At 31.3% G+C, this 230,686-nt stretch carries 191 protein-coding genes and 1 other RNA gene (2 of these 192 running past the window's edge); 116 read left to right on the forward strand and 76 right to left on the reverse strand.

The genetic code is table 11. The annotated features are described in order from the left end of the window. From porX to RG22_RS00400, 3 genes are all read left to right on the forward strand, one after another. A protein-coding gene (gene porX / locus RG22_RS00390; RefSeq protein ID WP_034039851.1) for a T9SS response regulator signal transducer PorX crosses the window boundary here: on the forward strand, positions 1-252 show its end. 1,296 nt of this gene lie to the left of the window's left edge; 252 of the gene's 1,548 nt are visible here — the last part of the coding sequence; its start codon lies beyond the left edge, outside the window; the stop codon is at positions 250-252. 86 nt (positions 253-338) lie between these two features. Then, positions 339-752, forward strand: coding sequence for a tRNA (adenosine(37)-N6)-threonylcarbamoyltransferase complex ATPase subunit type 1 TsaE (tsaE, locus tag RG22_RS00395; RefSeq protein ID WP_338062064.1), 414 nt, complete (start codon positions 339-341; stop codon positions 750-752). Between the two features lie 279 nt (positions 753-1,031). Then, positions 1,032-1,571, forward strand: a complete 540-nt coding sequence (locus RG22_RS00400; RefSeq protein ID WP_034039855.1) for a hypothetical protein — start codon at positions 1,032-1,034, stop codon at positions 1,569-1,571. Here RG22_RS00400 and RG22_RS00405 read toward each other — a convergent pair. Further along, positions 1,568-3,997 (reverse strand): outer membrane beta-barrel protein, encoded by a 2,430-nt coding sequence (locus RG22_RS00405; RefSeq protein WP_052143568.1) that lies wholly within the window; start codon positions 3,995-3,997, stop codon positions 1,568-1,570. The genes RG22_RS00400 and RG22_RS00405 overlap by 4 nt on opposite strands. Positions 3,998-4,162: 165 nt before the next feature. Here RG22_RS00405 and RG22_RS00410 point away from each other — a divergent pair, with 165 nt between their 5' ends. The 4 genes from RG22_RS00410 to RG22_RS00425 all read left to right on the forward strand — a co-directional run bounded on the left by RG22_RS00410 (position 4,163) and on the right by RG22_RS00425 (position 7,494). Further along, complete coding sequence (locus RG22_RS00410) at positions 4,163-5,362, forward strand: alanine dehydrogenase (RefSeq protein ID WP_034039857.1); 1,200 nt, start codon at positions 4,163-4,165, stop codon at positions 5,360-5,362. Between the two features lie 34 nt (positions 5,363-5,396). After that, entirely contained in the window at positions 5,397-5,747 is a 351-nt protein-coding gene (locus RG22_RS00415; RefSeq protein ID WP_034039859.1) for a hypothetical protein, read from the forward strand. Beyond that, entirely contained in the window at positions 5,744-6,337 is a 594-nt protein-coding gene (locus RG22_RS00420; protein ID WP_034039861.1) for a sugar transferase, read from the forward strand. Before RG22_RS00415 ends, RG22_RS00420 begins: the two co-directional genes overlap by 4 nt. 98 nt (positions 6,338-6,435) lie before the next feature. Further along, complete coding sequence (locus RG22_RS00425; protein WP_052143569.1) at positions 6,436-7,494, forward strand: SDR family NAD(P)-dependent oxidoreductase; 1,059 nt, start codon at positions 6,436-6,438, stop codon at positions 7,492-7,494. Here RG22_RS00425 and RG22_RS00430 read toward each other — a convergent pair whose 3' ends face one another. Further along, positions 7,495-8,673, reverse strand: coding sequence for a proline dehydrogenase family protein (locus RG22_RS00430; protein WP_034039863.1), 1,179 nt, complete (start codon positions 8,671-8,673; stop codon positions 7,495-7,497). Between the two features lie 97 nt (positions 8,674-8,770). Between RG22_RS00430 and aroB the strand changes: the two genes are divergently transcribed. The 3 genes from aroB to RG22_RS00445 all read left to right on the forward strand — a co-directional run bounded on the left by aroB (position 8,771) and on the right by RG22_RS00445 (position 10,976). Then, entirely contained in the window at positions 8,771-9,838 is a 1,068-nt protein-coding gene (aroB, locus tag RG22_RS00435) for a 3-dehydroquinate synthase (RefSeq protein WP_034039865.1), read from the forward strand. A 64-nt stretch (positions 9,839-9,902) separates the two neighbouring features. Then, positions 9,903-10,202 (forward strand): hypothetical protein, encoded by a 300-nt coding sequence (locus RG22_RS00440; RefSeq protein ID WP_034039867.1) that lies wholly within the window; start codon positions 9,903-9,905, stop codon positions 10,200-10,202. Between the two features lie 27 nt (positions 10,203-10,229). Further along, on the forward strand, positions 10,230-10,976 hold the full coding sequence (locus tag RG22_RS00445) for a tyrosine-protein phosphatase (RefSeq protein WP_034039868.1): 747 nt from the start codon (positions 10,230-10,232) through the stop codon (positions 10,974-10,976). On the opposite strand, the gene RG22_RS00450 is transcribed toward RG22_RS00445, so the two are convergent. The 4 genes from RG22_RS00450 to RG22_RS00465 are packed head-to-tail and all read right to left on the reverse strand — an operon-like array spanning position 10,973 to position 17,286. Next, positions 10,973-13,351 (reverse strand): GumC family protein, encoded by a 2,379-nt coding sequence (locus RG22_RS00450; protein ID WP_034039870.1) that lies wholly within the window; start codon positions 13,349-13,351, stop codon positions 10,973-10,975. The genes RG22_RS00445 and RG22_RS00450 overlap by 4 nt on opposite strands. Positions 13,352-13,359: 8 nt before the next feature. Continuing rightward, the gene (locus RG22_RS00455) at positions 13,360-14,163 is read right to left on the reverse strand and encodes a polysaccharide biosynthesis/export family protein (protein WP_034039872.1); all 804 of its coding nucleotides are present in this window, start codon (positions 14,161-14,163) and stop codon (positions 13,360-13,362) included. A gap of 43 nt (positions 14,164-14,206) precedes the next feature. Further along, positions 14,207-16,159: a polysaccharide biosynthesis protein gene (locus tag RG22_RS00460; RefSeq protein WP_034039874.1), complete on the reverse strand. Its 1,953-nt coding sequence runs from the start codon at positions 16,157-16,159 to the stop codon at positions 14,207-14,209. Then, a complete protein-coding gene (locus tag RG22_RS00465) occupies positions 16,156-17,286 on the reverse strand; it encodes a DegT/DnrJ/EryC1/StrS family aminotransferase (protein WP_034039876.1) in 1,131 nt (376 codons plus the stop codon). Before RG22_RS00465 ends, RG22_RS00460 begins: the two co-directional genes overlap by 4 nt. 683 nt (positions 17,287-17,969) lie before the next feature. Between RG22_RS00465 and RG22_RS00470 the strand changes: the two genes are divergently transcribed. The 12 genes from RG22_RS00470 to RG22_RS00525 all read left to right on the forward strand — a co-directional run bounded on the left by RG22_RS00470 (position 17,970) and on the right by RG22_RS00525 (position 31,908). Then, complete coding sequence (locus RG22_RS00470) at positions 17,970-18,968, forward strand: SDR family oxidoreductase (RefSeq protein ID WP_034039878.1); 999 nt, start codon at positions 17,970-17,972, stop codon at positions 18,966-18,968. Positions 18,969-18,987: 19 nt separating this feature from the next. Continuing rightward, the gene (locus RG22_RS00475) at positions 18,988-20,268 is read left to right on the forward strand and encodes a nucleotide sugar dehydrogenase (RefSeq protein ID WP_034039880.1); all 1,281 of its coding nucleotides are present in this window, start codon (positions 18,988-18,990) and stop codon (positions 20,266-20,268) included. Between the two features lie 39 nt (positions 20,269-20,307). Next, a complete protein-coding gene (locus RG22_RS00480) occupies positions 20,308-21,840 on the forward strand; it encodes a lipopolysaccharide biosynthesis protein (RefSeq protein ID WP_052143570.1) in 1,533 nt (510 codons plus the stop codon). After that, positions 21,840-23,120, forward strand: coding sequence for a hypothetical protein (locus RG22_RS00485; RefSeq protein WP_034039882.1), 1,281 nt, complete (start codon positions 21,840-21,842; stop codon positions 23,118-23,120). Before RG22_RS00480 ends, RG22_RS00485 begins: the two co-directional genes overlap by 1 nt. 4 nt (positions 23,121-23,124) lie before the next feature. Continuing rightward, complete coding sequence (locus RG22_RS00490; RefSeq protein WP_034039884.1) at positions 23,125-24,099, forward strand: polysaccharide pyruvyl transferase family protein; 975 nt, start codon at positions 23,125-23,127, stop codon at positions 24,097-24,099. Between the two features lie 38 nt (positions 24,100-24,137). Next, positions 24,138-25,253: a glycosyltransferase family 4 protein gene (locus tag RG22_RS00495; protein ID WP_034039886.1), complete on the forward strand. Its 1,116-nt coding sequence runs from the start codon at positions 24,138-24,140 to the stop codon at positions 25,251-25,253. Then, entirely contained in the window at positions 25,250-26,365 is a 1,116-nt protein-coding gene (locus RG22_RS00500; protein ID WP_034039887.1) for a glycosyltransferase family 4 protein, read from the forward strand. Before RG22_RS00495 ends, RG22_RS00500 begins: the two co-directional genes overlap by 4 nt. Next, the gene (locus RG22_RS17160; RefSeq protein ID WP_052143571.1) at positions 26,362-27,972 is read left to right on the forward strand and encodes a glucosamine inositolphosphorylceramide transferase family protein; all 1,611 of its coding nucleotides are present in this window, start codon (positions 26,362-26,364) and stop codon (positions 27,970-27,972) included. The genes RG22_RS00500 and RG22_RS17160 overlap by 4 nt, the downstream gene beginning before the upstream one ends. 43 nt (positions 27,973-28,015) lie before the next feature. Then, positions 28,016-29,110, forward strand: a complete 1,095-nt coding sequence (locus tag RG22_RS00510; protein ID WP_034039888.1) for an EpsG family protein — start codon at positions 28,016-28,018, stop codon at positions 29,108-29,110. 6 nt (positions 29,111-29,116) lie between these two features. After that, the gene (locus RG22_RS00515) at positions 29,117-29,998 is read left to right on the forward strand and encodes a glycosyltransferase family 2 protein (RefSeq protein ID WP_034039889.1); all 882 of its coding nucleotides are present in this window, start codon (positions 29,117-29,119) and stop codon (positions 29,996-29,998) included. A gap of 93 nt (positions 29,999-30,091) precedes the next feature. Beyond that, entirely contained in the window at positions 30,092-31,186 is a 1,095-nt protein-coding gene (locus RG22_RS00520) for a glycosyltransferase (protein WP_034039890.1), read from the forward strand. Beyond that, positions 31,183-31,908, forward strand: coding sequence for a DUF2334 domain-containing protein (locus tag RG22_RS00525; RefSeq protein WP_034039891.1), 726 nt, complete (start codon positions 31,183-31,185; stop codon positions 31,906-31,908). The genes RG22_RS00520 and RG22_RS00525 overlap by 4 nt, the downstream gene beginning before the upstream one ends. A 67-nt stretch (positions 31,909-31,975) precedes the next feature. Here RG22_RS00525 and RG22_RS00530 read toward each other — a convergent pair whose 3' ends face one another. Beyond that, positions 31,976-33,946, reverse strand: coding sequence for a NosD domain-containing protein (locus RG22_RS00530; RefSeq protein ID WP_162183627.1), 1,971 nt, complete (start codon positions 33,944-33,946; stop codon positions 31,976-31,978). Between the two features lie 495 nt (positions 33,947-34,441). On the opposite strand from RG22_RS00530, the gene RG22_RS00535 reads away from it, so the two are divergent. The 13 genes from RG22_RS00535 to RG22_RS17795 all read left to right on the forward strand — a co-directional run bounded on the left by RG22_RS00535 (position 34,442) and on the right by RG22_RS17795 (position 52,468). Further along, complete coding sequence (locus tag RG22_RS00535) at positions 34,442-35,524, forward strand: prenyltransferase/squalene oxidase repeat-containing protein (protein ID WP_034039893.1); 1,083 nt, start codon at positions 34,442-34,444, stop codon at positions 35,522-35,524. 248 nt (positions 35,525-35,772) lie between these two features. Beyond that, on the forward strand, positions 35,773-37,998 hold the full coding sequence (locus RG22_RS00540; RefSeq protein WP_034039895.1) for a cytochrome P450: 2,226 nt from the start codon (positions 35,773-35,775) through the stop codon (positions 37,996-37,998). Between the two features lie 29 nt (positions 37,999-38,027). Beyond that, positions 38,028-39,857 carry an ABC transporter ATP-binding protein gene (locus RG22_RS00545; RefSeq protein ID WP_052143572.1) on the forward strand — a complete coding sequence of 610 codons (1,830 nt, stop codon included), beginning with the start codon at positions 38,028-38,030 and terminating at the stop codon, positions 39,855-39,857. Beyond that, positions 39,841-41,004 (forward strand): glycosyltransferase family 4 protein, encoded by a 1,164-nt coding sequence (locus RG22_RS00550; protein ID WP_052143573.1) that lies wholly within the window; start codon positions 39,841-39,843, stop codon positions 41,002-41,004. Before RG22_RS00545 ends, RG22_RS00550 begins: the two co-directional genes overlap by 17 nt. Positions 41,005-41,016: 12 nt before the next feature. Further along, positions 41,017-41,985, forward strand: coding sequence for a glycosyltransferase family 2 protein (locus RG22_RS00555; RefSeq protein ID WP_034045565.1), 969 nt, complete (start codon positions 41,017-41,019; stop codon positions 41,983-41,985). A 4-nt stretch (positions 41,986-41,989) separates the two neighbouring features. Further along, the gene (locus RG22_RS00560) at positions 41,990-42,973 is read left to right on the forward strand and encodes a UbiA family prenyltransferase (RefSeq protein WP_034039897.1); all 984 of its coding nucleotides are present in this window, start codon (positions 41,990-41,992) and stop codon (positions 42,971-42,973) included. Positions 42,974-43,166: 193 nt separating this feature from the next. Beyond that, positions 43,167-44,324 carry a glycosyltransferase family 4 protein gene (locus tag RG22_RS00565; protein ID WP_034039899.1) on the forward strand — a complete coding sequence of 386 codons (1,158 nt, stop codon included), beginning with the start codon at positions 43,167-43,169 and terminating at the stop codon, positions 44,322-44,324. Between the two features lie 258 nt (positions 44,325-44,582). After that, the gene (locus RG22_RS00570) at positions 44,583-45,680 is read left to right on the forward strand and encodes a hypothetical protein (protein WP_034039901.1); all 1,098 of its coding nucleotides are present in this window, start codon (positions 44,583-44,585) and stop codon (positions 45,678-45,680) included. Positions 45,681-45,694: 14 nt separating this feature from the next. Further along, positions 45,695-47,191, forward strand: coding sequence for an AMP-binding protein (locus RG22_RS00575; RefSeq protein ID WP_034039903.1), 1,497 nt, complete (start codon positions 45,695-45,697; stop codon positions 47,189-47,191). A gap of 2 nt (positions 47,192-47,193) precedes the next feature. Next, positions 47,194-47,436, forward strand: a complete 243-nt coding sequence (locus RG22_RS00580; protein ID WP_034039905.1) for an acyl carrier protein — start codon at positions 47,194-47,196, stop codon at positions 47,434-47,436. 15 nt (positions 47,437-47,451) lie between these two features. Further along, positions 47,452-48,072, forward strand: a complete 621-nt coding sequence (locus tag RG22_RS00585) for a sugar transferase (protein ID WP_034039907.1) — start codon at positions 47,452-47,454, stop codon at positions 48,070-48,072. Positions 48,073-48,107: 35 nt separating this feature from the next. Continuing rightward, positions 48,108-48,755, forward strand: coding sequence for an acetyltransferase (locus RG22_RS00590; RefSeq protein ID WP_034039909.1), 648 nt, complete (start codon positions 48,108-48,110; stop codon positions 48,753-48,755). Between the two features lie 2 nt (positions 48,756-48,757). Continuing rightward, on the forward strand, positions 48,758-52,468 hold the full coding sequence (locus RG22_RS17795) for a GNAT family N-acetyltransferase (protein WP_156113333.1): 3,711 nt from the start codon (positions 48,758-48,760) through the stop codon (positions 52,466-52,468). Here RG22_RS17795 and RG22_RS00605 read toward each other — a convergent pair. Then, positions 52,465-53,418, reverse strand: coding sequence for a hypothetical protein (locus RG22_RS00605; RefSeq protein ID WP_034039911.1), 954 nt, complete (start codon positions 53,416-53,418; stop codon positions 52,465-52,467). The two genes, RG22_RS17795 and RG22_RS00605, sit on opposite strands and share 4 nt — an antisense overlap. Before the next feature lie 6 nt (positions 53,419-53,424). Then, positions 53,425-54,759 (reverse strand): MBOAT family O-acyltransferase, encoded by a 1,335-nt coding sequence (locus RG22_RS00610; protein ID WP_338062067.1) that lies wholly within the window; start codon positions 54,757-54,759, stop codon positions 53,425-53,427. A 327-nt stretch (positions 54,760-55,086) separates the two neighbouring features. On the opposite strand from RG22_RS00610, the gene RG22_RS00615 reads away from it, so the two are divergent. Next, a complete protein-coding gene (locus RG22_RS00615; protein WP_034039915.1) occupies positions 55,087-56,205 on the forward strand; it encodes a carboxylate--amine ligase in 1,119 nt (372 codons plus the stop codon). Between the two features lie 51 nt (positions 56,206-56,256). Further along, positions 56,257-57,099, forward strand: a complete 843-nt coding sequence (locus RG22_RS17165) for a cupin-like domain-containing protein (protein ID WP_052143575.1) — start codon at positions 56,257-56,259, stop codon at positions 57,097-57,099. A gap of 48 nt (positions 57,100-57,147) precedes the next feature. Here RG22_RS17165 and RG22_RS00625 read toward each other — a convergent pair whose 3' ends face one another. After that, complete coding sequence (locus RG22_RS00625) at positions 57,148-58,710, reverse strand: bifunctional ADP-dependent NAD(P)H-hydrate dehydratase/NAD(P)H-hydrate epimerase (RefSeq protein ID WP_034039917.1); 1,563 nt, start codon at positions 58,708-58,710, stop codon at positions 57,148-57,150. 341 nt (positions 58,711-59,051) lie between these two features. On the opposite strand from RG22_RS00625, the gene thrA reads away from it, so the two are divergent. The 4 genes from thrA to RG22_RS00645 all read left to right on the forward strand — a co-directional run bounded on the left by thrA (position 59,052) and on the right by RG22_RS00645 (position 66,730). Next, on the forward strand, positions 59,052-61,496 hold the full coding sequence (gene thrA / locus RG22_RS00630) for a bifunctional aspartate kinase/homoserine dehydrogenase I (RefSeq protein ID WP_034039919.1): 2,445 nt from the start codon (positions 59,052-59,054) through the stop codon (positions 61,494-61,496). 87 nt (positions 61,497-61,583) lie between these two features. Next, positions 61,584-62,504: a homoserine kinase gene (locus RG22_RS00635; RefSeq protein ID WP_034039921.1), complete on the forward strand. Its 921-nt coding sequence runs from the start codon at positions 61,584-61,586 to the stop codon at positions 62,502-62,504. A 151-nt stretch (positions 62,505-62,655) separates the two neighbouring features. Then, on the forward strand, positions 62,656-63,948 hold the full coding sequence (gene thrC, locus RG22_RS00640; RefSeq protein ID WP_034039923.1) for a threonine synthase: 1,293 nt from the start codon (positions 62,656-62,658) through the stop codon (positions 63,946-63,948). A gap of 142 nt (positions 63,949-64,090) precedes the next feature. Further along, positions 64,091-66,730, forward strand: coding sequence for a hybrid sensor histidine kinase/response regulator (locus RG22_RS00645; RefSeq protein WP_034039925.1), 2,640 nt, complete (start codon positions 64,091-64,093; stop codon positions 66,728-66,730). Here the strand turns inward: RG22_RS00645 and RG22_RS00650 are convergent. Further along, positions 66,714-67,394 (reverse strand): LytR/AlgR family response regulator transcription factor, encoded by a 681-nt coding sequence (locus tag RG22_RS00650; RefSeq protein WP_156113334.1) that lies wholly within the window; start codon positions 67,392-67,394, stop codon positions 66,714-66,716. The genes RG22_RS00645 and RG22_RS00650 overlap by 17 nt on opposite strands. A gap of 115 nt (positions 67,395-67,509) precedes the next feature. On the opposite strand from RG22_RS00650, the gene RG22_RS00655 reads away from it, so the two are divergent. The 6 genes from RG22_RS00655 (at position 67,510) to RG22_RS00680 (ending at position 73,006) form a co-directional block, all read left to right on the forward strand. Continuing rightward, on the forward strand, positions 67,510-68,994 hold the full coding sequence (locus RG22_RS00655) for a vanadium-dependent haloperoxidase (RefSeq protein ID WP_081997636.1): 1,485 nt from the start codon (positions 67,510-67,512) through the stop codon (positions 68,992-68,994). A 79-nt stretch (positions 68,995-69,073) separates the two neighbouring features. After that, positions 69,074-69,502, forward strand: a complete 429-nt coding sequence (locus RG22_RS00660; protein WP_034039929.1) for a hypothetical protein — start codon at positions 69,074-69,076, stop codon at positions 69,500-69,502. 348 nt (positions 69,503-69,850) lie between these two features. Beyond that, the gene (gcvT, locus tag RG22_RS00665; protein ID WP_034039931.1) at positions 69,851-70,933 is read left to right on the forward strand and encodes a glycine cleavage system aminomethyltransferase GcvT; all 1,083 of its coding nucleotides are present in this window, start codon (positions 69,851-69,853) and stop codon (positions 70,931-70,933) included. Between the two features lie 21 nt (positions 70,934-70,954). After that, a complete protein-coding gene (locus RG22_RS00670) occupies positions 70,955-71,794 on the forward strand; it encodes a sugar nucleotide-binding protein (protein WP_034039932.1) in 840 nt (279 codons plus the stop codon). Between the two features lie 53 nt (positions 71,795-71,847). Next, positions 71,848-72,141, forward strand: coding sequence for a 4a-hydroxytetrahydrobiopterin dehydratase (locus RG22_RS00675; RefSeq protein ID WP_034039934.1), 294 nt, complete (start codon positions 71,848-71,850; stop codon positions 72,139-72,141). Positions 72,142-72,286: 145 nt separating this feature from the next. Beyond that, the gene (locus RG22_RS00680) at positions 72,287-73,006 is read left to right on the forward strand and encodes a YebC/PmpR family DNA-binding transcriptional regulator (RefSeq protein WP_034039936.1); all 720 of its coding nucleotides are present in this window, start codon (positions 72,287-72,289) and stop codon (positions 73,004-73,006) included. Positions 73,007-73,057: 51 nt separating this feature from the next. Here the strand turns inward: RG22_RS00680 and RG22_RS00685 are convergent, their stop codons facing one another. Continuing rightward, complete coding sequence (locus RG22_RS00685; protein ID WP_034039938.1) at positions 73,058-73,786, reverse strand: NYN domain-containing protein; 729 nt, start codon at positions 73,784-73,786, stop codon at positions 73,058-73,060. A gap of 194 nt (positions 73,787-73,980) precedes the next feature. Between RG22_RS00685 and RG22_RS00690 the strand changes: the two genes are divergently transcribed. Next, positions 73,981-76,584 carry a zinc-dependent metalloprotease gene (locus tag RG22_RS00690; RefSeq protein ID WP_034039940.1) on the forward strand — a complete coding sequence of 868 codons (2,604 nt, stop codon included), beginning with the start codon at positions 73,981-73,983 and terminating at the stop codon, positions 76,582-76,584. Between the two features lie 100 nt (positions 76,585-76,684). Then, positions 76,685-77,875 carry an aspartyl protease family protein gene (locus RG22_RS00695; protein WP_034039942.1) on the forward strand — a complete coding sequence of 397 codons (1,191 nt, stop codon included), beginning with the start codon at positions 76,685-76,687 and terminating at the stop codon, positions 77,873-77,875. Positions 77,876-78,036: 161 nt separating this feature from the next. On the opposite strand, the gene RG22_RS00700 is transcribed toward RG22_RS00695, so the two are convergent. From RG22_RS00700 to RG22_RS00725, 6 genes are all read right to left on the reverse strand, one after another. Beyond that, positions 78,037-78,585, reverse strand: coding sequence for a 1-acyl-sn-glycerol-3-phosphate acyltransferase (locus RG22_RS00700; RefSeq protein WP_034039944.1), 549 nt, complete (start codon positions 78,583-78,585; stop codon positions 78,037-78,039). A gap of 1 nt (position 78,586) precedes the next feature. After that, positions 78,587-79,669, reverse strand: coding sequence for an iron-containing alcohol dehydrogenase family protein (locus tag RG22_RS00705; protein WP_034039946.1), 1,083 nt, complete (start codon positions 79,667-79,669; stop codon positions 78,587-78,589). 87 nt (positions 79,670-79,756) lie between these two features. After that, positions 79,757-80,461 (reverse strand): HAD family hydrolase, encoded by a 705-nt coding sequence (locus tag RG22_RS00710; RefSeq protein ID WP_034039948.1) that lies wholly within the window; start codon positions 80,459-80,461, stop codon positions 79,757-79,759. Further along, positions 80,452-81,180, reverse strand: a complete 729-nt coding sequence (gene kdsB, locus RG22_RS00715) for a 3-deoxy-manno-octulosonate cytidylyltransferase (RefSeq protein WP_034039950.1) — start codon at positions 81,178-81,180, stop codon at positions 80,452-80,454. The genes RG22_RS00710 and kdsB overlap by 10 nt, the downstream gene beginning before the upstream one ends. 38 nt (positions 81,181-81,218) lie before the next feature. Continuing rightward, on the reverse strand, positions 81,219-81,794 hold the full coding sequence (locus tag RG22_RS00720) for a DUF4126 domain-containing protein (protein WP_034039952.1): 576 nt from the start codon (positions 81,792-81,794) through the stop codon (positions 81,219-81,221). 20 nt (positions 81,795-81,814) lie between these two features. Further along, complete coding sequence (locus tag RG22_RS00725; RefSeq protein WP_034039954.1) at positions 81,815-83,239, reverse strand: ATP-dependent DNA helicase; 1,425 nt, start codon at positions 83,237-83,239, stop codon at positions 81,815-81,817. Positions 83,240-83,365: 126 nt separating this feature from the next. Between RG22_RS00725 and RG22_RS00730 the strand changes: the two genes are divergently transcribed. The 6 genes from RG22_RS00730 (at position 83,366) to RG22_RS00755 (ending at position 87,489) form a co-directional block, all read left to right on the forward strand. Next, positions 83,366-84,103, forward strand: coding sequence for a hypothetical protein (locus RG22_RS00730; protein WP_244462159.1), 738 nt, complete (start codon positions 83,366-83,368; stop codon positions 84,101-84,103). After that, on the forward strand, positions 84,087-84,908 hold the full coding sequence (locus tag RG22_RS00735; RefSeq protein WP_034039956.1) for a DUF3822 family protein: 822 nt from the start codon (positions 84,087-84,089) through the stop codon (positions 84,906-84,908). The genes RG22_RS00730 and RG22_RS00735 overlap by 17 nt, the downstream gene beginning before the upstream one ends. Continuing rightward, on the forward strand, positions 84,908-85,447 hold the full coding sequence (rsmD, locus tag RG22_RS00740) for a 16S rRNA (guanine(966)-N(2))-methyltransferase RsmD (RefSeq protein WP_034039958.1): 540 nt from the start codon (positions 84,908-84,910) through the stop codon (positions 85,445-85,447). Before RG22_RS00735 ends, rsmD begins: the two co-directional genes overlap by 1 nt. Positions 85,448-85,613: 166 nt before the next feature. Beyond that, complete coding sequence (locus RG22_RS00745) at positions 85,614-86,126, forward strand: nuclear transport factor 2 family protein (RefSeq protein ID WP_052143577.1); 513 nt, start codon at positions 85,614-85,616, stop codon at positions 86,124-86,126. 23 nt (positions 86,127-86,149) lie between these two features. Further along, the gene (locus RG22_RS00750; RefSeq protein WP_034039960.1) at positions 86,150-86,674 is read left to right on the forward strand and encodes a nuclear transport factor 2 family protein; all 525 of its coding nucleotides are present in this window, start codon (positions 86,150-86,152) and stop codon (positions 86,672-86,674) included. 62 nt (positions 86,675-86,736) lie between these two features. Next, a complete protein-coding gene (locus RG22_RS00755; protein WP_034039962.1) occupies positions 86,737-87,489 on the forward strand; it encodes a hypothetical protein in 753 nt (250 codons plus the stop codon). A gap of 60 nt (positions 87,490-87,549) precedes the next feature. On the opposite strand, the gene rnpB is transcribed toward RG22_RS00755, so the two are convergent. Further along, positions 87,550-87,884: RNase P RNA component class A (gene rnpB / locus RG22_RS17445), an RNA gene on the reverse strand. A gap of 152 nt (positions 87,885-88,036) precedes the next feature. Between rnpB and dnaX the strand changes: the two genes are divergently transcribed. From dnaX to RG22_RS00770, 3 genes are read left to right on the forward strand one after another with little or no spacing between them, the layout of a single operon-like run. After that, positions 88,037-89,770, forward strand: a complete 1,734-nt coding sequence (gene dnaX, locus RG22_RS00760; protein WP_034039964.1) for a DNA polymerase III subunit gamma/tau — start codon at positions 88,037-88,039, stop codon at positions 89,768-89,770. 10 nt (positions 89,771-89,780) lie between these two features. Continuing rightward, on the forward strand, positions 89,781-90,350 hold the full coding sequence (locus tag RG22_RS00765; RefSeq protein WP_034039965.1) for a DUF4738 domain-containing protein: 570 nt from the start codon (positions 89,781-89,783) through the stop codon (positions 90,348-90,350). Positions 90,351-90,352: 2 nt separating this feature from the next. After that, positions 90,353-90,934: a MiaE family protein gene (locus tag RG22_RS00770; RefSeq protein ID WP_034039966.1), complete on the forward strand. Its 582-nt coding sequence runs from the start codon at positions 90,353-90,355 to the stop codon at positions 90,932-90,934. Here RG22_RS00770 and RG22_RS00775 read toward each other — a convergent pair. The 4 genes from RG22_RS00775 to RG22_RS00790 form a co-directional block, all read right to left on the reverse strand. Further along, positions 90,931-91,521, reverse strand: coding sequence for a porin family protein (locus RG22_RS00775; RefSeq protein WP_034039967.1), 591 nt, complete (start codon positions 91,519-91,521; stop codon positions 90,931-90,933). The two genes, RG22_RS00770 and RG22_RS00775, sit on opposite strands and share 4 nt — an antisense overlap. Positions 91,522-91,628: 107 nt before the next feature. Further along, positions 91,629-92,534: a Ppx/GppA phosphatase family protein gene (locus RG22_RS00780; protein WP_034039968.1), complete on the reverse strand. Its 906-nt coding sequence runs from the start codon at positions 92,532-92,534 to the stop codon at positions 91,629-91,631. Between the two features lies 1 nt (position 92,535). Then, positions 92,536-94,599, reverse strand: coding sequence for a polyphosphate kinase 1 (ppk1, locus tag RG22_RS00785; protein WP_034039969.1), 2,064 nt, complete (start codon positions 94,597-94,599; stop codon positions 92,536-92,538). An 81-nt stretch (positions 94,600-94,680) separates the two neighbouring features. After that, entirely contained in the window at positions 94,681-95,166 is a 486-nt protein-coding gene (locus RG22_RS00790) for a SixA phosphatase family protein (protein WP_034039970.1), read from the reverse strand. Between the two features lie 474 nt (positions 95,167-95,640). Between RG22_RS00790 and RG22_RS00795 the strand changes: the two genes are divergently transcribed. The 6 genes from RG22_RS00795 to RG22_RS00820 all read left to right on the forward strand — a co-directional run bounded on the left by RG22_RS00795 (position 95,641) and on the right by RG22_RS00820 (position 109,178). Further along, a complete protein-coding gene (locus RG22_RS00795; RefSeq protein ID WP_156113335.1) occupies positions 95,641-96,162 on the forward strand; it encodes a hypothetical protein in 522 nt (173 codons plus the stop codon). Between the two features lie 32 nt (positions 96,163-96,194). After that, complete coding sequence (locus tag RG22_RS17800; RefSeq protein WP_034039973.1) at positions 96,195-103,604, forward strand: HYR domain-containing protein; 7,410 nt, start codon at positions 96,195-96,197, stop codon at positions 103,602-103,604. A gap of 11 nt (positions 103,605-103,615) precedes the next feature. Continuing rightward, a complete protein-coding gene (locus RG22_RS00805) occupies positions 103,616-104,545 on the forward strand; it encodes a PorP/SprF family type IX secretion system membrane protein (protein ID WP_034039975.1) in 930 nt (309 codons plus the stop codon). An 18-nt stretch (positions 104,546-104,563) separates the two neighbouring features. Continuing rightward, positions 104,564-106,480: an OmpA family protein gene (locus tag RG22_RS00810; protein WP_034039977.1), complete on the forward strand. Its 1,917-nt coding sequence runs from the start codon at positions 104,564-104,566 to the stop codon at positions 106,478-106,480. Positions 106,481-106,566: 86 nt separating this feature from the next. Beyond that, positions 106,567-108,489: an OmpA family protein gene (locus tag RG22_RS00815; RefSeq protein WP_034039979.1), complete on the forward strand. Its 1,923-nt coding sequence runs from the start codon at positions 106,567-106,569 to the stop codon at positions 108,487-108,489. Positions 108,490-108,608: 119 nt separating this feature from the next. Further along, positions 108,609-109,178 carry a hypothetical protein gene (locus tag RG22_RS00820; RefSeq protein ID WP_034039980.1) on the forward strand — a complete coding sequence of 190 codons (570 nt, stop codon included), beginning with the start codon at positions 108,609-108,611 and terminating at the stop codon, positions 109,176-109,178. 127 nt (positions 109,179-109,305) lie between these two features. On the opposite strand, the gene RG22_RS00825 is transcribed toward RG22_RS00820, so the two are convergent. Together RG22_RS00825 and pdxH are read right to left on the reverse strand one after the other, a co-directional pair. Continuing rightward, a complete protein-coding gene (locus RG22_RS00825; protein WP_034039982.1) occupies positions 109,306-109,800 on the reverse strand; it encodes a CAP domain-containing protein in 495 nt (164 codons plus the stop codon). A 164-nt stretch (positions 109,801-109,964) separates the two neighbouring features. Then, entirely contained in the window at positions 109,965-110,612 is a 648-nt protein-coding gene (gene pdxH / locus RG22_RS00830) for a pyridoxamine 5'-phosphate oxidase (protein WP_034039984.1), read from the reverse strand. Positions 110,613-110,643: 31 nt separating this feature from the next. Between pdxH and RG22_RS00835 the strand changes: the two genes are divergently transcribed. Next, positions 110,644-110,994: a DUF3784 domain-containing protein gene (locus RG22_RS00835; protein ID WP_034039986.1), complete on the forward strand. Its 351-nt coding sequence runs from the start codon at positions 110,644-110,646 to the stop codon at positions 110,992-110,994. A 330-nt stretch (positions 110,995-111,324) separates the two neighbouring features. Beyond that, positions 111,325-111,738 (forward strand): hypothetical protein, encoded by a 414-nt coding sequence (locus tag RG22_RS00840; RefSeq protein WP_034039988.1) that lies wholly within the window; start codon positions 111,325-111,327, stop codon positions 111,736-111,738. Here RG22_RS00840 and RG22_RS00845 read toward each other — a convergent pair. The 7 genes from RG22_RS00845 to rpsA all read right to left on the reverse strand — a co-directional run bounded on the left by RG22_RS00845 (position 111,735) and on the right by rpsA (position 117,989). Continuing rightward, positions 111,735-112,640, reverse strand: coding sequence for a ribonuclease Z (locus RG22_RS00845; RefSeq protein WP_034039990.1), 906 nt, complete (start codon positions 112,638-112,640; stop codon positions 111,735-111,737). The genes RG22_RS00840 and RG22_RS00845 overlap by 4 nt on opposite strands. A 1-nt stretch (position 112,641) precedes the next feature. Next, positions 112,642-113,112: a DUF3291 domain-containing protein gene (locus tag RG22_RS00850; RefSeq protein WP_034039992.1), complete on the reverse strand. Its 471-nt coding sequence runs from the start codon at positions 113,110-113,112 to the stop codon at positions 112,642-112,644. 2 nt (positions 113,113-113,114) lie between these two features. Then, positions 113,115-113,447: a hypothetical protein gene (locus RG22_RS00855; RefSeq protein WP_034039994.1), complete on the reverse strand. Its 333-nt coding sequence runs from the start codon at positions 113,445-113,447 to the stop codon at positions 113,115-113,117. Between the two features lie 3 nt (positions 113,448-113,450). Further along, complete coding sequence (locus tag RG22_RS00860) at positions 113,451-114,380, reverse strand: aspartate carbamoyltransferase catalytic subunit (protein WP_034039996.1); 930 nt, start codon at positions 114,378-114,380, stop codon at positions 113,451-113,453. A gap of 9 nt (positions 114,381-114,389) precedes the next feature. Then, complete coding sequence (gene pyrR / locus RG22_RS00865) at positions 114,390-114,929, reverse strand: bifunctional pyr operon transcriptional regulator/uracil phosphoribosyltransferase PyrR (RefSeq protein WP_034039998.1); 540 nt, start codon at positions 114,927-114,929, stop codon at positions 114,390-114,392. 118 nt (positions 114,930-115,047) lie between these two features. Then, a complete protein-coding gene (locus RG22_RS00870) occupies positions 115,048-115,791 on the reverse strand; it encodes a T9SS type A sorting domain-containing protein (protein ID WP_034040000.1) in 744 nt (247 codons plus the stop codon). Positions 115,792-116,156: 365 nt separating this feature from the next. Then, complete coding sequence (gene rpsA, locus RG22_RS00875; RefSeq protein WP_034040002.1) at positions 116,157-117,989, reverse strand: 30S ribosomal protein S1; 1,833 nt, start codon at positions 117,987-117,989, stop codon at positions 116,157-116,159. A gap of 323 nt (positions 117,990-118,312) precedes the next feature. Between rpsA and RG22_RS00880 the strand changes: the two genes are divergently transcribed. After that, the gene (locus tag RG22_RS00880) at positions 118,313-118,693 is read left to right on the forward strand and encodes a LysM peptidoglycan-binding domain-containing protein (protein WP_034040004.1); all 381 of its coding nucleotides are present in this window, start codon (positions 118,313-118,315) and stop codon (positions 118,691-118,693) included. A 112-nt stretch (positions 118,694-118,805) separates the two neighbouring features. Here RG22_RS00880 and cmk read toward each other — a convergent pair whose 3' ends face one another. The 4 genes from cmk to RG22_RS00900 all read right to left on the reverse strand — a co-directional run bounded on the left by cmk (position 118,806) and on the right by RG22_RS00900 (position 124,041). Continuing rightward, a complete protein-coding gene (gene cmk, locus RG22_RS00885; RefSeq protein WP_034040006.1) occupies positions 118,806-119,501 on the reverse strand; it encodes a (d)CMP kinase in 696 nt (231 codons plus the stop codon). A gap of 130 nt (positions 119,502-119,631) precedes the next feature. Next, entirely contained in the window at positions 119,632-120,651 is a 1,020-nt protein-coding gene (gene porQ, locus RG22_RS00890; RefSeq protein ID WP_034040008.1) for a type IX secretion system protein PorQ, read from the reverse strand. A gap of 108 nt (positions 120,652-120,759) precedes the next feature. Continuing rightward, positions 120,760-123,210, reverse strand: coding sequence for an endopeptidase La (lon, locus tag RG22_RS00895; RefSeq protein WP_034040010.1), 2,451 nt, complete (start codon positions 123,208-123,210; stop codon positions 120,760-120,762). Positions 123,211-123,390: 180 nt separating this feature from the next. Beyond that, the gene (locus RG22_RS00900) at positions 123,391-124,041 is read right to left on the reverse strand and encodes a rhomboid family intramembrane serine protease (RefSeq protein ID WP_034040012.1); all 651 of its coding nucleotides are present in this window, start codon (positions 124,039-124,041) and stop codon (positions 123,391-123,393) included. 62 nt (positions 124,042-124,103) lie between these two features. Between RG22_RS00900 and RG22_RS00905 the strand changes: the two genes are divergently transcribed. Then, entirely contained in the window at positions 124,104-124,985 is an 882-nt protein-coding gene (locus RG22_RS00905; RefSeq protein WP_034040014.1) for a lysophospholipid acyltransferase family protein, read from the forward strand. Positions 124,986-125,085: 100 nt separating this feature from the next. Here RG22_RS00905 and glmM read toward each other — a convergent pair whose 3' ends face one another. Next, positions 125,086-126,474 carry a phosphoglucosamine mutase gene (gene glmM, locus RG22_RS00910; protein ID WP_034040015.1) on the reverse strand — a complete coding sequence of 463 codons (1,389 nt, stop codon included), beginning with the start codon at positions 126,472-126,474 and terminating at the stop codon, positions 125,086-125,088. 82 nt (positions 126,475-126,556) lie between these two features. Here glmM and RG22_RS00915 point away from each other — a divergent pair, with 82 nt between their 5' ends. The 3 genes from RG22_RS00915 (at position 126,557) to RG22_RS00925 (ending at position 129,676) form a co-directional block, all read left to right on the forward strand. Further along, complete coding sequence (locus tag RG22_RS00915) at positions 126,557-127,153, forward strand: acyl carrier protein phosphodiesterase (RefSeq protein WP_034040017.1); 597 nt, start codon at positions 126,557-126,559, stop codon at positions 127,151-127,153. After that, positions 127,150-128,853, forward strand: a complete 1,704-nt coding sequence (gene ggt, locus RG22_RS00920) for a gamma-glutamyltransferase (RefSeq protein ID WP_034040019.1) — start codon at positions 127,150-127,152, stop codon at positions 128,851-128,853. The genes RG22_RS00915 and ggt overlap by 4 nt, the downstream gene beginning before the upstream one ends. A gap of 88 nt (positions 128,854-128,941) precedes the next feature. Next, positions 128,942-129,676 (forward strand): hypothetical protein, encoded by a 735-nt coding sequence (locus RG22_RS00925; protein WP_034040021.1) that lies wholly within the window; start codon positions 128,942-128,944, stop codon positions 129,674-129,676. Here the strand turns inward: RG22_RS00925 and RG22_RS00930 are convergent. After that, positions 129,673-129,906, reverse strand: a complete 234-nt coding sequence (locus RG22_RS00930; protein WP_034040023.1) for a hypothetical protein — start codon at positions 129,904-129,906, stop codon at positions 129,673-129,675. The genes RG22_RS00925 and RG22_RS00930 overlap by 4 nt on opposite strands. 343 nt (positions 129,907-130,249) lie before the next feature. Here RG22_RS00930 and RG22_RS17525 point away from each other — a divergent pair, with 343 nt between their 5' ends. Continuing rightward, positions 130,250-131,128: an IS982 family transposase gene (locus tag RG22_RS17525; RefSeq protein ID WP_034040883.1), complete on the forward strand. Its 879-nt coding sequence runs from the start codon at positions 130,250-130,252 to the stop codon at positions 131,126-131,128. Here the strand turns inward: RG22_RS17525 and RG22_RS00935 are convergent. Continuing rightward, complete coding sequence (locus RG22_RS00935; RefSeq protein WP_034040025.1) at positions 131,054-131,944, reverse strand: hypothetical protein; 891 nt, start codon at positions 131,942-131,944, stop codon at positions 131,054-131,056. The two genes, RG22_RS17525 and RG22_RS00935, sit on opposite strands and share 75 nt — an antisense overlap. A gap of 203 nt (positions 131,945-132,147) precedes the next feature. Here RG22_RS00935 and RG22_RS00940 point away from each other — a divergent pair, with 203 nt between their 5' ends. The 7 genes from RG22_RS00940 (at position 132,148) to RG22_RS00970 (ending at position 146,628) form a co-directional block, all read left to right on the forward strand. After that, positions 132,148-135,411, forward strand: a complete 3,264-nt coding sequence (locus tag RG22_RS00940) for a VCBS repeat-containing protein (RefSeq protein WP_034040027.1) — start codon at positions 132,148-132,150, stop codon at positions 135,409-135,411. A gap of 10 nt (positions 135,412-135,421) precedes the next feature. After that, on the forward strand, positions 135,422-136,756 hold the full coding sequence (locus tag RG22_RS00945; RefSeq protein ID WP_034040029.1) for a vanadium-dependent haloperoxidase: 1,335 nt from the start codon (positions 135,422-135,424) through the stop codon (positions 136,754-136,756). A gap of 110 nt (positions 136,757-136,866) precedes the next feature. Beyond that, entirely contained in the window at positions 136,867-139,698 is a 2,832-nt protein-coding gene (gene uvrA / locus RG22_RS00950; RefSeq protein ID WP_034040030.1) for an excinuclease ABC subunit UvrA, read from the forward strand. 88 nt (positions 139,699-139,786) lie between these two features. After that, on the forward strand, positions 139,787-140,476 hold the full coding sequence (locus RG22_RS00955) for an LOG family protein (protein WP_034040033.1): 690 nt from the start codon (positions 139,787-139,789) through the stop codon (positions 140,474-140,476). Positions 140,477-140,582: 106 nt separating this feature from the next. Continuing rightward, positions 140,583-143,414 (forward strand): gluzincin family metallopeptidase, encoded by a 2,832-nt coding sequence (locus tag RG22_RS00960; RefSeq protein WP_034040035.1) that lies wholly within the window; start codon positions 140,583-140,585, stop codon positions 143,412-143,414. Positions 143,415-143,583: 169 nt separating this feature from the next. Further along, the gene (locus RG22_RS00965; RefSeq protein WP_034040037.1) at positions 143,584-145,995 is read left to right on the forward strand and encodes an alpha-ketoacid dehydrogenase subunit alpha/beta; all 2,412 of its coding nucleotides are present in this window, start codon (positions 143,584-143,586) and stop codon (positions 145,993-145,995) included. 162 nt (positions 145,996-146,157) lie between these two features. Next, the gene (locus tag RG22_RS00970) at positions 146,158-146,628 is read left to right on the forward strand and encodes a hypothetical protein (RefSeq protein WP_034040038.1); all 471 of its coding nucleotides are present in this window, start codon (positions 146,158-146,160) and stop codon (positions 146,626-146,628) included. Positions 146,629-146,878: 250 nt separating this feature from the next. Here RG22_RS00970 and glyA read toward each other — a convergent pair whose 3' ends face one another. After that, positions 146,879-148,150 carry a serine hydroxymethyltransferase gene (gene glyA / locus RG22_RS00975; protein WP_034040039.1) on the reverse strand — a complete coding sequence of 424 codons (1,272 nt, stop codon included), beginning with the start codon at positions 148,148-148,150 and terminating at the stop codon, positions 146,879-146,881. 200 nt (positions 148,151-148,350) lie between these two features. Between glyA and fahA the strand changes: the two genes are divergently transcribed. Further along, complete coding sequence (fahA, locus tag RG22_RS00980; protein WP_034040040.1) at positions 148,351-149,634, forward strand: fumarylacetoacetase; 1,284 nt, start codon at positions 148,351-148,353, stop codon at positions 149,632-149,634. 97 nt (positions 149,635-149,731) lie between these two features. Further along, positions 149,732-150,913, forward strand: coding sequence for a hypothetical protein (locus RG22_RS00985; RefSeq protein ID WP_034040042.1), 1,182 nt, complete (start codon positions 149,732-149,734; stop codon positions 150,911-150,913). Between the two features lie 34 nt (positions 150,914-150,947). Here RG22_RS00985 and ytxJ read toward each other — a convergent pair whose 3' ends face one another. Further along, on the reverse strand, positions 150,948-151,346 hold the full coding sequence (ytxJ, locus tag RG22_RS00990; RefSeq protein ID WP_034040043.1) for a bacillithiol system redox-active protein YtxJ: 399 nt from the start codon (positions 151,344-151,346) through the stop codon (positions 150,948-150,950). Between the two features lie 232 nt (positions 151,347-151,578). Between ytxJ and clpB the strand changes: the two genes are divergently transcribed. The 7 genes from clpB (at position 151,579) to RG22_RS01025 (ending at position 158,595) form a co-directional block, all read left to right on the forward strand. After that, complete coding sequence (gene clpB / locus RG22_RS00995; RefSeq protein ID WP_034040045.1) at positions 151,579-154,185, forward strand: ATP-dependent chaperone ClpB; 2,607 nt, start codon at positions 151,579-151,581, stop codon at positions 154,183-154,185. Between the two features lie 176 nt (positions 154,186-154,361). After that, complete coding sequence (locus RG22_RS01000) at positions 154,362-154,958, forward strand: TetR/AcrR family transcriptional regulator (protein WP_034040047.1); 597 nt, start codon at positions 154,362-154,364, stop codon at positions 154,956-154,958. 51 nt (positions 154,959-155,009) lie between these two features. Beyond that, complete coding sequence (locus tag RG22_RS01005) at positions 155,010-155,507, forward strand: acyl-CoA thioesterase (protein ID WP_034040049.1); 498 nt, start codon at positions 155,010-155,012, stop codon at positions 155,505-155,507. Positions 155,508-155,667: 160 nt separating this feature from the next. Beyond that, complete coding sequence (gene deoC / locus RG22_RS01010; RefSeq protein WP_034040051.1) at positions 155,668-156,405, forward strand: deoxyribose-phosphate aldolase; 738 nt, start codon at positions 155,668-155,670, stop codon at positions 156,403-156,405. Between the two features lie 202 nt (positions 156,406-156,607). Further along, positions 156,608-157,276 (forward strand): deoxyribose-phosphate aldolase, encoded by a 669-nt coding sequence (gene deoC / locus RG22_RS01015; RefSeq protein WP_034040053.1) that lies wholly within the window; start codon positions 156,608-156,610, stop codon positions 157,274-157,276. 40 nt (positions 157,277-157,316) lie between these two features. After that, the gene (deoD, locus tag RG22_RS01020) at positions 157,317-158,015 is read left to right on the forward strand and encodes a purine-nucleoside phosphorylase (protein ID WP_034040056.1); all 699 of its coding nucleotides are present in this window, start codon (positions 157,317-157,319) and stop codon (positions 158,013-158,015) included. A gap of 73 nt (positions 158,016-158,088) precedes the next feature. Further along, on the forward strand, positions 158,089-158,595 hold the full coding sequence (locus RG22_RS01025; RefSeq protein WP_034040060.1) for a SixA phosphatase family protein: 507 nt from the start codon (positions 158,089-158,091) through the stop codon (positions 158,593-158,595). On the opposite strand, the gene RG22_RS01030 is transcribed toward RG22_RS01025, so the two are convergent. The 7 genes from RG22_RS01030 to RG22_RS01060 all read right to left on the reverse strand — a co-directional run bounded on the left by RG22_RS01030 (position 158,588) and on the right by RG22_RS01060 (position 167,611). Then, entirely contained in the window at positions 158,588-159,325 is a 738-nt protein-coding gene (locus RG22_RS01030; RefSeq protein ID WP_034040062.1) for a DUF6503 family protein, read from the reverse strand. The two genes, RG22_RS01025 and RG22_RS01030, sit on opposite strands and share 8 nt — an antisense overlap. A gap of 64 nt (positions 159,326-159,389) precedes the next feature. After that, positions 159,390-160,238, reverse strand: coding sequence for a 5-oxoprolinase subunit C family protein (locus tag RG22_RS01035; RefSeq protein WP_034040064.1), 849 nt, complete (start codon positions 160,236-160,238; stop codon positions 159,390-159,392). Then, positions 160,231-160,962, reverse strand: coding sequence for a 5-oxoprolinase subunit PxpB (gene pxpB / locus RG22_RS01040; protein WP_034040066.1), 732 nt, complete (start codon positions 160,960-160,962; stop codon positions 160,231-160,233). The genes RG22_RS01035 and pxpB overlap by 8 nt, the downstream gene beginning before the upstream one ends. 5 nt (positions 160,963-160,967) lie before the next feature. Then, complete coding sequence (gene pxpA / locus RG22_RS01045; RefSeq protein ID WP_034040069.1) at positions 160,968-161,708, reverse strand: 5-oxoprolinase subunit PxpA; 741 nt, start codon at positions 161,706-161,708, stop codon at positions 160,968-160,970. Beyond that, a complete protein-coding gene (locus RG22_RS01050; RefSeq protein ID WP_034040071.1) occupies positions 161,708-162,937 on the reverse strand; it encodes an Nramp family divalent metal transporter in 1,230 nt (409 codons plus the stop codon). Before RG22_RS01050 ends, pxpA begins: the two co-directional genes overlap by 1 nt. Before the next feature lie 33 nt (positions 162,938-162,970). Beyond that, entirely contained in the window at positions 162,971-166,165 is a 3,195-nt protein-coding gene (locus tag RG22_RS01055) for a S41 family peptidase (RefSeq protein WP_204244168.1), read from the reverse strand. A 306-nt stretch (positions 166,166-166,471) separates the two neighbouring features. Continuing rightward, complete coding sequence (locus RG22_RS01060) at positions 166,472-167,611, reverse strand: DUF2891 domain-containing protein (RefSeq protein WP_034040073.1); 1,140 nt, start codon at positions 167,609-167,611, stop codon at positions 166,472-166,474. Between the two features lie 112 nt (positions 167,612-167,723). Between RG22_RS01060 and RG22_RS01065 the strand changes: the two genes are divergently transcribed. After that, the gene (locus tag RG22_RS01065) at positions 167,724-168,530 is read left to right on the forward strand and encodes a hypothetical protein (RefSeq protein WP_034040074.1); all 807 of its coding nucleotides are present in this window, start codon (positions 167,724-167,726) and stop codon (positions 168,528-168,530) included. Positions 168,531-168,646: 116 nt separating this feature from the next. Here the strand turns inward: RG22_RS01065 and RG22_RS01070 are convergent, their stop codons facing one another. Both RG22_RS01070 and RG22_RS01075 read right to left on the reverse strand, forming a co-directional pair. Continuing rightward, positions 168,647-171,940, reverse strand: a complete 3,294-nt coding sequence (locus RG22_RS01070) for a hypothetical protein (RefSeq protein ID WP_034040075.1) — start codon at positions 171,938-171,940, stop codon at positions 168,647-168,649. Between the two features lie 88 nt (positions 171,941-172,028). Next, positions 172,029-173,564: a YifB family Mg chelatase-like AAA ATPase gene (locus tag RG22_RS01075; protein ID WP_034040078.1), complete on the reverse strand. Its 1,536-nt coding sequence runs from the start codon at positions 173,562-173,564 to the stop codon at positions 172,029-172,031. A gap of 446 nt (positions 173,565-174,010) precedes the next feature. On the opposite strand from RG22_RS01075, the gene RG22_RS01080 reads away from it, so the two are divergent. Beyond that, positions 174,011-174,991 carry an IS110 family RNA-guided transposase gene (locus RG22_RS01080; RefSeq protein WP_052143581.1) on the forward strand — a complete coding sequence of 327 codons (981 nt, stop codon included), beginning with the start codon at positions 174,011-174,013 and terminating at the stop codon, positions 174,989-174,991. A gap of 127 nt (positions 174,992-175,118) precedes the next feature. On the opposite strand, the gene RG22_RS01085 is transcribed toward RG22_RS01080, so the two are convergent. Next, positions 175,119-176,381, reverse strand: coding sequence for an alginate export family protein (locus RG22_RS01085; protein ID WP_034040081.1), 1,263 nt, complete (start codon positions 176,379-176,381; stop codon positions 175,119-175,121). 257 nt (positions 176,382-176,638) lie between these two features. Between RG22_RS01085 and RG22_RS01090 the strand changes: the two genes are divergently transcribed. The 9 genes from RG22_RS01090 (at position 176,639) to moaA (ending at position 183,454) form a co-directional block, all read left to right on the forward strand. Further along, on the forward strand, positions 176,639-177,817 hold the full coding sequence (locus RG22_RS01090; protein ID WP_034040083.1) for a molybdopterin molybdotransferase MoeA: 1,179 nt from the start codon (positions 176,639-176,641) through the stop codon (positions 177,815-177,817). A 1-nt stretch (position 177,818) separates the two neighbouring features. Then, complete coding sequence (locus RG22_RS01095; protein WP_034040085.1) at positions 177,819-178,157, forward strand: winged helix-turn-helix domain-containing protein; 339 nt, start codon at positions 177,819-177,821, stop codon at positions 178,155-178,157. Between the two features lies 1 nt (position 178,158). Continuing rightward, the gene (locus RG22_RS01100; protein ID WP_034040088.1) at positions 178,159-178,899 is read left to right on the forward strand and encodes a sulfite exporter TauE/SafE family protein; all 741 of its coding nucleotides are present in this window, start codon (positions 178,159-178,161) and stop codon (positions 178,897-178,899) included. After that, positions 178,900-179,484, forward strand: coding sequence for a molybdenum cofactor guanylyltransferase (gene mobA, locus RG22_RS01105; RefSeq protein ID WP_052143582.1), 585 nt, complete (start codon positions 178,900-178,902; stop codon positions 179,482-179,484). Beyond that, positions 179,468-179,701 carry a MoaD/ThiS family protein gene (locus tag RG22_RS01110; RefSeq protein WP_034040090.1) on the forward strand — a complete coding sequence of 78 codons (234 nt, stop codon included), beginning with the start codon at positions 179,468-179,470 and terminating at the stop codon, positions 179,699-179,701. The genes mobA and RG22_RS01110 overlap by 17 nt, the downstream gene beginning before the upstream one ends. Positions 179,702-179,740: 39 nt before the next feature. Next, positions 179,741-180,826 (forward strand): HesA/MoeB/ThiF family protein, encoded by a 1,086-nt coding sequence (gene moeB / locus RG22_RS01115; RefSeq protein WP_034040093.1) that lies wholly within the window; start codon positions 179,741-179,743, stop codon positions 180,824-180,826. Next, positions 180,826-181,269 carry a molybdenum cofactor biosynthesis protein MoaE gene (locus RG22_RS01120; protein WP_034040096.1) on the forward strand — a complete coding sequence of 148 codons (444 nt, stop codon included), beginning with the start codon at positions 180,826-180,828 and terminating at the stop codon, positions 181,267-181,269. Before moeB ends, RG22_RS01120 begins: the two co-directional genes overlap by 1 nt. Positions 181,270-181,535: 266 nt before the next feature. Then, positions 181,536-182,447: a bifunctional molybdenum cofactor biosynthesis protein MoaC/MoaB gene (gene moaCB / locus RG22_RS01130; protein ID WP_034040099.1), complete on the forward strand. Its 912-nt coding sequence runs from the start codon at positions 181,536-181,538 to the stop codon at positions 182,445-182,447. After that, the gene (moaA, locus tag RG22_RS01135) at positions 182,447-183,454 is read left to right on the forward strand and encodes a GTP 3',8-cyclase MoaA (RefSeq protein WP_034040101.1); all 1,008 of its coding nucleotides are present in this window, start codon (positions 182,447-182,449) and stop codon (positions 183,452-183,454) included. The genes moaCB and moaA overlap by 1 nt, the downstream gene beginning before the upstream one ends. 2 nt (positions 183,455-183,456) lie before the next feature. Here the strand turns inward: moaA and RG22_RS01140 are convergent, their stop codons facing one another. The 11 genes from RG22_RS01140 to tilS all read right to left on the reverse strand — a co-directional run bounded on the left by RG22_RS01140 (position 183,457) and on the right by tilS (position 196,159). Further along, positions 183,457-184,044, reverse strand: coding sequence for a DUF4202 domain-containing protein (locus RG22_RS01140; RefSeq protein WP_034040103.1), 588 nt, complete (start codon positions 184,042-184,044; stop codon positions 183,457-183,459). 28 nt (positions 184,045-184,072) lie between these two features. After that, positions 184,073-186,367 carry an FdhF/YdeP family oxidoreductase gene (locus tag RG22_RS01145; protein WP_034040105.1) on the reverse strand — a complete coding sequence of 765 codons (2,295 nt, stop codon included), beginning with the start codon at positions 186,365-186,367 and terminating at the stop codon, positions 184,073-184,075. Continuing rightward, positions 186,364-186,984, reverse strand: coding sequence for a nucleotidyltransferase family protein (locus RG22_RS01150; RefSeq protein WP_034045580.1), 621 nt, complete (start codon positions 186,982-186,984; stop codon positions 186,364-186,366). The genes RG22_RS01145 and RG22_RS01150 overlap by 4 nt, the downstream gene beginning before the upstream one ends. Before the next feature lie 22 nt (positions 186,985-187,006). Further along, positions 187,007-187,690, reverse strand: a complete 684-nt coding sequence (locus RG22_RS01155) for a hypothetical protein (RefSeq protein ID WP_034040107.1) — start codon at positions 187,688-187,690, stop codon at positions 187,007-187,009. Positions 187,691-187,703: 13 nt separating this feature from the next. Continuing rightward, positions 187,704-188,723 (reverse strand): XdhC family protein, encoded by a 1,020-nt coding sequence (locus RG22_RS01160; protein WP_034040110.1) that lies wholly within the window; start codon positions 188,721-188,723, stop codon positions 187,704-187,706. 22 nt (positions 188,724-188,745) lie between these two features. Further along, positions 188,746-190,938: a molybdopterin cofactor-binding domain-containing protein gene (locus RG22_RS01165; protein WP_034040112.1), complete on the reverse strand. Its 2,193-nt coding sequence runs from the start codon at positions 190,936-190,938 to the stop codon at positions 188,746-188,748. A gap of 11 nt (positions 190,939-190,949) precedes the next feature. Next, on the reverse strand, positions 190,950-191,405 hold the full coding sequence (locus tag RG22_RS01170) for a (2Fe-2S)-binding protein (protein ID WP_034040115.1): 456 nt from the start codon (positions 191,403-191,405) through the stop codon (positions 190,950-190,952). A gap of 64 nt (positions 191,406-191,469) precedes the next feature. Beyond that, a complete protein-coding gene (locus RG22_RS01175) occupies positions 191,470-192,441 on the reverse strand; it encodes a YheT family hydrolase (protein ID WP_034040118.1) in 972 nt (323 codons plus the stop codon). Positions 192,442-192,477: 36 nt separating this feature from the next. Further along, positions 192,478-193,113 carry a TonB-dependent receptor plug domain-containing protein gene (locus RG22_RS01180; protein ID WP_034040120.1) on the reverse strand — a complete coding sequence of 212 codons (636 nt, stop codon included), beginning with the start codon at positions 193,111-193,113 and terminating at the stop codon, positions 192,478-192,480. Positions 193,114-193,149: 36 nt separating this feature from the next. Continuing rightward, complete coding sequence (gene ade, locus RG22_RS01185; protein ID WP_034040122.1) at positions 193,150-194,772, reverse strand: adenine deaminase; 1,623 nt, start codon at positions 194,770-194,772, stop codon at positions 193,150-193,152. 76 nt (positions 194,773-194,848) lie between these two features. Further along, complete coding sequence (gene tilS, locus RG22_RS01190) at positions 194,849-196,159, reverse strand: tRNA lysidine(34) synthetase TilS (RefSeq protein ID WP_034040124.1); 1,311 nt, start codon at positions 196,157-196,159, stop codon at positions 194,849-194,851. Between the two features lie 123 nt (positions 196,160-196,282). Here tilS and RG22_RS01195 point away from each other — a divergent pair, with 123 nt between their 5' ends. Continuing rightward, positions 196,283-196,975, forward strand: a complete 693-nt coding sequence (locus tag RG22_RS01195) for a hypothetical protein (RefSeq protein WP_034040126.1) — start codon at positions 196,283-196,285, stop codon at positions 196,973-196,975. Here the strand turns inward: RG22_RS01195 and RG22_RS01200 are convergent. After that, positions 196,972-198,297: an anthranilate synthase component I family protein gene (locus tag RG22_RS01200; RefSeq protein ID WP_034040129.1), complete on the reverse strand. Its 1,326-nt coding sequence runs from the start codon at positions 198,295-198,297 to the stop codon at positions 196,972-196,974. The two genes, RG22_RS01195 and RG22_RS01200, sit on opposite strands and share 4 nt — an antisense overlap. Positions 198,298-198,383: 86 nt before the next feature. Between RG22_RS01200 and RG22_RS01205 the strand changes: the two genes are divergently transcribed. Next, positions 198,384-199,274 carry an aldose 1-epimerase family protein gene (locus tag RG22_RS01205; RefSeq protein WP_034040130.1) on the forward strand — a complete coding sequence of 297 codons (891 nt, stop codon included), beginning with the start codon at positions 198,384-198,386 and terminating at the stop codon, positions 199,272-199,274. A 36-nt stretch (positions 199,275-199,310) separates the two neighbouring features. Beyond that, positions 199,311-200,663 (forward strand): DEAD/DEAH box helicase, encoded by a 1,353-nt coding sequence (locus RG22_RS01210; protein ID WP_034040131.1) that lies wholly within the window; start codon positions 199,311-199,313, stop codon positions 200,661-200,663. Between the two features lie 85 nt (positions 200,664-200,748). On the opposite strand, the gene RG22_RS01215 is transcribed toward RG22_RS01210, so the two are convergent. Continuing rightward, the gene (locus RG22_RS01215; protein ID WP_034040132.1) at positions 200,749-201,162 is read right to left on the reverse strand and encodes a MotA/TolQ/ExbB proton channel family protein; all 414 of its coding nucleotides are present in this window, start codon (positions 201,160-201,162) and stop codon (positions 200,749-200,751) included. A 191-nt stretch (positions 201,163-201,353) separates the two neighbouring features. On the opposite strand from RG22_RS01215, the gene RG22_RS01220 reads away from it, so the two are divergent. Continuing rightward, positions 201,354-202,406: a sensor histidine kinase gene (locus tag RG22_RS01220; RefSeq protein WP_034040133.1), complete on the forward strand. Its 1,053-nt coding sequence runs from the start codon at positions 201,354-201,356 to the stop codon at positions 202,404-202,406. Then, positions 202,407-203,123, forward strand: a complete 717-nt coding sequence (locus RG22_RS01225; protein WP_244462098.1) for a LytR/AlgR family response regulator transcription factor — start codon at positions 202,407-202,409, stop codon at positions 203,121-203,123. It begins immediately after the preceding gene. Between the two features lie 114 nt (positions 203,124-203,237). Here RG22_RS01225 and RG22_RS01230 read toward each other — a convergent pair whose 3' ends face one another. The 6 genes from RG22_RS01230 to RG22_RS01255 form a co-directional block, all read right to left on the reverse strand. After that, positions 203,238-204,065: a mechanosensitive ion channel family protein gene (locus tag RG22_RS01230; RefSeq protein ID WP_034040135.1), complete on the reverse strand. Its 828-nt coding sequence runs from the start codon at positions 204,063-204,065 to the stop codon at positions 203,238-203,240. A 2-nt stretch (positions 204,066-204,067) separates the two neighbouring features. Continuing rightward, positions 204,068-204,262: a hypothetical protein gene (locus tag RG22_RS01235; protein WP_034040138.1), complete on the reverse strand. Its 195-nt coding sequence runs from the start codon at positions 204,260-204,262 to the stop codon at positions 204,068-204,070. Continuing rightward, positions 204,262-204,837, reverse strand: a complete 576-nt coding sequence (locus RG22_RS01240) for an RNA polymerase sigma factor (protein ID WP_034040139.1) — start codon at positions 204,835-204,837, stop codon at positions 204,262-204,264. Before RG22_RS01240 ends, RG22_RS01235 begins: the two co-directional genes overlap by 1 nt. 150 nt (positions 204,838-204,987) lie before the next feature. Next, a complete protein-coding gene (fabV, locus tag RG22_RS01245; RefSeq protein ID WP_034040141.1) occupies positions 204,988-206,175 on the reverse strand; it encodes an enoyl-ACP reductase FabV in 1,188 nt (395 codons plus the stop codon). A 3-nt stretch (positions 206,176-206,178) separates the two neighbouring features. Next, the gene (gene lpdA, locus RG22_RS01250) at positions 206,179-207,579 is read right to left on the reverse strand and encodes a dihydrolipoyl dehydrogenase (RefSeq protein ID WP_034040143.1); all 1,401 of its coding nucleotides are present in this window, start codon (positions 207,577-207,579) and stop codon (positions 206,179-206,181) included. Positions 207,580-207,642: 63 nt separating this feature from the next. Further along, a complete protein-coding gene (locus RG22_RS01255; protein WP_034040145.1) occupies positions 207,643-209,235 on the reverse strand; it encodes a S41 family peptidase in 1,593 nt (530 codons plus the stop codon). Positions 209,236-209,342: 107 nt separating this feature from the next. Between RG22_RS01255 and smpB the strand changes: the two genes are divergently transcribed. The 4 genes from smpB (at position 209,343) to RG22_RS01275 (ending at position 212,881) form a co-directional block, all read left to right on the forward strand. Then, a complete protein-coding gene (gene smpB, locus RG22_RS01260) occupies positions 209,343-209,801 on the forward strand; it encodes an SsrA-binding protein SmpB (RefSeq protein WP_034040147.1) in 459 nt (152 codons plus the stop codon). Between the two features lie 76 nt (positions 209,802-209,877). Then, on the forward strand, positions 209,878-210,414 hold the full coding sequence (locus tag RG22_RS01265; protein ID WP_034040155.1) for a hypothetical protein: 537 nt from the start codon (positions 209,878-209,880) through the stop codon (positions 210,412-210,414). A gap of 5 nt (positions 210,415-210,419) precedes the next feature. Next, entirely contained in the window at positions 210,420-212,312 is a 1,893-nt protein-coding gene (locus RG22_RS01270; RefSeq protein WP_034040157.1) for a Xaa-Pro dipeptidyl-peptidase, read from the forward strand. 26 nt (positions 212,313-212,338) lie between these two features. Then, positions 212,339-212,881 carry a DinB family protein gene (locus RG22_RS01275; RefSeq protein WP_034040162.1) on the forward strand — a complete coding sequence of 181 codons (543 nt, stop codon included), beginning with the start codon at positions 212,339-212,341 and terminating at the stop codon, positions 212,879-212,881. Positions 212,882-212,898: 17 nt separating this feature from the next. Here RG22_RS01275 and RG22_RS01280 read toward each other — a convergent pair whose 3' ends face one another. After that, on the reverse strand, positions 212,899-213,540 hold the full coding sequence (locus tag RG22_RS01280) for a protein-L-isoaspartate(D-aspartate) O-methyltransferase (RefSeq protein WP_034040164.1): 642 nt from the start codon (positions 213,538-213,540) through the stop codon (positions 212,899-212,901). Positions 213,541-213,695: 155 nt separating this feature from the next. Here RG22_RS01280 and RG22_RS01285 point away from each other — a divergent pair, with 155 nt between their 5' ends. The 7 genes from RG22_RS01285 to miaA all read left to right on the forward strand — a co-directional run bounded on the left by RG22_RS01285 (position 213,696) and on the right by miaA (position 220,913). Continuing rightward, positions 213,696-214,658, forward strand: a complete 963-nt coding sequence (locus tag RG22_RS01285) for a Gfo/Idh/MocA family protein (protein WP_034040166.1) — start codon at positions 213,696-213,698, stop codon at positions 214,656-214,658. An 8-nt stretch (positions 214,659-214,666) separates the two neighbouring features. Beyond that, a complete protein-coding gene (locus RG22_RS01290) occupies positions 214,667-215,557 on the forward strand; it encodes a 3-hydroxyacyl-CoA dehydrogenase family protein (protein ID WP_034040168.1) in 891 nt (296 codons plus the stop codon). Between the two features lie 112 nt (positions 215,558-215,669). Further along, entirely contained in the window at positions 215,670-216,908 is a 1,239-nt protein-coding gene (locus RG22_RS01295) for a DUF1015 domain-containing protein (protein WP_034040170.1), read from the forward strand. 81 nt (positions 216,909-216,989) lie between these two features. Next, positions 216,990-217,670 carry a YggS family pyridoxal phosphate-dependent enzyme gene (locus RG22_RS01300; protein WP_034040172.1) on the forward strand — a complete coding sequence of 227 codons (681 nt, stop codon included), beginning with the start codon at positions 216,990-216,992 and terminating at the stop codon, positions 217,668-217,670. A gap of 67 nt (positions 217,671-217,737) precedes the next feature. Further along, on the forward strand, positions 217,738-219,108 hold the full coding sequence (locus tag RG22_RS01305) for an exonuclease domain-containing protein (RefSeq protein WP_034040175.1): 1,371 nt from the start codon (positions 217,738-217,740) through the stop codon (positions 219,106-219,108). Positions 219,109-219,139: 31 nt separating this feature from the next. Then, complete coding sequence (locus tag RG22_RS01310; protein ID WP_034040176.1) at positions 219,140-220,015, forward strand: ion transporter; 876 nt, start codon at positions 219,140-219,142, stop codon at positions 220,013-220,015. Next, entirely contained in the window at positions 219,966-220,913 is a 948-nt protein-coding gene (gene miaA / locus RG22_RS01315; protein WP_244462099.1) for a tRNA (adenosine(37)-N6)-dimethylallyltransferase MiaA, read from the forward strand. Before RG22_RS01310 ends, miaA begins: the two co-directional genes overlap by 50 nt. Positions 220,914-221,128: 215 nt before the next feature. Here the strand turns inward: miaA and RG22_RS01320 are convergent, their stop codons facing one another. The 5 genes from RG22_RS01320 to ychF form a co-directional block, all read right to left on the reverse strand. Beyond that, complete coding sequence (locus RG22_RS01320; RefSeq protein ID WP_034040180.1) at positions 221,129-223,804, reverse strand: DNA gyrase/topoisomerase IV subunit A; 2,676 nt, start codon at positions 223,802-223,804, stop codon at positions 221,129-221,131. A gap of 6 nt (positions 223,805-223,810) precedes the next feature. Next, positions 223,811-225,673 carry a DNA topoisomerase IV subunit B gene (locus RG22_RS01325; RefSeq protein ID WP_034040182.1) on the reverse strand — a complete coding sequence of 621 codons (1,863 nt, stop codon included), beginning with the start codon at positions 225,671-225,673 and terminating at the stop codon, positions 223,811-223,813. A gap of 119 nt (positions 225,674-225,792) precedes the next feature. Beyond that, a complete protein-coding gene (locus RG22_RS01330) occupies positions 225,793-226,695 on the reverse strand; it encodes a DMT family transporter (RefSeq protein WP_034040184.1) in 903 nt (300 codons plus the stop codon). Positions 226,696-226,777: 82 nt separating this feature from the next. Beyond that, the gene (locus tag RG22_RS01335) at positions 226,778-227,230 is read right to left on the reverse strand and encodes an SRPBCC family protein (RefSeq protein ID WP_034040186.1); all 453 of its coding nucleotides are present in this window, start codon (positions 227,228-227,230) and stop codon (positions 226,778-226,780) included. 83 nt (positions 227,231-227,313) lie between these two features. Further along, a complete protein-coding gene (gene ychF / locus RG22_RS01340; RefSeq protein WP_034040188.1) occupies positions 227,314-228,408 on the reverse strand; it encodes a redox-regulated ATPase YchF in 1,095 nt (364 codons plus the stop codon). Between the two features lie 111 nt (positions 228,409-228,519). On the opposite strand from ychF, the gene RG22_RS01345 reads away from it, so the two are divergent. Next, positions 228,520-230,686, forward strand: the 5' portion of a protein-coding gene (locus RG22_RS01345) for a TonB-dependent receptor (RefSeq protein WP_034040190.1). 524 nt of this gene lie beyond the right edge of the window; the window shows 2,167 of its 2,691 coding nt (coding positions 1-2,167); the start codon lies at positions 228,520-228,522; its stop codon lies beyond the right edge, outside the window.

Genomic DNA, 230,686 nt, shown 5'->3' on the forward strand with positions numbered 1-230,686 from the left:
AATCTTCGTTATAAAACTGGTAGAAGCTTGACTTACGATAGTAAAGATGTACTTGTAGCTAAAAACCCAAAAGAGGTGCATTTACCATCTATAACGATGAGTAGCTCATATATTTTTGCAAAAAGTGATTTGTTTTTTGCTTATCCGAATAACTACAACCATTACGTAAGTTATTTTAGAAACACGTATCAACATGGTGGTGTTTCGTTAGAAGAAATGATTATTCCTTTTGTGGTTTTAAATCCTAAATAAATCCACGTAACGCAAAAAACATCGATGAAATACGTTTTTTCTTAGGTTTTATCAAATATTATTATTAATATTGCTTAAATTTTATTTTGAAATTGAAAATTAATTATGAATTAAGTGAAGTTGAAGACGTTGCAAAACAATTAATTAAACATGCAACTAGTAAAACTTTATTATTCTATGGCAATATGGGGGTTGGCAAAACTACACTTATTAAAGCCATAGTAAAAGAATTAGGTAGTATGGATGAAGTAAGTAGTCCTACGTTTTCAATTGTGAATGAATATGAAACTGAAAATGTTCTGATTTATCATTTTGATTTATATAGAATTAATCATATTGAAGAAGTATATAATTTTGGAATTGAAGACTATTTGGATTCTGAGCATTGGAAATTAATTGAATGGCCAGAAAAAATTGAATCTATTTTATTCGAGCCTTTTGATGTAATTAATATAGAATTAAGCTCTGAAAATGATAGAATTTTAAAATTGAATAAATAAGTGTAACCCTAATATAAGCAATAAGTTTGCATAAAATATAACATAAAATGCTCCAAATTTTGAAGTTTTACGGAAAACCCGTAGCCTAAATTTTAAAAAACACTGTTTTTAACATAATTTTAACATTTAAGCAGTTTCTTCAAAATACTCTTTAGTTACATTTGGGTAATTAATTAATTTAAATCCCTTATAAAATGAAAACTAAAAAGTACTTAATTGCAATAGCAATTTTCGGAGGTATGTTGTTTTTGGCACAAGCTGCGACACAATATAACCTAAATGAACAACAAACAGCATTTATCGAAAGAGACGCAAAACTTCCTTCAAAAAGATAAGAAAAATCTTTTATTAGGAAGTGTAATAGCTACTATTATAGCTATTTCGCCTTATCTTTATTATTTACACGAAAGTGTTCCAGACACAAAAGTTTGGGACACTTTTTTATTTACTTATAATAGCGGTTATTTTGGTAGCGCTAACAATGCTATGTATTTTGTTTTTAGCAAATTAATACCTTTGCTTTTAATCTTTATATGGTTCTTTACGTGTAGACATTGGTGGTATCACACCTTATTAGTACCCATTACCATGTACCTATATCAACTATTCATTATATTTAATGATGATGTAAATTACGTTGATGAGTTTCAATTGTTTTATATGATTCCTATTATGGCCATCATTATCCCATCAGTTTATTTATTACGTGCAAAAATGTTTAACAAAATCAATGAAGCAAATAAAAGTTTGGAAGAGTTAGAAAACGAATTTAAAATATCTCCAAAAAACTTTTGGGATAGGATTAAACAGTATTTTTAATTACTTTTCAGCCTGTCTCTTTCTATTAAATCTATCTCTTTACTGTTATTTTGTAATTTAGAATTTCCAAATTTATAGTTAAAGCCAAAAGTTAATAACCTATTTTCTTGTGTAGTTTTTCTAAATATATCTTGATTTAAATATTTAGTTTTTTTTGTGTAGTTCAGGCCATTAAAAATATCCGTTACTCCCAAACTCAATGAAATTTTACTATCTAAAATCGTTTTTTTAATATTAAAATCTACTCCAAATCTTTCACTAACAATTGAGGCGCCTTGAGCATCTAAAGAAGTATAAATGAAGGACATGTCAGCTATTAAACTTTTATCTTTTAAAAAAGTGAAATAATTAATTAATTGAGTATATATAGCCCATCTATCATTACTTCTTAACTCACTATTACTTTCCAAAGCAAAGAATTGCTCATCTAAATAGTATATAGATGATAAAGCATATAAACTCCAGTTTGATGAAATATTTGTATACGTCATAAAGTCTAGCCCATATGATACACTCTTATCAATATTAGTATTAATATATTTTAATATGTTATTCATATTGTCTTGAAAGACCATTTCTAATGCTGGATTTTTCTCAAAACGGTAATATAATTCTAAAGAAAAATCTTTGTTAAAAGTATAACCTAAAGTAAGCACATCGTCTATCCGAGGCTTTAAATTTGGATTGCCAATAATGTAAGCATTGTCATTTAAAAAATATTTAAAAGGATTCAATTGACTATATCGAGGTCTATTTATTCTCCTTTTATAATTAAAATAAATTTCATTGTTATCGTTTATTCGATTAATCAAATAGATAGATGGAAAAATTTTTGCATAATGATCATTATTAATTTTATCAGTAGACAAAGAATTTCCTTTTATATCGGTATATTCTACTCGTAACCCAGTTTTTAAACTCCATTTGCTCCAATCTTTTGAAAAACTTGAATACAAAGCATAATTGGTTTCATCATATAAAAAGGCGTCAGAGTTCTCTAAATCTTCAGTTTTTACATCGTTTATAAAATTAAACTGATTTAATATGCTTTCGGAATTAATATTAGAGACCTTCAACCCTGCATCAAATTGTACAGAATTATTAATAGGTAATTCATAATCTACTTGTCCAGTATACAATTTAATAAACTGGCTAGAAAATGTTTGAAATCTATTATTTCTAATTAAAGATGCATCTGCAAACAAATAATCAGTATTTACATTTTGAAAGCTAGAAAAATCATAATTAGTATGATGTGTACTAATAGATAGTTTTTCTCCTTCCTTTTTAAACTTATGTATGTAATCTAAGGTAAATGCAAAATTAAAAGTTTCATCTCTTAATTTATTATCAGTTTTAAATATAGAATCTAAAATTTTATTAACTCCAAAAACATGGGTTTCAGATATTTCGTCTGTTTTTGTATTATTTCTTGGAGAAATCAACATATTTGTTGAAAACCCCAAACTATTATGTTTATCCAATTCATAGTTTATATTAGCATTGATATTTTGATTAGCATTATCACGAGCTCTCGAAGAAAAACTTTCCCATCTAGATAATACTTGGTTATTATCTATGAAATTGATAAATTCAACATTGCTTCTATAATCCTTTCTAGGATTTATACTATAATTTACATAGGTGTTTAATTTTTTTGTCTTAAAGAAATGACTAGTGCCAAAAGAATACTTTGGGAATTCTGAGCCTTGTTTATAATTACCAAAAACACTGCCGTTATAACCCGAAACAATATTTTTACTAGTCACGATATTAAGTATAGATCCTCCTTCAGCTTCGTATTTTGCTGGTGGGTTTGTAATAACCTCAATAGACTTTACATTAGAAGACGATGTGCCTTCTAAAAGCTGTTGAATTTCGTTAGAAGATAAATGAATTCTTCTATCATTTATATAAATTATTGGTGTTGAGTTTTTTACTGTAATATTGTTGTCATGAACTAATACTCCAGGAGTATGCTTTAAAACATCTAAAACATTACCATTTGATAAGGTAGAATTTTCAACATTAAAAACTAAACGATCAACAAGTCTTTTTACTGTTGGCCGTTTTGCTACTATAGTAACGCCATCTAGTGCTTCTAAATTTTCCTCTAAAACAATTGTGTCTAGCTTAGTGTGCTTATTTAATTCAATAGTAACATTGTAAGTAGTGTAACCTAAAAAACTTACTTTAAAAGTGTAATTTCCTGTTTGTAAATTTTCAATTATAAAATAACCTTTTTCGTCTGTAGATGTTCCGTTTGCAATTCCATTAAACCCTTCAGCATTTTTAGTTATTATCACGTTAGCATAAGCAATCGGATTATTATTAGCATCTTTTACATATCCAGTTACTCTAAATTCTTGCGAGAAGCACGATATAGAAAAAATAAATAATAGGTAATGAATAGGTTTTATAATCATAATTCAACTAAAACACAAACTTATAATATTTATCTTAGAAAAAAACAGTGTAAAACAGCATTTCATCTAAAACTTGCCGTTTGTATGTGTTAAAAATAATTTCGTTAACAATATAAAACAATCAGAAATTTATTCGTAATTTGATTTTTTTTAACACACCAAAACATGTCTAAATCTTTGTCACCTTTTACAAAGCAGCAACTTTTACCACAAGAAGAAATGCTTGAAATAAACAAACGTAAAGGAGAACTTTTTATTGGAATCCCAAAAGAAACAGCTTATCAAGAAAAAAGAGTTTGCTTAACGCCAGATGCTGTATCTGCTCTTGTTTATAACGGACATAAAGTTTTATTGGAATCTGGAGCAGGTGAAGGCGCAAATTTTAGTGATAAAGATTACAGTGAAGCTGGAGCAGAAATAACAAAAGATACTGCAAAAGTTTTTTCCTGCCCAATGATTTTAAAAGTAGAACCACCAAGTTTAGAACAAATAAAGCTATTAAACCCACAAGCCATATTAATATCTGCATTACAGCTTAAAACTCAAGAAAAAAAATATTTTGAAGCCTTGGCATCAAAACGTATTACAGCACTTGCTTTTGAATTTATTAGAGATGCAGATGGTACATATCCAGCAGTTAGGTCGTTAAGCGAAATTGCTGGTACAGCTTCAACTTTAATTGCAGCAGAATTATTGTCAAACAGTAAGGATGGAAATGGGTTAATGTTTGGTAATATTAGTGGAGTTCCTCCAGTTGAAGTAGTTATTCTTGGTGCAGGTACTGTTGGCGAATTTGCAGCTAGAAGTGCAATAGGCTTAGGTGCCAATGTAAAAATATTCGATAATTCTATTACTAAATTAAGAAGTATTCAAACCAATCTTGGTCGACCACTTTTTACATCGACATTACAACCAAAAAATTTAACAAAAGCTTTAAAACGTTGTGATGTTGCCATTGGTGCTGTTCGCGGAAAAAACAGATCACCAATTGTAGTGTCTGAAGCTATGGTACAACACATGAAAAAAGGCGCTGTTATTATAGATGTGAGTATAGATATGGGGGGGTGCTTTGAAACTAGTGAAGTTACTACACATAAAAAACCAACATTTATAAAACATAATGTAGTACATTATTGTGTACCTAACATACCTGCTAAATACTCACGAACTGCTTCAGTTTCAATAAGTAATATTTTTACTCCTTATTTGTTAAAAATAGCAGAAGAAGGCGGTATTGAAAATTCTCTTAGATTTGATAGAGGTTTAAAAAATGGGTTGTATTTTTACCACGGAATTTTAACCAGCAAACCTGTTGGTGAATGGTTCGATTTAAATTATAGCGATATTAACTTGCTAATTTTTTAAGTCAACATTCCTTGTTAAAAGTTATTTATAGTATATGAAATTAATACAGCGTATTGGGTATTATTTGGGAGGGTTCTCATTAGGATTAATTATTTTAGCTTTCTTTCTAAACGGCAAAAAAGTGTCTTGCGATTATGGTCCAGATGCTAGAGTCTTAAAAAACATCAATTCAAAAACTATAAAATATAGTAATGATATAGTAATCGATACTATAGCAATGCGATATGTTTTAAAAGAAGGTGATATTAATTTTTCTGAAAGTAATACGCGCCAAAAACCTTGCGGTGTTTATGTAATAGAAGGTGATTATAATAAAAAGGAAATTACGCTAACTGTAGAAAATTGCGACAGTATTGCTACCATTACAAACTTTAAAATAGAATGATAAAACGGATTTTCGATTTAGTTTTTTCATGTATTGGATTATTACTCCTCGCTCCTATTCTTATTTTAATTGCTGTTTTAATTAAGTTAGACTCAAAAGGACCTATTCTATTTATTCAAAATCGTGTTGGTAAAAATAATATTAATTTTAACATTTTTAAATTTAGAACAATGCATGTTAAGTCTGAAAATAAAGGCTTATTAACTTTAGGTAATAATGATTCTCGTATAACTAAAATTGGCTATTTTTTAAGACGTTATAAAATTGATGAATTTCCTCAGCTTATAAATATCTTAAAAGGCGATATGAGTTTTGTTGGTCCAAGACCAGAGCTACGCTATTATGTGAATTTTTATAGTGAAGATGATATGAAAATTTTTCGTGTTAGACCTGGTATTACAGGACTTGCTTCATTAAAATACAGAAACGAAGTGGAGCTTTTAAAAGCCGCCGAAAATCCTGAAGAGTTCTATACCTCTACTATTGTTCCCGACAAGTTAAAATTCAATAAAATGTATATTGAAAAACGAAATTTCTTTTTTGATTTAAAACTCATTTTTATGACGGTACTAAAGGTTATTACAAAGTAGGATAGTTTTAGTAGCTATTTGCTTCAAAAGGTAATTATTCATACTTTGCGAATGTAATTTATCTATTAAAACCTACATTTTACTGAAGTTGATAACTAATGAATACATCTGCCTCAAATCATATCCAGCAATTAATTAATGATTCGGGTTTACTTCATTTAAAAGGTAATTCGAAAAAAAGATACCCTAATTTAGATTTTTTAAATGAAATTATACTAATTACTGGTGCCGCAGGTTCAATTGGCAGTGAGCTTACAAAACAACTTTTACATTGCAATTATAAAAATCTGATTTTAGTTGATATTGCTGAATCTCCGCTATACGAACTTCAAAAGGAATTAGAATATAAAACTAATAACGTAGAATTTATTTTACTAAATATAACCGAAAAAGAATCTCTAGACTTTCTTTTTAAAACCTATAAACCCACTCTAATTTTTCATACGGCAGCTTACAAACATGTCCCATTAATGGAATCGAATCCTTATGAAGCTTTAAAACTTAATATAATTGGCACTAAGCTACTAGCGGATCTATCAATTTTGCATGATGTTAAAAAATTTATTTTTATATCTACAGATAAAGCGGTTAACCCAATTAATGCCATGGGAATGACAAAACGTATTGCAGAACTCTACTTATTGAATTTGAATAATGAAGAAAAAACTAAATTTATCATCACTCGTTTTGGAAATATATTTGGTTCTAACGGATCGGTTGTTCCTTTATTTATAAATCAAATTAATGCAGGTAAGCCATTAACTGTTACTAATAAAAATATATCTCGTTATTTTATTTGCAAGCATAAAGCGTGTAACTTAATATTAGAAATTACGAATTTTGAAAATTTTGAAAACTCAATTTTCACTTTTAATATGGGTAAACCCATAAAGATAATAGATCTAGCTAAAACTTTAATTACATTTTATAATGAAGATATAAATATTAAAATCACCGAAGTTCGCCCTGGTGAAAAATTACACGAGGATATAATTTCTAATGATGAGACACTAGTATCAACAAAGCATAAAGACATAATGCATATAAAAAGTAATAGCGATAAATCAACAAAAACTCTAAATTTTGATGAGTTATTGAACATTACGCCTTATTATTCTCCTCAAGAAATAAAAACAATACTTAGAAAGTATGTGTAATTATTTTTGTTTCCTGCGTTTTTTCTCTTTGGCTAATAAATTAAGCTCTCTACTTGTTTGTCCAGCAACCGATGTGTTTTCTTCTGCCCTTCTAATTAAGTATGGCATAACATCCCTTACAGGACCAAAAGGCATGTACTTAGCTACATTATAACCTTTGTATGCTAAATTGTAACTAATATGATCGCTCATTCCATAAAGCTGTCCAAACCAAACACGCGAATCGTTGTTTTCTAAGCCTCTTTCTTGCATTAACTGCATTAACAAATACGAACTTTCTTCATTATGTGTGCCAGCAAATAAAGCTATTTCATTTAAGTTGTCTAAAACATATTTTAAACCTTCATCAAAATTAATGTCGGTTGCTTTTTTATTCACACAAATAGGCGATACATATCCTTTTTCTTCAGCACGATCATTCTCTTTTTCCATATAAGCACCACGTACTAATTTATACCCCAAGTAAAAGCCTTCTGCCTTAGCTAATTGATGCTGCTGTTTTAAAAAATCTAGTCTATCATGTCTATACATTTGCAAAGTATTGAACACAATAGGTTTTTCTGTATTATACTTTCGCATCATTTTTGTTATCAATTTATCCGCAGCATCTTGCATCCAACTTTCTTCGGCGTCAATTAATATAGCAATATCATTTTCTTTAGATTTTTTACAAACGATATCAAACCTATTCACTACTCTATCCCATTCTTCTTGTTCCTTTTCGGTTAAAGGCTCTCCTTTTCCTAACTTTTCATATAAATAAAAACGTCCAAAACCTGTAGGCTTAAATACCGCAATAGGAAGTGCATCAATGGTTTTAGCAAAATCTATAATTTTAAGAATCACTCGCATTGCTCCGTCAAATTCAGCCTCATTTTCTTTCCCTTCTACTGAGTAATCTAAAACAGAGCTTACGCCTTTTTCATACATTTTATCAATAACAGGTAAGCAATCTTCTTCATTGACACCACCACAGAAATGATCAAAAACTGTAGAACGAATAAGCCCTTCAATAGGTAAATGCGCTTTTATTGCAAAGTTAGTTGCAGCTGTTCCTATTCTAACCAAAGGCTCAATAGAAATCATTTTAAATAAAAAATATGCGCGTTCTAATTCAGAGTCGCTTTTAAGTGCAAACGCTATTTCGGTATTTTCAAAAATAGAGCCAGTTTTTTCCATTATTTATAAAATTTTCCACAAATATAATTAAGACTTAGTTATCATTTTATATAAAAACTCCTTAATTTCACTGCTTAAATTAATAGTGATATTTTTTATGAAATCGATTACTGCAAATGATTCTATAATTCATTTTAATAGTGCTTGTTACACTTCATTAAATGAGCATCTTAAATCAAATAGTTTTTCTAAAATCTTTATTTTAGTTGATGAGAATACCCATCAATTTTGCTTACCAAATTTTTTAGCAAAACTAGAAACCAATGTTGTTATAGAAATTATTGAAATTGAATCTGGAGAAGAAAATAAAACGATAGAAACCTGCTCTGGTGTATGGAATACCCTTTCTGAATTAGATGCCGATAGAAAAAGTTTACTAATAAATGTTGGTGGCGGTGTAATTACAGATTTGGGTGGGTTTGTAGCTTCTACATTTAAAAGAGGAATTGCTTATATAAATGTACCTACCTCTTTATTATCTATGGTAGATGCTTCTGTTGGAGGTAAAACGGGTGTTGATTTAGGGCACTTAAAAAACCAAATTGGTGTAATTAGCACACCAAATTTAGTGCTTATTGATACTACATTTTTAGAGACATTACCGCAAAATCAAATGCGATCTGGTCTAGCAGAAATGCTAAAACATGGGTTAATTAGAGATGAAAATTATTGGAATAAATTTAAAGAATTACCTAAATTATCATTAGAAGATTTAGATGAATTAATTTATGAATCTGTTATTATCAAAAAAAATGTAGTTGAAGAAGATCCTTTTGAAGATGGACTTAGAAAGACATTAAATTTTGGACATACTCTTGGTCATGCCATAGAATCTTATTTTTTAAGCAATCCAAATAAAAAAGATTTATTGCATGGAGAAGCTATTATTATAGGAATGATTTTAGCTTGCTACATATCCTCAGAATTAACGGGTTTTCCAAAAAAAACTACTGAAGAAATTAAAGCCTTATTTTTAAGTTATTATGAAAAAGTAAGTATTGATAAAAGCGAGTATCAAAACATTATAGAGTTATTAAAATACGATAAGAAAAACAATCATGGTAACATAAATTTTGTGCTTCTTAAAAATATTGGTAGTCCAGAAATAGACTGTTTAGTTGATGATGTCATTATAATTAATGCTTTTAAATTTTATGCGACTTAAATATTATTTTTTGTAATTTTATAAATATTGCTATTAAATTTAATTATCAACCAAAATTTTTATTATGCAAAGAATTATAGTTGATTATAAAAAACTAACTCCTGAAGTTTTAAATCTGTTAACTGAGAAATTTCCTGATGGTTACGGAGATGATGATATTATCACTTTTGATAATCATAGAAATGAGACTATTGAAGCCATTGAAATTAAAACACCCGATGCTATTTATTTGGTTAAAGTAAGTAGCAAATTGCATTACACGATGACTAATTTTGATAGTGATAATATTGAACTTAACGATTTAGGTAATGTTGTGGTTGATAATACGATTGAACCCACTATTTTTGATGACGAAGAGGAATAAACTCTTTTTAACTAACCTACTTAAATAATGTTTCATTTTTTTTCTAAGAAAGTATTCCTTAAAGATTTATTAGAAAATTTTGTAGATATGCATTCTCATATTTTACCAGGAATAGATGATGGTGCAAAAAACACTTCAGAATCGATAGATTTAATTAAAGGCATGCAAGCATTAGGCGTTAAGCAATTTATGCCTACCCCCCATGTAATGCAAGATTTCTATCCAAATACTGATGAAACTATTGGTGATGCTTATCAAAACCTATTAGGTGCTTTAGATTCTAAAATACTTTCAGAAATCACAATTAATCCCGCTGCGGAGTATATGCTAGACGACAATTTCCAAAAGCAACTAGATAGGCAAGAATTATTTACACTTAAAGGTAATTATTTGTTAATTGAGATGTCTTATTTTCAACCACCAATTAACTTAGAGGAAATAATCTTTAAAATTAAAACGAAAGGATACTTGCCTATATTGGCGCATCCAGAACGTTATTCTTTTTATCATAATACAAAAGATTATTATAAAAAGTTAAAACAGTTAGGGTGTTTTTTTCAACTTAATCTACTATCATTAAGTGACCATTACGGAAAAAATGTAGAGAAAGCAGCAAATTATTTAATTGAAGAACAATTGGTCGATTTTGTGGCGACTGATGTACATAATGGTATACATATTAAAAAGCTTTCTAATTTAATTCTTAATAAGAATTTAATTAGAAAGCTTCCTGCTATTATTAAAAACACTTGTAATACGTTTTCGGTTATTTAAGCACGTTTTCTGAAAAAACCTTTCTTTTCTTTAGATCCGTAATACCCATATTTTGCACCATACCCAAAATTTGACTGTCTAACATCGTTAACGACAAGCATCATTCCGTTAAGTTTGTTTTCAGCATGTAATTCTTTGGCAAAATTTAAAATACGTGTTTCTGTGTAATCTGCACGTGTCATATAAATAGTATGTCCTGCATATTGACTAAACAATAATGTATCGGTTACTAACATTGATGGTGCAGTATCAACAATTACATAATCATATTGCTCAGATACTTTATCAAAAAGAGGCTTCATTCTATCACTCATTAATAATTCTGCTGGATTTGGTGGGACTTTTCCAGATAACAAAATATCAATTTTATTACCATTAATCTCAAAAGTATTTATAGCCTCACCAACAATTACAGATTTATCAACTAAGTATTCTGTTAATCCTATTTTTGCTAAATCTTGTTTCTTTTGATTATCAAGATCTAAAAGTAGTTTAGGATTTCTAATATCTGCACCAATTAATAATACTCTTTTATCTGTATTAGCTAGTGTTAATGCCATATTCATACTAAAAAAAGATTTTCCTTCACCGTTAATAGTTGAAGTAACAAAAATTACATTATCATAATTTTCTACTTTTCTTGTTCGTTTTATATAATCAAAGTTTGTTCGTATAATCCTAAATGACTCTGATAAAATAGAGCGGTCATTTCTTTGTACTAAAACATTATTACCTTTTACTTTTGGTATCTCACCTAAAACAGTAATGTTTTTAATTTCTTTTTCTAAATCTTCTTTGTTATGAATTTTGGTATCTAAAAGATTCTTAACATAGAAAAACATGAATGGTATTAGTAGCCCTAAAAATATTGCTCCAGCATAAGCGATTTGCTTGTTTGGAGAAATAGGCCCTCCTGCACTATTATAGGCCTCATCAATTATTTTAGCGCTAGGTGAAGTAGCTGTTAAAGAAATTGTAGCTTCTTCTCTTTTTTCTAATAGGTATAGATATAATGATTCTTTTATGCCTCGAGAGCGTTCAATTGACCTTAGTTTACGCTCTTGTCCTGGAACAGAAAATATTTTAGAATTGATTCGTCTGGATTGACTTTCTAAACTTCCTACTTGAATTCTTAAAGACTTACTAGAATTATTAATACTTTGCTGGAGGTCTTGTCTAACACTTGCTATTGTTTGATCTAATTGTAATACTATAGGGTTTTGCTCACCAGCACTTTTTAAAAGTGCTCTTCTTCTTTCAAGTAATTGATTATATCTAGCAGACAACCCACTAATTGCTGGGTCGCCAGACCCTAAATTTGATGGAATAGCACTATATTTTGCGCTCTCATCGCCAAGAGTTTCTTTAACATAACTTAATTGGCTTAATTGCATTTTAACAGCGTCTAGTTGTTGCTCATTAGCTACACTTGAGTTTAAAAACTGTCCAGCTTCAGACGCTACATCTGTAATTTTATTTCCAGTTTTAAACCGCACAATACTATCATCAACATTTACCAAGTCAGAAGCTATTAACTCAACACGTTCATTAATAAAATTTGCTGTATTTTTTGATCTTTCATTTTTATTTTGAATAGTAAAATCATTGTATTCATGTATCAATGTGTTTACTATGTCTTTGGCTTTTTCTATAACAGGATCTACTAAACTTACTTGAACTACCTTAGAAGATTTATTGGTTGGTGCAATAGAAATTCTGTCTTTAAGAGATTCTGCTAAATATTCTGCCTTTATAATATTTATTCTAATAAAACTACCTATGCTGTTTTCAATATTTTCATTTTTCGGAGTTACAATAATACCCCCAAAAGAAGTAGGAATTGTTTCACCAAAAGCATACTTTTTAGGTTCGTTATTTTCATTAATACGATAATTAAAATTTGTAGCGGAAAGAATTTCTACATGAAAATTAAAATTTGTGTTATTAATAATAGAGTCAGATTCAATAAAGTTGACAACTACAGGAGTGTTTTTGTATAATTCTGATTCGTATATTCTACCCTTTACATAATATCTAACGTTTAGGTTTAGTTCTTTTACAATATTTCTAAGAAAACTTCTAGACTTTATTACCTGTATTTCATCTTCAACCATGGCGTCTTCTTTTTCAGAAAAAATGGATAAATCTTTTAAAGCTCCTGCCGAGGAATTATCTTTATCGTCTAAAAGCATTATTTTGGCTACAGCTAAATACTTAGGGGTAGTATATCTTAAATTTACATAAGCTAATCCTAAACATATTATTAAGCTTAAAACAAACCATTTCCATTGCTTTAAATATACAGATAGTGTTTTCTTGAGATTAAAATTAAAATCTTCAGAGTTATTCGATAAATTATTTTGGTTTGAAGTCATTATTAATTCTAATTTCTAGTTACAAATATTAGCGCAGTTGTTAGAATAAAAGAAGTAATACTAATAATGGTTCCTATTCTGGTATCGCCTGACGCACTACTTATTGCAGAATTATTTGGTTCAACATAAACAATATCATTTTGAGTTAAATAATATACAGGAGAATTAAAAACCTCTTTTGTAGTTAAATCTATTCTAGAAATTGTTTTTGTTCCATTAAAATCTCTAATTATTGTAACGTTATCTCTTCTACCTTTTATGGTTAAGCCTCCAGCCATACCTAACGCTTCAAGAATTGATATTCTTTCTCCAGACACTGGATAAACACCTGGAGATCTAACTTCACCGTCAATAGTAATTCTAAAGTTTAAAACACGCACAATAACTACTGGGTCTTTTAGTAATCTTCCCTCAGAGAATTTTTTCTTAATTAATGCTTTAGCTTCTTCTACTGTTAGCCCTAATAGTTTTATTTTTCCCAAAACAGGAAAATCGATGTTTCCATCTACATCAATAAGATAATCTATAAAGCTAGCACCACCTCCACCGCCTCCTTGTCTTACAATGTTATAAGGTTTTGCAGGATCAATAATATTGCCATCGTCAGTAGTAGCTGTTAAAACGGATATATATATGCTTAATATGTCTCCAACCTTTAATTTTGCTGTAAAAGTATCTGTGTCTACTATAGTTTCAAAGTCTTTTGCATTCTGAAAATATACAATATCTTGCTTAGTAACACAGGAATTTAAAAACAAACTAGCTATAACACTTAAAATAACTATTTTGTGTCTTGTAAGGGGTTTAATCATTTTTTAAACGTTTGGGGAAAAGTAATAAAATTTACTTAATATATTAAAGGTTGATATAATTTTTATCAGACCTCTCTTCTGACAAACCTCTAACCTTTTTATAAATTTGTACTCTTTTATCGAATTTTTCGTAGTCAGAATTATTAGATTTATATTCAGGTATTAAATTCTTCATTTTCATTACAATGTTATTGTTTTGAAAACGGTTTGTTATGCATAGCTCTTCAATTTCTGATTTTATTTTACTATATTCTAATTCTCTAGTTTTACTTATCATTATCTTTTTATGGTAAGTAGATAGTGTGTTTTCACCATTAGCTAATAATTCTTCATAAAGTTTTTCACCTGGACGTAATCCTGAAATTTCAATATCTATATCTTCAGGGAATCTTAATCCAGATAATTTTATCATGTTCTTAGCTAAATCGTATATTTTAACAGATTCGCCCATGTCGAAAATAAATATCTCACCCCCTTTTCCCATTGTACCAGCTTCAAGAACTAATTGAGAAGCTTCTGGGATTGTCATAAAATAACGCGTTATATCTTTGTGTGTAAGCGTTAATGGACCGCCATTTTCTATTTGTTTTTTAAATAATGGAATTACTGAACCGTTTGAGCCTAAAACATTACCAAATCGTGTTGTAATAAATTTAGTTTTGCTTTCTTTTTGTAGACAACTAATATACATCTCTGCCATACGCTTAGTTGCTCCCATTACACTTGTTGGGTTTACAGCTTTGTCTGTAGATACAAATACAAATTTTTTCACATCGTATCGAGATGCCGTATCTGCTAGTATTTTAGTTCCGTTTACATTTATCTTTATGGCTTCGTATGGAGATTTCTCCATTAGTGGAACATGTTTATAGGCCGCAGCATGAAAAACCATTGTTGGTTTATTTTCTTGAAAAATACTATCAACTCTTAAACCGTCTCTAATATCTGCAACTATAGCAATGTAGTGTTCTTTTCCATTTTGTTTTAAATCTTGTTGCAAGTCGTACAATGCAGATTCAGCTTGATCTACAAGTATTAGTTTTTTTACATCAAAATTTGCTAATTGTTTTACTAGCTCACTACCTATCGATCCTGCAGCCCCAGTAACTAAAATAGTTTCACCATTAAACTCATTTAATAAATTTGGATTGTCAATTTCAATAGGAGCTCGTCCTAAAAGGTCTTCTATTTGCACTTGTTTTATTTGTTTAGCGCTTAACTCGCCATTAATCCATTTTTCAATTGGTGGCACTTTAGCTATTTTTACATTTAAATCAATTAAACTATCAATTAAGTTTAGCAATCGATTTGAATCTATAGTTTGGGACGCTACAACAATTTCATCTATCGCATTAGATTCTATATATCCTTTTGTAACTTTATTTTTTGAAAAAATTGGAACACCATTAATAGACTTCCCATTCTTTTTCACATCGTCATCTATAAAACCTACAACATTAAATCTTGAGCTTAAGTTACTAACCAATGCATTATATGTTATAATACCTGATTCTCCAGCACCATAGATAAGAACTCTTTTTGAGGATACAAGTTTACATTTTAAATAATTATAAGTCATTTTAAATAATAACCTACTAGCACTAAGTGTTACAAAACTAAGTAATGCATGAGTAACTATTATAGACAATGGAATTGTAAATTCAGGAATTATATTTGTTATTCTATTGAATAAAACAAACACAATAGATAATAAAGACATTAAAGAAACTGATTTAAATAAGTTTACAACATCTGTAAAACCTGTATGTCTTATAACACTTTTAAATGAGCCTATAACTAAAAAGCTAAAAGTAGCTATAACTAATAGAAAAGGGATTTGAAATAAAAATTGATTAATATCAAAGCCTAAAGTGAAATTAAACCTTATAAAATAAGTAGCAAAAAATGTTAGTAATACTATTGTTAAATCTATACCTAAAACCAACCATTTTGAGGCGTATTTTTGTGAATAATAAGAAAAGTAATTTTTTATCATGAGTTTGGGGTATTTTTAATTATGTTTAAAACTCTATCTAAATCGTTTTGAGTTAAATTAGATCCGCTTGGTAAACAAAGTCCATTTTTAAATAAATTTTCAGATGTCCCATCAGTGTAAGACAAGCAATCTTTAAAAATAGGTTGCATATGCATTGGCTTCCATAAAGGTCTAGACTCAATGTCATCTTGTTGCAATGCTAATCTTATCTCTTCACGCAATTCGTAAGAATTTGTTTTTATACAAGTAATCCATCTATTAGAAAAGAATCCTTCTGGTTCATCTAAAAAGCTTATGGTATTTATATTTGATAAATTATCTTTATAATAATTGTAATTATTTCTTCTAGCTTCTACTCTATCATCAATCACTTCCATTTGACCTCTACCAATGCCCGCTAAAACATTACTCATTCTGTAGTTAAACCCAACAGATGAGTGTTGATAGTGGGGTGCATTATCTCGTGCTTGAGTTGATAAAAAAACGGCTTTGTTTTTTAACTCTATGTTTTTTGTTATTAACGCGCCTCCGCCAGAGGTTGTTATAATTTTATTTCCATTAAAAGATAAAATACCAATATCAGACAATGCTCCACATGCTTGATTAAAATAGGTACTACCTAAAGCTTCAGCACTATCTTCAACTACAGGGATATTATATTTTTTAGCAATTTCATTTATTTCTTTTGCTTTATAAGGCATACCATATAAATGAACAGCTATTATGGCTTTTGGTTTTTTATATTTTTCTATTCTATCTTTAATTGCAATCTCTAGTAATTCAGGAGACATATTCCATGTATCAGGCTCACTATCTATAAATACAGGTGTAGCTCCTTGGTACAAAATAGGATTTGCAGAAGCTGAAAAAGTAAAACTCTGACATAAAACTTCGTCCCCTCCTGAAACATCTAGCAATTGCAATGCCAAATGTATAGCAGCTGTACCAGAACTAAGAACAGCAACTTCATTGTTATCTCCTAAATAGCTTTTTATATCATTTTCAAAACCATCAACATTTGGTCCTAACGGAGCTATCCAATTTGTATCAAAAGCTTGATTAACAAATTTTTGCTCTGAGCCACCCATATGAGGTGATGATAAATATATTTTTGTTTTGGTCAACATTCTTTTTTAAATTATTCTTTCAATTTTTTACATGAAAACTTACTAGTAGTTTATTAAACTACCTTATTACAAAGTTTAAAATATATTTTTGTGAATCCCTCACATGTAAAAAATAGAATCATTTTCATAATTTATAGCTCTATAATTGTTGCTTAATAAAAATTATATCTTTAAAAAATTATACCAATCTGTATTAGATTAATATTGAGAGGGTTTTTAGTTCTTTTAAATTTATACTTTTATTAAATCAATATGCTATTAATCAATTCAATTTTTTATTTATGGTGTAAATTTAGTAATTGTTTTAATTTAAAAACCATGACGAGAGGTTAATTCGCTAAAAGAGTAATAAAAATCGGTTAAATACATTAGCGATTTTCGTTGGTAGTAAAACTATGCAGATTGTCGATTTTAAGTTTTGCTTTTTAATAAAAAATTATTTAATTAATGACTTAAATAAGTTTCTATCGTTTTTAACTTTTCAATTAATCCTATTCTTAGGATAGATTGTTAGGATCCATTAATTTTTACATCAAAGCATTTGATTTAATCGATGTTTTTAGCAAAAAAATGAATTTCGTCGGTAAAAACGAGGTATTGACATAAATAGTTAACCATGTTACATTTATTTTTTTCATATTTGCGGTGCTATTAATAATTCAAAAATACACCCCAAATTTAGAATGACAACACAACAATTAAATACATTAGCAGGAAAGAAAGTACTTATAACTGGAGGAGCTGGATTTATTGGTTCTAACCTATGCGAAACTTTATTGCTTAATAATATAAACGTAGTTTGCTTAGATAATTTTTCTACTGGAAAAAGAAATAATATTGAGCCTTTTTTAAATGATAGCAATTTTGATTTAATTGAAGGCGATATAAGAAATTTAGAAGATTGTCATAAAGCCTGCAAAGGTACTGACTATGTATTGCATCAAGCTGCATTAGGCTCTGTACCAAGGTCAATTAACGACCCAATCACAACCAATGATGTAAACGTTTCTGGGTTTTTAAACATGCTTGTTGCTGCAAGAGATGCTGGAGCTAAACGATTTGTTTATGCTGCAAGTTCATCTACTTATGGAGACCATGAAGCATTACCAAAAGTTGAAGATATAATAGGAAAACCTTTATCTCCCTATGCTATTACTAAATATGTAAATGAATTATATGCAGACATTTTTCACACCACCTATAATTTAGATACTATAGGATTACGTTATTTTAATGTATTTGGAAAAAGACAAGACCCTAATGGTGCTTACGCAGCTGTAATACCCAAATTTGTTCAACAATTTATAAGTCATGAATCTCCTGTAATAAATGGAGATGGAAGCTACTCAAGAGATTTTACATATATAGATAATGTTGTACAAATGAACATTAATGCCATAACAACAAGCAACCAAGAAGCATTAAATAATGTATACAATGTAGCTTACGGAGAGCGAACTACGTTAATTGAGTTAGCTACCTTATTAAAAACATATTTATCAGAGTTTGATACCTCTATTAAAGATATTGAAATTAAACATAAAGATAATAGAATTGGAGATATCCCTCACTCTTTAGCTTCTATCGATAAAGCCAAAAAATTATTAGATTACAACCCAAAATACGATATCAGTAATGGTTTAAAAAAAGCTGTTAATTGGTATTGGGAAAATTTAAAATAATTATTATCAAAATATAAAAATGAAGGATATTAAAATTGCCGTTATTGGGTTAGGATATGTTGGTCTGCCTTTAGCACGACTTTTCGCTACAAAATATAATGTTGTAGGTTTCGATATTAATCAAAATCGAATAGACGAATTACAACAAGGAAAAGATTCTACCTTAGAAGTAGAAGAAGATGTACTGCAATCCGTACTAAAAAATAGACCAGATAATAATATTGGACTATTTTGTTCATCAAATATAGATGACATTAAGAACTACAATTATTATGTAATAACCGTTCCAACTCCAATTGACAAAAATAACAGACCAGATTTAACACCTCTTTATAAATCTAGCGAAACTGTAGCGAAAGTTTTGAAAAAGGGAGATATTGTTATATACGAATCTACTGTATACCCAGGAGTTACTGAAGATGAGTGTGTACCAGTTCTTGAAAAAATAAGTGGATTAAAATTCAATGTAGATTTCTATGCAGGCTATTCCCCAGAACGAATTAATCCAGGAGATAAACTACATACGGTAGATAAAATACTTAAAGTTACAGCAGGATCAACTCCAGAAATAGGAAAAAAAGTAGATGCGCTATATGCAAGTGTTATAACTGCAGGTACACATTTAGCTCCAACAATAAAGGTTGCCGAAGCTGCAAAAGTAATTGAGAACTCCCAACGCGATATAAATATTGCGTTTGTTAATGAATTGGCAAAAATATTCAATTTAATGGATATTGACACACATGCTGTTTTAGAAGCAGCAGGTACAAAATGGAATTTTTTACCATTTAAACCAGGTCTTGTTGGTGGGCATTGTATTGGTGTAGACCCATATTATTTGGCTCAAAAAGCGCAAGAAGTAGGCTATCATCCAGAAATAATACTGGCAGGTCGACGTGTAAATGATAGTATGGGACAATATGTCGCTTCTGAAGTCATAAAACTTATGGTAAAAAATGATATTAAGATTAAAAATGCAAAAATTTTAATTTTAGGAATTACTTTTAAAGAGAATTGTCCGGATGTAAGGAATACCAAAGCAGTTGATGTTATCAACCAACTTAAAAGCTACGGAACAAATGTTACCATATATGATCCTTGGGCGAAACCTGAAGAAGTAAAGCATGAATATGGTTTAGAAACTGTTCGAAAGCTACCTCGTCAAACCTTTGATGCTATCGTATTAACAGTAGCGCATAAAGAGTTTCTTAAAGAAGACTTAAAATCATTATTAAGACCAAATGGAATTTTATATGACGTTAAAGGTATTCTTAGTGAAAATGTAAGTGGAAGATTATAACTTTCTACACTTAAATAACTTTAACTAAAACCAACAATTTTGAGTCAATTAAAAAAAGGAGCTTTTTTAAATTATGCAACTATTATTATCACTAATATAGTTGGTTTACTAATGACGCCTTTTATATTAAACCATTTGGGTAAGGACGAATATGGCATTTACTTAACCATTGGAGCACTTGTAGGAACAATTTCCTTGTTAGATTTTGGGTTAAACAACACTATCGTACGTTTTGTAGCTAAATATAAAGCAGAAAAAGACATAGAAGGGCAAGAAAATTTTCTTGCAACCACCATGCTTATATATTTATTTATTTCCGCACTTGTAATCATAATCGGTGTTGTTTTTTATGGGTACATAGACACCTATTTTACTAAAATGAATACTGAAGAAATTGAAATTGCAAAAGTCATTTTTTCTATATTCATTTTTAATCTAGCTATCGGGTTACCAGGGGGATCTCTAACTGGAATATGCTATGGTTATGAAAAATTTGTATTCCCAAAAACATTAAATATTGTACGATATATTCTAAGGTCGCTCACTGTTGCTGCAGTTTTGCTTTTTGGAGGAAAAGCTATAGCTCTAGTGATTGTTGACACTGTGTTCAATATGCTTATTCTTGTAATTACTGGGTATTATGTGTTTAAAAAATTAAATGTTAGAATTAGACTTCACTCCTTTTCAATAAATTTTGTTAAGCATATTTTTAGTTATTCTACATGGATATTTGTATTTGCACTGGTTTCCATATTTCAATGGAAAGCAGGACATTGGGTTTTAGGCAGAATTAGTGCTCCAGAAATATTGAGTATATATGGTATTGGAATTGTTTTGGGGACTTATTATGGTGCTTTTTCAACAGCCATATCTAGTGTTTTCTTGCCAAGAGCTACAAAAATGTCAGTAGACAATGCGTCTGGTGAAGAATTAACCGATATGATGATTAAAATTGGTAGATTATCATTTATAGTACTCATGTTTATCCTAACAGCATTTATTCTTTTTGGAAAACAATTTGTATATCTATGGGTTGGGGCTGAATTAGGTGAAGATGGGAGTTTTCAATCTTGGCTTATTGCATTAATGATAATGGTAGCCTATACGCTTCCTCTAGTTCAAGGCTTTGGAAATTCAATATTAGAGGCGAAAAGTAAACTTAGATTCAAAGCTGTATTATACCTTTCATTCATGATACTTGGTACTATTTTAGGTGCTGCACTAGCTTATAAATATGAAGCTATTGGTATGATGGCAGGTTCTGTAATTGCGTGGATAATTGTTCAAAACGTAATGAATTTTTATTATCACAATACCATAGGCCTAAACATCATCAGGTTTTTTAAGGAGCTTTTCAATAAAACTGTTTTGGTTATTATCATTGCATTAGGTATTGGCTTTTTAATAAACCTAATACCTGGTGTTGGTTGGATAAATTTCTTAATGAAAGCTATTTTATATACCATCACATTTTGTGTGTTAGCATATAATATTGGATTGATAGATTTTGAAAAAGAATTGTTCAGAAAAACATTAAATCCTATCTTTAAATTATTAAAACTAACCAAATAATGCTTAAACTTAAAGATATAAATATTGCTGATGATGGCAAAAAGATACTTTTCGACTATAATACAACAAGTAGTTCGGTTAAAAAGTATTTTAATTCTGATGAGGCTTATTATGCCAAATATGGTGTAAGTGTTAGTGATGTTCCAAAAAGCATTTTAGTAATTCCATTTTTGTCTAATGTAATGCCGATTGCATGGTTTGCAGGTTTTGATGTTGAAGTTCCTGAAATAGACGAACATTTTTTTAATGCACTTAAACTTGTAAAAGAAGAATTTCAAAAACAATTTTCAGATTATTCATTAAAAGGAAATTTAATAGCTAAGCAATTGGTGAAAAACAACATTTCTGATAAAAATACAGCGATGTTATTCAGTGGTGGAGTTGATGCCTATGCTACTTATATCAGAGTTTATAAAAAAACTCCAGATTTGGTTACCATTTTAGGAGCCGATATTGAAATTGAAGACAAGTCACAATGGGACGCATTCACAGGTTTTGTGGAAAACGAAAAATTACTTCAAGGGAATCAAAAACAATACATAGAAACCAATGTTAGAACTTTTTACACCTACCAAGTTGAGTTGCTGCTTAAAGATATTGGTTGGTGGGGAAAAGTACAACACGGTTTATCATTAATTGGTGTACTTGCTCCGCTTTCATATATAAATGGATACAGCAATATTTATATAGCTTCTTCTTATACTGAACAAATTGATATTGCTTGGGGATCTACGCCTCAAATTGACGAAAAAATTTCATGGGCATCAATACAAGTCTTTCACGATGGTTATGAACTAAAACGACAGGATAAAGTAGATTTAATAACTAAATTTTCTGCAGGTAAAGATACAAATTTTAAACTTCGTGTTTGCTACTCAGAATTAAGAAGTGAGTTTAATTGCAGTAAATGTGAAAAATGTTATAGAACCATTTTAGGGATTATTCTAAATGGTGGTAACCCAAACGAATATGGTTTTAATGTTGATGAAAATGTATATCAAAAAATGTTCAAACTACTAAACTACGGAAGTGCAAGTAAAGGGATGCAGTATTTTTGGTGGGAACTTATGGAGAAAGCAAAACACAGTAAATCAATTTATATTTTTAACGATAAGCTTACAGAAAACAAACAACTTGAAAGAATTAAAAACGGTGAAATACACGAAATATTAGAACGTAAAATAAATAATCCTAAACGATTTACTGAAAAAGTCAAGTTTATTTTAAGAAATCGTTTTTCTAATATTTATAATTTATATAAAAAAATAAGATATTCATAAAATCATGAAATACGGACTACTAAAATACGACGAGAACAAGCGTTTTTTTAATGTTGGAGATAATATTCAAAGCCTTGCTGCTAAACAATTTTTACCTCAAACAGATCTTCTTTTGAACAGAGAAAAACTAGCTGATTATAAAGGAGAAAAAGCGAAGTTGATAATGAATGGTTGGTTTACCCACAATATTCATAATTGGGTACCATCAGAAGATATCGACCCTTTATTCGTGTCTTTTCATATGAATAATACAGCTGCACCTTTTATGCTGAGTGATAAAGGTATAGCCTATTTAAAAAAACACCAACCTATTGGATGTAGAGATCAATTTACAGCAGATACACTAAAATCAAAAGGTATAGACGCCTATTTCTCTGGTTGTTTAACTTTAACTTTAGATAGCTATAAAGTTGATGATTCAGAAAGAGGTAATGACATTTATATTGTAGATCCGCTTTATAACTATCCTAAAAAAGGAAAAGTGTTTTATAATTTTAAAGCATTCATAAGAAGTGTTCTAAATGGCAAACTATTTCTATTGGGTAAAAAAAATAAGCATATTAAAAAAATTATTGATAAAGGGTTACTTGAAAGTGCAATATTTATTAATCAAGAGCCACCTGCAAATAAATATACTCATGAAGAAAAATTTGAAATGGCAGAAGATTTATTAAAAAAGTATGCACGAGCAAAATTAGTAATTACATCTAGAATTCATTGTGCGCTCCCTTGTTTGGCATTAGGCACTCCTGTTATTTTTGTTAACGGTTTTGATAGTTTTGTTGATTCTTGTCGATTCGATGGTATTTTAGAGTTATTCAATCGTATTGACATAGACAGCAAAACAGGAGAATATACAGCCAATTTCGATTTAAAAGGTAAAATTGATAAAAATACAATGGTAAGAAACTTTGGTTTACATCATAAATTAGCAGAACCGTTAAAAGAAAAATGCAAAAAATTTTTACAGACCAAATGAGTTTTTAATACAAATAACGCCTAAAGCATAACCTACGAATGAGTAACATACTATATATTACAAATAATTTAAGTGGTTCAGGAGGATTGGAGAGAGTTCTTTCTATAAAGACAAATCACTTAATTAACAACTATGGTTACAACATTCATATTGCAATAATTTCTGGCGATTCTAAAAATCTTTTTTATGATTTTAATGATAAAATAAACTTTCATAAATTAATAATAAAGAAAAAAAAATACTTATTCTTTACCTTAGATTATTTCAATAAAGTAAATAATTTAATTAAAACCATTAATCCACAAGTTGTTTTAGTTTGCGATGATGGTATAAAAGCTTTTTTAGCACCTCTATTTATAAATAATAAAGTTCCATTAGTATATGAAAGACATGCATCTATTAACCTGTTAAAAAAATCAAGTTCTAACAGCATAATTGAAGCTTTCCGTTTTAATTTATTGAAATCATTTATGGTTTTTACAGCTAAATTTTATAATAAATTTGTTGTTTTAACTAAAACTAATTTAAAAGAATGGAATAACAAAAATTGTGTTGTAATTCCAAATCCTTTGTCTTTTTATCCAAACAATGTTTCTAATCTAAAATCGAAAACAATAATAACTGTTGCTAATCATGGTTTTCAAAAAGGTATAGACAGGTTGTTACTTGCATGGTCAAAAATACATAAAACTATTCCCGATTGGGATTTAAAAATATACGGGCTTAAAGATAAAGACAATACTTTTGAAAAAATGGCAAAAGAGCTGAATATAAGCGATTCTGTTAATTTTTTTAATCCAACAAAGAACATTATGGATAAATACCTAGATGCTTCAATTTATGCTCTTCCATCTAGATCTGAAGGCTTTGGAATGGTGCTAATTGAGGCTATGGCTTGTGGTTTGCCATGTGTTTCTTTCGATTGCCCTAGTGGTCCAAAAGACATTATTGATAATAATAAAAATGGATTTCTAGTAGATAATGACGATATCAATACATTTGCAAATAAATTAAGAACACTAGCTATTGACTACGAACTTAGAAAACAAATGGGTGAAAATGCCCGAAAAAAATCGGCTGCATATTTGCCAAAAAATATTGTACCCAATTGGCATACTCTAATTCTTTCACTCCTAACAAAGCGAACAGCATGAAAATTGTATTCTATACAGACCAGACTTATCTTCATGGAGGGATTGAAAAAGTAATTTCTTTAAAATCAAACCACTTATCTGAAATAGAAGGTGTTGAGGTTTTAATACTTACAAATGAGCAAAAGAAAAACAAACCTTGCTATTATTTTGACAACAAAATAAAGCATATTGATTTAGGTATTAATTATAACAGAAAAACAAGTAATTTAACTTTCGAAAATATTTTTAAGGTATATAAGAATTTCTTGAGAATAAGAACCTTTTTAAGGAAAAACAAACCCGACGTATTAGTCGTTTGTAATTATAATTTTGATTATTTCTTTTTGCCTTTTCTAAGAAAGAAAACACTTAAAATTAAAGAAATTCATGACTCTAGATTTTACCCACTACTGAGACGTAAAGCAAATAAATCAATAATAAAAAAAGTTATTTATAAAATTAGTGATTGGATTGAAAGTAAATATAACTACGTAGTAGTTTTAACCTTAGATGAAAAGAAATATTATAAAGGCAAAAATGTTAAGGTAATACCAAATTTTATTCCTAATAAAAAAACTTTTAGCGTTACTAATAAAAAGGAAAATGTAGCAATAAGTGCTGGAAGAATTTCTCCAGTAAAGGGTTTTGATCAATTGATAAATGCGTGGAAAAGTGTAGCTAACAAACATAATGACTGGCAGTTACATATCTACGGAGAAGGTGAAGAAAATTACGTAAAGTATTTAAGTAATTTAATTACAGATTTAGGTCTTTCAAATTTCATAAAACTAAAAGGAAGCACTAGTAAATTACAAGAAAAGATGAATGATGCTTCTTTTTATGTAATGTCTTCTATAACAGAATGCTTCCCAATGGTACTTCTTGAGTCAATGCAAGTTGGGCTACCAATTATATCATTTGATTGTCCTCATGGTCCAAAAAACATTATAACTGATAAAGTAGATGGAATTCTTGTTGAAAACAAAAATTTGGAGCTACTGTCAAAAGAAATAAATTTTTTAATAGAAAATCCTGAAATAAGAAAAGAATTTGCTAAAAATGCTCAAATCAATGTTAAGAGATTTGACGAGAATTTAGTGATGAATGACTGGATGAAATTGTTTGTCTCATGATGAAGAATAAAAAAATAAAAGCAAGTTTTATTGTTGATGACAATTCAATTGAGTTTTGGAAAATTGAATCTATTAAAAAACTATTAAAAAATGAAAAGTTAATAGTTGACAAAATTTATTTAGTTACCAACCTTAACAAAACAAACAAAGACAAAAGAAGTAAACTGTTTTTAGCATTATACAAGATTATTTTATATTTAGAAGTAAAGCTTTTTAAGCTAACCCCAAAAATTATTTCCAATTTTAGTTTATACGATTTTATTGAGTTTAAAGATAAAATTAAAAAAATAAATATCAATGATTTTAATGATTTAGCTAGAGAAAGCCATCAAGATTTCTACATTAACTTTACATCATTATCTAGCAATAATTTCAAAAAATATTTTCAAATTAAAAATGTTTGGTCTGTACTAGCAGGAACATCAGTGTTTAGTAATGATTTTCCTGGGTTAGAAGAAGTAATTGAGCAACATAATACTTTTAGAATATCTATAGTAAATAAACAAAGTAAAGATTCTAATAAGATTAACATATTGCAAGAGTCTTATTCTAGAGTCGATAAAACACATGCGCTAAGAACCATGTGTTTTGCGTATGCAAAAATCCCAAATATGCTTAATAAAAGCATAAACTGCCACTTAAATTCTTGTATTGAAAAAGATACTGAAGAGCAAGAAATTTACCTAAAGAAAAAAAACAAAAATATAATACTTTACACTTGTAAAATTTTGCTAAAGTATATTAGGAAAGTGACTAAAAAAATTAATAGTTTTTTCTTTATAGATCAATGGATACTATTATTCCAAATAACGAATAGTGAAAAAAACAACAATAATTTTAACTTTAGCACATATAAGGAAATTCTACCACCATTGGATCGAATATGGGCAGACCCCTTTGTTTATGAGAAAAACGGAATATTTCATATTTTTATAGAAGAAATGTTAATTAAAGAGGGAAAAGGCTATATATCACATTTTACAATAAATAAAGAAGGCGTTTATACAAAACCTCAAAAAATAATTGAAGAAAGTTATCATTTGTCTTATCCATACCTTTTTGAAGATAAAGGTTATTTATATATGATTCCTGAAACAAATAATAACAAAACAGTTTCTCTTTATAAGTGTACAGACTTTCCTTATAAGTGGGAGTTTGAGATGCACTTAATAGAAGATATTGATGCTAATGACACCTCTTTATTATTTAAAGATGGTATGTATTGGCTTTTTACAAACGTAAGAACAAATCGTTTTATGTCTTGTGATGATGAGTTACATATTTTTTATTCTAAATCTCTTCTAAGTAAGTCATGGCAATCGCACATACAAAACCCTGTAGTATCTGATGTTAGATACTCCAGACCTGCTGGTAAATTATTTTTACAGAATAATAATATGGTAAGACCCGCTCAAAATTGTTCAAAACATTATGGATATGGGCTAAATTTTCAATTGATTAATAAATTAAATCCAAATGAATATTCTGAAGTTGAATTTAAAAAAGTAAAACCCAATTGGTCAACTAAAATTAAATCTGTACATACTTTTAATCAATCTTTTAATTTATCAATAATTGATGCCCAAAAAAGAAGGTTTAAATATTGATTAAGAAATTAAAAAACAATAATGATAAGATAATATTAAATAAGTGATAGACTTTATACCATTACAACACTATTTTGAGCTTTACTTGAATGTATTATTAATATTCACACTTTTGTGTTTTTTGCATTCAGCAGCAGTACCTATTTATAGTAAAAAAAACCTGTCATTTACACATTTTTCTGGATACTTTTTGTTTATTTCAATTGTTTTATACTTAGGATTAAGACCTATAAGCGGCAAGTATTTTGGTGATACAAATACATATGCAGCGTATTTTGTAAACTATGCCTATGGTATGCCTGTAACAACTACAAAAGACATACTTTTTCACGTTTTTATGAAATTCTGTTCCCCTTTCATGAGTGTGCATGTATTTTTTACATTATGCGTGTTTCTATATGTTTTTCCCTTATATAAAATTTCAAAAGAATTATTTAAAGAATATTGGTTTTATGCTTTATTCATGTTTATAATATCTTTTTCATTTTATTCATACGGAGTAAATGGAATTAGAAATGGTTTAGCAACTTCTTTCTTTCTTTGGGGTGTATGCTACAATAAAAATAAGGTTCTCTTAAGTTTGTTTTTTATTCTTTCTATTTCATTTCATAGCAGTATGTATTTACCTGTAATAGCATATATAATTACATATTTTTATAATAACCCAAAATATTTTTTATATGGGTGGTTATTATGTATTCCTCTTTCTCTTGCTTTAAGTAGTGTATGGGTTTCTCTTTTTAGTAGCTTAGGATTTGCTGATGAAAGACTTGCAGGTTATCTAAGTTCTGAAATGGAAGAAGGCACTTTTTCAAACACAGGTTTTCGTTGGGACTTTCTATTTCTTAGCTCATTTGCAGTTATAGCTGGATGGTATTTTATTTTCAAAAAAAATTATAAAGACAAGTTATATTTTCAACTTTTTAATACATATTTACTTTGCAACGGGTTTTGGATATTGGTTATAAAAGCTAATTTTTCAAATAGATTTGCTTACTTATCATGGTTCATGATGGGTTTAATTATCATTTACCCGTTCCTTAAACAACGCTTTTTTAAAAATCAACATTTAATAATAGCTAAAGTAATGCTAATTTATTTTATGTTTTCTTATCTATTGTACTACTTTTATATATAAATTAATATGAAAACACTAACCGTTTTTACCCCAACATATAATAGAGCTTTTTGTTTAGCAAATTGCTATAATAGTCTAGTAAGACAAACTAATAAGGATTTTAAATGGCTTATTATAGACGATGGCTCTGAAGATGATACCGAAGCCCTTGTGAATTCTTGGATTTTAGAAGATAAAATTGAAATTAAGTACCACTACCAAGAAAACCAAGGCATGCATAGTGGTCATAATGCTGCTTATAAAATTATTGATACTGAGCTTAATGTTTGTATAGATTCAGACGATTTTATGCCTGATGATGCTGTTGAAAAAATTTTAAGCATTTGGAATAATCGCGACCGTAACAAAAACTTAGCTGGCATTATTGGTTTAGATGCCTTTAAAGATGGTACTATAGTTGAGAAAATACCTGGGAAATTTAAATATGCTACACTTAGTGAACTCGAGGTTGAAAACAAAATAGGAGGCGATAAAAAAGTGGTTTTAAGAACTGATGTTGTAAAAGAGTTTCCCCTCTACCCTATTACTAAAGAAGAGCGGTTAGTGCCTTTGGGCACACTCTATTTAATGATTGACCAAAAATATCAATATATATGCAGTAATGAAGTCTTTTGCATTATAGAATATCTAGAAGATGGTTCCTCGCGAAACATAATGAGACAATACAAAAAAAGCCCTAATGGTTTTCTGTATTCTAGAATATTAGAAATGAAATACTCTAAAAGTTTTTCATATACATTTTCAAGAGCAATGCACTATATATCTTCATGTATATTTTTAAAAAAATGGTTTTTCACTTCTGAAAATCCAAAAAAGGGTATAACATTATTAGCATTACCTGCTGGTATTCTGTTTCATTTATACATACTCTACAAAATTAGAAAATGAAACCTTTATGACTAAAGATTTAACCATACAGAATAATAATAATAATTATATGGATACTACATGTGGCCATAGAAAAGGAATAATTATAAGCACATGAAAATCCTTCATATTATAAATAGTTTAGATACAGGAGGTGCAGAAAAGCTTATTCTTGAAAGCCTTCCTTTATTTAACAAGAAAAATGTTCAAACAGATTTAGCGGTTTTAAATGGTAACGAATACCCGTTTTTAAAAGCCCTAAAAAAACTTAATTGCTGCAAAGTAATTTCATTGGGAAATAAAAGTGTTTATAATCCGCTTTTAATTTTTAAAATCATTCCGCTTTTAAAACATTACGACTTAGTGCATGTGCATATTTTTCCATCATTGTACTGGGTGGCTTTGGCTAAAATAATTAGTTTTTCAAAAATCAAATTGGTTTACACAGAACACAGCACATCAAACAAACGAAGAAAAAAGTACATCTTTAAAATAATCGATAAAATCATATACAGTTTCTATTCAAAAATTATTACCATTTCACCAGAGGTTAATGATAAAATAAAAGCGCATTTGGGGTTTAAAAACGAACGGTTTGTTTTGATTCAAAACGGTATTAATTTAAATACTATTAAAAACACAAAACCAATTGCTAGGGAAGAGGTTTCTCCAAATTTGGATGAGACTTTTTCAATAATAACCCAAGTATCATCATTCAGATATCCTAAAGACCAAAAAACAGTTATAAAATCTTTGATACAATTAGAAGATAATGTGGTTTTGGTTTTGATTGGTGACGGGCCACTACGAAGTGAGTGCAAAGATTTAGCCAAAGAAATAGGAGTTTCTCATAGGGTATTCTTTTTAGGCATTAGAATGGATGTTATAAGTATCCTTAAAGCATCAGATATTATTATTTTATCATCACACCATGAAGGTCTTTCACTTTCTTGTGTTGAAGGTATGGCTTCAGGAAAAGCATTTGTTGCTTCTGACGCTCCAGGTTTAGGTGACATTGTTAGAGGTGCTGGAATTTTGTTTCCGATTGATGATGATGATACCTTAGCAAAAGAAATAAATACATTACTAACAGATAAAGTACATTATAACAAGGTTGTTTCAAATTGCCTTGAACGAGCTGAAGATTACAGCATAGAAAATACCATTGAAGAAGAAATTAATTTATACAAATTGCTATTAAAAAAATGAAATATTTAATTCGATTAGATGATGCTTGCGAAACCATGAACTGGGAAAAATGGCTCAGAATGGAAGCATTGTTGGATAAATACAGTGTTAAACCTTTAATAGCTGTTATACCTAATAACGAAGATGATATGCAAAAAATAGACCCACCAAGAAGCACATTCTGGCAATGGGTTAAAGCTTTAGAGCAAAAAGATTGGGAAATCGGACTTCATGGCAACGATCATGTTTACAAAACTACCGAAGGAGGTATTAATCCAATTCATAAAAGATCTGAATTTGCAGGTTTAACTTTAGTTGAGCAAAAAGATAAAATAAAAAAAGGTTTTGAGAAATTTAAATCTGAAGGATTTAACCCAAGAATATTTGTGGCACCAAGCCATACTTTTGATTTGAACACTTTAAAAGCTTTAAAAGCTGAAAGCAGTATTAATATAATTAGCGATACACTTGCTTTTAAGCCTTATAAAAAACATGATTTTATTTTTATTCCACAGCAATTAGGATCTGCAAGATTTGTGTTTTTACCAGGTGTTTATACTTTTTGTTACCATCCTAACACCATGAATGATAATGCTTTTAATCAATTAGAAGTATTTCTTAAAAAGCACAATAGAAAGTTTTCAAATTTCAAGGATTTAGACTTAAATCATGTGAATTCTAAATCTATATTTGATAAACTTCTATCATTTACTTATTTCCAATTTAGAAAAGTTTTTAGGTAGAGAAATGGCTTATAATAAAAAAGGAAGCCAATTGGCTTCCTTTTTTATTATAATTAGGTTATGAAAATTAATTACAACTATTATTAGTTACATTAATATTTACTAAACCAGAAGTTTGATAAGTACATTGCCTATTACCTGTAACTGTTATATTATTACTTATAATATCTACGTTATTGCAACCATTTAATATTTCAATACCATGATTAGAACTTGCATTTACTGTATTTCCTGATAAAATCATAGATTCCGCATTAATTAAACTAATATACTCAGAAGTATTGTTAGTAAAATCCATATTTTTTGATCTGCTTAATGTTATTTTCGAATTCTTAAAATCATTATTATTAATAACAACTTTATTATTTTCTTCACCAGCATTGTTATTTACCATAACCATTTTTATACCTTCTCTACCTGTTCTAATAAATTCATTTTCATAAATATTTATGTTATCCATAGTAGTAACATTTCCAAAAATACCAACACTGTTACTTAAAGTACTTTCAAACGTATTATTATAGAAATTCATATTTTTTATATTTTTAGGCTGTATTCCTGTAACAAATTCTTTTATGTTATTGTCGTAAATTTCATTATCTCTGGTGTATACCGCTATACCAACAGTATAACCACTAATAGTGTTACCAGCAATAACGTTGTTTGAAGCACTTTTAGAATCTGGATGACCCGTAGTAATCCCTGCGCCTGTTGGATCATTAGGATTAGCCGTTATTACATTGTCTAAAATTTTAACACCAGATCCATCTGCTATTGCTATACCACCTTCAGTAGTATTGTTTTTTATTGTAACATCTTGTCCAATAGCCACTATAAAAGCTCCATATTTACTGCCATTTTCTGTATTATTGCTAATAGTAATATCATAAGCTTTTTCATACAAAAGATAGCCGGTTTCGAAAGAACCACCTCTAACAGCCTCAACATCTAAAGCAAACCCAGGCGCTACTCCTGGATCGTTTGGATGATCAACTCCAGCATTCAAGAACGTATTACCATCTATTAGCATATTAAAACCATCAGTAATGGATATATTATTTCTTCTATTATTATCTAGAATACAATTAGTTACTTCTATATTATTAGCAGGTATATATCCTGCCTCAAATGTAAAACCTAAACTATTGATATTAATACCATCTCCGGTGCCATCAACTGTAGTTACACCGTTAATCTTAACATTATTAGATCCATGAATCTGTATTACATGCCCTGAGTTACCTACTTTATTACTATCATCATGTTTAGCCCTATCTCCGTATAAATTACCACCTTCAATAGTAACATTTGATTCATCACGAATTGCTAGTAAAACATAATCATTATTACCATTTGGTTGTACTCTTAAATGTGTATTTTCAGTCATTTCTAAAGTAAAATCTGAAGGCACATTAATAGCTTCTTCTGAGGGGTAGAAATTTTGGTTGCTTGTTGTGCTTGTTACTTTACTAACCTCAAAATAGGCATCCATTTTATCAATCTTTAATGTTTTAATACCCAGCTCTTTAGCCATAAACATTGTTGATTCTAATATGTCATTATTTTTTTGTGCAATGGCAGAGGTTGTTTCTCCTTCAACAATTCCCCATCTGCTAGGATCAAAATTAAATACTGGATCTTTAAGCTGAGGTGTAGAACCACCTATAGTTAAAGTAGCATTTAAAAAATTACCATCAAAAGTAGAACCTCCTGAGAAATTAATAGTTCCGTTAATTATATCTCCACCTTCGTAAACAATAGTTACATTTTCAGGAAGGGTAATTGTTTGTCCTCCTAAATCTAAAACACAATTTATAACAACTGTTGAGTTAGCTTGTATATCATTTAATGTAAAATCGCAAGGTAAACTGGTATCTACTGCTGTTGGTTCATCAGGTGTATTGGTGTCATCAGTATCTGGAGTGTCTTCTTCTACTACTTCTACTACGGATTCTACAAATAATTCTTCTTTGTTACAAGACATCATAGATGTCATTAATAATAAGGTAAATAGAAAGGTTTTCATAATCGTTTTCATAATTGTTTTGTTTTGGGGCATTAAAATCTTCTTCAATAATAATTTTTTTTTCAATAAAATCGTTTAAGTGATTAATTTTTTCGATAAAATACATTAAACAAAATACATGTATTCGATAAAATGCAATTTTAAACGATTAAGTGGTTTTTAGAATTTATAATTAGTCCTTATATACGTGTGAAAAATAAATTTTGGATGTCCCTCTCAAAATTAAAATCGGACAAAAATATAATTTTATCGATAAAGAACATTATAATGTTAATAAGTAGCGCCTACTTGTTAACAACTAAACACTTAGTAAACAAATACATACAAGCCAAAAGATGAGTTAACTGTTTTAGTAAAAAAAAGATTATAAAATATTAATGAGAAATAAGTTTAGCTGTAGTTTATCTATTGAACTTTTATATTTACTTTTAATCTTAATTATAAATCAATATGGGCAACTGTAGGCTCATGTAAAAAAGTTTTGTTAAAAACGATAAGGATATCCTGATGTGTAGTGAAAAAGGAGAAATTGCTTGTAAAAGCATTTCAGAAAAGAAATTAAATAACAGCATTAATAGAGGAATAAACTATCTTGAAAATCACCAATTACCCAATGGCGAGTTTTTAATGTATATGTCTGATGATGATGCTATGCAAACCTGGAATCTACCTGAAAGCTGTGTGTTTCCCGCTGCACTTATTGGTAACTCTTTACTTTCTATTCCCAATCACCAAAAAGTTCAAGAAATATTATTTAAGTCGGCACATTTTTTATATTACCAAATGGATAGAGGTGGTACTTGGAATCATTATACAATTTTACATCGTTTTAGAAAACTATGCCCTCAAGATTTAGATGATACATCTTGTGTGTCTTATTTTTTAAAACAAATGAATTTTGATATTCCAGTAAAACGTAACCAACAATTAGCAGTAAATAACCGCAGAAGCGATGGATTATTTTATACTTGGATAGTTTTTAGGTGGCGGTTTAACAAAAATGTTTTATACTGGTACTTTGCTGCTAAAGAGCTTAAACATCTTTTTAAAAGTTTGATTTTTTGGCACAAATTTGAATGTTCAAGATACGATGTGGATGCCGTAGTTAATGCTAACATTTTACTTTACTTAGGAAAAAGGAAGGAGACACTACCTGTAATATCATATCTTATTGATATTATTAAAACAGAAAGCGAAGAGGATTGTGATACTTGGTATCGTAACATATTTACTGTTTATTATTTTATTTCGAGAAATATTTATGCTGGAATTATAGAATTAGACTCTATTAAAGACGATATAATACACAGGATTTTAAAGAGACAAAATCTAGATGGTAGCTTTGGCAAATCTGTGCTTGATACCGCTCTGGCTATATCTGCTTTGATAAATACTGGATACAAAGGAGAAAAAATAAAAAATGGCATTGAGTACATTATAAAAACCCAGCGTAGAAATGGACATTGGGATAGATGGGCGTTTTATTATGGAGGCCCAAAAAAGCTTTCGTGCTTTGGGTCTGAAGAACTAACAACGGGATTTTGCTTAGAGGCTTTAGCTCGTTTTAGGGATTTACAGAAAACAGAATGAACAATTTCTTTTTAAAATCATTGCAACCCAAACATCAATTAATCTAAATTTTATGTATTTAGCTTTAAACTCTTTGTCTAAATTACAGCACCATTAATCTAAATTTTTTATTGACTGGATTGAGATAAGTTATATTAGTGAATTCTTTAACAAATTTTAGACATAAATATAATAACAACATCTATATGTTAAAGAAATTGTATATTACAGTCCCTCAAAAAATTTACTAAACCTTAACCAAATTTGATTTGAAACAGCTAATAATCAAACTAATACCTTTTAAAGCACAAACGCTACCCATTATCTATAAGTGCTTAAGTATAGCTTCAAAAATACGTCCTCAAAAAAAAGAATTGCTTTTTGCCTTTGGAGGGCGATCTAATTATTGGAAAAATATGGGGATTGAGTTATTTGAAAAAGAATCTGTTTTTAGAGAGTCAATTCTAAAGTCTGATGCCATTATAACTGATTTAGATTGGCCCAGTATTCTTCCAAATTTCAGAAAGGAATGCCCTAAAAACTTCTTCGAATCAGAATCCAACGTATATCTTACAATTGCAGCTATTCAAATTGCGGTTTTAGATTATTTAAAAGAAAGTGGTATTATTCCTAATGCTATTATAGGGTTGAGTTTAGGTGAAATTACTGGTATCTATGCTGCAGGAGGTATATCACATACTGAAGTGTTCAATATTTTAAAGAGTGTTAACCTAACTACTTCAAGAGAGAAAAAAGAATACACTACTATTTATTTTAATATGAATATCGCTAGTGTACTAGAACTATCAAAGCGAAATGAAGAAATTCATCCCATATATGAACTTCATTACAATACAACATTGGCCTGTGTACATAAGGATAAGGTTGATTTACTTAAATCTAAGCTATCAAATATAGGTGTAACATTTAAAAACACCAATCAAAAAATGTTCCCTTATCATACCAAGTTGATGGGCTTTTATAAAGAAGAAATCCTCAAATGCTTTTATAACCTAAACCCTAAGCCCTTAAAACAAGATTACTTCTCAACTTCTTTAGGTAAAATTGTTCCAAAAGGCACAATATTGGGTAATAACTTTTGGTACAACTTCCAACGATATCCAGTTTTAGCAAACAGCACTTATAATTCAATTATTAATTCTGGCAAAAAGTATAATATCATTCAAATAGGGCCAGATTTATTTGATGGAACAAAAATGCAACAAACGTTAACCAACAATTCGGATAAACCCAAACTATACTCTACACTTAAAAAAGATGGGAATTCACATAAAATATTTAAACATACCTACTCTAAAATAAAGAAAGAAGGGCAAATAAACCATAGTGCAATAAACAATAAAGGTAGCGATTTTGATGAATTCCTAAAAAATTTCGATCTGTACAATCCATCTTATATAGAAACGCCAACATTATATTGGGAGTATTTAAAAAGAAAAGGGAACGTTCATTATATACCTACAAACAGTTCGTGGATAGTTTTGGATTATGATACTATAAAATACGTTTTAAATGATCCTAAAAAATTTTCGAACCAACCTATCAGCGGTTTTGATAAATATTTGGCAGGAGCAGATCCACCTAAACATACAGCCATCCGATCACTTTTACAGCCCTTATTTTCGCAAAAAGCGTTAAATCGTATTGAAGGCTATATTTTAAAGAGAACAAACGAGCTATTTGAAAATTTCCCATATTCTGAAGCCTTTAATTTTGTCACTTCGTTTTCTAAGCCATTATCTATGGATGTAATTACCTATTTTTTGGGGCTTAATATTGAACAGTCTAAAAAACTAGAAAGCATAGTGGGCGAAAGAATATATGAAGTTGATAAAATTGAACTAAAAGAATGCTTTACTGAATTTCTATTGAATAAAAATGATTTTGAACTTTCAAGCGCCATGCATTTTATTAAAACGCTTTATGATGATAACAAATTATCGCTTGATGCAGCGTCCAGTCTTGGCAGGTTGCTATGGAGTGCTGGAATGACAACAACAAATGGACTATTGAGCAATGTTTTTAAAAGACTTTTAAAAGCCCCTTATTTATCAGGTCAATTAAGAAAGTCCGATCAATTAATAAATAAATATATTGATGAATGCCTGAGAATAGAAGCACCAGAAATAATATTGAGAAGAAAGACAACACAACAAGTTACAATAGGGAATAAAACAATCCCTCAAGAATCATTATTAGCATTAGATTTAAGAGCAGGAAACCACGACGAAACTAAATTTCCAAACCCAAATGAAATAGACTTATCACGTCCATTAAACAGTCATTTATCCTTTGGAAGCGGCCCACATGTATGCATAGGAATGGCACTAGCAAGGATGGAAGCAAGAATTGCTTTAAAAAACTACCTAAACTCATCAAAAGAATTAAGTTTAGAACGCGATACACTAATAACCTTTTATCCTTCTTTTCATTTTAGAGCATTAGAAAAATTAACGATAAAATGTTCAAATTAAAGTTATAATTAATTACTAGGTCAATTAATATGCAAAATTTCATAATAAATCTAAAAAAATTAAGGGATAACCTCAAACTAAAAAGAACCATTGGTCTTATTTGGTCTATTACCAAGGGGCGGGCTATTTTCCCTATGCTACTTATGATTTTTGAAAGCGCAGTGTTTTTGGGCTCTTTATACATATTTAAGTTATTAATAGACATAATTGCTGCACCCGATAGAGGCGAAAAAACTAATTTAGCAATGCTGTACCTTGCTGCAGCAGGTTTAGCAACCATGATATTTTTAATCCTTCGTGCGTTATCGGGCTACTATACCCAAAAACAAGCGGCTTTAATAAGCGAATATGTAGATGATAAAATACACTCCATCGCTGTGGCTCTCGATCTTTCTTTTTATGAAAGTCCAGCTTACTTCAACACACTAAATAGAGCTAAAAATGCTGGTCCCGAAAGACCTGCAGCTATATTGACCGACCTTTTTAATATTTCCAAAAATTTACTCATGCTAATAGTTATGGGGGCAGTACTTATATCTATTAGCTGGGTTTTAATGCCTTTGTTAGCACTATTTATCCTGCCAACGCTTTTTGTACGATTAAAATTTGCCGATAAGTTATATGAATGGCAAAAGTTTAAAACACCATTAGAAAGAAAATCGCGCTACCTAAGCTCTCTAATAACAGGCGAAGTAGCCGCAAAAGAAATAAAAGCTTTTAATCTAGGTAATTTCTTTAGATCCATGTACATCGATATTAGATTAAACCTTTTAGAAGAAAAGTTTCGCATCAACAAAAAGAGCAACATTAATGAAACAATAACTAATGTGTTGGCAGCCGCAGGTATGTACAGTTGCATTGCATACATTTGTATTAGCGCCTTAAACGGAGAATCATCAATTGGTGATATAGCCGTATTCCTGGTAGTTTTTCCTCAGCTTTTCGGCATTATGCAAGCGCTGGCTGGCGGTATTTCGTCTTTGTATCAAAACAATATATTCCTTAGTTATCTTTTTGATCTTTTTGATTTGAAAAATGAAATGGAAGACCCAAAAAACCCGTTACCTGTTCCTTTAAATCACCCTAACCTTACCTTAAATAATGTAAATTTTAAGTATCCCCATGCCGAAAAAATAGCATTAAAAAACATCAACTTAAAAATATCCGCTGGTAAAGTTGTGGCATTGGTGGGGCTTAACGGATCTGGAAAAACCACTTTGATAAAGCTATTGTGTAGGCTTTACGATCCGACTTCGGGGACCATAAAACTAGGCGGAGAGGATATTAAAAACTTTAAAGCAGATGATTTTAGAAAGCAGATTAGTGTTGTTTTTCAAGATTTTGTTAAATATAACATGAGCGTTACTGAAAACATACACTTTGGTAACATACATGATGAAGCCGATCACAATTTTGTAAAAGATTCTGCAATAAAATCGGGAGCACATGATTTTATTAAAGAGTTTCCTGATGGTTACAATACTACCATGGGTCGTATCTTTGAAAATGGCAGGGAAGTTAGTATTGGGCAATGGCAAAAACTGGCAATTGCTCGTGCCTTGTATAGCAAATCCCAGTTTATAATTTTTGATGAAGCCACTAGTGCGCTCGATGCCAAATCTGAACAAGAGATTTTTGACGGCTTACGAGAACATATAGGCAATAGAGGAATATTGGTTATTAGCCACAGGGTTTCTGCCGTAAAACATGCCGATTATATTTATGTAATGTCTGAAGGTGAAATAACCCAGAAAGGAACACATGAAAAACTGATTTCTGAAACAGGGGATTATGCAAAATTATTTAAACGAAAACCTTTGGTCGTAACCCAAATTAGCAAAAATGGAACAGAGCAATAGCAACATAATAAACAACAACCATATTGCCATCCTATCAACCTGTGCTAATGATTGGGGTGGCAGTGAAGAGTTGTGGGCAATGAGTAGCCCCTATCTACTAAAAGAGGGCTTTTCTGTTACTGTGTTAAAAGAAAGCATAAACCATAACCACAAGAGAATTTTAAAACTAAAAAACAATAACATTACGTTTATGGCATTGGGTAATAATTATCCCAAGCTTATAAACCGCTGCATAAATGCCTATTACCAGTTTGTAAAACCCTATTTCAACATATATCTTTATACGTTTAAAAAATTCCTTAAAGCTAAAAAACCAGTGTTGGTAATTATTTCGCAAGCCATAAATTTTGATGGATTGCATTACGCACAACTATGTTTAAAGCATAACATTCCATATATAATTGTATCTCATAAAGCCGTTGAATTTTTCTGGCCTCCAAAAGATGAGCGTAGCTATATGGCTAATGCTTACAAGCATGCAAAAAAATGCTATTTTGTTTCAAAACACAACCAAAATTTAACCGAAGAACAATTTGGATTTCGTTTCACCAATGCTGAAATAGTCCATAATCCTATGAAAATTAAGCCTGAACCATTAATATATCCATCAACAAAGGAAGGTTTTAAAATCGTAATGATTGGTCGTTTATTTGTTATTGATAAAGGACACGACATTCTGATAAGAGTTTTATCAAAAGAAAAATGGAGAAAAAGAAAACTGTATTTATCGATTGTTGGCTCAGGTCCGGATTGCAAAGGTATTAAAGCCATGGCAAGTTTGCTTAAATGCAAAAATTTACAGTTTTTAGGACATCAAGATAAGATAAAAGAAATCTGGTTAAGTCATCATGCCTTAGTGATACCTTCAAGAAGTGAAGGTATGCCCCTAGTTGTTATTGAGGCTATGGCTGCTGGAAGAACTGTTATTGCAACACGAGCAGGAGGTACCATGGAACTTGTTGAAGATGGAGTGACTGGTTTTATAGGAGATGCAACAGAAAATGGTTTTGATGAAGCTCTAGAAAGAGCATGGAATACCCGCAGGCAATGGCATGCCATGGGGCTTAAAGCCTCTAAGCATATAAAAGAGCTAATATCAAAAAACCCTGAACTTGATTTTGCAAAAAAAGTAATAGCACTTATTTAATTGTATTTATTTATGAATAACCCCCCATTAGTATCCGTAATAATTCCTACATACAACCGTGTTAACATTGTAGGTAACGCTATAAAAAGTATTTTGGACCAAACCTATAAAAATATTGAGATTATTGTTGTCGATGATGGCTCTACTGATAATACCAAAGCATTAATAGATAGTTTTCCTATGGTTAAATACCTAGTAAAACAGAATGGAGGGCAAGCTTCGGCACGAAACATAGGACTCAAACATGCCAAAGGTAAATATATAGCCTCATTGGATTCTGACGATTTATGGGAAGCCACTTTTTTAACAAAAATGGTAGAAGCTCTCGAAGAGCATGGTTTAGACTTTGCTTTTGCTAATTGGAGACAACAGAATAATAATGGAAATTATAGTGACTTTCTTTCGGAATATATATACTTATCCTCGCATTTCCCAAAGAAAAAAAACTCATGGGTACATCTAAGTTATAAAGATCTAAGGAAAGTATATTTAACGGGCTGCCCATCACCGTCTTCCTCTTTACTTATTAACTCTTCATTAATTAAAAGTGGTTGGAATGAAAAAATGAATATTGCTGATGATTGGTATTTATTATTAGATATTGTTTTAACTAAAGAAGCAAAAGTAGCTTTTACTACAGAAAAACTTTGGAAAAAACATGTAGTTAGCGATAATGTATTTGATGGACGAGATAGATTAGAAGTTCTTAAACTTTTATACGTAAAGGATATGTCAGCAATGCTTAAAGAGTTTAAATATTTTTTAAATACAGATGAGATTAACACATTACAAAAAAAATACGTTTTAGATGTAATGCTTACAGCTAAAGAGGTTTGGACAAAAGAAAAAAGTGTAAAAAATGCACTGTTTTATATTTTTAAAGCTTTTATTGAACACCCTATATTTTCTCTTCAAATAATCTTAATGATTTCATTTGGTAAAATAAAAAGCAAGAATTTAAAAAAACTGATGTTATCCTAGAATAATGAAAAGCTTATCATTACTTAGAGCACATGATTGGTGGGCTCCGAAAATTATTCCTATGTTATGTATTGGTTATGCAACCATTTTACAGAATAAAGATAATTTGATGGATAATTTTTTATGGTTGCTTTTTTTAATTTTGGCCGTTTCGGTAGGCGCTATATACGTAAGTATAATAAATGACTTTACAGATTTAAAATACGATATCGCCAGTAAAAAAAGAAACGGGCTTCAACGTTTTGCCCCAATCAAGCGAAAATTATTTCTACTTGCCTCCATTTTGTTAGGAGTATTTTTTAGTATATTTTTTATAAATGATACACTTTCCCTAATATTTTATCTTGCGGCATACCTCGCTTTTAGTTTGTATTCTATACCCCCTTTTCGATTTAAAAATAGAGGTGCTTTAGGTGTCATTGCAGATGCTAGCGGCGCACACCTTTTTCCAAGCCTTTTTGTAGCTTCATCTATGATGAACAACATGAATGTACCCATTGACCCTTATTGGTTAACAATTATAGGTGTATGGAGTTTTTTTTATGGGTTACGAGGTATATTATGGCACCAGTTTTGGGATCGGGAAAACGACCTATCAATAAACCATAAAACATTTGCGACAGAAATGAGTGTATCTAACATGAAGCTTGCAGAGATAATCATTACCTCCATTGAAATTATTGCGCTTCTGTTAATTTTATTAACCTTGGGGATATTGCCTTTTATTGCTTTGTTATTTTATTTTTTAATTCTTTTTGGCTACTTAAAACTTAAAATTAAAACAATCTTAATTATTACTAATACCAATAGCTGGCAAATATTTATGTCGGATTACTATCAGATTTTACTACCAACATCATTAATAATTACTTGTAGTATTAAAGATCCTATATGCTTAACTTTATTCGTTTTTCATCTTTTATGCTTCCCTTATACTACCAAATCCTTTTTAAAAACCCTTTTAAGGATGATAAGGTTAAAAAAATAATATGGAAGAAGATATTTATTAAATAGATAATTTCAAAAAAATTCATTTAATGGGATGAAAAAAGTTAAAAATTCATACTTAATTGATGAGCTGTTAATCGCTTAACCTAGTAAAACAAAGATAAAACCATATGAAAACTAATTACTTTTATATATTTGCCAAGTGACTATTAAAAGACAAAACAACCGCTTTTATGAAAAGAAAAATTATTAGAATCACTACAGTACCACTGTCTTTAAGCGGTTTACTACATGGACAATTAGGTTACATGAAAAGTCATTATGATGTTTTAGGCGTATCCTCAAAAGGAAAGGACAATCAACTTGATAAAGTTTCTAAACACGAAAACATACCTACCGTTGCAATTGAAATGACAAGGAAAATAACACCCTTAAAAGACATTGTTGCGGTTTACAAATTATATAAGCTATTCAAAAAAGAAAAACCATTTATTGTGCATTCGCATACTCCTAAAGCAGGAACTTTATCCATGCTAGCTGCTCGATTAGCAGGTGTTCCACATAGGCTACATACAATCGCTGGTTTACCGCTTCTTGAAGCTACTGGGTTAAAAAGAACTCTATTAAACACTGTGGAGAAAGCAACTTATGCCTGTGCGACAAAAATTTATCCTAACTCATTCGGTTTAAATGACATTATATTGGAGCAAAATTTCACAAAACCAAACAAATTAAAAGTTATAGCTAATGGAAGCTCCAATGGTATAGACACGTCTCATTTCGATCCTAATACGATAAATGATGTAGCTAAGAAAGCTAAGCTTAAAGAAAGTTTAAATATTGCTGAAGATGATTTCGTATTTGTATATGTAGGTCGATTAGTTTCAGATAAAGGAGTAAACGAATTATTGGATGCCTTTAATAAACTAAGCAATGAGCAGGAAAATATAAAATTATTACTAGTTGGAGGCTATGAAAATGAATTAGATCCTCTTTTACAAAAATCAATGGAAATAATAAAAAACAATAAAAAAATTATTTCTACAGGTTGGATAAATGATGTTAGACCATTTTTTGCTATTTCTAATGCTTTAGTCTTTGCTAGTTATAGAGAAGGTTTTCCTAATGTAGTAATGCAAGCTGGTGCAATGAAACTACCTAGTATTGTTACAAATATTAATGGTTGCAATGAAATTGTTGAGCACAATAAACATGGTTTAATTATCCCTGTTAAAGATACCGAGGCTATATATAACAACATGAAATATATACTAACTAACCAAGAAGAAGCTAAAAAAATGGGAATTGCATCTAGAGCAAATATTGTTGCAAAATTCGAACGTATAAAAGTTTGGGAAGCAATTCTTGAAGAATACAAAAGTTTGGGATAATATTATCGTTTAAAACAATTTAACTTTAAAACGATTCAAATTCTTGCGCTAAATATTTTACATAAAAACCTCTACAAACACCTTTAATAAGACGATAATCGGTAATTCACAATTAATTATAACAAATCCATCCTACTCCAAAAAGTCATTTGACGATAAAACGGTAATAAACAACGTAAAATTAAAAATCTATACTAATAGTATTATATATTTGATTGCTAATTAATATATGAATCCCCATTTTAATTTATTAGACTAATGAGTGAAGAGTTAGAAATCGTTGGCTTAACCAAAAAAATGCTTCGTGATTTTGTTATAAACAATACACTTTGGAAAACTGACTTAGCACCTATGCCTAGGAGTAAAGCTACTTGGCTAATTTCTAATGAAAGAATTAGTGAAGATGACTACTGCGGCGTATTAGCTTATGAAGGTAAAAAGATGGTGTCTTTCATATACATGTTTCCCGATTTAATAAACAACAAAACTAAAGAAGGTAAAAAAGCCTATTGGATGATTGATTGGTGGGTTATTGATAAGTATAAAGATAGTATACTAGGAACCTACATATATAACCAAGCAGTTAAGTTTGCAGAAAAGCAAGTGCTAATTAAAGGCTATACCGAAAATGTACAAGAGTTTTATGATAAACAACCCTTTACTGTAATAGCATCAAGACTTAGGCATACCCTGTTTTTCAGTTTAGACTCATCTATGCTTATTGGCAAATTCAGGTTTTTAAAATCTGTAAAATTTATTATTGACGGTATAGACTCTATTGTAGGTAAAACAATTCGATTTATAAACAAAAAGAAGTTAGCAAACAGAACGAAACAGTTAAAGTATGATTTTATAAATCAATTAGATAGCGATACTTGGAGTTTTATTGAACCGCGTTGTAAAAATGATTTAATTTTAAAAACGTTTAACTATGTCAATTGGCAACTAGACAATAATCAATACTTACAATTACCTATCTCAAAAAAAACACCTTATAAAAATCTACAAACAGGTATAAGTGACAATATACACATACATAACTTAAAAATTATCTCAGACGATAAAATAATAGGTTTTTTATCTTATGTTATAAATTATAACGAATTCAATGTGAAATATTTTTTAGTTGAAAATGAAAAATATTATGATTTATGTGTTGATGTGTTAATGGAAAACCTTATCAAATCTAAAAGAAATTTTATGTTTACTGATGATACTAAATTATCTGATAACATTAAAAAAAGATATTTTTCATTATTCATTCATAAAGTATTAAAAAAGGGACTCGCGCATAACGACACTAAAATTGATAATGATAGTGTAACTATGTTAAACAGAGATGGTCATTTTTATTAAAGGAATTAGTAAATATGAAGTATATAAGTAATTTACAAAAATCTATTGAAGAGCATTCTGAAAATAATGCATTTTATATAGGTGATACCTATTATACCTATAAAGATTTTGCCTTAGAAGTAAGCAAAATAAGGAATTCTATTAATAAAAAAGTTGATGGTTCTTTTAGATTAATTGGATTAATTGCCAATGACGATATAGAAACTTATGCCGCAATTGTTGCTTTTTGGTTAGAAGGTAAAGCTTATGTGCCAATAAATCCTGAGCACCCTATTGATAGAAATACAGAAATACTAAAAGCTTTAGAAACAAACTATATATTTGATTCAACCGAAAAAGCTAATTTTGAAGGATTTACACTTTTAGCGTCTTCAACAGAAGAAGACATAGCCATAAACCTTGCACCAAAGTCAGTAACAAAAGACGACTTAGCATACATTTTATTTACATCTGGATCTACAGGTAGTCCTAAAGGAGTACCAATTACTTATAATAATTTAAACGAATTTATTGAAGCTATAAACTTTGATGGAGAGTTTAAACTTAATGCCTCCGACAAATGTTTACAAATGTTCGAGCTTACTTTCGATTTTTCGGTAGTGTCCTATATTTTTCCTTTGTTAGAAGGAAGCTGCATTTACACAGTACCACGAAATTCAATCAAGTATTTTTATATTTATAAACTAATTCAAAAGCATAAACTAACAGTATTATCTCTTGTGCCTTCAATAATTCATTATTTAAGACCTTATTTTAGTGAGATTCATGCTCCAGAAGTCCGCTACTGTAGCTTTGGCGGCGGTGCACTGTATAATGATATTACAGAAGATTGGAGTAAATGTATTCCAAATAGTAAAACATTTAACTACTACGGGCCAACAGAAAACACCATTTATAGTAGTTACTATAAATTGAATAAAGACAGTATACAAAACACTACTCATAACGGTGTTATTTCAATAGGCAAGCCATTAAATAATATTGAATATATTATAATAGATGAAAACAATCAAGAGGTTTTACCTGGAGATACAGGAGAACTAGCCTTAGCTAGCTGGCAATTAACTCCTGGGTATTGGAAAAATGAAAGGAGAAACAACGAGTCCTTTTTTACTAAAACGGTAAACAGTAAAACTTTTAGATTTTATAAAACTGGCGACTTATGTTTTAAAGATTCTCAAAATAATTACATGTATTTAGGCAGAATTGATTTCCAAGCAAAAATAAGAGGCTTTAGAATAGAATTATCTGAAGTAGAGTTTCATGCTAAAGCTAGTTATACTGAAAAAGTTAATATGGTAGCTATAGATATATTTAATGATTTAGGAAATGCCGAATTAGCTTTAGCAATTGAATCTGAATCATTCGATACTAAAGATATGATTAAATACATGAAAGCCAAAATGCCAGATTATATGATCCCAGATCATATAAAATTTATAAAAGAATTACCTTACAATACTAATGGTAAGATTGATAGAAAAAAACTAAGAACCCTTTTTGATAAATAATTATGGATAACAAAGAAATATTTGAAAGAATAACACCAATTTTCACAAAAGTTTTAGAACATAATAATTTTAAATTAACTGAAACTACTACAACTGATGATGTTGATGGATGGGGATCTTTAACACACATGATAATCATTGAAGAAATTGAAAAAGAATTTAATATCAAGTTTAAATTATTTGATTTAATGACAATGGATAATGTTGGAGATTTAGTAAAATCAATACAATCAAATATCTCTTAAAATAAATTTGCTACTATGTACAAACTATTTTTTAAGCCTTTAATTGACTATGCATCTGCTTTAATAGCTATTATAATTTTTTCGCCAATTTTTATAGTAGTTACAATACTTCTTTATTTTGCAAATAATGGTAAGCCCTTTTTTTTTCAAGTAAGACCTGGTAAAAATGAAAAGCTTTTTAGTATCATTAAGTTTAAAACCATGAATGATAAAGTTGATGAAAATGGTAAACTCCTACCCGATTCATATCGTTTAACAAAAATTGGTATGCTCGTTAGAAAAACGTCTATTGATGAATTACCACAGCTATTAAACATATTAAAAGGCGACATGTCATTAATAGGCCCAAGACCGCTGTTACCACAATACCTGCCCTTTTATAAAAAAAATGAAAAGAAAAGACATACCGTTAAGCCAGGTATAACAGGACTGGCACAAGTTAGTGGGCGAAATAACATAAATTGGGACACCAAACTAAAATTTGATGCAGATTATGTAGAGAATTTATCTTTTAAAATGGATTTTAATATCTTACTAAAAACTATTTATAAAGTAATTGCATCAAAAGATGTAGCTATAGACACTACAAATGTTGAAGCATTATTGAATGTAGAAAGACAAAACAGCATGAATTAAAATTATGCAAGCATATTACAAATTTTTAAGCTAAAATGAATAAAACCAAATCGAAAAAAAACCAAGTAAGAATATATGGTGCAGGTGGTCACTCACAAGTTATAAAGAGTGTTTTAGAAGAAAATGGTTATGTGGTAACTGATACTTTTGATGACAAACCAAAAAATGTTCATCACGCCTCTAAAAATGTAGTTATAGGTGCAAGAGAAAATCTAAATAAATTTCCTCACGAAGGAGCACCAGTTATTATCGCTGTTGGCATTAATGCGGAACGTGCAGAAATTGCTGAGTTTCTTAAATGTAACTATGAGAAAGCCATTCATAAATCTGCTACTATTTCTAATAAATCTACTATTGGTTATGGTACAGTAGTTTTTGCAGGTGCTATTATTCAACCCAATACATCAATAGGGAAACATGTCATTATAAATACTGGAGCTAGTGTTGATCATGATAATATTATTGGAGATTTTGCACATATATCTCCTAAAGCAGCCTTGTGCGGACATGTAGAAGTAGGTGAAGGTAGTCATGTAGGTGTTGGAGCTGTTGTAATTCCTAAGGTAAAGATTGGCAAATGGTGCACAATTGGAGCTGGTACTGTTGTATTAAAAGATGTTCCAGATTACTCTACTATAGTTGGTAATCCAGGTAAAATTATTAAAACTAGAAAATCAAATTAGAAGTGAGTGAACATAGCAGTATATCAGACGTAACTTTTATTGGTTCTGGAATTTCAACTTCTTTTAGTTTGCTGAATTTTTTAGATTATATTAATAAAGGTTTTATTATAAATAAAGTTGTTTCAATAAATATAATTGAAAAATATTCTGAATTTAATTTAGGGATTCCTTATGGTTCTAGATCTGGATTTTCTACACTTTTAATAACATCGCTAAGAAATTTTTTAGTTGAGCCTGAGTTGAGTGAATTTATAAAATGGCTTAATAAAAACAAGTCATGGTTACTAGAAGAGTTTGAAAACGAAGGTGGCGAATTATCAAAAAAATGGCTTTTAGCTAATAAAGACTATATAAAAAACAATCAATGGGAAGACCTTTTTATTCCTAGACGTTTTTTTGGCTGCTATATAAATTTAAAAGTTAATAACAGGATTAAAGAACTTACAGAAAAAGGATTAATCAATGTCACCCATATAACTGGCGAAGTTGTTGATATTAATCAAGATGACAGTTTATATGAAATTACAATCGATGATGGTTTAAAAATCAGCTCTAAAAAAGCGATTTTGTCTGTAGGCTCATTACCAGTTAAGCATTTATGGCAAAATAAAGATTTAGTTGAAGATGAAAACTTAATCTTTATAAACAACCCTTATAAACCAAATTTAGGTGTAACATTAGATAAAATCAATACGTTTATAGCTAACAGAGCAGAGAAACAAACTAATATACTTATTGTTGGAGCCAATGCAAGTGCTTTGGAATTAATATATAAGATAAATGATTTTTCGAACAATAAGTTTTCCAATACAAATTTCACATTTCTTTCATCACAAGGCCTAATTCCAGATGGTTTGATTGATGCGGAAAAACAAAAACAATACACACCATATCATCTTAATGAATTAAAAAAAGAAAAAAAATTAACTGCCCAATTAATTGCTGAAGCCACATTTAAAGATCTTGATCTTGCCGATGAAATAAATTTAGGCGCAGCATCAACAGTAGATATTGTCTCAAAACATTTTGGTGAATTACTTGAGAATTTAAATAAAAAAGAGCTAGAGATTTTTGCTTGTGATTATGGGAATGACATTGGAAAAAGACAGCGTTGTGCAGGGTTACATTATTTAAATGTGGTAACCCATTTAGAAAAACAAAATAGATTTGAACATTTAGCTGGTCGTTTTAATAGTATGCGACACAATACTAATAACAGCAACTATAATTTAGAATATTTAGACACTTCAACTAAAACGAAAACAATACATAATAAGCCTTTTCATATTGTAGTTAACTGTGTTGGAAGCAGAAACTTAACAGAAAATAATATTCCCCCATTATTTAAAAATTTAATCAAAAAAAAATATTGCATTCCCAATAAATCAAAAATAGGGTTTTATGTAAATGACAATTTAGAATCTATACAAAACTTACATGTTATCGGGCCAATGTTAGCTGGAAATGTAATAGAAAATAAAGCAGTATGGCACGTTGAACATTGTGGAAGGATTATATGGATTTCTAAAATATTAGCAAAAATACTATTTGATGATTTAAATAAAGATAAAAAAGAGGCGCTAAAAGATTACAAATTGGAAGTTACCAATTTAGATAATGATTCTGATATCGAAACCTATAATAATCTTTTAAAAACCAATTGGAATAATAATATCTATTACGCATACAACCATTTAAAGTACTTTGAAAACGAAACTGATTCACTTAAATATTTTCTGTTTAAAATTAATGATTCTAGTAAAATATTAATGCCACTAATTTTTAGAGAATTAACTTTAAATAATGAAAATACCAAATACTATGATGTAATAACACCCTACGGGTACAGTGGCCCTTTATACAATGACAACATTGGCGAAGAACATTTACATGCATTTTGGAAAGCAGTTGATGATTGGTATAAAAAAAATAATGTAGTTACAGAATTTATCCGATTTAGTTTAACTAAAAATCATAAAGGATACTCAGGGCATATAATTAAATCGCTTTTAAATGTTAAAGGTTTACTTTGTAATAATTTTGAGGACCAATGGACGTCTTTTTCATCTAAAGTAAGAAACAATTATCGTAAGGCTGTTTCATTTAACTTAACATGTAATATTTTTAAAGGCAATGAAATAAGCAAAGATATTGTAAAACTTTTCTTTGATATATATACAAAAACAATGGTTAGACGTAATGCTAAAGGCATTTACTTTTTCTCATTAAATTACTTTGAAAATTTAATTCTAAACAACTTAAATGAATTTTCTATTGCCTTTGCTTATATAGACGATATTCCTATCTCTGCTGAATTAATAATAAAAAACAATAACACTATATTTGCATTTCTTGGAGGCACAGACTCAAATTATTTTCACTGCAGACCTAATGACTACTTAAGAGTAGAGATTATTAAATGGGCTATAGAACAAAATCTTGAGTCCTATATTTTGGGTGGGGGCTTAAAAGATGGAGATGGCTTATATAAAAGTAAAAAATATCTTTTTCCAAAAAATGAAGATATTCCTTTTTGTACTGGAAGAAAAATTATAAACCAAGAGGTTTATAATAAGACAATTAATGGATTGGATGTAGAGTATACTAATATTTCAAATTTAATAGAAAATGCAGATTCTTTCTTTCCTATTTATAGACTAAAGGATGAAGATGAAAATCTCGATTCTGTTTCATTTAATGTAATAACATCTAAAATTGACTGGAAAAAAGCTTTAGATCAAGTTGAAAATTTTGATTTTTACCATACATACGATTATCATCATTTAGCAAAAGAAGATAATTACAAAGCGGTTCTATTAAGATATGCCGAAGGTGACTCACTAATTTGTTTTCCATTAATAATAAGAGAAATAGAAGGTACTGATTTTTATGATGCGACTTCAGTTTATGGATACTCAGGACCTTTACATAAGAATATTGATTCTAATTTCGATAATTCAAACTTTAGTAAAGTAATAAATTCTTTTTTTATTCAAGAAAAAATTATTTCTGTTTTTTCTAGATTAAATCCCTTTATAAGCCATCAGGATATAATATTGAATAAGATAGGAGAAACTGCTATACTTGGAAATGTAGTAAATATTGATTTAACAAAATCTATTGAAGAGCAAAGAACTATTTTTTCTAAAACCACAAAAAGATACTTAAATAAAGGACGCAAAGTTTTAGATTTAAAAATCAGTGATAAAAAAGAAGATTTAGAGGAATTTATAAATTTATATTACGAAAATATGGATAGAGTTAATGCTGCCAAAAAGTATTACTTCTCTAAAGATTATTTTCATAAGTTTCTTAATAGTGAAGGTTTTAAAACAGATATGCTTTATGCTATTGACAAAGAAACCAATTCGATTATTTCTGGAGCAATGATGATAAAAACAAATAGTATTATTCAATATCATTTATCAGGAACAAAAAACAGCTTTTTAAATTTATCTCCACTAAGGCTACTTATTGATGAAATGCGTATTCAAGGAAGTAAAGATAATTATAAGTGTTTTAATTTAGGTGGTGGATTAGGTAATAATGATGATGAGCTTTTTAGGTTTAAATCTTCCTTTTCAAAAGATTATAAACCATTTAAAATTTGGAGACATATTGTAGACCAAACTATTTACAATAAGTTAGTAGACGAAAAAGCTGCAGATCGTAACTCAGGTTTTTTTCCTTTATATAGAGATAAATCAATTTAATCGTTCCTGTAATAGTTTACTATAACACTTGCTATTAAGTCTCTACCATGATTATTCCAATGTTTATCGTATATTAAAGTGGTAGGCAGTTTAGATTCATTTAACGTGTCATAAAAATCTATGTACTCATAATTGTTCTCATTCAAATACTTTAAGAATATTTGAGGCGTAATAGTTGAGTCTAAAAGCAATACAAACCTTTTTTTATCATAACCATACTTTTTTACTAAAGATTTAAAATTCTCCATGTAGGCTAAATGAGTTTTTTCTATTTCCTCTTTAGTTTTTTCTTTAGCAAGTTTATTTGATTGTTTTCCTTTAAAAATAGATGATATCCTACCAATAAGATTTAAAATAGGGTCAAAAACACCACTGTTCTGCGCATAAACTATCAATTTAACTTTGCGAATACTTTTATACAAAGGGGTTTCTAAATGTATTCTATCTTGAATTATTTTGTATTCACCTCTAGTTAAGTCGTTTTTAAACTTTAACCCTAAAACCACGTGATCTATTTTATTAAACATATTTTTATAGGCGTGAATTAAGTGAAGTTGGTCTGCCAAATCATATCCAGCATATCCAAATTCGTAAACCTCAATATTCTTAATTTTATTCTCTATTTTTTTTCCTATAGAATTATAATAATCCTGATGAAAACCTTCAATAAAAGAATCTCCTACTAAAGCTATTTCAGTTTTATAATCTGACGGTGCAAATTCTCGATAAGAATTGTAACCTGAACTATTAATTTTATATTCAGAAAAATTTTGTCTCCTAATGCCCGTTACCGAAAGCCCTGTTTGATTTGGCACCCATTTTTCAACATTAAATTCATCAATATAACGCGAAGGATAATCTTTTGTTAAATAAAAGGTACGTATTATAACTTCTAATACTAGCAGTATTAAAATACTATATAATATGGTTTTAAAAAGTAATTTTTTCATTTATGCTCAAAATTGAAAATATATGAACGACCTATCGATATTATCATCGTAAAACAACAGCATTAATAAAATCACCAGCACATACACAATAAATCTAACTATTTTAGATTTGAATTTAAAAGGAGATCTTTCATCTTTTCTAATGATATATTCATAAAAAACAAATAATATTATAAGTATATAGTAATCAATCATTCTATACCCCATAGGGTGTTGATATACTTCGTAAGTAAAATTAAACACTACCCTTTTTATAAACGCAAAAGCATCAGTAATGGATTCTGATCTAAAAAATATCCTTGAAAACGTTACTATTCCGAAAGTTAAAATAACTTGCCCTATTTCTTTTAATGATGGAAAAAAGGTGTATTCACCTACTACACTGTTTTTATAAATGGTGTTTCTACCCATTAAAAAAACAGGAATAAATGCCAATGCATGAAATGCACCCCAAAAAATAAAGGTCCAATTGGCACCATGCCAAAACCCACTAACAAGAAAAATAATAATAATGTTTCTAACAGATTTTAGCTTACTAACGCGCGACCCGCCTAATGGTATATAAACATAATGTCTAAACCAGGTAGAAAGTGATACATGCCACCGTTGCCAGTATTCTGCAACATTTCTTGAAAAGTTAGGAAATTTAAAGTTTGACATTAATTCTATTCCAAATAATTTTGCTGTACCAATAGCAATATCTGAATATCCGCTAAAGTCTCCGTAAACCTGGAAACTAAATAATGTAACACCCAAAACAAGTGTTGATGCTGGGTAATTAGCATAATTAGCAAAAATGTCGTCTACAATTGGCCCGAGAGAATCTGCGATTACAACCTTCTTGAAAAGCCCCCACAAAATTAATTTTAACCCACTAACAGATTGATCATAACTAAATGTTCTTTTATTAATTATTTGTGATAATAAATTTGAAGCTCTCTCTATTGGTCCTGCTACTAATTGCGGAAAAAAGCTAACAAATGCGGCAAAGGATAAAAAATCTCTAGTAGGTTTAAGTTTTTTATAATATATGTCAAACGAATAAGACATTGTTTGGAAGGTATAAAACGATATACCAACAGGTAAAATAACGCGCAATGTCCATGTACTTTCTATGTTATATCCAAACATTGAGAGCATATCTACCCAGGAATCAACAAAAAAATTGAAATATTTAAAGACCCCTAAAAGACCAACATTAAAAAAAACACTTATCCACAGCCACAATTTTCTTTTGGCTTTCCTCTCATTTGCGTCTATTTTTAATCCAACAAAATAATCTACAATAGTACTAAGTAGTATAAGCGAAAGAAATCTCCAATCCCACCACCCGTAAAACAAATAACTCGCTATAAGTAGTAGTAAATTCTGTGCCTTTAGACTTTTTTTTAAAACTAACCAGTATAGCAAATAAACTACTGATAAAAATATAAAAAACTCTAAGGAATTAAATAACATGCATATAAATTAAAATATACAAACAGTCGAAATACAAATAAATACCTTACAAAACTATTTTCTTGCTTGGTTACTTAAAATATGCACGCTTACTTCACTACCTTACTGTATATAATCTATCAACATTGTTTTTGAAAGCTAAATTTAGTTATTTAAAGACTTTTTTTGACGAATTGAATTTTATTATAGATATTTCAAAAAAATTAAAGAATGATCGATAAAAATATATCAATTTTAATACCAGATGGAGAAGCTCCTGTTTTAATGATTGTTTTAAATTGCTTATCTGAGGTTAAAGGAATTAAGATTCATGTTATGTCTGATGATAACGAGATTCCTATGAAGCACTCAAAAAAAGTACACAAGTTTTCTTATTACCCAAAATCAGACAATGAGGCAGATTTTATAAATAACATAAATAAAGAAGTAGAAAAGCATAATATCGATTTAATAATGCCCATTTTTGAAGATGCTATAAGGATAATCTTAAAAAATAAAGATTTAATTTCTTCTATTGATAAACTTGCTTTATTGCCGTCTTATAACGATTTTAACACAGCAAACAATAAAGGGTTGTTAAATAAGCATTTAGAAGCAAACAACTTGCCTTTCCCTAAAACTCAAATGATAGATAAAGGTACGTCTCTCGATACTAAAAACGTTGATTATCCTGTTCTAGTAAAGCCAGCTGAAGGCATTGGTGGAGGAAGCGGAATTTATGTTTTTAGAGAAGAAAATGCTTTAACAGAATTCCTTAATTCAGATAAATTTGATTGCACATACCTTATACAAGATTATGTAGAAGGCTATGATATAGATTGCAGTGTGTTATGCAAACACGGAGAAATATTAGCTTATACTATTCAGAAACCCAATATGTTTGCCAATAGCAAATTTGCTCCTCAATTGGCTGTTGATTTCATAAAAGATGATATATTATTTGAAGATGTAGAAAAGTTAATGAAAACATTAAATTGGTCTGGAGTAGCACATTTGGATATGCGTTATGATGAAAATTCGAAGGAATATAAAGTTATAGAAGTAAATCCTAGATTCTGGGGGTCGGTTGAAGCTTCTTTATTTGCTGGTGTAAATTTCCCATACTTATATGCTGTGGCTAGTTTAAATTATGATTTTGATCTTCCAAAGTATAAATTCATAAAGTTCATGCTTTTAAAAGGTTTAGTAAAAAGCATAAAAAGTGATAAAAGCTATCTGTTAAAACTAAAATTTATCTTCAAAAATACTCCAATAAAGTATATGCTTAACGACCCTAAACCTACATTATACCGATTTAGTCGTTTCTTTATGAGAAAAATTAAATCCTGAAAAACCGTCAACCTTTTATCTTTTTTAGCTTAAAATAAATTAAATATCAAAATGAATATTGTTTCAGAAATTGTAAAACAAAGTCAGCCTGTTGAAGAGGTAACAACTATTGATTCCGCTTCATTTAAAAAAAAATATTTCAATAAAAAGAAACCTGTAATAATTAAAGGGCTTGCAAAAGATTGGGGCGCAACAAAAAAGTGGGATTTAGATTTTTTATTAAATCTTAAAGAAGATAAAGACATATTCTTATTGTCTGATAACTTTATTCAAGATGATAATAGATATAAGAAAGCTTCTTTTAAAGATTATATTCAGCAATTAAAAGATGCTGAAAATAATAAAGCTAGTGTAAAAGATTATTTAACTACTTTAGATATTTTTGAGTATTATCCGCATCTTAAAAGTGATATAGATTTTTCGTTTTTTGAAAAACATACAAAAATTAATGACATTACCGCTTGGATTGGTCCTGCAAACACTATTTCTGGATTTCATGCGGATACTGCTAATAATGTATACGCGCAAATAAAAGGTAAAAAAATGTTTATTATTAGCTCAACAAAATATAATAAAACTATGTACCCAAGCAATAAACATATTTATGGTGCCGTTGCGAGTGATGTAGATATTAATAACTTTGATAGTAGTAAATACCCAGAATTTAAAAACAATGAGTTTAAAAGTGTTGTATTAGAACCTGGAGACATTTTATTTGTTCCCCAAAACTGGTGGCATTATGTACAAGCTTTAACTCCTTCAATAAGTATAAGTAATTTTGGCTATACTAAGTTTGAAGTTTATAGCTTAAAGTTTAAAGAAAGAATCATTCAGTCTCTGCACAAAAGGGGCTTTTACAAGCCTAATAATTGCTTTTGTTGCGAAAAGAAATAATATAAGACAAAAAAAGCCGCAATCTGCGGCTTTTTTTGTTTCTATAAATTACTGCTTTTTTTCTTCTTTTTCACCCTCATCTTCTTGTGGCGGCTGTTCGGGTTGCTTAAACAAATCTATAAAAGCTTCACCCAAATAATCTATAACATGACTTGCAATTAAACTTTGATACCCAAAATCTTCAACAGCAATGTCTGCTGATTTTCCATGTAAATACACACCGAAAATGCTTGCTGATAGCGGATTATATCCCTGGGAGATTAATCCCGTTATAATTCCTGTGAGCACATCGCCACTTCCTGCCGTGGCTAAACCAGGATTTCCAGTTGTGTTTATATAAAGTTTTTCTTCAAATACAGTTATAGTGTTTGCTCCCTTAATAACAACTATAGCATTATACTTCTTTGAAAAAGCTTTTGCTTTCTTTAATTTATCAAAATCATCTTTCCACTTACCAATTAAGCGTTCTAACTCTTTAGGATGCGGTGTTAAAACGGTAGCTTCTGGCTGTAATTTTAATAAGGCTTTCTTTTTAGAAAGAATATTAATTCCATCGGCATCAATAACCAAAGGTATTTTATTTACTTTTAAAAAAGCTTCAAAAGCATTTACAGTTTTAGTGTTTGTGCCAACACCCACTCCAAAAGCTATAACTGTTGGTTCTATTTTAAAATCGATTTTAGAAATTAATTCCTCATTAATATCCGTTATAACCATAGCTTCTGGAAAAGAAGACTGTAATGCATGATATCCGCATTTTGGAATATAGGCACTTATTAAACCTGCTCCAGCAGATAATGCTCCTCTACTTGCTAAAGTTACAGCACCTATTTTTCCGTAACTACCTCCAATAATAAGTGCATTTCCAAATTGTCCTTTATGCGAAAACTTTTCTCTAGATATATACATGGGTAATACTTCATGTTTTCCTATTAGTTCCACTTCAGTCACTGTGGTATACAAAAATTCTTGATCTAAACCTATATCCAACACTTCCCATTGTATAGTATATTTAGCTGTTTCTGGTAAAAAAAACACCAGTTTTGGCGATGCAAAACTTAATGTGTAACCAGCCCAAACCACAGCATCTTCATCTTTAGGAGCTTTATCTGTACTTAATCCGGATGGTATATCGATAGCCAAAGTATAGGCTTTAGTGTTTCTAAAATGCATGAACAAAGCTTTAACCCAATCGTCAACCAGTCGGTTTAATCCAATTCCAAAAACAGCATCAACTATTATATCATCTTGATGTATTTCAGGAAAATCCTCAGTACAATTTAAAAGCGTTGGCCATTTTTTAGTCACATTTTTAATCCGGTCGTAATTAATTAAAAAATCTTTAGAGCGTTTATCGCTGCAATTAACCACATAGGTTTTAACATTATAACCATGCGTAATTAAATGTCGTGCAATCACTAAGCCATCTCCCCCATTATTACCAATACCACAAAACACATGTATAGGTACTTGTGCACCTTGCATACGGATATGCATCCAATTAAAAATTTGTGTTCCTGCACGTTCCATTAAATCGGTTGAGGAAATGTTTTGGCGCTCTGCAGTTAGCTTATCTCCTTCATAAATTTGTTCTTTAGAAAATATTTTCATTAGCTGATTATCATTTTTTTAATTCTTAACATGTTTTATCATTATTCTTTTGTAAATAGAGAGGCTTCATAAGAATACTGTAAAAAACATACGATTTGTTTTTTTATTAGGCTAAAAATAATACATTTGACTTGTATTATATATGAATATAATGAATCTTTTAAACCAAAATACATCTATCGTGTTCCCTTTTTCTACAAAAGGAATAACATCTATTTTTGGTACTACTACAGTTACTACTACCCTTTGGGGTTGCTAATTATATTATCTTCGGACTATCTTTGTAATTTTTATAATTACACTTTCTTAAACAATTTATTAAGCACATTAATTCATTAAAAATGAAGGTTTTAAAATTTGGCGGAACATCTGTAGGTTCTGCAAAAAACATAAATAAAGTAATACATATTTTAGATAATTATTCAAAAGAAGACAATGTAATATGCGTAGTTTCTGCTGTTGGAGGTGTTACTGACAAACTATTACTCGCTGGTAAACAAGCACAAAATAAGGACAACGATTTTTTAAACACGTTTAACAATATAAAGAATATTCATTTTGAAATTATAAATAAACTTAATCCTAGTAGTAACGAATCAATTATAACTGAAGTTGAAAGTAAGTTAAGCGCACTAAAAAGTTTGCTAGACGGTATTTATTTGATTAATGAATTATCTCTTAAAACATCAGATAAACTAGTAAGTTTTGGAGAATCTTTATCGTCTTTCATAATTGCTGAAACGATTAAAAGCAGAGGGTTATCAGCTGTACAAAAAAATTCCCAGGAATTAATAATTACTAATTCTAATTTCACAAAAGCAGAAGTCAATTTTAATATAACGAATACTAATGTTCAAGACTATTTTAAATCTGCCGAACAACAAATCACAATACTCCCTGGTTTTGTAGCTAACTCGACTTTAGGTGAACAAACAACGCTTGGCCGAGGTGGATCCGATTTTACTGCTGCCATTGTTGCCGCTGCTTTACAAGTTAAGCAGTTAGAAATTTGGACCGATGTTAGTGGTATGTATACTACCAATCCAAAACTAGTAAAGCAAGCATATCCCATAGAGAAAATTTCGTATCAAGAAGCTATGGAATTATCACATTTTGGGGCAAAAGTTTTATATCCTCCAACGGTGCAACCTGTATTAGATTTAAATATTCCAATTCATATTAAAAACACCTTACAACCTGAAGCTGCTGGCACCATAATTTCTAATGATGATACTATTGCAACACTTCCAGTAAAAGGCATTAGCAATATAAACAATATTGCATTGCTTACGCTTCAAGGCAGTGGTATGGTTGGTATTCCAGGATTTTCTAAACGTTTGTTTGAAACCTTAGCACAAGAAAAAATAAATATTATTTTAATTACACAAGCTTCATCCGAACATTCTATTTGTTTAGGTATTGATGAAACTGATAGTGAAGCGGCTAAAACCGCTATTGATATTACTTTTGAAAATGAGATTGCACTTCATAAAATAGATCCAATTAGTGTTGAAACGGGATTATCCATCATAGCTCTTGTAGGTGATAACATGAAAAACCACCAAGGGATTAGCGGTAAAATGTTTAGCACTTTAGGAAAAAACAATATTAACATACGTGCTATTGCTCAAGGTGCTTCAGAAAAAAATATCTCCGCAGTAATTTCAGAAAAAGATGCAAAAAAAGCCTTAAATACGTTGCACGAACAGTTTTTTGAAACACAAACAAAACAACTTAATGTTTTTATAACTGGTGTTGGTAATGTTGGTGAGCGTTTGGTCGAACAGATTAATAAGCAAAAAAAGTACCTAAAAGAAAACTTAAAGATTAACTTGCGTATAGTTGGATTATCTAATTCCAGAACCATGATTTTTGATGAAGATGGTATTGATTTAAAAATTTGGAAAGAAAAACTAGCAAGTGGAGAAAAAGCAACATTAAATGGCTTTTTTGAAAAAACTAAAGCATTAAACTTGCGTAATAGTATTTTTGTAGATATTACCGCAAATAAAGAAGTTGCAAATTTATATGCTAATTATTTACGCGAAAGTATTGGCGTAGTGGCTTGTAATAAAATTGCATGCTCAAGCAATTATGAAAATTACAGTTTATTAAAACGTTTATCGCTTAAATACAATGCGCCTTATCTGTTTGAAACCAATGTTGGTGCTGGCTTGCCTATTATTGATACGTTGAACAATTTAATAGTTTCAGGCGATAAAATCACATCCATTCAAGCCGTATTATCTGGTAGTCTAAATTTTGTTTTTAATAATTTTAATGATACTAATAAATTTTATGATGTCGTAAAACAAGCTGCCGCTGAAGGTTACACAGAACCAGACCCGAGAATTGATTTAAGTGGTGTAGATGTGGCTAGAAAAATATTAATTTTAACTAGAGAAAGCGGCATGGAAATGAACTTGGAAGATATTGAAAACACCCCATTCTTGTCAGATGCTGGATTAAAAAGCGATGCTGTTGATGATTTTTACCAAACACTAATCGATGATGAAGCGCATTATCAAGATTTATATGCTTCCGCGAAAGCGAAAAATTGTCAATTAAAATATGTGGCACAATTAAATGATGGGAAAGCAAGCGTAGGTTTACAGAAAATTCCAGAAGGACATCCGTTTTATAATTTAGAAGGAAAAGATAATATTGTTATGTTTTACACACAACGTTATCCAGAACAACCTATGATTATTAAAGGTGCCGGAGCTGGAGCCGATGTTACGGCTTCTGGTATTTTCTCGGATATTATTAAAATTGGAAACGATTAAAAAAGACCAAAGAAAATAGAAAAGAGAACAAAGACAGTTTTATATAAGTCTATTTTCTCTTTTCTATTTTCTTATTTCTATAAAAATATGAACGAAATAAAAATATTCTCACCAGCTACAGTAGCCAATGTTGCCTGTGGTTTTGATGTTTTAGGCTTTTGCTTAGATACGGTTGGAGACGAAATGGTAATTAGAAAAATCGATAAAAAAGGCATTTTTATAACTAAAATAGAAGGGTTTGATTTGCCTTATGAAACCGAATTAAATGTAGCTGGAGTTTCGGCTTTAGCAATGTACAAAGCTTCTAAACCAGATTGTGGATTTGAGATTGAAATCTATAAAAACATAAAACCAGGAAGTGGTATTGGTAGTAGTGCAGCAAGTGCAGTTGGTAGTGTTTTTGGAATGAATGAGCTTTTAGGAAAACCATATAATAAAACCCAACTCACAGAATTTGCTATTAAAGGTGAAGCTTTAGCTAGTAAATGTGAGCATGCCGATAATTTAGCTCCAGCAATTTTTGGAGGTTTTACTTTGGTTAAAAGCATGTCACCTCTTGAGGTTTTACAAATTCCTGTGCCTAATAATTTGTACGCTATTATTATTCATCCACAAATTGAAATAAGAACTTCTGAGGCTAGAACGATACTTCCTAAACAAATTACGCTTCAAGAAGCCATAACACAATGGGCTAATTTTGGAAGTTTGATTCATGGTTTACACACCAACGATTATCAATTAATTAAAAGATCCTTGCACGATGTTATTATAGAACCACATAGAAGTAAATTAATACCTTATTTTGTAGACGTAAAACAAGCAGCTTTAAAAAATGGTGCTTTAGGTTGTGGCATTTCTGGATCTGGACCTTCAATGTTTTTTTTATCTGAAGGAATAGAACAATCTAAAAATGTGGAAATTGCAGTTAAAAAAACATATTCAAAAACTGATATAGAATTTGAAACTTATGTATCTAAAATAAATACAGAAGGAATAAAAATAATATAAGATTCGTCATTGCGAATCATTCTTTTTTGAATGATGTAGCAATCTGTTTGTTATAAACTTGAATAAAAATTAAAAATCATTAATTAAAATATTATCACGCTTCATTTTATTACGCTCATAATGACGTAATTATTCGTGGCAAAATAAAAATATGAATTACTACAGTCTAAACAAAAAAGCACCAAACGCATCATTTAAAGATGCTGTTATTAAAGGATTAGCACCAGATAAAGGATTGTATTTCCCAGAAACCATTACAACTCTACCTAAATCATTTTGGGATAATATTGATAATTTATCACATACAGAAATCGCATTCGAAGCCATTAAACAATTCGTGTCTCCTGAGATTCCAGAAGCTACATTAAAAACAATAGTAGAAGAAACCTTATCGTTTGATTTTCCAGTAGTAAAACTAAATGATAATATTTCCACTTTAGAGTTATTTCATGGTCCAACCATGGCTTTTAAAGATGTCGGTGCACGTTTTATGGCGCGTTGTTTAGGTTATTTTAATAAAGACAACACCAACGAAGTTACTGTTTTAGTAGCCACATCTGGCGATACTGGTGGTGCAGTAGCCAACGGGTTTTTAGGTGTAAAAGGGGTTAATGTAGTTATACTCTACCCTAGTGAAAAAGTAAGCGATATACAAGAAAAACAACTAACAACACTCGGTCAAAACATTAAAGCATTAGAAGTTAATGGTACGTTTGACGATTGTCAAGCGATGGTTAAAACCGCATTTTTAGATGAAAGCTTAACAAGTAATATGCAACTTACTTCTGCTAATTCTATAAATGTTGCACGTTGGTTACCGCAATTATTTTACTTTATGTTTGCTTACAAGCAATTACATAAAAAGTATAATGACATTGTGTTTTCTGTACCAAGCGGAAATTTTGGTAATGTATGTGCAGGTATGATGGCACAACAATTGGGTTTACCCATAAAGCATTTTATAGCATCTAATAACGAGAATAATGTAGTAACTAGGTATTTACAAACACAGTTATACAGCACTAAGCCTTCAGTACAAACTATAAGTAATGCTATGGATGTTGGCGACCCAAGTAATTTTATTCGTATTCAAGAAATTTATAAAAATAAGTTTGAAGCGTTAAAAGACAACCTGTCCTCTTATAGCTTTTCTGATGGTGAAACTAAAGCGGCTATGTTAGAAATTTACAATAATTACAACTACGTTGCAGATCCGCATGGTGCTGTTGGCTATTTAGGCTGCAAAGCCCATTTAAAAGATTCCCCAAATACGCATTGTGTGTTTTTAGAAACCGCACATCCTACAAAGTTTTTAGATGTTGTAGAAACTGTTATTAAAGAAGAACAGCCTTTACCAGAGCAAATACAATCTGTTATGGGGAAAGAAAAAGTAGCTATTAAGATTTCTACTTATGAGGATTTAAAAATATTTTTGTTGAAGTAAATACTACAAGTGAAATTATATTCATAAAATATTTTAAATATGTCAACTCATATTTATTCAATGAGATTAATGGTTTAAATTTTGCTATGTACTAAATATTCTTTCGTAATTTGCATTAAGTTATTCATTATAGCTTAATTTGATGAAGTATAGACATTCAATTGTATTTCGATTAGCACTTTTTTTTACGGGATTAATCATCTTTTCTATTTTACTATCAGGCTATTTGGTATTTAAAAAATCATCCCATGTGATTATTGAATATTCCAAAAAGCGAATGGTATTTGAGTCTGAACTTGCGGAACAAGCTTTTTATGCTTTGCTAGGAGAAGTTTCTAATGATATAGCCGTAATAGCTTCAAGTCCATCTTTACAAAATTATGTGCTTGGCGATTTCTCAAAGAAAGCTAATAAGGATATCAATCAGTTGTTTAGCACAGTTCTTAAAAATAAAGCTTCCTATTTTCAAATTAGATATATAGGTACAAAAAATAACGGTGAAGAAATTATCCGTTTCGATAAAATAGATGGCAAAATATTAAAATCCAATGATTTACAGAAAAAGGGTGATCGAGATTATTTTAAAGAGGCTATTGGCATAAAAAAAGGGGAATTCTATTTTTCCAAAATCAATTTAAACGAAGAATATGGAGTCATCAGTCTACCCTACACACCAACATTAAGAGCAGCAAGTCCCATTTTTAATGTATCCAATAAAATTATTGGAATTGTTATTATAAATGTGAATTTAAATAAATTTTATAATATTCTTAATAAAATATCTAACGAAGAATCTCAACTTTATTTAATTAATTCTGAAGGTGAATATTTATATGCACCTGAAAAGAATAAAGAATTTGCTTCTCAAAAGAATAAGATCTATAACTTTTATGAGGATTTCAGTGTTGACTCTAACACCATCATAAACTCTGAAAACAAAAGTGACAATTCAACAAAAATATTAGGTAATGGTGTGCTTAGCTACATAAAAGAATTAAATTATTTTCAGGAAAAGAGAAAGATTTATTTGATTTCAACCATAAAACAAAATGTGCTTCTCAAAAGTGCCCAATCTGTTAGAAGCGACAGTATTCAAACATTGCTATGGGTGTGTTTAATTTCCATTTTGGTTTCTTGGCTTTTTGTAAGCTTCATTTCAAAAAAAATTAACCAAGTTACCAAAGCCATTAGTAACTACGATAAAGGGTTAGCTGTTAATATCGAACTTCCAATAAATAGAAATGATGAAATAGGTATTTTAGCTAGGGCATTTGATAAAATGAAAACCAAAATTGACCAAAATTTAAAAAAACTCAATACAGCTCTTGAAAAAGAAAAGCAAGCAAAACAACAGCGGGATGAGTTTTTGCAAAATATGAGCCACGAAATGCGAACGCCGCTTAATGCCATTTTAGGACTTAACCAATTGCTACGTAAAAACACACCGTCAGATGCGCAATTGCCTATAATTGGAGCGTTGGAACGTAGTTCTAATAATTTAGCTGGTTTAGTTTATGATGTTCTAGACCATAAAAAGCTTGTTGAAGGAAACTTGAATATTAAATATCAGCCCACCAATATATGCCAACTCTTGAAGGATATACATTCAAGTTACCGCTATGAAGCCATACAAAAAGGTTTGTCGTTTAATATTGAAATAGAGGAACAACTTGAAAATGAAACTTTTCAAACAGATCCGTTACGCTTGTCTCAAATTATAACCAATCTAGTAGTAAATGCCATAAAATTTACTTTAAATGGAAATATTACTTTGCATGCTGCCATTGTAGAGCATAACGGAAAATTCATAGAAATTAGAGTTACAGATACGGGTATTGGTATTTTACCTGAGAATATCAACAAAATAAACAATCGTTATTTTCAAGAAAGCGACCATATATCAGGACGCTATGGGGGGTATGGTCTAGGTTTATCAATTGTTAAACAACTAACTAACTTGTTTGGAGGCTCTTTTAAAGCCAAAACAAAAAAAGGCAGTGGATCAGAATTCTATGTTAAGCTTCCTGCCATTCCTTCAACTTTAAATAAAAGTAAAAACGATAATTCATTAAAAGAAATCACCTTACCCCAGCTGGAGCATTCTTATAAAATTCTTCATATAGAAGATGATAGCTCTACATTGGAATTAATGAAGCATATTCTAGAAGATAAATACATTATTTTAAAACAAGTTACAAAATTGGATGATGCTAAAGAATATTTAGCCCAAAATTCTCCTGATATAATTTTTAGCGATTTATTGCTAAATGAAACCCAACTAAAGTCAGAGCTTAAAAATTGGATAAAAACAAAAAAAATAGATTGCCCGCTTGTTTTAATTTCGGCTTTAGAACCTGAAGTCATGGCATCTATAAGCCCTATGTATTTTCAAAAACCCTTTGATATAGATCACTTAAAAGATTTTATACACAAAATATTAGGAGCTAATGAATTTTCATTACCAGATTTCTCCAATATATACAGCAATTATGATTATGATAACAGTAAGATTGTTAAAGTACTTAATTTACTTATAGATGAATTTGAAACTTACATGACACGAATCGATACTTGTATTGCCACCAAAAACCAAGACGAATGGGAAGCTATTTTACATAAACTTATAGCTCATATAAACAACTTAAAATTAACCTCTTTATTGGACGTGCTGCCCAATGAGGTTAAATCTTTAAAACAAAAAAATGCCCAAAAAGTATATAACACATTTGCGTATTACCTTTGTTGTTTTAGATTAGAAAAACGTATTAATTTAAAAGATTGATTTTTTTCAACACCTCTTTTTCATAACTCTGGCTTACTGGAATATGTGTATTGTTAATTTCCATAAAATTATTTCCAATAGTACTTATTTTATTTAAATTAACAATATAGGAACGATGTACCCTTTGAAAATAATTTGGTAATTTAACTTCTAAATCTTTCATAGTCATTAAGGTTAATATTTTACTATTGTTACTGAAAACCGAAATATAATTAGCCTCAGATTTAAAATAAAACACTTCTTCTAAATTAATTTTAACCAATTTATTTCCATCTTTAACAAATAACCTATCCGCCTTGTTTTTATACTTTGAAATAAAATTATTAACCTTCTGAAAGCCTTTAAAAAACCTAGGAAAATTAATTGGTTTAACTAAAAAATCAACTATTTGATTGTAATTATAGGAATCTGATGCAAAGTTTTTATTTGAAGTTATCATTATAACAGCTGCGTTTTCGTCCACGATTTTCAAAATATCTTCCCCTGTTATATCTGGCAAATTGTAATCCAATAAAATGATATCAAAATGGGATCGATTTAAAATATTTATTGATTCAAACCCCGAAGTTGTAGTTACTACACTGGTAATTTCATCAATCTTATTGCAAAAATGCTCAAGCAAGTCACACATTAAAGGATCATCATCTATTATAAGGCATGTCATAGTTTTATCAAATAAATTACATGTTTCGTCAAGCAATATAATTAAACCGTACAATAAAAAAACATAATAATGAGCAAAAGGTTAATATTGAAATATAAAAACCACTAAAAAAATTATGAAATTAAAAACCATTCCATTAGCCATTATTGCATGTTGTTTCTTCTTTTTCACGAATTGCAAAGATAATTCTAAAAGTAAAATGGCTAAAAACATTGTCAATAAAACAGAACAACCAAAAGGAGAAAACAATGTGGCTTACCAATGGGCTTATTTAGCACTGGAAGGCACTGCAAACGATACTGATAAATTTAAACCAAGACCAACTATTACTTCTAGGTTTTTAGGTCTTATTTTCACCTCTATGCTTGATGCTTGGACCAGATATGATGATAAAGCTAATCCTGTATACTTATCAGATGTCCCGCGTCAATCAGAAACAGAAAGAACATTAATAAATAAAGAAATAGCTGTTAGCTATGCGGCTTATAGAGCTCTAAACGAATATTATTTTTCAGATAGTATCATGTTTAGAAATAAAATGATAAAACTAGGATACGATCCTGATAATACTAGTCTAGATCCTAATACGCCAGAAGGTATTGGTAATTTAGCAGCAAAAATGGTTATTGAAGCACGTAAGACAGATGGATCTAATCAATATGGCGAGGTAGAAGGTTCTATGGGCAAACCTTATTTTGATTATACGGGGTATACCCCTGTAAACGATGTTGATAATAATGTTGACTTAAACAGATGGCAACCTAAACTCTTTTCAGATGGCAAAGGCGGTAAGTTTGCTCCTGGGTGTTTAACACCATATTGGCAAAAAGTGAAACCTCTTTTATTGAATTCAGCAAATCAATTTCGTCCTGGTCCGCCACCTATGGTAGGCTCAGAACAATTAAAAAAAGAAGTTCAAGAAGTTATAGAACTACAAGCTAATTTAACTCCAGAGAATAAAGCCTTAGTAGAATTTATGCGTGATGGACCAAAATCTGTACAGCAAGCTGGACATTGGCTTAAGTTTGCTCAAGATGTTTCTAGAAGAGACCATAACACTCTAGATGAAGATGTGAAAATGTATTTTTTAGTGGAATCTGTTGCTATGGATGGTTTTATAGCTTGCTGGGATTCTAAAATGTTTTATGATTATGCCCGTCCTTATGCCTTAGTACATGACTACTATCAAGATCAGATTATCAAGGCCTGGGGTGGGCCAGAAAAGGGCATGACTCAACTTAAAGGACAAGAATGGAGACCTTATTCTCCAGATACTTTTTTATGTCCTCCTTTTCCAAGTTATGTTTCTGGCCATAGTACAATAAGTGGTGGCTGTGCGGAAGCGTTAAAGTTGTTTACAGGTGATGACAAATTCGGATCGGAGGCTGAATTGATACCAGGTGCACTTACTGAACCAAATAACCTTGGCAATCCTGTAATTCTTAAATTTCCGACATTTACTAAAACTGCAGAAATGGCAGGCATCTCTAGAGTAATGGGGGGCTATCATATTCAAGCAGATAACATCGAAGGCCTTAATTTAGGGCGTAAAATTGCACGTTATAACTATAAAAAATATCTAGAGCTTGTAGGTGAATAAAAGCATTCAACTATTAAAATCACGTATTATTCATTTGGTTAATTAACCAAATGAATAATACGTATATAAAAATTTTATTATGGTACGTTTTATAACTAATATAAACAAAACTAGATTATTAACTATAAGCATAGGTATTATTTATTCATGGTTTGGAGCTCTTAAATTTTTTCCAGAACTAAGTCCTGCTGATACTCTTGCAAAAAAGACCATTTCATTTTTAACCATAGGAGTTTTACCAGAAATGATTAGTATTTTAACTTTAGCACTCATAGAAGTAATCATTGGATTTTTTTTAATATTTAACTTTCAACTAAAAAAGGCTATTATTATTGCTATTCTTCATTTAGTACTTACATTTATTCCTGTATTTTTTTTTCCAGATATTTCGTTTTCTAAAGCCCCATTTGTGCTAACTTTAGAGGGACAATATATTATAAAAAACATTGTCATTATTAGTGCTCTACTATTAATCTATACGTTAGATAATCATAAAACTATTGCCTAATTTATAATATTAGGGCATACTAAATAAGATGACATCAGAAAAATGAGCAAAAACTAGTTAATTTATTTATCAAAAACTAAAATATCATGCAAGTTTGCTGCTAATTAGAAAATGTTATAAACATGTTTTGGAGTGATTATTATATTAAGGAAATTAATTTACCAAAAGTTAGGCTTAAATTGTGATTTTTTTCGATATGCTCTAAAAATTGAAACTAATGACAACTTAAAAAGTTTAGTACACTAAAGTTATCTCGCACAATGCTTTTCATTATTTTTCCTTCAGCGAAAGCGATATATATAAAATTTCTATACATTTGCTTTACCAAAAATTAATAGATTTTAGTAAATGAAAAACACAGCCTTAACTCAAACTCACGAAGCTCTTGGAGCAAAAATGGTACCCTTTGCAGGCTATAATATGCCTGTGCAATATGAAGGTGTAAACGCAGAACATGAAACCGTAAGAACTGCAGTTGGAGTTTTTGATGTATCTCACATGGGTGAGTTTTTAATTGAAGGTGAACATGCCCTAGATTTAATACAAAAAGTAAGTAGTAACGATGCCAGTAAATTAACTATTGGCAAAGCACAATACAGTTGTTTACCAAATGATGATGGCGGTATTGTTGACGATTTAATTATCTATAAAATTAAAGAAGAAAGTTATTTATTAGTAGTTAATGCTAGTAACATAGAAAAAGATTGGAACTGGATTACATCTAAAAACGATGTTGGTGCTACTATGCGCGATTTAAGTGAAGACTACTCATTACTTGCCATTCAAGGGCCTAAAGCTATTGAGGCGATGCAAAGTATTACCAGCCATGATTTATCTGCTATTAAGTTTTACAATTTTGTTGTTGGCGATTTTGCAGGTGTTGAGAATGTTATTATTTCGGCAACAGGTTACACGGGAAGTGGCGGTTTTGAAATTTATTGTAAAAACGCTGAGGTAAAACAAATTTGGGATAATGTTTTTAAAGCTGGAGCAGATTACGGTATCAAACCAATTGGTTTAGCGGCTCGTGACACATTACGCTTAGAAATGGGTTATTGTCTTTACGGAAACGATATTGATGATACCACCTCGCCTATTGAAGCTGGTTTAGGTTGGATAACAAAATTCACCAAAGACTTTACAAATTCTGAAAACTTAAAGGCTGAAAAAGAGCGTGGTGTAGAACGCAAATTGATTGCTTTTAAACTAGACGGTCGTGGTATTCCGCGTCAAGGTTACGATATTGTTGATGGAAATGGACAAAAAATAGGCATTGTAACTTCTGGTACTATGAGTCCTAGTTTAGGTGTAGGTATTGGTTTAGGTTATGTTCCAACAATTTTTGCTGCGGTTGATAGTAAAATAAACATTCAAATACGTAAAAACGCAGTTCCTGCAACGGTTGTAAAATTGCCATTTTATAAAGGATAGAATAAATCCTATATATTATAAATGAAGGAGAAGGCGACAGAAAGTAAACATATAATTTTAATTCTAGGGGCAAGTGGCTTTTTAGGTGGTGCTATTTACAAGGAACTCTGCTCCTATTTTAAAACCTACGGCACATACAATGTAACCAACAAAGCCTTCGAAAAAAATCATCATTTTTTTCAGTATAGTATTGAAGAAGATGATGTTTACGAAATTTTACATGTAGTTAAGCCAACTATAATTATTTCAGCACTTCGTGGCGATTTTTCAAAACAAGTTTTAGTCCATCAACATCTTGCAGAGTATGTATTTTCAAAAAAAATAAAACTTATATTTCTGTCGTCTGCAAATGTTTTTGATGCCTACAGCAAATACCCAAGTTACGAAACCGATAAAACATACAGCAATAGTGTTTATGGCCATTTCAAAATTAAGATTGAAAACATGCTATTGAGATTACCTAAAAAACAAGTTGCTATATTAAGGCTACCTATGGTTTTTGGTAATCAATCGCCTCGTGTATTAGAATTTATTAATCATATTAAAGAAAAAACACCAATTGAAGTGTTTCCAAATTTAATAATAAATGTAACGACTGATACTAAAGTAACGCAACAAATCCATTATGTAATAAATAGAAATAAATCTGGAGTATTCCATTTAGGAAGTAGTGATTTGGTGCATCATGATGAATTTATAAAAGAAATTATAACCACTTTAAACTTGCCCATAGCCAGTTACAAACAAGTATATACAACTAATGATGATAGGTATTTAGCAGCATTGCCAAAGTACAATTTACTACCAAAAAACCTACAACTACTTAGTCAAGATATATTAGCAGAATTAAAATTTAATTGATTTTAATATTTGAAATCATTACATTGGAATTGTTACCGTAAAATATATTAATTATGAATAAACTGTTAGACGACGATATTGAAAAAAAATTATTGCACTTACCAGATTGGGAATATTATGATGATGCCATTCATGCAGAATTTGAGTTTGAAAACTTTAAAGATTGCTTTAGTGCTATGAGTAGAATTGCTTTTGAATGTGAAGCTTTAAATCATCATCCAAATTGGAGTAACGTTTATAATGTACTTACAATTTCTTTATCAACTCATAATGCTAAAGGCGTAACAGAAAAAGACTTTAAATTAGCAAAAGCAATAGAGCATATTGTAGAACCAGACGAAGAATAAATCAGTTTACAGTAAGTAGTGATGGTTTTCAGCATATAAAAATTATGATCCAAAACTATTATCAATTTTAGGAGCTTTTATTTCTACTTACTTTTATTATTTTTACGCTTACATTTTAACTTAACAACAAACAACCTTACAAATTATGGGAAGAGCTTTTGAATTTAGAAAAGCAAGAAAAATGAAACGTTGGTCTGCCATGAGCAAAGCCTTTACGCGTATTGGTAAAGATATTGTAATGGCTGTAAAAGAAGGTGGTCCAGACCCTGATAGTAATTCGCGTTTACGTGCTGTTATACAGAATGCTAAAGCAGTAAACATGCCTAAAGACAACGTGGAACGCGCTATTAAAAAGGCGAGCGAAAAAGGTCAAGGCGATTATAAAGAAGTTATTTTTGAAGGCTATGCACCTCATGGTATTGCCGTTTTAGTAGAAACAGCTACCGATAATAATACAAGAACCGTTGCCAATGTACGTAGTTATTTTAATAAATGTGATGGCAGTTTAGGTACATCGGGTTCGGTGGTTTTTATGTTTGATCATACTTGTAATTTTAGAATTAATGCTGAAGGTTTAGATCCTGAAGACCTTGAATTAGAATTTATTGATTTTGGAGCCGAAGAAGTTTTTGCTGATGATGATGGTATTTTAATTTACGCGCCTTTTGAAAGTTTTGGAGCGATTCAAGCAGAATTAGAAAATCGTGATATTGAGATTTTGTCTTCTGGGTTTGAGCGTATTCCACAAGTTACAAAACCATTAACAGAAGAGCAAGCAGCCGATGTTGAAAAACTATTGGAAAAGCTTGAAGAAGATGATGATGTGCAAAATGTGTATCATACTATGGAAGAAAGTGCCGAATAAAAAAACTATTTAAAAATAAGATTCTGAAATAAATTCAGAATGACGCATTTTCTATTTATTCTTTACATAAATCAACTTAAACCTTGTGTTACTTTGGTCACGCTGCTCCATTTCAAATTGCGGCAATGATTTAAAAAGTGGTGTTAATTTAACAAAACCAAAGTTTCTTGAATCAAAATTAGGTTGTTTTTTAAGAATTAACGAACCCACATCACCAAGGAAAGCCCAACCGTCTTCATCGGCGGCATCATCAACAGAGTTTTGCAGTAGTTTAATAACTTTAGGCGTTATATTATATAAATTTTCTTTTTTAGTTTTTACACCCTTTTCATCTTTATCATTATCGCTTTTAAGAATTTCTAAATAAATAAACTTATCACAAGCTACAATAAAAGGGTTGGGTGTTTTTTTCTCGCCCATGCCATAAACTTGCATACCTGCTTCACGCAAGCGTGTAGCAAGTTTAGTAAAATCGCTATCGGATGATACTAAGCAAAATCCATTTACCTTTTCAGAATATAAAATATCCATAGCATCAATAATCATAGCAGAATCGGTTGCATTTTTACCCGTAGTATAACCGTATTGCTGAATAGGTGTTATAGCATTTTCAAGCAGAATATTTTTCCATTTAGACAAATGTGGTTTGGTCCAATCTCCATAAATCCTTTTAATCGTTGGTGTCCCGTACTTTGTTATTTCTTCCATCATTTCTGAAATATACTTTGATGGTATGTTGTCACCATCAATTAATACGGCAATTTTTGTGTCTTTTATCATAGTTTATAAAGGTACTGAAATATAACAGAATACAAATATACATTACACTTTGTTCAATTTAATTTAACAAACATGCCTTTACTTAACAGGTTTTAACATTTTATAAAGAAATAACCATTTCATTCTTTTTATTTTTAGCAAGACTAACTAAAAAATAATTATTAGGATTCAAATCCTTTAAAAACATTTAATTTATGAAACATCAAAAAATCAGAGCTTTAAAGTTTTTAAGCGTTGTATTTATGCTAGCGCTTTTTCTTATTCCTCAAAATACTGAAGCGCAAAGAAGTAAAGTTCGTAAAAAAAAGAACAAAGTAGAAGCTCCAGCTAAACCAGCTCCAAAAAAATCTAAAGAAAAGAAGATTGAAGACCTAGTCAAATCTAGCAAAAAAATTGAAGGTTTGTTTACTATGTACCAAGATACACTTACGGGGTCTTTACAAATGCTAATTTCAGACGATCAGATTGATAAAGACTATATCTATTTTAGTCAAATAGCAGATGGTGTAATGGATGCTGGAAGAATTAATAGAGGTTCGTACATGGGCTCAAAAGTTTTCAAAATTAAAAAGTATTTTAATAAAATTGAATTTGAAACTCAAAACAATTCATTTTACTTTGATCCAGAAAGTGCGCTTTCAAAATCAAAAGATGCTAATATTAGTAATGGTAATATGGCAAGTGTAACAATTGAAGCTCACGACAAAAAGAAAGGGCTTTATCTAATTAAAGCTGATGGTTTATTTTTAAGTGAAACATTTTCTCAAATAAAAAGACCAAGGTTTCCGGGTGCATCTCCAACCGCTTTTAAACTAGGCAACTTAAGTAAAACCAAAACTAAGATTAACTCTATTAAAAATTATGATGAAAACACAAACCTTCAAGTAGAGTATGTATACTCTTCTCCTTCTGTTTTAAATGGTGGATCTAACGCTGTGGCGGATGGAAGAAATGTAAGTATTAAAGTTTTTCATAGTTTAATTGAAATGCCTGATAATGATTATGAAGTAAGATACGACGACCCGAGAGTTGGCTATTTCCTAACACAAGTAGATGATCAAACATCAACGAGTGCAACACCTTATCGCGATTTAGTACACCGTTGGAATTTAAAAAAGAAAGACCCAAATGCTGCAATTTCTGAACCTGTTGAACCCATTACATGGTGGATAGAAAACTCAACACCTGTTGAGTGGCGAGAAACCATTAAAAATGCTGTTTTACAATGGAATGTGGCTTTCGAAAAAGCTGGTTTTAAAAACGCTATGGCTGTTAAAATTCAACCAGATGATGCCGATTGGGATGCTGGAGATATTAGATACAATGTATTACGTTGGACATCGTCTCCTCAACCGCCGTTTGGTGGTTACGGACCAAGTTTTGTAAACCCAAAAACTGGACAAATTTTAGGTGCAGATATTATGTTAGAATATGTTCACTTTACAAATAGAGTGATGTATGATAAGCTATTCGATTTGTCATCTTTAAACAAAACTTTTGATGGTTCTGAAGCTCATGAAGACAATAAAATGTATTGCTCTTTAGGTCATGTTATGCACGAAAACACACTTTTTGGAAATGCGGTTTTGAAAGCTTCAAATGCATCAGATTTAGAGATGAAACGCATGAAAAAAGAAGCGATGATTGCTCTTATTATGCACGAAGTCGGGCATACATTGGGCTTAAATCATAATATGAAAGCAAGTCAGTTATTTTCACCAGAGCAATTAGCAAATGCAGATTTTATTAATGGAAAATGTTTAACAGGTTCAGTTATGGATTATGCAGCAATAAACATTACGAAAGACAGAAGTAAACAAGGACAATATTACGATACAGCTGTTGGACCATACGATGTTTGGGCTATCCAATTTGGGTACACCCCATTTAAAAGTAAAAGTGAAAGAGGTGCTTTATTAAATCAATCGACTAAACCAGAATTAATTTTTGGTAATGATGCCGATGATATGCGTTCTCCTGGAAAAGCTATTGATCCGAGAGTTATGGTTGGAGATTTATCTAACGATCAAATTACCTATTCCAACGACCGTTTTGAAGTTATCAATACAATGATGAAAGATATTAAAAATAAGTTTTCAAAATCGGGTCAATCGTATCAAGAATTAAGACAAGCTTATTATATTTTAAGTAGTCAAAGAGGAAGTGCTGCAAATGTAGTTTCAAGATTTATTGGTGGCGTTTATGTAGATAGGGCTATGGCTGGTCAAAATGGCGAAACGCAGCCTTATACACCAGTAAGTTTAAAAGACCAAAAAAGGGCTATGGCTAGCTTGAGCAAATACGTTTTTGCACCAAATGCTTTTGATGCACCAAATGATCTTTACAACTATTTAGCAATGCAACGCAGAGGCTATGGGTTTTTCAGTGCTACTGAAGACCCAAAAATACATAGTCAAGTTTTAGGGTATCAAAAAAATGTATTAAATCATATTTTACATCCAAATACATTGCAACGTATTACAGACTCTGAATTGTATGGTAACGATTATAAACTATCTATGTTTATGAGCGACTTAAATAGTGCTATTTTTAAAGCAGATATTTACAGTAGCATCAATTCATTCAGGCAAAATTTACAATTAGAGTATACAAACATGTTAATTGATATGCTCACTGGTAAACAAAGTGGCAGATATACAAATAATGCAAAATCTATGGCGTTATATAATTTAAAAAATATAAGAACCATGGCTGCATCTTCAGGAAATGTATCATCGAGAGCACACAAACAACATTTAAGAACACTTATTGATAATGCTTTAAAAGAGGTTAAATAATAACATTAAAACATAAATAGTTAACAAAAGCCATATCAATTAAAAAAAGATATGGCTTTTATTTTTTTGATTATCTTATTTAAAAATTCATCTTCTTAATATGAAAAAAACTGTAGCTGTCTTTTTTTTATTTATTGTAACTCAATCTTTCGGTCAAAAGAATGTGTTTAAAAAAGGATTAATCATTGAAAAGAATTATTATACTGAAATTAATTTTGAATTTATTTCAGAAAAAATAATTATACCGATAGAAATTGAAAATAAAGTTTATCGCTTTATGTTAGACACAGGAGCACCCAACTTAATTTCTGCAAATCTTAAAAGTATTATTAAAACAGTATCAATAAAAAATATTAATGTACGAGATGCTACAAACAGACAAAATAGTTTAGAGATTGTTTCTATTCCAGAGATTAATTTTGGTGGTGTTATTTTTAAAAACTGTCCAACATTAGTAGATAAAAACAAAGATAATTTAATTTTTGATTGCTTTGAAATTGATGGTATTATTGGGAGCAATATGTTGCAAAAATCTATAGTTCAAATAGATTTAAAAGAAAAAGTAATTAGATTAACCGATACCAAAAAGAAACTTAATTTAAATAAAGAAAACGCTGCGAAGCTTTATTTAATTGGTGGGCAAAAAAGCCCATATATATGGATTAATTTAAAAGGCAAAACCAATGCTAGAGAGCAATTATTAATTGATACAGGCATGAAAGGATTTTACGATTTATCACTTAAGAATTTTGGGATACTACAAAAAAACGACATATATAAAGTACACAATGAAGGCATTGGCAGTAAAAGTATTGGCTTATTTGGTGTAGCAAAAAAAAGCAAGCATTATAGAGTTAGTGTTGAAGATTTAAAAATAAATAATACCACTTTTATAAACGTAACTACAGAAACTACAAACGATAGTAATTCAAGAATTGGGTCTGAAATTTTAAAGTATGGAATAATGACCATAGATTTTCTGAACAAGAAATTTTATTTTAACTCTTTTGAAAACACAATCAATTTACAGGAAAAAATATTAGGTTTTAGTCCAACTATAATAAATAATAAACTTGCTGTTGGTATTGTTTGGGATGGAGATTTAAAAAAAGAAATTAGTTTTGGTGATGAAATTATTAAATTAAACACACTTGATGTTACTAAAATTGATATTTGCGATTTTATAACTTCAAAGACCATATACAATAAAAAAGACACCATAGAATTAACTGTAAAAACTAGTAAAGGTTTATTAAAAACTTTATTAGTAGAAAAAACATTACCCAAATAAAAAAAGCTACTTTAATAAAAGTAGCTTTAAGTGTATATAAAGCGAATGTTTCTTTTTAGAGCCAGTAACTGGTTTACTTTATGTTTCATTCGTTATTCTATTATTTATTGTTCAAAATTTATGCCAAAACTTAATTGAGTGTACAATTTTAATTAAAACAATTACGAATACTCAGGCACCTTACCTTTTACATCTTTAAAAAAATTATACATAAATTCAAAATCTGCTTTAGTATTATTTGTAGGATAAAAAGGCTCAGAAATCTTGTTTTGTTTATTTTCAAAATCAAGGGTAAACATAATGATTGGTACATTAGCTTCTTTAGCGATATAATAAAACCCTGTGCGCCACTCCTCTACTTTTTTTCTAGTACCTTCTGGTGCCATAGTCATTCTAAACTCATCATGTTCGGCAAACAGTTTTGCTATAGCTTGTACCTTGTTTTCATTAGATTGTCTATTAATTGCCGCGCCTCCTAAAGCTCTAAAAAACCAACCAACAGGAAAAACAAACAATTCTTTTTTGCCAACAAAATTGGTTTTAATATTTAAAACTGACCGTAATAAAACGCCAATATAAAAGTCGTGCCAACTAGTATGAGGTGCAGCAATAATAATTGCTTTTTTAATTGAGTTACTAGAAAAATTAGTATTGCCAATAGCTTTCCACCCTAAAAGCTTAAAGTAAATAAATTTGGCTAACCACCGCATATTACATTTTTTGGTAAAGTTCTTTAAGCTTCTTAGCTGTTATTGTTTTTTTCCAGTTTTTCCCAATGGCATTTTCCCACAAAGGCTCTAAACTAAGAGATATATTTATCATTATATCAAATTCTCTATCGCTTAAATTAGCACAAATTCCTTTAGGCAAAACAATATTATGCTTCTTTTTCATGGCTTTAAAAAGTTTTACTCCATCTGGATAAAACTCTTCTAAATGATTAAAAACAATACAGTTTCCTATACCATGTTTCGTGCCTAACAAATATGACAAGCCGTAACTCATTGCATGTGCTACACCAACTTGTGAGTAAACAATACTCATACCACCATGCCACGACGCCATCATTAGTTTTTCTTGGGCATCAACTTTGGTAAGCGTATCTCCCAAAAATATATCTTCACAAAGTTGCAAAGCCATTTCTCCATAACTTTGACTAAAAGCATTTAAATAAGTTCCTGTAAGCGATTCGATACAATGTATATAACAATCCATACCTGTATAAAACCACTGCTCTGTTGGAACATCTTTGGTGAGTTCTGAATCTAATATGACTTGATCGAAAGGTGTGAAATCTGAATTTATACCCAATTTCTTTTCTGGACCAGTAAGTACCGTTGTTCTAGAAACTTCTGCTCCTGTGCCAGATATAGTAGGAATGCCAACATGATAAATGGCTGGGTTTTTAACTAAATCCCAACCTTGATAATCTTTAGTTTCTCCTTCATTGGTTATCATTATAGAAACCGCCTTTGCTAAATCTAGCAAAGTGCCTCCTCCTATTCCAATAATTCCAGAGGGACGCTCTTTCGTGTTTAAAATAATGTCTTCAACCAGTTCATCTACTTGAGATGTTTTAGGCTCTTCCTTTGCAGATATATATATAATTCTGTCATCGTAAGAAGTAGGCACTCTTGATGTTAGCCAAATATTGTTTTTAAATACATCATCTACCAAAAAAATAAATGGAGCATTAATACTTAATCGTTTAGGGGCAATAATATCACTTAACTGATTAAAACTACCTCTGCCAAAAATTACCCTTGGCACCATGGGAAAGTTTTTATAATTCATTTAATATATTTTCTTTTTTTTACAAAAAGTAAAAATAGTACTATTTTCACTTTTACTCGATTAAAAAGTAATGAAATACCTCACTAATTAGTCTAATAAATTTAATACGTCTTTTAACCCTCTAATAGTTTTATATGTTTTACCATTCGTTTCTTTTTTGCTTACTTTTTCGTGCGCCCATGTGGTATGAAATGGGACATGAATAGCATTTGCTTTTATATTTACCAAAGGCAAAACATCTGATTTTAAAGAATTTCCTATCATTAAAAATTCTGATGGTTTAATATCTAAGTGGTTTAATAAATTTGAATAATTGGCCTCTTTCTTGTCGCTTAATACTTCTATATGATGAAAATACTTAGTTAATCCAGATTTTTCTAATTTCCGTTCTTGGTCTAATAAATCACCTTTTGTTGCTAATATTAATCTGTATTTTTTTGATAATACACTTAAAACATCTTCAACGCCATCAAGCAATTCCACGGGTTTTTCCAACATGTTTTTTCCGATATTCAAAATGGTTTCAATAGTTTTGTTCGAAATGTTATAATTTGATAATTCTAAAGCGACCTCTACCATCGATAAAATGAAAGCTTTTACACCATAGCCATAAAGTGGTAGGTTTTTCATTTCCATCTTAAATAACTCTTGATCTATTTTATTTGGGGTTTCATAGTCTGATAGTAACCGTTGAATTTCCTCTTCTGCCTCACGAAAATAAGTTTCATTAACCCAAAGTGTATCATCGGCATCAAAACCAATTACTTTTATATTTTTATAATTTACTTCCATAATTTCTTGGCGCGTTCTAAATCTTCAGGTGTGTCAATCTCAACTCCTTGTACATCTGTTTCAACCATTTTTATACGTTTTCCGTATTCTAAATAACGTAATTGTTCAAGTTTTTCAGATGCCTCTAAAGAAAGCATCGGTAAACGATAAAAATCTAATAAAGCTTCTTTTCTGAAGGCATAAACGCCTTTGTGCTTATAATATTTAACATCAACGCTTTTATCTCTTGGAAAAGGAATTACACTTCGCGAAAAATATAAAGCAAAATTAGTATTATCAACAATTACCTTTACAGTATTGGGGTTATTTATTTCTTCAATATCTGTAATATGAACCATTAAAGATGCTAAATCAATGTTTTCATCATCATCTTCTTTAAAAACTTCTATCAATTTTTTTAATGATTCTCTGTCAGTAAAAGGTTCATCGCCTTGAACATTTATGACAATATCAATATCTAAACTCTCAACGGCTTCGGCTATTCTATCGCTTCCGCAATCATGCTCTTTAATACTCATAATAGCTTTACCTCGGTTATTTACAATTTCGTTATAAATAATATCGCTATCGGTTACTACAAAAACATCGTCAAATAGATTGGTGGCAACAGTGGCTTCGTAAGTCCTAGTAATAACCGTTTTCCCTCCTAAATCTTGCATAAGTTTTCCTGGAAAACGTGTTGCACTATAACGTGCAGGAATCATTGAAATTATTTTCATTTATTTCTTAATAATGTATTTCAAAAATACTATAAATATTAATGATTTTTGACCTTAGATGGTTTAAACTTTTTATATAATTTGAAAATTACAAATAATATAATAACTACCAGAATCATGGCTAAAATGGGTAAGAATATTGAAATAACAGACATAACCGTTGCTGTTCCCGTTTCTAAAGTAGAGATAATGGGATTTCCTAAGCCACCCGTTGTTGTCGTTGATGCTAACCGTGTTGTGCTAGATGTTCCTGCAATTGCGGCTGCAGTTCCGCCTCCAGCTATTATAGCTAACGACCATGTTACTACCGGACTTAAATCGGCAACCGTAGACATCATTACTGCTGTCCCTGCAAGTGCTGCTAAGGGAACAGTAATGCTATCTAATAAATTATCAATATAGGGAATAAAATAAGCGAAAATTTCTACTAAAGTAGTAACACCTAATGTTATTAAAGCTGTTGTACTACCAATCCATTGCCAAGATTCGTTGAGTTGCCAAACATCAAAATAAGATGCTAAACTTAGTGCAAACAATGGTAGAAAAACTCTAAAGCCAACCGATGCAGCAAGACCGATTCCCAAACATATACTAATAATGGTTTCTATTGTCATGTTCTAAATTTAATCAAAAACTATTCCTCAAAAAAATCATCTTTAAAGCCTATAAGATAAAGTTTTTCCTTGGCTCTTGTAACAGCAGTATATAGCCAGCGTAAATAGTCTTTATCTATTCCATTTGGCAAATAGGGTTGCTCTACAAAAACGGTGTTCCATTGTCCTCCTTGAGATTTATGGCAAGTAATAGCGTACGAGAACTTAACCTGCAATGCATTAAAATGTTTATTACCTTTTATTTTTAAGAATTTTTTGTAATTACTAGTTTCCTTTTCATAATCTTTTTGAATTTCTTGATACAACTTATTAGATTCTTCATAAGGTAGCGACGGTGTTTCAGCATCAATAGTATCTAGCAACAAAACAGTTTCAAAAGGTCTCATTTTTGGGTAATCAACCATACGTATTTTAACTTCCGCGAAGCGAAAACCATATAATTCTTTAATTGAAAAAATTTCTAAAACTTCAATAATATCGCCATTAGCTATAAAACCAGCTTCGGTTGTGGGCTTAATCCAAAAATAATTATTCTTCACCACCATTAAGTAATCACCAGCCGTTAACTCGTGATCGTTAAATAAAATTCTGCTGCGTATTTGCTGATTATATTGGTTAGCTCGCTTGTTACTGCGAACAATAATTGCGGTTTCTTCGTTTCCTAAACTGCTGTAAGCATCGTTAATGGCGTCCATTATTTCGTAACCATCAACAAGTCTTACAATATCTTTAAATCCGTTTAAATCGAATTTAAATGCGTCATAAAAATCATTTGATAAAGCTTCACGCAAAACCGTAGCATTTTCTAAAATACCAGAGTCGCTTTCTTGTCTCATCACTTCATCAAGCTCCATTTTTGTGACTTCTTTGTTATAATTTAAAGCCAATTTATTTTCATCTAAAGCAGGGCTTAAATCAAGTTTTACAGGTGGTAACTGTGCGGTATCACCAATTAAAAGTAATTTGCATTGATAACCAGAATACACATATTGCATTAAATCGTCTAATAACGAGCCGTTTTCAAATAATTTAGATTCTCCTGGGGTATCAGGAATCATAGAAGCTTCGTCAACAATAAAAATGGTGTTTTTGTGCTTATTGGGCTGCAAAATAAATTTTACACCGCCGCCTTTATCTTTTTTAGGAAAATATATTTTTTTATGAATAGTAAACGCTTCTTTGCTTGAGTAATTTGAAATAACTTTAGCAGCTCTACCGGTTGGAGCCATTAAAACAGCACTTTTTTTTGCTTTCCATAAATTGGTAACAATACAACCTACAATAGTAGTTTTACCAGTACCAGCATAGCCTTTTAGTAAATACAGCGCATTTGGAGTTTTGCTAAATATAAATTCTGAAAGCTGTTGCAGAACAATATTTTGTTTTAACGTGGGTTGAAACGGAAATTGTTGTTTTATTAGGGTGTAAAATTCGGATGATGTCATTAAAACAATAATATTTTATAAATTATTCAAATATAGAAATGATTTTTACGCACTTTGGTTTTTACGATTAAAAAAAAATTGTAGATTTGCGAAAGACCATTAATAAATTTATCTAATAAATAACGTATCATGAAATTAATTCTCGTTGCAATTGCTGTAATTATTGTTACAATTGGCTTAGTTAAGTTAGTTGACAAATTTATTCCTACAAAATTCAAACCTCTTTTGCAACTTGCTTTATGGGTAGCTATTGCTTTTTTAGGGTATAATACATTCCAATCTGTATATGCGCCCATTCAATTTAATAAATTAAAAAACAAACGCTACGCTAAAGTAATTGAAAGTTTAAATGATATTAGAGATGCACAATTAGCACACAGGAAAATAACTGGTAAGTTTTCCAACAACTTTGATAATTTAGTTAAGTTTGTTGATACTGCTCAATATACTATTACACAGCGTAGAGATACTAGTGTTATAGACCCTGTATTAACTAAACAATTTGGAGTTGATATGTATGAAGATAAAGTTTTAATCGATACTTTAGGGTTTGTGCCAGTAAAAGATTCGTTATTTAAAAACTCCGACCGCTATAAAACTATGATGAATGTACCAGTTGGAAAAGAAGGCTCTAAATTTGAACTTAAAGCCGGTTTTTTAGAACAAAACAATACCAAAATACCGGTTTTTGAAGCACTAGTAAAAAAATCAGTTATTTTATTTGATCAAGATAAAGACCTCCTTTCTCAAGAAAATCAAGTAGTATCTGTTGATGGCGTTAATGGAGATGCGTTAAAAGTAGGTTCTATGGACGAAGTAAATACCGCAGGAAACTGGCCAAAAACATATGGCGCAAACGAATAAAGACTATAATAAACTAACTAATCTAGAATTGTCCATTCAAATAAGTTTGAGTGGACTTTCTTTTTGTATACTACAAAGTGATACAAAAACTATCACAACATTAAAGCATGTTGGTTTTGAAAAAAAGCTAAATCCGTTTGAGGTTCTAGATAAGCTTATTCATTTATTTAATACAGAGTCCGTTTTACAAGCTTCATTTAGTAATGTTAATATAATTTATACTAACGAGCTTTCTACATTAGTACCAAAACCTTTATTTAAAGAAGACTGTTTAGCAGATTATTTAAAGTTTAATTCTAAGATACTTAAATCTGATTTCATAGCTTTCGATACTATTGAATCAAACGACAGTGTTAACGTTTATGTGCCATACGTAAATATTAATAATTTTATTTATGAAAAATTCGGAAACTTTACTTATAAACATTTTTCTACTATTTTAATTGAGCGTATTTTATTTATTGAAAAAAATGTGGACGACACTAGGGTTTATGTAAATGTAAATACAAATCATTTTGAAATAATTATTGTAGAAAAAGGAAGACTCATCTTTTACAATACTTTTGAATACACTACAAAAGAAGATTTTATATATTATATACTCTTTACTGCCGAACAATTAAAACTAAATCCAGAAACGCTCAATTTAATTCTTATTGGCGACGTTATTAAAGATGATGAATTTTATAAAATAACTTATAAATATATAAGGCACATTAGTTTTGGCAATCGTTTTGATAATTACAACTATTTAGAACAACCAAAAACCAACTATTCAAATTTCACTTTAATACATAGCTTCTAATGCGTATTATATCAGGAACACATAAAAGCAGAAAAATTATAACGCCAAAAAACTTACCAGTGCGCCCAACAACTGATATGGCAAAAGAGTCGTTGTTCAATATCTTAAATAATAATTTTTATTTTAGTGATATTTCAGTACTCGATTTGTTTGCAGGTACGGGTAATATAAGTTACGAGTTTGCCTCTAGAGGCACAGAACAAATTACAAGTGTCGATCAAGATTTTGGCTGCATTAAGTTTATAAATAAAACAGCAGAAGCTTTTAAAATGCCAATTAACACTATTAAAAGTGATGTGTTTAAGTTTTTAGAAAAAACAACTCTACAGGCCAATATCATTTTTGCAGATCCGCCTTATTCATTTTCTGAAGAACTGTTTACAAAAATTCCAGAATTAATCTTTCAAAATAATTTATTATTAGAAGAAGGTTTATTAATTGTTGAGCATTCTAAACATACAGATTTATCTAATCTTATCCATTTTAGCTATTCAAAAAGTTATGGTGCTAATATGTTTAGCTTTTTTGAAGTAAATTAATTTTTTAACATTTTGTTTATAATTCCTTTTTTTTCAGTACATTAGTAATCTCCTTAAGAGTCCCAGACTCTATTAATACCTTACTCTCAACAAAAAAGCAATACACTTTCTTGTATACTTATTTTGTGGTTAGAATTTAATACTAACATTTTAAACCACTAACCAAATGAAAAAACTTTTTTTATTAGGACTTGTAATTACGTTATTTATTGCTTGTCAAAATCAACCACAACGTTATTTTGCTGAATCTCCTGAAATTGAAACATTAAAAGCAGGAATAAACGCTTATGAAACAGGAGATTGGAGTAAATGGAAAAGTCATTTTGCAGATACCGCCAAAATATTTGTTAATTCAACCAAACCAATAACAGTTGAAAAGAGATTAGAAGGCTTAAAAGGCATGACAGGTTCTATGTCGTCTTATGGTTTTAATCATGACAAAGAATATGTTGAAATGGTTTTAGACAAAGAAGACGAAACTTGGGTCTATTATTGGGCAGCACACAAAGCAACCTTTTCAGCTACTAACAAAGAATTACTTATGCCAGTACATTTAGCTGTTCAATTTGTTAATGGAAAAATTGTTGAAGAACATATTTATTTTGATGGCACCTCTATGAATGCAGAATTTGAAGCATTAACAAATTCAGAAACTGAAATAGAAACACCAGAAGAATAATATTCATTAAAACTTTAAACAAAATGAAAAAACTACTCCTATTTGGGTTTATTTTCTCCCTTCTTTTAGCGTGTAACAGAGAACCTGAACGTTATTTCTCTGAATCTCCAGAAATAGAATCCTTAAAATTAAGAATAAAAGCTTATGAAGCACAAGATTGGGATTCTTGGAAAACCCAATTTGTAGATACCGCAAAAGTGTTTCATAATAAAAACATAGGAATTTCTTATTTAGAAAGCATGAAAAATCATCAAGACATGATTGCTAACTTCTCATCTTATGGCTTTTCAGACGAAAAAACGGTATTAGAAATGGTAATTGATAAAGACGGTAAAAAATGGGTTAATTATTGGTCCGTTTGGAGTGGGAAACTAAAAGCAAATGGTAAAGAGTTAGTAATTCCTGTGCATTTAACCTCTCAATTTGTGGATGGTAAAGTAGTAAAAGAGTATGGCTATTACGATACCGCTTCTATTACCGCTGCATTTATCGAAATTGAAGCCGGTGAGATGGAAAAAAAAGCAGCAGAAGAATCATTAAAACAGTAATAGCTACTTAATGTACTAAACTAACAGCAATAACAATAACTAACCAACTAAAATATCTAAATATGAAAACAATCAAATCAACTTTTTTATTGGCATTAATTTTATGCCTTTCAATTAATTTATTAAATGCTCAACAAGCCTATCAAATTCATCAAGATAATGTTAAGCCTTCTAAATTCATGGAGTATGAAAAAATTGCTAAAGAGTTTAATGCAGCATGCGTAGAGCACAACCTACAATCTACTTGGTTTACGGCAATGAGTAACGATTTTAAATACTTTTACATTACGCCAATTGAAAACTTTGCAGAATTAGACGAACGTCCGTTTGCAGATATGGCAAAAGCTATGGGAGACAAATTTGGCGATATGTTTGATCGCTTCGATAAATGCTATGACTCACATGGAACGTATGTTATTTTTAAAGACGATAAGTTATCCTATGAGCCAGCCAAAGATGCTAAGCCCGCAGAAGCTCAAAATTATAGAAAATGGTTTTACATGTATTATAAACCAGAAAATGCTAAAAAAATACGAGAGGGTATGAAAGCAGTGAAGGAGTTTTTTAAAAGCAAAGGCTCAACAGAATATTATAATGTATACCGCAACGGATTTGGACAATTAGAAAATTACTATTTAGTATCTGTTCCTGCAAAAGATGAAATAGATTCAGCCACAAGAGGAAAAGCCAATCAAGACGTTTTGGGTCCAGACAGATGGGATGTTTTTAGCAAAGTAATGAATTATACAACAAGAACAGAAGAATATTCAGGTGAAATGCGCCCAGATTTATCGTATTCGCCTAAAGAAAATTAATTTTTCACCAACCATTTTTTAACAATAAACCCTTCTTAGCAATTAAGAAGGGTTTAATTATATCTAAGTAAATCTATAAGCCGAATTCTGTACTTTTCCTTTTAGAAAAAGAATTCCTAAAAATAAAGAGCCCTTATCATTTATCTGAATGTATAGTTACCCATACACTTTAGCTGCCTACCCTCCAGCAATCGAGCGTGCAGCCCTCAAGCACTGGTTTACATGACATTGCACCACATAGAGTTTACCTGGTTTCACTACAGCATGACCTGTACATACTTTCTGTTGCACTTTTCCTAGCCTCACGACTGGTGGTTGTTAACCACTATGTTGCACTATGGTGTTCGGACTTTCCTCCACTTATTTACATAAGCAGCGATAAGGCGATTTACTTGAGCACAAAATTACAATAAACAAATACCAAAATCTAAATATATTTAAAGTACATGTATTTTACTGCTTGAGTTGTTAATAACTCCTATTAAATTCTAAGTTCAAAATTCTGAATTCTGAATTGAATTTTTAACTTTGTTATTTAATATATTTCATGGAACACTTTGTAGTATCGGCTCGTAAATACAGACCCCAAACGTTTAAAGACGTAGTTGGGCAACAGGCTATTACAAATACCTTATTAAATGCTATTGAAAACAATCATTTAGCTCAAGCCCTTTTGTTTACAGGACCTCGTGGTGTTGGTAAAACAACATGTGCACGTATTTTAGCGAAAATGATTAATAGTGATGGTTCTGAAACTGGTGATGAAGATTTTGCCTTTAATATTTTTGAATTGGATGCAGCATCAAATAATTCCGTTGATGATATTAGAAGTTTAACCGATCAAGTTCGTATTCCTCCACAAGTTGGTAAGTACAAAGTGTATATTATTGATGAGGTACACATGCTATCTCAAGCTGCTTTTAATGCGTTTCTTAAAACTTTAGAGGAGCCACCAAAACATTGTATTTTTATTTTAGCAACTACCGAAAAACATAAAATAATTCCAACTATTTTATCACGTTGTCAAATTTTTGATTTTAAACGCATAACTGTTAAAGACGCTAAAGGCTATTTAAAATATATTGCCGATGAGCAAGGTGTAAAAGCTGAGGATGATGCGCTACATATCATAGCTCAAAAGGCAGATGGTGCAATGCGAGATGCTTTGTCTATTTTTGACAGAGTAGTTAGTTTTTCTGGTAAAAACCTAACACGACAAGCCGTTACAGAAAATTTGAATGTACTTGATTACGAGACCTATTTTACAAGCACAGATCTTATTTTAGAAAATAAAATTCCTGAATTATTGCTTCAATTTAACAATACACTTTCAAAAGGATTTGACGGACATCATTATATTGCTGGATTAGCGTCTCATTTTAGAGACTTACTAGTTAGTAAAACTCCAGAAACTATTGAATTGCTTGAAGTTGGAGAGCAAACCAAAAACAAATATTTAGAGCAATCTAAAAAAGCCTCGCAAGAATTTTTAATGCAAGGTATTAATCTCGCGAACGATTGCGATCTCAAATACAAAACTAGCAAAAACCAACGCTTACTTGTTGAGTTATGTTTAATGCAGCTTGCCTCTATCACTTTTGATGGAGAAAAAAAAAATAGCAAACATTACATAATTCCACCTTCTTATTTTAAAAGGAAGGGCATCACTCCTATTCCTGTAACTATACCACATAAGACTACTAAAAATAAGGCTTTAGAAGTTGATGAATTGGAAATCACTTCTAGGAAAGACTACGTTCCTGCAGCTGTGGCTAACTTACAAGTGAAAGAACCACCAAAAATTGTTTTAAAGCAAGACAGCAAACGTACATCGGGACTATCGTTAAGCAGTATAAAAGCAAAAAAAGAACATCAAATACGGCAGATGGATGTTGTAATAGATGAAGAAAATTTACCAAAAGATCCTTTTACAGAAAAGCAATTAGTAGATACTTGGAATGCATATGTTAAAAAAATTGAAGATAAAGGGCAATATAATCTAGCTTCAATTTTATCGATTGATATTCCAAAATTAAAAGAAACAACTATTCATTTAGAATTCCCTAATGAAACGAATAAGGTAGAAGTTGAACGTCAGCAATACGATTTATTAGGTTTTATTAGAAAAACTTTAAACAATTTTGATATTGGTTTATCAATAACTGTAAACGAAGTTTTAGAGAAAAAATACGCCTATACGAATATGGATAAATTTGAAAAATTAAAGGCTAAAAACCCTAATATTGAAACTTTAAGAAAAACTTTTGGTTTAGATATTTAATTATTTGTTTATGAAAAAGTTATGCGTTTTAATTTTTATTATAATTATTACTTTAGTTAGCTGTGATGGACGTGATAGAAAGTACAAAACAAATGCCGAAGTTTTAAAAGAAAACAAACTGTTTGATTCTTTTTCTGAGGAAATAAAATACATTCCCGCACAGCGTACCGAAGTTTTAACAGATACCATTTTAAGTACAGGTTTTCAAGTTAAAATACAATATTATGCACTTGATAATGATTATTCATCTAAAACTGTAAAGCCTTCAAACAAAATAAATAAAATACTTCATTTTAAAAACTTTGAAGCTCATTTTCAAATTTCAAAAAACAAAAAATTAGTAACTCAAAATATTATCAACAAAGAGCTATTCAAAAAATTTGGTTCTCCAGCTTTTTGGGAACAAGCCATTATGCAGTATGTTTGGATAGATTATGAAAATTCAACTGAAGATTTTATAGTTTTAAATACTTCATTTAACATTCCAGAAACCGAAATTTATAAAGATTTTAGTATTGCAATCAATGCCTTTGGAAACATCAAAATAAGTCAAATCAATCTTGTTGAAAACCTATTATAATTATGTTAGGATTAAAACTACCAACTGATCCGCGTTGGGTTAATATTGTAGAAAAAAATATTGAAGACATACTTACAGACCATGCATTTTGCGAGCAAAAGGCAACAAGTACTGCTATATCTTTAATTGTTAGTTTTCCTGAATATACAGAACTAGTTCAAGAAATGGTGGCTTTGGTAAAAGAAGAAATAAGCCATTTTAAAATGGTACACGACATCATTATCAAGCGCGGATGGACTTTAGGCAGAGACAGACGCGATGATTATGTGGTACAATTACTTAAGTTTTTCGCAAAAGGTGGTAGCAGAACTACACAATTGGTGCATCGTTTATTATATGCCGCTTTAATTGAAGCCAGAAGTTGTGAACGTTTTAGACTACTTTCTGAGGAATTACAAGATAAAGAATTAGCTGATTTTTACAGAAAATTAATGGTAAGTGAAGCTAATCATTATACCATGTTTTTAGGCTTTGCTAGACAGTACGGCAATAAAAAAGAAGTTGACACCAAATGGCAGCAACTTCTTGAATATGAGAGTGAAATTATGGCTAATCTCAGTAAAACCGAGACCATACACGGTTAAAATTTATAACCAATACCTATTTGAATATTTGTGTTTTTTGCTTCAACGTTTAAGTGGTCGTCAAATATATTTGAGAAACCGTAAGTGTATCTTAAATCTGCAAAAAGCATATGAGATAATTTGTATTCAATACCTCCAACTCCTGAATATGCAAAGTTTTTAACACCATCTTCGTATTTATGAACCTTAAGACCTACTTGTGGTCCAGCTCCTATATGGATTTTTTCACTAAGTCTAAATCTAAAAAAAATGGGAGCTTGAATATAATCTAAATGTAGTGCTTCTTCATTAGCACCTTCAGCAGAAAATTGAATTTCCGGCATTAAAGATACTGTATTTGATAAGCCAATATTAGCAAAAAAACCAACAAATATGCTGTTTCTATGCTTATTACTCATAGTTGGCGCAGCATCAAAGTCAAGATTAGAAATGTTATAACCACCTCTTACACCATACATTACACCTTTAAATGCAGAGCCTTTAGACTTTACTTTTGCCGAATCTATTGCTTTAGTGGAATTATCATCTTGAGAAAATCCGGAAAATGAAAAACCAAGCAATACTGTTATTAGTAATAATTTTTTCATAAGTTATTATTTAATAGGTTTGGGTTTAAAATAATAGCAATTTTATGTGGACGAATATATATTATAAAATTATAATACTCGTATTTTAAAAGATGAATGGCACAATTTTACTGTGTATTGCTAGAAACTGTTTCGTAATATATACTTTTTATAATACCATCGGCTAGACCAATTTTAGGAACATATATGTATTTTGAACCACTCCATTTCATTGCAGAAAGATAAATGCGCATAGCAGGAATAATTACGTCTGCCCTATCTTGATTTAACGAAAGTTCGGTGATACGCTCTTCATAAGAATAGCTTTGCAACATATTATAATAAGAGGTTAAATAGAAATAAGTAAGGGGTTTGCCTAATGCCTTCCCTGATATTTTGAAGATTTTATTAATATTTCCTCCAGAACCTAAAACATCTATTTTATCGTAAGGCTTTACAGTAGTAGTTATCCATTGTTGCAATTCTTCCCATGCTTCTTTTTTAACCATATCGTTAAGTAGCCTTACAGTTCCTATTTTAAATGATTTTGATGCTGTTTGTTTTCCTCTATGAATAATAGTAAACTCTGTACTACCTCCACCAACATCTACATATAAATACGTTTTATTATCGTCAATAAACTTATTCAAATCTGTAGCTGCAATAATAGCTGCTTCTTCTTCTCCCTCTATAACATCTATACTAATGCCTGAATTTTCTAATACTAAATCGACTATTTTTTTACCATTTGTAGACTCACGCATTGCCGATGTTGCACAGGCTTTATATTTTACTACTTTATGAGATTTCATTAAAAGCTTAAAAGCAAGCATGGTATCTAAAATACGTTGTGTATTCTCTTTCGATATTTTTTGTTTAATAAACACATCAGCACCCAAACGAATAGGAACACGAACTAATGAATTTTTTTTGAATTGAACGGGCTTACCTTTCTCTTCGATAATATTTGAAATTAGTAATCTTACAGCATTTGAACCTATATCTATAGCTGCGTATTTTTTTATTGAAAGCATACTAGTTTTCTAACTTGTTTTGATAATAATTGTAAATAGCAATTTGAGATCTTACTTTTGGTTTATCATTAATTCTATATTCATTTTCTTGTGATGTGTTTAATAACCTAGCTTTTACATTATCGCTCCAACAAATGGCATAGGTGTCAATAATTTCTTGTTTTAATCCTTCGTTATAAATTGGGCAACTTACCTCTACTCTATTATCTATATTTCTCGTCATCCAATCAGCTGATGATATATATACTTTAGAATCCTTGTCTTCACCAAATATATAAAGTCTAGAGTGTTCTAAAAATTTATCAACAACGCTTATAACTTCAATATTATCACTCATACCTTTAACACCAGGAATTAAGCAACAAATCCCTCTTACTATCATTTGAATTTTAACACCTACCCTACTAGCTTCGTACAATTTATCAATCATTGCATAACTAGAAATACTATTCATTTTTAATCTAATTCTACCAGCTTTTCCATTTTTAACCTTCTCAATTTCTGCATCAATTAATTTAGATAAAGCTTTTTGAGTATAGTGTGGTGAAGTAATTAAATGCTTATACCTGAATATTTTATAATTAGTTTGAAAGAAGTTAAAAATTTTATTGACATCTTTTAAAACACTCTGATCTGAGGTAAAAAGCGTATAATCTGTATATATTTTTGCTGTAGATTCGTTAAAGTTCCCTGTACTTATAAAACCGTAACGTTTTATTTTACTGTTCTCTTCTCTTTCAATAACGCACATTTTACTATGTACTTTTAACCCTTGAACGCCAAAAATTAAATTCACACCTTCATCTTCCATTTGTTGCGCATAATTTATATTGGCTTGTTCATCAAAACGTGCTTGGAGTTCTATTGAAACTGTTACTGTTTTTCCATTAATTGCTGCATTTATTAGCGAACTTGCAACATGAGAAATCTCTGCTAATCGATAAATAGTAATTTTAATGGTTTTTACTTTAGGGTCTAGTGCTGCTTCTCTTAAAAACTTAACGATATAAGAAAATGTATGATAAGGAGCGTAAAGCAAATATTCTTTAGTTGCAATAGCTTCAAAGATACTGGACTCAAAGCTAAGTCCTTTAATGCGTAAAGGTTCTATTTTATCATAAAGAAGATCTGTTCTTCCCAAACTAGGAAAACTCATATAATCTCGTCTGTTGTGATAACGCCCACCAGGAATGATACTATCTGTATCGTCAATTTCCATTTTAGACATTAAATACTCTAAGGTATCACTATCAATAGTCTTATCATACACAAATCTTACAGGCTCACCTACTTGTCTGTGCTTTACACTATCTGATATTTTATCTATAAAACTTTTACTTAAATCACTTTCAAAATCTAATTCGGCATCACGAGAAATTTTAATCATGTGAGCCGATATACTCTTATAATCGAAAATATTGAATATATCGCTTAAACAATGACGTAATAAATCATCAATAAGAATAATAAAACTTTTATCTCCTTGCTTTGGTAATTCAACAAAACGATTTATTGATTTTGGTATTTCTAATAAAGCAAATTGTTTTTCATTATTAGCCATTATCATTCGTACCGCTAAATAAGCTCCAGTGTCTTTTAAATTTGGTAGCTGCACTAAATCGTTTAAAATAATTGTTACTAGTGCAGGACTTACACTTTGTACAAAATATTTTTTTATAAAATCATGCTGGGTATTATCAATTTGGGTTTCGTTTATTATGTAAATATTTTCTTCTTCTAACTTGTATTTAATACTATCTAAAATACCCAAGCTTTCGCTTTGTTGCTTAATTACAATCTGAGTTATGATTTCTAATAACTCTTTTGCTTTAATGCCTCCAAGCTCATTTTTACCTCCTTTTCCTGCTTCTACAATTCTTTTAACGGTAGCATATCTTACTTTAAAGAATTCATCTAAATTATTAGAGAAAATACCTAAAAAGCGTAAACGTTCAATTAATGGCACTGTTTTATCTGTGGCTTCTTGTAAAACTCTTGCATTAAACTGCAACCAACTTATTTCTCTATTAATGTATACATTATTATGTTTTTCAGCTTTAGTCATATTTTTATTTAAGCAAATATTATAACAAATATATTCTATTTATACTTAATAATTTATCTAGGAATCATCTATTACAACGTGTTATTTTAAATCTTTTGGAAATAATGTATATACCGTTTTTCCTTTATTTAAATCCGCCCAATTATCTATGTCGAATTCAATAATTACTACGCCACAGGTTGGTACATTTTCAATATATTTATCACCATAAGTGTTTACAAAATCTGTTATGGCATGATTATGCCCAAAAACCATTAACGTATTAATTGATACATCTACTTCTTTAATAGTTTTAATAAGATTCTGCCCTGAAAAATCATATAAATTATGGTTTAAATCCATTAAATATTTATCAATATTCAAGTTTAAAATAAATGCGTTTGCTGTAGTTTTTGCACGTACAGCATCACTAGATAGCACTTTATTAATTATTAAATCTCTGTTTTTTAAGTGATTAGACATCATCTCTACATCATTAACTCCTCTTTCGTTTAATGGTCTTTCATGGTCAATAACATTGTGTTTCCATGAAGATTTTGCATGCCGTACCAAAATTAGTTTTTTCATAAATATTCGATTAAATGCGTTTTTTATCGACTAAAAGTTGTTTTTCTCGATTAAAATCAATTTATTTGTTCTTTATTAGAATGGTAATGTAATTAAAAAAATAGAATGGAAAAAATTTATAAGCTAACCAGCAAATTTATAAGTAGTTATGTTTTAGCAGCAATCGATAAGTTGATTTATTAAATCGATAAAAAGATGATAGCTACCTTTTTATCGAATTTATAAGTGATTTAACACTTTTATTTGATAAAGCTGTAACATATACGTTGTTTTGCTTTACCTACTATAAAAAATTGAAAATTATGACCCCAAATCTAGTTTCTAGTTATAAAACAGCATTGATTTTCAATGTTTTCCCTCACAGTTTTTCCCTCAAAAACTTTAACTCTATTCTTTGTTTTTTAGTTATTTACAGTGACTAAAGCACTGAAATAGTGTCTAGTATATTATAGTATAGTTTTAAATTTAATAATTATGAAGAATAAATCAGCTTTAACATTTTACACTTTTATATTTGTGTGCTTTACATCTCTTATGTATACAGGACAAGTTTTAGGTCAAGACAATGATATTTTCGAACTTACAAATGATGATGAATTGTCTAAAGTAAAAGTGAAAAAATATAAAGAAGACAATAGAGGTAAATTTTATAACCTAGCTCAAAAACTACATACCACAACTTATATTAGTAATAATACTATAAATAAAGTGTATGGAGAAGGTGAAATAAAAAAAATAACTTTTGAGGATAGTAAATCGTTTAGCTTATTAAATAATAAAATTTACAATGCTGTAGAGTTAATTACTATAACATTAAATAATGTTAGTGATTTAAATAATACGTTAGATTTAACAACAAATAAAAACCTTAGTAGTCTTAAGTATGTATTTGTAAAATGTAACTTTAAATGCAAAAAACAGCAAATTAAGAAATTTGTTAAAGCTAAATCAAATTCTAAAATAAGAATTTTTTACAAAACTGAATCCCCATCATAACAAAGCATAAGGTCAATTTAAAAGATTACGACATGAGAAAACTATACACTAATAAATCTTTTGCAAATAACAATTCTATTAGATTGATGTTTTTTGCAGTTTTATTTCTAACATCCATCTTTAGTAGCTATAGTCAGGTTAGAGTTCCTTTTACTCCTAGAACTTCAAATGATACACCTACAAAAACTGTTTATAGTATTAAAGGTGATTTTTCTATGATTGGAAATACAAACCTCACATTAGTTAATTATGGAAATACAACTCCCAATAACAATGACATGGAATATGTTGATGTTGATGGGACTGCAGTTCCAGGAAACAATACTCTTAATTCATCTTCTGCTACGATAACATTTTCTACTGAAAATGGAGCAATTCCAGATTGCTCAAACATTATTTATGCAGGTCTTTATTGGACGGGTAGAGCAGATACCCTTATTGATGATAATGCAGATGGCGATAATGATCCAAATACTTTTCAAGTAACTAAAGGAGGAGTAACAAAAAACTTCGATAAACGTAAAGTATCTATAAAAGGCCCACTCTCAGCAAATTATACAGAAATTACTGCTGCGTCTTCGGGTATAGCTGCTGACCCAATAAACATTGCATATCCAACTAACACTAATCAACGTAATATGTATGCTGGTTATGCAGAGGTTACAGATTATGTTAAAACTAATGGAGTTGGTGAATACTTTGTTGCAGATATGGCCTTAAGAGAAGGAAATCCAGATGGCACGGGTTATTATGGTGGTTGGGGTATGGTAATAGTTTACGAAAACTCTAAAATGAATTGGAGAGATATTACTGTTTTTGATGGTCATGCTTATGTTACCAATGTAGTATCTAGTCATAATATTGATATCTCAGGATTTAATGCAGTACCTAGTGGAGATGTCAACGTTAAGCTTGGTTTAATGGCTGGTGAAGGCGATGTACAATATACTGGAGACTTTATTGAAATGGTAATACCAGACGGTGATGATGATACTACTGAACCAATTGATTTTTCAACATTAAACAATAATAGTTATCAACGACTATCACATAATAATAATACAACAGGAAACTTTTTTAATTCTACTATTGATACAGGAGGAAATCTTCGTAGTCCTAATTTACAGAATAATACAGGCTTAGATATTGTTATGTTCAATATAGATAACACTGGAAATGTTTTGATACCTAATAATAAAACCTATACTAGATTTAGATACGGATCAGTTCAAGATACTTACATTATTTTCAATTTAACTTTTTCTGTAAATGCATATGTTCCTGAACCAGAAGGCATATTAAATATAACTTCAGTTAACGGAAATACTCCTAATCCACCAGATATACTAGAACCTGGTCAATACTCAGAATATACCTTAGAAATAAAAAACACAGGTACTGAAGCTACAGATAATACTATAATTACTATACCTCTCCCAGATAGTGTAAATCCAAGTAATTTAAATATAATTACTAATACTTATCCTCCATTTTCAACAACAAATGTTCCAGTGTATACTACTGGTTCTGGGTTTGGTTCAAATGGTTCTATTGTTTGGGATTTAGGAACATTGCCTGTTCCAACAGATCCTAATACTGTATTAGCAGATATTAGTTTTAGATTGACAGTAACCACAGACTGTACTATGTTAACCGCTCCTTCTTTTAGCCCTGAAGTTTCATTAGATGGAACTATTGTTGGTACAGGAGCAATATCTAATGTTCCCTTTAGTTTTCCATTAATTCAAGGATACCAAACAACAGGTTTATGTACTGGAGAACCAATTCCTACACCAATTATAATTAGTATAGACTATTTAGATTATATAAATGAACCACCTACAGCCAGTAATCCAGCTCCTATTAATATAGAATGTGGTGACACTGTGCCTCCAGCAGATATATTAGTGGTAACTGACGAAGCTGATAATTCGGGTATTACTCCTATTGTGGCATTTGTTTCAGATGTTTCTGATGGTGGTGCAAATCCTGAAATCATTACCAGAACATATAGTGTGACTGATGATTGTGGAAATTCTATTAATGTGACACAAACAATCACTATAAGTGATACAACTATACCAACCATTACATGCCCTACTGATGTGGCTGTTAATGTTGATCCTGGAACTTGTGAAGCTTCTAGTGTTAACTTAGGAACGCCAACTACAGACGATAACTGCTCGGTAGATACCGTAACTAATGATGCACCAGCAACATTCCCATTAGGGGATACAACCGTAACTTGGACGGTAACTGATGATTCTGGTAACACCGCTACCTGTACACAAACAGTAACGGTAACTGATAATATTGACCCAACCATTACATGCCCTACTGATCTGGCTGTTAATGTTGATCCTGGAACTTGTGAAGCTTCTAGTGTTAACTTAGGAACGCCAACTACAGACGATAACTGTTCGGTAGATACCGTAACTAATGATGCGCCAGCAACATTCCCATTAGGGGATACAACCGTAACTTGGACGGTAACTGATGATTCTGGTAACACCGCTACCTGTACACAAACAGTAACGGTAACTGATGATATTGACCCAACCATTACATGCCCTACTGATGTGGCTGTTAATGTTGATCCTGGAACTTGTGAAGCTTCTAGTGTTAACTTAGGAACGCCAACTACAGACGATAACTGTTCGGTAGATACCGTAACTAATGATGCGCCAGCAACATTCCCATTAGGGGATACAACCGTAACTTGGACGGTAACTGATACTGCTGGTAACACCGCTACCTGTACACAAACAGTAACGGTAACTGATGATATTGACCCAACCATTACATGCCCTACTGATGTGGCTGTTAATGTTGATCCTGGAACTTGTGAAGCTTCTAGTGTTAACTTAGGAACGCCAACTACAGACGATAACTGTTCGGTAGATACCGTAACTAATGATGCGCCAGCAACATTCCCATTAGGGGATACAACCGTAACTTGGACGGTAACTGATACTGCTGGTAACACCGCTACCTGTACACAAACAGTAACGGTAACTGATGATATTGACCCGACCATTACATGCCCTACTGATGTATCAGTAAATGTAAATGCTGCATCTTGTGATTCTACTACTGTGGTTTTAGGGACTCCAACTACAGACGATAACTGTTCGGTAGATACCGTAACTAATGATGCACCAGCATCATATCCACTAGGTGATACTATTGTAACTTGGACGGTAACTGATGGTTCTGGTAATACGGCTACTTGTCAACAAACGGTAACAGTAGTTGATAATGAAGATCCATCTATCACATGTCCTGCTGATGTAGCAGTAACTGTGGATGCTGGTTTATGTACTGCAAGCGGAGTAGTATTAGGTACACCTACAACTTCTGATTGTGCTGTTTCAACTGTCAGCAACGATGCGCCAGCAACATTCCCACTAGGGGATACTATTGTAACTTGGACGGTAACTGATGATTCTGGTAACACCGCTACCTGTACACAAACAGTAACGGTAACTGATGATATTGACCCGACCATTACATGCCCTACTGATGTGGCTGTTAATGTTGATCCTGGAACTTGTGAAGCTTCTAGTGTTAACTTAGGAACGCCAACTACAGATGATAACTGTTCGGTAGATACCGTAACTAATGATGCGCCAGCAACATTCCCACTAGGGGATACAACCGTAACTTGGACGGTAACTGATACTGCTGGTAACACCGCTACCTGTACACAAACAGTAACGGTAACTGATAATATTGACCCGACCATTACATGCCCTACTGATGTATCAGTAAATGTAAATGCTGCATCTTGTGATTCTACTACTGTGGTTTTAGGGACTCCAACTACAGACGATAACTGTTCGGTAGATACCGTAACTAATGATGCACCAGCATCATATCCACTAGGTGATACTATTGTAACTTGGACGGTAACTGATGGTTCTGGTAATACGGCTACTTGTCAACAAACGGTAACAGTAGTTGATAATGAAGATCCATCTATCACATGTCCTGCTGATGTAGCAGTAACTGTGGATGCTGGTTTATGTACTGCAAGCGGAGTAGTATTAGGTACACCTACAACTTCTGATTGTGCTGTTTCAACTGTCAGCAACGATGCGCCAGCAACATTCCCACTAGGGGATACTATTGTAACTTGGACGGTAACTGATGATTCTGGTAACACCGCTACCTGTACACAAACAGTAACGGTAACTGATGATATTGACCCGACCATTACATGCCCTACTGATGTGGCTGTTAATGTTGATCCTGGAACTTGTGAAGTTTCTAGTGTTAACTTAGGAACGCCAACTACAGATGATAACTGTTCGGTAGATACCGTAACTAATGATGCGCCAGCAACATTCCCACTAGGGGATACTATTGTAACTTGGACGGTAACTGATGATTCTGGTAACACCGCTACCTGTACACAAACAGTAACGGTAACTGATGATATTGACCCAACCATTACATGCCCTACTGATCTGGCTGTTAATGTTGATCCTGGAACTTGTGAAGCTTCTAGTGTTAACTTAGGAACGCCAACTACAGACGATAACTGTTCGGTAGATACCGTAACTAATGATGCGCCAGCAACATTCCCATTAGGGGATACAACCGTAACTTGGACGGTAACTGATACTGCTGGTAACACCGCTACCTGTACACAAACAGTAACGGTAACTGATAATATTGACCCGACCATTACATGCCCTACTGATGTATCAGTAAATGTAAATGCTGCATCTTGTGATTCTACTACTGTGGTTTTAGGGACTCCAACTACAGACGATAACTGTTCGGTAGATACCGTAACTAATGATGCACCAGCATCATATCCACTAGGTGATACTATTGTAACTTGGACGGTAACTGATGGTTCTGGTAATACGGCTACTTGTCAACAAACGGTAACAGTAGTTGATAATGAAGATCCATCTATCACATGTCCTGCTGATGTAGCAGTAACTGTGGATGCTGGTTTATGTACTGCAAGCGGAGTAGTATTAGGTACACCTACAACTTCTGATTGTGCTGTTTCAACTGTCAGCAACGATGCGCCAGCAACATTCCCACTAGGGGATACTATTGTAACTTGGACGGTAACTGATGATTCTGGTAACACCGCTACCTGTACACAAACAGTAACGGTAACTGATGATATTGACCCGACCATTACATGCCCTACTGATGTGGCTGTTAATGTTGATCCTGGAACTTGTGAAGTTTCTAGTGTTAACTTAGGAACGCCAACTACAGATGATAACTGTTCGGTAGATACCGTAACTAATGATGCGCCAGCAACATTCCCACTAGGGGATACTATTGTAACTTGGACGGTAACTGATGATTCTGGTAACACCGCTACCTGTACACAAACAGTAACGGTAACTGATGATATTGACCCAACCATTACATGCCCTACTGATGTGGCTGTTAATGTTGATCCTGGAACTTGTGAAGCTTCTAGTGTTAACTTAGGAACGCCAACTACAGACGATAACTGTTCGGTAGATACCGTAACTAATGATGCGCCAGCAACATTCCCATTAGGGGATACTATTGTAACTTGGACGGTAACTGATGATTCTGGTAACACCGCTACCTGTACACAAACAGTAACGGTAACTGATGATATTGACCCAACCATTACATGCCCTACTGATGTGGCTGTTAATGTTGATCCTGGAACTTGTGAAGCTTCTAGTGTTAACTTAGGGACGCCAACTACAGACGATAACTGTTCGGTAGATACCGTAACTAATGATGCGCCAGCAACATTCCCATTAGGGGATACAACCGTAACTTGGACGGTAACTGATGATTCTGGTAACACCGCTACCTGCACACAAACAGTAACGGTAACTGATGATGCGGATCCAACCCTTACTTGTCCTATAGATGTGATTGTAAATGTTGATACTGGATTATGTACTGCTTCAAATGTTGATTTAGGGACTCCAAGTGCTTCAGATTGTACTTCAGTAACTATAGCAAACGATGCTCCAACAATATTCCCACAAGGAGATACAGTAGTAACATGGACTATTACTGATGAAGCTGGAAATAGTGTAACGTGCACACAAGTTGTAACAGTATTGGATAACATTAATCCAACTTTTGTTGAAACATTACCTGCTGATACAACTGTTGAATGTAGTGACATTCCAAATGCTGAAACTCTTACAGCTACTGATAATTGTGGTACTGCTGTTGTTACTTTTGGAGAAGAAAGAATAGATGGCTCATGTGTTTCAAACTACACATTAGTACGTACTTGGACAGCAACTGATGTCAGTGGACTTACAACCATTCATTCGCAAAACATAAACGTTCAAGATACAACCAGACCTAAATTTGAAGGCACATTGCCAGGAGACATAACTGTGGAATGCGATGCAGTTCCTAATGCTACTACATTAACAGCAACAGATAATTGTAGTAATGCTACTGTATCAGTAAGTGATGTAATTATAAACGGAAACTGTGCTAATAACTATGTAATTGAACGTACTTGGATAGCTACTGATGAATGTGGACTTATAGCTTCGCATACACAAACAATAACTGTTCAAGACACAACTGCTCCAGCACCAACAACAACTTTTGATGAAACATTAGATGTAAGTTGTGCTGATGTTCCTGATGCTCCAGAGTTAGAGTTTTCTGACAACTGTTCTGGTAACGCAGGCATAACTGTTGTTTTTGAAGAAACTAATTCTTTTGATGAGAATGTATTAGTAGATTATCAAATCATTAGAACTTGGACAGTAACTGATGAGTGTGCTAATCAAGAAGTATATACACAAACACTAAATGTATCTCTTGATGAAATAATCACAGATGTAATTGCACCAGACGCTTGTTACGATGATGGTATTATCGATTTATATACTACATTAGGCGATGTTAATACTAATGGTTCATGGGAATTACTTGAAGGTGACCCAACAGCAACACTTACAGATAACATCTTTAACCCTACAGTACTTGAGCTAAGTGAAGATTTTCTTCCAGGAAGTGATGGAATAGAATATAAATTTAGATATACGACTACTGAAGGCGGATGTATCAGTATTTATGAAGTAACAATGAACATACATGCCGATTGTGTTGTGTTACCTTGTGGTGAGAACGATATTACAATTTCGAAAGCAATAACACCAAACGGTGATGGCTTTAATGAAACCTTTGATATTGAAGGTATTGATTTATGTGGATTCACAGCTAACGTAAAAATATTTAACCGTTGGGGCGCTTTAGTTTACAGCTCAAATAATTATACATTAGGTAGTATTAAAACTTCTGGATCTCAAGGAGATTGGAATGGATCTTCTCCTAAATCATCTGTTGGAAACAACGGTAAATTACCTAACGGAACATATTATTATATCATTAACCTTGAAAATAGTGGATTGAAACCATTAACTGGTCCAATTTACGTAGGAACCAAATAAAACCTTAACCTATGAAACTTATTAAACATAACATAATCGCTATCGCATTATTTAGCTGTACGATTGGAGTTGCGCAACAATTACCGCAATTCACTCAGTATATGTTCAATACAATCTCCGTAAATCCTGCTTATGCAGGTAGTAGAGAAGCTTTAAGCGTTGTTGGATTACACAGAAGCCAATGGGTTGGTTTTAAAGGAGGACCAATTACCCAAACACTTTCTATTCATACACCTCTTAGAAATGATAGAATTGGTTTAGGTTTATCATTTATAGAAGATGATTTAGGCCCTCAAAACTTTACCTATGTATATGGAGATTTTTCATATACCATTCCAACAGGTTCTGATGGTAAATTAGCCTTTGGTTTAAAAGCTGGTTTTACACAATTTAGTTTCGATACAGACTTTCGTAACGATCCAGGTAATGTAAACGATCCTTTAATTTTTGGTACAGAAGATAGATGGACACCAAATATTGGTGCTGGTGTTTTTTGGCATTCTAATAGATGGTATGTTGGTTTATCCGCTCCAAGAATATTAACTAACGATTTTGCTAATAAACAAAATGACTTTAAAGCCTTAGAGCGTATCAGTTATTACTTTACAGGTGGTGTTGTAGTCGATTTAAGTGAAAACATAAAACTTAAACCTGCAGTATTATTAAAAGCTACTAACGGCGCGCCTATGTCTTACGATTTTACTGGAAGTTTCTTGTTTAACGAGAAATTTTGGTTAGGTGGCTCTTACAGACTTAATAGAGAAACAGCAGCCATTGGTGGTTTTGCAGATTTTCAAGTCTCAAGACAATTACGTATCGGTTATGCATACGAAAAACCTATTTCAGATATTGCTAGATATACCACTGGTACTCACGAGATATTATTAATTTACGAATTCAAATTCTTAAGTTCTAAATTAAAATCACCAAGATATTTCTAATAAGAAATTTTTGAATAAATGAAAATAAAAAATCACATACTAATCTGTTTAGCTTTAACGCTTAGTATCTCTGCTTTTTCTCAACAAGGAAAGCAAAAAAGAGCAGATACTTTATTCAATAAATTCTCTTTTGTTAAGGCAGCAAAAGTTTACAAAGAATTACTTGAAAAAAATTACAATGCAGATTATGCCACTAGGAGATTAGGGGATTGCTATGCTTTATTAAGAAATCCGCAAAGTGCTTCTAGGTATTACAAAAAGGCAGTTGAACAAGAAAATGTTCCTATTGAGTATTATTATAGTTATGCTCAATCGCTTCGTGGTATTAAAAAATATAAAGAATCTCAAGTATGGCTGCAACGCTTTATAGATTCTGGAGGTGTTGTAAATGACAACGATTTTTCTAAAGACGCTAATTTTATAACGAGTGTTTTTAATGCAAAGCAACAATACTTTTTAGATCGAGTCCGCTTCAATTCTAAATATAGCGATTTTGGTGCTTTTGAGCACGATGGAAAAGTGTACTTCGCTTCTTCTAGAGACGAAGGTGTAGCCGTAAAACGATTATATGGCTGGAACGAACAACCTTTTTTAGATGTTTATGTCGCAGAAGTTGGCTCAAGAAAAAATGTAGATTATACTGGTAAATTAAAAGGTGATGTAAATTCTATTTATCACGACGGTCCTGTTACCATTACAAAAGATGGTCGAACCATGTATTTTTCAAGAAATAATTATAATGACCAAGTAAGGAAAAGAGATAATAATGGTTTAACAGCCATGAAAATTTATAGAGCGACTTTACAAGATAGTATCTGGACAAACATTGAAGACCTTCCAATAAATAGCGATAAGTTTTCTACACAACATGCTGCTTTAAATAATGACGATACAAAGTTATATTTTTCATCAGATAGACCTGGTGGTTTTGGCGGATCGGATATTTATGTTGTAGATATTAATCCAGATGGAACTTTAGGAGAGCCTGAAAATCTTGGAAATGTTATAAACACAGAAAGTGCAGAAGGTTTTCCTTTTATAAATAACGAAGATGTTTTATTCTTTTCTTCTGATGGTCATGTAGGCTTAGGTCTGCTTGATGTATTTGCTACAATTAAAGGAGAAGATAACGAATTTGTTGATGTTGTAAACTTAGGAATTCCTGTTAATTCTAATAAAGATGATTTCTCTTTTAGCATGAACCCTAACGGAATTACTGGGTATTTTGCTTCAAACAGGAGAGGTGGTCGTGGAGATGACGATATTTATGCATACCACAGAGAACCAATTATGCAAGTTGAAGGCGTAGTAACCGATGCTATTAACACAAAGCCTATTGCTAATTCTGTGATTACTTTATATGATGACAAAGACAATCAAATTGCTTATATGGTAACTGATGAAAATGGATTTTATCAAATTAATATAGACCGAAATAAAGATTATAAAATTGTTGGTAGTCAAGAAAAATATATTGATGATTACCGAACATTTACATCCAAAAATTTGCAAACAGAACTTACAACCATTACAGCAAATTTATTATTAAATCCTGTACAAGATGTTGTAAAGCTTGCAGAATTAAACACCATTTATTTCGATTTTGACAAGCATAATATTAGAAAAGATGCCGCTTTAGAATTAGATAAAATAGTAAATTTAATGTTGAATGATTATCCTGATATGGTTATTAGAATTGAATCGCATACCGATTCTAGAGGAGAATTATCCTATAACGATAAATTATCTATTGATAGAGCAAATTCAACCTATGAGTATTTAACCTCAAAAGGTATTGCTCCAGAAAGAATTACAGAACACCAAGGGTTTGGAGAGCGTAGATTAACCAATGGTTGCGAAGATGGAGAAAAGTGTGAAGAAGAAGATCATCAATTAAACAGACGTACTCAATTTATAGTTGTAAAAATGGAATAAAAACAAGTGCAGTATTAACCTAATTGTGCTTACAAGTAAAAATGTCTTTTTAACTATTAGATTTTTTTAATTAAAATAATGTCCCAATGAAATTAAAAAACTACCTACTAACCTGCTTTATATTAATGCTAAGTTTTATAGCCTCAGCACAATATGGGTCACAGAAAAAAGCTGATAATTTATTTAATAAATTCTCATTTGTAAGTGCAGCTGAAGTCTACCATAATCTTATTGAAAAAGACTTTAATGCAGATTATGCTACCAGACAATTAGCTGATAGTTATGCCTATATGCGTAATCCAGATAGTGCTGTAGTGCATTATAAGAGAGCGGTACAACAAGAAAACATTCCTGTAGAATACTATTATAACTATGCCCAAGCTTTAAGAGGCGTTAAAGATTATAAAGCATCTCGTATATGGTTGAAACGCTTTAAAGAAGCTGGTGGTGTTGTTAAAAAAGATAGATTTTCAAAAGATAGCGATTTTATCAACTCTATATTTAATGCAAAACAGCATTACTTTTTAACCGATGTTAACTTCAATTCAAAGTATAGTGATTTTGGAGCTTACGAACATGATGGTACTATTTATTTTGCCTCGTCAAAAGATATAGGTGTTTCAACAAAACATATTTACGGCTGGAACGAAGAACCATTTTTAGATATTTATACGGCTCAAAATCGAACGGATAGTATTGTTGATCATAAATCAAAAATAAAGGGCGATATAAATTCAATATACCACGATGGCCCATTAACCATTACTAAAGATGGTAAAACCATGTACTTTTCTAGAAACGATTTTAATAAAAACGTTTTAGGAAAAGATGAACAAGGCATAACGCATTTAAAAATTTATAAAGCGTCATTAATTGGTGGATTATGGACAAATGTTGAAGAGCTTAATTTTAATAGCAACGCATATTCAACAGGGCATCCAGCCTTAAATAGTGACGATACGAAACTATATTTTACCTCAGATAAATCTGGTGGTTTTGGAGGTTCAGATATTTATTATGTCGATATTAATACTGATGGCTCTTTAGGAACGCCTCAAAACGCAGGTAACATTATAAATACAGATAAAAATGAAATGTTTCCATTTATAAATAGCGAAAATGCTTTGTTTTTCTCTTCAGATGGACATGCAGGGTTAGGTTTATTGGATATTTTCGGAACCGTTTCGGACGCTAACAACGAGATCATTAGTGTTTTAAATCTGGGCGTTCCCGTAAATTCAAGTAAAGACGATTTTTCGTTTTTCATGAATGATGATGGGTTATCTGGTTTTTTTGCATCCAATAGAGATGGTGGCATTGGTGGCGACGATATTTATGCTTACGACAGAATTCCGCAATTAAAAATAGAAGGCACCATTACCGATGCTACTACTAATGAACCAGTGCAAAATGTTATGGTTACTTTGCTGCTTGATAGTGGCGATAATAAAATTGCAGATTTACAAACGGATGAAAACGGACATTTTGAAATCAATATTGATAGAGATACCGATTATAAAATAAATACCAAAAAGGAAAATTATATTGATGATTTAAGATCAGTAATCACAAAAGGTATCGAAAATAGCGTAACAAGTATAAATGCAGATATTGTTTTATACCCTGATGTAAAAGAAGAATTACCAATAACAGAGCTCTACCCAATTTACTTCGATTTTAACAAATATGATATACGTCGTGATGGTACGGTTGAGTTAGATAGAATTGTTGATTTAATGATGAACAAATACCCAAGTATGGTAATTAAAATAGAATCACATACCGATTCTAGAGGAACTTCGGAATACAACGATATACTTTCAAAAGAAAGAGCTATTGCAACTTACAAGTATTTAATTGCTAATGGTGTTGATGCTTCAAGAATAACCGAATACAACGGCTTTGGAGAGCGTAAATTAGCAAATGATTGCGATGGCACTATAAATTGTACCGAAGGGCAGCATCAATTAAACAGACGTACACAATTTATCGTGATTAAAATGGAATAACATCAAGCTAAATTCATAATGATTAAAACCATCAAAGGAACGAACTTTCTTTTGGTGGTTTTTTTATATATTTAGATTGTTATAAATAATTTATATCCTTTAGTTGTGCTTAATTTAAAATGAACGCCCAAAAAACAACAAAAATCCTATTTCTTATTTGCACAGTTTTATTAACTAACTGCTATTCTACAAAAAAGTTAAGTCGAAAAAGTGAATATTTGCCATCTGAATTCAAAAAGTTCGGAATCAATGGTTATTACAATAATACTTTGGAAGATTCAACAGGTTTTCTACTTTGGACAATTCTAAAAGAGAGCAATAAATTTGAATGGGATACTATAAAACCAAAAAAATCAATTGTAAAATTAGAACTAATAGAAAATAAAAAGTTAACTATAAGCCTAATGAACGAAGGCAAGGTCTTAGATAAATTCTATAAAAATTTGACATATATACCCTTCTTCCCAATTTACTATATACATAAAGAAAGTAAAACCATCCTTGGAAACGATAAAGACGGGAATTTAATAGTGGTTCACGGGCATATTACAGAAGGGCATATATTGATTATGGGATCAGGTTCCAGAAGAATGAATAGTACAAAATTTAAAAGAATAAGACACAAAAAAGAGCTGAACCAAAACCAATTAAAAAATCCCCTCAGAAAACTGAGAGGATTTTATACCTAAAGCTAAATTCAACAACTACATAGTTATCAAAATAACCAGTTAATTCCTTGTACTGCATACCTAATACAGCATGTGCTAAAAATCAGTAAATTAAAAGGTTATGTTTTTATTATTTTAAAAAACAATATTATTTTTTTATGAAAATGTTTGTAAAATACCATTTTCCATTGTCACTCTTTTCTGCCGATATATTAAAGTTTGAAAAATCACCTTCAATAGTAGCTCTGTGTCCGTCGCTTCGAATCCAAGCGTTTACTACAGATTCTGCACTACTGTATCCGTAAGCCACATTTTCAGACACTTTTTTTGCACCAGCTTTGGATTTTAAATAATTACTACGTGTATAAAAATTATCGTGAGACACTTCGTTTTTATCAACCATATAATCAGTATGGCTATAAGCCACAGATTTAACAATATTCAAATCTGCTAACGGATTTAAGCCTAACGATAGTCTATGATTATTGATAAGTTCTAAAATTTCAATCTCAATTGTTTTTGTAGGTGGAACAACTAAGTTTTCAACAAGAGCGTCAGCTTTTTCATCAATGCTATCTGTTGTACAAGAAAATGTCAAGATAGCTAACAATGCCAATAAAGGCAGCTTTTTTAATAACTTCATAAGTAGGTAAATTTAGATTTGGTTCTATAAAGTTATTAACCATGTGCAGGTAATTAATATAATTGAGTTTAAAATCGATAAACGACGAACCTAAAATCGATAAAATACATTTTTTATCGATTAAGTGTAATTAAAAATTTAAGAAAAGGTGTTTGAACTGATATTTAAGGAGATAATCGATCAATTTTCCAATTATAATCCTTTTGTAGTTTATAGCGAATTCTATCGTGTAATCTATTTGGGCGACCTTGCCAAAATTCAATTTCAACAGGCTTTACAATATATCCGCCCCAATAATCTGGTCTTGGTATGTCTTTACCTTCAAATTCCTGTTCAAGCTTTTGTAATTTATCTTCAAGATACTCACGACTCTCTATAGCATCACTTTGATTTGAAATTATAGCTCCTAATTGGCTGCCTCTTGGTCTAGATTCAAAATAACCATCACTTAAATTCTCAGCAATTTTTTCAGCTTTACCTTTTATTATAATTTGCCTTTCAGCTCCATGCCAAAAAAAGGATAAACATACATGTGAATTTTCGGCAATAGCCTTACCTTTTTCACTTTCATAATTGGTGTAAAATATAAAACCTTCATACGTATATTTTTTAAGCAGCACTACTCTACTCTTTGGATAACCATCTTTTCCTATAGTAGAAACCGTCATTGCATTAGTTTCATCTTCAGCAAAAAACTGATCTACTTCATAAAACCATTTTTGGAATAATTCCATTGGGTTTTCTGGCACATCTTTTAGTAGCAATTCGTGCTTTTCGTAAGATCTTCTATAGCTTCCTAAATCCTTTTCCATTATTAATATCTGTAAAATAAATATTATATTTATGTGTTCAAATTTACGCAAAATGCTTTTTGTAGAAACCTTTATAGGTCTCATTTTTATTATTTGTGGTCTTTTAGTAAAAAAATATCCAAACTTAATTGCTGGATACAATTCTATGTCTGCTGATGAAAAAAAGAAAATTGATATTAAAAAATTTTTAAGCTTGCTACATAACGGACTAATAATTACGGGTGCTTTAGTAATAATAGCTAGAGTTGTATTTTACTTTTTAGAAGTAACACTTTTATACAGACTTTTGGTTGGAACCATAATTATTGTTTTTGGATTGCTTTATACACTTATTAATGCTAAAAAAACAAAAAATAATGTCACCTTTAAACAGGTATTATAGGTAAAATACATTTATGTGAGTTTGAAGATTTAAAATGGTTCCCGTCATTTTCAAGAAATTATATAACAGGCTATGCACTGTTCGTATCTAATAAATTTAGTGTGTTGGGACACGTTAATTCTGGTGTAAATAACAAACTCTATTAAAGAAATGAATGCCTTATTTCTAATGTTGACAATAATGACTCTTTTTAATTGAAATTAGTCAAAGTTAAATCTGGTCCTAGTAAAACAACTTATCTCTTAGGTTATAAGAAATAATTAAAAAAAATCTTTTTTCTTAATTGTTTGTGTGAACTTTCCTAAATTAGCATACCCTAAATAACCAAAAATGAAAATTGAAGATTCTGAATATTATAAAACATTAAACCCCTTTAAATTAGAAATGCCTTTTGGTAATTATTACTTTTTTGAAAAATTTATTGTGGGTGAATTATTTGAAAGCATCCATTTTGATTGGAAAAAAGCTGAATTACTAATTGCAGAAGTATTAAATTTTTATGGAGAACATGCCCAATTAGGATTTATTGCTAATAGAATTAATCACTACTCTGTAGACCCACAAAATTGGGTTAAATTAGAAAAAAAATATAATTTTATTTCTGCAAGTGCCATAGTAATGTACAACATGTCAACTTACATGAATGCTTCTATTGAAAAACAATTTGCCAAGAAAAGTATTAAGCGCTGTACAAGTTTACATGAAGCTATTGAATGGATTATAAATTTAAAAGAGTTTAATTAAAAATTAAAAGTCTTACCGTCTTCACTTAATTCAACATTATTAAAAACGGTTTGAGCTTCTTCTTTAAAAGCATTTAAGCCATCGTATCGTGTTGAATAATGACCAAGTACCAATGTGCCTACATTTGCAAGTTTAGCTATTGTGGCGGCTTCTTTTGCAGTTGAGTGCTTAGTTTTTGGTGCTAAATGTGCATGCTTTTCTAAAAAAGTAGATTCGTGATACAATACATCGGCATTTTTAATAATGGGTACAATATCTTCTTTGTACATCGTATCACTGCAAAACGCATAACTTTTGGATTTGTTTGCAGGTTTTGTAACCTTATTGTTATCAATTAAAACACCGTCTTTATTTTCAACATCAAAACCTTGCTTTAGCTTTCTAAAATAGGCCGTATCAATATTAGCATCTTCAACAGCTTTAATATCTAACTTACGTTCGCCTTCCTTTTCTTTAAAAAGAAACCCGTTTGTATAAACACGATGATTTAAAGGAATAGTAAAAACTTCTACTTTTTCATCTTCAAAAATTAATTCTGATTTTTTCGAAGTTAATTCATGAAAAATAAGTTTGTAATTCGTCCAAGAATCCGCTAATTTCATTTGAAGCGTAATCACTTCTTTTATCCCTTTTGGTCCATAAATATGCAAATCTGCTTCGCGTGTTAACAATCGAAATGTCGAAATTAATCCTACTAAACCAAAAAAGTGATCGCCATGTAGATGCGAGATAAAAATATGTTTTATACGATTGAATTTAATTTTATGCTTACGAAGTTGAACTTGTGTGCCTTCTCCACAATCAATTAAAAACATGTGATTATTTATTTCTAAAACTTGAGATGTGGTGTTTGTTAAAGCTCTTGGTGTGGCACTATAACAGCCTAATATGGAAAGCTTCATATTATAAAACAGGTTTGTAATTTATAGAATCTTCAGCTGTAAATTTACTTTTAAAACGAAATGCGTATGGTGTCTCTCCATGTTTGTTTAAATAATCTAAACGTGCTTTTGCGTCATGAAATGTGGGCTCGTAACCAGCAGGAACATACCAAAACGCCATATGCATCATTTTCATTTTGCTAAACCATTCTTTTTTTCGCTTAAAAACTTCAATATGCCCAGAATTATAAGTGTATTTAAAAAGAGCATCTAAACTTTTCCAAACAGACATGTTTATTACTAAAGTATCATCTTCAAAAATACTTACTGCTTCATCTTTATCTTCATCCTGCAATCGCCAAACAAACCCTTCACTACTATCTGCAATAGCATTTATTTTATCTAAATTATTTACAAAATCTTGCATAATTGGGTCATCCATTGGAGCCAATCGTTTAGCAATATTTACTTCTGCGAGGTGAAAATTTTTCATTGTTAAAACCCTAAATCGCGTTCCATATCTTCCATTTCAATAATATCATAAGCTTCTTGAATGGTGGGCACAACAACAATTTCATCAGGAACTTCTTCAAGATTTACTTTATCTGAAACAATAACGAATGATTGCTTAGAAGCTCTGTGTGTATTAGAAAGTTCTAGAAATTCAACAATATCAGATAAACCAATTTTGTTAAGTGTCGTTAGCGATACAATAATGTTATTGTTTTTAAACTTAGGGTATAACGCTTGAATTTTTTTAACTAATTCAACTATTGTAACTTTTTCTTGAGTAATGATTGAAATATTTCCGTTTTGATCTAAAATCATGATCTACTGTTTTATTTTTGAAGCCAATAAGTATATAACTGCCATTCTAATCGCAACACCATTTTCAACTTGATTTAAGATAATCGCTTGTTTAGAATCGGCTACATCACTTGTAATTTCTACGCCTCTATTTATTGGTCCTGGGTGCATAATAGTGATTTCTTTATCTAAAGAATCTAATAGTTCTCTATTAACTCCAAACTGCTGTGTATATTCTCTTGTTGATGGAAAATAGCTAATATCCATGCGCTCATTTTGAACACGAAGCATATTGGCTACATCACACCAATTTAATGCTTTACGCAAGTTTGTTTCAACTTTTACTCCAAGCTTGTCTATGTATTTTGGAATTAATGTTTTTGGTCCACAAACCATAACTTGAGCACCTTGTAATTGCAGTGCGAATATATTTGAAAGCGCTACTCTGCTATGTAAAATATCGCCCACAATAACTACTTTTTTTCCTTTTACATCACCTAATCGTTCTCTAATAGAATAGGAATCTAAAAGTGCCTGTGTGGGATGCTCATGCGCACCATCGCCTGCATTTATAATACTTGCTTTTACATGCTTTGATAAAAATACGCCTGCTCCTGGATTAGGATGCCTCATCACGACCATATCTACTTTCATAGATAAAATATTGTTTACCGTATCAATTAAGGTTTCTCCTTTTTTTACTGATGATTGTGCTGATGAGAAATTAATAACATCGGCAGATAAACGTTTTTCGGCAAGCTCAAAAGATAGTTTCGTTCTTGTAGAATTTTCGAAGAATAAGTTGGCAATAGTAATATCTCTAAGCGAAGGTACTTTTTTAATAGGCCTATTAATCACTTCTTTAAAATGATCGGCAGTTTCAAAAATTAGTTGAATATCTTGCTCTTTAAGATATTTTATTCCTAATAAGTGATTGACACTTAACTCGCTCATTGCTTTTAATTATTTTTCTATTAAGTAAACCGAATCTTCATTATCATATTCTTTCCAGTTTACTTTTACTTTTTCATTATTTATTACATCTACTTGTCTGCCTCTGTAATCGGGCTGAATAGGTAAATGCCTGCTAAAACGTCTGTCGATTAACGTTAGTAACTCTATTTCGTTTGGTCTTCCAAACGATTGAATTGCTGTTAATGCAGCTCTAATACTACGCCCTGTATACAACACGTCATCAATAAATACAATGTTTTTATCTTCAACTAGAAAGTTAATTTTTGTTGTGTTGGCTTCTAAAGGTTTGTCACTTCTACGAAAATCATCTCTAAAAAAAGTAATATCTAAATGTCCTAGCTTAATGTCTTTAACCTTGTAATCTTCAGTTAGTATTTTGGCTAATCTATCGGCTAAAAACACGCCACGAGGCTGTAGGCCTATTAAAACAGTGTTAGAGAAATCGTTATGTTTTTCAATAAGTTGACAAGCCAATCGGTGAAGAATGATGTTTACCTCTTTTGCGTTAAGTAAAACTTTTTGACTCATATACTATCCAAACGTATTTGGAGTGCAAAGTTAAGCTAAAATTTTAGGGTTTGCAATGGTTTTACACTAATAAAAAAAGCCTCAAATTTCTAAGAGGCTTTTAACTAGACATAATTGATTATTTCTTTACAAATTTATACACGTTCCTACTTGTCTTATTTGTAAGAACTAAAACAAATAACCCTTTATTAAGCTGAGAAACATTTATTAAGTTAATTTGTTCTCTATAAGTATTCGAAACTATTCTTTTTCCATCTAAACTATAAACTTCATAAGCATTATGTTTACTTCCATAAAGTTTTATTTCATCTTCGTTTACTATAATTTTAATTTTGTCCTTAATCGTATCACGAGTAGATAAAGACGCATCAAACTCGCTCATCATAGTAATTGATGTACCATTTAACAAATTAGTTAATTCGACTCCTAAGCCAGTAGGCTTATATACGCGAAGGTAATACACATCTGTATCTGTCACATTTTCAATAACTTGTTCAAAGCTACCTCCTATTATCAACGGAACACTATATGAACTACAGGTTACCAGCTGAAGGTTATTAGTATCTCCATTGGGTGCCAATAGTATTTGATACTCAACACTTGCAGCTATTATTACACTAGAGCTTGTCATTCCAATTGTAATTTTATTATCACCAGTTGAAACAGCATGCATGTAAAAAATATCCTCGGTTGAACCACAAGATGGAGTAAGACCCGATTGTGTAGCTGAATTATAATCTAATATATTCAGAGCTACATTATTACCATCAATTACAATTGCATCGTTAATTGTGTCTCCACTTTGCGCTGCAATTACTAACACATAAAAAAGTGAAACAATTAAAAAAATAATTTTCTTCATAATGAATAAGATTTAAGGTTAATAAAAAACTAATTATGCCTAGGGAGACTATATTGTATTTTTCAAATTCTAAAATTCAAATTGAATTATGAATGCTATCTTTTTTAACTTTTAGGTTATTACAATTCTACTGTTATATGTTTATATGTTAAATTTTTAATTACAATTATGAATATAACCTTTTAAATATCAAAAATTTATATTTTTAACTTTTTTTCTATGAAATACACATTATTTTAACATATTATTGATTTTTAATAAATTTTATTAAAATTATAGTATATAAAAAAGCCTTCAATTTCTTGAAGGCTTTGATTTTATAAATTAGGTTTCCGTTTACACGGAAATAAAAAATAATATTTTAATTATTTTTTTCCGTCCATTTTGTCTTTAAGAGCTTGTAAAGCATCATTAGCATCACCTAAAGTTGGTTTTGCTTCTGCTGCAGCAGTAGCTGCTTTTTTAGCAGCTGCTTTTACATTCTTAATTTCTTCTGCTTTAAAAATAGCGGTATGAGAAGCTACTACACGTTTAAATTCTTTATTGAATTCAATAATTTTAAACTCGGCAGTTTCTCCTTTTTTAAGCTTATTTCCATCTTCTTTTTCAAGGTGACGAGAAGGTACAAATGCAACGATATCTTCATTAAACTCAACTGTAGCACCTTTATCAACTATTTCAGTTAATGCAGCTGTGTGTACTGTTTCTAGAGCGAATTCAGTTTCATACTTATCCCAAGGGTTATCTGTTGTTTGTTTATGACCTAAGCTTAATTTGCGTCCTTCAACATCTAATTCTAAAACAATAACGTCTAATTTATCGCCTACTGCACAGAACTCAGATGGATGTTTGATTTTCTTAGTCCAAGATAAATCAGAGATATAAATTAATCCGTCGATACCTTCTTCTAATTCAACAAAAACACCAAAGTTTGTAAAGTTACGTACAACACCAGTGTGCTTAGAACCTAATGGGTATTTGCTTGTAATATCTGTCCATGGATCTGCACTTAATTGTTTGATACCAAGAGACATTTTACGATCTTCTCTATCTAAAGTTAAGATTTGTGCTTCTACTTCGTCTCCAACTGATACGAAATCTTGAGCAGAACGTAAGTGTGTAGACCAAGACATTTCAGAAACGTGAATTAATCCTTCAACACCATCTGCTACCTCAATAAATGCACCGTAATCTGCAATTACAACAACTTTACCTTTTACTTTATCTCCCACTTTTACAGTATCAGCTAAAGCTTCCCAAGGGTGCTTGCTTAATTGTTTTAATCCTAATTGGATTCTTGATTTGTTTTCATCAAAATCAAGGATTACCACATTTAATTTTTGGTCTAACTCAACTATTTCATTTGGATGATTAATTCTAGACCAAGATAAATCTGTGATATGAACTAAACCATCAACACCACCAAGATCAATAAATACACCGTAAGATGTGATGTTTTTAACAACACCTTCTAATACTTGACCTTTTTCTAATTGACCAATAATTTCTTTCTTTTGTTCTTCAATATCAGCTTCGATTAAAGCTTTATGAGAAACAACTACGTTTTTAAATTCGTGGTTGATTTTTACAACCTTAAATTCCATAGTTTTATTTACGTACTGGTCGTAATCTCTAATTGGTTTAACATCAATTTGAGAACCTGGTAAGAATGCTTCGATACCGAATACATCTACAATCATACCACCTTTAGTTCTACATTTAACAAAACCATTAACGATTTCACCAGTTTCGTGTGCTTTATTTACTCTATCCCATGCTTTAATTACACGTGCTTTTCTGTGAGATAACACTAATTGACCCGTTGCATCTTCACGCACATCAATTAATACTTCTACTTTATCGCCAACTGCTAAACTAGGATTGTAACGAAATTCGTTTAAAGAAATAACACCTTCAGATTTTGCATTGATGTCGATAATAGCGTCACGATCTGAGATGTGAACTACAGTACCTTCAACAACTTCATCATTTAAAGTGTCAACGAAGTTTTCTGCTACTAATTTTTCAAATTCTTGCAATTGTTTGTCATCAACTTCATCAATTCCTTCTTCGTAATTGTGCCAGTTAAAGTCTTTTAAGAATTTTTCAGGGTTTGCTTTTGCTTCAGATACCACTGGAGCTTCTACTGTTGCAGCATCGGTTGCTTCAACTTCAGCTTGTTTTGCTTTTTCAGCCATTTAAAATAATTATGTAATTGTAATTTAATATTTCCATCTTCGCAGAAATTTATGATTACACTACGTTTTTGTATTCTGTATGCCTCGGAAGATTTAAGCAATTAACACACAGAAGTGTTATTTATTTTTAGTTTCAATCCCTTTATCTTTCCAATAATTCGCTAAAAGGAGTGCAAAAATACATATTTTCAATAAATTAGCCTAATTTGATTAAACTATTTTAAACTACTGGTTATTAGAACTGTTATTAAAGTAAAAAAACACGTTTTTTTGAAAGTCCTTTTACTATATTTAGCTTGATAAATAATTAAATATATAACACTATGACAATGAAAGCAAAATACCAATCTGTACTAGATTTAGGACAAGAATTAAACATACAAAACGGCGATGTACAAGAAGAAAATGGCGTTTTAAAAGTTTGGGGAATCGCCAAAACACCTTATGAGAAAAATCTACTTTGGGATGAAATTAAAGCTGTTGGTGGTGAAAACCCAACCGATATTATGGCAGATATTAAAATAGCTGATGAAAGTGTTTACCATAGACATACTGTAAAAAGTGGTGAAACTTTAGGAAAAATAGCTATTCAGTATTATGGAAAAGCTTCAAAATACCAAGATATTTTTAAAGCAAACTCAGATATTTTAAAAAACCCGGATTTAATTCACCCAAATCAAGAATTAATTATTCCGAATCCATAAAAGATTTAAGATAAAACATTTTAAAAGCGGATCTTTATTAAGTTAAAGATTCGTTTTTTTAGCTGCCACAAATTCGCAAGTAATTTTAAAAACTGAAAACTGCAATTGATACTTACTCACAATTTTCTATCGTCATTTTTACTAGCTGCAAAATCTTATCGAATTGTTCTTGTAATGATAAATTAGAATTATTAATTTCTATAGCATCATCGGCTTTTATTAAAGGAGAATCTTTTCTATTAGAATCTATATAATCACGCTCTTGTACATTCTTTAAAACAGCATTGTAATCAACATCATCACCGCGTTCAATAAGCTCTTCATAACGCCTTTGAGCTCTAGTTTCAGCTGAAGCCGTCATAAATATTTTAAGTTCAGCTTTCGGAAAAACAACAGTGCCAATGTCTCGACCATCCATAACCACACCTTTATTTTCTCCCATTTTCTGTTGTTGTTTTACTAGTTGCTCACGTACTTCTGAAACCGCAGCCACTTTACTAACAAAACTTGAAACCTCTAAAGTTCGTATTTGTTTTTCAATATTTTCTTCATTTAAATACACTTCAGCAAAACCTAAGTTTTCATTGAATTTAAAACTGATATTAATTTTTGGTAATTGATATATAAGTGCTTCTTTATTAAAGTCATCATCACTAATCAAACCATTTTGCATCGCATAAAACGTTATGGCTCGATACATGGCACCAGAATCGACATACACATAACCCAAATGGTTTGCTATTTGTTTTGCTACGGTACTTTTTCCAGTTGAAGATAAGCCATCTATGGCTATTGTAATTTTATTCATTTTTTGATTTGATGTGCCTAAAATAATTAAAGTGCACTAAAGTAAGAAACACTAATCACTTTAATTATTGCTAAAATGAAAATAATTTGTTTGAGTGAGCTTGGATACTACGACTGTTTACTGAATACTATTATTGTAAATCTATTTGCAAACCAAAAAAGTTAGAATTAGCTGCGCTTGTATATTTAGCATGCGTGTAACTAAAGCGCATTTTGTTCATTTTTATTGAAATACCTGCAGACAAACCTGAAAAATTGCGTTGATCTAATATTCGAAGTTCTTCACTTCTACGAAAATTATAACCTAATCTGATATTAAATCCGCCTTGGGGGAAAAGTTCTGCACCTAAAATAGTATGCCTAATTACTTGTCCTAAAAATCCAATTTTTTCGTTAGATTGATTCCCACTTAAATCGCTTGTCGTTCTCGCTGGGTTTGGTCTTGCAATAGGCCAATCTTGAAGATTCTCGAAGGTAACATGCCAGCGAATAGGTACGTGTTCTAAAGTCTGCGACATGCCAAAATCGACTTCAAAAGGCAAGGGCTCATTTAAACCCGCATAAGTTGTTATTTGAGCTCCTAAGTTTCTAACAGCAACGGCAGCATGAAAATCTAAATCTTCATTTATATATAATAATCCTAAATCTACCGAAGCACCAAACGAACTATATTGCTCTAATTTAGAGGTAATTAATTTTAAATTTGTTCCGAAATAAAAATCAGAATACCCAATTTGCAAAGCATAACCCATTGATAAAGCGGCTTCGTTACCTGTAAATGTTCCTGTTTCGTTACCGTTTTCATCATAGCCTTCAAAAGAACCATAATTTATATAAGTAACACCTGCGTGAAAAGTTTGCGTACGCCTATCAACAGTATAAGCATAAGCTGCAGTACCGTAACTAATACCTCCTAAATAACTCGTGTAATTAATAGCTAATTGATTATCCATTTCAACATTAATCGTTGCTGGGTTATAAAGGGCTTGGGTAACATCGTAATCCACATTTGTTAAAACTTTACCACCTAATGCTGCTTGACGTGGCGATGACACCAAATTAAGAAACTGGTAAGTAGCCTCACCTCCTACTTGAGCAAAAGTTAAACTGCTTACATAAAAGCAAAAAATAGTGATAATTTTCTTTAGCATATTTACTGTTACAAAGTAAGTAAATCTATCTTAAAACGGTAGCAAGTATCTTTTATTTTAATTCATAAAAAAACCTCGAACTATGTCGAGGCTTCAGCAATCAACTTTTTATAATTTCTTCGGATTCTTTACTTTTTGATTTGTTAATGCCAATTTAATAACATCGCTCATATCGGATACATAATGAAACGTTAAGCCTTTTAAATACTCTGGTTTGATTTCTTCAATATCACGACGATTATCTTCACAAAGCAAAATTTCTTTAATACGAGCACGTTTTGCAGCAAGTATTTTCTCTTTAATCCCTCCAACAGGAAGCACTTTTCCACGAAGTGTAATTTCGCCAGTCATGGCTAAACTTTTCTTTACCTTTCTTTGTGTAAATAATGATACTAAAGATGTTAACATCGTTACACCAGCACTTGGTCCGTCTTTAGGGGTAGCACCTTCTGGCACGTGAATATGCACATTGTATTTTTCAAATATGCCAGCATCTACTCCAAATTCTTCAGCATTCGATTTAATATATTCCATAGCAATAGTAGCTGATTCTTTCATCACTTTCCCAAGGTTTCCGGTAATGGTCATAGTTCCTTTTCCTTTTGAAAGTATCGATTCTATAAACAAAATATCACCACCAACACTTGTCCACGCTAAGCCTGTCACAACACCAGCAACATTATTATTTTCGTATTTATCGCGTTCTAATTTTGGTCCGCCTAAAACCTCAATAATGTCTTCATTAGAAATTTTAACGCTATAAGTTTCTTCCATAGCAATATTTTTGGCAGCATAACGTACCATTTTCGCTATTTGTTTTTCTAATCCACGAACTCCAGATTCACGTGTATACCCCTCAACAATTTTTTCTAATTGGGGCTTTGCTATTTTTATGTGATCGTTATTTAAACCGTGTTCTTTTAATTGTTTTGGTAATAAGTGTCGTTTTGCTATTTCTACTTTTTCTTCAATGGTATACCCTGTAACATTGATGATTTCCATGCGGTCTCTCAAAGCAGGTTGAATGGTTGATAAACTATTAGAAGTGGCAATAAACATGACTTTAGATAAGTCGTAACCCATTTCTAAAAAGTTATCGTAAAACTCACTGTTTTGCTCAGGATCTAAAACTTCTAACATAGCTGAAGAAGGATCGCCTTGATTCGAATTTGATAGCTTATCAATTTCATCTAAAACAAACACAGGATTTGATGTTCCTGCCTTTTTAAGGCTTTGGATAATACGCCCAGGCATGGCACCTATGTATGTTTTACGGTGTCCGCGAATTTCAGCTTCGTCTCGTAAACCACCTAATGAAATACGCACATATTCTCTTCCTAAAGCTTCTGCAATCGATTTTCCTAAAGATGTTTTACCAACTCCAGGAGGCCCATATAAGCATAAAATTGGCGATTTCATATCGTTACGCAACTTTAAAACTGCTAAGTATTCTATGATTCTGCGTTTTACATCTTCTAAACCAAAATGATCACGATCTAGAATTTTCATAGCGCGTTTTAAATCGAATTTATCTTTGCTGAATTCATTCCAAGGTAAATCTAAAAACAACTCTAAATAATTACGTTGTATAGAATATTCTGCCACTTGCGGATTCATACGTTGCATTTTGGCAATTTCTTTATTAAAATGCTTTTCAACATCTTCATCCCAGTGCTTTTCTAAAGCACGCGTTTTCATCTCCTCTATTTCTTCATCATGACTTACGCCACCCAATTCTTCTTGAATTGTTTTCATTTGTTGATGCAAGAAATATTCGCGCTGTTGCTGGCTCATATCCATCTGTACTTTAGATTGGATATCGTTTTTCAACTCTAGTTTTTGAAACTCAACATTCATAAACTTAAGTGTAGACAACGCTCGCTCTTTTAAATTATCCATTTCTAAAAGCGACTGCTTCTCCTCTACTGAAAGATTCATGTTTGAGGACACAAAATTGATTAAAAACGAATTGCTTTCTATATTTTTTATGGCGAAAGATGCCTCACTTGGAATGTTCGGGTTTTCTTTGATAATCTCCAGCGCTAAATCTTTAATAGAATCTATAATTGCCGAAAACTCTTTGTTATTAACAGCTGGTTTTGCTTCTGCAACATCTCTAATGGTAGCATTCATATAAGGTTTTTCAGTAATAACCTCAGCGACTTTAAAACGTTTTTTTCCTTGAATAATAACCGTTACATTACCATCAGGCATTTTTAAAACACGTAAAATTCTTGCTACAGTTCCTGTTTCGTGAATGTCTTTTGCAGTTGGATTTTCTACCGATTCATCTTTTTGAGCCACCACACCAATAACTTTACTGCCTTTATTAGCATCGTTAATTAGTTTGATAGATGCATCTCGACCAGCAGTAATAGGAATAACAACTCCTGGGAATAATACGGTATTTCTTAGCGAAAGAATTGGCAGTGTTTCTGGCAATTCTTCATTATTTATTTCTTCTTCATCTTCAGGTGTCATTAGCGGAATTAACTCTGAGTTTTCATCAAATTCCTGTAATGACAAACTGTCAAGCGATATAAAATTAGATTTCTTCATATATATATTTAAGTCAATCTGTCATTAAAACTGATTGCTTTTTATTTTTTTAGGGTTTACTAAAACTATAACAAGCTGAAAATTAATATTATAACAAAAAAACAGCTTTCAATTTCATTATATAAATTCAATAGCTATGCCATTTATACAAATTCAATATTAAAACTCTAAGTTTAGAATTTATACCTTCCCCATACGCTTCAAAACATATAATAAAACTATAGGAAGAGCTAATAAACCAATCATTAATAAATTGGTTTTAAATAACCATGGCGATAAAATTAAAGTAATAATATAACCACCAACTGCGCCTCCAAAATGAGCATCATGACCAATATTACCTATTCTGTTTTTCATACCGTAAATTGAATATAACAAATAGCCAATTCCGAAAATATAAGCAGGAATCGGGATAGGTATAAAAAACATATATAAACTCATTCCTGGTTGTAATAAAATTGCAGAATAAATAACACCAGAAACTGCGCCACTGGCACCTACAGCACTATAATGATATTCGTTTTTATGAAAATATAGTGATAATAAGCTGCCCAATAACAAACTACCAACATATACTAATATAAAATTAAACCTGTTTAAAGAATTTATAACTACATCAGCAAAAAAGTATAATGAGAACATATTAAAAAATAAATGTGCATTATCTGCATGCAAAAACCCCGAACTAAACAATCTAATTTGCTCGCCTCTTTTTACAGCACCGACGTTGAACTTGTATTTTTCAAAAAAACTGTAGTCGCCAAAACCTTTATAAGATATAATAACATTGGCTGCTATAATTATAATTGTAACTAAATCTAATTTGCCCATAGGGTATTAAGGTTTAAAATGAAATTAATATATCTTTGTCGCTACAAATCTAAAATTAATTAATGCAATTTCTAATTTATATTATTGTTTATCCGTTTTTGTGGTTAATCTCAATATTACCTTTTAGATTACTCTACCTATTTTCTGATTTTATTTTTGTGATAATATATCATATTGTTGGTTACAGAAAAAAAGTAGTTTTTGATAATTTAAAATTATGCTTTCCCAATAAATCTGAAAAGGAATTAAAACATATTTCTAAAAAGTTTTACCATCATTTTTGCGATATGATGTTGGAATCTATTAAATCTCTAACCATTTCTGAAGCAGAAATGAAAAAGCGTTTTACATTTACAAATATTGAAGAAATTCAACAACACGAAAACAATAATAGAAGCATTGTTTTAATGTGTGGACACTACGGTAATTTTGAGTGGATTTTTATTCTACAAAAACATATGAAGAGTAAAGGCTATGCCGTTTACAAACCATTAGCCAACAAATATTTTGACGCTTTAATAAAGCGTATTAGAGCCAAATACAATAGCTATTTAACAACTACAAAAGAAACCATACCAACACTTATTAAAGCAAAACGTGATGGTGAATTAACCATTAACGGATTTGCAGCCGATCAATCACCAAAAATTAATAAAGCGTTTCATTGGAATACGTTTATGGGCATTAACGTACCTATACATACTGGTGCCGAAATGCTAGCAAAAAAATTAGATATGGCAGTGGTGTTTTTTGCTGTAAAAAAAGTAAAAAGAGGCTACTACGAAACCTCTTTTAAAACTATTACCACAACACCAAAAAATTATGAGAATTACGAGATTACCGATATCTACATAAAACTCGTAGAACAGCAAATTATTGAAGCTCCAGAATATTATTTATGGACACACAAACGCTGGAAGCATCGAGATAAAGAAGATAAATAAACTCTTCTTTTACCGTCATTACGAGGAACTTTTCAGCGATGTGGTAATCTTAATAATTGTAATTTCTTATGTTTTACAAACATAAGAAATTACAATTATTTTAACCTTTAGCTATCGCACCAATCTCCTCAATAAACTTATCTGCTAATGCATCAGCTTCTTCTTGCGATTTTGCTTCGGTATAAATTCTAATAATAGGTTCAGTGTTACTTTTACGTAAGTGCGCCCAACTTTCAGCAAAATCAATCTTTACACCATCAATGGTAGTTAATTGCTCGTTTTGGTAACGATTTTCTATCGTTTTTAAAATACCATCAACATCTAAACCTGGTGTTAATTGTATTTTCTTTTTGCTCATAAAATAATTAGGATAGGTTTTACGCAATTCACTAACACTCATTTTCTTTTCGGCTAACAAACTCAAAAACAAAGCTACGCCAACTAAAGCATCACGACCGTAATGCGAATCTGGGTAAATAATACCACCGTTACCTTCACCTCCAATAACTACTTTATTTTGTTTCATCAGTTTTACCACATTAACTTCACCAACTGCACTGGCTTCATAAGTACCACCATGTTTTTCGGTAATATCTCGCAATGCTCTGGTTGAGCTCATATTACTCACAGTATTCCCTGGGTTTTTACTTAGCACATAATCCGCACAAGCAACCAATGTATATTCTTCACCAAACATATCGCCGTTTTGATCCATAAATGCCAAACGATCCACATCTGGATCTACTACAATACCAAAATCGGCATTTTCTTTAACTACTTTTTCAGATAAATCTCCTAAGTGTTCTTTTAAAGGTTCTGGGTTATGTGGAAAATGCCCCGTCGGATCACAAAATAATTTAACCGCATGTACCCCCAATCGCTCTAAAAGCAACGGAATAGCAATACCTCCAGTAGAATTCACACCATCTACAACAACCTTAAATTTAGCTTCTTTAATAGCTTGTGTGTTTACTAATGGCAAACTTAAAACTTCATCAATATGCAAATCTATATAAGCTTCATTTTTTGTTATTTTCCCTAAACTATCAACATCTGCAAAATCCATAGTATCACTTTCAGCAATCTCTAAAATTTTTGCACCTTCAACTGCATCTAAAAACTCACCTTTTTCATTTAAAAGTTTTAAAGCATTCCATTGTTTTGGATTATGACTTGCTGTTAAAATAATACCACCATCAGCATGTTCCATAGGTACGGCAATTTCAACGGTTGGTGTTGTAGATAAACCTAAATCAATCACATGAATTCCTAAACCAACCAAAGTATTCATTACTAAATTTTGAATCATTTCACCAGAAATACGCGCATCTCTACCTACTACAACACGGTAATTTTTCTTTATACGTTGTTGCTTTAACCAAACACCATAAGCCGATGCAAATTTAACTGCATCAATAGGTGTTAAATTATCGCCTACTTGTCCGCCAATAGTTCCTCTAATTCCTGAAATTGATTTTATTAGTGTCATTACACAGTTTTTATTAAAAATTAAATGCAAATATACAATTACAAAATGGTAATTGTTAAATCGTAATTCGTAAATTTCACAAATGAATTACTTAGCTCATATTTATCTTTCTGGTGAAAACGACCTTGTTACTATTGGGAATTTTATTGCTGATGGCATTAAAGGCAAACGTTATAAAAAGTTTTCGAAAGATATTCAAACCGGTGTTTTATTACATAGACATATTGATACTTTTACCGATTCGCATAAAACAGTACGAATAAGCACAAAACGCTTACACAAAAAATACGGACATTATTCTGGTATTATAGTCGATATTTTATACGATCATTTTCTAGCAAAAAATTGGAGTAAATATTCAGATATACCTTTAGATGATTATGTAGAGACCTTTTACGATTCGTTAGAAGAACACTACAATATGCTGCCTTTACGAATTCAAAAAATGATGCCTTTTATGATTACTGATAATTGGTTGCTTAGTTATGCTTCAATTGAAGGTATTCAAAGAGTGCTTGATGGGATGAACAGACGAACAAAAAACCGTTCTGGAATGAATGAAGCCACCAAAGAATTAGAAGATTTTTATGCAGATTTTGAAACCGAATTCACTTCTTTTTTTGATGAATTGATAGAATCTTCTAAACTAAAATTAAAAGAACTTAACAATACTATATGAAACATTTTATCTCACTTTTTCTAATTTTATTATTAATCATTTCATGCAAAAAATCTGAAACTTCACTAACAGATAAAACTTCAAAAAGAGGTTTAATTACTCAAAACGCTATGGTAGTTACGGCTCGTGTGGAAGCCTCAAAAATAGGGAGTGGTATTCTTAAAAAAGGTGGCAATGCTTTTGATGCTATGGCTGCAACCGAATTAGCTTTAGCAGTTTCTTTTCCGTATGCCGGAAATATTGGTGGTGGCGGTTTTATGGTTTACAGAAAAAATGATGGCGAAATTGGTGGTATTGATTACCGAGAGAAAGCACCGTTGGCAGCCACAAAAGATATGTATTTAGATGAAGAAGGCAATGTAATTCCAAAAAAAAGTACTTTGGGAGCCATGGCTGTTGGTGTTCCCGGAACAGTTGCTGGTGTGTTTGAAGTTCATAAAAAATTAGGTTCGTTGCCTATTGAAGATATTTTAAAACCAGTAATAGCATTAGCTCGTAAAGGTGTTGTGGTTACTAAAAGACAGGAACGTAGAATTAAACATTTTCAACCTTATTTTAGAAAAGCAAATAAAGATTCTATTCTTTTAGAAAACTCGTGGAAAGAGAATGACACTATAAAATATAATGCTCTAGCAAATACCTTAGAGCGTATTTTAGAAAACGGCAGAGATGAATTTTATAAAGGTGAAACCGCTAAAAAATTAGCAAAATTTATTCAAGATAATGGTGGTATAATTACCGAAGAAGATTTAGCAAAATACGAAGCAAAGTGGCGCAAACCAATAACTTTTAGTTACGATAATTTAAAAATTATATCCATGTCGCCACCATCAAGCGGTGGCATTTGTTTGGGTCAAATTATGAAAATGGTTGAGCCTTTTCCGTTAGATGAATTCGGGCATAACTCACTTAAAACCATCCAAGTGATTACAGAGGCAGAGCGACGTGCCTATGCCGATAGAAGTTTTTATTTAGGCGATCCAGATTTTGTAAGCATACCAGGTAATACATTAATTAATAAATCATATTTAAGCGGAAGAATGCATGATTTTTCATTTAAAAAAGCCACAAAATCTAGTGATGTATCGCACGGAAATATTCAAATTATTGAAAGCAATGAAACGACTCACTACTCTATTGTCGATCAATTTGGTAATGCTATTGCTGCCACAACAACTATAAATGCAGGTTTTGGTTCAAAATTATATTGCTCAGAACTTGGATTTTTCTTAAACAACGAAATGGACGATTTTAGCAGTAAACCTGGAGAACCTAATATGTTCGGATTAATAGGTGCCGAAGCCAATAGTATTTCACCGCAAAAACGAATGCTTAGTTCAATGACACCAACTATTGTTGAAAAAAATGGCGAGTTATTTATGACTTTAGGTACTCCGGGTGGTTCAAGAATAATAACTTCTGTTTTGCAAACTATTTTAAATGTGCACGAGTTTGATATGACGATGCAAGAGGCAGTAAATGCACCACGTTTTCATCACCAATGGCTACCAGACGATATTAAAATGGAACCTAACGCTTTTGACCCAAATTTGATAAATCAGCTTGAAAAATTGGGGTATACTATCAATGAAAAAGATGCGCCAGTAATTGGTAAAGTCGACGGAATCATGGTTTTACAGGACAAAACGTTAGAGGGTGGTGCCGATCGTCGAGGTGACGATACGGCTGTCGGTTTTTAACATTTTTCCTTCTCTTAGTCCCTTATATTTAATAATTTAGCCTTCTAATTATCTATCGTATAATACTAGAGAACAAAGGTTTATTATTGTGAAACCCAAATCAAAATCAAAATCAAAAAAAGTATTTAAAATAGTAACAGGAGTCATTATATTCCTCACGCTCCCTAGTATATTATTCTTTGGTTTCGTCTTTTTTAAATATAATGAAGATCTTCCCACAGGCATTCAAGGTGAAAAAGCTGATGCTTTAGCTCACAAAATGCTTGAGACCTTAGATTATGAAGCTTATAAAAACACTAATTATATTGAATGGACTTTTAAAAAGCGTCATCATTTTGAATGGAAAAAAAATGAAGGTATTTGTGATGTGTTTTGGAAAGAATATCGTGTTAGCCTAAATCTTAAAGATTACACAAAAAGCAAAGTGTTTGTGCATAGTTTTAAAATGAAGGGTGACATGGCAGAAGAATTGATAAACGAAGCTATTAAAATTTTTAATAACGATTCATTTTGGCTTGTTGCACCGTATAAAGTATTTGATGAAGGTGTTGAACGTAGGTTGGTTAAATTAAATAATAACGAAGAAGCCCTCTTAATAACATACACCTCTGGCGGCACAACTCCAGGTGATTCTTATTTATGGTTATTTGATGAAACTGGTAAACCAAAAAGCTTTAAAATGTGGACGGATCTACTTCCAATCGATGGCTTAGAAGCCACTTGGAGCGATTGGATTACAACAGAGAGCGGTGCTCAATTACCAACTTTTCATAAACTATTAGTTATCGGGCTTGAAATGGGTGTTGTAAAAGGGATTAACTAAATTAAATTATCAATTAAATTCTTATTACTTCTTTCAAAATAATCGTTAAAAGTATAAGATATCCCTACCGAAGAATTCCTTAAGTTTCCAAAATTATCCTCTATACTTAGACATTTGTAAAATTTATAGCCTAAATAATCAAACCCTAATAACAAATATCTATTTTTTAAATTATCATTATCTATTGTTTTTATAAATTTTTCATCTTCCATTAATTTAAAGTCATTCATTATATCTAATCTTGCCAACTTCTTTTCCTTATTACCTTTTAGATACTTATTAACAATATTATTTGAAGCAATTAAATAAAGATGAAAATTAGAAACCTTTTCATCTTTATAAATAAAAATGGGATAATTAATATGCTTAAATTGATTATTAAAAAACTTTCCATTTACATTAAATTTTTCATAACCTTTTTCAAAGCGAATTATTGGTAAGTCAATTTTTAAATTTGTATAGTCCTTAACTACAAATTGATTAAATGAACCCGTTGTGCATTATGATTTAAAAGAAAAAAGTTGTCCATCTTACTGATAATCAGTAACTTGTTTTAGCGATAAAACATTAATTATGAACAACTTAAATGCAAATTACGAAAGAATATTGGAAGTATTAAGAAAAATATCAAAAGAGCAGCTTTTAGCTTATCAAAGACGACAACCTAAACTGAGTGATTTGGAGTTGGTAAGCCTAAGCCTTACATCAGAATATATGGGTATAGATAGTGAGAGTAACCTATTTAGACAACTTCCTGATGTCATTTCATCAAAAATTAACCGCAGTGTTTATAATCGTAGAAGAAGAAAGTTAGCAAATCATATTGATGCAATACGTTTAAAATTGGCTACTCATTTTAATGAATTTGAAGACTATTTCATTGTAGATAGTATGCCTTTAGAGGTTTGTAAGCTATCAAGAAGTTCTCGTTCAAGAATATGTAAAGAAGCTACTTATGTCTTTCCAGACAAAGGTTATTGTGCTTCTCAAAGTGCTAATTATTATGGGTATAAATTACATGCTATTTGTTCTGTTAGCGGTATTTTTCAGAGTATAGATTTGAGTCCGGCATCTGTTCATGATGTGAATTATCTTAAAGATATTAAAGCACAAATTAGCAATTGCACTTTAATTGGTGATAGAGGTTATTTATCCGCAGAAATTCAACTTAACTTGTTTGATACTTGTAACATAAAGCTAAATACACCGATGAGAAATAATCAAAACAATTACAAAAAACAACCGTACATTTTTAGAAAATCGAGAAAGAGGATAGAAACTTTATTTTCTCAACTGTGTGACCAATTCATGATAAGACGCAACTACGCTAAGTCTTTTGAAGGCTTTAAGACCAGAATAATATCTAAAATAACTTCGCTAACTGTAATTCAATACATTAACAAATTTGTCTTTGATAGAAAAATAAACAATATAAAAATCAGCATTATTTAAAATGCACAACGGGTTAAATGAGTATGGTAACTCTTCATTTCCAAAAAAATAATTGTATGCTTCAACTAAATAACGTTCATCAAAAGTCAAATTATTGCGCAAAATTTTAAAATAAAAAACTCTATTATTAATATATATTCTATTCTTTATAAAATTCATGATATCAATCACTTCATTATAAAGTAAAAGAACGTCTTTTTCATTTTTTACAATTTTTAGAGGCTGTTTATTAGCTATATTAAAATCAAAAATTTTTCTAGATGAATGGTATTTTGAATGCTTTTCAAATAAATCTCTCCAAGCTTTTGATATATTTTCTAAGACTTCATAGCCTGAAACTGGTTCATTTGCTTTTTTTCTGTCAATCATAGATCTAAAAAAACCTTCATATCTTTCTTTTTTTGTACTGAAACTATTTACCAATTTTCTATGGTTGTCCAACAAATTAAAAAAAGTATTATCCAATTGTTGGCTAATCATTACTTGTGTTTGCTGCTTAAAAACTTCCTTTGTTTCTTTTAATTCTTCTCTAGTTAAAGTTAAATCCTCTTGTTGATATTTTATTTCAACTTTCTGTCCTAAAAATGCAATATAAATAAAAAACAAACCGGCTAAAGCCCAAAGTGAACCAGTTACTCCTCCAATAAAATCCCCAACTTCATTAAGTTCTCCATTGAGACAATACCAAAAATAAAACCCAACAAATAAGCCTATTAGCCCTAGTCCAACAAAAGACCAAGCCACTATTTCAAGAATTGAAATTCTCCTATCTAATTTTTCTATTTGAGACTCAAAGCCTAATTCATTTTTTAACATTAAGCATCAATTTATAATGTGTAAGCTAATATATACAAACTTCAACTTAAAATCGGATATAAACACTTCAACTTATAAACATCAAGTTTTTAATAACCAACCTCATTCAACTTCAAACTTATAAGCAAAAAACGTATATTCGCTACGATGTATTTCGATGTAGTGTTTGAATGTGTTTTATAATTTATAAATCTTTTATTTAAATGAATAATTTCAAGTTAATAATAGTACTAATTGGGTTTTCAATTGTGTCGTGCAATGAAAAAAAAGACCAGTTGTTTATTAGCGCGACTTCTCAAAAAACAGGACTTAACTTTAAAAACATCATTACCGAAACCAACGATTTAAACATTCTTGATTACATCTATTTTTACAACGGTGGCGGTGTTGCTATTGGCGATATAAATAACGATAGTTTACCAGATATTTTCTTTTCTGGAAATCAAGTAAAGAATAAACTGTACCTAAATAAAGGGAATTTACAATTTGAAGATATTACAGACAAAGCCAAAGTTGGTGGAAACAGCACTTGGAATACAGGTGCTATTATGGGCGATGTTAATGGCGATGGACTTTTAGATATTTACGTTTGTGCTGTTGTTGGCTTAAATGGTTTTAACGGACATAACGAACTATACATAAATAACGGCGACGAAACATTTACCGAAAGTGCTAAACAATATATTTTAGATTATGATTCTTACAGTTCTTCAGCAGCGTTTTTAGATTACGATTTAGATGGCGACTTGGATCTTTACCTTTTAAACCACGCAGTGCATACGGATGACTCTTATAAAGGTGTTCATTTACGCCAAAAAAGAAATTTTAAAACAGGCGATAAATTGCTAAGAAATGATGGTGGAACGTTTACCAACGTAAGCGAAACAGCTGGTATTATTGGCAGTATTAGCGGTTACGGATTAGGGGTTACTATTGCAGATTTTAATCAAGATGCATATCCAGATATTTATGTAGGAAATGATTTTTATGAAGATGATTATTATTATATAAATAATGGTGACGGTACATTTACTGAAAAATTAAGAAACTATTTTGGGCATGCGAGTAGGTTTTCTATGGGAAATGATGCCGCAGATATAAACCATGATGGTTGGCCAGATATTATGACTTTAGATATGCTTCCTGAAGATGAAGTGGTTTTAAAATCTTCGCAAGGCGATGATAACGTGCAAACCCAAAGCGTAAGGAAACTTATGTTTGGTTATCACTATCAATTCACCAGAAATATGTTGCATATTAATCAGCAAAACTCAAACTATTTAGAAACTGGACTATTGAGTGGAGTTGCGGCTACCGACTGGAGTTGGAGTTGCCTTTTTGCAGATTATAATCAAGATGGTGAACAAGATATTTTTATAACCAATGGCATTTTAAAAAGACCAAATGATTTAGATTTTACAAACTTTTTTTCAAATGCTAAAATTCAAAATAATATAAATGATTCTAAATTGATGAATCAAGAATCACTTGATGCGATGCCTTCTGGTAAAGTTAGCAATTACATGTTTAAAGGCAGCAAAAATTTGATGTTTGAAGATGTCTCTAATAAATGGATTCCTAACGAAAAACTTGTTTCTGGAGCAACAGCTTTAGGCGATTTAGATAATGATGGCGATTTAGATATTGTAGTTAGCAATCTTAATGAAAAAGTTTCACTTTACGTTAATCAAACCAATAATAAACCAACAAATAAAACCAGTTACCTTAAACTGAAATTTAATTATGAAAAGTCAAACCCTTTCGGAATTGGCACTAAAGTTTTTGCATATAATCAAGATAAGCTTCAATATAAAGAACTATACACCGCACGAGGGTTTCAATCGTCATCAGAACCTATCATTCATTTTGGTTTTGGAGATATTCGAACTATTGATTCTCTTAAAATAATATGGCCAAATAAAACCTACCAAACTATAAAAAACGTTGCCTTAAACAAAACATTGACCATAAAACCTAGTGACACAAAACCATTTAACTATAATTCTCTACTAAAAAAATCAAAAAAACTCTTTAAAAAAATAGATAATAATTTAGGTGTTGATTTTACACATGTTGAAGACAAATATCTCGACTTTAACAGGCAAAAACTTATTCCGTATCGTGTTTCAGATCGTGGGCCAGCAGTCGTAATTGGAGATTTGAATAATGATGGAAAAGATGATATTTACTTTGGTGGTTCAAAACAAAAAGCATCAAAAGTGTTTTTTCAAACCGACACTACTTTTATCGAAAACAGAATAAATAGTTTTGCAAACGATTCCATAAAAGAAGATGTCGAGGCTATTATTGCAGACTTTAATAACGATGGTAAAAATGATGTAATTGTTGGTTCTGGTGGTGCAGATTATTCTAATAAAGCCAAACCGCTACTCGATAGTTATTTTATTCAAACTAATAAAGATTTTAAAAGCGAAAAGTTTCCAGAGTTTTACGAAAATGCTTCGGTAATTGTTGCAAATGATTTTGATAACGATAATGATTTAGACATTTTTATAGGTAGCAACTCCGTGTCAAATGATTTTGGAAATATTCCCAACTCGTATATTTTAAAAAATGATAATGGAAATTTTTCGATATTAGAAAATGAAGTATTGCAAAATGCAGGCATGGTTACAGATGCTATTTGGGACGATTTTAATAAAGACGGACAAGTTGATTTAATTGTTGTTGGTGAATGGATGGCTCCAAAATTCTTCAAAAATAACAATAGTGTTTTTACTGAAGAAAACCTTCTTGATTCAAAATTAAAAGGACTTTGGAGAAACATTGAGCCTTTTGATATTGATAACGATGGTGATACAGATTATCTTTTAGGAAATTGGGGAACGAATTCGAAATTTAGAACGTCATCAGAACATCCAATGCGTATGTATCATTCCGATTTTGATGGAAACGGACGTACAGAAACCATAGTTTGCTCCTACAAAAACGGAGCATATTATCCATTACTTGGGTTAGATGAACTTGCAGGTCAAATGGTAAATTTGCATAAAATTTTTACAGCATATAAAGATTTTGCAGGAAAACCAATTGAAGCTATTTTAAGTAAAAAACTACTTGAAAAAGCAACAGTTTTAGAAGTTGATGAGCTTCGTTCTGGGTATCTTAAAAATGAGAACAATCGTTTTACATTCGTGCCTTTTAAAAACGAATTGCAAGTGTCTCCTATTACCTCTTTTTTAAGTTTTGATTTTGATTCTGATGGTAAAGATGAAGTATTGGCTGCAGGAAATTATTTTGGCGTTACACCCTTTCATGGTAAGTTCGACTCTTTTCCTGGAGCGCTCATAAAAAATGAAAATGATATTATTTTAGGTAATAAAATCGGACTCGATTTTAGCGATAAAGCCATTAAGAAGTTAAGCATTATTCATTTGAATAAAAAACCATATTTATTAACAACAATAAACAACGACAAAGTTCAGGTTTACGAACTTATAAAGTAATTTTTTTTATATGAAATTAAAAAAAATATCATTCTTACTGATTTCAATAGGGCTAATTGTGGTGTCTTGTCAAGAAAATTCAAAACCAATTGTTATAACACCTAACGATTTTCATGCATCGGTTGATAAGGTTATAGAAATTATGGTACACGATATTTTTTCACCACCAGTGGCAAGCCGAATTTTTGCCTACCCTAATATTGCAGCTTATGAAATAGTCGCTCAAAATGACACCTCTTATAATTCATTAAAAGGACAAATAAATCATTTAAAAAGTATTCCTAAATCAGATAAAGCAAAAAACATCAATTATCAATTAGCAGCTTTAATCGCTCATATAGATGTAAGCAAACGGTTAATTTTTTCTGAAAAACTTATTAAAACCTTTCGAGATAGCTTATACCAAGTTTGGGAATCTAAAAACAAATTGGAATTTGAAGCTTCAAAAGATTACGGGCTTCAGGTCGCTAATTTTATAGGAGATTGGATGAATGGAGATAATTACAGTCAAACACGAACCATGTCAAAATTCGATATTGATCCAGAAAATGAAGAACGATGGCAACCTACACCGCCTTCGTATATGGATGGTTTAGAACCACATTGGAGTAAAATACGCCCATTTATTATAGATTCTTCGGCTCAATTTAAGCCTGTTCCTCCACCTATATTTTCAATGGATAAAGATTCAGATTTTTACAAAGAGCTTAAAGAAGTTTATGATATTAGCAACCAAATAACTGAAGATGGCGATGAATCTGAAGAAGTATCAATAGCTCGTTTTTGGGATTGCAATCCGTATGTTTCGGTTACACGTGGGCATTTAATGTTTGCTGTAAAAAAAATAACACCAGGTGCACATTGGATTGGTATTACCAAAATTGCATGCAAAACTGAAAATGCTGATTTCAATCGAACTATTTTCGCCTATACCAAAACGTCTATTGCCATTGCTGATGCGTTTATTAGCTGTTGGGACGAAAAATACCGAAGTAATCTAGTAAGACCAGAAACACTTATAAACAAGTATTTAGATGACGATTGGAAACCCATATTGCAAACACCTCCATTTCCTGAATACACAAGCGGACATTCAGTAGTCTCTGGTGCTGCATCAACTGTATTAACTAATATTTTTGGAGATAACTTTAATTTTTTAGACGATACTGAAACAATATATGGTTTACCAATACGACCATTCTCTTCATTTAATGCCGCCGCTCAAGAAGCCGCAATAAGTAGAATGTATGGCGGTATTCATTATCGAGCGGCAGTCGAAATAGGCATTGGTCAAGGTATAAAAGTTGGCAATTTAGTGAACGAACGTCTGCAAATGAAAAACTAGAGTCATTTCGTTTTGTTGCCTATATAATTATTTCGAAAACTTATGTTTCTGAATAAGAATTCACAAGAATTTAACATCTAAAAATTGTATCTTCGCAACTTTGCATTTCTATGAGCAATTTCGAAGAATTTATTGAAGTAAAAGGCGCACGAGTACACAATCTTAAAAACATAGATGTGTCTATCCCTCGTGAAAAACTGGTAGTCATTACGGGTTTATCTGGTAGCGGAAAATCTTCTTTAGCTTTCGATACAATTTATGCCGAAGGGCAACGCCGATATATTGAAACTTTTTCGGCTTATGCACGACAATTTTTAGGTGGGTTAGAGCGACCAGATGTCGATAAAATTGACGGACTCTCACCAGTAATAGCCATAGAGCAAAAAACAACCAGCAAGTCACCACGCTCTACCGTTGGTACAATTACAGAGATTTACGACTTTTTGCGCTTACTTTTTGCGCGTGCCAGTGATGCCTATAGCTACAATACTGGTGACAAAATGATAAGCTATAGCGACGAGCAAATAAAAGAACTCATAATAAGTGATTTTAGCGGAAAACGTATTAATATACTCGCTCCAGTGGTACGCTCGCGTAAAGGACATTACCGCGAATTATTCGAACAAATTGGCAAACAAGGTTTTGTTAAAGTGAGAACTGATGGGGAAATTCGAGAGATTGCAAAAGGCATGAAACTCGATCGATACAAAACTCACGACATCGAAATTGTTATCGACAGGTTGGTAATTGATGATTCAGTTGATAACGATAAACGCCTTACAGAAACCATTAATACAGCCATGTATCATGGTGACGATGTCTTGTTGGTAATTGACCAAGACACTCAAGAAACACGATATTTTAGTCGGAATTTAATGTGTCCAACTTCTGGAATTTCATACCCGAATCCAGAACCCAATAATTTTTCATTTAACTCGCCAAAAGGTGCCTGTTCAAACTGTAACGGTATTGGTGAGTTGTATCAAGTCAATGAAAATAAAATCATTCCTGACGATTCTATTTCTATAAAAGCTGGAGCATTAGCACCTCATGGTCCAGAAAAAAATTCTTGGATTTTTAAACAGTTTGAAACCATCGCACAACGTTTCGATTTCAAATTAACCGATGCTTATAAAGATATTCCTGAAGATGCAAAACACATAATTTTGTATGGTGGTAACGAAAAGTTTTCAGTTGAAAGTAAAACTTTAGGAGTTACCCGCGATTATAAAATAGATTTTGAAGGTGTAGCCAACTTTATCGAAAACCAATATAAAACAGCCGAATCTCGGTCATTAAAACGTTGGGCTAAAGATTATATGGACAAAATCAAATGTCCAGTATGTGAAGGTTCTAGATTAAAAAAGGAGTCGCTCTATTTCAAAATAAATAATAAAAGTATAGCTGAACTTGCTAATACTGATATTGTTGAACTTGCAGATTGGTTTAACGATTTATACAATCATCTTTCAGAAAAACAATTAAAAATAGGTGAAGAAGTTGTAAAAGAAATCAAGTCGCGACTTCAATTTTTATTAGATGTGGGATTGAATTATTTATCACTAAACCGAAGTTCTAAATCCTTATCTGGTGGCGAAGCACAACGCATCCGTTTGGCAACACAAATTGGCTCACAGCTAGTTGGCGTACTTTATATTTTGGACGAACCGAGTATTGGTTTACATCAGCGCGATAATGAAAAATTAATAAATTCTTTACTATCATTACGAGATATTGGAAACTCCGTTATTGTAGTTGAACACGATAAGGATATGATAGAACGTGCCGATTATGTAATTGATATTGGTCCAAAAGCAGGTAAATACGGTGGCGAAATAATTAGCATTGGAAATCCTAACGAATTAAAAACGCATGATACACTTACCGCAGATTATTTAAATGGTAACAAAGAAATTGAAATACCAAAAAAACGACGTAAAGGAAACGGTAAGTTTTTAGAACTTAAAGGCTGCACAGGGAATAACTTAAAAAATGTTTCGGTAAAATTCCCTTTAGGCAAAATGATTGGTGTTACTGGAGTCTCTGGTAGCGGAAAATCGACGTTAATTAACGAAACCCTCTACCCTATTTTAAATGCTTATTATTTTAACGGTGTTAAAAAACCAATGCCATATAAAAGCATTAAAGGTCTGGAGCATATTGATAAAGTTATCGATATAAATCAATCACCCATTGGGCGAACACCACGAAGTAACCCCGTAACTTATACTGGTACTTTTAGCGAAATTAGAGCCTTGTATGCAAAAATCCCTGAAGCTATGATTCGTGGCTATAAAGCTGGTCGTTTTAGTTTTAATGTTACTGGCGGACGTTGCGAAACTTGTAAAGGTGGTGGACTACGCGTTATAGAAATGAATTTTCTTCCAGATGTTTATGTCGAATGTGAAACCTGTCAAGGCAAACGTTTTAACCGTGAAACCTTAGAAATTCGCTATAAAGGAAAATCGATTAGCGATGTTTTAAACATGACGATTAACGAAGCAGTCGAGTTTTTTGAGCATATTCCAAAAATATTCAACAAACTAAAAACCATAAAAGATGTTGGCTTGGGCTATATTACATTAGGACAGCAAAGCACAACACTCTCAGGTGGAGAAGCTCAGCGTATAAAATTAGCAACCGAATTAAGTAAACGTGATACAGGAAATACCTTTTATATTCTAGATGAACCTACCACCGGACTTCATTTTGAAGATATTAGAGTTTTAATGATTGTACTCAACAAGCTTGCTAATAAAGGTAATACCGTATTAATTATCGAACATAATTTAGATGTTATTAAAACTGTTGACCACATTATAGATATAGGTTATGAAGGTGGAAAAGGTGGTGGACAGATAATTGTTGAAGGTACTCCTGAAGACATTATAAAGCATAAAAAAAGCTATACTGCTAAATTTCTTAAAAAAGAATTAACTTAGCAAGTTTGCAAAAAGATAAATTAGATTTAGAACTATTGAAATATAAATGAGATACTTTTAAATCAAAATAAAAAAATAGTATTAAAATATGAGAAGTGAAAAACACCATAAAGGCTGGAATGAAATTAAAACAAACGATTCTTGGGCTATTTTTAAAATTATGGGAGAGTTTGTTAATGGTTATGAAAAACTTAGCAAAATTGGCCCATGTGTATCTATATTTGGTTCAGCAAGAACGAAACCAGACAATAAGTATTACAAACTAGCAGAAAGTATTGCTAAAAGTATTGTAGAGTCCGGTTACGGTGTTATTACTGGTGGTGGACCAGGTATTATGGAAGCTGGTAATAAAGGAGCCCATTTAGGTGGAGGAACCTCAGTTGGGTTAAATATTGATTTACCCTTTGAGCAACACGACAACCCATATATAGATCCGGATAAAAGCTTAGATTTTGATTATTTCTTTGTTCGTAAAGTTATGTTTGTTAAATACTCTCAAGGTTTTGTAGTTATGCCTGGTGGTTTTGGAACTTTAGATGAATTATTTGAAGCTATAACGTTGATACAAACCCACAAAATTGAAAAATTTCCCATTATTTTAGTGGGTACAGATTTTTGGGAAGGGCTATTAGAATGGGTAAAAACAACCTTATTAAATAAATTCGAAAATATTTCTGCTAAAGATTTAGATTTAATCCACTTAGTAGATGCAGAAGAAGAAATAATTGAAATATTGGATGCTTTTTATAAAGAATCAGATTTTAGTCCCAATTTTTAACAACCAATCCTTTATGCTCTAAAGACTTTACGACTAACTAAACACTATATTTTATTATATTGCAGCGCCTTTCATTGTTATTAACCTTATTAATGTTATAAATAAATTGAAGTTACGTCTTTTTTTCTGCTTTACATTTTTACTTACAAGTATCATAAGTTTTAGTCAAAATAAAATTGACTTAAAAGCCGATTTTGATATTGAAAACAGAAAAATTACCATATCGCAAACTATTCAATATCAAAACACATCGCAAGATGAGCTAGAATCTATTTACCTAAATGATTGGAATAATAGTTATTCAACTAAAAAAACACCACTTGCTATTCGATTTGCTGAAGAATACGACAACCAATTCCATCTCGCTAAAAATGAAGATAGAGGCTATTCAGTAATTACTTCAATAAAACAAAATAATGAGCCTTTAGTTTTTAATCAGTTAAAAAAACAAATAGACATTGTAAAAGTCGATTTAAAAACACCTTTAAAACCTGGTGAATCATATACCATACATTTAGAATATATTGTACAAATCCCTAAAGATAAATTTACAGATTATGGTATTTCGGAATTGGGAGATTTAAACTTAAGATATTGGTATATAACACCTGTAGTTTATAATGGCGAGTGGCAATATTATAGCAATAAAAATTTAGATGATTTATTTATTCCAAAAGCGGATTTAAACTTAGAAATCGTTTATCCAAAAGGATATATTATTACTTCAGCATTAAATTTAAGTGAAACAAAGCAACTATCTAATAAACAATTAATTAAACTAAAAGGAGAAAACAGAGTTAACAATAAATTATTTTTAAGTAAAGCTTCAAACTTCGAAACGATACAATCTGAGGAATTATCAATAATTTCAAATATAAATGATGACGGATTAGAACTTTTAGACCGGGTTTTAATAACAGAAAAAGTCACAAAATTTCTTTTTAAAAACCTAGGTAATTATCCACATGAAAAATTACTTTTAACTAATATTGATTATAACAAAGACCCTGTTTATGGCTTAAATTTTCTACCAAGTTTTATCAAGCTGTATCCAAATAATTTTCAATACGAATTAAAACTCCTAAAAGTCGCACTTAATAATTATTTAGAAAACACATTGCTAATTAACCCAAGAAAAGAACAATGGTTAATTGATGGTTTACAAATTTATTATTTAATGAATTATGTAGAAACCCATTACCCAGACATGAAATTTCTAGGCTCATTAGCAGATTTTTGGGGTATCCGTTCATTTCATGCAGCAGACATGTCTTTTAATGATAAATACGCATTTGCATTTATGACGATGGCAAGAACCAACAGGGATCAGCCATTAGCAATGTCAAAAGATTCCTTGCTGAAGTTTAATACCAATATAGCTAACAAATATAAAGCGGGTGTTGGTCTTAAATATTTAGATGATTTTATTAATTCTAATGTTTTGGAAACAACCATTAAATCGTTTTTAGAGCAAACAAAACTTAAACAAACATCTCCAAAAGCTTTTGAAAACTATTTAAAAACTAAAACATCAAAAGATGTCGATTGGTTTTTTAATGATTATATAAATACGCGCGCTAAGATTGATTTTAAAATTAAAAATGTAAAAAAGACTAAGGATTCTATAACATTAACTATTAAGAATAAGAGAAATAACAACATGCCCATTTCTTTATACACCTTAAATAACGATAGTGTTATTTCAAAATCCTGGATAGAAAATGTTACAAAAAACAAAACTATTACCATCCCAAGAAACAACGCCAACAAGCTAGTTTTAAACTACAACCAAGTTATTCCTGAGCTTAATTTAAGAGATAATTGGAAATCGCTAAAAGGCTTTTTCTTCAACAATAAACCTTTTCAATTTAGGCTTTTTAAAGATATTGAAGACCCAAATTATAACCAAGTCTTCCTTATGCCAATAGCAGAGTTTAATAATATTTACGATGGGTTTACCTTTGGTTTAAGAGCATATAACACAACATTACTTAGAAAACATTTTAATTATAAAATTGAACCACGATACGCTTTAAAATCAAAATCCTTAACGGGCTCCGCAGCTGTATCAGTTACACATTACTTACAAAATAGTAATCTATACTCCATAAATTATGGCATTAGAGGTAGTTACTCATCGTATGCAAACGATTTATTTGTTAGAAAAATAATTCCTTCTGTTACCTTTTTATTTAGAAATGATGGTGATTTTCGTTCTAACAAAAGACAACGATTAAAGTTTAGATATTTAGATATTAACCGCGATGAAGATGTTAACAACATACTAAATACTACCGAACCCAATTACAATATATTTAATGTTAATTATTTAAACTCTAACGATAATTTAATAAATTTCAGTAAGTGGTCTACCGATTTACAGATTGCCAAAACATTTAGCAAAGCATCATTTAACTATGAATACAGACGTTTATTTGAAAGTAACCGACAGTTAAATTTACGATTTTACACTGGCGCTTTTTTAAGCAACAACACAGATATTGCCTCTGATTATTTTAGTTTTGCATTAGACAGACCAACCGATTATTTATTTGATTATGGTTATTTAGGTCGATCCGAAGCTAGCGGAATATTTAGTCAGCAATATATTACAGCAGAAGGCGGTTTCAAATCTAAGCTAGAAACCCCGTTTGCTAATCAATGGATTAGTACGTTAAACGCTAGTACAACACTTTGGAAATATATTTTAGTATATGGTGACGTAGGTTTTGTTAAAAATAAATTTAATAATACAAATTTTGTTTACGATTCTGGAATTAGAATTAATTTAGTCACCGACTATTTTGAAATTTATTTACCCATATATTCTAATCTTGGTTGGGAAATAGGGCAACCAAATTACGACCAAAGAATCAGATTTAAGTTTACTGTAGACCCACAATCTTTATTAGGTCTATTCAGAAGGCGATGGTACTAAAATGTTAATTTATTGATTTATTTGTATCAAATACGAAATTTGAATGAATTATTAATAATTCGATCTAATTATCATGTGTAATTTTAAGAATTGTTCAATTTGATTCTACTTGTAATAATTGCAAAAACAACAAAATTTAACTACTTTTGCAAAAGTAAAAGCCTTATAAATGCAAACAATTCCTGATTTGAAAAACAACATTTCTTTCGATGATTTTAAAGCAGAAGTTTTAAATGATTATACCATTGCTGTAAAAAGTCGAGAATGTAGTTTATTAGGTCGACGAGAAGTATTAACAGGGAAAGCAAAATTTGGCATTTTTGGAGACGGAAAAGAAGTACCACAATTAGCTATGGCAAAGGCCTTTTTAAAAGGCGATTGGAGGTCTGGTTATTACCGCGACCAAACTTTTATGATGGCAATTGGCGAGTTAACAATCGAGCAATTTTTTGCTGGACTTTACGCCAATACAGATTTGGAATTAGAGCCTATGTCTGCTGGTCGCCAAATGGGAGGACATTTTACAACACATAGTTTAGAGGATAATGGAAACTGGAAAGATTTAACTAAACAATACAACTCCAGTGCAGACATATCTCCTACCGCTGGCCAAATGCCACGTTTATTAGGGTTAGCACAAGCTTCAAAAATTTTTAGACAAGTAAAAGGTATTGATAGTAATAAATTCTCTAATAACGGAAATGAAGTAGCATGGGGAACTATTGGTAATGCAAGTACTAGTGAAGGATTGTTTTTTGAAACGATTAATGCTGCTGGTGTTTTACAAGTACCTATGGTTATTAGTGTATGGGATGATGAGTATGGCATTTCTGTACATGCAAAACACCAAACAACAAAAGAAAACATTTCAGAAATATTAAAAGGATTTCAACGCGATAACGACAACAAAGGCTATGAGATATTGCGTGTAAAGGGTTGGGATTACGCAAACCTTGTAGAAACCTATCAAGAAGCTTCTGCTATTGCAAGAGAAGAGCATGTTCCTGTTTTAATTCATGTAACAGAATTAACACAACCACAAGGACATTCTACTTCAGGATCTCACGAACGCTACAAATCTCCAGAACGTTTAGAGTGGGAAAGTAAACAAGATTGTAATTTAAAAATGCGCGAGTGGATTATTGAAAGTGGTATCGCAACTAACGAAACACTTACAGAAATTGAACGCAATTTAAAAAAGGAAGTAAGAGAAGCAAAAAAGAAAGCGTGGTTAACTTTTTTAAGACCAATTCAAAAAGAACAACAAGAGCTAATTTCCATTTTAAACGATGTAGCCTCTTCTAGCATAAACGGTGTTTTTATTAAAAAGATAGCAGGAAATTTATCTACTATTGATGAACCTACTAGAAAAGATCTTTTATCTCAAGCGAGAAAATCATTAAGGCTTACCTTAGGAGAAACTAATGACGCTAAACAACAACTTGCAAATTGGATAAATAATATATTTAAAAAAGCGCAGCCAAAATTTAGCTCGCATTTATATTCTGAAACCGAAAAGTCTACGCGCCTTATAGATGAAGTAAAGCCAAGTTATGACGATGATGCTATTCAAGTAGATGGTCGCATAATTTTACGAGATAACTTTGATGCCATTTTTAGCACCTACCCAGAAGCTCTTATTTTTGGAGAAGATACAGGTAACATTGGCGATGTAAATCAAGGTTTAGAAGGCTTACAAGAAAAGTATGGTGAACTTCGAGTTGCAGATACTGGAATTCGAGAAGCTACCATTGTTGGTCAAGGTATTGGTATGGCACTACGTGGTTTACGCCCTATTGCCGAGATTCAGTATTTAGATTATATTATGTATGCCTTACAAATTATTAGCGATGATTTGGCTACAACACACTACAGAACAAGAGGAAAGCAAAAAGCACCTTTAATTTTAAGAACACGCGGACACAGACTAGAAGGCATATGGCATTCGGGTTCTCAAATGGGAGGTATACTTAATTTAGTTCGTGGTATTCACATTTTAGCACCAAGAAATATGACTAAGGCGGCTGGTTTTTACAATACACTTTTGCAAGGAGACGATCCAGCATTAGTGGTTGAATGTCTTAACGGATACCGCTTAAAAGAAAAAAAACCCAACAATTTAAGTGATATAAAAACACCTATTGGCGTGGTTGAAACTTTAAAAGTTGGTACAGATATTACATTAGTTTCTTATGGCTCTACACTTCGTATTGTTGAAGAAACTGCAAAAGAATTACTATCAGTCGGTATTGATGCGGAAGTTATTGATGCACAATCCTTGTTACCTTTCGATATAAATCACGATATCGTTAAAAGTATAGCCAAAACTAATCGTGTTATGGTTATAGATGAAGATGTTCCTGGTGGCGCTTCAGCCTATATTTTAAATGAAATATTAAATACCCAAAATGCATATCAGTATTTAGATGGGCAACCAAAAACTTTAACCGCAAAAGCACACAGACCAGCTTATGGTAACGATGGTGATTACTTCTCAAAACCATCAGCAGAAGATATTTTTGAAGCGGTTTATGAGGTTATGCATGAAGCAAACCCTGAAGATTATCCGAAACTGAGATAATTAAAAAATTATAATACGTATCAAACCTTTCTTCTTCATAGCAGAAAGGTTTTTATTTATATTTATCTTAAATCTAAATTCACTTAAAAAATCAATAACTTGTCATTTAGAAAGAGTGACGGGAAACCTCATGAAATTAAATCTCATAATCATGAAAAATAAATGAAAGCAGTTTCAGTAACAGTTATAAAAAAAGAATTACAGCATCAATCTTCAGATGAACTCATGGAACTTTGTTTACGGTTATCGCGTTTTAAAAAAGAAAACAAAGAGCTACTCACCTATTTATTGTTTGAATCTTCAGATGAAAACAACTATATAGAATCGGTTAAAAACTATATTGATGATGAGTTTGAACTTATAAATACAAAAAGCTATTTCTATATTAGAAAAAGTGTTCGCAAAATTTTAAAAAACATAAAAAAGTACGTTCGCTATTCGCAAAAAAAAGAAACCGAAGTCGAACTACTACTCTACTTTTGTCAGAAATTAAAAAACTTTTCACCCAGTATAAAATATAGCACACAATTACAAAATACCTATAACCGACAAGTTTTTTTAATAAAAAAGATTATTACAGCATTACACGAAGATTTACAATACGATTATAACTTGTTGCTTGAAGATTTATAACTTGTTAAAGACTTTGTGCTTGAATAATAAACCTTAGTTAATTTTACAAAAAATTACGACTAAATTTGTTTAACGCAATGCACGTCCTTCCTAATCGTAATTACTTTTTAAAAAGACATAAAAGCGTGTTTAAAACATCCAAAAACAAAAAAAACCTACTTTATAAGTAGGTTTTTTTCAATTTAAACTATCATCAGACTTTTATATTTTGTTGATGAGATGCTGAAATAAATTCAGCATGACACTATCACTATACAAATAAAGGTTTTCCTTTCATCATAACATTTACTTTATCTTTTACAACTTCTAAAGTAGCTTTATTATCATGATTGTTAATCACTTCGTCTATTAAATTAACAATAGCATCCATATCATCTGCTTTTAACCCACGAGTTGTAATGGCTGCTGTACCAATTCTGATGCCTGAGGTTACAAAAGGTGATTTATCATCAAAAGGTACCATGTTTTTATTTACAGTAATATCTGCTTTTACTAAAGCTTGTTCTGCTTCTTTGCCAGAAATGTTTTTATTGCGTAAATCTATTAGCATACAATGGTTATCGGTTCCACCAGAAATAATATTATAATCTTTAGCAACCAGAGCTTTTGCCATAGCATCTGCATTTGCTTTTACTTGTAGCTGATAATGTAAAAAATCATCGGTTAAAGCTTCACCAAAAGCAATCGCTTTTGCTGCTATAATATGTTCTAATGGTCCCCCTTGATTTCCTGGAAACACCGCAGAATCTAATAGTGACGACATTTTACGTAAATTTCCGTTTTTTAAAGTTAATCCAAACGGATTATCAAAGTCTTGCCCCATCATAATCATACCGCCTCTTGGACCACGTAAGGTTTTATGTGTAGTTGTGGTAACAATATGACAATGTGGTAACGGATCATTTAAAATACCTTTAGCAATTAATCCCGCAGGATGCGAAATATCTGCCATTAAAATTGCACCAACACTATCGGCAATTATTCTAAAACGTTTAAAATCAATGTCACGAGAATAAGCCGAAGCTCCAGCAATAATTAATTTTGGTTGTTCTTTAGTAGCTATCTCTTGTATTTTATCATAATTTAAAACCCCTGTCTCTTGCTCTACACCGTAAAATACCGGATTGTATAATTTACCAGAAAAGTTTACTGGCGACCCATGAGTTAAATGTCCTCCATGAGACAAATCAAATCCTAATATTTTATCACCTGGTTTTAAACACGCGTGATAAACCGCCGTATTTGCTTGACTACCAGAATGCGGTTGCACATTTACATAAGCAGCACCAAACAAGGTTTTAGCTCTATCGATGGCAATTTGCTCAACTTCATCAACCACTTCGCAACCACCGTAATAACGCTTACCAGGGTATCCTTCGGCATATTTATTGGTTAATACAGAGCCAGCAGCTTCCATAACTTGGTCGCTTACAAAGTTCTCTGATGCAATAAGTTCTATACCATGTAATTGGCGTTCTTTTTCGGCTTGAATAAGTTCAAAAATTTGTTCGTCGCGTTGCATAAATTTTAATTGTAGTTAAAAGTTGAGCAAAAATAACAAATAGATTATTCAAATACATCAAAAAACATATATTTACTATTAAGTTTTAAACCGTTTTATTAACGATTAAAATAAACCTATTTTTTAATCATTTATTTCTAATTAAATAAAAAAAATGTGTAGGTTTGATACGAATTTAATAACAAATAAAAAATATAGTTATGCCATTATCAGCTAACAATCCAGATAGAAAGTCGTGGTTACACGTCGATAAAAACTCAGATTTTCCAATTCAAAATATTCCCTTTGGCGTGTTTCTTACTCGCGATGACATCATTACCATTGGTACAAGAATTGGTGATACAGCTATAGACCTTGGTGCTTTACATCAGTTAGGATATTTTGATGGCATTGCATTAACTGATGATATTTTCCTTCAAGATACTTTAAACGATTTTATTGCAGATGGCAGAAAAACTTGGCGTGCAGTTAGAAACAGAATTGCTGAAATTTTTGATGCAGAAAACACCTCTTTAAAGAATAATGTAAAGCATAAAGAAATTGTATTATTTCGTTTAGATGAAATTGAAATGCAATTACCTGTACAGATTGGTGATTATACCGATTTTTATTCAAGTATCGAGCATGCTACAAATGTAGGCACCATGTTTAGAGATCCAGATAATGCGTTATTACCAAATTGGTTACACATTCCTGTTGGTTACCATGGTAGAAGTTCGTCCATAATCCCTTCTGGAATTCCAGTACATAGACCACAAGGACAAACCTTACCAAGCGGAGCTACCGAACCTGTTTTTGGCCCAAGTAAATTAGTAGATTTTGAGCTAGAAATGGCTTTTATAACAACCGATGCTAACGATTTAGGCGAACCTATTCCAATAAACGAAGCCGAAGAATACATATTTGGTTTAGTACTTTTTAACGATTGGAGCGCACGAGATATTCAAAAATGGGAATATGTGCCTTTAGGGCCATTTTTAGCGAAAAATTTTGCGTCTTCAATTTCTCCATGGATAGTAACCTTAGATGCTTTAGAGCCTTTTAGAGTTAATGGGCCAAAACCCTTAAAGCCTCAATTAGAATACTTACAATACAAAGGAAAAAAGAGTTACGATATTAATTTAGAAGTTTCCATTCAACCAAATGGAGCAAAAGAAACGGTTATAAGTAAATCGAATTTTAAGTATATGTATTGGAACATGTCTCAACAATTGGCGCATCATACAGTAAATGGTTGCCCTATAAATTCTGGCGATATGATGGGTAGCGGTACTATTTCTGGACCAACACCAGACTCTTATGGATCTATGCTAGAATTGACATGGCGTGGTGAAAAACCTATTAAAATGAAGGACGGTACAGAGCGTAAGTTTATTAATGATAACGATACCGTTATTATGAGAGGTCATTGCGAAAAAGATGGCACACGAATTGGTTTTGGCGAAGTATCAACCAAATTACTTCCTGTTTATAAGAAAAAATAAAGTTCTGTTTTTCAGCTAGTTAACATTTAATTAATAGTTTTTCCTATTTTTGGCATTACTATTGAATTAATACCCCAATAAACCAAACTTTTAACCTATGAAAAAATTTCTACTCCTAATTCTCATACTTTCACTATGTATTGCCTGTAGCGCAAAAAAAGAAGTTGAAAAAGCTGTAAACTCTGGCAATTACGATCAAGCCATAAATACAGCGCTTAAAACCCTGAGAACAAACAAAGATTCAAAGCGAAAGCGCGATGTCGTTATAATGCTGCAAGATGCCTATTACAAAGCTGAAGATAGAGATTTAAACACCATCGAACATCTTAAAAAAGATAAAAATCCAGAGTTGTATCGTGAGATTTACGAGCGTTATTTAAATTTGAATGCACGACAAGAAGCCATTAAACCTATATTACCATTATCTGTAAATGGAAAAAATATTCCGTTTAGCTTTAATAATTATAGCAATGCCATTATTGAATCTCGCAAAAATCTTTCTGATTACTTATACGAAAAAGGCATTGAGTTATTAGAATCTGAAGACAAATCCATAATAAGGCAAGCTTATAATACGCTTGATTACTTAGATCGTATTAGTCCAAACTACGAAAATACGCGTGGTTTATTAGATGAAGCACATCAACGAGGGACTAATTATATTTTGGTTTCTATTAATAACGAAACACAACAAATAATTCCAACACGTTTAGAAGATGATTTATTAAACTTTGACACCTACGGGTTAAATAAATTCTGGAGTGTTTATCATGCAAACAAAAGTAACAACGTTAAATACGATTATGCCATGCATCTTAATTTAAAACGTATTAACATTTCTCCAGAGCGTATTAAAGAACGAGAGGTTCTAAGAGAAAAAGAAATTATTGATGGTTGGAAATACAAGTTAGATACTGCTGGTAATGTTGTAAAAGACAGCTTAGGAAACGATGTGAAAGTTGATAAAGTTATTACTGTAAAATGTCGATTATTAGAAACGATTCAAACTAAATCATCTCAAGTTATAGCAGATGTAGTGTATTTAGATTTAGCATCAAATCAACCTTTAGATACCTTTACTATTGATAGTGAATTTGTTTTCGAACATTTTTTTGCAAGATCAAGAGGCGATAAGCGTGCGCTTACTAAAGATGACAGAATTTTATTAGATAACAGACGTGTGCCGTTTCCTAGTAACGAACAAATGGTTTATGATACTGGTGAAGATTTAAAGTTACAACTAAAAGATATCATTAATTCTTATACAATTAGACGATGAATAAAAACCTCTCAAACTTATGGGAGGTTTTTATTTAAACAAATCGGCTCAAATCCAAATCATTAATTGCTCCATGTGAAGCATGCGTCAGCACTACCCCATTCTTAATTACAATAAGTTGCGGAGATTCATGCATAATCTGAAATTTGTACCCAACCTCGTTTGATACATCACGGTAATTTAATAAATCCAAATAATATAAATCCAAACCTTTTTCGGTGAAACTGTAAGAATCTACAAATTGCTTCATAACCATTCTACTAATACCACAGCGCGTTGAATGTTTAAAAATAACTTGCGTTTTTGTATTCGATTTATTTTCAATAAAATCCAATTGAGCCAATTCATTTAAAGGAATCCAAGGTAATAGCTTTTCTTCTTTATTGTTGGCTGAACTTGTTGAAGTCCCAAATAATTTATTTATTAATCCCATAATTAAAAATATTTCTCCTCAAAACATGTTTTGAGGTAACATTAATTTGTCATTCCTGTAAAAACAGGAATCCACTTTTTACTATTAATATAATACTAAGTCGCTCACAACTTCAAAACTTACAAACTGACTAAAAGTCATTAAAACAAGGGCGTATCAAGACATTTTGTCGTTGAAATAGCATTGGTAAGATTATTGACTTAATACTTGTAAAGAAAATAAAAATACAGTTATGAATTTAAATAATTATACAATAAAATCTCAAGAAGCTATTCAGCAAGCTCAACAAATTGCTCAAAGTTTCGGTCATCAACAAATAGAAAATGAGCATATTTTTAAAGGCATTTTTGAAGTTGATGAAAACGTATTACCGTTCATTCTAAAAAAATTAAATGTCAATATTAATATCCTTCAACAAGCCTTAGATAAGCAACTAGAAAGTTTTCCAAAAGTTTCTGGAAGTGAATTAATGCTATCTCGCGAAGCTGGAAAAAGCCTAAACGAGGCATCGATTATTGCTAAGAAAATGAAAGATGATTTTGTATCTATTGAACATTTAATTTTAGCCGTTTTTGAATCGAATAGCAAAATAGCACAAATGCTAAAAGATCAAGGCGTTACAGAAAAAGGTTTAAAGGCTGCAATTGATGAATTGCGAAAAGGCGAAAATGTAACCTCACAAAGTCAAGAGGAAACTTATAATTCGCTCAATAAATATGCGAAAAACTTAAATCAATTAGCAAAAGACGGAAAATTAGATCCTGTAATTGGTCGTGATGAAGAAATACGTAGGATTCTTCAAATATTATCGCGACGAACCAAAAACAACCCTATTCTAGTTGGTGAACCAGGTACTGGTAAAACAGCTATTGCAGAAGGTTTAGCTCACAGAATTATAGATGGAGATATTCCTGAAAATCTAAAAGACAAACAAATTTTTGCTCTAGATATGGGTGCATTAATTGCTGGTGCAAAATTTAAAGGTGAGTTTGAAGAACGCTTAAAAGCCGTTATAAAAGAAGTAACAACCAGTGATGGCGATATTGTTTTATTTATTGATGAAATTCACACGCTTGTTGGCGCTGGTGGCGGACAAGGTGCTATGGATGCTGCTAATATTTTAAAACCGGCCTTAGCTCGAGGAGAACTGCGTGCTATTGGTGCAACAACGCTTGACGAGTATCAAAAATATTTTGAGAAAGACAAAGCTTTAGAACGTCGTTTTCAAAAGGTTATGGTTGATGAGCCTGATACCGAAAGTGCCATTTCAATCTTAAGAGGTATTAAAGAAAAATACGAAACACATCATAAAGTTCGTATTAAAGATGAGGCTATTATTGGCGCGGTAGAATTATCGCAACGCTATATTACCAATCGTTTTTTGCCAGATAAAGCCATCGACTTAATGGATGAAGCGGCATCAAAACTACGTATGGAAATCAACTCTAAACCTGAAGAATTAGATGTTTTAGATAGAAAAATCATGCAATTAGAGATTGAAATTGAGGCTATTAAACGCGAAAAAGATGAAAGTAAATTAAAATCTCTACGTTCAGATTTGGCAAATTTAAAAGAGCAGCGCAATGAAATAAATGCCAAATGGAAAAGTGAAAAGGAAGTAGTCGATAATATCCAAAACACAAAACAAGACATTGAAAACTTCAAATTAGAAGCTGAAAAAGCAGAACGCGATGGCGATTATGGTAAAGTTGCCGAATTACGCTACGGAAAAATAAAAGAAGCTCAAGAGCAGCTTGAAAGTTTTCAAAAACAATTACAAGAGCGATCCGAAAATTCATTAATTAAAGAAGAAGTAACTTATGATGATATTGCAGAAGTAGTCGCCAAATGGACAGGTATTCCAGTTACAAAAATGCTACAAAGCGAACGTGAAAAACTTTTAAAATTAGAAGATGAATTGCACAAACGTGTTGTAGGTCAAGAAGAGGCTATAGTTGCGGTAAGTGATGCCGTTAGAAGAAGTCGCGCTGGTTTACAAAATCCACAAAAACCGATTGGAACGTTCTTATTTTTAGGAACCACTGGAGTTGGTAAAACAGAACTTGCAAAAGCATTAGCCGAATATTTGTTTGATGATGAAAATGCAATGACTAGAATTGACATGAGCGAATACCAAGAACGACATGCGGTTAGCAGATTAGTTGGTGCACCTCCAGGATATGTTGGGTATGACGAAGGCGGACAATTAACGGAAGCTGTTCGTAGAAAACCATATTCTGTAGTACTGCTAGATGAAATTGAAAAAGCACATCCAGATACCTTTAATATTCTTTTACAAGTGCTTGATGAAGGACATTTAACAGACAATAAAGGACGTGTAGCTGACTTTAAAAACACGATTATTATTATGACTTCAAATATTGGCAGTCATCTAATTCAAGAGCGTTTTGAAGCTACAAAGGACTTAAATTCGGCTATTGAAGCTGCAAAAATCGACGTTTTGGGATTATTAAAACAAAGTGTTCGTCCTGAGTTTTTAAATAGAATTGATGATACCATTATGTTTACACCATTAAGTAAAGAAAATATTGTAGATATTGTTGGATTGCAATTAAAATCAGTTACGAAAATGATAGCAAAACAAGGTATTACATTTGATGCAACCTCGGAAGCTATAACATATTTAGCAAATAAAGGTTATAATCCAGAATACGGAGCTAGACCAGTAAAGCGTGTTATTCAAAAAGAAGTTTTAAATGCATTAAGCAAAGAAATATTATCAGGAAAAGTAACTACAGATAGTATTATTTTATTAGATGCCTTTGATGATGAATTAGTATTTAGAAACCAAAATAGCCTAGTTACTGAAGAATTTTAGACTAAAATGAAATTTGTTTGTAACAAAATGATTTTCTAACAGTCTATTAGTTGGTTGGTTAGTTGAAAAGCAACATGAATCTTTAACAAGATGATTGTTGCTTTTCCTTTTTATTAAACTTAGAACACTAATTTAAAATATACCGTTTGGTATTTTTTATTATATTTGCTTCAACAATGAAAACAAAAGCAGAACTTACATCGGAATACATTCTAGAAATTGCAGCTCCAATATTCAATAAAAATGGGTATGCAGCAACTAGTATGCGAGATATTACCGAAGCGACATCGTTAACAAAAGGAGCCATCTACGGCAATTTTAAAAATAAAGAAGAATTAGCTATTGCAGCTTTTAAGTTTACAGTTAAAAGCCTAATGAAAGATATTTCTAAACACCTTGAATTAAGCAATTCTCCAATCCAAAAATTATTTCTGATTTCAGATTTCTACAGAAACTACTATCCATACAGTAAAAAAAATGGTGGTTGCCCAGTTTTAAATATTGGTGTTGATGCTAATAATCAAAACTCATTATTACTTAAAAAAGTAAAAGAAGTGATTGAAAAAATTCAAGACCAAGTAGCTACTATTATTGAAAACGGAATTGAAGCTGGAGAAATATCTACTAAGGTTAATGCAATGCAATACGCCAAAAGATTAGACACCATGATTCAAGGTGCTATATTTATGACTTACACCATGGATGATGAGCATTACATGAAAGACACCATGAATCAAATTGATCAAATGATCCATAACGAACTTAAAATATAATATTTTTTAATCAAAAATATACTAATTAGTATATTTAAAATAAATCAAAAAATGACATACTTACTAAACGTATTAGAAAGCAAAACAAAAATTAGATTTCAAGATTGCGACCCATTTAATCATTTAAACAATGGTAGTTATATAAATTATTTTATGAATCATCGTGAAGATGCTTTAATAGAACATTATAATATTGATATTTATAAAATGGCTAAAACATTAGGAAAAAGTTGGGTATCTAGTAGTAATCAAATTGCTTATTTAAAACCAGCATTTTTAATGGAAACAGTAGTTATTGAATCTCAATTAATTAAATATACTGATAGCGAGTTATACGTAGAAATGCGTATGTACAACGAAAGTAAGAGTCATTTAAAAGCTGTAATTTGGTGCGGTTTTGTTCACTATAATTTATTAAAACAGCAACGAGAAACACATTCAAAAGAATTAATGCAATTATTTGATAATGTAAACAATCCTGTGCTTTTAGATTCATTTGAAGCGCGTATTAATCAACTTAAAAAATATAAAACAAGAATTACCGTTTAACTTACTAACAATACATTGTTAATTAAAACCTTGTTAAAATTCAAAAATGAACGTTTTAATTTCCTACTTTTACATCGATTTGAGCCCCGAATTATAAATTAAGCAAATACATAATACTATTTGTTCATTTTTTAAAAACAATAAAAAATCTACTTAATCAATGCATATTACTAATTATATAGAGTACACATTATTGCATCCGTCAGCTACAGAGAGGGACATTATAGAATTATGTTTAGCAGCACAAAAAAACAATTATTATGCTGTTAATATAAATAATTATTATGTGCCTTTAGCAAAACAATTATTAAGTAAAACTGGTGTTAAAGTTTGTACTCCAATTGGTTTTCCATTAGGAGCTATGTCAACAGCATCTAAAGTTTACGAGGCGAAACAAGCCTTAAAGGATGGTGTAGATGAAATTGAAATGGTAATAAACCAAGGCTTACTTAAAAGTAAAAATTATGTTTCTGTTTTAAAAGATATTACTGATGTAAAGCTAGCCATTGGAGAGACTCCGTTAAAAGTGATTATAGAGATTTCTGAATTAAACAAAAATGAGATTATTAGAATTTGTGAAATTTGTTTAGACGCCAAAGTAGATTACATAAAAACTTCAAGTGGTTTTTCTAAAAATGGATCCACTTTAACTACCGTAAAAATTATTAAAAAAACAGTAAGAGATCATATTAAAATAGCTGCTTTCGATGGCATCGAAGATTACGAAACTGCAATAAAATATTTAGAAGCTGGTGCCGACAGAGTTGGTATAAACTATGGTGTAGAGCTTATTAATAAAACACGGTCAAAAAGAAATTCTAAAATATTTAAACAGTATATAAAAACTTTTAAAGAAGAAGATACTTTAAAAGCAGAGAATGTTGCTGAAAAAATTTAAGACTAATTCAAAAGGAAAAAAAGCTAAACAAAATATATAAATTTCTGTTTAGCTTTTTTTATGGTATCTATCTAGGTTACTATTTAACAATAAACTGACTAAAATCATAGTTTTGAAGTCATTTTTATATGCATCTTAGTGTTTTAAAATTACTAGTTGTAATCTGCTTTATTAAAAAAATAAACTTAATTTTAGCATTCCTATGAGACTTTTAAATACCTATATAGACCATACACTTTTAAAACCAACAGCTACAAAGAGTGATATTATAAAGCTTTGTAAAGAGGCCATACAATATCAATTTTTCTCTGTCTGTGTTAATAGTTCCTACGTGTCTTTGGCTAAAGCACAATTAAAGAATAGCAATGTAAAAGTATGCAGTGTTATTGGGTTTCCATTAGGAAGTATGTCTACACAAGCCAAAGTTGCAGAAACCAAATCTGCTTTACATGATGGAGCCGACGAAATTGACATGGTTATTAACTTAGGCCTCCTCAAGAGTAAAGATTTTGATGCCGTTTGGAAAGATATTGAATCGGTTAAAAAAAATATGCCTTATCAGGTATTAAAAGTTATTTTAGAAACTTGTTATTTAGAAGAATTAGAAATTATAAAAGCTAGTGAACTTGCAATACAAAGTGGAGCAGATTTTATTAAAACATCAACTGGATTTGGAACCGGCGGTGCTACAATTCATGATATAAAACTCATGAAAAGTGTAGCAAACAATACGGTAAAAATTAAAGCCTCTGGCGGAATAAAAGATAAAAAAAAGGCATTGGAATACATAAACCTAGGTGTAGATCGCTTAGGAACATCATCTGGAATCGCAATAGTTACTGGCAAATCTCAAATAGAAAGCAATTATTAAATCACGTAAGAGTGAGAATTTCATCTTATAACTAAAATAAATGAGTGTACATATTGAAGCCGAAAAAGGCGACATTGCTGAAACGATTTTACTTCCTGGAGATCCTCTTCGTGCAAAATGGATTGCAGAAACTTTTTTTGAAAATCCTGTCTGCTTTAATAAAATAAGAGGTATGCTAGGTTACACAGGGACTTATAACGGAAATCACATTTCGGTTATGGGCACTGGTATGGGTGTACCTTCTATTTCTATTTACGCACACGAACTCATTACAGAATATGGCGTTAAAAACCTTATTAGAGTTGGAAGTGCAGGCTCATATCAAAAGCATATTAAAATAAGAGACATCATTTTTGCTATGGCAGCATCTTCAAATTCTGGTGTTAACGAATTGCGTTTTGGTGGTGCAGACTATGCGCCTACTGCGAATTTTGAGTTATTTCAAAAAGCTGTTGATATAGCCAAAGAAAAAAATATTACTGTAAAAGCTGGTAATGTTTTTACTTCTGATGAATTTTATGCTGACGATTTTGAATCGTATAAAAAGTGGTCAAAATTTGGAGTGCTTTGTGTAGAAATGGAAAGTGCTGGTTTGTATACCGTAGCTGCAAAACACAATGTAAATGCGCTTTCTATTTTAACTATATCTGATTCATTAGTCACAGGAGAACGAACCACAAGTAAAGAACGTGAAACTACATTTTCTGAAATGGTTGAAATAGCAATGAAACTTGCTTAAAGCAACTTTAACAATTAATTAAAAGTTAGTCATTCAAAACGCTTTATATTTGATGATAATCAAGTTTTTAACGATGAAATATTTATTCCTTTTTGCATTTGCAATACTATCATCAACCACTTTTTCACAAGAAAAAATCGCTTCCGAAGCTTCTACCTATTATTTTATTCGTCATGCAGAAAAAGATAGAACCGACAAAACAAATAAAAATCCACATTTAACCGAAATTGGCAAAAAACGAGCAACAAGTTGGAGTAAAATATTTTCAAATATAAAATTTGATGCCATTTATTCCACCGATTATAATAGAACCAAAGAAACAGCGCAACCAACAGCCACAAAAAACGGATTAGAATTAACAATTTATCACCCTTATAAGCTTGACACAAAAACGCTTTTAAACGATACTGAAAACAAAACTGTTCTTATTGTCGGGCATAGCAATACAACACCAATGTTCGTAAATTCTATTCTAGGCTATAAAAAGCATGAAGATATTGATGATAGCAACAATGGCAACTTATATATAATTACAGTAATTGACGGTAAAACTTCAGATCAGGTATTAACTATCAATTAACTACAATGTTCGTTAAGTCTATTTTAGACACGATTTGTAACTGATTTTTTTCAAATAAATCATCTAAACCAAATACTGAAACAGATAAGTCTTTAGGTTTATAATTAGTATAATCTACAAACCTAATGTCGTTAACATAACGTTCGTTATAGGCTTCTCTAAATCGTAAACCAATGCCATGATTTTCGTGATACGAATAGGCAATGTAATCAGTTTTATAAGTTGTAGTGTTTATCCAATACACAAATACATCTTCAAAATCTTCACCTCCTCCATCTTGATTAAAAGTGATTTTAATCTTATGATATGGCTTTCCTTTCAAAGTAACCTTTTCAACATATTGCTTGTTTACAGCGGCATCGTTCAACCCGTAAGGTAAAACCGAAAAATAGTGAACTGAATTTACCGAAGCTGAATATTTAGGAACCATACTATCAGGAACTTTTACTATTTCATTATTAATATAACGCTCAAATCCGTCATTAGATAAAACATCTCTAACGATACCTGTTGAATCTTTAAATCTTCTTTCTAGTTGAAAACTTCCATTATTACGAGTTGCTTTGTAGTTTTTATCTCTAAAATCAAATGCAATAGTTGAGTTTTTAATTTTATCACCACCTGAAATTTCTATCGATTTGTCAACGATATCTTGCACGTTAACTTCTTTTTGTTTTTCACAACTTAAAAAGAGCATCGTAGCTGTAAAAAGTAGAAAATATTTTTTCATTTTTTGTTTTTATTGTAAGTCGCAAAATTAAACACAACTTACCTAATAGAACCATAAAATTTTCTTAATATTCCACTAATTTAAAAGTAATATTTTGCCCTGTAAACTTTTGTGCTAAAACATTTATTGAAGTTTCTTTTAGCTGTAAAATCCTAGGGTAACCACCAGTAGTTTGACAATCTCGCATTAAAATAATAAGCTTGCCAGAAGGTGTTAATTGCACCGTTCCGGGAAGCACTAACGATGTAATTATAGGTTCTAATTTATTTTTTAAAGTGTCTTCCAATTGATAAGCCATTCTATTATTCTCTTTTGAAATTTTAAATATTTTTGAAAACAGTTTTTCTTGTTGCTCTTTGGAAAGATATTCGAATTCTGGACCTTTAAAAACTTCCATTTTTTTTGAAATAAAATGATTTCTATTTACTTTAATACTTGCATGTTTTCTATTATTAATAGTAGAATATGATATGGGCAACTCATCATTTTTATTAAGCAAAAACGGATTAGTAATGCCTTTATACATGCTTTTGCTTCCCATAACAGCTTCAGTTTTAAAACCTCCAGAAATCGCTAAATAGCTTCTAAATCCGTAATTAAGCTTTTCAAACGATAAAATATCTCCAGATTTTACAGCAATATTTTTATAAAGTTTTATAGGATTAAAATTGATTTTTGGTGACATATCTGCACCCGAAATACAAATATTGGTATCACCATTAAATTGAAGTGTGGCACCGGTCATTGTCATTTCAATAACCGCTGCATTTTTATCGTTGCATAAAACAGCATTGGCAATGGATGCCGAATTACGATCCATAACTCCAGAATATGGTACACCGTATTGCTGGAAACCCATACGACCAAAATCTTGAATGGTTGAAAAGAAGCCTGTTTTTATTACTTTAACCATTTATAACCTCGCTTTCCATTTGATAAACTCCAGCATCATTAAGCGTTTTTATTTCGTGATGTTTTTCTAAAGAAATCGGATAAAACTTTATGCTATCCCCAGATTTTGCAAAACACGGTTTATCTTTTTTTACATCAAAAAAAGAAATGGGCGTGTTCCCAATAATGTTCCAACCTCCAGGACTTTCATTTGGATAAACACCAGTTTGATTGCCTCCGATAGCCACTGCACCTTTTTCAATTTTTAATCTTGGAGTTTCTTTCCGAGGAAAATGAAGCGTTTCATGTAAACCGCCCAAATATAAAAACCCGGGTAAAAACCCGATGAAATAAACGGTATAAATAGCTTGCGAATGACGCTTAATAATGTCTTCTTTTAAACTATTTTTAGCCAATGCCATCGTTTCTAAATCAATACCAAAAACAGCATCGTAACACACAGGGATATTCCACTGTTTAAATTTGGGTTGCGTATAAGTTATTTTCTGATTATATATTTTTTTTAATGCAGAAAATTGATTTTTAAAATAAATTATTAATTTACTGTAAGTTATTAATAATGAATTATATGCATGATTTATATTAACAATAAATTCAATGTTACTATTTAGAATTTTATCTTTAAAAACCAACGCATCAAACAGTATTTTTTTATCGATTACAGATGGCCATTCAATTAAAATTGAACGCTCTCCATATCGTTTATATACAAGATTAAATGCCATAAAAACTACACAATACTGATTCCTTTTGCTTCTAAATTTGTTCTTAAAGTTTTTACCAAATTTACAGCTTCAGCATTATCGCCATGAATGCAAAATGTATCGGCTTTAATTGCTATTTCTGCGCCATTAATGGGTTTAACTTTTTTAGTAGAAATCATTCGATAGACATGACTAAACAGGGCAACATCGTCACTAATTAATGCATTGCTTTTATCTCTTGAAACTAAGGTTAAATCATCGTTGTAATTTCTATCTGCAAACGCTTCATACATAATCGATATGTTATTCTGAATTGCCACATCGGCAATAACCGATTTATAAGGCACATATAATTTAACTGGTATGGCGATACTTTTTATCGCTTCAATAATAATTTTTGCGGTCTTTTCGTCAACCATTGCTAAATTATAAAGTGCACCATGTGGTTTAATATGATGGAGTCTCGCGTGTTCTTCTTTTAAAACATTCAACAAATCTCTTATTTGCTTTTTAATTGATTTGTACAATACTACCGAAGGTAATTTCATAGCGATTCTACCAAAATTTTCTTTATCAGGAAGCGACGGATGCGCTCCTATTTTTACACCGTATCTTTTTGCTAACCGTACAACGCTTCGCATAGTTTCAACATTACCAGCATGACCTCCACAAGCGATATTACAGCTTGAAATATAAGGCATCAATTGCGATTCGTTACCAATGCCTTCACCTAAATCTACATTGATATCAATCTTATAATTTTGCACTAAAAGAGGTTTAAATGAAATATTTTGTTGAGTGTGGCTATCGATAGTAAGATACTAATTCCTAGTATAACAACCCCGAAAATATTTTGTTTTGTATTATTTATATGCATTCCTAAAATAGATTTTTTATTCATAATCCAAATTAAAAAACTAACAATAATGGGTAATAAAATTCCATTTGTAACTTGGGCAAATTTTATAATTTCTATCGATTTTATTCCAGAGGAAGCTGAAATTACACCAACAGCCAAAACAATCATCCAAACCGCTCGAAACTTTTTAGATTGCATATTGGTACTCCAACCTAAACAACCCGTTGCAACAAATGCTGCAGCTAATGGTGCTGTTATCGCACTAGTAATACCAGCTGCAAATAAACCCATTGCTAAAAAATATTTTGCATAACTACCGAATAACGGCTCCAATCCTTTGGCCAAATCTGCAGCGTTATTTATGTCTTGTGTTTGAATGGATGCTGCCGAAATAATAATACACATAGACACTAATCCGCCTAAAACAACTGCAACTAAAGTATCTTTTCTAGCAAATTTCAAATCTGATTCATTATGCCATTTTTGCTTAACTAAAGATGCATGTAAAAACAAATTATAAGGCACAACCGTTGTTCCAATTAAAGCTATAATGGTTAACATACTATCTTTTGGGAACTGGGGAATAAATGCTCCGCTTAAAATTTCGAAAAGATTTGGTTTGGTTATTATAGCTGTAATCAGAAAGGCTAAACTCATTAAAATAACAAGTGAAACCAAAGTGTTTTGGAGGATTTTGTAATTCCCTAAATAAAGCAAAACAAACGCTATAATACCTATTGTAATACTTAAAAAGTTAATTGAAAGTCCAGCAATGCTAATATTTGAGTTTCCTACGATAGTTTCTAAACCTAAAACACCACCACTTATGTTTCCGGCTTCATAAGCTGCATTACCAATAACAATTGCTGAGAGAATTAATATGATGGCAAGCGTTTTAAATATGGGGTTTTTAATTTTGCTTCTTATAGCTTCAGCTAAGCCGTTTTGAGAAATAACACCCAATCTTGCAGCCATTTCTTGTAAAACAACGGTGGCAATTATAGAAAGTAACATCGCCCAAAGCAACGCATACCCAAAAGCAACGCCAGCAAGGGTACAAACGGTTACCGTACCTGGACCGATAAAAGCGGCAGCTACTAGTGGCCCAGGACCAATATTTCTAAACCAGTTTTTTATTTGTATTGGTTATTAATTATTTTTTAAATGCCTCTAAATTTGTTTAAGCAACTCATCTACTGCCTTTTTTAATTGGGTGTCTTGCTTGTTAGCTTTATCATCTGGATTATTTAGCACCAAAACATCTGGAACTGCTGGTACAAAGTCCATATTATCGCCAGTTGATTTTACATACCACCCTCTATATGGCATTCTTACGCTAGAGCCATCAATTAAACGCGCAGACCCTGTTGAAATAACCGCTCCAAATGTAGGTTCTCCAACCAAAGTTCCTATTCCTAATGCTTTGTATGCGTGCGAAAATATTTCGGCATTAGAATAACTTGTGTGATTACACAAGGCTATGGATGGCTTAGTCCACGACGCTAAAGGCAAACGCTCGCTAAAAGGATAATGATTTTTAAAGTTTTTATTTTCGTTTTCTAGATTTTTAGCCGCACCTCGAGGCACTGTATAAGCATGCTGTTTTACGTTTAAAACCGCCATTAAGTAATCGGTTGTCCATCCACCACCGTTAAAACGTACATCAATTACCAATCCTTTTTTACCTAAACCAGCAGCGGTAAGTTCACGTTCAAAACGCTCGAAACTTGTCCAATTCATACCCTGAATATGAATATACCCTAATTGACCGTTTGAATATTGTTCAGTAAGTCGTTTTCTTTCATTTACCCAAGCTTTATAATTTTCAAGTCTGTTGCTGCTTTTAGGTCTAATAACGACCTCAACGGTATTATTTCCTCTTGTAACATCTAAATAAATTTTCTCATTTGAAGTCCCTTCTAATAAACTATAAACATTTAAATCCTTTGTTAATTTAGTACCATTTACAGCTGTAATTACATCTCCTACATTTATTTTACTCGCACTTCTATCGCTTGGCATACCGTCAATAACCGCTTCAACTTTTAAACTGCCATTACTATTAGGTGAGAATTCTAAACCTAATAAGCCTGTACTTTGTCTTTGTAAATCTTCACGAAATTCTCCTGCTCGAAAGCCCATATGACTTGCATTGACTTGACCCAACATCCAATTAAACATATTCTGAAAATCTATTCGAGTGGAAGCTCCCATGGCTAAAGGCTTGTAGGTTTTCTTTAAAGCATTCCAATCTCTACCATGAAAGTTAGGATCGTAAAAGCCATCATTAAGTGCTTTCCAAGCTTCCTCAAATATTTGGTTTGATTCTTCGTTATAGTCAACATTTAACTTAGCAGAAATAGAAAGACTTTCACTTTTATCCGAAGACATATTAATTTTTGAAAGACTACCAGATCCGCTAGTCATATACAAATTTGAATATTTTTTATCAACGACAATACTAGATGGTCTTTTATTACCCTTGGTTATGTCTTTTTTATCTTTTCCTTGCCAAGAAATTTTAAACAAATCAGATTCAACATCTGGATTTCCTCTAGTACCATTACCTGTAGTGTAATAAATAGTTTTTCCGTCTTTAGAAAAGGCTCTACCAAACTCACCGCCTGTAAACGATGTGACTTGTATTTGTCTCTCGTGAATATCTTGAAAATCGATTATAATATCCTTGACCGCATCTTTACCCTTCTTGTCTCCTTCATTTTTTTCATCTTCATTTTTCTTGTCCTTACTATTTTTTCCTTTTTTCTTATCATCACTATCATCTTCTTTCCAATCTTCAGTGGTTTTTTCCCAATCTGCTTTATTCAACCATGTAAACCAAACGTCATAATCGCCATTGTTTCTATTTGATGAAAACATTAATTTTTTTCCATCGATACTCCAAACAGGGCCGTAATCTTGTTTTGGATGCATTGAAATATTAACAGGTTTTCTGGAATTATCTGCTTTATGAATATAAATTTCGCTGTTAAAATCTAAATCACTTAAACTATACGCTAACCATTTAGAATCTGGCGACCACGATACATTATCGGCAGAATCCCAACCATCAAGCAAGGTGTTTTCGTTTGATAATTTTCCGTTGCTATCAATATTAGCAACAATAAGTTTGCCTCTACCTCTATTAAACACGATTTGTTTTCCGTTAGGAGAGATCACCAAATTACTTTCGCCTTCATTTGTTTTCGTTATTCTTTCAACGTTATGCTTTAAGGTTTTAAATAAATTTGATTCATTTTTATCATCAGAAGTTACCACGTATAAATCGTTTTGTCCATCTCTATCCGATATAAAAATCAACGTACTATCATTAACCCAAGTTGCCATTCTATCTCTATACGATGAATTTGAAACGTTTACCGTTCTGCTTTTATCTTTATCATTTTCTCTTAAAAATATTTCACCTCTAATGTTTAATGCACTGTATTTTCCGTTTGGCGAGACTGCAATTTCACCAATTCTGTTTGAGTATGTTTTACGCTCTACAGGATTAAACCTGTAATCTGAAGCAATATTAATATTTATTTCTTTTTGAGATTTAGTTGCCGTATCCATTACAAACACTTTATCGGCTTTAACCATAATTATTGCATTTCCATTTCTACTAACGTTAAAAGAAAATACACCCATATCTTTAAAGGTACTCACCTGCTCTATTTGCACCTCTTTTGTACCAGCATCAGAAATTTTAAGTTTATGTACATTATATTTTCCGCTTCTAGCCGATTGAAAATAAATGGTATTATTATCGCCCCATTGTGGATAAAAATCGTTACCCTCAAAAGTGGTTAACTGTGTGTATTTATCATTTTTAATGTCATATAACCATATATCTCTGTTAGCTGAACCACGATAAGCTTCACGTTGAATTCTACAATTTCCTTTAACAAAAACTATAAATTTTCCGTTAGGTGATATTTTAGAATCGAAACCTAAAGCACTCATAAATCGATGTGGGGTGCCTCCTTTACTGTCGATAATATGTGTTTCGTATTCGCGTTCAACTTGAGCAAAATCTCTTCGCGTAGAGAATAAAATATCGCCGCTTTTTGTATAATCTGTTAGATTATCGGTTGCTGAATGGTAAGTAATACGCTTAGATAATCCACCATTTGAGGGGATAATAAAAATATCATTATTCCCAAATCGATTACTTTCAAATGCAATTGATTGTCCGTCTGCACTCCATAACGGATTGGTGTCGTACCCTTCGTGAACGGTTAATCGTTTTGCATTTTGACCGTTTATGTTTGCTGTCCATATATCGCCTTGAAAATTAAACGCCATTTGAGTTCCATCAGCATTTAATGATGGTGAATTTACTAACGGATTTTGTGAATACATTGTGTTGACAATTAGGAAACTGCATGCCAAAAGCAATAAAGGATATGGTTTCATTTTAGTAGTTAATTAGTTATAATGAAGAAAAGTATAAAAAATTAAAGACATATTTCTTAATTAGCATGTCTTTAACATATTATTAAAATAACTATTTAATGTGAGTTAGAAATAAGAATTGTCACCTTGAGCGCAGTCGAAAGGTTTTCAAAAACCAGAACTTCTTTGAGGTTTCGACTGCGCTCAACCTGACACATAAAATTATTTTTCTGAATCGCAGGAGTTTGAAAGGCAGATTATATCGAACCCACCTTATTTGTTTTTTTCTGTTGAGTTTAGTGCATAAATAGCGAAACTACCCAACCAATGCCCACCTTCGTAGCTATCTCCAACAATACTTGGTAACGAATAATTTATATGGTGGTTTGCAGTATTTTTTAAATGTGCATATTCAGGTAAACCATCAGCAATTTTATTTAAACTCCATGCTCTTGAAAAATTAACACCATCTAAATGTACTAATTTTCCATCAGTTCTATCGGACACAACCCCTGTTTCCAACTTAAAATTTTGGTCTTTAAGTTGTGGTAAAAAAGTATTTAACCACGTTTTAAAATCGGCTATTGGTAATACGCGTTTCATTAAAGCGGCTTCTTCTAAACAAGGCGATAAAAAATCGAAACCACTAGGTTCCCAAGTTATTGGGCAACCAGTATCTTTTAAATAAAAATCTTTAGCACGTTGCTCAATTAATGCTTTTAATTGTTGATTATTTACGGTATTAGCATAATCGTAAGCAAAAGATAATCCGAAAGCGGTATTTGGATGTTCGCCAACTCGAATTGGGTAATTTAGTTTTGGTAAAAACTCTATATATTTACCTACAATTAAATCAGTTAGCGGTTGTAGATTGCTTTCTAAAGTTCGTGCGGTATCATCGTCCCAAGTATACAATTCTTCGGCGAGCTTAAGTAACCACGCCCAACCGTAAGTACGCTCATAAGATTTGTTATATTTTCCATAAAAATATTGTACTTCGGCTTCAATGTTTTCTTTTGATATGTTTTTAAGCAAACGTTGTTTAATGCTCTCTGCATTATCCATATTAGGGAATTGCTTTAACAAACTCACTAAACTCCAATGCCCGTGAACTGATGAATGCCAATCGAAACAGCCATAAAATGCAGGATGCAATGCACTTGGTGTTTTTAAATCATCATCACTACCAATAGTTTGCGATAACTTATTTGGATATTCGGTATTTATACAATGCAATGGCAATTGTGCTAAAGTATTTGCGCCTTTTAAATTGAGTTTTGGAATACCCAATATTGGATTTGATTGTGAGGTTGAAACTGTTTTAATTTCAGTTTCAATAGGTTGATTTTTTTCTTTTGTGGTGTTGCAGTTGAAGATGACAACTGAAAGAAATATTATTATTAGTTTTTTCATTTTCTAAAATTAGAATTATATCTATAAATGTAAAAGAATTTTATAAAAACTAGATACATACGAAAAATATAATCATATAAATTTTGTAATTTTCCTTGTTCAAATTTAGGTTATGAATAATTTATTTAAAAACAAATCTATGTTATATGCTTCATTGGCAACATTTTGCAGTGTACTAGTTGTAATATTCACTTATTTAAGTACTAGAGAAACAAAAAAGGAATCTGACCAGGCTGAAAAAAATCTAAAAGAATCGGTTGGAGAAGTATCAAAATCACTTCAGAAAAGTTTGGGAAAAACTTCTGAAATCATCAATGACATAAACAAATTAAGTCATAATCTTTCGGATGTAAAAGATAGCCTTACGAACTCTCTCACCCAAGCTAAAGAATTTCAAAAATTGGTTGATATGCAAACTAGAATTGAAAGCAAAAGGTTTGAACTTGAATCTGCTGATATAATTGTTGTTTCAAATAGTGTAGAGTTTTTACCTAAAGTATCAGACTCTACCAATTATATCTTTAGAGTTGGATATAAAAATTATGGAAAAAGAAATGGGACTATAAAACTATTTCAAGCAATATTATTATTAACTGATAAAAGCTCTAATATTCTAGATGAAGTTTATTCAACTAATGATAAAAGAAAAGTAATAATTAATGGAAATGGTGGTTTTGGAGGAAATGATTTTACTCAAGGCATAAAAAAAGATGACTTATTAAAATCTGAAAATAGATATGTTTTTTTACTTCGATATATATATGAAGACGAATCACTAAAAAAGAATATTGAAATATATAATCGTTTTGGGTGGTATGGATATTCAGTGAATGGTTTTAAATTTAACAACTTGAGAGAAGATGATACAGAAAAATATGACAACTACTTCAATAATAAATTTGGAATTAAAAAAAAGTGATATCATTTTCCAATTTATAAAAAATCACCCTAACCAACCCTCACAATCCAAACTCCTATATTGAATCGCTTGACTAATATGTGAGCTATTTTCGGTTCAATATCTTCTAAATAATTTTATTCATCTGTAGTATTTTCATTTTCTGTAGTGGGCAGTTTTGCATATTCTATGTATGAATTTAGACTAGATCTTATCTCTTCAATAGAATAATGTGGTTCAGCTTTTTCATTACAAATTTGTTTAATAAATACATTAAATGCTTTTTCTATAAAATCATTTTTTATTCCTGTATATAAACTTGAAGCAAGTTCTTCTAAGAGGTATTTTTCCTTTTTTTCTATAACCTCATCTAAAACTAATTTAACATCAAAAGTTCCTTTTTTGTCTATGTTAAATGGCACAGCAATTTTAGTAAATTCATTTTCACCTTCTAGTACATTTTTAGCTATTGGTAGTAGTGTATTGTAAAGTAACTCTATGTGTTTAATTACTTCTGGGGCAACTTCATCATTATTAAAAACAATTTTATTGCCTTCTAATTCATTTATTTCTTTAACATTACAAAATAAATCATTTAGTTTTTTTTGAAAATCTGATTCTAAATTTTCATTAATATAAGCCTCTAATCGTTTAGTATTTACTTTTAAATTTTCGTTCTCTAGATATATTAAAATAAGACTAATTATACTTTTTCTATTTTGATTAGTTAGTTTTAGTAATTGCTCGCTATTGATTGTAGATATATTTAAAAAAGTTTTTAAATACTTTAAAAAATAGACAATACTTTGATAAACATCTTTATGTATATTCCAATAATTAACGCTTAGAGAAAAATAGGCCGACGCTAAATCTATAGCCTTACCCTTTATTAATTCATCATTGTTATTATTTTCTGCTATAGTTTTGGCAAAAACATCTTCTCTTGTTACTATTTCTTTATTAAGGTGTTTTTCATATTCATCATAGTCTTTTAAATTAAAATAAACTGAATTAAGTTTTTTGAACCAGTATGCTTTCCTGTCAAGATTCTTGGTCTTTTTTAATGACACTAGAATCTCTTCAATAAACACTTTAGACTCATCGTATCTTTTAAGATAAAAATTATTTAATGCATATAATTCTAGGATTTCGTAATCGTTATTAATTATTTTAGACTCTTCTAATATTTTTAATGACTCTATATACAATCTATTATCAAAATGATGTTTAGCCTTAATTTTTATATTTGTTAGTTTATCACCAATTTTATCTAAAAGTGTTTTATCGTATATTGATAATTTGTCTCTAAATATATTTTCATTACTTGGGATTATTGAAAGCTGCCTAAAACGATAAAGTTCTCGAATGATTTTATTTAAAGATAATTCTAATTTAGATTTAGGATTAAATCTTTGAAATATTTCCTCTTCATGTTTAGCCATTATATAAACAACATTTATAAAGTCTTCAGAGAATGATTTAATATTAACTATAATATAGTTTTTGTCTATATCGCTTAAAAAATAACATCTTTTTAAACAGTCAATAAAATCACTTATGTCTATACTTGGAACAGTAAAGTTTTTAATCATAATATCCCTAATTTTCTCATCATCATCAAAAGGGATAAACCAACTTTTTGGTTCTTTAAAGATTTCAGAATCCATTTTAAATTGCAACGGATTTAATTCATATAATTCGACATATGTATTATAATCTAAACAATTAAAATATTCTCCAAAAGTAGCAGTAAATGAATCTTTTTCGGAGTATTTGCTATAAAACTGAGTAAGTTTATCGTAATCGACAACTTTAGACATGATATGATCTTCATGGAACTCAAGCTTGTTATCGATTATTTTTTTGATGTCTTTTAAATCCTTCTTGTCAAATTCTAATGTATTACCAAAAACCCCTTGAAGTGTAATTATAAACTCTCTTTTGTTATTTTGAAAAACATCTTTTGGACTAAACGAACGGTATCTCAAAATTCTTTCAATATAAATAATGCCTTTTTGTATTTTACTAACCTTTTTTAATTCAACTAAACGCTTAGATATTTCTGGAAAAAGACTTAAACGATTATCATACTTTAAAAGACAAAGAATTAATCCTACTAATGCTTTTTGCCATACATCTTCCTCAAAATCTGTTAAAAAATCAATAAGCAAATTTATTTTTGAAGAATCAAAATTATTAAGAACGCCTATTGAAATTCCGCTAACTAAAAGTGAACGATCTTTATAATTATATTTTTTATTGTTTCGTATAGACTGAATTGTATCAAAATCAGTTTTTTCAATTTCTTTAAAGGATATTATCCGATCAAAAATTACTCCAGATAATTTGTCTTTATATTTAGTTTCAAGTTGGTTATCAAAATCTTTGAAAATTGTAGCATATAATTTTGCTTTCGTATCATAAATATCTGCTAATTCTTCTTCACTTAATTTTTTTTCGTTTATGTTTTTTTCAAAAAAACTTAATACCTCAAGCAAATTTTCATCTGAAAAAGTGTTAATACTTATAACTTGTGGTGGTTCAATTTGATCCAGATTTTCAGTTGCTCCATTATTAGTTACATCTAACAACTCCTTGATTTCTGTTATTTTCTGACTAATCTCGGTGGTAGTTTCACTAGTATCAACAACGGTTGATTCTATATTTTTAGTAATATTTAAAATCTCATCTATTTTAGACAAATAAGATTTATATTCTTTAACAAATGAATCTAAAGGTTTAAGTATATTCTCAATTTGGAACTTTACATCTTTAATATCTAAACTTATTATATCTAAGTATTCTGTTTGAATAAATGTAGAAATGCGAGGGTTTGTCTTTAATTCTTCTCTAAAAAAAGCACAAGTAAGATCGTACCAACTCATTAACTTACCATCATCATTCCAACCATCTTCAATAGATTGCTCAAGTGCTAATTCTACTCTTAAACCATTAATTTTTAACTCTTTAAAAACACTTTTTTTTATAAGCTTAACTATATCTGGGATTCTATTCTCTGAAGTTTTTCCAATAGGAAATAGTAATTTTTGATATTCTTCGTCTACATCCAAATTTGGAAACCTAATATTATTTCTATCTAGTAAATTAATTTCCTTTTTTAAATAATTGGATATATGCCTAATATCAGCTGGATTTTTATCATTTGCAATGCTATCATACCATTGATAGTTTTTTTTGATATGATTAACAACAATTAAAGTTGATTTAAGATAAGATTTTCGAACAGATTTTTGAATATCGTGGTTAAAGGGTTCTCCTATTGTATTTCTAATTTTTTGATATACTTTTTTTGTGCTATTACATAAAAGTGCGTCTGATCGATTCCCTATTATTCCCCCAATCAAAGTACTAACAATAGCTGATGTTTGAAATTGATTTAATATTGCCGCTGTAATTGTAATAGGTTCCATCAAATATATTTTTTATTAATTTATTCCATTTATATATACTTCTTTAGAAGCAATTTTTAATATTTCATCTTCATAATTTTTGGATGTTTCACCCTAACCAACCTTCTCTATCTAAACTTCTATATTGAATCGCCTCACCAATATGCGAGACATTTACAGTTTCAGTACCTTCTAAATCAGCAATCGTTCTAGAAACTTTAAGTATTCTATCGTAAGCTCGTGCCGATAAATTCAATCTTTCCATTGCGGTTTTTAGTAATTGCTTTGATGCGTCGTCTAACACACAATGTTTACGAATTTGCTTGGTATTCATTTGTGCATTATAATGAACACTATCGGATTCCGCAAAACGATTGGTTTGTATTTCTCTAGCTTTGGTAACACGCTTTCTTATATCAACCGAGTTCTCTCCTTTTCTGTCATCACTTAGTTTTTCAAAAGGTACTGGTGTCACTTCAATATGAATATCGATACGATCTAACAATGGACCGGATATTTTACTTAAATAGCGCTGCATTTCGGCAGGACTTGAAGTTACAGGCGAATCTGGATCATTAAAATATCCACTCGGACTAGGATTCATACTCGCTACCAACATAAAGGATGATGGATAAGTTACCGTAAACTTCGCTCTAGATATCGTCACTTCTCTATCTTCTAATGGTTGACGCATAACCTCCAAAACTTCACGTTTAAATTCTGGTAACTCGTCTAAAAACAACACGCCATTATGAGATAATGAAATTTCTCCGGGTTGTGGAAAACTTCCACCACCAACTAAAGCGACATTCGAAATGGTATGATGTGGACTCCTAAACGGACGCTGAGCCATCAATCCAGTATCTTTTACCCGACCAACAACAGAATGTATTTTAGTAGTTTCTAAAGCCTCATGAAGCGTCATTGGTGGTAAAATACTCGGTAAGCGTTTTGCTAACATGGTTTTTCCTGCTCCCGGTGGACCAATTAAAATGATATTATGTCCTCCGGCTGCTGCAATTTCCATACAGCGCTTTATACTTTCTTGACCTTTTACATCGGAAAAATCGAACTCAAGAAAATCTAAGTTTTTTTCAAACTCTTTTCGTGTATCAATTATAGTTTGTTCTAAAGGTTCTCCTTTATCAAAATAATTAATGACTTGTTCAATAGTATTAACACCATAAACTTCTAAACCATCAACAATAGCTGCTTCTTTAGCATTTTGTTTTGGAAGAATAAATCCTTTAAACCCTTCTTCTCTAGCTTTAACAGCAATGGGTAATGCGCCTTTTATAGGTTGTAAACTACCGTCAAGCGAAAGCTCGCCCATTATTAAATATTGTTCTAAATCTTCAGCTTTAATTTGGTCTGTAGATGCTAGAATTCCGATAGCTAAAGTTAAATCATAAGCAGAGCCTTCCTTTCGTAAATCGGCAGGCGACATATTAATAATAATCTTTTTACCTGGGATTCTGTAACCATTATTCTGAAGTGCAGCGGCAATTCGAAAATTACTTTCTTTTATGGCATTATCTGGCAAACCTACAAGATGATAGCCCACTCCTTTATCAACATTTACCTCGACTGTAATCGTGGTGGCTTCCACACCAAAAACGGCACTTCCAAAAACTTTTTTAAGCATAGTATATGTTTACTGCTTAAATGTAAGAAATGTATTTTAATTTTAGGAAAGTAAGTGATAAACAATTAACAGGTTGCTACATCATTAATTCTTATAATTTGAATTCAATTAATTACCAAAAGATTAATATAATGACTATCATAAAATTATTATGTCAGGTTGAGCGCAGCCGAAACCTTTTCAAAAATATACGTTTATTGACCTTTCGACTGCGCTATTAGTTTAGCATTTTAAATTTACAGAAGTTTAATTTTATTAAATTTCTGAAAAACCAGAAGAGAAAGGTGAACTATTTCGACTCTTAAACTTTTAGATTTATCCTGAGCATAAGTCCTTTCCCTTCTTAGGTTTTGGTACCATTTAGAATGTTAAGCTTTAAGGCTTATTAATAGCGTTAGTACACAGACCTATTGGTTCTTCAGGTTTTTAATGATCAATTCAAATTTATGAAAAAATTAATTTCAGGTATCGACATTTCAAAAAACACATTAGATTATTGCATCTTAGATTATCAAAAAGTTCAAGTTGAATCAAGGGGAATTATTGACAATACGCCAAAAGCTATCAATCAATGGCTTAAAAATTTTGATAAAAACAATGATACATTCGCCTTAGAGCATACAGGGCATTATGGTGCTCTTTTAATTGATTGTATTAGTAAAAGCGGTTTTCAGTTTTATGTTATTAACCCTTTAGAACTCAAAAAATCACTTGGGATTCAACGGGGTAAAAGCGATGTTAAAGACGCATATAGAATTGCAGAATATGCTGTAAAAAACAAACACAAACTTAAACCTTACAGTTTGCCTTCAAAAGAATTGAGTGCACTAAAAGCATTAATTACAGCAAGAGAGCGTTACGTGAAAATGTCTGTTCAAGTTCAAAACAGCCAAAAAGCCAATGAAATCCTGAATCAATCAATTGATGTTAAAATGTTAATTGAAGAAGAAAAAAGGCAGATTAAATCCCTAAAAAAAAGCATTGTAAATATTGAAAATCAAATGAAAGCAATTATTCAGTCAGACCAAAATCTAAGTGGCAGTTACAGAAAAATATCAGCAGTTATTGGAATTGGTCCAGTTATAGCCACTAAATGTATTGTAGAAACAGCTAACTTTACAAAATTTGATAACCCTAGAAAGTTTAGCTGTCATTGCGGTCTGGCTCCTTTTCCTTATCAATCTGGAAGTAGTATCAGAGGAAAAACTAAAACACATTTTTTGAGGGATAGATCGTTAAAAGCTATTTTAACAAAAGGTGCAATTTCAGCAGTCCGGTACGACCCACAACTTAAAGCATATTACAATCGAAAAATTAAAGAAGGCAAACACCATATGACAGTAATTAATGCTGTTGCTAACAAATTGGTGCTTAGAATCTTTGCTGTTGCCAAAAGAAATGAACCTTTTGTGAAATTTGCAGCCTAAAAATTTGTTTTTATCTTAGAATGCTCAAGGTGACATATTAGGCTTATTTAATTTTACGAACTCAGATTTATAATAACAAAAAACCCTCAATAAAGAGGGTTTTCAAAAAAAATTGATTTATAAGGATTTAATTACTCCCATTTAAAAACTTAGGTTTAATCACTAACATCGCCCAACCCCAGTTTTGCATATCGGATGCATTATTTTCAGCAACACCTTTTAATTCGTACATGCCATCGCTAGCAAACATTTGAGAATAGCCTAGTTTTAACGAGTAACCTTTAAAGGCTTTAGAGAATACTAAATCTAACTCTGTTCCTAAACCGTTTTCACCACTTGGTAAATCTTGTTCGCCACTAAAGTTTAAAACTTTTACCAATAAACCAGAAGTCTCGCTTAATTTAAAATTTGCAATCACGTGAACATCAAATAATCCAATAGAATTTACATGGTTTCCAACGAAGAAATAATCCATAAAACCATTAAATTTATGGTTTGTACCGTACAACGGGAAGAATGCTTCCGTATCTGCAGTCGAAGTATCATTTCCACTCATAAGCTCTAAACCAGCACCAAGTTTTACTTTATCCGACACTTTGTAAGTTAGGTCTAATCCTAAAAGATAAGCACCATCTACATTGTTGCCCATTTGATAAAACACATTGGCAGCAACACCTAATTTATTTTTCTTATAGTCTAAATGTGTTCCAAGAGTTTGAATGCTATTTACACCATCTGGATTGTTGTTGGTATCAAATTTCTGAAATCCGTTATTCAACAATAACAGGCTTCCTGAAAAACTCTCCCAAGCCTGTTTCAAATATAAATACTGCATGGTTTTATATGAAAAGAACCCAGCAGTATTATAACCTGTTCCCTCTGAAACAAAGCCAGTAGGATGTGAGTAATCTTGATTAAAAGCCAGTCCAAAATCAGCTATAAATTTTCCTTTTTTATATTTGATTAAAGCAGCATCATGGTTACGTCCTTGTTGTGCCCAATCTAATCCGCCCATAATACGTTGGTCATCATAAGAAATAGCTTGACGCCCTAGTTTAGTTGAAAACCCTTCACCTAAATTAATCTCTGCCCAAGCTTGAAACACAGCAAACGAGTTGTTTTGATCGTAAGGTAAAATTTGTCGGTTTTCCCCCCATACTATCACATCTTGAAAACTCAAATAAAATTTATAAGCATCAACTTGATAGCCTGCATTTAATCTAATTCTCGTAGAAATTCCAAAACTGGCATCGGCAGCTTCGGGAATAATGCTTCCAAATCCTTGGCGGTATTCGGTACGGGGTCTAAACTCTCCATCTAATGTAAATTGAGCTTGTGCAAATTGAAATGTCGCCATCAACATGCAAATTAATACGTATTGCTTTTTCATTTTTTAAACCTTTTTATAAATCTGTTTTTACTAATAAATTAAGTCTATAAGCACCTAGTTTACTGAGTACAAATATATAGGCTATAAATTGTGTAGTTTATGACATATCTCATATTGTTCTATGTTATGCTTTTTCCTTTTGTAAAAAATTCAGCATAATAAAAACAATCAATACGAAATATTTAAGTAGAGTTTTAATATTTTAATTCTTAAAAAGAATAATCGTTATATTTGAATAAACATAACGATTATTTTTAATGATTTCCATCGAAGAAGCTATTCAATTAGTAAAAAAAAACGTAAATCCCATTTTTGCAGAAGTTACAAAATCTGTTGAAAAATCAGGTAGTTATTTTTTACATGAAGATATATATTCACCCATAAACATGCCTCCGTTTCGGCAATCAGCTATGGATGGTTACGCCTTATGTTTACATCACGATTTATCATATAATTTAATTGATGAAGTAAAAGCTGGCGATGCGCATCAGCCTATTTTAAAAAAAGGTGAAGCTGTTAGAATTTTTACAGGCGCACCTGTTCCAGATACTGCAGATGCTGTAATAATGCAGGAAAAAGTTAAGATTAATGGTAATAAGATTAGTATTGAGCACCAAATAAACAAAGCACATAATATTCGCCCGTTAGGAGAGCAAGTTAAAATAGGTGATTTAGCTTTGAAAGAAGGCACTAAATTAACACCTGCAGCCATTGGGTATTTAAGTTCGTTGGGGATTACTAAAGTTTCAGTATTTAAAAAGCCTTCAATCGCTATTGTTACCACAGGGAATGAGTTAGTTGAAGCTGGGCAAGATTTAACTCAAGGAAAAATTTACGAAAGTAATTCTAAAATGTTGCTCGCTGCGCTTTACAGTTTAAAATTTTACGATGTTAACATTCATAAAGTTGAAGATGATTACGAAAAAACCGTATCTAAACTTAACACCGTTATTAATGAAAATGACTTAGTACTTATAACTGGTGGTATTTCGGTTGGTGATTACGATTTTGTTGGAAAAGCTTTAAACAAACTTAAAGTTGAAGTACTCTTTTATAAAGTAAAACAGAAACCAGGAAAGCCTTTATTCTTCGGAAAAAAAGACAATACGAGTATTTTTGCCTTACCGGGAAATCCTGCTGCAGCACTTACTTGTTTTTATGTTTATGTGTTTATTGCATTGCAAAATATGACAAATCGTGATATTGTTGAATTACCTCGTGTTAAAGCGAAATCCATTTCTAATTTTGAAAAAAAAGGAGACCGACCACAATTTTTAAAAGCGGTTTACAAAGATGGGGGTGTAGAAATTTTAGAAGGACAAAACTCATCAATGCTACAAACTTTTGCTTTATCTAATGCTTTGGTTTTCGTTCCAGAACACATAACCAATGTTAATATAAACGATACCGTTGAAACCATTTTATTACCTGTGTAATATGAGTTATAAAATTAAAAGTAGAATATGGATTGAATCAAAAAACAAAGTGTTTTTAGGCGAAGGACGTGTGCAGTTATTAAAAGCCATTGATGAAATGGGTTCACTATCAAAAGCTGCAAAATCTTTAAACATATCTTATAAAAAAGCGTGGAGTCTTATTGATTCGGTTAATAAATCTGCGAAACAGCCAGTAACCATAAACAGCATTGGTGGTAAAGGCGGTGGTGGCGCAAAACTCACCGATTACGGAAAAAAATTAGTTAATGCTTTCGACGATATTAATAAAAACTGTTGGGAATTTTTAGACACACAGATCGAAAAAATAAAAGATTTATAAAATGTTACAAACCGAAAATATTTATATTTTCCTTTTGATACTTCCCATAGTATCATTCCTCTACGCCAGCGTTGGTCACGGTGGTGCAAGCGGCTATTTGGCTTTAATGGCATTGTTTTCTTTTGCGCCAGAAACCATGAAACCCACTGCCCTATTGCTTAATATATTTGTGGCTGGTATTTCGTTTTATTACTATTATAAAGAAGGGTATTTTAACAGAAAGTTATTTTTATCATTCGCCATTACCTCAATTCCATTAGCCTTTTTAGGTGGTACAATTGAGATTGATGCTTCAATTTACAAAAAAATATTAGCGCTTTTACTCGTGTTTGCCATTTTAAAAATGTTGAATGTTTTTGGAAAAGAAAGCAATACCGTAAAAGATATTAAACTGTGGCAAGGATTAATTGTTGGTGGTATTATCGGTTTTTTTTCTGGACTTATTGGTATTGGTGGAGGTATTATTTTAACACCAATAATTTTGCTTTTACATTGGGGGAAAATGAAGGAAGCTGCGGCAGTTTCTGCTTTATTTATTTGGGTGAATTCTGCTTCCGGACTCATCGGGCAATTAAGTAGCGGCGTAACTTTAGAAAAAGAATCGTTTTTATTAGTGGGCATTGCAATTATTGGTGGCCTTTTGGGAGGCTACTACGGAAGTAAAAAGATTAACAATCAAAAGCTTCGATACATTTTGGCTTTTGTACTCGTAATAGCATGTGCTAAATTATTTTTCGCTTAAATGGTAAACAAGAAAGACATAACAGGTATTATTTTAGCAGGTGGAAAAAGCTCCAGAATGGGAACGGATAAAAGTTTTTTAATGTTGAATGAAAAACCTTTTATACAATATAGTATTGAGGCGCTAAAGCCATTGGTTTCAGAAATTATAATTGTTTCTGATAATCAAAATTATGATGCGTTCGGATTTAAACGCGTAAACGACATCACAAAAAATGCAGGTCCAATTGCAGGAATATGCTCTGGATTAGAAGCTTCATCAACCACATATAATTTGATCTTAAGTTGCGATATTCCGTTGATTAATTCTGAAATTTTAAAGAAATTAATTCATGCTGTTGATGATGATTCCGAAATTATTCAAATTGAAAATCAAGGAAAAACAATGCCTTTGATTGCTTTGTATAAACGACATATTAAAGATATTTTTAATGATTTTTTACAGAAAAACGAACGTCGATTACGGATAGCAGTAAAAGCATGCAACTCGAAAAATATCATATTAGAAAAAGTACACGAATTTTCTACAATGAATGTGAATACCAAAGAAGAATTAAAACGAATTGAAGATGTATATAACCGTTAAATACTTTGGACAAATTGCTGAAATAACACAAAAAGAAGAGGAGTTTTTTGAGTTTTCAGGACACCAAATTTCCGAACTTTTAGAGATGCTTTATTCAAGATATAAGGCATTAAAAAACAAGGATTTTCAAGTGGCACAAAATCAAGAATTGGTTTCCGTTGAAACTAAAGTCACAGGAAACGAAATCGCTTTATTACCGCCTTTTGCTGGTGGATAGTCATTTCGACACGTAAAAATAAAAAACTTAATTGGCAGGATGAGATACAACAGACATATCATATTATCCGAAATCGGGCAAACCGGTCAAGACAAAATTTCCAATGCCAAAGTATTGGTTATTGGTGCTGGTGGTTTGGGCTGCCCCGTTTTGCAATACTTAACCGCTGCAGGAATTGGCACCATCGGCATTATGGATTTTGATGTTGTTGAAATTTCCAATCTGCAACGTCAAGTTTTATTCGGCACATCAACTTTAGGAAAAAACAAAGCTATTGCTGCAAAACAACGTTTAGAAGATTTGAATGATGCTATTTCAATTATTGCTTATCCTGAAAAACTAACCCATCTAAACGCTATTGATTTATTTAATCAATACGATATTATTGTCGATGGTTCTGATAATTTTGAAACGCGCTATTTGGTGAATGATGCCTGTATTATTACGAACAAACCTCTAGTTTTTGGCTCTATTTATAAATTTGAAGGTCAAGTTTCCGTTTTCAATTACAAAAACGGACCGAGTTACCGTTGTTTGTTTCCAAACCCTCCGAAAAAAGGTAGCGTTCCAAATTGTTCAGAAATTGGTGTATTGGGTGTGCTTCCAGGAATTATTGGTACCATGCAGGCAAATGAAGTTTTAAAAATAATATTAGACCTTGGCAATACACTTTCTGGAAAATTATTGTGCTACAATGCCTTAACACTTCAAAATTCAATATTAAAAATTAATAGATCGGAAGAAACGATTCAATCTGTTCTAAAGGACAAAGAAAATTTTCATGAAAAGGAAATAGATTTTATTTGTAAAATTGAAGTTGCAACTGTTTCAATTGAAGCTATGTTATCAAAAAAAGACATTCAGTTTATTGATGTTAGAGAAGCTCATGAACATCCAAAAGTTGAAGGTTTAGAAGTCACAAATATTCCATTAAGTCAATTAGAAAACAATTTAGATAAATTAGATTCAGTAAAAAAGAAAGCCATTTTTTGTCAATCAGGAATAAGAAGTAAACGTGCTGTAGAATTATTAAAGAAACTAGATATTAAAAACTGTTACAGCGTAAACGAAGGCGCGGTCGATATTATTAAACATATAAAAGAACAAGATAAAATTTCATTATAATGAAAGATAAAAAACCCAAAAACGTATTTAAACAAGGTGCTATTTCCTCTGATTTTATCGGAAATTCCATTGCAAAACATCAAACAAAAACCGGCATTGGCGCTCATAATATTTTTTTAGGGCAAGTGCGTGCTGATATTATTGATAACAAAACCGTTTCAGCAATTGAATACACCGCTTATGAAGATATGGCAAATGCAAAATTCAATGAAATTCGCGAAGTCGCTTTTGAAAAATTCGAGCTAACCTGTATGCACATTTACCACAGTTTAGGTAAAGTAAAAGCAGGTGAAATTTGTTTATTTGTATTTGTATCATCACCTCGAAGAAAAGTCGTTTTTAAGGCTTTAGAATATATCGTTGAAGCGATAAAAGCAGACGTTCCCGTTTTTGGAAAAGAAATTTTTGAAGATAGTTCTCACCAGTGGAAAGTAAACTCTTAATTGTTTATTTGTTGAATCGTTTATTAGTTTAATTGTAAATTATTAATACACATGTCATATACGTTTTCGTTTGAAAAATTGAATGTTTGGCAAGATTCTAAAGAATTAGTTAAACTAATTTATCTAATTACTCAAAAGCTCCCTGGTAAAGAAAAGTTTGGATTAACAAATTAATTAGAAGGAAAATTGAAAAAATTTCTAACAAATTAAATGCTTTACGGAAAGCCCAGTTAAACAAATAAACAACTCAACAAATCCACACTAAAATGGTTGATATTACAAAAAAAAGCACAACATTAAGAACTGCAGTTGCACAAGCAGTTGTAAAAGTTAGTAAAATAGAAACGATACAGGCTATTGAAAACGACACTGTACCAAAAGGTAATGTATTTGCTATGAGTAAAGCTGCAGGTTTATTAGGTGTAAAACGAACACCAGATATTTTACCCGATTGCCATCCTTTACCTATTGAATTTACAGGAATAGAATACGAAATAAACGGACTTGAAATTACTGTTTTGTTCACAGTAAAAACCATTTATAAAACAGGTGTTGAAGTTGAGGCTATGCATGGCGCAAGTGTTGTAGCTCTAAACATGTACGATATGCTAAAACCAATAGATAAAGGTATTGAGATACACGCTATAAAATTATTAGAAAAGAAAGGTGGGAAATCAGATTTCAGAGATAAATTTAGAAAAGATTTAACAGCTGCGGTTATTGTCTGTTCAGATTCAATTTCTGCAGGACATAAAGAAGATAAAGCTGGAAAAGCGATTATTAAAAAATTGGAAGAATGCCATGTAAAGGTTTCGGAATATGTGATTATTCCAGATGAAAAAGATAGCATTCAAGAAAAAGCACAAAGTTACCAAGAACAAGGTATTGATTTGATAATCTATACAGGAGGCACTGGGCTTTCAGGAAGAGATGTTACACCCGAAGCCTTAATACCAATATTAGACAGACGCATTCCTGGAATAGAGGAAGCCATTCGTAATTACGGACAAGACCGTATGCCTTACGCGATGTTGTCTCGAAGTGTTGCAGGAACAATTAATAGTACTTTGGTTTTAGCGTTGCCAGGTTCAACCAATGGTGCAAAAGAGTCTATGGACGCTATATTTCCTTCGGTATTACATATTTTCAGAATTTTAAAAGGTGTTAGACACGATTAATGGAAAACGATAAAAACATACTACAAGACACACACGGCAGGGACCATACCTACCTCCGTATTTCGTTAATTGAACGTTGCAATTTACGCTGTTCATATTGCATGCCAGAAGAAGGTGTGCAACTCTCTCCTAAAAGTCATTTAATGACTTATGAAGAGATTTATGATATCGCAAAAACTTTTGTTAAACATGGCGTTACAAAAATTAGATTGACTGGTGGCGAACCTTTAATCAGAAAAGACATTCCTGTTATTTTAGAAAAACTAGCAACCCTTCCTGTGGAATTATCAATCACTTCAAATGCCGTTATTATTGATAAGTTTATTGATGTATTGAAAGTGAATGGTGTTAAAAACATCAATGTCAGCTTAGATTCTTTAGATGAAGAAAAATTCAAACACATTACACGTCGCAATGAGTTTAAAAAAGTTTACAACAATATTTTATTATTGGTAAAAGAAGGCTTTAACGTTAAAGTGAATGCGGTTTTAATGAAAGATTTTAACGATAATGAAATCATCGATTTTATCAACTTCACCAAAGATTTACCAATCTCGGTTCGCTTCATTGAATTTATGCCTTTTGATGGCAACAAATGGGACATCAGTAAAATGGTTTCATATAAAGAAGTGATGAAATATGTAAACGCTTCTTTTTCCGAAAAAGAAATCGAACGCTTACAAGACGCACCAAACGATACGTCAAAAAATTACAAAATAAAAGGTTACAAAGGTAGTTTTGCCATTATAAGTTCGGTAACTAATCCATTTTGCGATTCGTGTAACAGATTGCGTTTAACAGCCAACGGACAATTAAAAAATTGCTTATTCTCCTCTGGTGAATCTGATTTATTAACTACACTTCGCGCAGGAAAACCTATTGAACCTATCATTCAAAAAGCGGTGCAAGCAAAGTTAAAAATACGTGGTGGTATGAATACTTTAGAAAAGCTACAAGAACCCAAATTACATAATAACAATCGTAGCATGATTACTATTGGTGGTTAAAACTATGGAGTTATAGCCTCTTTTACTAGCTTTAAATTTTTAGCAGAAAATTGAAGTTTTAATGCTTCATTTCTACCTTTATCGGACATTTTCTTCCATGTCTTCTGAAGAATATCTATCACTTTTTTAGGGTCATGTTTTTCTGAAAATTCTTCAAAATAATAATCTAAAAAAACAAGACAAACAACATCTTCTAAAATTTGCGCTTCTTCATTTTTCTTTATCAGTTTTTTGGTAATTAAAGCTGTAATTCGGTTAATAAATTCATCATCATAACCCACTTGTTTTAAAATAGCGGCAGTCATGTCTGCATGCATTTTTTTAAGGGTTTCTCTCCATTTTAAATAACCAACTCGATCCATTGGATATTCGTCTCTAGGGATTTTCCAACGACAAATATGCTGTGCTCTTGCTGCAATTTGCAATGCTTTTGATGCATTGGGATTATTCAATAATAATGTTCTAGACATGCGTTGAGAATACAATGATTCTTTCGGATAGTCTAACCCATGAACGTTATAAACATTTGGATCATCAGAATTTTTTTTATCAATTAATGCTATGGCACTCTCAAATCGCGTTGGTTTCATAAATTAGTTATTAAAATACTTGTTGTTTTTAGGTTACTTCAATAGTAATTATTACACTTTTTGAAGCTGGTGTTTTTGCGGTATGTGCAAAACTATCTAAAGGTACTAAAACATTAGTTTCTGGAAAATAAGTGGCACAACAATTTTTTGGAATATCATAACCTATCACTTTAAAATTATTTGCAATTCTTGTTACTCCATTAAATTTGGATTTTAAATTAACAATCTGTTGTTCTTGTAAGCCTCTAATTTTCATATCGCCTCTGTTCATAAAAATGATACGTCTCTCATTATAAATACCACGGTATCTATCATTTAATCCGTAGATTGTAGTATTGAATTGGTCGTGACTACGAATGGTCATCATGATTAATTCATCATTTTTAAGCTTCCAATTTGGGAGTTTATTAATAGAAAAATTTGCTTTTCCTGTTTTGGTTTTAAATTGTCGCACTCGAGCTCCATTTGGTAGATAAAACCCTGACGGGTTTTTTAAGCGTTTGTTATAATCATTAAACCCATCTACTACTTCTTGAATATCGTCGCGTACCAAATTATAATCATCAGTATACTTTAACCAATCAATTTTGCTTCGTTGTTTCAAAGTTGCATTTGCAATGCCACAAACTACAGCAACTTCACTCAACAATGCATTAGAACACGGTTCTAAAATTCCTTTAGTTGACGATACAATGCCCATAGAGTTTTCGACACTTTGGGTTTGAATGCCTGTTTTTTGATAATCCTTTTCCGAGCGACCCAAACAGGGTAAAATAAGTGCTTCTTTTCCAGTTACTAAATGCGAACGATTCAATTTAGTACTCACATGAACTGTTAAATTGCAGTTCGCCAAAGCTTGAGCAGCATATTTAGTATCTGGAACTGCCGAGATAAAATTACCACCTAAACCAAAAAACACTTTAGCTTTTTTCTCATACATCGCCTTAATAGCATCTATTACCGAATAGCCGTGTTTTGTAGTTGGTTTAAAGCCATATTTTGCTTCAATTTTGTCTAAAAAGGCTTGTGGTGCCGATTCCCAAATACCAACGGTTCTATCTCCTTGCACATTGGAATGCCCACGCACCGGACAAGTGCCTGCTCCTTCTTTCCCAATGCTTCCTTTTAACAGCAAAAGATTTACGAGTTCTCGAATATTATCAACGGCATTTTCATGCTGCGTTAAGCCCATAGCCCAACAAATAATAATTTTATTGTTGTTTAATATGAGATTGAAAGCGTCATTAAAAGTTTCTTTAGTAACTCCTGAAGCTTGTAAACATTCATCGAAATCGTACGTTTTTAAATCGGTAATAAAAGCGTCGTAACCATCGGTGAATTCTTCAATAAATGCTTTATCAAATACATTACCGCTTTGCTCCTCTTTTTCTAACAGTTTAAGCAGTATTGCTTTTATAAAAGCGACATCGCCATTTATAGTAATTGGTACAAAAACATCGGCAATTTTAGTGCCACCAGTTAATAATTTTATTGGGTTTTGAGGGTTTGTAAATTTAATTAAGCCAGCTTCAGGTAATGGATTTACAGCAATAATTTTACCACCGTTTTTTTTACATTTTTCTAAAGCGGTTAACATTCTTGGGTGGTTAGTTGCTGGGTTTTGACCAATAACCATAACCACTTTGGCTTTATATAAATCATCTAAAGTTACTGAGCCTTTACCTATTCCTAGGGTTTCAGATAGTGCACTACCGCTTGCTTCATGACACATATTGGAGCAGTCTGGCAAATTAGCTGTACCAAATTCGCGTACAAATAATTGGTACAAAAAAGCCGCTTCGTTTGTGGTTCTTCCAGAGGTGTAAAACACCGCTTCATCTGGATTATTTAAAGCATTTAAGTGATTTCCAACTTTATTAAAAGCTTCCGCCCAAGAAATAGATTGATAATGTGTTGCATTTTTTGCCAAAAACATGGGTTCGGACAAACGCCCAGATTTACCTATTTCAAAATCTGAAAGTTTTGCGAGTTCTTCAACAGAATGACTTGCAAAAAAATTGGCTCCTATAGTTTTATTTTGTGCTTCTTCTGCTATGGCCTTCATACCGTTTTCGCAATATTCTCCTAAAGCAGAACGTTTATCGTCTGGATCTGGCCATGCACAACCCGGACAATCAAATCCACCTTTTTGATTTATTTTAAGTGATAATTTAATAGCATCTACAGGCTTCATGTATTTAGCAACTTGACCAAAAACGGATTTCACAGAAGCGAATCCTGCACTATTTGTATAAGGTTTACTGGTTTTTAAATCTGTAAACTGCTCTGGTGTGCTAGCTTTATGTTCTGGTGATGAGCTCATTTATTATTAAATTTTTCCTTGTAAAGTGATTCATAATCAGCTTTTAAGTCTAAATCTAAGTTTTCTAATTCAGGTATTAAAATTTTAACTAATGATTTATTTTTTTTTAAAAGATGTTTAGCACCATAATCATCGTTTAAGGTTAATAACTCTTCAAAATAAATTTTATCAAAAATAACAGGAACACCATACTTTTTGTTTTTATATGATGTTGCAATTATGGGGTGCTCCTTTTTATTAAATTCATCAATTAATTTATTAAGAAACTGAGCATTAATTAAAGGTTGGTCTGCTAAAATTACTAAAATTCCATCAACTTTTTGTTTTGAAGATGTTATATATTCTACTCCAAAAGCTAAAGATTTCCCCAAACCTTTTTGCCAATCTTCATTATTCAAGATAGTTATGGGATAGTGTTTTATTTCTTTTTTAATAGCATTATAGTTCGCGCCTAAAACCACTATAACTTCTTTTACTGATAATTTTAAAGCGGTTTCAATGGTGTTACCCAATAAAGTGGAGTTTCCCCATTTTAGAAGTTGTTTAGGAGTACCCATGCGTTTTGATGCGCCGGCTGCTAGTATAATTATAGAGATATTTGAGGTTTTTTTTGACAAATAATTACACACGCTTTTGTCTTTAGTTTTTATTCTTTTCCCATTCAAACTTAAACTCTTTTACCTTATTTAAATAGTCAACAAATAAGTCAGTAAAAATTCCTAAATTCTGATTTTGTAATTTCTCTCTTTTTACCATATCAATTCCTGCAACAAATACTCTTGAAATTGGCATCCTTTGAACATCTTTCAGGGTTTTAAATAATTCTGGTGAAATCAAATCAATATGCTTTTCAATATCTTTAAGTTCATTATTGATTTCATTTACTTGAACCTCAATGTGCTTGATAACGTTAGTTTTTTGTTGTCCAACGTAATTTACTTTGGTTACAAAATCAAATTTTGTGTTTTCGAGAATTAGTTTTAAGCTATCAGAACTATAGTTTTCTAATGTTAAGATTTCTTGCTCATTTGGATAATTAAACTCACTTAATATTTTATTTATATTAGCTTCAATTTTATTAACTTGAGTGTCTAAATTAGCTAGCATTTTATTCGCTTTTCGTTTCTGCGGAAAATAATTCACTATGAAATAAAACATAGTAGCTGCGATATACCCAATTGTAAGTCGATAAAATAAAATTCCGACTTCTGATGCTTTGTAAAAGATTTCTGTTTTGTCCAAAAAAACAAAAATGTATAATAGCAAATAAATTATAGCAACAAGTAATAAAGCAAGTAATAATTTCGGAATGTTTGTTTTCATAAATTAAAACTAACTACGAAGTATGAATACGCCCCGTTTTCTTACTTAAAGATATAGGTTCTTCTTTTCTTATAACACATAAAATCTCAGAAATAATGGAGATAGCTATTTCTTCTGGCGTTTCGGAACCAATATTTAAACCTGCTGGCCCATGGATACGTTCTAAAAAATCATCTTCTGCATTCGGGCAATATTCTATGAATTGAGAGAGCAAATCTTCTCGTCGCTTTGTAGGTCCCAACAACCCTATATAATTTGGATTGGTATTTTTCAAAGCCACTAAATAGCGCAAATCGGTCGCGAAATTATGAGTCATTAAAACAATGGCCGTTTGGTTGTCTATTAATTTAACATCCATTTGCTCAGGGGAAATGGCAGAAAAACCATGTGCTCTCGGGAAATCTGAAATCGATTTGGCTTCTGACGCTCCTGAAACAATAGTCACTTCCCAACCCGTTAAAGCAGCATACTTACAAAGTTGAACCGCATCATGTTCTGCACCAATTATTATTAATTTAAAACAGGGTGGCATCTTTTGATGGAACGTTGAACACGATTTATTTTGATTTTCTAAATTGATTCCTGAAATTGAGAATAAATTATTATTGATTTTTACTTGAGTACCAATTCCAGAAAAAACACCATCCTTTTTTTCAAAATGAGATTGTATTTCGAACGCATTTCTTTCTTCTAAACAGTTTTTAAAAGCATTTATAAAAGTTTCATTGGGATTAAATACTTCTAATAGAATATACAAAACACCTTCGCATCCTAAACGGTATCTGCCATCGTAAATCATCATTTTTGCTTCGCCTGTTTTAAAAACAGTTTCAGACTGTAATAGTATTTCTTTTTCAACACATCCCCCACTTACGGCTCCAATCATCTTTCCGTTTTCAAGAATAAGCATTCTTACTCCTGGTCTTCTATAGGATGAACCATCTAAAGCGACAACAGATGTTAAAACAGATTTTAAGCCTTTTGATTTTGCTATTGAAGCTTCTTCAACTATGTTTTTAAATTCGTGTGTCATTTACAAAAAATTCTAAACAAATTTAACCTAGAATAGGTTTACTTAAAGCAAAAGGTTGATGATAATAACGTTCTCCTTTTAATTGATATAAAGCATTTGCCAAAGCTCCAACAGCTGGAGGAAGTCCTGGTTCTCCTAATCCCGTTGGTGCAATTTCATTTTCAACAAAGAAAACCTCTATATTTTCAGGTGCTTGTGAATGACGAATCATTTGGTACGTATCAAAATTCCTCTGATTAGGCGCGCCTTTATCAAACGTTAATTGACTATACATCGCATGACCGATTCCATCTATAACGCCTCCTTCAATCTGATGTCTAGCGCCATCAGGATTTACTACAATTCCGCAATCTACCGCACACCAAACATTTGTGATTTTTGGCTGTCCATTCTCTAATACCATATCAACAACTTCAGCAACATAACTAGAATGACAAAAATATGCAGCTACTCCACGAGAAACACCTAGTTTTTTTTCGCCCCAATTCGATTTTTCTTTAACTAATTTCAAGACGCCAGCATAACGTTCTGCTTCATATTCGTGTTTTTCACCTACTGGATTATTAATGGCGCGTTCAAACAATTCTAGTCGAAAATCTATTGGATCTTTTTCTGCTAATTCTGCAACTTCATCAAGAAATGCTTGTTCCGCACCTCCTGTAAAGTGAGAACGTGGTGCTCTCCAAGCTCCAGTGGTAATATTAGTTTCACCTTGTATTTGTTCAGCAGCATAATTATCTACTGTACCCGCCGGAAAACGATTTGGAAAAACAGGTCCTTCAGGTAATCCAGCTCCTCTTACACTAAAAGCTATTAGATTATTATTTTCATCTAAACCAGCTTTGTAAGTTGATCTATATGCTGGACGATAAGTGCCTTGAGTCATGTCATCTTCTCTACTATAAATAAGTTTAACTGGAGCTCCAATTTTCTTTGATATGGCAGCTGCTTCAACTCCAAAATGCACATAGAGTCTACGTCCAAAACCTCCTCCCATACGCGTCATATTAACAGTCACATTTTCTAAATCAATATTCAATAATTTAGAAACAGATTTTTCTAGAGCTTCTGGAGTTTGTGTTGGGCCAATGAGTTCCGCAGAGGTATCCGTTACATGAGCAAAGAAATTCATAGGCTCCATAGTATTGTGCGCCATAAAAGGAGCACTATAGGTGCGTTCTATAACTTTTGCAGCTTTCTTAAATGCTTCCTCTGGGTTACCATCAATTCTACTTTGTTGTACATCTCCAGACGCTAGAGCTTGTTCTAATTTCTCTAAATGATTTTGTGAACTCTCCAATGGTCGTATCACTTCCCAATTGGCTTTAATAGCTTTTTTTGCCTTCATTAATTGCCAAGTAGAGTCTCCCACAATAGCAATAAGCTGAAGAAAACCTTTTTCATCAGACCAAGTTGGATCTTCTATTGTCGTGTCAATAATAAAAGCATCTTGAACTCCAGGCATCCCTACAATCTCCTCTTTATTAAAATCCTTTATTTTCATGCCAAAAGCTGGAGGATGCTGAATCATTGCATGTTTCATCTCTTCTCTTTTGAAATCTAATCCAAATAAAGGTTCTCCAGTAACAATTTTTTTACCATCAACATTTTTTTGACTTGTCCCTATTAATTTGAAATCTGAAATTTCTTTAAGTTCAACTTCTTCAGGAATTTCAATGCCTACAGCTTTTGAAGCTATGTCTCCGTAAGTCATTGTTCGTTCTCCATTCTTCTCTTTAATTACACCTTGAGAGACTGATAAATCTGAAACAGATAACTGCCATTCTTTTGCTGCAGCTTCCAATAGCATACGTCTTCCAGTAGCTCCAGCCATTCTTAAAGCATTCCAACTTAACTTAATAGAAAGGCTTCCTCCTGCAAATTGATTTTGATAAAACCCTGTATTTAAAGGTGCTTGCTCAACAACAACATGTTTCCAATCTACATCCAATTCATCAGCAACAATCATTGGCATTGAGGTTTTTATATTCTGACCAATTTCTGGATTTGGCGAATAAATGGTAACCATACCTGTATCTCCTATTTTTATGTAGCCATTAATATCAAACCATTCATTTGGAACTGCTAATTGTTCAATTTTCTTATCTGAAATACAGCCTGTTAACCAACTAAACCCTATAAGCATACCTCCACCAGCTGCAGCCGACACCTTCAAAAATGACCGACGATTATATTGTGTTTTTATTTTTGTCATGATTTCTGAATTTATAGCTTAGAAGCTGTTTTGATTGCTTGTTTAATTCTTGTGTAGGTTCCGCATCTGCAAATATTACCCTGCATCGCGGCATCTATATCCTTATCTGAGGGATTAGAATTGTTTTCTAATAATGCGGCAGCTGTCATAATTTGTCCAACTTGACAATAGCCACATTGCGGCACATCATGCTCCAACCATGCTTTTTGAACGGGGTGATCACCATCTTCTGAAAGTCCTTCTATGGTAGTGATGTTCATCCCTTGAGCTTGCGATACTTGAAGTAAACAACTTCGCATAGCATTACCATCAACATGAACTGTACATGCGCCACATTGTCCTATCCCACAGCCATATTTGGTGCCGACTAAGTTTATATGATCTCTTAACACCCAAAGTAAAGGCGTATCCATATCTGCCTCGACAGTATGGTTTTCGTTATTAATTTTTAAGTTGAATGTTGGCATAGTTGTATTATTTAGAAGAATTGATTCTTACTAAAAATACAAAAAAAAATAATGATGCTTAAAACTAAGGTTTTTTTAACATAGATTTAGTAAACTCTAAAGCTCTCCATTCATTATAATAGACATCCTTTTTATCAATAAATCCAACATGTCCGCCATAGTTTGGCATTTCTAAGTAAAGATTTGGGTTTGCTTTAGCTTCCTTTACAGGATAACACTCAGGTGACAAAAACGAATCGTTAAGTGCATTTATAATTAAAGTTGGTGTTTTTATATTTTGAAGAAATTGTAAGCTACTACTCTTTTCATAATAATCGAATGCATCTTTAAAACCATGTGCTTTAGATGTGTAAACATCATCAAAATCCATTAAGGTTTTAATAGAGTTAACCTCGTCAATACTTAAAAATTCAGGAAAAAGTTTTTGTTTAATTTTTAGATGAGCCACTAAATCTTTCAAAAATCGATCATGAAATAATTTATTCTTTATTTTATGAAGCTCTTTACAAGAACCATATAAATCGCATGGTACAGAAACTGCTATTGCCGCTTTAACTTGTTCATGTACACTATCTCGCTCACCTAAATATTTTAAAATTACGTTTGCCCCTAAGCTAATCCCTTTTAGGTAAATTTCCGAATAGTTTTTATTTGAAATTGCATGTTTAATTATGGCTTCTAAATCATCGGTTGCTCCTGAATGGTAACTTCTATATTTTGAATTTTGTTCTCCACTACAGCCCCTAAAATTTACACAAACTGCATCTACATCATTTTTATTAAACAATTTTGCTGAACCAGTTATATAAGGCCGTTGCGCATTCCCTTCTAAACCGTGCAATAAAATGATAAGTTTTTTGGTTTTTTCTTTTGAAAAACTCCAATCTAAATCTATAAAATCTCCATCGTTTAAAGTGATGCGTTCTCGTTTTTGATTGACGTCTTTTACACATCTAACCAAACCAGAATATACAGTTGAAGCAAATCCGTTTTTAAAATAGAATGGAGGTTTGTAAGTAGGTTCTATTATGGGCATTATTTACAGAACTTTAATTGTAATCAAAGTAAAAAATTAATACGTATTGATTATAATTACACCATTTGAACCTCTAGAACCGTAAGCTGCACATTCTGGCCCTTTTAAAACAGTAGCAGATTTAATTTCGTTGGGGTCTATACCATCAAGACTACTAATAGCAGAAGAATTAACTATAAAAAGCGGTTCTGTAGAACTATTAAAACTTGTAGTACCTCGAACTAAAATTTTGTTATCACTTGTAATAACTACTCCATTAAGTCGCACTCTTAAATAATCATATACACTACTATATACTCTTGGTGTTTTTTTTGTTTTTCGCTTACGTTTAAAAACAACATAATTGAATTTTTCTGTGTTTAAACTATTATTAGTAAAAGTGAAATTTATTTCATTTTTATTATCATATTCAACTTCTTCAATTCCATAAACTGAAGATGCTACCATTACTTTTTTTGGTGCTTTCTTTAATTTTAACTTATAAAACCCATCAGAATTAGTTTTCTTATTCGTTATTACATCATTAATAAAGATTGAAATATTTGCAACAGGTTTGCTTAAAGAATCTTTAACGAAACCTGAAATAACTATTTTCTTGTTATTTTTTTGAGCATTTGCATTAAACGCACAAAAAATTAACGCAAATATAAAAGTGGCGAATTTTAATTTCATAGCACATGATTTTTATCTTTTAAAGGTACTAATAATTTAATTATAATCTAAAGTTGCAAACTTAAAATTTGTACTATTAAACAAGCCTTTGTCGCTTAATTTTAATGATGGTATAACCAACAATGCCATAAACGAGAGCGTCATATAAGGTGCATTAAGTTTACTACCAAGTTGTTTAGCTATTTTATCTAATTCGGCATATTGTTTACCAATGGTTTCTCCATCTTTATCACTCATAATTCCAGCGACAGGAAGTGGTACTATTCTTTCTTCGGAATCTGAAACTGCACAAATTCCACCTTTGTTTTCTATTAATAAATTAACCGCTTTACAAATAGCTGCATCTGAAACTCCGACAGCAATTATATTATGAGAATCGTGACCGACAGAAGATGCAATAGCACCAGTTTTTAATCCGAAGTTTTTTATGAATGCAATAGCAGGTTTTTCATCTTGATAACGATTAACTACCACCATTTTTAAGACATCTTTTTCAACATTAGAAATTAAATTTCCGTTTTCAATTAAAGTATCTTCGATGATTTCGTTTGTTACTAATTGTCCTTCTAAAGCTTCAATAACTCTAATTTGTTTTGCTGAAGATTTAAATTTAAAATCTGATACTTTCTTTTTATTACAATTGAAATTATTCAGTATTTCAAAAGGAGTAGATTTAATTAAAGATCTGCCATTATTAAAAACCAACTCGCCATTTATATAGGTTTGCAGTATTTTAAAATCTTTTAAATCTTCAACCACAATACAATCTGCAAAATCGTCTTCTTGCAACAAACCAACATCAAGATTATAATGTTTAACTGGATTAATACAAGCAACTTGCAAAATTTTAAAGACATCCATTCCTTTTTCCACAGCTCTGGCACAAAGTTTATTAATATGGTTTATTATTAAATCGTCTGGATGCTTGTCATCACTACAAAACATTATATTTTCATAATATTCGGGCAATAAATCGATTAAGGCTTCAAAATTTTTAGCAGCACTACCCTCTCGAATTAAAACTTTCATGCCTTTTTGAAGTTTTTCTAATCCTTCATCATAAGTAAAACATTCGTGGTCTGTAGATATTCCAGCATTAATATATTTGCTGATTTCGTAGCCTCTTAAACCTGGTGCGTGACCATCAATAGGTTTATTATAATGTTTTGCCCACGTAACTTTTTTCAGGACTTCTTCATCATCAAACAAAACTCCTGGATAATTCATCATTTCTGCTAAATATTTAATATCTGAATTTTCAAGAAGTTTTTTGATATCATCAGAATTTATAACAGCTCCAGCAGATTCGAAAGTTGTTGCTGGCACACAAGATGGCGCACCAAAATTGAATTTGAACGGGGTTTGCTTTCCATTTTCAATCATAAACCCCACCCCTTTTACACCTAAAACATTAGCGATTTCATGAGGATCGGAAACGGTAGCCACAGTACCATGGGTTACTGCTATTCTTGCAAACTCACTTGGAACGAGCATAGAACTTTCTATATGGATGTGCGCATCAACAAAACCTGGAAGTATATAATGATTAAAATTATTATCTTTTTCAATAATAGATTTAACCTTTCCGTTTTTAATAAAAATTTCGCCTTTATAGATGCGCTTATTTTTTATATCTACTATGTTTCCTTGTAGTTTCAAATTAATGCTTAAATATTTTATGAGGCACTTCGACTTATTTCGACTACGCTCAATAACCAACGCTTAGTGTGACAACTTATTTTAATATTATTTTAAGAATATGCTTTGTGTTTTCTGTTACTTTAAATCGGTTATCTGCTCGTTTATTAATTACCCAAACAATATCATCTCCAGAACATAACAACCAAACATTTTCTTTATCTAAAAGTGATAATTTTTCGTCTTTAAAATATTTACTAAGCTTCTTTTTCCCATGCATTCCTAATGGATAAAACACATCGCCTTCTTCTCGCTTTCGAACGGTTAAAGGAAAATTTAATTTGTCTTTATCAACATAAATACTATTGTTTTGTTTTTCTAAAATAGAATCTGCTTCATCAAAAAACAAAACTCCAAAAGAGGTTTCAATTTTTTTATCTTTTTCTGAAATAGAAATCGGTTCACTTTTATCTCTATTTATTTCGCTTAACAATAAATGTTCTCTGTTTTTAATTAATCTGTAAGTAGGTGAAAACACGTATTTACCCGTTTCGGCATCTAATAAATTAAGAATATCGTCCCATTGTGTAAAACCGAATTCTTTAAAAGTTTCATATAAATATGGTCTTGGATTTTTTAGCTTTTTAAGCTCCGAAATTTTAAATTTAACTTCGTTTTTATCCATACTTTCAATAGCTTTATTCAAAAAACCATCAATACTTTCTGCAATGATATTCGTAGAACCATTTAAATTATTTAGCGTATTTTGAAAGTTTTGCAGCAATTGTGGATTTACTTCTTTTAAAATAGGAATCACATCGTGGCGCAATTTGTTTCGCAAATATTTGGTTGACGCATTACTACTATCTTCTCGCCATTTAAGTTTTTTTGCTTTGGCATAAATTTCAATCACTTCTCTAGAAAATGGTAATAATGGTCTTGCTAATTTGTTATTAACTGCAGGAATTCCTGTTAAACCTTCTAAACCTGTGCCTCGAGATAAATTGATTAAAAAAGTTTCTAAATTATCGTCAGCATGATGTGCGGTTAAAATATAATCGAAACCTAACTGCTCAGATAATTCTTCAAACCAACTATAACGCAACTCACGCGCCGCCATTTGTATTGATAATTTGTTGTCTTTAGCAAAATTTTCAGTATCAAAATTTTCAATAAAAACTTCTAAATCTAAATTTTCAGCTAATTGCAAAACGAACTCTTCGTCAGCATCACTTTCTTTACCTCGTAAATTAAAATTGCAATGCGCTAAAGCTATATTTAGGTCTAATTGATGGCATAAATGCGTTAAAACCACGCTATCAATTCCGCCAGAAATAGCAACAAGTAATTTGCTTTCTTTTAAGAATGAAAACTTATTTTCTATTTGGTTTTTGAATTGTTCTAGCATGTCTTCAAATATACAACATTGCCCATTTATATACACAACTTAAAAGCATATAACAATGACAAAAATCATGTTTAAAAATTATGTTTTTTGTAACTTTAAAATATAAATTTAATACTAAAAGTTATGTGCTCAATAGATAAATTAAACGATAAGACCACTCAAAATATCTTTAATAAAAAAGTAATTTCTGCAACACAACATTTACAAGCCTATATAAAACATCGCATATATATAGGTGAATCTAAAGGCATAATTCCTAAAAATATGTATTCGTCTAACGACTTTATAGACGAAGCTATTGCTAAATTTTACGAAGGTGGCTACGATATAGATATGGACGCTTTTGCAATAAAGATTAAGTTGTTTAAAATTGTGGATATTGATTTAGATGAACTCTTTAAAAAAGAAGCTTTTCATCAAAACACCTTAAGTACAAACGAAATTTTGGAAGAAGAATTAGACGGTTTAGAAGAAAACTTTACAGTTGATGAGGATTTTGATTTTATTATGAATGAAGAGCTTAACGATATTTCGTATAAACAAGACCATAAACACAAGCATTTGTTTTTATATGATAATGATAACACGTCTATACAAAATGCGCTTGAGGTTGAAGATATGTCTGCTTTAAACAACAAAAACATATTGGGTAAATTCTACACTTTATTGCCATTAAAAGTATCTGAAATTGTAGATTTATTCGTTTTTGGAAGACTAGATTACGATGAAGTTGCTCAAGTTAAAAACATAGAAGCGAAACGTGTAAAGCGTATTTTAAATTTAACTATTGAAAGCCTAAAAGAACGTTTGGGCTAATGCTCTAAAACCGTTCGCATGGCTTTAGCTTTTACTAAGCATTCTTCATATTCTTGTAAAGGGTTGCTTTTAGATGTTATGGCACCACCAACGGAATACGATACATACTTTTTAGTTTCATTATACAAAATACTTCGAATAACAACGTTAAAATCGAAATCGCCTATTGGTGAAAAATAACCAACTGCTCCAGAGTATAATCCGCGTTTGGTTTCCTCTAAATCTTCAATAATTTTCATTGCAGAAATTTTCGGAGCCCCAGTCATACTTCCCATTGGGAATGTGCTTTTTATAACATCAACGGGATGTGTGGTTTTTTCAATTTTAGACGTGACTGTAGAAATCATTTGATGCACCTGATCGAAAGTGTAAATTTTACATAATTCTTCAACTTTTACACTTCCCTTTATAGCGGTTTTAGATAAATCGTTACGTACCAAATCTACAATCATAATGTTTTCACTGCGTTCCTTTTCATCTTTTAATAAATCACTTTTTAATAAATTATCTTCTTCAAAATTATTAGACCGTTTTGCAGTGCCCTTTATAGGTTGTGAAATAATAGTGCCCCCATCTTTTTTTAAATAACGTTCTGGTGAAGCCGATAACAAATATTTATCATTGCATTTTAAAAACACTGCGAAAGGCGGATTTGAAATAGCATTAAGTTTATTATAGGTTTCTAGTGGATTTATAACAGTCTCTTCCGCATAGAATTCTTGACAAAAATTAGCTTCGTAAATATCCCCTCGATGTATATGGGCGAGCATATTATTTATTTTTTCGAAATACTCGTCTTTATGAATGCGGAGTTTTATTTTGATGTTGTTTGAGACCTTTCGACGGAATTCATCTTGAGTGCAGTCGAAAGACTCAAGGTCACATTTGTTTTTGTTTTGAATCGCTTTTAAATCGTCTTCCCAGTTATCTTCAACACCTTTTAAATATTGAATTTCAACTTGATTATCTTTAAAAAGAAATAGTTTTTTAGGTTGAAAAAAGTATAAATCTGGGAACTCTAAACCATCAAAATTATTAGAACTTATAACTTCAACATCATTCTTTAAATCGTATGTTAAATAGCCAAAAATCCAATCGTTTACAGTAGTTTGGTATTCTTTCAGCTTTTCAAAACCATTAAAGAAATCGGTTTGAATACATGTAAAAGCATCAACCGCTAAAACCGCATCGTAATTAGAATGGTTTTGTTCGTAGTTATTAGAATCTAACCAAACTACATCATCAAATTTTTGTGCCCAAGCCAATATTTGGTTTTTAAAAATCTTAGATGATTTTGTTTTATGAAAAAAGGTTGTTCTCAACAATAAAAAAGTTTATGCGGTAAAGTTACTCAGAATACTTAAAAAATTAAGAGTTTTGTAAATGAATTCCTTTAAACACATTTTAAATGTTCGAACTAGAAAATAACAAACTAAAAATAGCTGTAAAAAATATTGGAGCAGAACTTTGCGACATATCTTCAACACAAAACAAAACCCAATTTATGTGGGACGCCAACCCAAATATTTGGGATAATTACGCTCCAAATCTATTTCCTGTTATTGGTGCATTAAAAGACGACACCTATCTCTTTGAAAATAAAGAATATAACCTTCCAAAGCATGGTTTTATAAGGCAAAACAAAAACATAAAGCTACACGAACAAACCGAAAACAGTTTGACTTTTGCATTGTCTTATGATAATGAATCTCTTAAAAACTATCCGTTTAAGTTTGCATTTTACATCACTTATTTACTTGTAGATAATAAAATTGAAGTGATTCATCGCATTAAAAATTGTGATGATAAAACCATGTATTTCTCTGTTGGCGGACATCCCGCTTTTAAATGTCCTGTGTTTAAAAATGAAGAATACGACGATTATTATTTAGAGTTTGAACACTCTGAAAAAGCTGAAACGCATTTAGTAAACATCGGTAATGGTTTAATTTCTTCAAAAACTGAAGCTGTTTTTAATAATTCAAACACTATCAAATTAACTCACGATTTGTTTAATAGAGATGCCTTAGTCTTTAAAGATTTAAAATCTAAAAAAGTGACTTTAAAAAGCAAGTTAAACGGCGATATTCTTTCGGTTAGTTATAATGATTTCTCTTATTTAGGTATTTGGGCAAAACCCGAAGGCGATTATGTTTGTATTGAACCTTGGCTGGGTGTTGCCGATAGTGAAACTACCAATCAAAACTTTAAAACAAAAGAAGGTATTATAACGCTTCAACCAAAAAACACTTTCGAAGCTAGTTATACTATCGAAATACATAATAATCATTTAGTCTAACAAATTAATGGTAAATTTGCAGTCTAAAACAAGATTGTGACATTTTCAGATTTAAACTTAAACACGCCTTTATACAATGCTTTAAACGATTTAGGGTTTACTATACCAACACCAATTCAAGCAGAAGCCTTTAATGTAGTTGCCTCTGGAAAAGATATGGTTGGTATTGCGCAAACAGGTACAGGAAAAACCTTTGGTTACATGCTTCCTATTCTTAAAAACCTAAAATTTTCGACACAAGAGAATCCCAGAATTCTGATTTTAGTACCCACTCGAGAGCTAGTTGTGCAAGTGGTTGATGAAATTGGAAAGCTTTCTAAATACATTAACAATCGTGTTTTAGGTGTTTACGGTGGCACCAATATCAATACCCAAAAACAGGCTATTGCAGAAGGTATAGATATTTTAGTAGCTACGCCTGGGCGTTTATACGATTTGGCTTTAAGCAGAGTTTTACAACTGAAATCAATTCAGAAATTAGTGATTGATGAAGTGGATGTGATGCTTGATTTAGGTTTTAGACATCAGCTGATTAATATTTTTGATATTCTTCCAGAAAAACGACAAAACATCATGTTTTCAGCAACTATGACACAAGATGTTGATGCGCTAATTAACGATTTCTTTAAAAGCCCAGAACGTGTTTCCATTGCTGTTTCTGGTACACCTTTAGAAAACATTTTGCAATCTCGATTTAATGTTCCTAATTTTTATACTAAAGTGAATCTATTAGTTCACTTATTGAATGACACTGAAACTTTTAATAAAGTTTTAATTTTTGTCGCTTATAAAAAGATGGCAGATCGTTTGTTTGAAAAGTTAGACGAAACTTTCCATGAGGAACTTTGTGTGATTCATTCCAACAAAACACAAAATTACAGACTGCGAAGTATTGAGCAATTTAGAGCTGGTGAGAATCGTATTTTAGTTACTACCGATGTTATGGCTCGTGGTTTAGATATTGATAATGTATCCCATGTTATTAATTTTGATACACCAGATTTTCCTGAAAATTATATGCACAGAATTGGTAGAACAGGTCGTGCAGAACGTAAAGGCGAAGCGCTTGTTTTTTCTACTGAAAAAGAACAGGAAGCTATTGAAAATATTGAGAATTTAATGCAAATGAAAATTCCATTGATAGAAATTCCTGATGCTGTAGAAATCTCTACCGAACTTATTGAAGAGGAACGTCCGCAAATAAAAGAACGTAACAATCCTAATAAACGCAGAGACGAAGATGCTCCTGGACCAGCATTCCACGAAAAATCTGAAAAGAACTCTAAAGAGAATTTAGGCGGTTCGTATAAATTCAAAATTGCTGCTAAGTATAAAAAGCCAAAAACTCGTGGCGATAAAAATTATAACAAACGGAATAAGAAAAAATAGTTACAGTATTCAGTAGCAGTTAATTAAAAAATGCCTTCCAAATGAATGAAAAGGCATTTTAATGATATAATTTTACACAACGAAATTACTCCTTTTGCATTCCTCTTAAAACCAAAATACCAATTCTAGAGACAACAAAAGTAAAAAGTCCAAACGTTGCAGTTAATAAAGAAACTTTAAGTCCGCCAGCAAAAATTGCAGGATCAGGGTTTCCAAGTGCTTCAACAGAGTCAAAAGCAGTAATTAACCCAATGACTGAACCTAAAAAACCTAAAACTAACCCTAGAAGGCTACTATCTATAACCAAACAAAGCATTTTTTTAGAAATTAAAATATCCTTTTTAAGACTTAAAAACCCTTTTACTAAAAGAATAATAGAAAGCAATAAGCATATTAATATTAATGACATAAAAAATGGTCCACCTTCATTAAACCTATCAACAAAAGGGTTTGAAGCTACTAATACTTTTGGTAATGTTGAAACTAATAATACACACATAACTGATTGTTTTTTGATTAATGTCCTCCAAACTTAGTCTAGATTATTTATCAAAAATTTTAAATACGACGAATAACCAAATTAGTGATGGATATAACCGATTGCCAAAACCCTTACTAAATCCGTTATTCGTCTACAAAACATTAATTCAGCATAAAAATATACTATTATTGTAACACTATTATTAAAGCATGATAAAAAATAAATATATTTTAAAGCTTTTATGCAAACTACTTCTACATTCTATATTTTGGTTAGCAGTACTGCTTTTTTTTACCTATTTCTTTGGTGCTGAAAGCAAAAACTTTAAAGACACACTTTCTTTTTCACTTTTTTTAATGCCAATTACTATAGCTACAACTTATGTTTCCATATATAAATTAATTCCCGAGTATTTAATAACCAAACGCTATTTACTTTTTGGTTTGTATAGTTTTTATACTTTAATTATCTCTGGATATTTAATCATGGTTTCTATCTTTTTCAGCTTTATATATCTTGCTAATTTTGAATATAACGCTATGAATCCCGTAACAAAAAATATACTGTTTGTAGCTATTGCGGTTTATTTAGTGGTTATTATTGTGAGTTCTTTTAAATTAGTGAAGCTGAATTTGAAACACACCGAAGAAACAAAAAAACTAGAAACCAAAATATTAGAAACACAACTTAAACTAAAGGAGCAAGAATTGAATTATCTAAAAATGCAAATTCATCCGCATTTTTTATTTAACACGCTTAATACATTGTATGGTTTTGCTTTAAAGAAAGCTGATGAAACCCCTGAAATGATATTAAAACTCTCCAATTTATTAGATTATTTACTTTATCAAATAGACAAACCCTTTGTGCTTTTAGTTACAGAAATTAATCATATTAAAGATTATATTGAGTTAGAGAAAATGCGATTTAATAATACACTTAAAGTTACTTTCAATTATAATAACATTCCTGAAACCACTAAAATTGCTCCTATGCTACTCTTACCTTTTATTGAAAATAGTTTTAAGCACGGCAGTATTAAAAATGGCGTTTTAGATATAAAAATTGACTTAAATTGTGATAATGAAAATGTTTGTTTTAAAATTGAAAATAGCTTTAAAAAAAGCAACCAAACTAGTAATGGCATTGGTTTAGAAAATATTAAGAAAAGACTAGATTTATTGTATAAAGATAATTACGGCTTAAATATTGGTGATAGTAAAGGTGATTTTAAAGTAACTCTTAATTTAAATAGTAAGTAATTGCAAAAAAGTAACGATATATCATGTATTATTGTTGATGATGAGTTTATAGCGAGAGAAATCATCGGTATTCATCTTTCAAAAATTAGTAATATTAATATAGTTGCTAGCTGTAGTAATGCTATGGAGGCTTTTAAATATATTAATAAACATAAAATTGATTTGGTTTTTTTAGATATAAATATGCCTGAAATATCAGGTATCTCTTTTGTAAAATCTATCAATAAAGATATCAAAATTATTTTTACAACTGCTTATCGTGATTATGCTGTTGAAGGTTTTGAACTGCAAGCCGTAGACTATTTATTAAAACCGATTTCATTTGAACGTTTACTTAAAGCTGTAAACACTTATTTTGGAGTTTATAGTAGTCCAAAGAATGAAATTAATACTATTGGTGAGAATACTGATTTTATTTTTGTTCGATCTGACCGAACCATGGTAAAAATAGATTTTAAGGACATTATTTATATTGAAAGCTATAGCGATTATATTAAAATTAATCTAACTAATAAAACTATTGTTACTCGTGAAACTATTAGTGCCATAGAAGCAAAACTTCCAAAAAAATTATTTATAAGAATTCATAGATCCTATATAATTTCTATTGAACACATCACTTCATTTACAAAAGAACAGGTAATTATTTTGAAAAAGTCACTTCCTATAAGCCGAAGTTATAAGAGTAAAGTTTTGCAATTATTAGATACATTTTAAACAAAAAAATCCCTTTCCACCCTGATATTATCAGAAAATGAAAAGGGATATAACATGTAGAGAGTTGCTTAATACACAGGACGTAACCAACCAAATTTTAACCCTAACTTAAAATTAACCCTGTATTTTAACTTGGCTCTCTACAATATCTTTAATAGGCACAACAATTTTGCCTTGTTCTGTTTTTAGTGTGACCGATATATTATTAACTGTTTCTACTTCACCTTTAACGTTATTAAACTCGATAACTTGCCCTATTTCGTATGTTTTTCTGGCATAAAATGTTCTTAATAAATCGCCCACTACTTTTTGAGCACCAAATCCGAAGGCTAAAGCAAAGGCTAATAAAAAGGCCGCTAAAATCATGGTAATGTTGCTTGTAATGATTTCGGTATCAACACCCGCTTGATTTAAAGCTGTTATTGAAATGAACGTGAGTAATAAAAAAAATACAATTTGACTAATCATTTTTGAACCTGATAAATCCATCGATTCAAAGAATGATTTGATAGCTTTTTTAACGAAATTAGCTAGTAATAAACCAATAGTAAATACTATTAAAGCTGAGAATAATTTAGGCAAATACCCAAGGAAATTTTTTATTTCCTCTGATACCATAGTAAGATTAAGGATGTCTGTAACTACAATAAGCAGCATGATATACATAATCCATTTTACAAACTTGGTGATAATTTTAATGATGTTGAAGTTTAGTTTTTTGCCTTCAAATATTTCAATTTCATTTATTTTATCATCTAACTTGTCTGCCTTTGCAAGCTTTAACGCTTTTCGTACTATGCCAACTATAAGTTTAGTAAGTAACCAACCTATAATTACTATAACAATAGCACCAAGAATATTTGGGATTACTCCAGCCACTTCGTTTGATATAGCTGATAATGAATCCATAACACCTTCATTCCATGCCGTTATTTTTTCCATGATTATTTATTGTTTTCGTTAGGGTTATCTTTTCTTTTTTTTATGGTCTGTTCTACAATTTTTGCCACATCTACAGAGAATAAGCTCGCTAAATCCATTAGCAACTTAGCCGTGGCAATATCGCTCATAACCTTAGCTTTAAGTTCTTGCGGAACTTCTTTAAGAGGCTGGTTTATATGCTTAAACGGATTCTCCATTATTTAAGGTTATTAGTATATACGGTTTTTAGTTTGTCTTTAGCGCGTTTAATTCTCATTTTAACAGCACTTTCTCCAATTCCTAAAACACTTTCAATATCTCTTATAGAAAGATGGTCTTGGTATTTTAACAATAAAATCATTTTCTCTTCTGGAGAAATGAGTTCTAAGGCTATTTTTAATTTGTCCACCTTCATATCCAGAAAACTGGTATCATCTTCTTCATTATACGAAAGGTTTTCAATATCTTTATAATCTACTGACTGCTTTTCAAATTTTTTAGCTGTATTTCTGGTTACATAATTTACACAGTGATTATATGTAAAGGCATATAACCATGTTGAAAATTTCGATTTTCCTTTAAAACTAGCCAACTTAACAAAGAGTTTTAAAAATATATCTTGTGTTAAATCTTTAGCTTCATCAGCATCTTTTGCAAAACCAAAACATTTATTATATACCAATGTAGCATACCTATCGTAGAGTATCTCGAAAAGCAATGTGTTATTGGTTTTAACAATTGCTTTTACCAAATCTTCATCAGGTAGCTTATTAATATTGTCTAGGGTTTTCAAATGTAGCTTACAGCTATTTTAGTTATTATGAGTTAAGACACAGGTAATTTTAATAAGTCACAATTATTTTTAAAAAATAAACACTTAAAAATTGAATATAAAAAAAAGCGACTAATGTGTCGCTTTTTTTATCTAAAATTATAATATTTATTATTGTAAACCTGGAATTGAAACTATTTCATTTACATCTTCATCATAATCTACACCTTCTACTTTAAAACCAAAAAGATTATAAAAATCAGTTTCGTAACCTTTTAAATCTCCTATTTCTGGTAAAGTTTCGGTAGTGGCTTGTTTCCAAAGTTCTAAAACTTTAGCTTGTACATCTTCACGCATTTCCCAATCGTCAATTCGAATTCTACCAGCTTCGTCTAGTTCTAAATTTTCAGCGTATAAACGGGCATTAAACAAACGTTCAATTTGCTCAATACAACCTTCATGAATACCTTTTTCTTTCATTACTTTATATAACAATGAAATATACAACGGAATTACGGGAATTGCTGAACTCGCTTGCGTTACTAGCGCTTTATTTACAGATACATAGGCTTTACCATTAACATCTTTTAAAGTATCGGTAATTTTAAAAGCTGTAGCTTCTAAATGATCTTTTGCACGACCAATGGTTCCTTTTCTATAAACAGCTTCGGTTAACGACGGACCAATATAAGAATACGCAACCGTTTTAAATTTTTTTGATAAAACACCAGCAGACTTTAATTCATCAATCCACATTTGCCAATCTTCACCACCCATTACATTAACGGTATTCTTGATATCGTCTTCAGTACATGGTGCGATTGAAATTTCTTTAACTTCACCTGTATGAAAATCTACTGTATTATCGGTAAATGTGCTTCCAATTGGCTTTAACACCGATTTAAAACGCTCTCCAGTATCTGGATGTGTACGCACTGGAGATGCTAAACTATATATTAACAAATCGATTTCACCTAAATCGGCTTTAATTAAATCGATAGTTTGAGCTTTTATTTCGTTAGAAAACGCATCACCATTTATACTTTTAGCGTATAAACCATCTTTATGTGCTTGAGCCTCAAAGGCAGCACTGTTGTACCAACCAGGAGATGCTGGACGACCTTCAGTTGGTGGTTTTTCAAAAAATGCCCCAATGGTTGCTGCGTTAGACCCGTAAGCCGCAGTAATTCTGGATGCTAAACCAAATCCTGTAGAAGCACCAATGACTAGCACTTTTTTAGGACCATTTTTAACTGGTCGTTCTTTTACATATTCTATTTGGTTTAATATGTTTTGCTCACAACCTTTTGGATGGGATGTTAAACAAATAAACCCTCTTGTTTTTGGTTCTATGATCATAATCTAAATGTGTAATGCTCTGTCTTCAGTGGCCGCTAAAGCTGCTTCTTTAATAGCTTCAGTAAATGTTGGATGCGCATGAGACATACGAGACACATCCTCTGCACTCGCTCTGTATTCCATAGCTACAACTGCTTCTGCAATCATATCAGCAGCGCGAGCACCAACCATATGTACGCCTAAAATTTCATCTGTTTTTTTGTCTGCTAGAATTTTTACAAAGCCATCTAAATCCATACTTGCTCTACTTCTACCTAAAGCACGCATTGGGAATTGACCAACTTTGTACTCTACTCCAGCTTCTTTTAAATCTTCTTCGGTTTTACCAACTGCGGCAACTTCTGGCCATGTGTAAACCACGCCTGGAATTAAATTATAATCGATATGTGGTTTTTGTCCCGCTAAAGTTTCTGCAACAAATACGCCTTCTTCTTCTGCTTTATGTGCTAACATAGCGCCTTTTATAACATCGCCAATTGCATAAATATTTGAAGCCGAAGTTTGTAAATGTTCATTGACTTCAACCTGACCTCTTTCATTAATTTTCACTCCTGCTGCCTCAACATTTAAGCCATCTGTATAGGGGCGACGACCAACAGATACTAAACAATAATCACCTTTAATTTCTACTTCTTCTCCCTTTTTATTATCTGCTTTCACTATAACTTCATCACCTTTTCTTTCAACAGATTTCACTTTGTGAGAAACATTCATTTTAAATTTGGCCTTTTTGAATACCTTATTAAGCTCTTTAGACAAACCAGTATCCATTGTTGGAATAATACGATCCATATACTCTACAACAGTAACTTCTGAACCTAATCTTTTATATACTTGACCAAGTTCTAAACCAATAACACCTCCACCAATTACGATTAAATGCTTTGGTATTTCTTTAAGTTTTAAAGCTTCGGTTGATGTAATAACACGCTCTTTATCTATATTGATAAACGGTAAATTTGATGGTTTACTTCCTGTAGCAATAATCGTGTTTTTGGCTTCAATTTCAGTAGTTTCTTTTCCTGAAATTGTAATATGAGTAGCATCTTTAAAAGCACCTAAACCTTCATAAACATCAATCTTATTTTTCTTCATTAAAAAATCGATACCACCAGTAGTTTGATCTACAACTGATTGCTTACGTGCAATCATTTTCTCTAAATTTACTTTTATATCGCCAGGGATTTCAATACCGTGTTCTTCAAAATGTTTAACAGCATCTTCGTAGTGGTGAGACGAATCTAATAGCGCTTTACTTGGTATACATCCCACATTTAAACACGTACCACCTAATGTCGAATATTTTTCAATTATTGCTGTTTTCATCCCTAATTGTGCACAACGTATTGCTGCAACATATCCTCCAGGGCCAGAACCTATAACGGCTACATCGTAAGAATTCATATTTTAATTTTATTATCTTAAATTAATGATTGCAAAAGTACAATTTTTGTTAAAGAAAGAATATTAATTATCAGTCTTTTCAATATCATTCAAAATCCACTCTAATTCAGTATCAATATTCAACTTTCTATCTTCAATTGTTGGCGTTATTTTTACATCTGGTTTTACACCATATCCATCTGGGTTTTGCTTTTGTGGTGCTTCAATTTGCATTAAACCCATTCTAACTTTAAGTTTAGATGTTGGTAATTGGTATAGTTTATAAATTCCTGCAACCGTACCATTATATGCACCCCCAGTTTCTTCTCCAACAAAAATAGCGCGTTTATTGGCTTGAAGATGCGTTGATAAAACTGAAGATGCTGAAAATGAATTCCCATTAATCAGCACATAAATATCGCCTTTAAAATGCAATGGGTTTGGCGCTTTTACTTTCGAAAATTTATTGAATCTGTAATACAATTTTCCATCCTTTTTCTTAGTCTTTAATAAATTGTGAGTTATAATAATCGGCGATAATAAACCACCAACAATTTTAAGGCTGGCTGATGATGTATTGCTCATTACAAACTTCATAAAAGGGATTCTACTATTCACTTCACTTTCTGTAATAAACTGATAATTTTCATTAGTTAAATACGAGTATAAATTATCAATCTCAGAAATACGTCCGCCACCATTATCCCTTAAATCTAAAATAAAATACTTGGTTTTCGCAGAATCTAATTTTGCAAAACTTTCCTTATAAAATGCTTTATAAGAACCATTACTAAAACCTCTAATTTTCATCAGAGCAATGGTGCTATCTTTACCAATAAAGCTTAAATTTCTAGTATATTGCTTCCTACTTGAAATATAACCATGTTTATTGTTGTACTTCTTTTTCTGTTTTGCCTTTAAGCGATTAATTTTTTTTTCTGTTTTACTTAACTTTTTAGGTTTTTCAACTTTAGTGGAATCAGATTCTGTTTTATTCTCTTTGTCTTCCTTTTCCAATCGTTTAAATGTTTTTATAAAGGTTGAGTCTTCACTTTTAAGTGTCACTTTTAAACTATCTACAAATCCATTATTTCTATAATAAAATGTTTTAAAATTTTTGCCAACAAATCGATTGTGCAGTGTTGTATTGTATCCATCAGAAGCAAACTGTGTTTTATATTTTTCAACTAAATTAATCGCTAAATCATCTTCAATTTTAACAACTTCGTTACCAACAAGTGTAGAATCTTTTCCTCGGGTATTTTTTACCCAAAGCTTGTTATTTAAGTATTCGAAATCTAAATCGTAAAACTCAAATTTTTTCTTTTTTAATAGTTTTCTTTCTTTTCTGGTAAATCTCTTATTTGCTGAACCTACCGAAACATGTCCTTGTCTTACATTTGTAACAACAGGTGCTAGTTTTTTGTAAAATTCTCGCGAATTCATAGGCTGTTTTATGGCTTTTTTTAAACTATCAAACTCAAAATCTAAAATATTTTTTGGTGTGTATTGATATAGTTTTGGGTGATGTTTTTTAAGTTGTTTGTATAGTTTATCAACATCGTTTTGTAAATCTTCAACCGTATGTAACGATGCAATTTGCTGGTTATAGGTCTTTACACTGCTGCAAGACATTGTAATTAGCACAATAGTAAAAACAGAAAATAGTTTCTTCATTCAAAAAAAATCATCATTAAAGCAACTAAAGTACTTGTAATTATTTTAATTTATATTGTATTAATTAATCTTTAACTTTTAAGTAAAATCGTGTAGCTTTGTGCTCCATGCAAAAAAACATTAACATACAGAATAAAAAAGCACGCTTTCTATATGAAATTTTAGATAAGTATACTGCTGGAATTGTGTTAACTGGAACCGAAATTAAATCCATTAGAAGTAGTAAAGCATCCATTGCTGAAAGCTTTTGTGAGTTTAACGAAAACGGTGAGCTTTTTGTAATTAATATGACCATTCAAGAATACGCTTTTGGTAATTATTACAACCACAGACCAAAAGCTGAAAGAAAATTGCTTTTAAATAAAAAGGAATTAAAAAAGCTTAATAAAGAAGTTCAAAATACAGGATTAACTATTATTCCGTTACGTTTGTTTATTAACGAAAAAGGCTATGCCAAATTAGATATTGCCTTAGCAAAAGGAAAAAAACTTTTCGACAAACGAGAAACAATAAAAGACCGTGATAATAAACGCGATTTGGATAGAATTAAAAAGGCATATAAATAATTTAAGAAAGCCTTAACGTTCCAACTATTACTAAATTTCTACTTTGCAGTTCTAAAAAATCAAAAAACTTTTCAGCATGAAAAAACTTGTTATACTAATATTTACCTGCTTATTAACGTTTTCAATAAGCGCGCAAGAGAGCACAGAAAAAGCTAAAGATTATTATAAGAAAGTACAAACACTAGATAGTACCATTAAAGCACTTTACGCTGTTATTTCAGGTGAAAAAGGTGAAGCAAGAGATTGGGAACTTTTTAAATACTTATTTAAACCTGAAGCAAAGTTAATTCCCTCAGGAAAAGACAAAAATGGAGAGTATCAAGTGCGTTATATGACACCTGATGATTATATAAAAAATTCTGGGCAATGGTTGATTGATAATGGCTTTTTTGAAAAAGAAATTCATAGAAAAACAAATACTTTCGGAAATATAACCCAAGTATTTAGCACGTATGAGTCTTTTCATAGCGCATCAGATAAAAAACCTTTTATGCGAGGTATTAATAGTATTCAATTATTATATGATGGTAATCGTTGGTGGGTTATAAACATTTACTGGACTCAAGAAACTAAAGAAAACCCTATTCCTAAAAAACATCTTCCAAAACAATAAAATTTATGAAAAAGCCTTACAAATTAAATACTACTCTTTTTTCTTTCTTCATTTTTACAATATCCTTTCTTTCTGCCTTTGCTCAAGAAAAAGCAATGCCTATTTTTAAAGATGGAGAAGCGCAAATAGTTGAAGCATTTAATACACCAGATAAATGGATACGACATGATTTATTTGTTGAAACCGAATTCGATACCGATGGCGATGGTAAATTAGACCGCATGCATGTATCTGTAACTAGACCATTTCAAACCGATACTGAAAGCTTAAAACTTCCTGTAATTTATGTGTCTAGCCCTTATTTTGCTGGTGTAGCACAAGGTGGAAATGAGTTATTTTGGAATGTAAAACATGAACTTGGAGAACAAGTAAAAGGACCAATTCACCCTGAAGTAAAGCGTGTTGGAAAAAGACCAATCATATCTAATTCGCATATTAAAAAATGGATACCAAGAGGTTATATTGTAGTGCATTCGTCCTCACCTGGAACTGGATTATCTCAAGGTTCACCTACTGTTGGTGGTCAAAACGAATCCTTAGCACCTAAATCGGTAATCGACTGGTTATGTGGACGAGCTAAAGGCTATACTGAACCTTATGGAAATAAAACTGTTGAAGCGTTTTGGAGTACTGGAAAAGTTGGAATGACTGGAACGTCGTACAACGGAACTATTCCGTTAGCTGCTGCAACCACAGGCGTTGATGGTCTTGAGGCTATTATTCCTATAGCACCCAACACCTCTTATTATCATTATTACCGTTCTAACGGATTGGTACGCTCTCCAGGTGGTTACTTAGGTGAAGATATTGATGTGTTATACGATTTTATTCATAGTGGTGGTGAAGAACCTATTATTCCAAATAGCAATACAAAAATTAATGATGCTAAAATTCCTAAAGCATATAAAAATAAAAGAGCATACAGCAATGAAGTAATTCGTGATACCGAAATGAAGAATGGTATGGACAGGATTACTGGTGATTATAACAATTTTTGGGCTGGACGCGATTATTTAAACCATATGGCTCCAATGAAAGCGGCGTTATTAATGTCGCATGGATTTAATGATTGGAATGTTATGCCAGAGCACAGTTATAGAATATATAAAAAAGCGAGAGAAATGGGTATCCCATCGCAAATATACTATCACCAATTTGGTCATGGTGGTCCGCCACCAATTACAATGATGAATCGTTGGTTTACACGTTATTTACATGGTATTGAAAACGGTGTAGAAAACGATGCTAAAGCTTGGATTGTTAGAGAAAATGATAAAACGGACCAACCAACTGCGTACAAAGAGTATCCAAACCCAGATGCTTCTCCTGTTACTTTATATTTAAATTCTGCTGGAAAATTATCTATTGAAAAACAAAAAAAGCAAGGCAAGGAAACATTAGTTGATGATTATAATTTTTCGGGTACAGATTTAGCAAAATCAAACAATTCAAAAAACAGATTATTATATGTAACGCCTATACTAAAAGAAGATTTGCATATTTCTGGCGTACCAGAAACCACTATTAAATTAGCAAGTAGTAAACCTGCAGCAAATTTATCGATTTGGTTAGTTTCGCTACCATGGAATGAAGGTAAAGTGAAAATTACCGATAATATTATTACACGTGGTTGGGCAGATCCTCAAAACTATAAATCTCTAACAGAAAGTAAACCTTTAAAACCTGGTAAATTTTACGAGCTTACCTTTAATTTACAACCCGACGATCAAGTTATTAAAGCAGGACAACAAATTGGTTTAATGATTTTTTCTAGCGACCAAGAATTTACTTTGCACCCAAAACCAGGAACGGAGTTGACAGTTGATTTGGATGGAACTAGTTTGACGTTGCCTGTTGTTGGTGGTGTTGAAAGTTTCAATACGTCCTTAGGGAATTAAAATATATAAACGAAATTTATGATGCTATGAAGCAAGTACATATTCTATTAACCATAATGCTATTTAGCTCTGTTACTTTACCTGTATTTGCTCAACAAAACAATTTTATTAAAGACTATTTAGAACGATTGGTAAATTCTCATAAGTACTTAATACTTGTGGCAGAAACAATGCCAGAGAACAAATATAACTTTAAAGCATCTCCAGAATCACTGTCCTTTGCTGAAAATTTAATGCATATAGGATATGCTGTAGATTGGCATAGTCAGTCATTATTAGGTGGTCGAGAATCTAGAGATTGGAAAACTGATGCAATTTTTAAGGTTGCCAATAAATCTAAGGAAGAAATGATTTCAATTATTGATAAGACATTTGATGAGACAATAACCTTAATTAAAGAATTTGATACAACTCAACTTGATGATGAGCTAGACTATTTCGGGTTGAATAGAACGAAACGACAAATATTCTTATTACTTGCAGACCATATAACTCACCACAGGGGACAAATGCTCGTTTATATGAGATTAAATGGACTTGTCCCTCCTAGATATGTTTTGTTTCAATAAATCAAAATTAACTTATCCTAATTCTTATCCTCCAAAAGTGGCACAAATCGAAACTCGCCAAATTCTTCTTGTTCAAATTCTTTTTTTCCTTTTCTTATAAAAAGGGTCATAATTTGCACATCATCGCCCACAGGAATAACAAGCCTTCCTCCTATTTTTAACTGGCTTAATAATGGTTTTGGCACAAACGGTGCGCCTGCAGTAACAATAATACTATCAAATGGCGCTTCTTCAATTAGACCTTTATAACCATCGCCAAAAATGAGTTTTTTAGCACGATAGCCTAATTTGGGTAAAAACTTATTCGTTTTTTTAAACAGTTCTTGTTGGCGTTCAATACTAAAAACTTTTGCTCCTAATTCGCATAAAACAGCAGTTTGATAACCACTACCTGTACCAATTTCTAAAACCTTAGCGCCTTTTTTTACTTCTAATAATTCCGATTGAAAAGCCACAGTATAAGGTTGCGATATCGTCTGATCTGCAGCAATAGGAAACGCTTTATCTTGGTAAGCATGATCTAAAAAACCAGAATCCATAAACAAATGTCTTGGTATGTTTCCAATGGCCTTTAAAACCGCTTCATTGGTTATACCTTTGTTTTTTAAAACGTTAACTAATTGTTGTCGTAGTCCTTTGTGTTTAAATGTATCTTTCAATGGTTGAGTTATTTTCAAAGCTAAAATTAGTAAACATTTTTAAGCTAAAATCATTTTAATCATAATTTCTTTTAAGTATCAATAAAGCAAAAAATTAGCTGCAAATAATCAAATTCATGTATTAAATATCTTATTTTTGTTGAAAACGTAAAAATATGCTAAAAGCTGGTGTACTTGGTGCTGGTCATCTTGGAAAAATTCATTTAAGACTTCTTAATCAATCTGATAAATATAACCTTATTGGTTTTTATGATGCAGATGCAGATAATGGAAAAAGAGTAGAAGATGAATTTGGTTATAAATTTTTTGATTCTATCGAAACACTTATAGATGCTGTTGATATGATAGATATTGTTACACCCACATTATCGCATTACGATTGTGCAAAACAAGCTATTGCCAAAGGCAAACACATTTTTATTGAAAAACCAATTACTAATACCGTTGAAGAAGCAGAACATATTAGAGAGCTTTTAGCACAACATGATATTCGCGGACAAGTGGGTCATGTAGAGCGTTTTAATCCTGCTTTTATAGCAGTAAAAAAAGATATTAAATCACCTATGTTTATTGAAACACATCGATTAGCAGAATTTAATCCGCGTGGAACCGATGTTCCCGTTGTGCTAGATTTAATGATTCACGATATCGATATTATTTTAAGTGTTGTAAAATCGAAAGTAAAACATATTTCTGCAAGTGGTGTTTCGGTTATTAGCGATACTCCAGATATTGCCAACGCTCGGATAGAATTTGAAAACGGCTGTGTTGCCAATTTAACAGCGAGTAGAATCTCTTTAAAAAGTATGCGTAAAACACGTTTTTTTCAAAAAGACGCCTACATCTCTGTAGATTTTTTAGAAAAAAAATGTGAAGTTGTTAAAATGAAAGATGCTCCAGAAAACCCTGGAGATTTCGATATGATTCTTCAAAATGCTGAAGGTATAAAAAAGCAAATCTATTTTGATAATCCAGAAATTTCAATCAACAACGCTATTCTTGATGAATTAGAAACCTTTGCAGATGCTATTAACAACAATACAACACCAGTTGTAACACTACATGATGGCACTGAAGCTTTACGTGTGGCAACACAGATAATTAATTGTTTTAAATAAAATTTCAAATGAAAAATATCGCTGTAATTGGTGCTGGAACCATGGGAAATGGTATTGCACATACTTTTGCTCAAAGCGGGTTTAAAGTTCAACTCATAGATATTAGTGAAGCTTCCTTGAAAAAAGGCATGGAGACCATTTCTAAAAATTTAGATAGAATGGTTGCTAAAGAAAAAATAACGGAAACCGATAAAAACGAAACTTTAGCAAATATTACAACCTTTACGAGTATAACCGAAGGTGTTGAATATGCTAGTCTTGTTGTTGAAGCTGCTACCGAAAATATAGATTTAAAACTAAAAGTTTTCAAACAATTAGATGAAGCTTGTCCAGATGATACTATTCTTGCAACAAACACATCTTCAATTTCTATAACGCAAATTGCGGCGGTAACCTCTCGACCAGAAATGGTTATCGGGATGCATTTTATGAACCCCGTTCCCATCATGAAATTGGTTGAAATTATTCGTGGTTATAATACGAGTGATGAAGTAACAAATACTATTATGGAAATGAGTCGTAAACTTGGTAAAACCCCAACCGAAGTAAACGATTATCCTGGTTTTGTTGCCAACAGAATATTAATGCCTATGCTAAATGAATCTATTGAAACCTTATACAATGGCGTAGCAGGCGTTGAAGAAATTGATACGGTTATGAAGCTTGGAATGGCACATCCCATGGGACCATTACAATTAGCAGATTTTATAGGCTTAGACGTATGTCTTTCTATTCTAAATGTAATGTACGAAGGCTTTAAAAACCCTAAATATGCACCATGTCCGTTATTAGTAAATATGGTTCGTGCTGGCAAATTAGGTGTAAAATCTGGTGAAGGCTTTTATGATTATTCAGAGAGCAGAAAGGCTGAAAAAGTGGCTAAACAGTTTATAAAGTAAATTAAAAACGTCATTGCGAATCACACTTTTTTGTGTGATGTGGCAATCTCTTTTTTAATAAACAGATTACCACGTCGTAAAAACTCCTCGTAATGACAGTTTCGAATAAATCATGGCAAAAATAAAACCATTTAAAGCGGTACGTCCAACTAGAGCTATTGTTGGTTTGGTAGCTGCACGTCCCTACCAAAGTTACACAGTTAACGAGCGAGACTCTAGAATGGATTATAACCCATATAGTTTTCTTCATATTGTAAATCCTGGCTATAAATACGACCAAGTTATTACTGGCGAGGAACGCTATAAATTAGTTAGAAACCGGTATTTAGAATTTAAAGAAGATGGCATTTTTATTCAAGATGAAAAGCCATCGTTTTATGTCTATAAAATAGTAAATAGACATGGTCAAGAATTCAATGGAATTATTGCAGCAACTAGTGCGGAGGATTATGAAAAAGATGTTATAAAAAAACATGAAGATACACTAGCAAAACGAGAACAAACATTTAAAACCTATTTGCAAACAGTAGGTTTTAACGCAGAACCTGTGCTCCTTACCTATCCAGATAATAATGTAATTTCATCAATTATAAAAGCCACTCAAAAAAATCATGCAGAGTTTGAGTTTACAATGACTTACAGAGACACACATTATTTGTGGAAAATAGATAATGAAGATGATATTGTAGTAATTCAAGATGAGTTTGATAAAATGGAAACCATTTATATTGCAGATGGACATCATAGATCAGCTTCATCTTACTTATTATATAAAGATGAAAAAGCTAAAAACATCAATCATCAAGGTAGTGAAGCTTACAACTTTTTTATGTCGTATCTCATACCAGAATCCGATTTAGTAATTCATGAATTTAACCGTTTAATAAAAGATTTGAATGGTTTAAGCAAAGAAGAGTTTTTAATTCGTTTAGATCATTTATATCGTATTGAAAATAGAGGAATCGTGCCCTATAGCCCATCCAAACCACATCACTTTAGCATGTATTTAGATGGTGAATTTTACTCACTATATTTAAGAAAAACCAATTATGATTTTGACACTTCGTTAGATACGCTAGATGCGTATTTGCTTTACAAAACGATACTACAACCCATTTTAGGCATTAACGATTTACGAGACGACAATCGCATTGAATATGTAAATGGGAGACATGAAATGATTACTATTAAAAGTGGTGTTGATAGTGGGGAATTTAAAGTAGGTTTTGGCATGTGTGCTGCTACCATTAAGCAAATAAAGCATATAGCAGATGAGGGTTTAAAGATGCCCCCAAAGAGCACATATATTTTACCAAAATTAAGAAGCGGGATAACAATTTACGAATTTTAACGCTTTGCATAAAAATGTTTATTTGTTTAGCTATTAGGGTTTCAAGGCACTACTAAACAACAAACGACTTAACAAACAACAATGAATATAAAAGAAAATCTGAACCATATAAAATCAATATTACCAGAACACGTTACGTTAGTAGCAGTTTCTAAAACCAAACCTGTTAGCGATTTAATGGAAGCGTACAATGCTGGACAACGTATTTTTGGAGAAAATAAAATCCAAGAAATGGCTGAAAAACATGAAGAAATGCCTAAAGATATTGAATGGCATATGATTGGTCATGTTCAGCGAAATAAAGTAAAATATATGGCTGAATTTGTCAGTTTAATTCATGGTGTTGATAATTTTAAATTATTAAAGGAAATTAACAAACAAGCAAAAAAGCATAACAGGACTATTGATTGTTTACTTCAAATAAAAATAGCGTCAGAAGATTCTAAATTTGGAATGTCATTTGATGAAGCTTCAGAAATTATTCAATCTAAAGCATTTTCAGAATTACAACATATAAAAGTTACAGGCGTTATGGGAATGGCAACATTTACTGATGATATGAATCAAGTTGAAAAAGAATTCACAGTATTAAAAACCTATTTTGATAAACTTAAAATTTGTCACACTGAGCGCAGTCAAAATACAGAATTCAGAATTACAAGTATGGGAATGAGTGGTGATTATGAGTTAGCAATTGATTGTGGAAGCAACATGATTCGTGTTGGAAGTAGTATATTTGGCGAACGAAATTATAATAATTAGTAAACAGTCGCGGTTTCAGTTAACAGTCTTCGACTAAACGACAAACAAATAAACAGATAAACACTTTTTGTACGCAATATTAGACATAGAAACCACTGGAGGCAAGTATAATGAAGAAGGTATTACTGAAATTGCAATCTATAAATATAATGGTCACGAAGTCGTCGATCAATTTATAAGTCTTGTAAATCCAGAGCGAGAAATACAACCATTTGTAGTTAACCTTACAGGTATAAATAGTAGCATGCTACGCAATGCACCTAAATTTTATGAGGTAGCAAAACGTATTGTAGAAATTACTGAAGACTGCATTGTTGTGGCACATAATGCAAAATTTGACAATAGAATTTTAAAAACAGAATTTAAACGATTAGGTTTCGATTTTGATAGAAGAACACTTTGTACGATCGAGTTAGCAAAAGATTTAATTCCTGGACAAACATCATATAGTTTAGGTAAGTTAGTCCGCTCTCTTGGTATTCCAGTAACTGATAGACATCGCGCCTCTGGTGATGCATTAGCTACTGTAAAGCTATTTAAAATGCTTTTGGATAAAGACACGACTAAAAATATCATTCAGCAATCTATTCGATTAAATCCGAAACATCAATTAGAGCCGCGACACATAGATATTATTGAGCAAATGCCGTCAATAACTGGTGTTTACTACATTCATAAAGCAGATGGAGAAATTATATACATAGGGAAAAGTAATAATATTAAAAAGCGTATTAATCAGCATTTTACAAATACCAATCAAAAATCAAAAAAAATACAACAACACGTAGCCACTGTAACATACGACGCTACAGGTAGCGAGTTGGTGGCATTATTAAAAGAAAGCGAAGAAATTAAACGCAATAAACCCATTTATAATCGAGCGTTAAGACGTAATGTTTTTACACACGCATTATATAATTTTAAAGATGAAAACAATTACATCAATCTAAAGATTGATATTGTAGATGGCAGAAAAAAGCCTATAACTACCTTTAGCAATAGGCAAAGTGGAAAAAGTTTTATCACTAAAGCTGTTGAAGAATATAATCTTTGTCAGAAATTAACAGGATTATACAAAACTAAAACCAGTTGTTTTAACTACGATATTAAAACCTGTAATGGTGCTTGTATAGAAAAAGAATTACCAGAAATTTATAACGAACGTGTGGAAGCTTTAATCCATAAAAATAGCTACAAAAACAAAAACATGGTAATTATTGATAAAGGTCGAGATGTTGATGAACGCAGTGCAGTCCTTATAGAAAATGGTGTTTTTAAAGGTTTAGGATATTTCAATTTAAATTATCAAATAAACAATATTGAGATTTTAGAATCTATTATTACTCCCATGGAAAACAATAGAGATACGCAACATATTATTCAAAGTTACCTCAGAAAAAATAAACGCTTAAAATTAGTTCTATTGGATAATAAATAGAAAAACCAAATCTTTTACTACTTTTGAGTTTATGAGCAAATACACAAGAAACAAATGGCGGCTTAAACTTCATGAAATTATTTATGAAGCCGACACACCTGAAGGTAAGTTATTTGATGTAGTTCTATTAATAACTATTCTTGCAAGTATTTTACTTGTTATGCTTGAAAGTGTGAATAGCATTGATAAAAACTTCCATAATTTTCTTAATATTTCAGAATGGATAATTACCATATTATTTACTATTGAGTATATAGCAAGAATTATTACAGTAAGAAAACCACTAAATTATGTTTTTAGTTTTTACGGTATTGTAGATTTACTTTCTACTATTCCTAAATATATATCATTAATTTTTGGCGGTGTACACGCGCTTGCCGCTTTACGTGCTTTACGATTATTACGTGTTTTCAGAATATTAAAATTAGCGCGTTATTTAGGAGCATCTAACAACCTGATAAATGCTTTAAAAGCAAGTAAAGCAAAAATATCGGTATTCTTGTTTGCTGTAATAATTGTTGCTATAATTTTAGGCACCATAATGTATTTAGTAGAAGGTGAAGAAAATGGGTTTTCAAATATTCCTAAAAGTGTATATTGGTGCATTGTAACACTTACAACGGTTGGCTTCGGAGATATTGCTCCACAAACACCACTAGGTCAATTTATAGCCTCTTTGGTTATGATTTTGGGTTACGGTATTATTGCTGTACCAACTGGCATTGTATCGGCAGAATATACCAATCAAAATAAACCTATAAAAGAGAAAGAGCCAATAAACAAACCTGAAAATAAAGTAACTCCAGTTCAACTTAACTCACAATGCTGTGCAAATTGTTTAGCAATAAAACATCAAGATGGAGCACAATACTGCCATAAATGCGGTTGCAAATTACACCATGACTAAATTTTTAATTTCAATTATAGGTCCAACAGCCATTGGAAAAACAGCTCTAAGTATAAAATTAGCACAACATTTTAATACCGAAATTATTTCGGCAGATTCCAGACAGTTTTATAAAGAAATGCAAATTGGTACAGCTGCACCTTCAAAAGAAGAGCTAGCAGCAGCTAAACATCATTTTATTCATCATAAAACTATTAAGGACAACTATAATGTTGGTGCTTTTGAAAAAGATGCACTTCATATATTAGAAACGCTTTTTATAGCTAAAAATGTGGTTATCATGGTTGGCGGTTCAGGATTGTATGTTGATGCCGTTACAAAAGGCTTAGATGAATTTCCAGAAGTAGATAAAAACATTCGTGAGGACTTAAATAAACAATTAAGAGAACACGGAATTTCGGTTTTACAAGCACAATTAAAACAGTTAGATATTCAATCTTTTAATGCTATTGCTATTGATAATCCACATCGTGTTATTCGTGCTTTGGAAATTTGTATTGGCTCGGGCAAGCCTTATTCTTCCTTTTTAAATAAGGGAAAAGAAAAGAGAAATTTTAAAACGATTACAGTTGGACTTACAGCAGATAGGAAAATAATTTATAACCGCATAAACCAACGTGTAGATTTAATGATGGAAGCAGGTTTACTAAATGAAGTTAAAAATTTAGTCTCCGAACAATCATTAAATGCGTTAAATACTGTTGGTTATAAAGAATTATTCAATTATTTTAATGGAGAATGGACTTTAGATTTTGCAATTTTAGAAATTAAAAAGAATACGCGCCGATTTGCAAAACGACAACTCACGTGGTTTAAAAAAAATAAAACTACATTGTGGTTTGATTATACGACTGATGTAAATGGCATTATTACTTCTTTAGAAAAAGAAATTGCTTAATAACCTTAAACTAATTCTGTAATAAAGACTTTTTTGAAACGAACTATCCTCGAGGGAGATCCATAGAGGTATTTAGCTCGTTTCATTTTGACCTTTGGATTAAAAATTGAAATTCTGTATTTAGATTCCCGCCTTTGCGGGAATGAGAATCTCAACAGAAATACCGAGGCAAAGCCTCGAGGAATTCATTCGAATAAAATTAACTTAATTTTATTTTAAAACAAAGTAATTTGTCCTTCTTCGTCTATATCAGAATTGTCAATCTGATCGTCTGAATTAGATTTATTATTATTCTTTTTATTGTTTGAATCATTAGTAGAAATCTCTGTTTCATCAATTACTTCAATCTCATCTGCAGGCTTTTCCTTAGGTGCTTCAAAAGGAATTGGCTCTAATAAATTGATTTGATTTACTTTATCTTTAGTAAGCTGATTTCCTAAAGCATTTACGCCTTTAATATTTATAAATTCTTCAAGATTAATTTCTAAATTGTCTTTTCTTTCTTTGCCGCGTTCTTTAGCAAACACAATTTCAGCCATAGGCTTCCAATCGGTAGAGACAATTTCTAATTGCGAGTTGGGGTGCTCAGAAATAAACGATTCTTCTTTGCCTTCATTTTCAATTAAAAAACGCTTTACGTAATACAACTCTTTTTCACCATTAAAATAAATAGCAGATATTGGCTTTTTAGGAATCCATTTTTCCATAACAATCATATCGTCATCAAAATGCATGGTTACTTCTGGCATTACGGTTTTAATCATTCCAGATTGGTTGATAATTAACAACTTATCTTCGCCTCTAAATTCGCCCACTAATTCGCCTCTTCCATCTACATTTAAACGCTGAACCGCATCGTCAAACCATATTTTACGAGGCTTTAAAGTAGACACGCCTTTTTCTTTTAATTCAACACGTTTAACAGAATATTTAGTCACTAAATTTCCTTTTGAAACTCGCCCTTTTATAAGAATATCGGCAAAATCAATATCCCATTTCAGCTTTTTAATGCTTCCTGCTTGTCGTAAATTAACCGTTATAACTTCAGCTTCACCATTAGGGTTTGCTGAAAAATAAAGTACTACCGATCCTTTATTCCCGTTAGCTAAATCGTAATCTTTATCGCGTGTAATACTTGTTACTGCAAAACGTTTAATATATGATGGTCCGCTTTTTCCATCACGATAAATCATGTTATAAATGGTGCGTTTGTCTTTCTTCTTAAACACCGCCACATGAATAATATCTTTACCAATAAAGGTTTTTGTGTCGACTTTGGTAACCATCATTTTACCTTCTTTGGTAAACACAATAATATCGTCAATATCACTACAATCGCAAACATATTCGTTTTTTCGTAATGATGTTCCTATAAAACCTTCTTCCCTATTTACATATAGTTTGGTATTACGAATTACAACTTTGGTAGCATCAACATCATCAAAAGTTCTGATTTCAGTTTTGCGCTCACGCCCTTCTCCATAATCCTTCTTTAATCTTGTAAAATAGGTAATCGCATACTCAATAAGATGTGCTAAATGATGCTTGATTTCTGCTATACTATCTTCTAAAGCATCAATTTTTTGCTGCGCTTTATCAATATCGAATTTAGAAATGCGCTTGATTCGTATTTCGGTTAATCGTACAATATCATCTTCTGTAATGGCGCGTTTTAAATGTTTTATATGTGGTTTTAGCCCTTTATCAATTGCAGAAATAACACCTTCCCAAGTTTCTTCTTCTTCAATATCGCGGTAAATTCTATTTTCAATAAAAATGCGTTCTAGCGATGCAAAATGCCATTGCTCCTCAAACTCATTCAGCTTTATTTCTAATTCTTGTTTTAAAAGCTGTACCGTATTATCTGTACTGCGACGCAACATTTCTGTAACCCCTACAAACAAAGGTTTATTATCTTCAATAACACAACCTAATGGCGAAATAGACGATTCGCAACTTGTAAACGCATACAAGGCATCAATGGTCTTATCTGGCGATAATCCTGACGGAAGATGTATCAATATCTCAACCTCGGCTGCGGTGTTATCTTCAATCTTTTTAACCTTGATTTTACCTTTATCGTTGGTTTTTAAAATGGAATCTATTAATGACGATGTGGTGGTTCCAAAAGGTATTTCGGTAATCGCCAATGTGTTTTTATCGACTTGTGCTATTTTTGCACGAACACGTACCTTTCCACCTCGCAAACCATCATTATAATTAGAGAAATCTGCAATTCCAGCAGTTGGAAAATCTGGTAAAATAGTAAATCGTTTCCCCTGTAAATGTTTTATTGAAGCATCAATAAGTTCGATAAAATTGTGGGGTAATATTTTAGTTGATAAGCCTACTGCAATACCTTCTCCACCTTGCGCCAAAAGCAAAGGAAACATAACCGGAAGATTTACGGGCTCTTTTCGTCTGCCATCGTAACTCGCTTGCCACTCGGTAATTTTAGGATTGAAAACAACATCTAAACCAAACTTAGAAATTCTTGCTTCAATATAACGTGATGCTGCTGCCCTATCGCCTGTTAAAATATTCCCCCAGTTTCCTTGGGTATCGATTAACAAGTCTTTTTGACCAATTTGCACCATCGCATCGGCAATACTTGCATCACCGTGTGGATGGTATTGCATGGTATGACCAACTATGTTTGCGACTTTGTTGTAACGCCCATCATCCAAATCTTTCATAGAATGCATAATACGGCGCTGCACTGGCTTGAAACCATCTTCAATAGCAGGTACAGCACGTTCTAAAATTACATACGAGGCGTAATCTAAAAACCAATCTTTGTACATACCAGTAATTCTGGTAATGGTTTCTTGAGATTCTTCGTTTGGATTGCTATCTATGCTATTTAAATCGTCGTTTTCTTCTTCTATCATGCTATACTAGGCTTTCTCTTCTTCAATTAAATCCAACTCCACCTTCAAATTATCAATAATAAACTCCTGTCTGTCTGGTGTGTTTTTACCCATGTAGAAAGACAACAAATCCTCAATCGACATATTATCGTCAAGCATAATGGGGTCTAAACGAATATCTTCGCCAATGAAATGCTTAAACTCATCTGGCGAAATTTCACCCAAACCTTTAAATCGAGTTATCTCTGGTTTTGGTTTTAGCTTGTCAATGGCTTCGCGTCGTTCTTCATCAGAATAACAATAGATGGTTTGCTTTTTATTACGCACTCTAAATAAAGGCGTTTGCAAAATATATAAGTGTCCTTCTTTTATAACTTCAGGAAAAAACTGAAGAAAAAATGTAATAAGTAATAAGCGAATATGCATGCCGTCAACATCGGCATCGGTAGCGATAACCACATTATTATAGCGTAAATCTTCTAAAGATTCTTCAATATTTAACGCGGCTTGAAGTAGGTTAAACTCTTCGTTTTCGTAAACTATTTTTTTACTTAATCCGTAACAGTTTAATGGTTTTCCTTTTAAACTGAAAACCGCTTGCGTATTCACATCGCGTGATTTTGTAATACTACCCGAAGCCGAATCTCCCTCGGTTATAAAAAGGGTAGATTCTAAATTACGCTCGTTTTTAGTATCGCCAAAATGAACTCGACAATCACGCAATTTTTTATTATGAAGACTTGCTTTTTTAGCTCGATCTTTTGCTAGTTTTCTAATACCAGATAATTCTTTACGCTCGCGTTCTGCTTGTAAAATTTTACGCTGAATTTTCTCTGCAGATTCTTGATTTTTATGTAGATAATTATCTAATTGCGTTTTTAAAAAATCGTTAATATAAGTACGTACCGTTGGTAAATCGCCTCCCATATCGGTTGACCCTAATTTAGTTTTTGTCTGGCTTTCAAAAACAGGCTCCATAACTTTTATAGCAATGGCTGTAACAACAGATTTTCTAATATCAGATGCATCATAATTTTTACCATAAAACTCACGAATAGTTTTTACTAATGCCTCTCTAAAAGCTGTTAAATGTGTACCGCCTTGGGTTGTGTTTTGTCCGTTTACAAACGAATGGTATTCTTCACTATACTGTGTTTTACTGTGTGTTAAAGCAATTTCAATATCGTCTCCTCGTAAATGAATAATCGGGTATAATCTATCAGATTCATTAATGTTTTCACTTAATAAATCTTTTAATCCGTTTTCGCTAAAATATTTTTCGCCATTAAAAACTATAGTTAAACCTGGGTTCAAATACACATAATTTTTAAGCATTTTAACGATATACTCGTTTCTATATTTATAATTTTTGAAGATAATATCATCTGGAACGAATGATACTTTAGTACCTTTTCTGCGAGAGGTATCGTCTAATAAATCTTGGTTTATTAAATTACCTTGTTCAAATTCCGCAGAAGCACTTTTATTATCGCGCGTAGATTCTACTCGAAAATAAGATGATAATGCATTAACAGCCTTAGTACCAACTCCATTTAAACCCACCGATTTTTTAAAGGCTTTAGAGTCGTACTTTCCACCCGTATTCATTTTAGATACCACATCAACCACTTTACCTAAAGGAATACCACGACCATAATCGCGCACTGTAACTTTTGTACCTTGAATTGATATTTCGATGGTTTTACCAGCACCCATAACATACTCATCAATAGAGTTGTCAAGCACTTCTTTTAAAAGGATATAAATACCATCATCTGGTGAAGATCCGTCACCCAATTTACCAATATACATTCCTGGACGCATGCGGATATGTTCTTTCCAGTCTAGAGAGCGTATATTATCTTCAGTATAATTGGATTGTACAGCCATAAAATTGAGCAAAATTTAATGATAGGATGCTAATATAACACAACGCTTTAAAAAATAAAACAGCGATTACACAAAGTAATTAACAATATAAAATTGATTTTGTTGAGAACATTGCACTATTAATTATTTCTCTTTTTTAAAGACACTAAAAAGATGCCTATAATTACCATTAAAGCGCCAAAAAACTGCAATAATGTTAGAGTTTCATTTAAGAAAATAGCAGCTAATATGATAGTAGAAATTGGACCAACACCAGTAATAATTGCAAAATTTGAAGAATTAATCATTTTTATTGAGGCCGATACTAAATAAGACGGAATTACAGTGGAAAAAACCGCTATTAAAAGTCCCAAGAGGTAAACTTGCCATGGATAACCAAATATAGATTCTTGCGCAGAAATACCATAATGTACAAACACACAAAAACAAGATACTATCATGGCATAAGATGTAAATTTCATGATTCCAAACTTAGGAATTAACCAACCACTACCAACTAAATATGAAGCATATGCAATGGCGCTAAGCAAAATAAAGAAGCCGCCCAAAAGGGTGTTACTACCAGATATGGCTACCTCGTTCCAAAACGTAATTATAATTCCTAAATATGTTAAAGCTATAGCTCCAGCTTGAATTTTAGTTATTCTCTTTTTAAGGAAAAGTTTATTTAATATGATAACTATAGTAGGGTATAAAAACAGAATAATACGCTCTAAACTTGCTTTGATATATGTTAACCCTACAAAATCAAAATAACTTGCCAAATAGTAACCAACAAAACCAAAGAAAACTACCCAAGTATAATCCTTTTTTAGTAATGTAACACCTATATCTTTATTTCTATATATAAATGCGATTACAACATAGAACGGAAAAGAAAATAGCATTCTTAACAACAAAATACTCAATGCATCTACATCATATTTATAAGCTAATTTTACCATGACAGCTTTAGAGGAAAAAAGAACAATCCCTAAGAGGCCTAATAAAATACCATATATAAACGTTCTTGGTTTTTGCATAGAACGAATATAGATGAGTTTAAATTATAAGCTTTCTTGTAAGGGCTTGTTTTACGACGTTCAAAATGATAAAAATAGAATATCAAATAGATTCAGCAGTCTGTTTCAAAAATTGACTTCTTGTTTTTAAAAGTTTTCTCATATATCTTTTTAAAAACAACCAATTAATAAATTGCCCAAGTATTCCGTAAGGTGCTTCAAAATTAAATTTATCAATCATTATGGTTTCGTTTTTGCTTTCGCAGAAGATATGTTCGTGGCGAAAAGATTTAAATGCTCCAAAAACCATTTCATCTACAAAAAAATTGGGCGCATCAAACTCTGTTATTTTTGAAGTTAGATGCTGTACAAAACCTAAATGTTTTGCTTCCCAACTTACCCATTCTCCTAACCCAATTAATCCTGAGGTTTTTCCAGCAATGGCTTTTTCGTTGGAATACTTTAAAGATTCTTGGTGAAAATCAATATTACGAGCTAAATCGAAACATGTTTTAATGTCTGCTTTAATTTCGGTTTCAATTTCTATTAATGGCATTAGTTTTAAATTTTCAAAAAAAATTAGGATTGAAAATATAAAAATTCTTACAATAAAAAAAAATTGAGATAGTCAAGAAAATCTTAAACATTAAATAAGAAATGCATTACATCACCATCTTTAACAACATAATTCTTGCCTTCAACACGCATTTTACCTGCTTCTTTTACTTTGGCTTCGCTACCAAATTTAACATAATCATCGTAAGCAATAACTTCTGCTCTAATAAAACCTTTTTCAAAATCGGTATGAATAACACCTGCTGCTTGTGGTGCGCTAGCTCCTATGTCTACAGTCCATGCCCGTACTTCTTTTACACCAGCAGTAAAATAGGTTTGTTGACTAAGTAGTTTATATGCTGAACGAATTAACTTTGCAGCACCCGCTTCATCTAATCCAATATCTTGCAGAAACATTTGACGTTCTTCATAATCATCCAATTCGTTAATATCTGCTTCAGTACCTACAGCAAGTACTAAAACCTCAGCGTTTTCATCTTTAACAGCTTCTTTTACTTGCTCAACATAAGCGTTACCAGAAACTGCTGACCCTTCATCTACATTACAAACATACATTACTGGTTTATCTGTAATAAGTTGTGATGGTTTTACAAAATCATTATAATCATCGTCAGAAAACTCTAAAGCTCGAACTGAAACTCCAGCCTCCAAACCTGCTTTAAGTTTTAATAAAATAGTCTCTTCCTTTTGAGCCTCTTTATTCCCTGTTTTTGCTGCACGTTTTACTTTATCTAATTTTTTGTCTACTGTTTCTAAATCTTTAAGTTGCAATTCCATATCAATGGTTTCCTTATCGCGAATTGGATTTACATTACCATCAACATGCACAATATTATCATTATCAAAACAACGCAATACGTGAAGAATCGCATCGGTTTCACGAATATTTGCTAAAAACTGATTTCCTAAACCTTCGCCTTTACTAGCGCCTTTAACTAAACCAGCAATATCTACAATCTCGACAGTAGCAGGTTGGACACGTTCTGGTTTTACCAATTCTTCCAACTTTTCTAAACGTGGATCTGGCACATTAACCACACCAATATTAGGTTCGATAGTACAAAACGGAAAGTTAGCACTTTGCGCTTTGGCATTTGATAAACAATTAAATAAGGTCGATTTTCCTACGTTTGGCAATCCTACAATTCCTGCTTTCATAATTACAATAATTTTTGCGAGTGCAAATGTAATTATTTCCTTATTGCTTTTAATAAATACTAGTCTTTTTTATCATATATTTACCTTAACTAACTCTAATATATATTAAGTATGAAAAACTATTACACTTTAATGTTATTATTATGCAGTATAACTTTTTCATTTGCACAACAAGATGTATCTGGTACTATCACTGATGTTTCAGGAATTCCACTTGCTGGTGTAAATGTTCTAGAAAAAGGAACAACTAATGGTGTTGTTTCAGACTTTAATGGAAATTTTACTATTTCTGTTGATGGAAATTCAACTTTAACTTTTAGTTATGTAGGCTATAATTCAAAGGAAATTGCGATTAACAACCAAGCTACAATTACTGTAGTCTTAGAAGAAGGTGTTAGCTTGGATGAAGTCATATTGGTTGGGTCACGTAGCCCAAGAAGAACAGCTACAGACACAGCAGTTCCTGTTGATGTTATTAATGTTGCAGATATTGCATCAACAACAGGTAAGGTTGAAGTTAACGAAATCTTACAATATGCTGCCCCCTCATTTAACGCTAGTAAGCAATCTGGATCTGATGGTGCCGACCACATTGTACCAGCTTCGTTACGTGGTTTAGGACCAGATCAAACATTAGTTTTAATCAACGGAAAACGTAGACATCAATCGTCTTTAGTTAATGTTTTTGGAACTAGAGGGCGTGGAAATTCAGGAACAGATTTAAACGCTATTCCTGCAAATGCTATTAAACGTATTGAAGTTTTAAGAGATGGTGCATCTGCACAATATGGATCTGATGCTATTGCTGGTGTAATCAATATTGTTTTAAAAGATAATACAGATGGTTTTACTGGAGGTATAACTTACGGTGCTTATAGCACTGCAATTGGAGACGGTTGGGAAGACGCTACAGGTGAAACACTTAATAATGTAGAAGGAAAAAATCGTTTAGATGGAGAGGATAAAAGTTGGGATGGAGCTACAGTAAAAATTGATGCTAATTATGGTGTGGCTTTGAATGATAAAGGCGGTTTTATGAATTTTACAACTGAGTTTTTATCAAGACAAAATACACTTAGACCAGGCTTTGCTTGGAGAAAAGGTTATGGTAGTGCTGGTATTGATGGTTTTAACTTTATGATTAACTCTTCTTTACCTGTTAATGATAATACAGAAGTTTATGCTTTTGGTGGTAGAAACTATAGAGATACAAATGCTTATGCTTTTTCTCGTGATGGTTTTTCTGATGGTGATAACAGATCTGTACCTAGTTTATATCCAAATGGGTTTACTCCAAGAATCACTTCTAATATAACTGACGTTTCAGTCTCTGTAGGTGTAAGACACAAAATGGATAATGGTTGGAATGTGGATTTCAATAATACTTATGGCAAAAACAATTTCCATTATTTTATAAAAGATAGTAATAATGCATCCATGCAAGATGCATCTCCAACTGATTTTGATGCCGGTGGTCATTACCTTTCTCAAAACACAACTGGGTTAGATTTTAATAAATATTTAGAAGACGTTGCTTCTGGTTTAAGCTTAGCTTTCGGTTTCGAATATAGAACAGAAAACTTTGGTATTTTTGCAGGTGAAGTGCCTTCTTATGGACTTTATGATACAAATGGAGTAATTATTACCAATCCTGCAAATCAAACCGTAGCTTTTGATTCTAACGGAGATGATTTACCTGGAGGCTCTCAAGGTTTCCCTGGATATAGTCCAGAAAACGAGGTAGATAGAAGTAGAACAAATTATGGCATTTATTTTGATACAGAGCTTAATATTAGTGAAAATTTTATGCTTGCTGCTGCTGTTAGATATGAAGATTATAGTGATTTTGGAAGCACCTTTAACGGAAAACTTGCCACTAGACTAAAAATAAGTGATGACTTTTCTTTGCGAGGATCAATATCTACTGGTTTTAGGGCGCCATCATTAGCTCAATTATATTATAACTTAATATTTAATAATATTGTTGCAGGTGCATCAGTTCCTTCATTGTTATCTGCAAATAATAGTACAGTCACTAAGGCTTTTGGCATTGGACAATTAAATGAAGAAAAGGCATTTAATGCAAGTATTGGGTTTACCTATAACACAGGTGGTTTTACAGCTACTATTGATGCTTACTCTATAACAGTAGATGACAGAATTATTTTAACAGACAATTTTACAGATCAAGCTATTTTAGGTCCTTTAAATGTAGATGCCGCTCAATTTTTTGCAAATGGCGTTGATACTAGAACTAGTGGTTTGGATATTGTTTTAG

This window comes from Wocania ichthyoenteri Th78, assembly GCF_000789235.1.
GTDB classification, from domain to species: Bacteria; Bacteroidota; Bacteroidia; order Flavobacteriales; family Flavobacteriaceae; genus Wocania_A; species Wocania_A ichthyoenteri.

Coding starts and splice junctions, on each gene's coding strand:
- RG22_RS00755 (WP_034039962.1), top strand. CDS start 86,737: ATGAAAACAATCAAATCAACTTTTTTATTGGCATTAATTTTATGCCTT.
- lon (WP_034040010.1), bottom strand. CDS start 123,210: ATGAAGAAATCTAATTTTATATCGCTTGACAGTTTGTCATTACAGGAA.
- RG22_RS00520 (WP_034039890.1), top strand. CDS start 30,092: ATGAAAATCCTTCATATTATAAATAGTTTAGATACAGGAGGTGCAGAA.
- RG22_RS01075 (WP_034040078.1), bottom strand. CDS start 173,564: ATGCTTAAAAAAGTTTTTGGAAGTGCCGTTTTTGGTGTGGAAGCCACC.
- RG22_RS00880 (WP_034040004.1), top strand. CDS start 118,313: ATGACAATGAAAGCAAAATACCAATCTGTACTAGATTTAGGACAAGAA.
- RG22_RS00415 (WP_034039859.1), top strand. CDS start 5,397: ATGAAATTAATACAGCGTATTGGGTATTATTTGGGAGGGTTCTCATTA.
- RG22_RS01000 (WP_034040047.1), top strand. CDS start 154,362: ATGAAAACAAAAGCAGAACTTACATCGGAATACATTCTAGAAATTGCA.
- RG22_RS01205 (WP_034040130.1), top strand. CDS start 198,384: ATGTTCGAACTAGAAAATAACAAACTAAAAATAGCTGTAAAAAATATT.
- RG22_RS00555 (WP_034045565.1), top strand. CDS start 41,017: ATGAATAACCCCCCATTAGTATCCGTAATAATTCCTACATACAACCGT.
- smpB (WP_034040147.1), top strand. CDS start 209,343: ATGCAAAAAAACATTAACATACAGAATAAAAAAGCACGCTTTCTATAT.
- moaA (WP_034040101.1), top strand. CDS start 182,447: ATGGAAAACGATAAAAACATACTACAAGACACACACGGCAGGGACCAT.
- RG22_RS01155 (WP_034040107.1), bottom strand. CDS start 187,690: ATGAAAACAAACATTCCGAAATTATTACTTGCTTTATTACTTGTTGCT.
- RG22_RS00530 (WP_162183627.1), bottom strand. CDS start 33,946: ATGAAAACGATTATGAAAACCTTTCTATTTACCTTATTATTAATGACA.
- RG22_RS01230 (WP_034040135.1), bottom strand. CDS start 204,065: ATGGAAAAAATAACGGCATGGAATGAAGGTGTTATGGATTCATTATCA.
- glmM (WP_034040015.1), bottom strand. CDS start 126,474: ATGACACTAATAAAATCAATTTCAGGAATTAGAGGAACTATTGGCGGA.
- RG22_RS01090 (WP_034040083.1), top strand. CDS start 176,639: ATGATTTCCATCGAAGAAGCTATTCAATTAGTAAAAAAAAACGTAAAT.
- pyrR (WP_034039998.1), bottom strand. CDS start 114,929: ATGAGTCAAAAAGTTTTACTTAACGCAAAAGAGGTAAACATCATTCTT.
- RG22_RS01080 (WP_052143581.1), top strand. CDS start 174,011: ATGAAAAAATTAATTTCAGGTATCGACATTTCAAAAAACACATTAGAT.
- RG22_RS01310 (WP_034040176.1), top strand. CDS start 219,140: ATGAGCAAATACACAAGAAACAAATGGCGGCTTAAACTTCATGAAATT.
- RG22_RS00450 (WP_034039870.1), bottom strand. CDS start 13,351: ATGACTTCAAACCAAAATAATTTATCGAATAACTCTGAAGATTTTAAT.
- RG22_RS00490 (WP_034039884.1), top strand. CDS start 23,125: ATGAAATACGGACTACTAAAATACGACGAGAACAAGCGTTTTTTTAAT.
- RG22_RS01235 (WP_034040138.1), bottom strand. CDS start 204,262: ATGGAGAATCCGTTTAAGCATATAAACCAGCCTCTTAAAGAAGTTCCG.
- RG22_RS01195 (WP_034040126.1), top strand. CDS start 196,283: ATGTGCTCAATAGATAAATTAAACGATAAGACCACTCAAAATATCTTT.
- RG22_RS00770 (WP_034039966.1), top strand. CDS start 90,353: ATGTTAGGATTAAAACTACCAACTGATCCGCGTTGGGTTAATATTGTA.
- RG22_RS01160 (WP_034040110.1), bottom strand. CDS start 188,723: ATGACACACGAATTTAAAAACATAGTTGAAGAAGCTTCAATAGCAAAA.
- moeB (WP_034040093.1), top strand. CDS start 179,741: ATGAGATACAACAGACATATCATATTATCCGAAATCGGGCAAACCGGT.
- RG22_RS17525 (WP_034040883.1), top strand. CDS start 130,250: ATGAACAACTTAAATGCAAATTACGAAAGAATATTGGAAGTATTAAGA.
- thrA (WP_034039919.1), top strand. CDS start 59,052: ATGAAGGTTTTAAAATTTGGCGGAACATCTGTAGGTTCTGCAAAAAAC.
- RG22_RS00525 (WP_034039891.1), top strand. CDS start 31,183: ATGAAATATTTAATTCGATTAGATGATGCTTGCGAAACCATGAACTGG.
- rpsA (WP_034040002.1), bottom strand. CDS start 117,989: ATGGCTGAAAAAGCAAAACAAGCTGAAGTTGAAGCAACCGATGCTGCA.
- RG22_RS01085 (WP_034040081.1), bottom strand. CDS start 176,381: ATGAAAAAGCAATACGTATTAATTTGCATGTTGATGGCGACATTTCAA.
- uvrA (WP_034040030.1), top strand. CDS start 136,867: ATGAGCAATTTCGAAGAATTTATTGAAGTAAAAGGCGCACGAGTACAC.
- RG22_RS01140 (WP_034040103.1), bottom strand. CDS start 184,044: ATGAAACCAACGCGATTTGAGAGTGCCATAGCATTAATTGATAAAAAA.
- RG22_RS01215 (WP_034040132.1), bottom strand. CDS start 201,162: ATGTGTGTATTATTAGTTTCAACATTACCAAAAGTATTAGTAGCTTCA.
- thrC (WP_034039923.1), top strand. CDS start 62,656: ATGAATTACTACAGTCTAAACAAAAAAGCACCAAACGCATCATTTAAA.
- RG22_RS00565 (WP_034039899.1), top strand. CDS start 43,167: ATGAAAAGAAAAATTATTAGAATCACTACAGTACCACTGTCTTTAAGC.
- RG22_RS01095 (WP_034040085.1), top strand. CDS start 177,819: ATGAGTTATAAAATTAAAAGTAGAATATGGATTGAATCAAAAAACAAA.
- RG22_RS00985 (WP_034040042.1), top strand. CDS start 149,732: ATGAAAAAATTTCTACTCCTAATTCTCATACTTTCACTATGTATTGCC.
- RG22_RS00585 (WP_034039907.1), top strand. CDS start 47,452: ATGTACAAACTATTTTTTAAGCCTTTAATTGACTATGCATCTGCTTTA.
- RG22_RS00840 (WP_034039988.1), top strand. CDS start 111,325: ATGAAAATTGAAGATTCTGAATATTATAAAACATTAAACCCCTTTAAA.
- RG22_RS00965 (WP_034040037.1), top strand. CDS start 143,584: ATGCAAACAATTCCTGATTTGAAAAACAACATTTCTTTCGATGATTTT.
- pxpB (WP_034040066.1), bottom strand. CDS start 160,962: ATGGCATTTAATCTTGTATATAAACGATATGGAGAGCGTTCAATTTTA.
- kdsB (WP_034039950.1), bottom strand. CDS start 81,180: ATGAAAATAATTTCAATGATTCCTGCACGTTATAGTGCAACACGTTTT.
- RG22_RS00735 (WP_034039956.1), top strand. CDS start 84,087: ATGGCGCAAACGAATAAAGACTATAATAAACTAACTAATCTAGAATTG.
- RG22_RS01035 (WP_034040064.1), bottom strand. CDS start 160,238: ATGGTTAAAGTAATAAAAACAGGCTTCTTTTCAACCATTCAAGATTTT.
- cmk (WP_034040006.1), bottom strand. CDS start 119,501: ATGAATAAAATTACAATAGCCATAGATGGCTTATCTTCAACTGGAAAA.
- clpB (WP_034040045.1), top strand. CDS start 151,579: ATGAATTTAAATAATTATACAATAAAATCTCAAGAAGCTATTCAGCAA.
- RG22_RS00680 (WP_034039936.1), top strand. CDS start 72,287: ATGGGAAGAGCTTTTGAATTTAGAAAAGCAAGAAAAATGAAACGTTGG.
- RG22_RS00900 (WP_034040012.1), bottom strand. CDS start 124,041: ATGGGCAAATTAGATTTAGTTACAATTATAATTATAGCAGCCAATGTT.
- RG22_RS00820 (WP_034039980.1), top strand. CDS start 108,609: ATGAACGCCCAAAAAACAACAAAAATCCTATTTCTTATTTGCACAGTT.
- RG22_RS00470 (WP_034039878.1), top strand. CDS start 17,970: ATGACAACACAACAATTAAATACATTAGCAGGAAAGAAAGTACTTATA.
- RG22_RS00485 (WP_034039882.1), top strand. CDS start 21,840: ATGCTTAAACTTAAAGATATAAATATTGCTGATGATGGCAAAAAGATA.
- RG22_RS01060 (WP_034040073.1), bottom strand. CDS start 167,611: ATGAAAAAACTAATAATAATATTTCTTTCAGTTGTCATCTTCAACTGC.
- mobA (WP_052143582.1), top strand. CDS start 178,900: ATGGTAAACAAGAAAGACATAACAGGTATTATTTTAGCAGGTGGAAAA.
- RG22_RS00440 (WP_034039867.1), top strand. CDS start 9,903: ATGCAAAGAATTATAGTTGATTATAAAAAACTAACTCCTGAAGTTTTA.
- deoD (WP_034040056.1), top strand. CDS start 157,317: ATGAGTGTACATATTGAAGCCGAAAAAGGCGACATTGCTGAAACGATT.
- RG22_RS00710 (WP_034039948.1), bottom strand. CDS start 80,461: ATGGAAGTAAATTATAAAAATATAAAAGTAATTGGTTTTGATGCCGAT.
- RG22_RS00550 (WP_052143573.1), top strand. CDS start 39,841: ATGGAACAGAGCAATAGCAACATAATAAACAACAACCATATTGCCATC.
- RG22_RS01335 (WP_034040186.1), bottom strand. CDS start 227,230: ATGCCATTAATAGAAATTGAAACCGAAATTAAAGCAGACATTAAAACA.
- RG22_RS17165 (WP_052143575.1), top strand. CDS start 56,257: ATGAATATTGTTTCAGAAATTGTAAAACAAAGTCAGCCTGTTGAAGAG.
- RG22_RS00775 (WP_034039967.1), bottom strand. CDS start 91,521: ATGAAAAAATTATTACTAATAACAGTATTGCTTGGTTTTTCATTTTCC.
- RG22_RS00650 (WP_156113334.1), bottom strand. CDS start 67,394: ATGACATGCCTTATAATAGATGATGATCCTTTAATGTGTGACTTGCTT.
- RG22_RS01145 (WP_034040105.1), bottom strand. CDS start 186,367: ATGAGCTCATCACCAGAACATAAAGCTAGCACACCAGAGCAGTTTACA.
- RG22_RS01220 (WP_034040133.1), top strand. CDS start 201,354: ATGATAAAAAATAAATATATTTTAAAGCTTTTATGCAAACTACTTCTA.
- ychF (WP_034040188.1), bottom strand. CDS start 228,408: ATGAAAGCAGGAATTGTAGGATTGCCAAACGTAGGAAAATCGACCTTA.
- RG22_RS00930 (WP_034040023.1), bottom strand. CDS start 129,906: ATGAATGACTTTAAATTAATGGAAGATGAAAAATTTATAAAAACAATA.
- RG22_RS01175 (WP_034040118.1), bottom strand. CDS start 192,441: ATGCCCATAATAGAACCTACTTACAAACCTCCATTCTATTTTAAAAAC.
- RG22_RS00695 (WP_034039942.1), top strand. CDS start 76,685: ATGAAAAAAACTGTAGCTGTCTTTTTTTTATTTATTGTAACTCAATCT.
- RG22_RS00940 (WP_034040027.1), top strand. CDS start 132,148: ATGAATAATTTCAAGTTAATAATAGTACTAATTGGGTTTTCAATTGTG.
- fahA (WP_034040040.1), top strand. CDS start 148,351: ATGCCATTATCAGCTAACAATCCAGATAGAAAGTCGTGGTTACACGTC.
- RG22_RS00635 (WP_034039921.1), top strand. CDS start 61,584: ATGAACGAAATAAAAATATTCTCACCAGCTACAGTAGCCAATGTTGCC.
- ytxJ (WP_034040043.1), bottom strand. CDS start 151,346: ATGGGATTAATAAATAAATTATTTGGGACTTCAACAAGTTCAGCCAAC.
- RG22_RS01275 (WP_034040162.1), top strand. CDS start 212,339: ATGAAGCAAGTACATATTCTATTAACCATAATGCTATTTAGCTCTGTT.
- RG22_RS00500 (WP_034039887.1), top strand. CDS start 25,250: ATGAAAATTGTATTCTATACAGACCAGACTTATCTTCATGGAGGGATT.
- porQ (WP_034040008.1), bottom strand. CDS start 120,651: ATGCTAAAGAAAATTATCACTATTTTTTGCTTTTATGTAAGCAGTTTA.
- RG22_RS00615 (WP_034039915.1), top strand. CDS start 55,087: ATGATCGATAAAAATATATCAATTTTAATACCAGATGGAGAAGCTCCT.
- RG22_RS01025 (WP_034040060.1), top strand. CDS start 158,089: ATGAAATATTTATTCCTTTTTGCATTTGCAATACTATCATCAACCACT.
- RG22_RS00780 (WP_034039968.1), bottom strand. CDS start 92,534: ATGCTTTCAATAAAAAAATACGCAGCTATAGATATAGGTTCAAATGCT.
- RG22_RS00855 (WP_034039994.1), bottom strand. CDS start 113,447: ATGATTTTAGATCAAAACGGAAATATTTCAATCATTACTCAAGAAAAA.
- RG22_RS00915 (WP_034040017.1), top strand. CDS start 126,557: ATGAATTACTTAGCTCATATTTATCTTTCTGGTGAAAACGACCTTGTT.
- RG22_RS01055 (WP_204244168.1), bottom strand. CDS start 166,165: ATGTATTCACAAAATCCGTTAGTAAATTCACCATCATTAAATGCTGAT.
- RG22_RS01065 (WP_034040074.1), top strand. CDS start 167,724: ATGAATAATTTATTTAAAAACAAATCTATGTTATATGCTTCATTGGCA.
- RG22_RS01320 (WP_034040180.1), bottom strand. CDS start 223,804: ATGATAGAAGAAGAAAACGACGATTTAAATAGCATAGATAGCAATCCA.
- RG22_RS00605 (WP_034039911.1), bottom strand. CDS start 53,418: ATGAAAAAATTACTTTTTAAAACCATATTATATAGTATTTTAATACTG.
- RG22_RS01255 (WP_034040145.1), bottom strand. CDS start 209,235: ATGAAGAAACTATTTTCTGTTTTTACTATTGTGCTAATTACAATGTCT.
- RG22_RS01120 (WP_034040096.1), top strand. CDS start 180,826: ATGAAAGATAAAAAACCCAAAAACGTATTTAAACAAGGTGCTATTTCC.
- RG22_RS00445 (WP_034039868.1), top strand. CDS start 10,230: ATGTTTCATTTTTTTTCTAAGAAAGTATTCCTTAAAGATTTATTAGAA.
- RG22_RS01030 (WP_034040062.1), bottom strand. CDS start 159,325: ATGAAAAAATATTTTCTACTTTTTACAGCTACGATGCTCTTTTTAAGT.
- RG22_RS00660 (WP_034039929.1), top strand. CDS start 69,074: ATGGTACGTTTTATAACTAATATAAACAAAACTAGATTATTAACTATA.
- RG22_RS00675 (WP_034039934.1), top strand. CDS start 71,848: ATGAATAAACTGTTAGACGACGATATTGAAAAAAAATTATTGCACTTA.
- RG22_RS01165 (WP_034040112.1), bottom strand. CDS start 190,938: ATGACAAAAATAAAAACACAATATAATCGTCGGTCATTTTTGAAGGTG.
- RG22_RS00685 (WP_034039938.1), bottom strand. CDS start 73,786: ATGATAAAAGACACAAAAATTGCCGTATTAATTGATGGTGACAACATA.
- RG22_RS00495 (WP_034039886.1), top strand. CDS start 24,138: ATGAGTAACATACTATATATTACAAATAATTTAAGTGGTTCAGGAGGA.
- RG22_RS00560 (WP_034039897.1), top strand. CDS start 41,990: ATGAAAAGCTTATCATTACTTAGAGCACATGATTGGTGGGCTCCGAAA.
- RG22_RS00720 (WP_034039952.1), bottom strand. CDS start 81,794: ATGACAATAGAAACCATTATTAGTATATGTTTGGGAATCGGTCTTGCT.
- RG22_RS00825 (WP_034039982.1), bottom strand. CDS start 109,800: ATGAAGTTATTAAAAAAGCTGCCTTTATTGGCATTGTTAGCTATCTTG.
- RG22_RS00815 (WP_034039979.1), top strand. CDS start 106,567: ATGAAATTAAAAAACTACCTACTAACCTGCTTTATATTAATGCTAAGT.
- RG22_RS00455 (WP_034039872.1), bottom strand. CDS start 14,163: ATGATTAAACCCCTTACAAGACACAAAATAGTTATTTTAAGTGTTATA.
- RG22_RS00690 (WP_034039940.1), top strand. CDS start 73,981: ATGAAACATCAAAAAATCAGAGCTTTAAAGTTTTTAAGCGTTGTATTT.
- RG22_RS00575 (WP_034039903.1), top strand. CDS start 45,695: ATGAAGTATATAAGTAATTTACAAAAATCTATTGAAGAGCATTCTGAA.
- RG22_RS00670 (WP_034039932.1), top strand. CDS start 70,955: ATGAAGGAGAAGGCGACAGAAAGTAAACATATAATTTTAATTCTAGGG.
- RG22_RS00570 (WP_034039901.1), top strand. CDS start 44,583: ATGAGTGAAGAGTTAGAAATCGTTGGCTTAACCAAAAAAATGCTTCGT.
- RG22_RS00460 (WP_034039874.1), bottom strand. CDS start 16,159: ATGATAAAAAATTACTTTTCTTATTATTCACAAAAATACGCCTCAAAA.
- RG22_RS00705 (WP_034039946.1), bottom strand. CDS start 79,669: ATGAATTATAAAAACTTTCCCATGGTGCCAAGGGTAATTTTTGGCAGA.
- glyA (WP_034040039.1), bottom strand. CDS start 148,150: ATGCAACGCGACGAACAAATTTTTGAACTTATTCAAGCCGAAAAAGAA.
- fabV (WP_034040141.1), bottom strand. CDS start 206,175: ATGATCATAGAACCAAAAACAAGAGGGTTTATTTGTTTAACATCCCAT.
- RG22_RS00905 (WP_034040014.1), top strand. CDS start 124,104: ATGCAATTTCTAATTTATATTATTGTTTATCCGTTTTTGTGGTTAATC.
- RG22_RS01110 (WP_034040090.1), top strand. CDS start 179,468: ATGTATATAACCGTTAAATACTTTGGACAAATTGCTGAAATAACACAA.
- RG22_RS00725 (WP_034039954.1), bottom strand. CDS start 83,239: ATGACATCATCCGAATTTTACACCCTAATAAAACAACAATTTCCGTTT.
- RG22_RS01170 (WP_034040115.1), bottom strand. CDS start 191,405: ATGCCAACATTCAACTTAAAAATTAATAACGAAAACCATACTGTCGAG.
- RG22_RS01300 (WP_034040172.1), top strand. CDS start 216,990: ATGAATATAAAAGAAAATCTGAACCATATAAAATCAATATTACCAGAA.
- ppk1 (WP_034039969.1), bottom strand. CDS start 94,599: ATGACTAAAGCTGAAAAACATAATAATGTATACATTAATAGAGAAATA.
- RG22_RS00935 (WP_034040025.1), bottom strand. CDS start 131,944: ATGTTAAAAAATGAATTAGGCTTTGAGTCTCAAATAGAAAAATTAGAT.
- RG22_RS00970 (WP_034040038.1), top strand. CDS start 146,158: ATGAAAGCAGTTTCAGTAACAGTTATAAAAAAAGAATTACAGCATCAA.
- RG22_RS00700 (WP_034039944.1), bottom strand. CDS start 78,585: ATGCGGTGGTTAGCCAAATTTATTTACTTTAAGCTTTTAGGGTGGAAA.
- tilS (WP_034040124.1), bottom strand. CDS start 196,159: ATGCTAGAACAATTCAAAAACCAAATAGAAAATAAGTTTTCATTCTTA.
- pdxH (WP_034039984.1), bottom strand. CDS start 110,612: ATGGAAAAGGATTTAGGAAGCTATAGAAGATCTTACGAAAAGCACGAA.
- RG22_RS00845 (WP_034039990.1), bottom strand. CDS start 112,640: ATGAAGCTTTCCATATTAGGCTGTTATAGTGCCACACCAAGAGCTTTA.
- RG22_RS01285 (WP_034040166.1), top strand. CDS start 213,696: ATGCTAAAAGCTGGTGTACTTGGTGCTGGTCATCTTGGAAAAATTCAT.
- RG22_RS00805 (WP_034039975.1), top strand. CDS start 103,616: ATGAAACTTATTAAACATAACATAATCGCTATCGCATTATTTAGCTGT.
- deoC (WP_034040053.1), top strand. CDS start 156,608: ATGAGACTTTTAAATACCTATATAGACCATACACTTTTAAAACCAACA.
- RG22_RS17160 (WP_052143571.1), top strand. CDS start 26,362: ATGATGAAGAATAAAAAAATAAAAGCAAGTTTTATTGTTGATGACAAT.
- RG22_RS00400 (WP_034039855.1), top strand. CDS start 1,032: ATGAACAACAAACAGCATTTATCGAAAGAGACGCAAAACTTCCTTCAA.
- RG22_RS00850 (WP_034039992.1), bottom strand. CDS start 113,112: ATGAAAAATTTTCACCTCGCAGAAGTAAATATTGCTAAACGATTGGCT.
- aroB (WP_034039865.1), top strand. CDS start 8,771: ATGAAATCGATTACTGCAAATGATTCTATAATTCATTTTAATAGTGCT.
- miaA (WP_244462099.1), top strand. CDS start 219,966: ATGGAGCACAATACTGCCATAAATGCGGTTGCAAATTACACCATGACT.
- RG22_RS00410 (WP_034039857.1), top strand. CDS start 4,163: ATGTCTAAATCTTTGTCACCTTTTACAAAGCAGCAACTTTTACCACAA.
- RG22_RS00645 (WP_034039925.1), top strand. CDS start 64,091: ATGAAGTATAGACATTCAATTGTATTTCGATTAGCACTTTTTTTTACG.
- RG22_RS01265 (WP_034040155.1), top strand. CDS start 209,878: ATGAAAAAACTTGTTATACTAATATTTACCTGCTTATTAACGTTTTCA.
- ggt (WP_034040019.1), top strand. CDS start 127,150: ATGAAACATTTTATCTCACTTTTTCTAATTTTATTATTAATCATTTCA.
- RG22_RS00580 (WP_034039905.1), top strand. CDS start 47,194: ATGGATAACAAAGAAATATTTGAAAGAATAACACCAATTTTCACAAAA.
- RG22_RS01325 (WP_034040182.1), bottom strand. CDS start 225,673: ATGGCTGTACAATCCAATTATACTGAAGATAATATACGCTCTCTAGAC.
- RG22_RS00860 (WP_034039996.1), bottom strand. CDS start 114,380: ATGAGCGAGTTAAGTGTCAATCACTTATTAGGAATAAAATATCTTAAA.
- RG22_RS00405 (WP_052143568.1), bottom strand. CDS start 3,997: ATGATTATAAAACCTATTCATTACCTATTATTTATTTTTTCTATATCG.
- RG22_RS00835 (WP_034039986.1), top strand. CDS start 110,644: ATGTGTTCAAATTTACGCAAAATGCTTTTTGTAGAAACCTTTATAGGT.
- RG22_RS00475 (WP_034039880.1), top strand. CDS start 18,988: ATGAAGGATATTAAAATTGCCGTTATTGGGTTAGGATATGTTGGTCTG.
- RG22_RS00790 (WP_034039970.1), bottom strand. CDS start 95,166: ATGAAAAAACTAATTTTGGTACGGCATGCAAAATCTTCATGGAAACAC.
- lpdA (WP_034040143.1), bottom strand. CDS start 207,579: ATGAATTCTTACGATGTAGCCGTTATAGGTTCTGGCCCTGGAGGATAT.
- RG22_RS01005 (WP_034040049.1), top strand. CDS start 155,010: ATGACATACTTACTAAACGTATTAGAAAGCAAAACAAAAATTAGATTT.
- RG22_RS01270 (WP_034040157.1), top strand. CDS start 210,420: ATGAAAAAGCCTTACAAATTAAATACTACTCTTTTTTCTTTCTTCATT.
- RG22_RS17800 (WP_034039973.1), top strand. CDS start 96,195: ATGAGAAAACTATACACTAATAAATCTTTTGCAAATAACAATTCTATT.
- RG22_RS01180 (WP_034040120.1), bottom strand. CDS start 193,113: ATGAAATTAAAATTCGCCACTTTTATATTTGCGTTAATTTTTTGTGCG.
- gcvT (WP_034039931.1), top strand. CDS start 69,851: ATGAAAAACACAGCCTTAACTCAAACTCACGAAGCTCTTGGAGCAAAA.
- RG22_RS00545 (WP_052143572.1), top strand. CDS start 38,028: ATGCAAAATTTCATAATAAATCTAAAAAAATTAAGGGATAACCTCAAA.
- RG22_RS00535 (WP_034039893.1), top strand. CDS start 34,442: ATGTGTAGTGAAAAAGGAGAAATTGCTTGTAAAAGCATTTCAGAAAAG.
- RG22_RS00750 (WP_034039960.1), top strand. CDS start 86,150: ATGAAAAAACTACTCCTATTTGGGTTTATTTTCTCCCTTCTTTTAGCG.
- RG22_RS00795 (WP_156113335.1), top strand. CDS start 95,641: ATGAAGAATAAATCAGCTTTAACATTTTACACTTTTATATTTGTGTGC.
- dnaX (WP_034039964.1), top strand. CDS start 88,037: ATGGAACACTTTGTAGTATCGGCTCGTAAATACAGACCCCAAACGTTT.
- RG22_RS00465 (WP_034039876.1), bottom strand. CDS start 17,286: ATGTTGACCAAAACAAAAATATATTTATCATCACCTCATATGGGTGGC.
- RG22_RS00870 (WP_034040000.1), bottom strand. CDS start 115,791: ATGAAGAAAATTATTTTTTTAATTGTTTCACTTTTTTATGTGTTAGTA.
- RG22_RS00655 (WP_081997636.1), top strand. CDS start 67,510: ATGAAATTAAAAACCATTCCATTAGCCATTATTGCATGTTGTTTCTTC.
- RG22_RS00430 (WP_034039863.1), bottom strand. CDS start 8,673: ATGGAAAAAACTGGCTCTATTTTTGAAAATACCGAAATAGCGTTTGCA.
- RG22_RS00420 (WP_034039861.1), top strand. CDS start 5,744: ATGATAAAACGGATTTTCGATTTAGTTTTTTCATGTATTGGATTATTA.
- deoC (WP_034040051.1), top strand. CDS start 155,668: ATGCATATTACTAATTATATAGAGTACACATTATTGCATCCGTCAGCT.
- RG22_RS00745 (WP_052143577.1), top strand. CDS start 85,614: ATGAAAAAACTTTTTTTATTAGGACTTGTAATTACGTTATTTATTGCT.
- RG22_RS01330 (WP_034040184.1), bottom strand. CDS start 226,695: ATGCAAAAACCAAGAACGTTTATATATGGTATTTTATTAGGCCTCTTA.
- rsmD (WP_034039958.1), top strand. CDS start 84,908: ATGCGTATTATATCAGGAACACATAAAAGCAGAAAAATTATAACGCCA.
- RG22_RS00590 (WP_034039909.1), top strand. CDS start 48,108: ATGAATAAAACCAAATCGAAAAAAAACCAAGTAAGAATATATGGTGCA.
- RG22_RS01100 (WP_034040088.1), top strand. CDS start 178,159: ATGTTACAAACCGAAAATATTTATATTTTCCTTTTGATACTTCCCATA.
- RG22_RS00425 (WP_052143569.1), top strand. CDS start 6,436: ATGAATACATCTGCCTCAAATCATATCCAGCAATTAATTAATGATTCG.
- RG22_RS00810 (WP_034039977.1), top strand. CDS start 104,564: ATGAAAATAAAAAATCACATACTAATCTGTTTAGCTTTAACGCTTAGT.
- RG22_RS00625 (WP_034039917.1), bottom strand. CDS start 58,710: ATGAAAATATTTTCTAAAGAACAAATTTATGAAGGAGATAAGCTAACT.
- RG22_RS00945 (WP_034040029.1), top strand. CDS start 135,422: ATGAAATTAAAAAAAATATCATTCTTACTGATTTCAATAGGGCTAATT.
- RG22_RS01290 (WP_034040168.1), top strand. CDS start 214,667: ATGAAAAATATCGCTGTAATTGGTGCTGGAACCATGGGAAATGGTATT.
- RG22_RS00955 (WP_034040033.1), top strand. CDS start 139,787: ATGAGAAGTGAAAAACACCATAAAGGCTGGAATGAAATTAAAACAAAC.
- RG22_RS00515 (WP_034039889.1), top strand. CDS start 29,117: ATGAAAACACTAACCGTTTTTACCCCAACATATAATAGAGCTTTTTGT.
- RG22_RS00765 (WP_034039965.1), top strand. CDS start 89,781: ATGAAAAAGTTATGCGTTTTAATTTTTATTATAATTATTACTTTAGTT.
- moaCB (WP_034040099.1), top strand. CDS start 181,536: ATGGTTGATATTACAAAAAAAAGCACAACATTAAGAACTGCAGTTGCA.
- RG22_RS01070 (WP_034040075.1), bottom strand. CDS start 171,940: ATGGAACCTATTACAATTACAGCGGCAATATTAAATCAATTTCAAACA.
- RG22_RS01295 (WP_034040170.1), top strand. CDS start 215,670: ATGGCAAAAATAAAACCATTTAAAGCGGTACGTCCAACTAGAGCTATT.